This is a genomic window from Telluria sp. LT2P80 (assembly GCF_059685955.1).
The window spans coordinates 401,018-631,703 of record NZ_JCASIO010000001.1 but is presented as its reverse complement, the minus strand read 5'-3'; the positions used below and the strand labels follow the sequence as shown (position 1 = coordinate 631,703).

The 230,686-nt window shown below is 64.0% G+C and carries 203 protein-coding genes, 4 tRNA genes and 1 pseudogene (2 of these 208 cut by a window edge); 147 read left to right on the top strand and 61 right to left on the bottom strand.

Annotated elements, in window-relative coordinates; all coding sequences use genetic code 11:
- From asd to AC56LW_RS02780, 14 genes are all read left to right on the top strand, one after another.
- Window positions 1-686, top strand: partial view of an aspartate-semialdehyde dehydrogenase gene (asd, locus tag AC56LW_RS02845; RefSeq protein WP_183555530.1) — the 3' portion only. It extends 442 nt beyond the left edge of the window; 686 of the gene's 1,128 nt are visible here — the last part of the coding sequence; its start codon lies beyond the left edge, outside the window; its stop codon occupies window positions 684-686.
- Between the two features lie 288 nt (window positions 687-974).
- Window positions 975-4,037 (top strand): motility hub landmark protein FimV, encoded by a 3,063-nt coding sequence (locus AC56LW_RS02840; protein ID WP_499631416.1) that lies wholly within the window; start codon window positions 975-977, stop codon window positions 4,035-4,037.
- On the top strand, window positions 4,034-4,834 hold the full coding sequence (gene truA / locus AC56LW_RS02835; RefSeq protein WP_183555528.1) for a tRNA pseudouridine(38-40) synthase TruA: 801 nt from the start codon (window positions 4,034-4,036) through the stop codon (window positions 4,832-4,834). Before AC56LW_RS02840 ends, truA begins: the two co-directional genes overlap by 4 nt.
- Window positions 4,835-4,842: 8 nt before the next feature.
- The gene (locus AC56LW_RS02830) at window positions 4,843-5,550 is read left to right on the top strand and encodes a phosphoribosylanthranilate isomerase (protein ID WP_499557541.1); all 708 of its coding nucleotides are present in this window, start codon (window positions 4,843-4,845) and stop codon (window positions 5,548-5,550) included.
- Complete coding sequence (trpB, locus tag AC56LW_RS02825; RefSeq protein WP_482899646.1) at window positions 5,519-6,772, top strand: tryptophan synthase subunit beta; 1,254 nt, start codon at window positions 5,519-5,521, stop codon at window positions 6,770-6,772. The genes AC56LW_RS02830 and trpB overlap by 32 nt, the downstream gene beginning before the upstream one ends.
- A 75-nt stretch (window positions 6,773-6,847) precedes the next feature.
- On the top strand, window positions 6,848-7,648 hold the full coding sequence (gene trpA / locus AC56LW_RS02820; RefSeq protein ID WP_499557539.1) for a tryptophan synthase subunit alpha: 801 nt from the start codon (window positions 6,848-6,850) through the stop codon (window positions 7,646-7,648).
- Window positions 7,649-7,970: 322 nt separating this feature from the next.
- Window positions 7,971-8,255, top strand: coding sequence for a hypothetical protein (locus AC56LW_RS02815; protein WP_499631412.1), 285 nt, complete (start codon window positions 7,971-7,973; stop codon window positions 8,253-8,255).
- A 386-nt stretch (window positions 8,256-8,641) separates the two neighbouring features.
- Entirely contained in the window at window positions 8,642-9,514 is an 873-nt protein-coding gene (gene accD / locus AC56LW_RS02810) for an acetyl-CoA carboxylase, carboxyltransferase subunit beta (protein WP_183555523.1), read from the top strand.
- Window positions 9,515-9,653: 139 nt separating this feature from the next.
- Window positions 9,654-10,952, top strand: coding sequence for a bifunctional tetrahydrofolate synthase/dihydrofolate synthase (gene folC / locus AC56LW_RS02805; RefSeq protein ID WP_499631409.1), 1,299 nt, complete (start codon window positions 9,654-9,656; stop codon window positions 10,950-10,952).
- A gap of 12 nt (window positions 10,953-10,964) precedes the next feature.
- Entirely contained in the window at window positions 10,965-11,960 is a 996-nt protein-coding gene (locus AC56LW_RS02800) for an SPOR domain-containing protein (protein ID WP_499631406.1), read from the top strand.
- A gap of 13 nt (window positions 11,961-11,973) precedes the next feature.
- On the top strand, window positions 11,974-12,462 hold the full coding sequence (locus tag AC56LW_RS02795; protein ID WP_332531553.1) for a CvpA family protein: 489 nt from the start codon (window positions 11,974-11,976) through the stop codon (window positions 12,460-12,462).
- A 62-nt stretch (window positions 12,463-12,524) separates the two neighbouring features.
- The gene (gene purF, locus AC56LW_RS02790; RefSeq protein WP_332531554.1) at window positions 12,525-14,045 is read left to right on the top strand and encodes an amidophosphoribosyltransferase; all 1,521 of its coding nucleotides are present in this window, start codon (window positions 12,525-12,527) and stop codon (window positions 14,043-14,045) included.
- 2 nt (window positions 14,046-14,047) lie between these two features.
- On the top strand, window positions 14,048-15,289 hold the full coding sequence (locus AC56LW_RS02785; protein WP_499631402.1) for a cystathionine gamma-synthase family protein: 1,242 nt from the start codon (window positions 14,048-14,050) through the stop codon (window positions 15,287-15,289).
- A gap of 189 nt (window positions 15,290-15,478) precedes the next feature.
- Window positions 15,479-16,183 (top strand): tetratricopeptide repeat protein, encoded by a 705-nt coding sequence (locus AC56LW_RS02780; protein ID WP_332531556.1) that lies wholly within the window; start codon window positions 15,479-15,481, stop codon window positions 16,181-16,183.
- Window positions 16,184-16,247: 64 nt separating this feature from the next.
- On the opposite strand, the gene lexA is transcribed toward AC56LW_RS02780, so the two are convergent.
- Window positions 16,248-16,877: a transcriptional repressor LexA gene (lexA, locus tag AC56LW_RS02775; RefSeq protein WP_332531557.1), complete on the bottom strand. Its 630-nt coding sequence runs from the start codon at window positions 16,875-16,877 to the stop codon at window positions 16,248-16,250.
- 294 nt (window positions 16,878-17,171) lie between these two features.
- Here lexA and rpsF point away from each other — a divergent pair, with 294 nt between their 5' ends.
- From rpsF to AC56LW_RS02740, 7 genes are all read left to right on the top strand, one after another.
- Window positions 17,172-17,579, top strand: coding sequence for a 30S ribosomal protein S6 (rpsF, locus tag AC56LW_RS02770; protein ID WP_183555516.1), 408 nt, complete (start codon window positions 17,172-17,174; stop codon window positions 17,577-17,579).
- A gap of 37 nt (window positions 17,580-17,616) precedes the next feature.
- Window positions 17,617-17,916: a primosomal replication protein N gene (gene priB, locus AC56LW_RS02765; protein ID WP_343025176.1), complete on the top strand. Its 300-nt coding sequence runs from the start codon at window positions 17,617-17,619 to the stop codon at window positions 17,914-17,916.
- 28 nt (window positions 17,917-17,944) lie between these two features.
- Window positions 17,945-18,235, top strand: a complete 291-nt coding sequence (rpsR, locus tag AC56LW_RS02760; protein ID WP_183555514.1) for a 30S ribosomal protein S18 — start codon at window positions 17,945-17,947, stop codon at window positions 18,233-18,235.
- 36 nt (window positions 18,236-18,271) lie between these two features.
- The gene (rplI, locus tag AC56LW_RS02755; RefSeq protein WP_183555513.1) at window positions 18,272-18,724 is read left to right on the top strand and encodes a 50S ribosomal protein L9; all 453 of its coding nucleotides are present in this window, start codon (window positions 18,272-18,274) and stop codon (window positions 18,722-18,724) included.
- Between the two features lie 119 nt (window positions 18,725-18,843).
- On the top strand, window positions 18,844-20,232 hold the full coding sequence (locus AC56LW_RS02750) for a replicative DNA helicase (protein WP_183555512.1): 1,389 nt from the start codon (window positions 18,844-18,846) through the stop codon (window positions 20,230-20,232).
- A 113-nt stretch (window positions 20,233-20,345) separates the two neighbouring features.
- Entirely contained in the window at window positions 20,346-20,972 is a 627-nt protein-coding gene (locus AC56LW_RS02745; protein WP_332531558.1) for a DUF47 domain-containing protein, read from the top strand.
- A gap of 21 nt (window positions 20,973-20,993) precedes the next feature.
- On the top strand, window positions 20,994-22,004 hold the full coding sequence (locus tag AC56LW_RS02740) for an inorganic phosphate transporter (protein ID WP_332531559.1): 1,011 nt from the start codon (window positions 20,994-20,996) through the stop codon (window positions 22,002-22,004).
- Between the two features lie 49 nt (window positions 22,005-22,053).
- On the opposite strand, the gene AC56LW_RS02735 is transcribed toward AC56LW_RS02740, so the two are convergent.
- The 6 genes from AC56LW_RS02735 to AC56LW_RS02710 all read right to left on the bottom strand — a co-directional run bounded on the left by AC56LW_RS02735 (window position 22,054) and on the right by AC56LW_RS02710 (window position 27,342).
- Entirely contained in the window at window positions 22,054-22,314 is a 261-nt protein-coding gene (locus AC56LW_RS02735) for a hypothetical protein (protein WP_332531560.1), read from the bottom strand.
- A gap of 115 nt (window positions 22,315-22,429) precedes the next feature.
- Entirely contained in the window at window positions 22,430-23,320 is an 891-nt protein-coding gene (locus tag AC56LW_RS02730) for an MBL fold metallo-hydrolase (RefSeq protein ID WP_332531561.1), read from the bottom strand.
- A gap of 221 nt (window positions 23,321-23,541) precedes the next feature.
- Window positions 23,542-23,943, bottom strand: coding sequence for a YciI family protein (locus AC56LW_RS02725; protein ID WP_499632872.1), 402 nt, complete (start codon window positions 23,941-23,943; stop codon window positions 23,542-23,544).
- A 299-nt stretch (window positions 23,944-24,242) separates the two neighbouring features.
- Complete coding sequence (locus tag AC56LW_RS02720) at window positions 24,243-26,057, bottom strand: PhoH family protein (protein WP_499631396.1); 1,815 nt, start codon at window positions 26,055-26,057, stop codon at window positions 24,243-24,245.
- A 256-nt stretch (window positions 26,058-26,313) separates the two neighbouring features.
- Window positions 26,314-26,781 carry a redoxin domain-containing protein gene (locus AC56LW_RS02715; protein WP_258835144.1) on the bottom strand — a complete coding sequence of 156 codons (468 nt, stop codon included), beginning with the start codon at window positions 26,779-26,781 and terminating at the stop codon, window positions 26,314-26,316.
- 180 nt (window positions 26,782-26,961) lie between these two features.
- Entirely contained in the window at window positions 26,962-27,342 is a 381-nt protein-coding gene (locus tag AC56LW_RS02710) for an Mth938-like domain-containing protein (RefSeq protein ID WP_258835143.1), read from the bottom strand.
- Between the two features lie 146 nt (window positions 27,343-27,488).
- Here AC56LW_RS02710 and AC56LW_RS02705 point away from each other — a divergent pair, with 146 nt between their 5' ends.
- From AC56LW_RS02705 to AC56LW_RS02690, 4 genes are all read left to right on the top strand, one after another.
- Window positions 27,489-28,712: an aminotransferase class I/II-fold pyridoxal phosphate-dependent enzyme gene (locus AC56LW_RS02705; RefSeq protein ID WP_258835142.1), complete on the top strand. Its 1,224-nt coding sequence runs from the start codon at window positions 27,489-27,491 to the stop codon at window positions 28,710-28,712.
- A 40-nt stretch (window positions 28,713-28,752) separates the two neighbouring features.
- Window positions 28,753-30,072 carry a homoserine dehydrogenase gene (locus AC56LW_RS02700; RefSeq protein ID WP_499631393.1) on the top strand — a complete coding sequence of 440 codons (1,320 nt, stop codon included), beginning with the start codon at window positions 28,753-28,755 and terminating at the stop codon, window positions 30,070-30,072.
- Between the two features lie 228 nt (window positions 30,073-30,300).
- Window positions 30,301-32,187 (top strand): MFS transporter, encoded by a 1,887-nt coding sequence (locus AC56LW_RS02695; RefSeq protein ID WP_499503252.1) that lies wholly within the window; start codon window positions 30,301-30,303, stop codon window positions 32,185-32,187.
- Between the two features lie 99 nt (window positions 32,188-32,286).
- Window positions 32,287-32,363 (top strand) — tRNA-Pro (locus tag AC56LW_RS02690).
- Between the two features lie 256 nt (window positions 32,364-32,619).
- Here the strand turns inward: AC56LW_RS02690 and AC56LW_RS02685 are convergent.
- The 3 genes from AC56LW_RS02685 to AC56LW_RS02675 all read right to left on the bottom strand — a co-directional run bounded on the left by AC56LW_RS02685 (window position 32,620) and on the right by AC56LW_RS02675 (window position 36,527).
- The gene (locus AC56LW_RS02685; protein ID WP_499631390.1) at window positions 32,620-33,216 is read right to left on the bottom strand and encodes a DUF4114 domain-containing protein; all 597 of its coding nucleotides are present in this window, start codon (window positions 33,214-33,216) and stop codon (window positions 32,620-32,622) included.
- A gap of 369 nt (window positions 33,217-33,585) precedes the next feature.
- The gene (locus tag AC56LW_RS02680) at window positions 33,586-34,866 is read right to left on the bottom strand and encodes an HD-GYP domain-containing protein (RefSeq protein ID WP_499631388.1); all 1,281 of its coding nucleotides are present in this window, start codon (window positions 34,864-34,866) and stop codon (window positions 33,586-33,588) included.
- Entirely contained in the window at window positions 34,863-36,527 is a 1,665-nt protein-coding gene (locus AC56LW_RS02675) for a methyl-accepting chemotaxis protein (protein WP_499631385.1), read from the bottom strand. The genes AC56LW_RS02680 and AC56LW_RS02675 overlap by 4 nt, the downstream gene beginning before the upstream one ends.
- Before the next feature lie 295 nt (window positions 36,528-36,822).
- On the opposite strand from AC56LW_RS02675, the gene AC56LW_RS02670 reads away from it, so the two are divergent.
- A complete protein-coding gene (locus AC56LW_RS02670; RefSeq protein WP_499631382.1) occupies window positions 36,823-40,005 on the top strand; it encodes an ATP-binding protein in 3,183 nt (1,060 codons plus the stop codon).
- A 58-nt stretch (window positions 40,006-40,063) separates the two neighbouring features.
- Here AC56LW_RS02670 and AC56LW_RS02665 read toward each other — a convergent pair whose 3' ends face one another.
- From AC56LW_RS02665 to AC56LW_RS02635, 7 genes are all read right to left on the bottom strand, one after another.
- Window positions 40,064-42,172 (bottom strand): hybrid sensor histidine kinase/response regulator, encoded by a 2,109-nt coding sequence (locus tag AC56LW_RS02665; protein ID WP_499631379.1) that lies wholly within the window; start codon window positions 42,170-42,172, stop codon window positions 40,064-40,066.
- A gap of 209 nt (window positions 42,173-42,381) precedes the next feature.
- Window positions 42,382-42,996 carry a response regulator gene (locus AC56LW_RS02660; RefSeq protein WP_499631376.1) on the bottom strand — a complete coding sequence of 205 codons (615 nt, stop codon included), beginning with the start codon at window positions 42,994-42,996 and terminating at the stop codon, window positions 42,382-42,384.
- A gap of 91 nt (window positions 42,997-43,087) precedes the next feature.
- Window positions 43,088-43,633, bottom strand: a complete 546-nt coding sequence (locus AC56LW_RS02655; protein ID WP_499631373.1) for a GNAT family N-acetyltransferase — start codon at window positions 43,631-43,633, stop codon at window positions 43,088-43,090.
- A gap of 51 nt (window positions 43,634-43,684) precedes the next feature.
- Window positions 43,685-44,863 (bottom strand): sensor histidine kinase, encoded by a 1,179-nt coding sequence (locus AC56LW_RS02650; RefSeq protein ID WP_499631370.1) that lies wholly within the window; start codon window positions 44,861-44,863, stop codon window positions 43,685-43,687.
- Between the two features lie 85 nt (window positions 44,864-44,948).
- Window positions 44,949-47,780 carry a PAS domain S-box protein gene (locus tag AC56LW_RS02645; RefSeq protein ID WP_499631367.1) on the bottom strand — a complete coding sequence of 944 codons (2,832 nt, stop codon included), beginning with the start codon at window positions 47,778-47,780 and terminating at the stop codon, window positions 44,949-44,951.
- A gap of 89 nt (window positions 47,781-47,869) precedes the next feature.
- Window positions 47,870-48,844 (bottom strand): IS1595 family transposase, encoded by a 975-nt coding sequence (locus tag AC56LW_RS02640; RefSeq protein ID WP_499631364.1) that lies wholly within the window; start codon window positions 48,842-48,844, stop codon window positions 47,870-47,872.
- Window positions 48,845-48,934: 90 nt separating this feature from the next.
- On the bottom strand, window positions 48,935-49,993 hold the full coding sequence (locus tag AC56LW_RS02635) for a transporter (RefSeq protein WP_499631361.1): 1,059 nt from the start codon (window positions 49,991-49,993) through the stop codon (window positions 48,935-48,937).
- Window positions 49,994-50,224: 231 nt separating this feature from the next.
- Here AC56LW_RS02635 and AC56LW_RS02630 point away from each other — a divergent pair, with 231 nt between their 5' ends.
- Window positions 50,225-50,464, top strand: coding sequence for a hypothetical protein (locus tag AC56LW_RS02630; protein ID WP_499631358.1), 240 nt, complete (start codon window positions 50,225-50,227; stop codon window positions 50,462-50,464).
- 30 nt (window positions 50,465-50,494) lie between these two features.
- Here the strand turns inward: AC56LW_RS02630 and cadR are convergent, their stop codons facing one another.
- On the bottom strand, window positions 50,495-50,896 hold the full coding sequence (gene cadR, locus AC56LW_RS02625; protein ID WP_499631355.1) for a Cd(II)/Pb(II)-responsive transcriptional regulator: 402 nt from the start codon (window positions 50,894-50,896) through the stop codon (window positions 50,495-50,497).
- A 73-nt stretch (window positions 50,897-50,969) separates the two neighbouring features.
- Between cadR and AC56LW_RS02620 the strand changes: the two genes are divergently transcribed.
- The gene (locus tag AC56LW_RS02620; protein WP_332531580.1) at window positions 50,970-51,611 is read left to right on the top strand and encodes a cation efflux transmembrane domain-containing protein; all 642 of its coding nucleotides are present in this window, start codon (window positions 50,970-50,972) and stop codon (window positions 51,609-51,611) included.
- On the opposite strand, the gene AC56LW_RS02615 is transcribed toward AC56LW_RS02620, so the two are convergent.
- The 3 genes from AC56LW_RS02615 to AC56LW_RS02605 all read right to left on the bottom strand — a co-directional run bounded on the left by AC56LW_RS02615 (window position 51,608) and on the right by AC56LW_RS02605 (window position 53,897).
- Entirely contained in the window at window positions 51,608-52,171 is a 564-nt protein-coding gene (locus AC56LW_RS02615; RefSeq protein WP_332531581.1) for a D-glycero-alpha-D-manno-heptose-1,7-bisphosphate 7-phosphatase, read from the bottom strand. The two genes, AC56LW_RS02620 and AC56LW_RS02615, sit on opposite strands and share 4 nt — an antisense overlap.
- 27 nt (window positions 52,172-52,198) lie before the next feature.
- A complete protein-coding gene (locus tag AC56LW_RS02610) occupies window positions 52,199-52,960 on the bottom strand; it encodes a glycosyltransferase family protein (protein WP_499631350.1) in 762 nt (253 codons plus the stop codon).
- A gap of 64 nt (window positions 52,961-53,024) precedes the next feature.
- Window positions 53,025-53,897: a hypothetical protein gene (locus AC56LW_RS02605; protein ID WP_499631347.1), complete on the bottom strand. Its 873-nt coding sequence runs from the start codon at window positions 53,895-53,897 to the stop codon at window positions 53,025-53,027.
- Between the two features lie 286 nt (window positions 53,898-54,183).
- Here AC56LW_RS02605 and AC56LW_RS02600 point away from each other — a divergent pair, with 286 nt between their 5' ends.
- The 6 genes from AC56LW_RS02600 (at window position 54,184) to glf (ending at window position 59,369) form a co-directional block, all read left to right on the top strand.
- Window positions 54,184-54,498 (top strand): KGG domain-containing protein, encoded by a 315-nt coding sequence (locus AC56LW_RS02600; protein ID WP_332531584.1) that lies wholly within the window; start codon window positions 54,184-54,186, stop codon window positions 54,496-54,498.
- A gap of 152 nt (window positions 54,499-54,650) precedes the next feature.
- Window positions 54,651-55,055 carry a hypothetical protein gene (locus AC56LW_RS02595; protein WP_258835121.1) on the top strand — a complete coding sequence of 135 codons (405 nt, stop codon included), beginning with the start codon at window positions 54,651-54,653 and terminating at the stop codon, window positions 55,053-55,055.
- 90 nt (window positions 55,056-55,145) lie between these two features.
- Window positions 55,146-56,267: a M14 family metallopeptidase gene (locus AC56LW_RS02590; protein WP_499631343.1), complete on the top strand. Its 1,122-nt coding sequence runs from the start codon at window positions 55,146-55,148 to the stop codon at window positions 56,265-56,267.
- 4 nt (window positions 56,268-56,271) lie between these two features.
- Entirely contained in the window at window positions 56,272-56,751 is a 480-nt protein-coding gene (locus tag AC56LW_RS02585; RefSeq protein WP_499631341.1) for a CYTH domain-containing protein, read from the top strand.
- A complete protein-coding gene (locus tag AC56LW_RS02580; RefSeq protein WP_499631338.1) occupies window positions 56,748-57,905 on the top strand; it encodes a serine hydrolase domain-containing protein in 1,158 nt (385 codons plus the stop codon). The genes AC56LW_RS02585 and AC56LW_RS02580 overlap by 4 nt, the downstream gene beginning before the upstream one ends.
- Window positions 57,906-58,214: 309 nt before the next feature.
- Window positions 58,215-59,369, top strand: a complete 1,155-nt coding sequence (glf, locus tag AC56LW_RS02575) for a UDP-galactopyranose mutase (RefSeq protein ID WP_499631335.1) — start codon at window positions 58,215-58,217, stop codon at window positions 59,367-59,369.
- Window positions 59,370-59,710: 341 nt separating this feature from the next.
- On the opposite strand, the gene AC56LW_RS02570 is transcribed toward glf, so the two are convergent.
- Complete coding sequence (locus AC56LW_RS02570; RefSeq protein WP_499631333.1) at window positions 59,711-60,964, bottom strand: DUF2863 family protein; 1,254 nt, start codon at window positions 60,962-60,964, stop codon at window positions 59,711-59,713.
- Between the two features lie 376 nt (window positions 60,965-61,340).
- On the opposite strand from AC56LW_RS02570, the gene AC56LW_RS02565 reads away from it, so the two are divergent.
- On the top strand, window positions 61,341-62,024 hold the full coding sequence (locus tag AC56LW_RS02565) for a Fe2+-dependent dioxygenase (protein WP_332531589.1): 684 nt from the start codon (window positions 61,341-61,343) through the stop codon (window positions 62,022-62,024).
- 212 nt (window positions 62,025-62,236) lie between these two features.
- Here AC56LW_RS02565 and acnA read toward each other — a convergent pair whose 3' ends face one another.
- From acnA to AC56LW_RS02545, 4 genes are all read right to left on the bottom strand, one after another.
- The gene (acnA, locus tag AC56LW_RS02560) at window positions 62,237-64,942 is read right to left on the bottom strand and encodes an aconitate hydratase AcnA (RefSeq protein ID WP_183555478.1); all 2,706 of its coding nucleotides are present in this window, start codon (window positions 64,940-64,942) and stop codon (window positions 62,237-62,239) included.
- Between the two features lie 107 nt (window positions 64,943-65,049).
- Window positions 65,050-65,601: a hypothetical protein gene (locus tag AC56LW_RS02555; RefSeq protein ID WP_332531590.1), complete on the bottom strand. Its 552-nt coding sequence runs from the start codon at window positions 65,599-65,601 to the stop codon at window positions 65,050-65,052.
- A gap of 8 nt (window positions 65,602-65,609) precedes the next feature.
- Window positions 65,610-66,599: an HpcH/HpaI aldolase/citrate lyase family protein gene (locus tag AC56LW_RS02550; RefSeq protein WP_499631329.1), complete on the bottom strand. Its 990-nt coding sequence runs from the start codon at window positions 66,597-66,599 to the stop codon at window positions 65,610-65,612.
- A 93-nt stretch (window positions 66,600-66,692) separates the two neighbouring features.
- The gene (locus tag AC56LW_RS02545) at window positions 66,693-67,682 is read right to left on the bottom strand and encodes a malate dehydrogenase (RefSeq protein WP_183555475.1); all 990 of its coding nucleotides are present in this window, start codon (window positions 67,680-67,682) and stop codon (window positions 66,693-66,695) included.
- Window positions 67,683-67,996: 314 nt separating this feature from the next.
- Here AC56LW_RS02545 and AC56LW_RS02540 point away from each other — a divergent pair, with 314 nt between their 5' ends.
- The 10 genes from AC56LW_RS02540 (at window position 67,997) to gluQRS (ending at window position 76,357) form a co-directional block, all read left to right on the top strand.
- Complete coding sequence (locus AC56LW_RS02540) at window positions 67,997-68,761, top strand: GntR family transcriptional regulator (protein WP_183555474.1); 765 nt, start codon at window positions 67,997-67,999, stop codon at window positions 68,759-68,761.
- Between the two features lie 228 nt (window positions 68,762-68,989).
- Entirely contained in the window at window positions 68,990-69,415 is a 426-nt protein-coding gene (sdhC, locus tag AC56LW_RS02535) for a succinate dehydrogenase, cytochrome b556 subunit (RefSeq protein WP_499631325.1), read from the top strand.
- A gap of 3 nt (window positions 69,416-69,418) precedes the next feature.
- Complete coding sequence (gene sdhD, locus AC56LW_RS02530; protein ID WP_258835073.1) at window positions 69,419-69,787, top strand: succinate dehydrogenase, hydrophobic membrane anchor protein; 369 nt, start codon at window positions 69,419-69,421, stop codon at window positions 69,785-69,787.
- 2 nt (window positions 69,788-69,789) lie between these two features.
- A complete protein-coding gene (gene sdhA, locus AC56LW_RS02525) occupies window positions 69,790-71,568 on the top strand; it encodes a succinate dehydrogenase flavoprotein subunit (protein WP_183555471.1) in 1,779 nt (592 codons plus the stop codon).
- A gap of 58 nt (window positions 71,569-71,626) precedes the next feature.
- Window positions 71,627-72,337, top strand: coding sequence for a succinate dehydrogenase iron-sulfur subunit (locus AC56LW_RS02520; protein WP_183555470.1), 711 nt, complete (start codon window positions 71,627-71,629; stop codon window positions 72,335-72,337).
- Window positions 72,338-72,499: 162 nt separating this feature from the next.
- Window positions 72,500-72,766 carry an FAD assembly factor SdhE gene (locus AC56LW_RS02515; RefSeq protein ID WP_332533572.1) on the top strand — a complete coding sequence of 89 codons (267 nt, stop codon included), beginning with the start codon at window positions 72,500-72,502 and terminating at the stop codon, window positions 72,764-72,766.
- 96 nt (window positions 72,767-72,862) lie between these two features.
- The gene (gene gltA, locus AC56LW_RS02510; protein WP_258835072.1) at window positions 72,863-74,164 is read left to right on the top strand and encodes a citrate synthase; all 1,302 of its coding nucleotides are present in this window, start codon (window positions 72,863-72,865) and stop codon (window positions 74,162-74,164) included.
- A 316-nt stretch (window positions 74,165-74,480) separates the two neighbouring features.
- The gene (rnk, locus tag AC56LW_RS02505; protein ID WP_499631322.1) at window positions 74,481-74,876 is read left to right on the top strand and encodes a nucleoside diphosphate kinase regulator; all 396 of its coding nucleotides are present in this window, start codon (window positions 74,481-74,483) and stop codon (window positions 74,874-74,876) included.
- 64 nt (window positions 74,877-74,940) lie between these two features.
- Window positions 74,941-75,444, top strand: coding sequence for a nuclear transport factor 2 family protein (locus tag AC56LW_RS02500; protein WP_499631319.1), 504 nt, complete (start codon window positions 74,941-74,943; stop codon window positions 75,442-75,444).
- A gap of 10 nt (window positions 75,445-75,454) precedes the next feature.
- Window positions 75,455-76,357: a tRNA glutamyl-Q(34) synthetase GluQRS gene (gene gluQRS, locus AC56LW_RS02495; protein ID WP_499631316.1), complete on the top strand. Its 903-nt coding sequence runs from the start codon at window positions 75,455-75,457 to the stop codon at window positions 76,355-76,357.
- A 1-nt stretch (window position 76,358) separates the two neighbouring features.
- Here gluQRS and AC56LW_RS02490 read toward each other — a convergent pair whose 3' ends face one another.
- Together AC56LW_RS02490 and AC56LW_RS02485 are read right to left on the bottom strand one after the other, a co-directional pair.
- Window positions 76,359-76,823 (bottom strand): DUF421 domain-containing protein, encoded by a 465-nt coding sequence (locus AC56LW_RS02490; RefSeq protein ID WP_499631313.1) that lies wholly within the window; start codon window positions 76,821-76,823, stop codon window positions 76,359-76,361.
- 79 nt (window positions 76,824-76,902) lie between these two features.
- The gene (locus AC56LW_RS02485) at window positions 76,903-78,393 is read right to left on the bottom strand and encodes a SulP family inorganic anion transporter (protein ID WP_499631310.1); all 1,491 of its coding nucleotides are present in this window, start codon (window positions 78,391-78,393) and stop codon (window positions 76,903-76,905) included.
- Window positions 78,394-78,830: 437 nt separating this feature from the next.
- Here AC56LW_RS02485 and AC56LW_RS02480 point away from each other — a divergent pair, with 437 nt between their 5' ends.
- The 9 genes from AC56LW_RS02480 (at window position 78,831) to AC56LW_RS02440 (ending at window position 96,076) form a co-directional block, all read left to right on the top strand.
- A complete protein-coding gene (locus AC56LW_RS02480) occupies window positions 78,831-79,094 on the top strand; it encodes a hypothetical protein (protein WP_332533578.1) in 264 nt (87 codons plus the stop codon).
- 456 nt (window positions 79,095-79,550) lie between these two features.
- Window positions 79,551-82,757: a TonB-dependent receptor gene (locus tag AC56LW_RS02475; protein WP_499631307.1), complete on the top strand. Its 3,207-nt coding sequence runs from the start codon at window positions 79,551-79,553 to the stop codon at window positions 82,755-82,757.
- A gap of 146 nt (window positions 82,758-82,903) precedes the next feature.
- Window positions 82,904-85,603: a beta-mannosidase gene (locus AC56LW_RS02470; RefSeq protein WP_499631304.1), complete on the top strand. Its 2,700-nt coding sequence runs from the start codon at window positions 82,904-82,906 to the stop codon at window positions 85,601-85,603.
- Entirely contained in the window at window positions 85,600-88,917 is a 3,318-nt protein-coding gene (locus tag AC56LW_RS02465; RefSeq protein WP_499631301.1) for a GH92 family glycosyl hydrolase, read from the top strand. The genes AC56LW_RS02470 and AC56LW_RS02465 overlap by 4 nt, the downstream gene beginning before the upstream one ends.
- Before the next feature lie 234 nt (window positions 88,918-89,151).
- Window positions 89,152-90,183, top strand: a complete 1,032-nt coding sequence (locus tag AC56LW_RS02460) for a LacI family DNA-binding transcriptional regulator (protein WP_499632869.1) — start codon at window positions 89,152-89,154, stop codon at window positions 90,181-90,183.
- A 22-nt stretch (window positions 90,184-90,205) separates the two neighbouring features.
- Window positions 90,206-91,423, top strand: a complete 1,218-nt coding sequence (locus tag AC56LW_RS02455) for an AGE family epimerase/isomerase (protein ID WP_499631298.1) — start codon at window positions 90,206-90,208, stop codon at window positions 91,421-91,423.
- A complete protein-coding gene (locus tag AC56LW_RS02450; RefSeq protein ID WP_499631295.1) occupies window positions 91,416-92,339 on the top strand; it encodes a carbohydrate kinase family protein in 924 nt (307 codons plus the stop codon). Before AC56LW_RS02455 ends, AC56LW_RS02450 begins: the two co-directional genes overlap by 8 nt.
- Window positions 92,339-94,762 carry a GH92 family glycosyl hydrolase gene (locus AC56LW_RS02445; RefSeq protein ID WP_499632866.1) on the top strand — a complete coding sequence of 808 codons (2,424 nt, stop codon included), beginning with the start codon at window positions 92,339-92,341 and terminating at the stop codon, window positions 94,760-94,762. The genes AC56LW_RS02450 and AC56LW_RS02445 overlap by 1 nt, the downstream gene beginning before the upstream one ends.
- Window positions 94,763-94,798: 36 nt before the next feature.
- On the top strand, window positions 94,799-96,076 hold the full coding sequence (locus AC56LW_RS02440; RefSeq protein WP_499631293.1) for a sugar MFS transporter: 1,278 nt from the start codon (window positions 94,799-94,801) through the stop codon (window positions 96,074-96,076).
- A 3-nt stretch (window positions 96,077-96,079) separates the two neighbouring features.
- On the opposite strand, the gene AC56LW_RS02435 is transcribed toward AC56LW_RS02440, so the two are convergent.
- Window positions 96,080-96,745: a response regulator gene (locus AC56LW_RS02435; RefSeq protein ID WP_499631290.1), complete on the bottom strand. Its 666-nt coding sequence runs from the start codon at window positions 96,743-96,745 to the stop codon at window positions 96,080-96,082.
- Complete coding sequence (locus AC56LW_RS02430; protein ID WP_499631287.1) at window positions 96,742-98,265, bottom strand: ATP-binding protein; 1,524 nt, start codon at window positions 98,263-98,265, stop codon at window positions 96,742-96,744. Before AC56LW_RS02430 ends, AC56LW_RS02435 begins: the two co-directional genes overlap by 4 nt.
- A 200-nt stretch (window positions 98,266-98,465) precedes the next feature.
- Between AC56LW_RS02430 and AC56LW_RS02425 the strand changes: the two genes are divergently transcribed.
- The gene (locus AC56LW_RS02425) at window positions 98,466-98,747 is read left to right on the top strand and encodes a DUF427 domain-containing protein (protein ID WP_332533587.1); all 282 of its coding nucleotides are present in this window, start codon (window positions 98,466-98,468) and stop codon (window positions 98,745-98,747) included.
- Window positions 98,748-98,813: 66 nt separating this feature from the next.
- Here the strand turns inward: AC56LW_RS02425 and AC56LW_RS02420 are convergent, their stop codons facing one another.
- Window positions 98,814-99,710, bottom strand: coding sequence for a LysR family transcriptional regulator (locus AC56LW_RS02420; protein ID WP_499631284.1), 897 nt, complete (start codon window positions 99,708-99,710; stop codon window positions 98,814-98,816).
- A 183-nt stretch (window positions 99,711-99,893) separates the two neighbouring features.
- Here AC56LW_RS02420 and AC56LW_RS02415 point away from each other — a divergent pair, with 183 nt between their 5' ends.
- Window positions 99,894-100,847 carry an aromatic alcohol reductase gene (locus AC56LW_RS02415; RefSeq protein WP_499632863.1) on the top strand — a complete coding sequence of 318 codons (954 nt, stop codon included), beginning with the start codon at window positions 99,894-99,896 and terminating at the stop codon, window positions 100,845-100,847.
- 465 nt (window positions 100,848-101,312) lie between these two features.
- A complete protein-coding gene (locus AC56LW_RS02410) occupies window positions 101,313-101,981 on the top strand; it encodes a PEP-CTERM sorting domain-containing protein (protein WP_499631281.1) in 669 nt (222 codons plus the stop codon).
- A 258-nt stretch (window positions 101,982-102,239) separates the two neighbouring features.
- On the opposite strand, the gene AC56LW_RS02405 is transcribed toward AC56LW_RS02410, so the two are convergent.
- Genes AC56LW_RS02405 through AC56LW_RS02385 form a run of 5 tightly spaced genes read right to left on the bottom strand, consistent with a single transcriptional unit; the run spans window position 102,240 to window position 106,617 of the window.
- Entirely contained in the window at window positions 102,240-103,583 is a 1,344-nt protein-coding gene (locus AC56LW_RS02405; protein ID WP_499631278.1) for a sulfite reductase subunit alpha, read from the bottom strand.
- Window positions 103,580-104,587 carry an FAD:protein FMN transferase gene (locus tag AC56LW_RS02400; RefSeq protein ID WP_499631275.1) on the bottom strand — a complete coding sequence of 336 codons (1,008 nt, stop codon included), beginning with the start codon at window positions 104,585-104,587 and terminating at the stop codon, window positions 103,580-103,582. Before AC56LW_RS02400 ends, AC56LW_RS02405 begins: the two co-directional genes overlap by 4 nt.
- Before the next feature lie 15 nt (window positions 104,588-104,602).
- Window positions 104,603-105,421 carry a DUF4198 domain-containing protein gene (locus AC56LW_RS02395; protein ID WP_499631271.1) on the bottom strand — a complete coding sequence of 273 codons (819 nt, stop codon included), beginning with the start codon at window positions 105,419-105,421 and terminating at the stop codon, window positions 104,603-104,605.
- 21 nt (window positions 105,422-105,442) lie between these two features.
- A complete protein-coding gene (locus tag AC56LW_RS02390) occupies window positions 105,443-105,952 on the bottom strand; it encodes a DUF2271 domain-containing protein (RefSeq protein ID WP_332533593.1) in 510 nt (169 codons plus the stop codon).
- Window positions 105,953-105,984: 32 nt separating this feature from the next.
- Complete coding sequence (locus AC56LW_RS02385) at window positions 105,985-106,617, bottom strand: PepSY-associated TM helix domain-containing protein (protein ID WP_499631268.1); 633 nt, start codon at window positions 106,615-106,617, stop codon at window positions 105,985-105,987.
- 411 nt (window positions 106,618-107,028) lie between these two features.
- Here AC56LW_RS02385 and AC56LW_RS02380 point away from each other — a divergent pair, with 411 nt between their 5' ends.
- The 6 genes from AC56LW_RS02380 (at window position 107,029) to AC56LW_RS02355 (ending at window position 114,993) form a co-directional block, all read left to right on the top strand.
- Window positions 107,029-109,884, top strand: a complete 2,856-nt coding sequence (locus tag AC56LW_RS02380) for a 2-oxoglutarate dehydrogenase E1 component (protein ID WP_499631265.1) — start codon at window positions 107,029-107,031, stop codon at window positions 109,882-109,884.
- A 78-nt stretch (window positions 109,885-109,962) separates the two neighbouring features.
- Window positions 109,963-111,234 (top strand): 2-oxoglutarate dehydrogenase complex dihydrolipoyllysine-residue succinyltransferase, encoded by a 1,272-nt coding sequence (gene odhB / locus AC56LW_RS02375; RefSeq protein WP_499631263.1) that lies wholly within the window; start codon window positions 109,963-109,965, stop codon window positions 111,232-111,234.
- A 54-nt stretch (window positions 111,235-111,288) separates the two neighbouring features.
- A complete protein-coding gene (locus AC56LW_RS02370) occupies window positions 111,289-111,642 on the top strand; it encodes a PspC domain-containing protein (protein WP_332530925.1) in 354 nt (117 codons plus the stop codon).
- Window positions 111,643-111,657: 15 nt separating this feature from the next.
- Window positions 111,658-113,088 carry a dihydrolipoyl dehydrogenase gene (lpdA, locus tag AC56LW_RS02365; RefSeq protein ID WP_499631260.1) on the top strand — a complete coding sequence of 477 codons (1,431 nt, stop codon included), beginning with the start codon at window positions 111,658-111,660 and terminating at the stop codon, window positions 113,086-113,088.
- Window positions 113,089-113,179: 91 nt separating this feature from the next.
- Window positions 113,180-114,277: a cell division protein ZapE gene (gene zapE / locus AC56LW_RS02360; protein ID WP_332530926.1), complete on the top strand. Its 1,098-nt coding sequence runs from the start codon at window positions 113,180-113,182 to the stop codon at window positions 114,275-114,277.
- 29 nt (window positions 114,278-114,306) lie between these two features.
- Window positions 114,307-114,993, top strand: coding sequence for a hypothetical protein (locus tag AC56LW_RS02355; RefSeq protein WP_499631257.1), 687 nt, complete (start codon window positions 114,307-114,309; stop codon window positions 114,991-114,993).
- Here AC56LW_RS02355 and AC56LW_RS02350 read toward each other — a convergent pair.
- Window positions 114,990-115,754, bottom strand: a complete 765-nt coding sequence (locus AC56LW_RS02350) for a PP2C family protein-serine/threonine phosphatase (protein ID WP_499631254.1) — start codon at window positions 115,752-115,754, stop codon at window positions 114,990-114,992. The genes AC56LW_RS02355 and AC56LW_RS02350 overlap by 4 nt on opposite strands.
- A 193-nt stretch (window positions 115,755-115,947) precedes the next feature.
- Here AC56LW_RS02350 and AC56LW_RS02345 point away from each other — a divergent pair, with 193 nt between their 5' ends.
- The 8 genes from AC56LW_RS02345 to rlmD all read left to right on the top strand — a co-directional run bounded on the left by AC56LW_RS02345 (window position 115,948) and on the right by rlmD (window position 123,786).
- On the top strand, window positions 115,948-116,148 hold the full coding sequence (locus tag AC56LW_RS02345; RefSeq protein ID WP_332530929.1) for a YdcH family protein: 201 nt from the start codon (window positions 115,948-115,950) through the stop codon (window positions 116,146-116,148).
- Window positions 116,149-116,196: 48 nt separating this feature from the next.
- The gene (gene yoaA / locus AC56LW_RS02340) at window positions 116,197-118,296 is read left to right on the top strand and encodes a DNA repair helicase YoaA (protein WP_499631251.1); all 2,100 of its coding nucleotides are present in this window, start codon (window positions 116,197-116,199) and stop codon (window positions 118,294-118,296) included.
- A 126-nt stretch (window positions 118,297-118,422) separates the two neighbouring features.
- On the top strand, window positions 118,423-118,656 hold the full coding sequence (locus tag AC56LW_RS02335; protein WP_499631248.1) for a hypothetical protein: 234 nt from the start codon (window positions 118,423-118,425) through the stop codon (window positions 118,654-118,656).
- 117 nt (window positions 118,657-118,773) lie between these two features.
- A complete protein-coding gene (surE, locus tag AC56LW_RS02330) occupies window positions 118,774-119,523 on the top strand; it encodes a 5'/3'-nucleotidase SurE (RefSeq protein WP_332530932.1) in 750 nt (249 codons plus the stop codon).
- Window positions 119,520-120,368: a protein-L-isoaspartate(D-aspartate) O-methyltransferase gene (locus tag AC56LW_RS02325; RefSeq protein WP_332530933.1), complete on the top strand. Its 849-nt coding sequence runs from the start codon at window positions 119,520-119,522 to the stop codon at window positions 120,366-120,368. The genes surE and AC56LW_RS02325 overlap by 4 nt, the downstream gene beginning before the upstream one ends.
- A 53-nt stretch (window positions 120,369-120,421) precedes the next feature.
- Window positions 120,422-121,300, top strand: coding sequence for a peptidoglycan DD-metalloendopeptidase family protein (locus tag AC56LW_RS02320; protein WP_332530934.1), 879 nt, complete (start codon window positions 120,422-120,424; stop codon window positions 121,298-121,300).
- A gap of 6 nt (window positions 121,301-121,306) precedes the next feature.
- Window positions 121,307-122,302: an RNA polymerase sigma factor RpoS gene (gene rpoS, locus AC56LW_RS02315; protein WP_332530935.1), complete on the top strand. Its 996-nt coding sequence runs from the start codon at window positions 121,307-121,309 to the stop codon at window positions 122,300-122,302.
- A 113-nt stretch (window positions 122,303-122,415) separates the two neighbouring features.
- Window positions 122,416-123,786: a 23S rRNA (uracil(1939)-C(5))-methyltransferase RlmD gene (gene rlmD, locus AC56LW_RS02310; protein WP_499631243.1), complete on the top strand. Its 1,371-nt coding sequence runs from the start codon at window positions 122,416-122,418 to the stop codon at window positions 123,784-123,786.
- A 462-nt stretch (window positions 123,787-124,248) separates the two neighbouring features.
- On the opposite strand, the gene AC56LW_RS02305 is transcribed toward rlmD, so the two are convergent.
- The gene (locus AC56LW_RS02305; protein WP_499631240.1) at window positions 124,249-124,932 is read right to left on the bottom strand and encodes a Bax inhibitor-1/YccA family protein; all 684 of its coding nucleotides are present in this window, start codon (window positions 124,930-124,932) and stop codon (window positions 124,249-124,251) included.
- Window positions 124,933-125,184: 252 nt separating this feature from the next.
- On the opposite strand from AC56LW_RS02305, the gene ndk reads away from it, so the two are divergent.
- The 18 genes from ndk to AC56LW_RS02215 all read left to right on the top strand — a co-directional run bounded on the left by ndk (window position 125,185) and on the right by AC56LW_RS02215 (window position 144,787).
- Window positions 125,185-125,610, top strand: coding sequence for a nucleoside-diphosphate kinase (ndk, locus tag AC56LW_RS02300; protein WP_183555425.1), 426 nt, complete (start codon window positions 125,185-125,187; stop codon window positions 125,608-125,610).
- Window positions 125,611-125,736: 126 nt separating this feature from the next.
- Window positions 125,737-126,906, top strand: coding sequence for a dual-specificity RNA methyltransferase RlmN (rlmN, locus tag AC56LW_RS02295; RefSeq protein WP_258835036.1), 1,170 nt, complete (start codon window positions 125,737-125,739; stop codon window positions 126,904-126,906).
- Window positions 126,906-127,712, top strand: coding sequence for a type IV pilus biogenesis/stability protein PilW (gene pilW, locus AC56LW_RS02290; RefSeq protein WP_499631237.1), 807 nt, complete (start codon window positions 126,906-126,908; stop codon window positions 127,710-127,712). Before rlmN ends, pilW begins: the two co-directional genes overlap by 1 nt.
- A gap of 27 nt (window positions 127,713-127,739) precedes the next feature.
- Window positions 127,740-128,738, top strand: a complete 999-nt coding sequence (locus tag AC56LW_RS02285) for a RodZ domain-containing protein (RefSeq protein ID WP_499631234.1) — start codon at window positions 127,740-127,742, stop codon at window positions 128,736-128,738.
- A 23-nt stretch (window positions 128,739-128,761) separates the two neighbouring features.
- Window positions 128,762-130,063 carry a flavodoxin-dependent (E)-4-hydroxy-3-methylbut-2-enyl-diphosphate synthase gene (gene ispG / locus AC56LW_RS02280; protein ID WP_499631231.1) on the top strand — a complete coding sequence of 434 codons (1,302 nt, stop codon included), beginning with the start codon at window positions 128,762-128,764 and terminating at the stop codon, window positions 130,061-130,063.
- 46 nt (window positions 130,064-130,109) lie between these two features.
- Window positions 130,110-131,462: a histidine--tRNA ligase gene (gene hisS, locus AC56LW_RS02275; protein ID WP_332530940.1), complete on the top strand. Its 1,353-nt coding sequence runs from the start codon at window positions 130,110-130,112 to the stop codon at window positions 131,460-131,462.
- Window positions 131,463-131,509: 47 nt separating this feature from the next.
- Window positions 131,510-132,193 carry a YfgM family protein gene (locus AC56LW_RS02270; protein WP_332530941.1) on the top strand — a complete coding sequence of 228 codons (684 nt, stop codon included), beginning with the start codon at window positions 131,510-131,512 and terminating at the stop codon, window positions 132,191-132,193.
- Between the two features lie 85 nt (window positions 132,194-132,278).
- A complete protein-coding gene (gene bamB / locus AC56LW_RS02265; protein ID WP_499631227.1) occupies window positions 132,279-133,433 on the top strand; it encodes an outer membrane protein assembly factor BamB in 1,155 nt (384 codons plus the stop codon).
- A 6-nt stretch (window positions 133,434-133,439) separates the two neighbouring features.
- Window positions 133,440-134,777 (top strand): ribosome biogenesis GTPase Der, encoded by a 1,338-nt coding sequence (der, locus tag AC56LW_RS02260; RefSeq protein ID WP_183555417.1) that lies wholly within the window; start codon window positions 133,440-133,442, stop codon window positions 134,775-134,777.
- Between the two features lie 147 nt (window positions 134,778-134,924).
- Window positions 134,925-135,164 carry an RNA chaperone Hfq gene (hfq, locus tag AC56LW_RS02255; protein ID WP_183555416.1) on the top strand — a complete coding sequence of 80 codons (240 nt, stop codon included), beginning with the start codon at window positions 134,925-134,927 and terminating at the stop codon, window positions 135,162-135,164.
- 32 nt (window positions 135,165-135,196) lie between these two features.
- On the top strand, window positions 135,197-136,420 hold the full coding sequence (gene hflX / locus AC56LW_RS02250; protein ID WP_499632860.1) for a GTPase HflX: 1,224 nt from the start codon (window positions 135,197-135,199) through the stop codon (window positions 136,418-136,420).
- 4 nt (window positions 136,421-136,424) lie between these two features.
- Window positions 136,425-137,711 (top strand): FtsH protease activity modulator HflK, encoded by a 1,287-nt coding sequence (gene hflK / locus AC56LW_RS02245; protein ID WP_332530943.1) that lies wholly within the window; start codon window positions 136,425-136,427, stop codon window positions 137,709-137,711.
- Window positions 137,711-138,589 carry a protease modulator HflC gene (hflC, locus tag AC56LW_RS02240; protein ID WP_332530944.1) on the top strand — a complete coding sequence of 293 codons (879 nt, stop codon included), beginning with the start codon at window positions 137,711-137,713 and terminating at the stop codon, window positions 138,587-138,589. Before hflK ends, hflC begins: the two co-directional genes overlap by 1 nt.
- Before the next feature lie 271 nt (window positions 138,590-138,860).
- Complete coding sequence (locus AC56LW_RS02235) at window positions 138,861-140,015, top strand: ATP phosphoribosyltransferase regulatory subunit (protein ID WP_499503166.1); 1,155 nt, start codon at window positions 138,861-138,863, stop codon at window positions 140,013-140,015.
- Between the two features lie 3 nt (window positions 140,016-140,018).
- Window positions 140,019-141,335 carry an adenylosuccinate synthase gene (locus tag AC56LW_RS02230; protein ID WP_499631221.1) on the top strand — a complete coding sequence of 439 codons (1,317 nt, stop codon included), beginning with the start codon at window positions 140,019-140,021 and terminating at the stop codon, window positions 141,333-141,335.
- Window positions 141,336-141,359: 24 nt separating this feature from the next.
- Complete coding sequence (locus tag AC56LW_RS02225) at window positions 141,360-141,899, top strand: phosphoribosyltransferase (RefSeq protein ID WP_332530947.1); 540 nt, start codon at window positions 141,360-141,362, stop codon at window positions 141,897-141,899.
- Between the two features lie 171 nt (window positions 141,900-142,070).
- The gene (locus tag AC56LW_RS02220) at window positions 142,071-142,667 is read left to right on the top strand and encodes a MarC family protein (protein WP_332530948.1); all 597 of its coding nucleotides are present in this window, start codon (window positions 142,071-142,073) and stop codon (window positions 142,665-142,667) included.
- A gap of 98 nt (window positions 142,668-142,765) precedes the next feature.
- Window positions 142,766-144,787 carry a hybrid sensor histidine kinase/response regulator gene (locus AC56LW_RS02215; protein WP_499631217.1) on the top strand — a complete coding sequence of 674 codons (2,022 nt, stop codon included), beginning with the start codon at window positions 142,766-142,768 and terminating at the stop codon, window positions 144,785-144,787.
- Between the two features lie 21 nt (window positions 144,788-144,808).
- On the opposite strand, the gene uvrB is transcribed toward AC56LW_RS02215, so the two are convergent.
- On the bottom strand, window positions 144,809-146,896 hold the full coding sequence (uvrB, locus tag AC56LW_RS02210; protein ID WP_258835026.1) for an excinuclease ABC subunit UvrB: 2,088 nt from the start codon (window positions 146,894-146,896) through the stop codon (window positions 144,809-144,811).
- A gap of 119 nt (window positions 146,897-147,015) precedes the next feature.
- Here uvrB and AC56LW_RS02205 point away from each other — a divergent pair, with 119 nt between their 5' ends.
- The 4 genes from AC56LW_RS02205 to AC56LW_RS02190 all read left to right on the top strand — a co-directional run bounded on the left by AC56LW_RS02205 (window position 147,016) and on the right by AC56LW_RS02190 (window position 149,387).
- Window positions 147,016-148,227, top strand: a complete 1,212-nt coding sequence (locus AC56LW_RS02205) for an amino acid aminotransferase (protein WP_332530950.1) — start codon at window positions 147,016-147,018, stop codon at window positions 148,225-148,227.
- A 116-nt stretch (window positions 148,228-148,343) separates the two neighbouring features.
- Window positions 148,344-148,419 (top strand) — tRNA-Asn (locus AC56LW_RS02200).
- A gap of 76 nt (window positions 148,420-148,495) precedes the next feature.
- The gene (locus tag AC56LW_RS02195) at window positions 148,496-149,254 is read left to right on the top strand and encodes an alpha/beta fold hydrolase (RefSeq protein ID WP_499631211.1); all 759 of its coding nucleotides are present in this window, start codon (window positions 148,496-148,498) and stop codon (window positions 149,252-149,254) included.
- A 57-nt stretch (window positions 149,255-149,311) separates the two neighbouring features.
- Window positions 149,312-149,387: transfer RNA gene (locus tag AC56LW_RS02190), tRNA-Asn, on the top strand.
- Between the two features lie 55 nt (window positions 149,388-149,442).
- Here AC56LW_RS02190 and purT read toward each other — a convergent pair.
- Complete coding sequence (gene purT, locus AC56LW_RS02185; RefSeq protein ID WP_499631208.1) at window positions 149,443-150,654, bottom strand: formate-dependent phosphoribosylglycinamide formyltransferase; 1,212 nt, start codon at window positions 150,652-150,654, stop codon at window positions 149,443-149,445.
- Between the two features lie 131 nt (window positions 150,655-150,785).
- On the opposite strand from purT, the gene AC56LW_RS02180 reads away from it, so the two are divergent.
- Window positions 150,786-150,861: transfer RNA gene (locus AC56LW_RS02180), tRNA-Asn, on the top strand.
- Between the two features lie 62 nt (window positions 150,862-150,923).
- Here the strand turns inward: AC56LW_RS02180 and AC56LW_RS02175 are convergent.
- Window positions 150,924-151,238 (bottom strand): HNH endonuclease signature motif containing protein, encoded by a 315-nt coding sequence (locus AC56LW_RS02175; protein ID WP_332530953.1) that lies wholly within the window; start codon window positions 151,236-151,238, stop codon window positions 150,924-150,926.
- 165 nt (window positions 151,239-151,403) lie between these two features.
- Here AC56LW_RS02175 and AC56LW_RS02170 point away from each other — a divergent pair, with 165 nt between their 5' ends.
- The gene (locus AC56LW_RS02170; protein WP_499631205.1) at window positions 151,404-153,053 is read left to right on the top strand and encodes a response regulator; all 1,650 of its coding nucleotides are present in this window, start codon (window positions 151,404-151,406) and stop codon (window positions 153,051-153,053) included.
- On the opposite strand, the gene AC56LW_RS02165 is transcribed toward AC56LW_RS02170, so the two are convergent.
- Window positions 153,035-153,490, bottom strand: a complete 456-nt coding sequence (locus tag AC56LW_RS02165) for a response regulator (protein WP_258835020.1) — start codon at window positions 153,488-153,490, stop codon at window positions 153,035-153,037. The two genes, AC56LW_RS02170 and AC56LW_RS02165, sit on opposite strands and share 19 nt — an antisense overlap.
- Window positions 153,483-155,741 (bottom strand): ATP-binding protein, encoded by a 2,259-nt coding sequence (locus AC56LW_RS02160; protein ID WP_499631202.1) that lies wholly within the window; start codon window positions 155,739-155,741, stop codon window positions 153,483-153,485. The genes AC56LW_RS02165 and AC56LW_RS02160 overlap by 8 nt, the downstream gene beginning before the upstream one ends.
- A 158-nt stretch (window positions 155,742-155,899) precedes the next feature.
- Here AC56LW_RS02160 and AC56LW_RS02155 point away from each other — a divergent pair, with 158 nt between their 5' ends.
- Window positions 155,900-156,460, top strand: coding sequence for a DUF2325 domain-containing protein (locus AC56LW_RS02155; RefSeq protein WP_499631200.1), 561 nt, complete (start codon window positions 155,900-155,902; stop codon window positions 156,458-156,460).
- 1 nt (window position 156,461) lies between these two features.
- Here AC56LW_RS02155 and AC56LW_RS02150 read toward each other — a convergent pair whose 3' ends face one another.
- On the bottom strand, window positions 156,462-157,661 hold the full coding sequence (locus AC56LW_RS02150; RefSeq protein WP_499631197.1) for an esterase/lipase family protein: 1,200 nt from the start codon (window positions 157,659-157,661) through the stop codon (window positions 156,462-156,464).
- A gap of 137 nt (window positions 157,662-157,798) precedes the next feature.
- Complete coding sequence (locus AC56LW_RS02145; RefSeq protein WP_499631194.1) at window positions 157,799-159,070, bottom strand: dienelactone hydrolase family protein; 1,272 nt, start codon at window positions 159,068-159,070, stop codon at window positions 157,799-157,801.
- 198 nt (window positions 159,071-159,268) lie between these two features.
- Between AC56LW_RS02145 and AC56LW_RS02140 the strand changes: the two genes are divergently transcribed.
- The 10 genes from AC56LW_RS02140 (at window position 159,269) to AC56LW_RS02095 (ending at window position 169,771) form a co-directional block, all read left to right on the top strand.
- Entirely contained in the window at window positions 159,269-160,951 is a 1,683-nt protein-coding gene (locus AC56LW_RS02140; RefSeq protein WP_499631191.1) for an MFS transporter, read from the top strand.
- Window position 160,952: 1 nt separating this feature from the next.
- Window positions 160,953-162,044 (top strand): HlyD family secretion protein, encoded by a 1,092-nt coding sequence (locus AC56LW_RS02135; RefSeq protein WP_499631189.1) that lies wholly within the window; start codon window positions 160,953-160,955, stop codon window positions 162,042-162,044.
- Window positions 162,041-163,420 (top strand): efflux transporter outer membrane subunit, encoded by a 1,380-nt coding sequence (locus AC56LW_RS02130; protein WP_499631186.1) that lies wholly within the window; start codon window positions 162,041-162,043, stop codon window positions 163,418-163,420. Before AC56LW_RS02135 ends, AC56LW_RS02130 begins: the two co-directional genes overlap by 4 nt.
- Window positions 163,417-164,058 (top strand): tRNA-uridine aminocarboxypropyltransferase, encoded by a 642-nt coding sequence (locus AC56LW_RS02125; protein WP_499631183.1) that lies wholly within the window; start codon window positions 163,417-163,419, stop codon window positions 164,056-164,058. Before AC56LW_RS02130 ends, AC56LW_RS02125 begins: the two co-directional genes overlap by 4 nt.
- Before the next feature lie 57 nt (window positions 164,059-164,115).
- Window positions 164,116-164,532, top strand: a complete 417-nt coding sequence (locus AC56LW_RS02120; RefSeq protein ID WP_499632857.1) for a thiol-disulfide oxidoreductase DCC family protein — start codon at window positions 164,116-164,118, stop codon at window positions 164,530-164,532.
- Window positions 164,529-165,560: an NAD(P)/FAD-dependent oxidoreductase gene (locus AC56LW_RS02115; protein ID WP_499631180.1), complete on the top strand. Its 1,032-nt coding sequence runs from the start codon at window positions 164,529-164,531 to the stop codon at window positions 165,558-165,560. The genes AC56LW_RS02120 and AC56LW_RS02115 overlap by 4 nt, the downstream gene beginning before the upstream one ends.
- Window positions 165,557-166,279 carry a bifunctional 2-polyprenyl-6-hydroxyphenol methylase/3-demethylubiquinol 3-O-methyltransferase UbiG gene (gene ubiG, locus AC56LW_RS02110; RefSeq protein ID WP_499631177.1) on the top strand — a complete coding sequence of 241 codons (723 nt, stop codon included), beginning with the start codon at window positions 165,557-165,559 and terminating at the stop codon, window positions 166,277-166,279. Before AC56LW_RS02115 ends, ubiG begins: the two co-directional genes overlap by 4 nt.
- 65 nt (window positions 166,280-166,344) lie before the next feature.
- Window positions 166,345-167,538, top strand: coding sequence for a PA0069 family radical SAM protein (locus AC56LW_RS02105; RefSeq protein ID WP_499631174.1), 1,194 nt, complete (start codon window positions 166,345-166,347; stop codon window positions 167,536-167,538).
- 128 nt (window positions 167,539-167,666) lie between these two features.
- A complete protein-coding gene (locus AC56LW_RS02100) occupies window positions 167,667-169,079 on the top strand; it encodes a S41 family peptidase (RefSeq protein WP_499631171.1) in 1,413 nt (470 codons plus the stop codon).
- Window positions 169,080-169,168: 89 nt separating this feature from the next.
- The gene (locus AC56LW_RS02095; RefSeq protein WP_499631168.1) at window positions 169,169-169,771 is read left to right on the top strand and encodes a hypothetical protein; all 603 of its coding nucleotides are present in this window, start codon (window positions 169,169-169,171) and stop codon (window positions 169,769-169,771) included.
- A 110-nt stretch (window positions 169,772-169,881) separates the two neighbouring features.
- Here AC56LW_RS02095 and AC56LW_RS02090 read toward each other — a convergent pair whose 3' ends face one another.
- Together AC56LW_RS02090 and AC56LW_RS02085 are read right to left on the bottom strand one after the other, a co-directional pair.
- Window positions 169,882-172,782, bottom strand: a complete 2,901-nt coding sequence (locus tag AC56LW_RS02090; protein ID WP_499631166.1) for a c-type cytochrome — start codon at window positions 172,780-172,782, stop codon at window positions 169,882-169,884.
- Complete coding sequence (locus AC56LW_RS02085) at window positions 172,782-173,267, bottom strand: (2Fe-2S)-binding protein (RefSeq protein ID WP_499632854.1); 486 nt, start codon at window positions 173,265-173,267, stop codon at window positions 172,782-172,784. The genes AC56LW_RS02090 and AC56LW_RS02085 overlap by 1 nt, the downstream gene beginning before the upstream one ends.
- 376 nt (window positions 173,268-173,643) lie before the next feature.
- On the opposite strand from AC56LW_RS02085, the gene AC56LW_RS02080 reads away from it, so the two are divergent.
- From AC56LW_RS02080 to AC56LW_RS02060, 5 genes are read left to right on the top strand one after another with little or no spacing between them, the layout of a single operon-like run.
- A complete protein-coding gene (locus AC56LW_RS02080; protein ID WP_499631164.1) occupies window positions 173,644-174,399 on the top strand; it encodes a maleate cis-trans isomerase family protein in 756 nt (251 codons plus the stop codon).
- Between the two features lie 10 nt (window positions 174,400-174,409).
- The gene (locus tag AC56LW_RS02075; RefSeq protein ID WP_499631161.1) at window positions 174,410-175,234 is read left to right on the top strand and encodes an alpha/beta fold hydrolase; all 825 of its coding nucleotides are present in this window, start codon (window positions 174,410-174,412) and stop codon (window positions 175,232-175,234) included.
- Window positions 175,235-175,264: 30 nt separating this feature from the next.
- Window positions 175,265-176,332 (top strand): 2,5-dihydroxypyridine 5,6-dioxygenase NicX family protein, encoded by a 1,068-nt coding sequence (locus tag AC56LW_RS02070; protein WP_499631158.1) that lies wholly within the window; start codon window positions 175,265-175,267, stop codon window positions 176,330-176,332.
- Window positions 176,333-176,334: 2 nt separating this feature from the next.
- Window positions 176,335-176,952, top strand: a complete 618-nt coding sequence (locus AC56LW_RS02065; RefSeq protein WP_499631156.1) for an isochorismatase family protein — start codon at window positions 176,335-176,337, stop codon at window positions 176,950-176,952.
- 36 nt (window positions 176,953-176,988) lie between these two features.
- On the top strand, window positions 176,989-179,289 hold the full coding sequence (locus AC56LW_RS02060; RefSeq protein WP_499631153.1) for a xanthine dehydrogenase family protein molybdopterin-binding subunit: 2,301 nt from the start codon (window positions 176,989-176,991) through the stop codon (window positions 179,287-179,289).
- A 3-nt stretch (window positions 179,290-179,292) separates the two neighbouring features.
- On the opposite strand, the gene AC56LW_RS02055 is transcribed toward AC56LW_RS02060, so the two are convergent.
- Window positions 179,293-179,733: a MarR family winged helix-turn-helix transcriptional regulator gene (locus AC56LW_RS02055; protein WP_332530973.1), complete on the bottom strand. Its 441-nt coding sequence runs from the start codon at window positions 179,731-179,733 to the stop codon at window positions 179,293-179,295.
- Between the two features lie 347 nt (window positions 179,734-180,080).
- Here AC56LW_RS02055 and AC56LW_RS02050 point away from each other — a divergent pair, with 347 nt between their 5' ends.
- The 3 genes from AC56LW_RS02050 to AC56LW_RS02040 all read left to right on the top strand — a co-directional run bounded on the left by AC56LW_RS02050 (window position 180,081) and on the right by AC56LW_RS02040 (window position 184,055).
- On the top strand, window positions 180,081-181,121 hold the full coding sequence (locus AC56LW_RS02050; protein ID WP_499631149.1) for a porin: 1,041 nt from the start codon (window positions 180,081-180,083) through the stop codon (window positions 181,119-181,121).
- A gap of 260 nt (window positions 181,122-181,381) precedes the next feature.
- On the top strand, window positions 181,382-182,536 hold the full coding sequence (locus AC56LW_RS02045) for an FAD-dependent monooxygenase (protein WP_332530975.1): 1,155 nt from the start codon (window positions 181,382-181,384) through the stop codon (window positions 182,534-182,536).
- Window positions 182,537-182,753: 217 nt separating this feature from the next.
- The gene (locus AC56LW_RS02040; RefSeq protein WP_332531165.1) at window positions 182,754-184,055 is read left to right on the top strand and encodes an MFS transporter; all 1,302 of its coding nucleotides are present in this window, start codon (window positions 182,754-182,756) and stop codon (window positions 184,053-184,055) included.
- A 29-nt stretch (window positions 184,056-184,084) separates the two neighbouring features.
- Here AC56LW_RS02040 and AC56LW_RS02035 read toward each other — a convergent pair whose 3' ends face one another.
- Window positions 184,085-184,687, bottom strand: a complete 603-nt coding sequence (locus tag AC56LW_RS02035; protein ID WP_499631141.1) for a gamma-glutamylcyclotransferase — start codon at window positions 184,685-184,687, stop codon at window positions 184,085-184,087.
- Between the two features lie 54 nt (window positions 184,688-184,741).
- Window positions 184,742-185,647: a LysR family transcriptional regulator gene (locus AC56LW_RS02030; RefSeq protein ID WP_499631134.1), complete on the bottom strand. Its 906-nt coding sequence runs from the start codon at window positions 185,645-185,647 to the stop codon at window positions 184,742-184,744.
- Window positions 185,648-185,743: 96 nt separating this feature from the next.
- Here AC56LW_RS02030 and AC56LW_RS02025 point away from each other — a divergent pair, with 96 nt between their 5' ends.
- From AC56LW_RS02025 to AC56LW_RS01955, 15 genes are all read left to right on the top strand, one after another.
- Window positions 185,744-186,769, top strand: coding sequence for a fumarylacetoacetate hydrolase family protein (locus AC56LW_RS02025; RefSeq protein WP_499631130.1), 1,026 nt, complete (start codon window positions 185,744-185,746; stop codon window positions 186,767-186,769).
- Complete coding sequence (gene maiA / locus AC56LW_RS02020) at window positions 186,766-187,410, top strand: maleylacetoacetate isomerase (RefSeq protein ID WP_499631127.1); 645 nt, start codon at window positions 186,766-186,768, stop codon at window positions 187,408-187,410. Before AC56LW_RS02025 ends, maiA begins: the two co-directional genes overlap by 4 nt.
- Window positions 187,411-187,476: 66 nt before the next feature.
- Window positions 187,477-188,271 (top strand): uracil-DNA glycosylase family protein, encoded by a 795-nt coding sequence (locus AC56LW_RS02015; RefSeq protein WP_499631124.1) that lies wholly within the window; start codon window positions 187,477-187,479, stop codon window positions 188,269-188,271.
- A gap of 205 nt (window positions 188,272-188,476) precedes the next feature.
- A complete protein-coding gene (gene iscR / locus AC56LW_RS02010; RefSeq protein ID WP_332530980.1) occupies window positions 188,477-188,953 on the top strand; it encodes a Fe-S cluster assembly transcriptional regulator IscR in 477 nt (158 codons plus the stop codon).
- A gap of 19 nt (window positions 188,954-188,972) precedes the next feature.
- Window positions 188,973-190,229 carry an IscS subfamily cysteine desulfurase gene (locus tag AC56LW_RS02005; RefSeq protein ID WP_499631121.1) on the top strand — a complete coding sequence of 419 codons (1,257 nt, stop codon included), beginning with the start codon at window positions 188,973-188,975 and terminating at the stop codon, window positions 190,227-190,229.
- 47 nt (window positions 190,230-190,276) lie between these two features.
- A complete protein-coding gene (gene iscU, locus AC56LW_RS02000; protein WP_332530981.1) occupies window positions 190,277-190,672 on the top strand; it encodes a Fe-S cluster assembly scaffold IscU in 396 nt (131 codons plus the stop codon).
- 34 nt (window positions 190,673-190,706) lie between these two features.
- The gene (gene iscA / locus AC56LW_RS01995) at window positions 190,707-191,030 is read left to right on the top strand and encodes an iron-sulfur cluster assembly protein IscA (protein WP_183555379.1); all 324 of its coding nucleotides are present in this window, start codon (window positions 190,707-190,709) and stop codon (window positions 191,028-191,030) included.
- Between the two features lie 6 nt (window positions 191,031-191,036).
- The gene (gene hscB / locus AC56LW_RS01990; protein WP_499631118.1) at window positions 191,037-191,552 is read left to right on the top strand and encodes a Fe-S protein assembly co-chaperone HscB; all 516 of its coding nucleotides are present in this window, start codon (window positions 191,037-191,039) and stop codon (window positions 191,550-191,552) included.
- 131 nt (window positions 191,553-191,683) lie between these two features.
- A complete protein-coding gene (gene hscA, locus AC56LW_RS01985; protein WP_499631115.1) occupies window positions 191,684-193,573 on the top strand; it encodes a Fe-S protein assembly chaperone HscA in 1,890 nt (629 codons plus the stop codon).
- A 44-nt stretch (window positions 193,574-193,617) separates the two neighbouring features.
- Window positions 193,618-193,959 carry an ISC system 2Fe-2S type ferredoxin gene (gene fdx, locus AC56LW_RS01980; protein WP_183555376.1) on the top strand — a complete coding sequence of 114 codons (342 nt, stop codon included), beginning with the start codon at window positions 193,618-193,620 and terminating at the stop codon, window positions 193,957-193,959.
- Window positions 193,960-193,964: 5 nt separating this feature from the next.
- The gene (locus AC56LW_RS01975) at window positions 193,965-194,849 is read left to right on the top strand and encodes a class I SAM-dependent methyltransferase (RefSeq protein ID WP_499631112.1); all 885 of its coding nucleotides are present in this window, start codon (window positions 193,965-193,967) and stop codon (window positions 194,847-194,849) included.
- 8 nt (window positions 194,850-194,857) lie between these two features.
- Window positions 194,858-195,892 (top strand): low-specificity L-threonine aldolase, encoded by a 1,035-nt coding sequence (gene ltaE, locus AC56LW_RS01970; RefSeq protein WP_499631109.1) that lies wholly within the window; start codon window positions 194,858-194,860, stop codon window positions 195,890-195,892.
- Window positions 195,889-196,578 (top strand): RNA pseudouridine synthase, encoded by a 690-nt coding sequence (locus tag AC56LW_RS01965; RefSeq protein ID WP_499455025.1) that lies wholly within the window; start codon window positions 195,889-195,891, stop codon window positions 196,576-196,578. The genes ltaE and AC56LW_RS01965 overlap by 4 nt, the downstream gene beginning before the upstream one ends.
- Before the next feature lie 93 nt (window positions 196,579-196,671).
- Window positions 196,672-198,141 carry a choice-of-anchor I family protein gene (locus tag AC56LW_RS01960; RefSeq protein ID WP_499631106.1) on the top strand — a complete coding sequence of 490 codons (1,470 nt, stop codon included), beginning with the start codon at window positions 196,672-196,674 and terminating at the stop codon, window positions 198,139-198,141.
- Between the two features lie 18 nt (window positions 198,142-198,159).
- Complete coding sequence (locus AC56LW_RS01955) at window positions 198,160-198,321, top strand: hypothetical protein (RefSeq protein WP_499631103.1); 162 nt, start codon at window positions 198,160-198,162, stop codon at window positions 198,319-198,321.
- Here the strand turns inward: AC56LW_RS01955 and AC56LW_RS01950 are convergent.
- The 8 genes from AC56LW_RS01950 to AC56LW_RS01915 all read right to left on the bottom strand — a co-directional run bounded on the left by AC56LW_RS01950 (window position 198,318) and on the right by AC56LW_RS01915 (window position 206,799).
- Window positions 198,318-199,331, bottom strand: coding sequence for an SDR family oxidoreductase (locus AC56LW_RS01950; protein WP_499631100.1), 1,014 nt, complete (start codon window positions 199,329-199,331; stop codon window positions 198,318-198,320). The genes AC56LW_RS01955 and AC56LW_RS01950 overlap by 4 nt on opposite strands.
- Before the next feature lie 92 nt (window positions 199,332-199,423).
- Window positions 199,424-201,496 carry a PAS domain-containing sensor histidine kinase gene (locus AC56LW_RS01945; protein ID WP_499631097.1) on the bottom strand — a complete coding sequence of 691 codons (2,073 nt, stop codon included), beginning with the start codon at window positions 201,494-201,496 and terminating at the stop codon, window positions 199,424-199,426.
- 156 nt (window positions 201,497-201,652) lie between these two features.
- On the bottom strand, window positions 201,653-202,234 hold the full coding sequence (locus AC56LW_RS01940) for an RDD family protein (RefSeq protein ID WP_499631094.1): 582 nt from the start codon (window positions 202,232-202,234) through the stop codon (window positions 201,653-201,655).
- The gene (locus AC56LW_RS01935; protein ID WP_499631092.1) at window positions 202,221-203,000 is read right to left on the bottom strand and encodes a DUF3106 domain-containing protein; all 780 of its coding nucleotides are present in this window, start codon (window positions 202,998-203,000) and stop codon (window positions 202,221-202,223) included. The genes AC56LW_RS01940 and AC56LW_RS01935 overlap by 14 nt, the downstream gene beginning before the upstream one ends.
- Window positions 202,997-203,383, bottom strand: a complete 387-nt coding sequence (locus AC56LW_RS01930) for a DUF3619 family protein (protein ID WP_332530991.1) — start codon at window positions 203,381-203,383, stop codon at window positions 202,997-202,999. The genes AC56LW_RS01935 and AC56LW_RS01930 overlap by 4 nt, the downstream gene beginning before the upstream one ends.
- Window positions 203,380-203,952, bottom strand: coding sequence for an RNA polymerase sigma factor (locus tag AC56LW_RS01925; RefSeq protein ID WP_183555366.1), 573 nt, complete (start codon window positions 203,950-203,952; stop codon window positions 203,380-203,382). Before AC56LW_RS01925 ends, AC56LW_RS01930 begins: the two co-directional genes overlap by 4 nt.
- A gap of 36 nt (window positions 203,953-203,988) precedes the next feature.
- Entirely contained in the window at window positions 203,989-205,458 is a 1,470-nt protein-coding gene (locus AC56LW_RS01920) for a chemotaxis protein CheW (protein ID WP_499631089.1), read from the bottom strand.
- A 3-nt stretch (window positions 205,459-205,461) separates the two neighbouring features.
- Window positions 205,462-206,799, bottom strand: a complete 1,338-nt coding sequence (locus AC56LW_RS01915) for a methyl-accepting chemotaxis protein (protein ID WP_499631086.1) — start codon at window positions 206,797-206,799, stop codon at window positions 205,462-205,464.
- A gap of 627 nt (window positions 206,800-207,426) precedes the next feature.
- Between AC56LW_RS01915 and AC56LW_RS01910 the strand changes: the two genes are divergently transcribed.
- The 4 genes from AC56LW_RS01910 to AC56LW_RS01895 all read left to right on the top strand — a co-directional run bounded on the left by AC56LW_RS01910 (window position 207,427) and on the right by AC56LW_RS01895 (window position 211,662).
- Window positions 207,427-209,154 (top strand): acetolactate synthase 3 catalytic subunit, encoded by a 1,728-nt coding sequence (locus tag AC56LW_RS01910; protein WP_499631083.1) that lies wholly within the window; start codon window positions 207,427-207,429, stop codon window positions 209,152-209,154.
- Complete coding sequence (ilvN, locus tag AC56LW_RS01905) at window positions 209,155-209,646, top strand: acetolactate synthase small subunit (RefSeq protein ID WP_183555358.1); 492 nt, start codon at window positions 209,155-209,157, stop codon at window positions 209,644-209,646. It abuts the gene before it with no gap.
- A 47-nt stretch (window positions 209,647-209,693) separates the two neighbouring features.
- Window positions 209,694-210,710 (top strand): ketol-acid reductoisomerase, encoded by a 1,017-nt coding sequence (ilvC, locus tag AC56LW_RS01900; RefSeq protein ID WP_183555357.1) that lies wholly within the window; start codon window positions 209,694-209,696, stop codon window positions 210,708-210,710.
- Between the two features lie 181 nt (window positions 210,711-210,891).
- Complete coding sequence (locus tag AC56LW_RS01895) at window positions 210,892-211,662, top strand: SIMPL domain-containing protein (RefSeq protein ID WP_499631080.1); 771 nt, start codon at window positions 210,892-210,894, stop codon at window positions 211,660-211,662.
- A gap of 88 nt (window positions 211,663-211,750) precedes the next feature.
- On the opposite strand, the pseudogene AC56LW_RS01890 reads toward AC56LW_RS01895, so the two are convergent.
- Window positions 211,751-212,644: pseudogene (locus tag AC56LW_RS01890) on the bottom strand (IS1595 family transposase); the annotation flags it as partial.
- 102 nt (window positions 212,645-212,746) lie between these two features.
- Entirely contained in the window at window positions 212,747-213,721 is a 975-nt protein-coding gene (locus AC56LW_RS01885) for an IS1595 family transposase (protein ID WP_499631077.1), read from the bottom strand.
- 204 nt (window positions 213,722-213,925) lie between these two features.
- On the opposite strand from AC56LW_RS01885, the gene pssA reads away from it, so the two are divergent.
- On the top strand, window positions 213,926-214,792 hold the full coding sequence (gene pssA / locus AC56LW_RS01880) for a CDP-diacylglycerol--serine O-phosphatidyltransferase (protein ID WP_332531001.1): 867 nt from the start codon (window positions 213,926-213,928) through the stop codon (window positions 214,790-214,792).
- Window positions 214,793-214,810: 18 nt separating this feature from the next.
- A complete protein-coding gene (locus tag AC56LW_RS01875) occupies window positions 214,811-215,701 on the top strand; it encodes an alpha/beta hydrolase (RefSeq protein ID WP_499631073.1) in 891 nt (296 codons plus the stop codon).
- A gap of 21 nt (window positions 215,702-215,722) precedes the next feature.
- Here the strand turns inward: AC56LW_RS01875 and bamE are convergent, their stop codons facing one another.
- Window positions 215,723-216,214: an outer membrane protein assembly factor BamE domain-containing protein gene (gene bamE, locus AC56LW_RS01870; RefSeq protein WP_332531166.1), complete on the bottom strand. Its 492-nt coding sequence runs from the start codon at window positions 216,212-216,214 to the stop codon at window positions 215,723-215,725.
- 163 nt (window positions 216,215-216,377) lie between these two features.
- Here bamE and rpsO point away from each other — a divergent pair, with 163 nt between their 5' ends.
- The 12 genes from rpsO to AC56LW_RS01810 form a co-directional block, all read left to right on the top strand.
- On the top strand, window positions 216,378-216,647 hold the full coding sequence (gene rpsO, locus AC56LW_RS01865; protein WP_183555352.1) for a 30S ribosomal protein S15: 270 nt from the start codon (window positions 216,378-216,380) through the stop codon (window positions 216,645-216,647).
- Between the two features lie 178 nt (window positions 216,648-216,825).
- The gene (gene pnp / locus AC56LW_RS01860; RefSeq protein ID WP_499631069.1) at window positions 216,826-218,928 is read left to right on the top strand and encodes a polyribonucleotide nucleotidyltransferase; all 2,103 of its coding nucleotides are present in this window, start codon (window positions 216,826-216,828) and stop codon (window positions 218,926-218,928) included.
- A 181-nt stretch (window positions 218,929-219,109) separates the two neighbouring features.
- On the top strand, window positions 219,110-220,303 hold the full coding sequence (locus AC56LW_RS01855; protein ID WP_499631066.1) for a DUF1444 domain-containing protein: 1,194 nt from the start codon (window positions 219,110-219,112) through the stop codon (window positions 220,301-220,303).
- A 251-nt stretch (window positions 220,304-220,554) separates the two neighbouring features.
- A complete protein-coding gene (locus tag AC56LW_RS01850) occupies window positions 220,555-222,432 on the top strand; it encodes an ABC transporter ATP-binding protein/permease (RefSeq protein ID WP_499631063.1) in 1,878 nt (625 codons plus the stop codon).
- A 129-nt stretch (window positions 222,433-222,561) separates the two neighbouring features.
- Window positions 222,562-222,918, top strand: a complete 357-nt coding sequence (locus tag AC56LW_RS01845) for a hypothetical protein (RefSeq protein WP_332531006.1) — start codon at window positions 222,562-222,564, stop codon at window positions 222,916-222,918.
- 82 nt (window positions 222,919-223,000) lie between these two features.
- Window positions 223,001-224,281 carry a TolC family protein gene (locus AC56LW_RS01840; protein ID WP_499631060.1) on the top strand — a complete coding sequence of 427 codons (1,281 nt, stop codon included), beginning with the start codon at window positions 223,001-223,003 and terminating at the stop codon, window positions 224,279-224,281.
- Window positions 224,278-225,468: an efflux RND transporter periplasmic adaptor subunit gene (locus tag AC56LW_RS01835; RefSeq protein ID WP_499631058.1), complete on the top strand. Its 1,191-nt coding sequence runs from the start codon at window positions 224,278-224,280 to the stop codon at window positions 225,466-225,468. Before AC56LW_RS01840 ends, AC56LW_RS01835 begins: the two co-directional genes overlap by 4 nt.
- Window positions 225,458-228,634 (top strand): efflux RND transporter permease subunit, encoded by a 3,177-nt coding sequence (locus tag AC56LW_RS01830; protein WP_499631056.1) that lies wholly within the window; start codon window positions 225,458-225,460, stop codon window positions 228,632-228,634. Before AC56LW_RS01835 ends, AC56LW_RS01830 begins: the two co-directional genes overlap by 11 nt.
- 127 nt (window positions 228,635-228,761) lie before the next feature.
- Window positions 228,762-229,628: an STAS domain-containing protein gene (locus AC56LW_RS01825; RefSeq protein WP_499631054.1), complete on the top strand. Its 867-nt coding sequence runs from the start codon at window positions 228,762-228,764 to the stop codon at window positions 229,626-229,628.
- A 10-nt stretch (window positions 229,629-229,638) separates the two neighbouring features.
- Window positions 229,639-229,995: an STAS domain-containing protein gene (locus AC56LW_RS01820; protein ID WP_183555342.1), complete on the top strand. Its 357-nt coding sequence runs from the start codon at window positions 229,639-229,641 to the stop codon at window positions 229,993-229,995.
- The gene (locus AC56LW_RS01815; RefSeq protein WP_332531010.1) at window positions 229,995-230,462 is read left to right on the top strand and encodes an anti-sigma regulatory factor; all 468 of its coding nucleotides are present in this window, start codon (window positions 229,995-229,997) and stop codon (window positions 230,460-230,462) included. The genes AC56LW_RS01820 and AC56LW_RS01815 overlap by 1 nt, the downstream gene beginning before the upstream one ends.
- Window positions 230,450-230,686, top strand: the beginning of a protein-coding gene (locus tag AC56LW_RS01810; RefSeq protein ID WP_499631052.1) for an ATP-binding SpoIIE family protein phosphatase. The gene runs 792 nt beyond the window's last position; 237 of the gene's 1,029 nt are visible here — the first part of the coding sequence; the start codon lies at window positions 230,450-230,452; its stop codon lies off the right edge, out of view. Before AC56LW_RS01815 ends, AC56LW_RS01810 begins: the two co-directional genes overlap by 13 nt.

The window sequence follows — 230,686 nt, the reverse complement described above, 5'->3', positions numbered from 1 at the left end:
TCGAAGCCGGCCTGGTCGAGTGGATGACGTCCATGACCTACCAGGCGGCATCGGGCGGCGGCGCGCAGCACATGCGCGAACTGCTTACCCAGTTCGGCACGATCAACAGCGCGATCAAGCCACTGCTGGACAACCCGGCATCGGCGATCCTGGAAATCGACCGCACCGTGCTGGCCACCCAGCATGGTTTATCGGCTGACGAAACGAAGCAGTTTGGCGTGCCGCTGGCCGGCAACCTGATCCCGTGGATCGACAAGGATCTGGGCAACGGCCAGTCGAAAGAAGAGTGGAAGGCCGGCGCCGAGACCAACAAGATCCTGGGTCGCGGTGCAGGCTTCGACGCCAAGCCGATTCCCGTCGATGGCCTGTGCGTGCGCATCGGCGCGATGCGCTGCCACTCGCAGGCACTGACGATCAAGCTGACGAAAGACGTGCCGCTGGACGAGATCAGCGACATCATCGCCTCGCACAACGCGTGGACGAAGGTCGTGCCGAACAACCGCGAAGCATCGATGCGCGACCTGTCGCCAGCCGCCGTCACGGGCGGGCTGACCATTCCCGTGGGCCGTCTGCGCAAGATGTCCATGGGTGACGATTACCTGTCGGCGTTCACGGTTGGCGACCAGCTGCTGTGGGGCGCGGCCGAGCCGCTGCGCCGCATGCTGCGCATCGTGCTGGAACGTTAAACGCTTCGCACACCGGGCTGGCTGCCTCGCAGCCGGCCCGTTATTTCCAGTTCGTCATTGCCGGTTGCATTCCTTGCAACTACCATGTCTGGTGGTTATCGAACCCCGTAAAGGCATGTCTCGCAGGCCACAAAACACCCCGTTCCTCCTGCTGTAAACGTGCGCATCGCTTGCGTGCCCTAGAGCATGATGTTATGTTGAGACTCCGGGAAACCGTCTTTCCCTCGGCCAACTTACTCGCTGCTCACTATGCATTTTTCGGAACAATCTCAGCTCATGGCACCTGCGTTGAAAACCCTCACTGCGGCGATTGCCAGTGCAGTGTTCGTCACTTCCGCCGCCAGCGCGGCCGGGCTTGGAAAATTGACCGTGTTGTCGGCACTTGGCCAGCCACTGCGCGCCGAGATTGAACTGACGACCAGCGCCGGTGAAGACCCGGCCAGCATGGCCGTCAAGCTGGCTTCGCCCGAAGCCTTCCGCAGTGCGAACATCGACTTCAATCCGGCGCTGCTGTCATTGCGTTTCGCCGTCGAGCAGCGCGGTGGCCGCCAGATCATCCGGGTCAATTCCAGCCAGCCGCTGAACGAACCGTTCGTCGACATGCTGCTCGAACTGACCTGGAATAACGGTCGCCTGGTGCGCGAGTACACGTTCCTGCTCGATCCGGCCGAACTGCGCACGACGCAGCCTGCGCAAGTGGCCAGCACGCCGGCGCCACGCGCGGCGTCGCAGCCGGCCGTTGCGGCATCGGCCGCCGCTGCTGCGCCGGCCGCCGACGCGGCCGAGCGGGCCCGCATCGCCGCCGCACGCGAAGGCGCCCAGCGCCAGGCGGCGCAGCGCGACGCCGCAGCTGCCGAAAGCACCTACCGCGTGCGTCGCGGCGATACGCTCAGTGGCATCGCGACCCGTGTGAAGCCGGCCGAGATCTCGCTCGACATGATGCTCGTGGCGCTGTACCGCGCCAATCCCGACGCCTTCATCGGCAACAACATGAACCGCCTGAAGTCGGGCCAGATCCTGAGCGTGCCCGATAGCGACGCGCTGCGTGGCGGCGCGAGCCAGAGCGAAGCGCGCGGCGTGGTCGTGGCGCATGCGGCGGACTTCGACGCCTACCGCAACAAGCTCGCCGGCCAGGTCGCCGCCAGCACCCCGGCCAGCGCGCCGCAGGGCGGGCAGAGCGCAACTGGACGCGTGACGGCGCGCGTCGAAGAACAACCGACCGCCGCCAACGAAGCACAGGACAAGCTGCGCCTGTCGAAGGCCACGGCAGGCGCCGCCGGCACGCCGCAGACCGGCACCGCCAGCGTCGAAGACACGCTGGCCAAGCAGCGCGAACTCGAACAGGCCGAGGCCCGCGTCAAGGAACTTGAAAAGAACGTCGGCGAACTCGAAAACCTGATGACGGTGCCGAGCCGCGCGGGTGCGGAAGCCGAGCAGGCCGCCGCAGCAGCGCCCGTCGTGGCGACGCCGGCCAAGCCGATCACGCATCCCCGCCTGAAAAAGCCGGTGCCGGCGCCGGAGCCAGAAAAAGGCCTGGTCGACACGCTGCTGGACAATATGCTGTACATCGCCGCAGCGCTCCTGGTGCTGCTCCTGATCCTGTTCGGCATCGCGCAGCGCCGCAAGCGCAATGCCCCGCCAGTGAAACCGGTGCCGACCGAACCGTCGGTGCTGGGCGCGCCGGGCGCCAGCGCCCAGTCGCTGTTCGCCGAAAGCGGCGGCCAGAGCGTCGACACCAACAACAGCGTCTTCAATTCGAGCTTCGCGCCATCGGCCAGCCAGCTCGACACGAATGAAGTCGATCCGGTCGCCGAAGCCGACGTGTACATCGCCTACGGCCGCGATGCGCAGGCCGAGGAAATCCTGAAGGAAGCGCTGCGCACGCATCCGGACCGTCATCCGGTGCGGTTGAAACTGCTCGAGATCTACGCCACGCGCAAGGATGCCCGCGCGTTCGAACTGCAGGCGCGCGAGCTGCATGCACTGACGAACGGGCAGGGCGACGACTGGGCACACGCTGCAGCGCTGGGCCTGGGGATCGACCCGCAAAATCCGCTGTACGCGAACGCGGCGCCAGCGCCGGCGCACACGCCGTCTGCGCAAGAGCGCAGCCAGCAGGCCATCTTGTCGCAGCAATATCAGGATGCGCTGCGTGCTGACGAGCCAACAGCGGGCACTGACAGCAATGCGGGCGCCATCGCCGGCGCGGCCGCTGCCGGCGCCGTCGCTGCGGCGTCTGCGATTTCGCTGTCGAAGGACGATGCGGACCGCACCGCGGCGCCGCAAGCCGAGCCGGTGGCTGCGCCACGCCTTGATGACAACACGCTCGACTTCGACCTTGGCGGATTGACGTTCGAGCCGGTGACCGATGCCGAACGCGCGGCGCCTGCACCAACCTCGGCGCCTGCAAGCCGGCCCGACCCGGACGCCACGGCCGTACCCGACCTCGACTTCGACATGCTGCCGCCGGCAGCGGCGGCAGGCAAGCCCGAATCCACGCTGTCGACCGACGTCAACGATCTCGAATTCGACATGGACTTCGATGCGCCGCCTGCCGGGCAACCGGCTCAGGCAACTGCGGCCACTCCGGCCGATGCACGCGACGACTTCTCGCTCGACCTGACGCCACAGCCGCAAGTGCAGGCCACCCCGGTCGACATGGCCGGTCTGGCCAAGGACTTCGACGGTTTGCCGTCGCTGCCGGCCAGCCCGTCGCAACCAGCGGCCGCCACTGCGACGCCGAGCGATCCGCTGTTCGACCTCGACTCGATGGACTTTGGCGCACCGGTTACACCGGCCACGCCGGCGCCTGTGAACGATCCGCTGCCTGCCGTGCGCGCCTCCTCGAACACGAATGTGTCTGAAGATCCGCTGTTCGATCTGGACGCGATGGACTTCGGCGTGCCGGCCGAACCGCGCGCGTCTGGCGGCGCCGAACCGAAAGACTTCGCGGCGCGCCAGGACGATCCGTTCGACATGTTCGACCTGCCGGATACCCCGGCGCCAGTACCGGCGCCCGAAGAGTTGTCGTTGCCGCCGCTGCCCGATGCGCCGACGCCGCAGCGCACCTCGCTCGACGCGCTCGACTTCGATCTGGATCTGCCGGCATCGGCGACGGCCAATGCGCCGACGCCAGCGGCGTTCGATGCTGACCCGGTCGATGACATGGCTGCAGCGCCGGCGCCGCTCTCGCCCGAACACATGGAAATGGAAACTAAGCTCGATCTGGCCGTGGCCTACCAGGAAATCGGCGACAAGGAAGGCGCACGCGAACTGCTCGATGAAGTCATCAAGGGCGGTAGCACCGAGCAGGTTGGCCGTGCCAGCGCGATGCGAGAGCTGCTGGCGTGACGCGGATTGTTCTGGGTGTCCAGTACATCGGCACCGGTTGGAACGGCTACCAAAAACAGCCGGAGCGCAATACGGTCCAGGACCGTCTTGAAATGGCGCTCGAGAAGTTCGCCTGCACGCCGCTGGCCACCACCTGTGCCGGCCGCACCGATACCGGTGTGCACGCGATCGAGCAGGTGGTCCATTTCGACACGGATCTGGTGCGCCCGACGCAGGCCTGGGTGCGCGGCGTGAACACCTTCCTGCCCGATTCGATTGTCGTGCGCTGGGCCAAGGAGGTGCCGCTGGGCGAGGACGGGCTGGAATTCCATGCCCGCTTCTCGGCCCGCTCGCGCACCTACCACTACGTGCTGTACAACCATCCGACGCCATCGGCGCTGCTGTCGAACCGTGCCGGCTGGATGTTCCGACCGCTCGATGTCGAGCGCATGATCGACGCCGCGCGCCACCTGATCGGCACGCACGACTTCTCGGCGTTTCGCGCGTCGAGCTGCCAGGCCAAGACCCCGGTCAAGGACATGCACGAAGTGCGCATCGAGCGCCATGGCGACATCATCGTCTTCACGCTGCGCGCCAGCGCCTTCCTGCATCACATGGTGCGCAATATCGTCGGCTCGCTCGTGTATGTCGGGCTGGGACGGCAAGAGCCGGACTGGATGCACGAGGTGCTCGAGAGCCGCTCGCGCGACGTGGCCGCGCCGACCTTCATGCCCGACGGCCTGTATTTCGCGAAGATCGAGTACGATCCGATCTGGAAGCTGCCGCAGGAAGCGGTCGCGCCGCTCCCCTGGTTGTAAGGATTTCCATGCACCGTACCCGTATCAAAATCTGCGGCATCACCCGCGAAGAAGACCTGAGCGCCGCTGTCGCCGTGGGCGCTGATGCCCTGGGCTTCGTGTTCTATCCGAAGAGTCCACGCTACGTCACGCCAGAGCGCGCGGGCGCCTTGTGCGCCGGCTTGCCGCCGTTTGTCAGCGGCGTCGCGCTGTTCGTCAATCCGACGCTCGCCGAGGTGCAGGAAGTCGCGGCGGCGATGCCACTCGCCCTGATCCAGTTCCATGGCGATGAGACGGTCGAGCAGTGCGCCGCCATTGCGGCGGCCGTCCAGCGCCCGTTCATGCGCGCGTTTCGGGTCAAGCCTGACACGATCCCTGGCACGCTGCTAGAATGTGAGCTTGCATACCGCACCGCCAGTCCGTGGTTTTCAAGCCTTCTGCTTGACACTTACGTGGACGCTTATGGCGGCGCAGGAAAGGTCTTCGATTGGTCTCTCATCCCAAAAGAGCTCGCGCCTCGGGTCGTTTTGAGTGGTGGCTTGAACGTACACAACACCACTGACGGTGTCGTACGCGTTCGGCCTTTTGCCGTCGACATCAGCAGTGGTGTCGAAGCCGCAAAAGGTATCAAGGACGCCCGCAAGATGGCCGCGTTTGTCGCGGCAGTGCGGGCCGCCGATGCCACTATTCATAGCGAGACATACCATGCAGAACACCCCCTTCAAGGCAGCGCCTAACGCCGCGCCGCTGTTCAAGACCCCCGATTACGCCCTGCCAAACGCGCAGGGGCACTTCGGCCCCTATGGCGGTTCGTTCGTCGCCGAGACGCTGACCCACGCGCTGGCCGAGCTGAGCGAAGCCTACGCAAAGTACGCGCAAGATCCTGAATTTCTCGAAGAGTACCGCTACGAGCTGGCCCACTTCGTCGGCCGCCCGTCGCCCGTGTACCACGCGCGGCGCTGGTCCGAAATGGCCGGCGGCGCGCAGGTCTACCTCAAGCGTGAAGACCTGAACCACACCGGCGCGCACAAGATCAACAACGTGATCGGCCAGGCGCTGCTGGCGCGGCGCATGGGCAAGCCGCGCATCATCGCCGAAACCGGCGCCGGCCAGCACGGCGTGGCCACGGCCACCATCTGCGCGCGCTTCGGCCTGGAATGCGTGATCTACATGGGCAGCGAAGACGTCAAGCGCCAGGCCCAGAACGTGTACCGCATGAAGCTTCTGGGCGCGACCGTGGTGCCGGTGGAATCGGGCTCCAAAACGCTCAAGGATGCGCTCAACGAAGCGATGCGCGACTGGGTCACGAACATCGAAAACACGTTCTACATCATCGGCACCGTGGCCGGCCCGCACCCGTATCCGATGATGGTGCGCGACTTCCAGGCGGTGATCGGCGAAGAGTGCCGCGTGCAGATGCCGGCGATGACGGGGCGCCAGCCCGACTACGTCGTTGCCTGCATCGGTGGTGGCTCGAACGCGATGGGCATCTTCTATCCGTACATCGGCGAGCCGGGCGTCAAGCTGGTGGGCGTCGAAGCGGCGGGGGAGGGACTGGATTCAGGCAAGCACTCGGCCTCGCTGACCTCCGGCCTGCCAGGTGTGTTGCACGGTAACCGCACCTATCTGCTGCAGGACGAGAACGGGCAGATCATCGAGACGCATTCGGTGTCGGCGGGCCTGGATTATCCGGGCGTCGGGCCCGAGCACGCGTGGCTGAAGGACACGCTGCGCGCCGAGTACGTGTCGATCACGGACGACGAAGCGCTGCAGGCGTTCCACGATTGCTGCCGCATCGAAGGCATCATCCCGGCGCTCGAATCGTCGCACGCAATCGCGTATGCGGTGAAGCTGGCGGCGACGCTGCCGAAGGACCAGATCATCCTGGTCAATCTGTCGGGCCGCGGCGACAAGGACATGCATACGGTGGCGCAGCGGATGGGGCTTGATTTCGGCTGATGCCGGCGTCAACCATGCCATCCTGCCCCGGTCAGCCGGGGCATTCGCCTTTTCCGATTACCAGAGGAACCCAGCATGTCCCGCATCGAACAGACTTTTACCGCACTTAAAGCGGACAACAAGACCGCGCTCGTCACCTTTATCACCGCGGGCGACCCGGGCCCCGAACTGACCGTCCCGCTGATGCACGCACTGGTGGAGGGCGGCGCCAACGTCCTCGAACTGGGCGTGCCATTTTCGGACCCGATGGCCGAAGGCCCGGTCATCCAGCGCGCCTGCGAGCGCGCACTGAAATTCAACGTCGGCCTGAAAGACGTATTCGGCTTCGTGCGCGAATTTCGCAAGAACGACCCCGACACGCCGGTGGTCCTGATGGGGTACGCCAACCCGATCGAGCGCATCGGCCAGACCGAATTCATCCGCTGCGCCAAAGAAGCGGGCGCTGACGGCGCGATCGTCGTCGACTACCCGCCCGAAGAATGCGCCGCGTTCGCCACCGAGATGCGCGACAACGGCCTGGACCTGATTTTCCTGCTTGCGCCGACGTCGACCACGGAGCGCGTCAAGCAAGTGGCCCAGTACGGTGGCGGCTTCAGCTACTACGTCTCGCTGAAAGGCGTGACGGGCGCCGGCACCATCGACACCGCCGACGTCGCCCGCCGCGTGGCCGCGATCCGCGAGCACGTCAAACTGCCGATCGGCGTAGGCTTCGGCATCCGCGACGGCGCCACGGCGAGAGCCGTGGCCGAAGTGGCCGACGCTGTCGTGATCGGCAGCCGCATCATCCAGGAAATCGAAAACAGCCCGCCAGACCAGGCCGTCGACGCCGTTCGCGCCTTCACCACCACCATCCGCACCGCCCTCGACGCCCGCTAACCCGCCACCGTCATATCAATGAGGGCCAGAGTCGAATTATTGAGCAATTTCTTCGGAAAATGTTGTCACTTAATTCGACCCTGACCCTCATTGTGATTGCCTCTATGCTCTTGCAATCCAATTAGGGTCAGAGTCGAATTGTTTAACAACTTTTTGGCGATTGCCTGGCAAATCTTTTTAATATCCGGTTGCGATGGTTATGGCCGATGGGTTTATTACAGGCGTACTGCCACATCTTTCCTGCTGGTTGCGCCAGCTTAAAGCTTTTTCATTTTTCCTCAGTAAATTGATCTCTCCGTAGCGCAACCTGAGGGAGTGTCCAATGAAAAAGCGTGTCAAGCACATTGCAGTTGCCCAGTTTGGAAAGATGTTGGCGGCAGTTTATTTCATCGCTATGCTCCCAGTGCTGGCGATCGTTCTCATCGCCATGTTGACGGGCGCGGAGATGCCGCCCATCGGGGCAGGTGTGGTCATTCTGTTTGCAGTTGCGTATATCGTCAGCATCTATTTGGCAGGAATGCTGAGCGCATGGATCTATAACATCGTGGCTGCACGCTTGGGAGGCGTTGAATACACCGTCAACGACATCGCTTCGCCAGCGAAATAATCGCCAACATTGCCGCATAAATAAATTAGGGTCAGAGTCGAATTGTTTGACAACTTTGAGGAATTGCCCAATAAGTCGACTCTGACCCTAATTGTTGGGAAATTGATTATTTAGCTCATCAACGTGACTCTGTCCCTCATTTTGCTTTGGAGATCAAACTCGGCGTTCATTCAGCCGAGGATCGGTGCTATTTATTGGGAAATTATCGGAAGTTGTCAAACAATTCGACTCTGACCCTCATTATTTGGTGGTGGTGGCCGTGGGCGCGGGGCGGTGGCGACGTGTGATGTTTTGTTGGCAATATTGGTGGCTTGCTACGATTCGACAAGCTGCCTCCGAGCGGCTACACTACGCCCCACTGTAAGATTTGCCGCAAAGGAGAGAATATGAGTTGGTTGGAAAAACTGCTGCCCCCTCGGATCCAGCGCTCCGATGCCGCTAACCGCAAGACCATGCCCGAGGGCCTCTGGGTCAAGTGTCCGTCGTGCGAGTCGGTGCTGTACCGGGCGGATATCGAGTCCAACCTGCACGTGTGCCCGAAGTGCTCCCATCACATGCGCATCCGTGCCCGCGCGCGTCTGGATTCGCTGCTCGATGAAGGCGGCCGCTACGACATTGGCCAGGAGACCTTGCCAGTCGATACCCTGAAGTTCAAGGACAGCAAGAAGTATCCGGACCGCCTCAAGGCGGCGATGGAAGCCACCGGCGAGACCGATGCGCTTATCGTCCAGGGCGGCTCGATCATGAGCTTGCCGGTGGTCGTGGCCTGCTTCGAATTCGAATTCATGGGTGGCTCGATGGGTTCGGTGGTCGGTGAGCGGTTTGTCCGCGGCGCCCAGGTTGCGCTCGAGCAGAAGGTGCCGTTCATTTGCATTACCGCCACTGGTGGCGCGCGCATGCAAGAGGGTTTGCTGTCGCTGATGCAGATGGCCAAGACCACCGCGATGCTGACCAAGCTGTCCGAGAAGAAGCTGCCGTTCATCAGCGTGCTGACCGACCCAACCATGGGCGGTGTCTCGGCCTCGTTCGCCTTCATGGGCGACGTGGTCATCGCTGAGCCGAAGGCCCTGATCGGCTTCGCCGGCCCGCGTGTCATCGAGAACACGGTGCGTGAGAAATTGCCGGAAGGCTTCCAGCGCGCCGAGTTCCTGGTCCAGAAGGGCGCTGTCGACATGATCGTCGACCGTCGCAAGATGCGCGAAGAAATTGCGCGTCTGCTGGCCCTGCTGCAAAACCAGGCGACCGAAGTGCTGGCCTGATCGATCCAAAGGCCGCCGCGAGGGCAACCCGCGAACATGATCGCCAGGGGCGACCGGCGCGGGCATGCCAGACGGCGGCCCCCGCGGCCGCCTTTTTTATTTCCCGTATCGCCCGCCGAATCCCTCTTTTCTGAGCACCATGTCCCCACTTCCGACTACCTTGCCCGACTGGCTCGCGCTGCTCGAATCGCGTCATGCCGAAACCCATATCGACATGGGCCTGGACCGCGTCCGCGCCGTCAAGGAACGCCTGCAGCTGGCGTTCTCATGCCCCGTGATCATGGTGGCCGGCACCAACGGCAAGGGTTCGACCTGCGCGATGCTCGAGTCGGTGTTGCTGCAGTCTGGCTACCGCGTCGGCCTCTACATCAAGCCGCACTTCCTCGACTTCAATGAACGCGCCCGCATCAATGGCGAGATGGCCTCCGATGATGTGTTGATCGCCGCCTTCAACGCCGTCGAAGCCGCGCGCGGGGAGATTGACCTCACGTACTTCGAGTTCACCACGCTGGCCATTGCGCACCTGCTGTCGACCAGCGAGATCGATGTCGCCATCCTCGAAGTCGGCCTGGGCGGGCGACTCGATGCCGTCAACGTGATCGATGCCGACGTGTCGATCGTCACCAGCATCGACATCGACCACACGGCCTATCTGGGCGACACACGCGAAAAAATCGGCTTCGAGAAAGCCGGCATCTTCCGCGCGGGAAAAACCGCCATCTGCAGCGACCCGGTGCCGCCCCAGTCGCTGATCGACCATGCGACCAGCATCGGCGCCGACCTGTGGCTGCTGGGCCGCGACTTCAACTACCAGGGTGACCAGCAGCAGTGGAGCTTTGCCGGCCGCACCGGGCGCCGCAACTCGCTGGCCTATCCGGCCCTGCGTGGCGCCAATCAGTTGCTCAATGCGTCTGCGGCGCTGGCGGCCCTTGAGGCGCTGCGCATGACCTTGCCGTGCGGCGCCCAGGAAACCCGCGCCGGCCTGGCAATGGTCGAGCTGCCGGGCCGCTTCCAGGTGCTGGCCGGCCGTCCGACCCAGGTCCTGGACGTGGCCCACAATCCGCACGCCGCCGCGACGCTCGCGCAGAACCTCGGCAATATGGGCTTTCACCGCTTCACGTACGCGGTGTTCGGCATCATGGACGACAAGGACATCGACGCCGTCATCGCGCCGATGGCATCGGTGATCGATCACTGGTGCGTCACGCGCCTCGATTCGCCGCGCTCGGCCGACCCTGCGGCACTGGCCGACAAGATCGCTGAATTGAAGCCAGCGGGCGCGAAAGCGGGCGATTTTTCGGTCACCACCTTCGATTCGCCCGCCGACGCTTATGCGAATGCGCTGAGCCGGGTTGAGGAGAATGATAGAATTGTGGTCTTTGGTTCGTTCTACACGGTTGCCGGCGTGATGGCGGCCCGTAAATCCTCACTACACTGATACCTCAATCGCATGGGCTTGTTCTCGTTCGGCACTAAAAACAAGCAAGAAACTGTTCGTGACAGCGGTCACTTCGTCAAGGACGACGAGGCCGCCTACACCGAGCGCGCACGCTCCAAGCGTGCCAGCTCGGCCGGTGAGGGCGGTCGCCGCTCGAGCCGTGGCGATCCGATCCTGCCCGAGAAAAAACGCGCGCGCCGCCGCCTGGTCGGCGCCATTGCGCTGGTCCTGGCCGCCGTCGTGGCCCTGCCAATGCTGCTCGATTCCGAGCCCAAGCCGCTGGCCACCGACATCGCGATCCACATCCCCGACAAGGACAAGGCTGCGCCGCTGCCGGTGCCGTCCGAGCAGGTTGCGCCAACGGCCAGCGTCGACAGCGACGAAGAAATCATCGATCCAGTCCCGGCGCCACCGGCCGGCACGCGTACGCCGCCGGTCGCCGTGGCCGCAGCGCCAGTGGCCAGCGAGGTGCCGCCAATGCGCATGCTCGAGCCAGCCAAGCCGGTCGAAACCGTCAAGCCAGTCGAGACCGTCAAGCCAAAGCCTGAAGCCAAGCCAAAGGCCGAACCCGACGTTAAGCCGGTGACGAAGCCTGAACCCGTCAAGACCGAGAAAAAGCCCGAGCCCGAGAAAAAGCCGGTCAAGGTCGTCGAGAAAGCCGCCGAGTCGCATCCGAAAGCCGAGCACGTCACCAAGCCGGCCCGTCCGGACGACGCCGCCCGCGCCATCGCGATCCTCGAGGACAAGCCAGCCGCCAAGGCCGAGCCGAAGACGGTCAAGGCCGAAGGCCCGGCGCCGCGCTTCGTGGTGCAGGTTGCCGCGCTGGCCAGCCAGGAAAAAGTCACCGAGTTGCAAAGCCGCCTGCGCGCTGCCGGCGTTGCGTCATTCACCCAGAAGTCTGGCGAACTGATCCGCGTGCGGGTCGGCCCGTTCAGCAAGGAAGAAGCAGAGAAAGTGCGCGCCAAACTGAGCGGCATCGGTCTGTCCGGCTCGATGGTGCCGCTCTGATCCTCGCTGCCGCGTGACGATCTTCGATTATTTGGTGCTGTTCGTGCTGATCGCCTCCGTCGTGATCAGCACGCTGCGCGGCCTGGTAAAGGAAATTCTGTCGCTGGTGGGCTGGGTGGTCGCCTTCGTGGTGGCCAATGTCTACGGCGCCCAGCTCGCACCCTTGCTGCCCGAGGTGATTCCGGGCGGGTCCGCGCGCCTGATGGCGGCCTTTATCGTGCTGTTCCTGGGCGTACGAATCCTGATGGGCCTGCTGTCGATGGCGATCGGTGCGGTGGTTGCCGCCACCGGCCTGTCGCTGGCGGACCGGGGCCTTGGCGGCCTGTTCGGCCTGGCACGGGGCATTGTGATCGTGCTGGCCGGCGTCATATTGTGCGGGATGACGCAGATCCCGCAGCAGGCATTCTGGCGCGACGCGCTGTTGTCACCCATTGCCGAGACCGGCGCGCGCACCGTCAAACCATTCTTGCCCGCTGCCTTCGCGGAGCATATTAATTACTGAACCAGTAGCCGTAGTTTTCGCAGTTTTCTGTCATTTTGCACCCAAGCTTTTAGGAGCACCTCATGTGTGGCATCGTCGGCGTCGTTTCGCAGTCTCCCGTCAACCAGCTTCTGTACGATGCATTGCTGCTGCTGCAGCACCGCGGCCAGGACGCTGCGGGCATTGCGACCAATCACAGCAGCATGTTCTCGATGTTCAAGGCCAACGGCCTGGTACGTGACGTTTTCCGTACCCGGAACATGCGTTCGCTGCAGGGCAATACCGGAATCGGCCACTGCCGTTACCCGACCGCAGGTTCGTCGAGCGAAGAAGAGGCGCAACCGTTCTACGTCAACGCGCCATTCGGCATCACGCTCGCGCACAACGGCAACCTGACCAACCAGGCCCAGCTCAGGGATGAGCTGTTCCGCAACGACCGCCGCCACATCAACACGGATTCCGATTCCGAGGTGCTGCTCAACGTGCTGGCCCACGAAATCCAGGAAGCGGCCGATGGCTTCTCGCTCGACGCCGACGCGATCTTCAAGGCGGTCGCTGTCGTGCACCGCCGCGTGCGTGGCGCCTACGCTGTCGTTGCGCAGATCGCCGGCCATGGCATGCTGGCCTTCCGCGATCCGTTCGGCATCCGTCCGCTGTGCCTGGGCGTGAACGAAACCGAAAACGGCAACGAATACCTGGTGGCCAGCGAGTCGGTCGCCCTCGAAGGCCTGGGCTTCCGCTTCGTGCGCGACATCGCGCCGGGCGAAGCGGTCTTCATCACCAACGACGGCAAGCTGTCCGAGCGCCAATGCGCCGAGAACCCGTCGCTGAACCCGTGCGCGTTCGAATTTGTCTACCTGGCCCGTCCGGACTCGGTGATCGACGGCGCCTCGGTCTACGCCACCCGCCTGCGCATGGGCGAATACCTGGCCGACAAGGTGCTCAGTGAAATCCCGGTCGAAGACATCGACGTTGTCATGCCGATTCCCGATTCGTCGCGTCCGGCTGCCATCCAGCTGGCATTGAAACTCGGCGTGGAATACCGCGAAGGCTTCATCAAGAACCGCTACATCGGCCGCACCTTCATCATGCCGGGCCAGGGCATGCGCAAGAAGTCGGTACGCCAGAAGCTCAACGCCATCACTTCCGAGTTCAAGGACAAGAACGTGCTGCTGGTCGACGACTCGATCGTGCGCGGCACCACCAGCCGCGAGATCGTGCAGATGGCCCGTGAAGCCGGCGCGCGCAAGGTGTACTTCGCGTCGGCCGCGCCACCGGTGCTGTACCCGAACGTGTACGGCATCGACATGCCGACCCGCGACGAGCTGATCGCCTACGGCCGCACGACCGAGGAAGTCTGCCGCGAGATCACGGCCGACCGCGTGATCTACCAGGACATCGATGCCCTCAAGCGTTCGATTTCGGACGTCAATCCGGCACTGAAGAACTTCGAGGCGTCGTGCTTCGATGGCATCTACGTGACGGGCGACGTGACCCCGGAATACCTCGATCGCCAGGAAACCGCGCGTCACAATCCTGCTGCCAAGGACGAAGACCAGGTCCGTACCCAGCTGAACCTGAACCCCGCTGTCGCCGCCGAGTAAGCATGAGCGAGAAAAAATCCTACGGCTTTACCACGACCATCCTGCACAACGACCGGCACAAGCCGATCGAGCATGGTTCGCTGCACAAGCCGATTCACACGTCGGTCGCGTTCGGCTATACGGATGCGCGTCAACTGGCGTCCGTGTTCCAGGGCAAGGAGCCGGGCTTCCGTTACGGTCGCCAGGGCAATCCCACCATCAGCGCGCTCGAGGACAAGGTCAGCAAGATGGAAGATGGCGTCGCCACGCTGTGCTTCGGCACCGGCATGGCGGCCATCGGCGCGCTGTTCCAGGCGCTGCTCAAGGCAGGCGACGCCATCGTTTCGTCGAGCTTCCTGTTCGGTAACACCAACAGCCTGTGGCAGACGGTGGCGGGGCAGGGCGTCGATGTCGCCTTTGTCGATGCGACCGACGTGGCGCAGGTGGAAGCAGCCTTGACGCCGAACACGCGCATGGTGTTTGTCGAGACGATCGCCAATCCGCGCACGCAAGTGGCGGACCTGGCCCGCATCGGCGAGCTGTGCCGTGAGCGGGGCATCCTGTACGTGGTCGACAACACGATGACGTCGCCATGGCTGTTCCGCCCGAAGAGCGTGGGCGCCGGTCTCGTGGTCAACTCGCTGACCAAGTCGATTGGCGGCCACGGCATCGCGCTGGGCGGCGCGCTGACCGATACCGGTCTGTTCGACTGGAGCGCGTATCCGAACATCGCACCGAATTTCCGCAAGCAGCCGGCGCACGCCCAGGGCATGGCGCAGCTGCGTGCGAAAGCGCTGCGCGACTTCGGCGCGTCGCTCGGGCCGGAAGCGGCGCATCACATCGCCGTTGGCGCCGAGACACTGGCGCTGCGCATGACCCGCACCTGCGCCAATGCACTGGCGCTGGCCACGATGCTCGAGGCGGATGAGCGCGTGGCAAAGGTCCACTATCCGGGCCTGGCGTCGCATCCGCAACACGGTATCGTCACGTCGCTGTTTCGCGCCGGTGGTTCGCTGCTCAGCTTCGAACTGCACGAGTCCATCGATCCGTTCGATTACCTCAACCGCCTGCAGCTGGCGATTCCTGCGTCGAACCTGGGTGACAACCGCACGCTGGTCATTCCGGTGGCCCACACGATCTTCTTCGAGATGGGCGCCGAGCGCCGTGCCAGCATGGGCATTGCCGAGTCGCTGATCCGTGTGTCGGTGGGCATCGAGGACACCGACGACCTGGTCGAAGACTTCCGCCAGGCGCTGGACGCGTAAGTACGGCGTACCGCGCGGCGTTACCGCGTAGCGTTACCGCGCGGCGTTACCGCGTGGCGTTACCGCGCGGCGTAAAGCCATGCAAAGAAGGCCGGCGCAATGCCGGCCTTGTCATTTTTACGGTTGAGTCCCGCTGTAAAAGGGGGCTATGATGCCCCATCGTCAGCTTGTCATTTTCTTCGGATGCCCATGAAACGTTTCCTGCTCTGCCTTTCTCTGACTATTGCCAGCGCCGCCTATGCGGGCGAGCTGGAAGACGCCAACGCGCTGTTCGAAAAGAAGGATTACGCGGGCGCGCTCAAGCTCTATACCAAGCTGGCCAATGCCGGCAATCCGCAGGCACAGCAGCAACTGGGCCAGATGTACTGGTATGGCGAAGCGGGCACCGTTGACGAGGCGGCGGCCAAGGCGTTGTTCGAGAAGTCGGCCGCCAAGGGCAACAAGGTCGCGGCCCAATCGCTGGTCGTCATGGAGCAGCGTGTCACGAAGCGCGCCGAAATCGATTACTGGATCAAGGGCTACGACGGCGCCGAGCTGCAGTCGGGCGAATACCGCTGCCCGTCGCCGCGCATTCCGGCCGTGTCGAAGGTGAATGACGAGATCGATCGCGTCAACAAGCTGGTGACCGGCTGGCAGGATTGCTACAACAAGATGGTGACGAATTTGAACGCGCAGTCGCCGCTGACCAAGAAGATCCCGGCTGATATTGCCAAGCTGATGAACAAGCAGGAGGCGGACGCCTCGGCAGCCTACCTGGAACAGGTGCGGCAGAATATCGCGGAAGGCGCGAAGGTCAATTCAAAGATGATCCTGGCGGATTTTGCAGCGTGGCGCAATGCCACCGAGGCATTCATCAACCAGCACAATGCCGTGGTGAAGAAGGCGTCGAACTAAGCAATGCCGGGTAGGGCAAGGCCGGGTAAAGCAAGCGCCGGCCGGGGAGACCGGCGCCGTTCCATCAGTTCCAGCTACGCATCAGGCCGACAGCCAGGCCTTCAAGCGCAAACTCTTCGTCCGGCGAGACGGCAATGATGTTGAAGTCGGGGTTCTCTGGCAGCAGTTCGACCAGGTCGCCCGTCTTGCGATAGCGCTTGACCGTGACTTCGTCGCCCAGGCGCGCAACAACGATCTGCCCGTTTTTGGCGCTGTCGATTTTCTTGACCGCCAAAAAGTCGCCATCCATGATGCCGGCATCGCGCATCGACCAGCCCTTGACCTTCAGCAGAAAATCGGGCCGCGCCGCGAACATGGCCGCGTCGACGTTGTAGGTGGCTTCAACGTGCTCTTGCGCCAGGATGGGATTGCCCGCTGCGACGCGCCCGACCAGCGGCAGCGACATGAACGACGGCGGCGGCATCGGGATCGCCTCGACGCTCGCGCCGATCAGGCGGATGCCGCGCGACGTGCCGGGCGAAATTTCGATGGCGCCCTTGCGCGCCAGTGCTTGCAGATGTTCTTCAGCCGCATTGGCCGAGCGGAAACCCAATTCAGAAGCGATTTCAGCCCGGGTCGGAGGGAAACCGGTGTTCTCGATCGCTTCCTTGATCAGGTTCAGGATCTGTTCTTGCCGTGCAGTGAGCTTTAGCATAAATGTGTTACAGCAACCGGTTATGTATGTAACCTGTATTTTTGTACAGTATTCTCGCGCGCGCAAGGGGAAACGCAAAAAATATCGCGAAAATCGCGATTCAGAGTGCAAACAGCCGTCAAAACCGTGGAATTGTCGAGTCAGATATGCCCGTTGCGGCGCCAAACGAGGCGATAACGCATCATCGGGGGTTTCCAAGTCACCGATATTCGGGTTATAATTGCCGGCTTTCCCTTCCCACACTCGTCTTGACGCCGAGGTGGGCATTTGTTAAACGTCCTCAAGGAGTAATGCATGCGTCATTATGAAATCGTGTTTATCGTCCATCCGGACCAGAGCGAACAAGTCCCGGCGATGATCGAGCGTTACAAGACCACGGTGACCAGCCGCGGCGGTAACATCCATCGCGTTGAAGACTGGGGCCGCCGCCAGATGGCATACCAGATCCAGAAGCTGCCAAAAGCACACTACATCTGCCTGAACATCGAATGCGACAACGAGACCCTGGTCGAGCTGGAAACTGCATTCAAGTTCAATGATGCGGTTCTGCGTCACCTGACCGTCAAGCTGAAAAAAGCTGAAACCGCACCGTCGCCGATGATGAAATCGGTGCAGCGCGAAGACGCAGCCAAGAGCCACCGTGCCGAAGCCGCTGCGCCAGCAGCCGCTCCAGCCGCTGCGCCAGCGCCTGCTGCTGCTTAAGTTTTTCCCAGTTATTCGTAGTAACCAGTAATACCGGGTGCACAGCGCAAACCACCTCCAGCTCATGGCGACCATCGCCGAGCGCGACGTACTGCGTTACACCCCGGCCGGTGTGCCAATCGTTTCAGCCGTCCTGATGCACGAATCGCAGCAGGAAGAGGCCGGAGTCGAAAGGTCGGTCGCGTTCGAAGTCCCTGCGTTCGCCGCGGGCGAGATTTCGGGCAGGTTTGCCAGCGCCGAATTGGGCGCCAGCTACAGGTTCAACGGATTTCTTGCACGGAAAAATCGCAACAGCAAAGCCCTGGTGTTTCACATCATTGATTTCAGTGCCGCTTAACCCGGCAATTTAGATACAGGAGCCTCAAATGGCATTCGGTAAAAAGTTCGACAAAAACAAAGCGAAACTCAAAGAGAAGCGCAAACAGCAAAACCCGCTGTTCAAGCGCAAGAAATTCTGCCGCTTCACCGCCGCTGGCGTTGAGCAGGTGGACTACAAGGACGTCGACACCCTGAAGGACTTCGTCCAGGAAAACGGCAAGATCATGCCAGCACGTCTGACCGGCACCAAGGCGCACTACCAGCGTCAGGTCGACACCGCGATCAAGCGCGCACGCTACCTTGCGCTGCTGCCGTACACCGACCTGCACCACGGTTAATCGTCGGTCACGACAGTCAGACATCTGGAGATCACTATGCAAATCATTCTGTTGGAAAAAGTAGTCAACGTCGGCAACCTGGGCGACGTCGTCAAGGTCAAGGACGGTTACGCACGTAACTTCCTGATCCCACAAAAGATGGCCCGCCGCGCTACCGCCGGCGCCGTCGCCGAGTTCGAAGCCAAGCGCGCTGAACTGGAAAAAGCAGCAGCTGAAAAGCTGTCGGCTGCCCAGGCAGAAGGCGACAAGCTGAGCGGCATGACCGTCACCATCGGCCAGAAAGCCGGCGTTGATGGCCGTCTGTTCGGTTCGGTCACCAACTTCGACATCGCCGAAGCGCTGACCAAGCAAGGTTTCGCTGTCGAGAAGTCGCAAGTGCGCCTGCCGACCGGCCCTTTGAAAACCACCGGCGAATTCCCGGTTGCAGTCGCTCTGCACACCGACGTCGTGTCGGAAATCACCGTCGCCGTTGTGGGCGAAGCTGCCTAAGCACACGCCGTACATGTGCTGAGCACGCAGTTCTGAAAAAGCCGGGTTCGCCCGGCTTTTTTGCTTTTCGGCTTTCCAACCATGTCAGTCACAGGACTGGAAAAGGTATAATCCCGCCCATGAACGCAGCATCTCCAGATCCGCAACTCGACGCCCTGCGCATCCCCCCGCACTCCATCGAAGCCGAGCAGTCCGTCATTGGCGGCCTGCTGCGCGATAACGCCGCGTGGGACCGTATCGCCGACTTCATGAACGCGGAAGACTTCTACCGCTACGACCACCGCATCATCTTCGAACAGATGGTGCGCCTGATTAACGGCGGCAAGCCGGCCGACGTGATCACCGTGTACGAAGCCTGCAATCAGCTCGGCAAGGCCGATGACGTGGGCGGCCTGCAATACTTGAATGCGATGGCGCAGAACACGCCGTCCGCCGCGAATATCCGGCGCTACGCCGAGATCGTGCGCGACCGCGGCATCCTGCGCAAGCTGATCACCGTGGCCGATGAAATCTCGGGCAATGCGTTCAATCCGCAGGGCAAGGAAGTCAAGCAGATGCTCGACGAAGCCGAGTCCAAGATCTTTGCCATCGCCGAATCCGGCTCGCGCGGCCAGCAGGGCTGGAATCCGATCCAGCCGCTGCTGACGCAGGTCGTCGAGCGCATTGACGAACTCTACAGCCGCGAGAATCAGGGTGAGATCACCGGCGTGCCGACCGGCTTCATCGACCTCGACCGCATGACGTCGGGCCTGCAGCCGGGCGACCTCGTCATCGTTGCCGGCCGTCCGTCGATGGGCAAGACCGCGTTCTCGGTCAATATCGGCGAGAACGTCGCCATCGAAGCCGGGCTGCCAGTGGCGATCTTCTCGATGGAGATGGGCGGCACCCAGCTGGCGATGCGTATGCTGGGTTCGGTCGGCCAGCTCGACCAGCACCGCCTGCGTACGGGCCGCCTGAACGACGAGGATTGGCCGCGCCTGACGCACGCCATCCAGAAGATGAACGACGCCCAGCTGTACATCGACGAAACCCCGGCGCTGAACCCGATCGAGATGCGGGCACGTGCGCGGCGCCTGGCACGCCAGTGCGGCAAGCTGGGGCTGATCATCGTCGACTACCTGCAGCTGATGCAGGGTAGCCAGCCGGGCGACAACCGCACGGCTGAAATCTCGGAAATTTCGCGCTCGCTCAAGGGCCTGGCCAAAGAGCTGCAGTGCCCGGTGGTGGCGCTGTCGCAGCTGAACCGCTCGCTGGAGCAACGGCCGAACAAACGCCCCGTGATGTCCGACTTGCGCGAATCCGGCGCAATCGAGCAGGATGCCGACGTCATCATCTTCCTGTACCGCGACGAGGTCTACAACCCCGATTCGCCCGACAAGGGCACGGCCGAGATCATTATCGGCAAGCAGCGTAACGGTCCGATTGGCGCGATCCGCCTGACCTGGATCGGCCAGTACACCAAGTTCGGCAATTACAGCGGCAACCTGTCTGTGTATCAGGGTGACTAAATAACCATTTGTAGTAACACCAAGGCGGCCATTGATGTTTTAATGGCCGCCTTTACGCGTGGCCGCATTTTCGGCGCGACCCCGTAATCCCAGAGAGTCAATACGGAGAATCTATGTTTGGACGTTTCATGCCCACCGAGGGCAAGTTTTTCGATCTTTTCAATCAGCACGCCGCATTGTGCGTCAAAGGGGCGCAGGAAATGGTCAGCCTGATGACCAACTTCGACGACCTCGAAACGCGCACCCATGCGATCGAGACGATCGAAAAGCAGGCTGACAAGATCACCTATGCCACGGTCGACCTGCTGCACAAGAGCTTCATCACGCCGATCGACCGCGACGACATTCACAAGCTGATCACGCGCATGGATGACATCCTGGACATGATGGAAGACGCGGCCCAGACGATTTCGCTGTACGACCTGCAAGCCGTCACGCCGGAAGCCAAACGCCTGGCCGAGCTGTGCCTGGCCTGCTGTCTGAAGGTGGAGGAAGCCGTCTCCCTCCTGCACAATATGGACAATGCCGCCAAGATCGTCGCGCTGTGCGAAGAGATCGACCGCCTGGAATCGGACGCCGACCACGTGATGCGCGCGGCCATGTCCAAGCTGTTCCGCGACGAGCCGGACGTGCGCAACCTGATCAAGATGAAGGCCATCTACGAGATTCTCGAGACGGTCACCGATCGCTGCGAAGACGTGGCCAACATCATCGAAGGCATCATCGTCGAAAACGCGTGAGCGTCGCAGACCTGCATAACCATGGATAATCTCAACATCAGCATCTACGTGCTGGGAATGCTCGTGCTCCTGGCACTGGTATTCGACTTCATGAACGGTTTTCACGATTCGGCAAACTCGATTGCCACCGTGGTCTCGACCGGGGTCCTGAAACCCCAGCACGCCGTCGCAATGGCGGCATTCTTCAACTTCATCGCGATCTTCGTGGTCAACATGAAGGTCGCCCAAACCATCGGCAAGGGCACGATCGACCCGCACGTGGTCGACCACTACGTGATCTTTGGCGCGCTGGTCGGGGCGATCTCGTGGAACGTCATCACCTGGTACTACGGCATTCCCTCGTCGTCGTCGCACGCGCTGATCGGCGGTCTGGTGGGCGCGGCTGTGGCCAAGGCGGGCACCGGCTCGCTGATCTCGGGTGGCCTGATCAAGACCGTGGCGTTCATCGTCGTCGCACCGCTGCTGGGCTTCGCGCTCGGTTCGATCATCATGCTGATGGTGGCCTGGATCTTCGTGAAGTCCACGCCCCGAAAGGTCGACAATCTGTTCCGCAAGCTGCAGCTGGTCTCGGCGGCGGCCTATTCGCTGGGCCACGGTGGCAACGACGCGCAAAAAACGATGGGCATCATCTGGATGCTCCTGATCGCCGCCGGTTACACGAGCGCGACGGCCGAATATCCACCGGCCTGGGTGATCATCTCGTGCTACGCGGCGATTGCCTTCGGCACGCTGTTCGGCGGCTGGCGCATCGTCAAGACCATGGGCCAGAAGATCACCAAGCTCAAGCCGGTCGGCGGTTTCTGCGCCGAAACGGGCGGTGCGGTCACGCTGCTGCTATCGAGCGCATTCGGCATTCCGGTCTCGACGACGCACACGATCACCGGCGCCATCGTCGGCGTGGGCGCCGCGCGCAAGACTTCGGCCGTGCGCTGGGGCGTGGCGGGCAATATCGTGTGGGCGTGGATCTTCACGATTCCAGCGTCGGCCTTCATGGCGGCGGTGGCCTGGTGGATCGGCACCAAGATCATGTAATCGTGGCTTGATCATGATTGAAAACGGCGCCATTGGCGCCGTTTTCTTTTCAGTGCTGCGTCATCGCGCCCGTGCCGACGCTGGAATTCTTCATGTTCTCGCGCTCGACCTCGCTGACGGTGCCGACATTGTTGGCTGTCTGGCCTTTCTTGCGTGGCAGGTAGGTGCCGATCGGGGTGCTGCGTTCTTCGCGCACGCTCGCCGTCTTCGCGCCGTCGGGGGCAGGGCTAACAGGGGCAGGGGTGGTGCAGGCGACCAGCAACAGGGCGGCAGCGCAGGAAGTGATGAGTGATGTCAGCGGAAAGGTCATGGTCGCAGGCTCGGTAGAGTGGCTGTTCGGTATTGACAGCCGCACATCATTCTACGCCGGAAGCCGCGTGCGATATCCTGACAGAATTGACAGGTGAGCGTGGGCGTGACGTCGGCTAGCCGAGATCGACGGCGAGGCCTTCGTAGGCCAGCAGCACCTGCAACTCGCCCAGGCAGCCGGAATGGCGCGCCATCACGTCGGCAAACGCCGCCTCGAGTTCATCGTCGCCGCGGGTCGGTTCGTGGTGCGTGCAGTACAGCGTGCGTGCGCCAACGCGCAGTGCCATCGCGATGGCGCCGTCAAACGTACCGTGGCCCCAGCCCCGCTTGGACGGGTATTCGTCGCGCGTGTACGAGCAATCGACGATCAGCGCATCCACGCCCGCCATCACGGTGTCCATGCGACGTTCGGCCTCGCGCATCTGCGTCTCGGCCGCTGCGTGCAGCGGGTGCCCGGCCGGATGCGGGTTGTACCAGGGTTCGTGGTCCCCCGTGAAGAACACTGACTTGCCGTTGCAGTCGATGCGGTAGCCGAGGTTGGTCACCGGGTGGTTCGTCACCACGTTCGCCACCAGCGCATCGCCCACCGCGATCGGTTCGCCAATGTTCAGCGTGCAGTACTCGATGGTGGCGCTCATGTCCGTTTCGCCGACGGGGAAATAGCTGTTTTGCAACTGCACGCCCATCACGTGCTCGATGCCACGGCCCGTGATCGGATCGTGCGCGCCATGCAGGCGCACGCGGCTGCCCTTGACGAACAGCGGCGTGAAAAAGGGCAGGCCATGGATGTGATCCCAGTGGCTGTGCGTGATGAAGAGATTGGCGTGCACGGGCGGCCGGGCCAGCAGATGCTGGGCCAGCGGGAACAGGCCGGTGCCGCCATCGAGCACGATCAGCGTGTCGTCATCGGTGCGCACCTCGATGCAGGTCGTGTTGCCGCCATAGCGCGCCGTGCGTGGCCCCGGGGACGGGATCGATCCGCGTACTCCCCAAAAACGAAATTTCATGATGCATTCCCTGCCAGGTCAGAACCGCACAATTCCATACAGCGTAGATCATAGCGAGATTGTAGCTCGCGGGCATCGGTATGAGATAAATGTCTTGTGCATAGTTCAGCGCAGAAGGGTGTGGTGTCATGTGGCGCAACTGTGACGGGCCGACGATGCGCGCCGATTCGATGCGCCACAGCGCGGCCAGCAGATTGTCGATGTCGCCCGCCATCGCGCCCCTAGGACATCGCGCCCATGCGCTCGATCGACGGGGATGGCGGGAAATCCGCGAGCTCGTACATCGGGCGCACCTCGATCTCGGCCGGTGCCCCTGGCCCGTGCGGGTTGGGGAAGCGCCGGCTCCATACCATGGCTTCCTCGCGCGAGCCGACCTGGATCAGCGTATAGCCGGCGATCAGTTCCCTGGTTTCGGTGAACGGGCCGTCGATGACGCGCCGCTCGTCTCCCTCGTAGCGGATGCGCCAGCCCTGGCTGGTGGGCTTCAGGCCGCTACCGTCGAGCAGCACGCCGGCGGCGGCGAGCTCCTGGTTGTAGTCGAGCATGGCGGCGATCAGGGACTCCGGCGGCATGACGCCCGCTTCGGTGTCGGCATTGGCTTTGACGATGATCATGAAACGCATGGTGCTCTCCTGTGATGGGAGTCCGGTGATCGGCCTCCTGACGACGACGACGAACGGCGCCACCCGCATTCGACAACGGCGGTGCAAAAAAATCAGCGCGCGCACGTCGACCGTGGCCCAGGCGGCGGCCGGGCATTCTCCGATGATGGTGTGATTGAACGTATGGATATGGTAGCGCGATTGATGCACATCGCAGTCACCATCACTGACAGATAACGCTGGCTGCGCCAAAAAAAAACGCCCGCCGGTAAGGGCGGGCGTTGCGGTACTGCGCCTGCGCGGGGCAGGCGGCACAACGATTACAGCACGTCGCTGGCGTGATCGGCCAGGCGCGAGCGTTCGCCGCGTGCCAGCGTGACGTGGCCACCGTGGTTCCAGCCCTTGAAGCGGTCGACCACATAGGTCAGGCCGCTCGAGCCTTCGGTAAGGTATGGCGTGTCGATCTGCGCGATATTACCCAAGCACAGGATCTTGGTGCCAGGACCGGCGCGCGTGACCAGCGTCTTCATCTGCTTGGGCGTCAGGTTCTGCGCTTCGTCGATGATGAGGAACTTGTTGACGAAGGTGCGGCCGCGCATGAAGTTGAGCGACTTGATCTTGATGCGCGAGCGGATCAGGTCTTGCGTTGCCGCGCGACCCCAGTCGCCGGCATCGCCGTCGGACTTCATCAGTACTTCAAGGTTGTCGTCGAATGCGCCCATCCACGGAGACATTTTCTCTTCTTCGGTGCCTGGCAGGAAACCGATGTCTTCACCGACCGGCACCGTCACGCGGGTGACGATGATCTCGTTGTAGAGCTTGGTTTCGAGCACTTGCGCCAGGCCGGCGGCCAGGGCCAGCAGGGTCTTGCCGGTACCGGCCTGGCCCAGCAGCGTGACAAAGTCGCACTCCGGATTCATCAACAGGTTCAGTGCGAAGTTCTGCTCGCGGTTGCGCGCGGTGATGCCCCACACATTGTTCTTGTTGTGGCTATAGTCGCGCAGGGTTTGCAGCACGGCGGTCTTGCCGTCGATTTGCTTGACCTGGGCGTACAGCGGCGACTGGCCATCCTTCGGCTCCATGTAGACGAACTGGTTCGCCAGCAGCGTTGGAATCAGCGGACCGGTGACGCGGTAGTAGGTTGCCGAGTTGCCTTGCTTGTTTTCCTGCCACGATTCGACGTCCTTGCCGTGCGTGTCCCAGAAATTGTCCGGCAGCTGGACGATGCCCGAGTACAGCAGGTCGCTGTCTTCCAGCACGTGGTCGTTGAAGTAGTCTTCGGCCGGCAAACCGATCGCGCGCGCCTTGATGCGCATATTGATGTCTTTCGACACCAGCACGATCGCGCGGCCCGCCTGCTGCTGCTCGAGTGCCCGCACGACGCCCAGGATCTGGTTGTCGGCTTTGCCTTCCGGCAGGCCTTCGGGCAGCGGCGCGCTCGTCAGGCGGGTCTGGAACAACAGGCGGCCCTTGGCATCCTTGTTGCCCAGCTTGGACAGCGGAATGCCGGACTCGATCGCGTCGTCGTCGACGTTGGCAATCAGGGCGTCGAGCGTGCGCGAGACCTGGCGTGCATTGCGCGCCACTTCGGACATGCCCTTCTTGTGGTTGTCGAGTTCCTCGAGCGTCATCATCGGCAGATAGACGTCGTGTTCCTCGAAACGGAACAGCGAGCTTGGGTCATGCATCAGCACGTTGGTGTCGAGCACGAACACCTTGGTCAAACCCGAGCGGTCGGCCTTGCGGCTGGTGGACGACTTGACCGGCGCTTCCACTGGCTTCTGCTTGGTGGAATGGAGTTGCTCGGCATCCTGCTCGCGCAGTTTGGCCGTGACGGGCACAGCGTTCGGGGCTTCTGGAGCTGCTTTGGAAACAACTACGGGAGCAGCCTGAGGCTTCGTTTCGGCAACCGGAGCCGCACGCACGGGTGCTTGCGCGGCGGCGAGGGTGTCTTCGGCTTTGCGGCGTGCGCGCGACTTCGGCGTTGGCACGGCTTGACCGCTGATCAGGTCATCGACTTCGGGATCGGGCTTGGCCGAGATCGAACGCACCGGCGAACGACCGGGTTCGGCCTTGGGGTAATCTTTGACCAGCAGCATGGTTGCTGGCTCATTCGGTATTTTTGGCAGTGGCATCAGGTTCTCAATCTAAAAAAAGTCTGGAAGACCGTGCGCGCGCGGGCCACATGGCGCTGGCGCACGAAATGACGCAACTAAACAGGGATAAGGGGAATTGCGGTTGAACTGTTGCAACACGGCCGGGCCGGACAATGCGTCGGCCCGGCGGGCAACCGGGTGAGGATAGTGCAGATGCAGGACAGGTTGAATTACAGGTCGACTCAAAATAAGTGGCAGCGATCCAGCAGGTTGAACAAACTGGAGCCATCCATTGTCAGGGCTGGCTCTTCAGAAATTCCAGCACTTCAGTCACATGGTCACTGACCTTCACGCCACGCCATTCTTTCACCAATCGGCCTTGAGCGTCAATGACAAACGTACTGCGCTCGACCCCGCGTACTTTCTTGCCATACATGTTCTTCATCTTCATGACGTCGAACTGCGTGCACACGGCTTCATCGGCGTCCGAGATCAGTTCGAACGGCAGGCCAAGCTTGGACTTGAAGTTCTCGTGCGAGCGCAGCGAATCGCGGGACAAGCCGTAGATGTCGGCGCCCAGTGCCTGGAACTCGGGATAGGCTTCGCGAAAAGCAATGCTCTCGGTGGTGCAGCCAGGCGTATTGTCCTTCGGGTAAAAGTACAGCACCGTATACTTGGCGGGACGGCCGAGCAGTTCGAACGGTTTCTCGCCCGTCATCGGGGCGGTGAAGGGGGCAAAGGTTGCAAGTTGGCTCTCGGCCACGGGTTTCTCCTGACGGTCGCAGCGCAGCTGCAGGGTGACCCTCCCGGCGCGCCATGGCGGGGAGCGGCACCCCATGATAATCCGTCGGTGCTATCCGCCGCTAGTACTCTTGTGGGCAGAATCGCAATATTTACCCGGATTGAAACGTTTGCGGCCCTGTTGAACCGCTGTTGTATCGATTCAGGCGGTGCGTTCGAGGATCAGGGCCAGCGTGACCTTGCGGCCTTCGCCCATCAGCACGTTGTAGGTGCGGCAGGCGGCGCCGTTGTCCATGCTCTCCACGCCGATGTGCCGGCTCGACAGGCTGGTGACCAGGCGCGGGTGCACGAAGCGCTGACGTGCGCCGGTGCCGAGGATGACGACGTCCGGCGCATCCTGCGCCAGTTCATCGAAGTGGGCGGCGGTGAGCTGGTCGAAATCGGTCACGTTCCATGGGCGGGGCGGCACCTCGGGCAGCAGCGTCAGGCTGTAGTCGTAACGCTGGGCGTTGATCTCGACGCCGCTGGCATCGACGCCGGTCACGGTTTGGTATTGCTGGGTATTGTCGGAATGGAGCTTCATGGCGATAGGCGAAGTGGACGCTGTTTAGCGGTGACTGTGCGGATGCCCATTGTAACCGGATCGGCAAGGTTGCCTAAACCGTGCGCTTTGGGCAGAATGGTATTTTTGCGCACTGCAACAGTGCAGGCGATTTTCCAGGGGATACTGTGCGACCGATTGCCAAATCGAACAAGCTCGACGACGTCTGCTACGAGATCCGCGGACCAGCCCTGGAGCAGGCGCGCCAGATGGAAGAAGACGGCCAGAAGATCATCAAGCTCAATATCGGCAACCTCGCCGTGTTCGGCTTCGATGCGCCGGACGAGATCGTCAGCGACATGATCCGCAACATGCACGGCGCGGCCGGCTATACGGACAGCAAAGGCATGTTCGCGCCGCGCAAGGCGGTCATGCACTACACGCAAGAGAAGAACATCACCGGCGTGACGATCGACGACATCTACCTGGGCAACGGGGCGTCCGAACTGATCGTCATGTCGATGCAGGGTTTGCTCAACAATGGCGACGAGGTGCTGGTGCCGGCGCCCGACTATCCACTGTGGACCGCCGCCGTCAGCCTGGCAGGCGGCGCGCCGCGCCACTATATCTGCGACGAAGGTGCCGGCTGGATGCCCGACATCGCCGACATGCGCAGCAAGATCACCCCGAACACGCGCGCCATCGTCGTCATCAACCCGAACAACCCGACCGGCGCCCTGTATCCGCGCGAAGTGCTGCTCGAGATCATCGAACTGGCACGCCAGCACCAGCTGATCATCTACGCCGACGAAATCTACGACAAGACGCTGTACGACATGGCCGAGCACGTCTCGATGGCGTCGCTGGCCGACGACGTGCTGTTCGTCACGCTCAATGGCCTGTCGAAGAACTACCGCTCGTGCGGCTACCGCGCCGGCTGGATGGTGGTGTCGGGCGAGAAGCGCCATGCCAAGGGCTATATCGACGGCCTGAACATGCTGGCGTCGATGCGCCTGTGCGCCAACGCGCCGGGCCAGTTCGCGATCCAGACCGCGCTGGGCGGCCACCAGAGCATCAATGACCTGGTGGGCCCGGGCGGGCGCCTGCTCCGGCAGCGCGATCTCGCCTACAAACTGCTTACCGATATACCGGGTGTGTCCTGCGTGAAGCCAAAAGCTGCGCTCTACATGTTCCCGCGCCTCGATCCGAAGATGTACCCGATCACGGACGACCAGCAGTTCATCTGCGAATTGCTGACCGAGGAAAAAGTGCTGCTGGTGCAAGGCACCGGCTTCAACTGGATTGCCCCGGACCATTTCCGGCTGGTGTTCCTGCCTAATTCCGACGACCTGACCGACGCTTGCGGACGCATTGCGCGCTTCCTCGACGGTTACCGACGGCGCCACGCCTGATCCAGCGCGTCGCGCCCAGACCTCACGAGAAACAGATTTTATGAAACCGATTCAAGTTGGCCTGCTGGGCATTGGCACCGTTGGTGCCGGCACCTTTAATGTACTTAAGCGTAACCAGGAAGACATCCGCCGCCGCGCCGGCCGCGGCATCGAGGTAACGATGGTTGCCGCGCGCAATACCGAGCGCGCACGCACGGTCACCGGCGAGGGCGTGGAGATTGTCAGCGATCCGTTCGCCGTGGTGAACCATCCCGATATCGACATCGTCGTCGAGCTGATCGGCGGCTACGAGCTGTCGCGCGAACTGGTGCTGCAAGCCATTGCCAACGGCAAGCACGTGGTCACCGCCAACAAGGCGCTGGTGGCGCTGCACGGCAACGAGATTTTCGCCGCCGCACAAGAGAAGGGCGTGATCGTCGCGTTCGAAGCGGCCGTGGCCGGCGGCATCCCGATCATCAAGGCGCTGCGCGAAGGCCTGACGGCCAACCGCATCGAATCGGTGGCCGGCATCATCAACGGCACCACCAACTTCATCCTGTCCGAGATGCGCGACAAGGGCCTGGACTTCGCCACCGTGCTGGCCCAGGCGCAGGCGCTGGGCTATGCCGAGGCCGATCCGACCTTCGACATCGAAGGCGTGGACGCCGCGCACAAACTGACGATCATGTCAGCCATTGCCTTCGGCATCCCGGTGCAGTTCGACAAGGCCTACGTGGAAGGCATCAGCCAGTTGCAGGCAGTGGATATCCGCTACGCCGAACAGCTGGGCTACCGCATCAAGCTGCTGGGCATCACCCGCCGCACGACGACTGCCGCCGGCGAAGGCATCGAGCTGCGCGTGCACCCGACCCTGATCCCGGCTGCACGCCTGATCGCCAACGTCGAGGGCGCGATGAACGCCGTGCTGGTGCATGCCGATGCCCTGGGCGTCACGCTGTACTACGGCAAGGGCGCAGGTGCAGAACCGACCGCATCGGCCGTGATCGCCGACCTGGTCGATGTGACGCGCCTGGCGACCGTCGACCCGTCCGGCCGCGTGCCGCACCTGGCGTTCCAGCCGAACCAGATGAGCGACGTGACGATCATGCCGATGGCCGACATCACCACCAGCTACTACCTGCGCGTGCACGTGCAGGACCAGCTGGGCGTGATGGCCGACCTGACGCGCATCCTGGCCGACGGCGGCATCTCGATCGACGCCGTGCTGCAGAAAGAGCCGGGCAACCAGACCAATATTGACATCATCATGCTCACGCATCAGACGCAGGAGAAGAGCATCGATGCGGCAATCGCCAGGATCGAGACGATGCCGGCCGTGATTGGCAAGGTCACGCGGATTCGTCTGGAATCGCTGGGCTAAGCAGCGCAGAACCACAGGGTGGCCGCTTGGCTCAGGGCCACCCGCATCATGCGGGCCGGGTAGTGCCGCGTGAGTAGTGCCGCGTGATTCTTCCAGGCTGTTTCGTATCGCCGGTCACGACCTTCGGTATCAGATGCGAATACGCAAGCATGAATATGAGAAACATGCTTTGTTCGGCCGTGCTTGCCGTTGTACATTACGGCATCCTAGTCACCCGAGCCCTCCAGCATGCGCCAACCGAGCCAATTCTCCCTGCTGACCCAGCGCCGTTTCGCGCCCTTTTTCTGGACCCAGTTCCTGGGCGCGTTCAACGATAACCTGTTCAAGACGGCACTGCTGGTCGTGATGACCTACGACGCGCTGAACTGGACGACGCTCGACCCCTCGCTGATCAACAACCTGATCCCCGGCCTGTTCATCCTGCCGTACGTTGTGTTCTCCGCCACGGCCGGCCAGCTCGCCGACAAGTTCGACAAGGCCCGGCTCGCGCGCATCGTCAAGATCGCCGAGATCGCGATCATGCTCGTGGCCGGTATCGGCTGGATGACGCACAATCTGTGGCTGCTCATCGCGGCCGTGATTGGCATGGGCATGCACTCGACGCTGTTCGGGCCCGTCAAGTACGCCTACCTGCCGCAAAACCTGAAGCCCGATGAGCTGGTTGGGGGCAATGGCGTCGTCGAGATGGGGACGTTCGTCGGCATCCTGCTGGGCGAAGTGGCCGGCGCGGTGCTCGTTGGCAGGCCGAACGGCATCATGCTGGTGGCCGGCGCCACGCTGTTCTTCGCCGTACTGGGCCTGCTGGCGAGCTGGCGCATCCCGCCGTCGCCGGCGCCGGTGCCCGAGCTGCGCATCAGCCGCAACATCATTGCCGAGTCGTGGCGCAATCTGGCGTTCTCGCGCAAGAACCGCACCGTGTTTCTGTCGATGCTCGGCAACTCGTGGTTCTGGTTCTATGGCGCGCTGCTGCTGGCCCAGTTCCCCGTGTTTTCCAAGGATTACCTGCGCGGTGACCACAGCGTGTTCGTGCTGCTCCTGACCGTGTTCTCGCTCGGCATCGGCGCCGGCTCGCTGCTGTGCGAACGCCTGTCGGGCCACAAGGTCGAGATCGGTCTGGTGCCGTTCGGCTCGATCGGCTTGTCGGTGTTTGGTATCGACCTGTATTTCGCCAGCTCGGGCTTCACTGCCGGCACAGCGATCGTCGACTGGCTGGCGCTGCTGGGCCAGCCGGGGGCCTTGCGTATCCTGTTCGACCTCGTGATGATCGGCGTGTTCGGGGGCCTGTTCATCGTGCCACTGTTCGCGCTGATTCAGACGCGCTGCGACCAGAAACACGTCTCGCGCACCATCGCCGGCATGAACATCCTGAATGCCGTCTTCATGGTGGCCTCGGCCGGCGTGGCGATCCTGCTGCTGGGGCAGGGCTTTTCGATTCCGGAACTGTTCCTGACCACGGCGCTGCTCAATGTGGTGGTGGCAATCTACATCTTCTCGCTGGTGCCGGAATTCCTGATGCGCTTCCTGGCCTGGATTTTGATTCACACCGTGTACCGTGTGCGCATGATCGACACCTCGCACATCCCGGCTGACGGCCCGGCGGTGCTGGTCTGCAACCACGTGAGCTACGTCGATGCGATCGTCATCAACGCAGCCAGCCCGCGCCCGATCCGTTTCGTGATGGATCACCGCATCTTCAAGACGCCCTTCCTGCGCTGGATTTTCCGCGCCGTCAATGCGATCCCGATCGCACCAGCCAAGGAGGACCCGTGGACGATGGAAAAGGCCTTCGTCGACATCGCCCACGCGCTGCATGACGGCGAGCTGGTCTGCATCTTCCCGGAAGGGCGCCTGACCAAGACGGGCGAGATGAGCGAGTTCAGAAGCGGCATTACCAAGATCGTCGAACGCAACAAGGTGCCGGTGATCCCGATGGCGCTGCGCGGCCTGTGGGGCAGCTGGTTCACGCGCGACCAGGGCAACCTGTTCGGCCGGCGCATCGCGCGCGGCATGCGCTCGCAGCTGTCGCTGGCGGTGGGCACGCCGGTAGCACCGGAGCTGGCGACGCCGGAATATCTGCAGCAGCAGGTGATGACGTTGCGTGGGGAGTGGAAGTAAGCGGAAACAAGCGGAAGTCAGCGCCGGGGCATACCGCCGGGATGGGTATGGCAAAAGCGCAAGATTTTTTTTGTGGCTCTGATATAATTATTGACTAGTCGGGGCGTAGCGCAGCCTGGTAGCGTACGTGCATGGGGTGCACGGGGTCGGAGGTTCGAATCCTCTCGCCCCGACCAATAGAATCAACGAGTCAGGCCAGCCGAGAGGTTGGCCTTTTTCGTTTCTGAAGCTTTTCCCTTCCTGCGAAATACTCTTGCACAGCATTGGTCGCCGCCGGCGCGCTGTCAGCCGGCCAGCGCACGAACAGCCGGTGTGAGTATGATTTCCCAGGGCTGGCCAAAATGGAAAAGGCTGCTCGATAATGAGCAGCCTGAAGAAATAAATCATGCCAGCGCTATTTGCAGCCGCCAGCCGATAGGTAACAAGCGTTACTTACACGCTGTGCTGTTTCTTGCGACGGTTCATTCCGAGACCCAGTAAACCGATTCCGAGCAAGGCGACGGATGCAGGCTCAGGAACTTCCGAGACATTGGCGAAAACAAAACTTACATCATTGTAGTTAAAGTCACCGCCATTATTCAGATCTTCGAAAGCGACATAGGTCCCGGCGATCATATTTGCATCACCAGCGTAGTTATATGAATAGACATGGTTGACCGAGTCGCTATTCAGGCTGGTTTGGGAATACCACGGCCCAACATTGCCTGGTACAAGATTCTTCAGAACGAATACCAGGACGTCGCCTTGAACAACAGGCCCGAAGTTGAATGAATCGCCATATGCCGATGTCTGATTATTCAGTCCATAAAAACCGGTTGCTACACCATTAACAAGCATGGACACTTCATTGGTGTAAGTTGCTGTCGAGCCGGCAAAATAGCCCGTTACAAAACCGGTGGATGTCGCAACAAATGTATACGGCTGAGCGTTTTGCGTACCTGCAGGTGAATATGGGATTGGCGCTGCCTGAACGGCACCGCACGTTACCAACGCAGCTGCCACTGACAGTTTAGCAAACATGTTTTTCATTATATTTCCCCAGTTGTTGGATGAGCTTTTTTAGTAAGCAATAACCGGGCCATATCAATAAAATCCTTAGTTAACAACTGCTTGTAAATACACCATTTATAAAATCGGTAGTTGTGTAAATTTTACCGACAAACACAATGAAAATTTATTTCATTTAGTAAATTATGGTTAATTGAATGAATCTTCATGATTGTTTCAACCTGTCGCTATGAGTGTCCCCAGAAAATGAGTGTCTGCACCACGCTGCGGAAAAGAATGACGGCGGTTCGATTGACGCCGTGGCCAAAGCCCTGCATCGCGCGCAGCCCTGGCCGCTGATGAACCGTCAGCTAGTCCGGTCGAGTTGCCCCAAGCTTTCTCTGTGTCAATTCACGGCACCTTTGCGACGCCATCGCCAAGCCAGTACCGGTCAATGTCTCGCAAGCCCCAATCTGCAGCGTTCTCGCATCCAACGATGGCATCGCGCGCGCCCGGTGCCCCCAGGTCGATCAGCTCCGGCCGGATATAAGTCCGTGCACGGATCGAGAAGAACACCTTGATCTTGGGCAGCAGCAGCGATTTGCCGCAGGGCTGTTCCGCAACGACGCCGAGGCGGCCCGATTGCAGGCGCACCAGCGTGCCCACGGGATAGATGCCGAGGCACTTGACGAAGGCGGCAAACACCGCCTCGTCGAATTGCCCGGCGCGCGCCCATTCGGCCATGCGCCGCAGCGAATCGGCCGGGCACCAGCCGGCCTTGTAGGGTCGGTTCGACGTGATGGCGTCGTACACATCGCAGACTGCGCCCATGCGCGCATACAGGCCCAGATCGTCACCCGACAACCGATGCGGATAGCCCCGGCCGTCCGGGCGCTCATGGTGGTGCAGGCACACTTCCAGTGCAACCGGACCGACACCGGGCGAAGCCAGCAGCATGGCGTGGCCCTTGGCCGGATGGCCGCGCACGACGCAAAACTCGTCTTCGGTCAGGCTGCCCGGTTTATTGAGCACCTCGGCCGGGACGGCCATCTTGCCGACATCATGCAGCAGGCCGGCCAGGCCCAGTTCGCGCGCGAGATGGTCGTCGAGACCCAGCTGGCGCGCGAGCGCGATCATCAGCGCGCAGACTGCCACCGAATGCATGTACGTGTAGTTGTCGGCGGTCTTCAGGCGCGCCAGGCCGATCAGTGCGCCGGGGTTGCGCAGCACCGAGGCGGCGATGGATTCGACCATCGGCATGGCGTCGCGCACCTCGACCGCGCAGCCCATGCGCGCCTCGTTGAACATGTCGAACAGAGCGCGCTTCGACTGGTCGAGCAGCACGGCGGCGCGGCCGAGTTCGTCGTCCATCGTGGCGCGTGGAGCAGGGCGGAAGCGAAACACCGTGGCGTCTGCAGTGCCCGGTGCTGCCGGCGCCGTGGCGCTCGCCGCCGGCGCGGGTTCGACATCGAGTCCGCGCTCGGTATCGATCCAGGCTTCGGTGGCGCGACTGGTCGCGATGCGCCCGAGTTGCGCCGCCGATTCGATCAGGAAGGACGATTGCCAGAATGGCGTGTCGATCCACGAGCAGCATAGTTGTTCCACATACATTCCTGGCCGTAACTGCTTGATGGCGACTTTCTTCAGACCGGCACGCGGGACCGGCGGGGCTTGCCGACCACTCCCGATCATGGCACGGCCAGTTGCAGCGCGGCGGCGCGGGTGACGCCCGCAGAACGGCGGGGCGGCGTTGCTGGCATGGACGCTGACGCTGCACTACGGGCCAGCTTGAACACGGCCAGCGCCTGCACCACCTTGAGCGTTTGTTCCTGCAGGGCGGCGGCGGCGGCGGCCGATTGCTCCACCAGGGCGGCGTTCTGCTGGGTCACGCCGTCCATTTGCGTGACGGCGTCATTGACCTGGCCAATGCCCGCGACCTGTTCGCGCGAAGCGGAGGCGATTTCGTTCATCAGGCCGCTGACCTTGCGCACGGCGGCCTGCACCTGCTGGGTCGTTTCCCCGGCGCGCACGGCGAGGGCGGCGCCGGCCTCGACTTTGCTGATCGAGGCGGCGATCAGTCGCTTGATTTCCTGCGCCGAGTTGTTGCTGCGCTGGGCCAGATTGCGCACTTCGCTGGCGACGACGGCAAACCCGCGCCCCTGCTCGCCGGCACGGGCCGCTTCGACGGCGGCGTTCAGGGCGAGGATATTGGTCTGGAAGGCGATGCCTTCGATGATGCCGATGATGTCGCCGATCTTGCGCGACGCCTCCGAGATCTCGTCCATCGTGGCAATCACTTCGCCGACGATGAGACCACCGCTCACGGCCGTGCCGTCAGCGGCCTCGGCCATGGTACTGGCCTGGCCTACGCTGGCGCTGTTCTGCTGGACGGTCGATGCCAGTTCTTCCATGCTCGACGCGGTCTCTTCGAGCGCCGAGGCCTGGGACTCGGTACGCCCCGACAGATCCATGTTGCCGGTCGCGATCTCCGCAGTCGCCACGCTGATTTGCTGGAAGTTGGTGCGCACGTCGCCCACGATGGATTGCAGGTTGACGCGTAGCTGGTGCATGGCCCGCATCAACTGACCCATTTCGTCTTGCCGGTTGCTGCTGAAATTCACGCTCAGGTCGCCGCCCGCCATGGTCTGGCAAGCCTGTCGCGCTACTTCCATCGGCCGCAGCAGGGTCGCGTGTAATGCGTACCAGAAGTAGAGCAACGACACGCCAGCGGCCCCGGTCAATATGCCGAGCGGGGTTTCGAGGTGGGGAAACCGGACTGCGCCGTCGAGCAGGTGAAAGCCCATCAGCAGCAGCAGCATCGCGCACTGGCCCGTCAGATTCAGCGCGATGCGGCGGCGCAGCGTCATATGGGTTGCGGCCGCCAGCCAGCCGCGTAGTCCGGTCGCGCGCACCATGCCTTGCTGAAGACGGATATTACCGGCGGTACCCGCCTTGAGGTTGCGATAGAGTTCGGCAGCCGCCGTGATCTGGGCCCGCGTCGGCTTCGTGCGCACCGACATGTAGCCCACAGCCTTGCCGTTTTCCATGACCGGAGTGGCGTTGGCCATCACCCAATAGGCGTCGCCGTTCTTGCAACGGTTCTTGACCATGCCCGTCCAGGACCGGCCAGAGCGAATGGTGGCCCACATATCGGCAAACGCCTCGACCGGCATGTCGGGATGGCGCAGGATGTTCTGGGGCGCGCCGATCAGCTCTTCCTCGGTGTAGCCGCTGATGGCGATGAAGTACGTGTTTGCGTAGGTGATGTTGCCTTGCAAATCCGTGGTCGAGACGATCGTTTCGGTGTCGCTCAGTTCGATCTCGACATCGGTGACCGGAAAATTATTGCGCATGACAGACTCCTGCTTGAAGGCGTGGCGGACCTGGCCCACCACCTGTTTAATTCACACCAGCAACAATTTTATGCCATCGGAAAGCGAATAACGCAAATAAAACGAATAAATCGATTTATTTTCAGTGCAGTGTTGTGATTTGTCACGACGCATATCGCCAGATGGCTTCCGTGATGCAACATGGGGGATGATCGGTGTAGCGGCATTGTTGCTGCAATTCGCGCACGTCGTCGTTGTACTTTTGCCAGCCAGGTGTAGCATGAGACAGATGATCCGCCTACCCACCGGAACCACCATGCGACGTCGATATGTCGAGTTCGCCATGCTGGCAGCAGCGCTGGTCTTTCTCGGCGCCAGCCTCGCTTATCTGCAGCTGACCGAGGTGGAGCGCCTCGAGAGCAGCGAGCGGGCCCGGTTGCTGTCGCTGACCACGCTGTTGGCCAGCAATATCCAGACCGATCTCGTGGCCACCAATGTGGCGCTCGAGGGTGTAGTGCGCGATTACCTGAGCGCCCCGGATGGCGCCGTTGCCGAGGCAGAATTGGCCGGCCGTCTGTCGGCACTGGTCGGCGCGATGCCGGGCCTGCGCACGATGATGGTGTTCGACCGCGACGGGCGGGTGCGCGCTGCCAGCCAACACGATTTGTACGGGCACGATTTTTCCCGGCGCGACTATGTGACTGCAGTGCGCCGCGCGCCTAGCAGCCGCACCCTGTACGTGGCCGAGCCGTTCCGCTCGATTCGCGGCGACCAGGTGGTGACGGTTGCGCGCATGGTGCCGGACGCTGCCGGCCGTTTCGCGGGAATGGTGCTCGCCACCCTCGATCCCGAATATTTCACCGGCCAGTTCCGCACAGCGATGTATGCGCCCGACGTCTGGGCCGTGGTGGTCCACGGTGGCGGACGGCAATTGCTGAACTATCCGCCGAAAGGAAAGATCGACGGCACCAACCTGGCGCGCCCGGGTACGTTCTACCAGCGCCACCGCAGCAGCGGCCGGGTGGCCAGCGTACTCGAAGGCCGGGTCTACACCACCGGCGAAGAGCGCGTGATGGCCATGGCCACGATTGCGCCAGCAGCGCTGGCGATGGACTATCCGCTCGTGATTGGCCTGAGCCGCGACGCCGCCGCCGTCGCCGCGCCGCTGCGGCGCCAGGCGATGACGCTGGCCGTGCTGTTCGCCGTGCTGGCAACCGGCGCCTGCGGGGCGCTGGCGGTGGTGCAGCGCAGGCGTGCGCAGTGGGCGCGCCAGGATGCCGAGCAGGCGCGTGCACGCGCTGCCATGCAGGGCGTGTATGACAGCGAAGCGCGGTTCCGCACGCTGATCGAGGATGCGCCGCTGGCCGTCGCCATCCTGCGGCACGGGCGCTTCATCTATTCCAACCCGCGCTACCGGGCCTTGCATGGCTATGGCGCGACGGACGACCTGACCGGGCTGCGCTGGCGTGCCATGATCACTGCGCCGTCGCTGGCCGGGCTGGCGCAGCACGAGGCATTGATCGAGGCCGATACCCCGGCCGAGCAGCATTTCGAGGCGATCGGCCTGGGCAAATGGGGCTCCTCCGTGCCGGTCTACAAGACCACCGCGCAGGTACGGCTGGCGGATGGCCCGGCGACCCTCGTCTTTGCGCAGGATATCTCGGCGCAAAAGAGCGCCGAGGCCGAGATGCTGCTAGCCCGCGATGCGGCCGAGGCGGCCAGCCGCAGCAAGGCCGAGTTTCTGGCCAATATGAGCCACGAGATCCGCTCGCCGCTCAATGCCGTGCTGGGTTTCGCCTATCTGCTCGAGCAGCGCGCGATCGACGCCGAAGCCCGCAGCATGGTGCGCAACATCCGCGTGTCCGGCCAGTCGCTGCTGGCCATCGTCAATGACATCCTCGACGTGTCGAAGATCGAGGCCGGGCACATGCTCATCGAGACCGCGCCGTTCTGCCTGGGCGAGTTGCTGGAGAAGGTGGCCACCAGCATGCGCATCGGCGCTGCCGGCAAGGACCTGCAGCTGATCGTCGACACGCCGCCGGCCGGCGTCGGCATCCTGCTCGGGGATGCGTTGCGGCTCGAGCAGGTGCTGCTCAATCTCACCGGCAATGCGGTCAAGTTCACACCCAACGGCCAGGTGGCGCTGCACTGCACCTTGCTGCGGCGCGACGGCGACGCCCTGGTGCTCCAGTTCAGCGTGCATGACACCGGCATCGGCATCGACCCGGCCGCCCAGGAGGCAATTTTCTCGCCATTCACCCAGGCCGACAGTTCCACTACGCGGCGCTTCGGTGGCACCGGCCTGGGGCTGACCATCTGCCGTCAGCTGGTTGCACTGATGGGCGGCGCGCTGGTCGTCGACAGCACGCCCGGACGCGGCAGCGTGTTCAGCTTCAGCCTGCCGCTGCAGGTGTCTACCGAAGCCAGTGCTACCGCCGTCTGCGCGGCTGCCACGCCCTCGGGCCAGACTCTGCGCGACGTCTGCGTGCTGGTTGTCGACGACAGCGACATCAATCGCGAGGTGGTCCAGCGCATCCTGCGCGACCAGGGCGCCGAGACCGTCTGCGTCGGCGACGGCCGGCAGGCGCTGGACTGGTTGCTGGCGCATCCTGAGCAGGCTGACGTCGTGTTGATGGACGTGCAGATGCCGGTCATGGACGGCATCGAGGCGACCCGGCAGCTGCGCCGCATGCCGCAGTTCGACGGCCTGCCGGTCATCGCACTGACTGCCGGGGCGTTCAAGGAACAGCAGGAGGCGGCGCTCGAGGCCGGCATGTGCCATGTGCTGAGCAAGCCATTCGATGTGCCGGCGATGCTCGCGCTGATTGCACGCTTGTGCGGGAGCGAGGGTGGGGGCGAGGGCGGCGGCGCGGGCGCCCTGGCCGGCCCGGCGCCGGCACAGGTCGACGACGACGCGCTCGACGTGGCTGCCGGACTCGCCCTGTGGCTGGACGGCGCGGCCTACCGCCAGTATCTGGCCCAGTTCCTCGAACTGCATGGCGACAGCGCGGCGCTGATCGGCGCCAGCCTGGCTGCCGGCCGGCCCGGCGAAGCGGCCGCGCTGGCCCACAAACTGGCCGGCGTGGCTGCCAGCCTGGCCCTGCCTGCCACGCGCGTGGCCGCGCACGAGGCCGAGCGGATGCTGTACGCCGCCATGCGCGATCCGGGCGCCGACGGTGTTGCGGTCGACCTGGCGCCATTGACGCAGGTGCTGGCGCAGGCGCGGCGCGCCATCGAGCAGTACCTTGGACCGGCGCCGGCGCCGGTAGCCTCGCCCGTGGCAGCGTCACCGGCGGTGCTGCACGCGCACCTGACCAGTCTGCTCGAAGCGCTTGACGCCGAGGCGCTGGAACAGGCCGAAGCCTGCCTGGCCACACTGGCGCCGCTGCTGCCAGCGGTGACACTCGACCGTGTGTGGAACCCGCTGCGGCGCTTCGATTTCCGCGCCGCCGAGGCCGCCGTGCGCCTGTTGACGGCGTCCGTGCCGGCAACCTTGTAAGCGCCGGGCTGCTGGCCGTCGACAAGGCGGGCAGGGCGGGCAGGGCCTGGCCGCCCCGTCAGCGCAGCGGCTGCGTCCAGCGCCGCACGAGGTCGCCCAGCTGCTCCGCCGTGAATGGCTTGCTCAGGTAATCGTCCATCCCGGCCGCCAGGCAACGTTCACGGTCGCCGTCGATGGCGCTGGCGGTCAGTGCCACCACGGCCATGCGCGGGGCGCCGGTGGCGTGTTCGCGCTGGCGCAGCTGGCGGCAGGCTTCGTAGCCGTCGAGCACCGGCATCATGCAGTCCATCAGCACCAGGTCGTAGGCGCTGGTTTCCAGCGCTGCCAGCGCGACCGCGCCATTCACTGCTTCGTCGACCCGGCAACCGAGCTTTTCAAGCAGGATGCGCAGCAGTTCGCGGTTGATCTCGGTGTCCTCGACGACGAGCACGCGCGGTGTCCCCACGGTGGTCCGCAGGCCGGATGCGCTGACGGTGTCGGGCGCCGGCGCCGATGCCAGGCTGCACGGTACGACCAGGCGGAAGCAGGCGCCGGGCCCGGTGCGCGGGACCAGGTCGATACTGCCGCCCATCAGGTCGGCCAGGCGGCGGCAGATGGCCAGTCCAAGCCCGGTGCCGCCGTACACGCGGCTGATGGTGTTGTCGGCCTGGCTGAAGGGCTGGAACAGGCGCGCTTGCGCAGCCGGCTCGATGCCGATGCCGTGATCGCTCACCTGGTACAGCAGCAGCCACCCGCCGCTCGTGTCGGGATCGCGCCGCGCCACCACGGTCAGTTCGATTGGACCGCCGCCAGCGGGGGTGAACTTGATCGCGTTGCTGAGCAAATTGCCCAGCACCTGGCCGATGCGGTCGGGGTCGGCCATGACGGCCGATGGCAGCACGCCCGGACGCAGCACGATCGCCAGGCGCTTGCGTTCTGCGCTCATGCGGTACGAGTCGACCCGCTGCGCGGCATGGCGCATTGGATCGAATGCCTGCGGCAGCAGTTCCAGGTTGCCGGACTCGACCTTTGAAAAGTCGAGGATGTCGTTGATGGTGCGCAGCAGCTCGAGCACGCTCTGGTGGACCGTGCGCGCATACGTGTCCAGCGGCGCCGGTAGCCCGGCGCCGAACAGCAGTTCGGACATGCCGACGATGCCGTTCATCGGAGTACGGATCTCGTGGCTCATCATCGCCAGGAAACGCGACTTGGCCTGGTTGGCCGCATCGGCCTGGGCCTTGAGCGCGAGCGCCTCGACCGCATCGCGCTCGCGCTGGCGCACGATGCGCAGCACCGTGCCAAAGGCCAGCGCCACGCCCAGCATGCCGGTCATCGCAATGGCGCCCAGCGGACGCAGATTGCGCCACCAGTCGCTGGTCAACAACGCTTCGGGCACGGATGCCTCGATCACCAGCGGGTAATTGCGTACGGGACGCTGCGCCACCATGCGCGCCTCGGCATCCGTGGCAGCGGCTGCTGGCTGCCGGCCGATGGCGGCGTCACGCTGCGGCCAGGAGGCCAGCAGAACCTGGTCGCTCGACAACAGCGAGATCGCCGCCTGCTGCCCGGGGCTGACAGAACGAAAGAAGTCGGTGAACGAGGCGCACGAGATGCCTACCACCGCCACGCCCGCGAAGCGGCCATCGGGCGTTTCGCGACGGCGGCTCAGGTAAAACGTCCAGGCCCCGTTGATCTTGTTGCGTACCGGACGGCTGACGTAGGGGGCGGGGTCGCGGTGCGCGCGGTGATAGACGAAATAATCGCGCTCAGCCAGGTTGATGACCGGCGTTGGCCAGGCGCGTGTGGAACTGAGCAGCGCGCCGTCGGCGCCGATGACGCTGGCCACGGCCACCTGGGGCAGGCCGCTGATCTTGTCGCTCATGGTGCGATAGAGCGCCTCGCTCCCCAGCGCCGGATCGCCGTCGTCGGCAGGCAGCGCGGCCAGGATGCTGTCGAGCGCCAGGCTGGACGAGGCCATCGATTGCGCCGTGCTCTCGGCCAGCGCCAGCGTCAGGTTGTCGAGATCGCTGGCCCAATCGTCGATTTCGCGAAAGTGCAATACCCAGGCTGAACCGGCCAGCGCGAGTGTGAGCAGCAGCACCAGGCCCGCGCAGATCATGGCGCTGACGGTACGTGTGTCCAGGCGCTGCAGTCGCTGCAGGCGCCCCCACCGTGGCACGTCGTTCATTGATGTGTCCGCACTCACCCATGCCCTCCGTCGGAATTGGTCGGCAGCCTGCGCGGGGTTCAGCGTGTGGCGTGGAAACGGCGGATCACGCGCTCGTGCCGGCTCGCCTGACAGACAACGAGTCTACATCAAAACCTTAAAATTAGTTAATTTAATTTATTTGAATTTAAAGTAATGAATATGGGGATTGCGAAGCGGGCGGGTGTCCTTTACACCGGCGCCGGCTTGCGGACGCGCTGCGCGACGTTCGCGCGCAGATAGCCGCGCAGCTCGTCGTAGTTGATTGGTTTGGGGAAGAACACGACGCCTGCCGGGACGCCGCCGCGGGCTGCCAGCTCGTCGGCAGGCAGCCCGGACAGGATGGCAATGCTGACGTCGGCCAGTTCCGGGTCGGTCATGACGGTGCGCACCACTTCGAAGCCGTCGATGCCCTCCATGACGATGTCGGCCAGCAGGATGTCGGGCGGGCGGCGGGCGATCTGCAGGAGCGCCTGGTAGCCGTTTTCGCAAAAGATGAAATCCGCTGGCAAGTCCCAGGCCGTAAACTGACGCTGGTACAGGGCGCGTTGGATGGCGTTATCCTCGATCACGAGAATGGTCGCGCGCCCGCTGGCTTCGCGCCCCATGCTTCCGGCCAGCTTGTTCTTGTAGTCCAGTACTGCCTTGAGTGGAATCCGGCGGTGCCCGCCCTGGGTCTTCCAGGCATCCAGCACGCCTGTTTCCACCAGCTGCTGCACCAGCGACACCGAGATACCGAGCATCTGCGCCGCCACCTGCGTGGTGCATACCTCGTCGGACGTTACCGCACTTTGCTTAGTTGCCACCTGAACCGCTCCCGCACTATCCGTTGCTTCAATGAGAATTCATTGAATTCGTTTTAATTGCTTGTATTGTATCGTACCGGCGCATGACCCATCAGCGCCCAAGCGCACTGGCAGGCGCGCAGTGCTTGTAGAAGAAGGTCGTTGCACACAGCGGGCCGTCGGGCAGACAGGCGAAGTCAGGGACGCTGCCGACGCGCTGCCAGCCCGACCGTGCATACAGGCGTTCGGCGGTGCTGTCAGCCGTGTCGAGTACCAGCACGCTGCGCCCTTGTGTACGCGCGGCTTCTTCGACGGCCTCCATCAACCGCCCGCCGATGCCTGCGCCACATGCCCGGCGCCGCACCAGCAGCTTGGCCACATCCGCCCGATGTTGCTGGTTGTCCGGCATGGCGGTAATCAGCTGGACGGTACCGAGAATGCCAGCCCTGTCCTGCGCCACGATCAGCGTGCGCTCGCCGCGCTCCACGCCGCCTGCGATGTCGTGCCAGTAGTCCAGCGCCGTCGTACGCGACAGCGGCAGCATGAAGCTGACCGATGCGCCGCCTTCGACGCAGTCGATCAGGACATCGGCCAGTTGCTCGCTGCAGGCGCGGGCATCGGTATGTGAAAGGGTGCGCAGCGTGATGTCATGGAGCATGAGGGTTCTCCTGGAGATCGTTGTGATGTGCCGGCCAGGTCCGGCAGTGATTCAGTCGATCATTGTCGCTCCCGGCGCCTGCCCGGCAACCAGTGTACGTGACCCGGCATGGGGACGCCCATCAATCGGGATATTGATGAAGAACGTCGTCCCGCGGTCGCCGTTGCTGTCGAGGCCAATACTGCCGCCGTGGCTTTCGGCCACGGCGCGCACATAGGGCAGGCCGATGCCCCAGCCTTGCGGATCGCCGCGCTGGGCCAGTTCGGCGCGGCGGTACATCTGGAAAATGCATTCCTGCTCGTGCGGCGGGATCGGCGGGCCGTCGTTGTGCACCGACACGAGCAGGCGTTCGTGGAGCCGGTCCACCTTGACGCTGATCGGCGTGGCAGGCGCGCCGTATTTCACGGCGTTGGAGACCAGATTCTCGAGCGCCCGTCTGAATACCTGGCGATCCCACCAGCCATCGACGGGATGTGCGTGCAGCTCGAAGCGGGACCCGTGCGCGGTGCGTGCGTCGGCCAGCACCTCGGCCACGAGTTCGTCCATCGGAAAGGTCGTGATGGTCAGCGGAATGCTCTCGCCACTATGAAACGCCATCGTATCGAGCAATTCGTCGACCATGCTGCTCATGCGCCGGGTATTGGCCAGCGCTCTGGCGGCCACCTTCTTGATCTGGTCCGGGTCATCGCTGCGCAGAATGAGTTCGAGTGCACTGACCGTGGCGCCCAGCGGGCCGCGCATATCGTGCGTGAGTGCTGCGGCGAAGCGTTCCCGGAAACCGCTGTGCACCAGCGAGAACGCTTCGACGGCTTCCTGGATGCCGGAATCGATCGATGAGTGGATCGTGTGGACTTCACGGTGATCGAGCACGACTTGTTCGCGGTGCAGCACATCGAAGATGGCCCAGCGGAAGATCTGGTACTCCTCGATCAGCGCAGTGTGATCGTACGACGTGATGCGCGCGCGCTCGCCGCCATGCTCGGCGGCGACCGTGGTGCCGTCGACGGCGGAGGTACGCGGGTAATCGGGGCTGATGCTCTGGACGATGTTCTCGTAAAACACCGGCAGCGTATCGATCAGGATCGGATGCTGGACATTGCGCGCCTGCGCAACGCGTTCGCGCACGCGTGCTTCCCATGTCGCGAAAACGGCCCCGCGCAGGCCCAGCATCCGCTGTGCATTGGCCGATAGGTGGTCGGAACTGGCTTGCTGGTCGCTGGCGAAACTCACTGGAGGCTGTCCCTTCGATGGTGGCGTGCGTCTTGACGTCCGGCCATCTTACGCCTGGGCACGGACACATGCCGTACGATTGTGGTCAAGCCGGCATGGCTCCCGGGTCCGGCGCGAGTGTGTCGAGCAGCGCCAGCAAATAGGGAATGTCGACCGGCTTGACCAGGTGGCGCGAAAACCCGGCGGCCTGCGAGGCGGCCACGTCCTGCGGCTGTCCATAGCCGCTGAGCGCCACCATGACCGCGCCCGCCAGACGCGGCGCGGCGCGCAGCCGGCGCGCAAGCTGGTAGCCGTCCATGTCGGGCAGGCCGATATCGAGCAGGCAGACATCGAACGCCTCGGATTCGGTCCGCAGCAGCGCGCCATGGGGCGATTCCTCGACCTGCACTGTGTGGCCCACGGCCGCGAGCACCATGCCCAGCGACTCGGCGGCGTCGCGGTTGTCGTCGACGATCAGGATGCGCAGCGCCGTGTGCGAAGCCAGTGCGCTGTCATCGTGCGTGGCGGCCACGGGACCGGCCCCGCCCGGGCCCACCGGCAAGGTAACGGCAAAGCAGCTGCCGCGGCCAGGACCGTCGCTATGCGCCTCGACCCTGCCGCCGTGCAGCGTGACCATGCTGCGCACCAGGGCCAGCCCCAGGCCCAGCCCGCCCTGCGCCCGGTCGGGCGTGCGCCGGGCTTGCGTGAACAGCTCGAAGATGTCGGGCAGCAGGCTGGCGTCGATGCCGATCCCGTTGTCCCTGACCGACAGGGTCACGCAGTCGGTAGCGGCGTCGGCCTGGGCAAACACGGTGATCTCGCCGCCATCCGGCGTGTACTTGGCCGCGTTGCCCAGCAGGTTGGTCATCACCTGCACCAGCCGCTTGCGGTCGCCCGTGACGGTGACATTGGCCGCACCCAGGCGCGTGGCGAGCGTGTGGCCCTTTTTTTCGATGAGCGGGCGCGCCTGCTCGATGGCGCTGTGGATGACAGTCTTGAGATCGACCGGCAGGCGCTCGAGTTCGACCAGGCCGCGCGTGACGCGTGAGACGTCGAGCAGATCGTCCACCAGCTCGACCATGTGCCGCACCTGGCGGCCGATCACGTCGGCCGCATGCGCCGTGCGCTTCGGATCGAGGCTTGAGAGCTTGAGCATCTGGGCAGCGGTGCTGATCGGGGCCAGAGGATTGCGCAGCTCATGCGCGAGCATCGCCAGGAATTCATCCTTGCGCGCATTGGCGGCCTTGAGCTCTTCGGCGGCCAGCCGGTGGTCGTGCATGTCGGTGACCGTGCCCATCCAGCGGATGATGGCGCCGGCCTCGTCGCGCACCGGCAACGCGCGGTTGAGCACCCAGCGGTAGTCGCCGCTGTGATGGCGCAGCCGGTGCTCGATCTCGAACAGCGCGCCGCTGGCCAGGCTGGCCATCCACTGCGTCCGCAGCGCCGACAAGTCGTCGGGATGGATGGCGCGGGTCCAGCCGCTGCCGGCCAGCGCCTGGCCCGACATTCCCGTGAATTCGCACCAGCGCCGGTTTGCGTAATCGTTGGTGCCATCGGGCAGGCCCGACCACACCATCTGCGGCATCGCTTCGGTCATCGTGCGGAACTTGTTTTCGCTCTCGCGCAGCGCCCGCTGCACCTGCACCTGCGCCGTCATGTCCATCGACGCGGCCACGGCGCCGGTGATATTGCCGGCGTGGTCACGGATCGGTGCGGCCCGGGTGAGCAGGGTATGCCGCTCATGCGGCCGCCCGAATGGTTCGATCTCGACGAGGTCGGCGTCGACCTGCTCGCCGCGCAGCGCGCGCACCAGCGACCAGTCGCGGGCCTGGACCTGCTGGCCATGGCGCGGCGAACCGTCGGCCCACCAGCCGCGCCAGTCGCCATAGCCTTCCGGACTGGTGGTCATGGGATGCTCGCCCCACAGCACGTGCATCATCGGATTGGCCGACGAGAGCGCACCGTGGGCGTCGGCGTAGACGATGCCCACGGGTGCCGAACTGAGCAGGGCATCGAGACGCCGCCGGTCGGCCTCGGCCTGGGCGAGGGCGGCGCGCGCGGCCGCTTCGCTCGCCTGCAGGGCGCGCTCGGCATTCTTCTGGTTGCTGATGTCGGTAAATAGCAGCGCCACACGGCGCCGGGTCGGGTGCGCGATGCGGCTGGCGTAGACGGTGAACCAGCGCTCCATTGCTTCGGAGCCTTGCTCGAAGCGGCGTGGCACGCCGCTGCGGGCAATATCGTCATAGATGTCGATCCAGCTCTGTTCGATGCCGGGTACCAGCGCGCGCGCCGTCTGGCCGACACTGTCGACCAGACCGGTGTGGCGCGCAAAGGCGGGGTTGGCTTCGACGAACAGATAATCAACTGCCTTGCCGTTGGCATCGTCGATCATCTCGATCATGCCGAAGCCTTCGTCCATCGTGTCGAACAGCGCGTGGTGGGTTTGCTCGAGGCGCTGGCGCAGCAGGTGGTTGTGCGTGACGCCGTTGACGATGGCGAGCACGCCGCGCACGCCGCCTTCGTCCTCGATCGGGCTGTAGCCGTAGGTCCACCAGATATCTTCACGCCGGCCATGGCGCGTGAGCGGGATCAGCCGGTCGTCATGCCAGGCTGCGGGGCCACCAGCCATGATGCGCTCGATCTCGGGGCCGATCAGGTCCCAGGCTTCTGCCCAGCAGATCCGGCCAGGCTGAGCCAGCGCGGATGGATGGCGTTCGGGGCCGAGGGTCTGGCGGTAGCTGTCGTTGTAGAACTGGATCAGCTCGTCGCCCCACCAGATGAACATCGGGTGATTGCTCGACAACATGACGCGGACCATGGTCTTGAGCGCCATGGGCCAGGTGTCGGGCGGCCCCAGCGGGGTCGTCTGCCAGTCGTGAGCGCGCATCAGGGTGCCCATCTCGCCGCCGCCGGCCAGGAAGCTGAAAGGTGAATTCAAGGGGATCGATGGTGGCATGTACGAACAGACAAGATACGGGCTGGCTGCGCAATCCGCAATGCCAATGGCGCGCGGCAATCATGGCGCAGTCAACGTAATCTGTTGATGACGCCGATAGCAATGCTTAGCAATTGTTCTGCGGAACTAATTCGCCCGCCGTCCAATGCCCAGCGCCAACCCAGATAATTGGGCAAATAGCGTGACGCAACACCATGAAAGCCCGATAGCCAGTCCTTGAAGCGCTGGTGATAGGCATTCACGTTCTGGACGTGGATGGCGCGGCTGCCCGAATGCCTGACCCTGACGCCGGCGCGCAGGTTGACCGCCTCGTGTGCAATCCTGTGCTTGCGTGCAAAGACCCGATAGGCAGCATGGCTGTCGCTGACCATCAGCGCCTGCGGATCGAGCCTGGGGAGCAAATCGCGCTCGAGTTGGGCGGCGGTCAGTGCACCGCGGCCGGTGACGGCATCGATTGTGCGGCCATTACGATCGCGCGCCACCAGGATGCAATCGAGCTGCGTTGAAATGCCACGCTTGGTGGCATGCCCGCCGCGCCGGCGTGGCGGGCGATCGAGCGTGCGCGATCCTTTTTGTGATTCGAGCAGGAACGTCTCGTCAGCCTCAACGATGCCATTCAGGGATGCGGGCCGGTCGAACTTGACCCAGTCGAGGAAGCGGTGGCGCCACCGGAAGGCGGTATTGCGGTGCACGCCAACCCGGTCTGCACCCTTGCGCACCGACAGTGAGTCGAGCAGCACCTGGGAATACGCGAGCCACTTGGCCTTGAGCCTGAGCCGTGCCAGCGGTGTGCCGCTCAGGTCGTTGAATGTGCGCCCGCAAGCGCAGCAGCGAAAGCGCTGCAGATCGTTGGCGAAGCCATGTCGGTGGCAGCGCCCGTTGCCACAGCTGGGACAGCAGCGGCCAGGCGCTCTGGCCTGGGCGATCAGCGCCACCACCTGGGCGAGGCCGGCCGCAGGATGCAAGGCGTCGAGCACTTGCCGGCGCTGTGGCTGATTCAGCGATGGCAGCCTGGCGAACCAGCGTTTGAAACGTGGCGCTTTCATGATCGACTCCTGGCGTTGGGAACAGGAGTTCGACCACCGGGCTGCTCATCAGTTCAAAGCTCCCCTCTATTTAACGTTGACTGCGCCCAATCATGTGTTGCGTTGAAGGCGCAGCAGCAACCACGCCGCCACCGTTGTGAAGGTCGCAATCAGTCCGCACACGATCCAGAAGCCGTGGCCGTTTTCAGCCAGCGGCACGCCGCCCACGTTCATGCCGAGCAGACCCGCGATCAGGTTGATTGGCAGCGCCATCACCGTCACGATCGTCAGCAGGTACAGGCTGCGCGCATTGTCTTCGTTGACGCGCGCGGCGATTTCTTCCTGCAGCAGCTTGATGCGTTCCTGCAGTGCGGCCAGGTCGCTCAGCACCACGGTGAATTCTTCGGTGGCCTGGCGCAGGTCTTGCAGGTCGTCGCCATCGACCCAGACCGGCGGGCGCTGCAGCAGCCGGAACAGCGCGGCCGGTTCCGGCGCCAGCAGGCGCTGCAGCCGTACCAGCACGCGCCGCAAGGTGCCCAGGTCTTCGCGCTGGCGTGTCAGGCGTCCGGCCAGCAGGCGGTCTTCGATGGTGTCGACGCGCGTCACTGCATCGCGCACGATGTTCACCAGCACGTCGGCCTGGTCGCGCAGCAGGTGCACCAGCAACTCGCTCGACGAGCGCAGCGGCGCGCCCTGCAAGACATCCTGGCGCAGGCGCTCGATCGAGGCCAGCGGCTTGCGGCGCGCGCTGATGACGGCATGCGGCGTGACGTGGGCCCACAAGGTCGAGATCTCGGCGCTGTCGAGCGAAAAGCCGTGCAGCACATCATTGACGACGGCGATCAGCGCGTTATCGGCGATCTCGATGCGCGTCGAGCGCGAGCCCTGGTGCAGCGTGGCGAAGAACTCGTCGGCCAGGCCGGCATGCTGGCGCAGCCACCGTTCGCTGGCCGTGTTCGACAGGTTGAAGTGCAGCCAGATGAACTGGCCAGGCTGCGGCGCGGCCATCCAGCGCAGGGCGTCGGCTGCGCCGATGGGGATGGCGGTGGGCGCGGCGGCAGGCACGGCGGCAGGCACGGCGGTTGCGCCCGGGTCGATCAGGAATCCCCACACCAGGCCCGAATTGTCGGAGCCGTAATTGAAGCCAGATACCGCGTCAGATACCGCCATCTGCTGTCCAGGTTGAATCAACAAGGGGCAATTGTAGAGCCATCGGCGTGCGCCATGTGCAACATCCGACGCCATGCGGGCCCGGTACTGCGATGTCATCAAGCTGAAATACAGGGTCGCTAAGATCGGCGCTGTGTCTCTCTCTCGCGTGATCCCGAAGGATTTTGCGTTGTTCCGTCGGCGTCGGTGTCGACGGAGTTTTTTGTGCTGGTGCCCAACGAAAGAAATCAGATGCAAGCCTCAAAGATTGATCGCCGCTATGCGGGCCTGCCGTACATGCAGTCGAACCCCTACGCGGACGCCACCCACATCGTGCGCCAGGGCATGCAGATCCAGGCCAGCCTGGGCACACTCAGTGCCGTCGAATTTCTCAAGCAGCATGGCGTGCATGGCGCCGTGATCCACCGCGTGCTGATGGGCGAGCACGTACGCATGGACGACCAGCTCGTGATCGAGGATCCACGCATGTAATTGATGGACGGTGGCGACCGCCGCGCCCTCTCACGCGGGGTCGGTCAGCTCGCGCAGGATTGCGCACTGGCCAGCGGTCTGCACCGAGTCGCAACGTGCGCGCACGGTCGACAGGGCGGTGCGCAGCTGCTGCAGCTCGGTGATCTGGCGATCGATTTCGGATAGCTGATGGTCGACCAGCGCGTTGACGCCGCTGCATGAGCGCTCCGGCTGGTCCTGGTAGCCCAGCAGCGTGGCGATTTCTGCCAGAGACATGCCCAGCGCCCGGCAGCGCCGGATGAAATGCAGCCGCTCGGCGTGGCTCGCATCGTAGACCCGGTAGTTCGCCTGCGAACGCACCGGTGGCGGCAACAGCCCCTTCAGTTCATAGAACCGCACCGTTTCAGACTGACACCCCGTCAGTTTCGCCAGTTCACCAATTCGCATCTTCATCCACCTTGACGTTTGCATTGACCTTGTAGTCACTACAGGGATTCTAATGCATCCATTGTCTTTGGAGGTGCGTATGTCGTCATGCTGTTCAGGATCGTGCAGTTCTGCTGCCCCGCCGCCCGACGGGCGCTACCGCAAGGTGCTGTGGGCGGCCCTTGTCATCAACTTCATCATGTTTGGCGTCGAGATCGTCAGCAGCCTGGCGGCCGGTTCGGTGTCGCTGCTGGCGGACTCCGTCGACTTTCTGGGCGATGCCGCCAACTACGGTGTTTCGCTGTTCGTGCTGGGGCTGGCGGTCGTGTGGCGCTCGCGCGCGGCCTATGCCAAGGGCCTCGTGATGGGGGCGTTTGGCCTCCTGGTGCTGGGCCGGGCATTGTGGCTCGGCACGGGTGGACAGGTGCCGCATGCCCAGACCATGGGCGTGGTCAGCGTGCTGGCGTTCGCGGCCAATGGCGCGGTGGCGGCATTGCTGTACGCGTTCCGCAACGGCGACGCGAACATGCGCTCGGTCTGGCTGTGCACGCGCAACGACATGATCGGCAACGTGGCTGTCATGCTCGCGGCCCTCGGTGTGTTCGGCACCGGGGCCGGCTGGCCCGACATCGCGGTGGCGTCGATCATGGCGCTGCTGGGGCTGCATGCAGCGCGCGACATCATCCTGCAGGCGCGGGGCGAGTTGCGCCAGGGCGCAGGCGCTGGTGTGCCCGCCCGCTAGCACGGGTCGCCATGCCCGGCGATCAGCATGGCCGCGTGGTACAGGTCGGGTGCGATGCGCGTGGGCAGCCGGCGCGGACCCAGGCGCCATTCGGTTTCGTTGCCGTTGTCGATCAGCAGCGTGCGGCAGCCAGCGCGGTTGCCGGCTTCGACATCGTGCAGGATGTCGCCGATCATCCACGATGCGCGCAGGTCGATGTCATGCTCGTGCGCGGCGCGCAGCAGCATGCCCGGCGACGGTTTGCGACAGGTGCAGGCATGGGCATAGTTGCTGACGGTGCCCAGCGGATGGTGCGGGCAATAATAAAAACCGTCGAGCGTGAGCTGCTCGCGAAACAGCAGGTCGCGCAAGCGGTCGGACATCGGCGTCATCGCGTCTTCGCCAAAGCAGCCGTGCGCAATGCCGGACTGGTTGGCAACGACGAACAGCCGGTAGTCCAGGCCGGACAGCAGCCGCAGCGCGGGCCCGGCGCCGTTGACCAGGCGGATGCAGCGCGGCTCTGCAGCAAAGGGCATGTCGTCGACCAGCGTGCCGTCGTTGTCGAGGAAGATGGCTTTCATGCGGCGCCTTTCACGGTGCGGTGATGGTCATTGGAACGCCGGCTTGTGTAGCGTGGCCAAGTCGGCAAGGTGTGTGCAAGCGGCGTCAACCGTCATCAGCGCCAGGCGAGGAGAGCGTTGCAGCCGGGCCAGGCATGCCGCCAGCGCTTCGGCGTCATGTAGCGGGAGGACGGCGCCGGTAAGACCGTTACATACCGCGCCGCGTCCGCTGCTGACGGCGCCGCCGGCGCTCCCGGCATCTGCCGCGCGCCAAGGCGTGCTGACCAGCACATTGGCCGCCGCATGGCAGTCGCGCAGGACGTTCATTGGCGCGGCAGTCAGAAAGCGCACATGCGGTTTCATGGCCAGTGCGCGCACCAATTCGCGTAGTCGGGCAAGTTCGGCATCTGCTGTTGCATCGCCATCGGCCACAGCGCTCGCGGCGACGAGCAGCATTACATCGACGCCATGTCGCTGACGCAGCCTGGCAACGCCCAGGATCACGGTATCGATGCCGACGCAAGGTGTGAGGCGACGCGCATCCAGCGTGAGGGCGAGCACAACAAAGCATGTCGGACCGATGGCCAACTGGCGCCGCGCGAGGTCGCGGCCCGTGTCGTTGTCAAAGGGATGCAGCGTCATGCGCGCGCCAACGAGTGGCGCGGCGGCAGGCAGGAAGCGTCGTGCATCGCTGACATGGAGGTCTCCGCTGGTGATGCGCCACCGCGCAAGGGCGGCGATGGCGAGCGGTTCGACTGCTGTTTGAATGGTCCGGTTCCAGCGGGGCCGGGCGCATTGGAGCTGCGTCAAGCGCAATGCAAAACGGGGCACCGAAGGCGCCCCGTTGGGTTTTTACTGACCTGCACTTACGCGATTACTGTCGCGAAAAGCCCGTGTCGTCATCCATCTTGCGATCGCCTGCAAGCTTGTTCGCGCCGCCCGGGCTGCGCGGATAGCCGCCTGCTGCGTCGTTCGATTCATGTACCGGATTCGGTTCAGCGTTCATGCTGCCGCCGGTCTGGTAACCCTCGCCCTCGGTGCGCGGGCCGCTGTTGCCGCCACTGCGCGGCAGGCCACCGGCCAGATCGTTGGACTGGTGGAACTCATCAGCTGGCACCTCGCGGCGGGTCTCGCCCGTCTGCGAGCCTTGGCGGTCGGTGCTTTCCTGGATCTTGCTCGAGCTGGCGTCCTGGGTATCGGCGCGGTTTTCACCGTTGGCATTGTCCACGCTCTGGCGGTTGCCGTAGATGTCGCCATGCTGCACACCGGGCACGCCGGCTTCGGTACCGCGGGCATGACGATCTTCGGTGCCAGTGCCGGGGACGATGCCGGTGTCCACGCCCGTGCCAATGGTGGTACCGCCGGCATGCGCTGGCTGGACGGACGCCGGTGCGTTCGGGTTATCGGTATTGCGCGTCTCTCCCTGGCGATTGCCCACTGGCTCGTTCAACTGACCCCACTCAGCGGAATGCGCTTCCATCGCGCGCTGGTGGCTGTCGATCGTGCCCTGTTGCGCGCCGGTGGTGGCCAGCTGGCCTTGCGATGCGCTCGGCAGGTCAGGTTGCGCCATGCCGGTGCCCGATGGGGTGCGCTGTTCGCTGGCACCGTCGCGCGTGTTGCCCTTGGCATCCTGATTCCACTTTTCGTTGGCGCCATTGTTGGTCTGGTTATTCACTTCGCTACGCTGGTTCGCATCCATGGTCGTCTCCTGTGCATTGGTGAACTGGCAGGTCGGTGCCTGCCACATGGGTCCATCATGCGCGCATCAACGGCCGCACAGAATAGGAAGACGTAGGGGGTGCGTGTAGGACTGCTGCTGACCGTGAAATTTACTACCGAAACTTTAATTTCGTAACTGCACTAATTCTCACGTGTTGTCCTACAAAGTCATCTGGACTACTCCTATAGCGGTCGTCGGATTGCATGCCTATCATGGGATTTGGGCTCATCGTCGCCATTCTGGTGTCGGCAGGCCTCAGCCTGCCGCAGGACGCGGCGGTTTCCAACAGTGTACGTATGGGAGCAACCTCATCATGGCCTCAAACAATCAAGGGAACAAGCAATCGGGCGCGGCCGGCAATAGTCAGAGCGCCGGTGGCACGCGCAACCGTGGCTTCGCATCGATGGATCCGGCACGCCAGCGCGAAATCGCCAGCCAGGGTGGCAAGGCCGCCCATGCCAAGGGGACGGCGCATGAATTCACATCCGAAGAAGCCCGCCGCGCAGGCAGCCTGAGCCATGGCAACCGCCAGTCGGCCAGCGCCAGCGACATGGTGCGCACGTCATCCACGGCCGGCAACCGCCAGAGCGCCGGGAGCGGCAGCCGCAGCGGCGGCGCCAAGGAATAATCTGCAGGTTGCCGCCGGCGCGCCGGCGCAGTCATCGACGGGGAGCCACATGCTCCCCGTTTTGCTGTCCGGTGGCGCAAACTGCCCAAAAGGCCGGGGGGATGCGGTAGAATCGCAGCGCCTTTTTCAACCTTCCCCCAAGGATCAACGTCGTGAAACCAGCGGTCATTCGTCAAGTCAAGAGCCTGTCCATGTCCTGCGACCGGGTTGGTAACCTGTTGCTGACCAAGTTCTCCACCATCGGTGCGAGCGATGTCGCCGTCCACATTCCGGCCAACGTCGTGTTCTGGTTGCTCAAGCACCTGCCGGTCAACAAGGATCCGCAACTCAAGGCGCCGCCGGCCGGCCCGGTAATCGGTGAGGCCGACTGGCAAAACCCGAACACGCCGCGCGTCCAGTACGTCAACTGCAAAGAGCTGCCAGGCATGATCCGCATGACCTTTGCCCTCGAGACCAAGCCGGACCTGACCGTCGTGCTCGATCGCGGCAATGTCGAGCTGATGCGTCAGATCATGGCGATGTACACGAAGGACCTGATCGACCTCGACGCGCAGTAAACAACCATCTGTCCGGGGGTCTTGCCGGGCTGGTGCCCGGCGCTCCGTCACCCAGCGCCGCCTTCCACGGCGGGCCATGAAAGGATCACCATGTCCATCAAGATCAGCACGATGTTCGACGCCGGATCGATCGATGTCGTCAACGCCGAGCATCCGTCCCGGATCGACCTGAACCTGCGCGCCGACTCGCACGCCGACATCCACCAGTGGTTTCATTTTCGCCTGCAGGGCGCGCGCGACCAGGCGGTGACGATGCGCTTTTTGAATGCCGGCCAGGCCACGTACCCAAAGGGGTTCGAGGATTACCAGGCGGTGGCCAGCTATGACCTCGACAACTGGTTCCGCGTGCCGACCACGTTCGATGGCCAGGTGATGACGATCGAGCACACGCCGGAAACGGACAGCATCTACTACGCCTACTTCGAGCCATACAGCTGGGAACGCCACCTGCGCCTGCTGGGCGAAGTGGCCGAGAACCCGATCGCGCGCGTGGTCGACCTCGGCAGCACGGTCGAAGGGCGCGACATGAACCTGGTCGTGATCGGCAATCCGCAGGCCGAGAAAAAGATCTGGGTCATCGCGCGCCAGCACCCGGGCGAATCGATGGCCGAATGGTTCGTCGAAGGCATGATGGATGCGCTGCTCGACAGCGCCAACCCCGTCTCGCGCACGCTGCTGCAGCGCGCCGTGTTCTACATCGTGCCGAACATGAATCCGGACGGTTCGGTGCGCGGCAACCTGCGCACGAATGCCGCCGGCGCCAACCTGAATCGCGAGTGGATGAACCCGTCGCTCGAGCGCAGTCCCGAAGTATTGTGCGTAAAGCAGAAGATCGAAGAAGTCGGCATCGACATGTTCTTCGACATCCATGGCGACGAAGCGCTGCCGTACAACTTCGTGGCTGGCTGCGAAATGCTGGCCGACTTCACGGCCGAACGGGCAATGGAGCAAACCGCCTTCATCGACCGCTACATCGCCTGCAGCCCGGACTTCCAGAAAGAATTCGGTTACGCCGCCAGCAAGTACAACGACGAACTGCTCACGCTGGCGTCGAAGTATGTTGGCCACCACTACAAATGCCTGTCCCTGACGCTGGAAATGCCGTTCAAAGACAATGCCAATCTGCCCGACGCGCACACCGGCTGGAACGGCGCGCGCAGCGCGGGCCTGGGCGCCGCCATGCTGCAGCCAATCCTGCAAGCGCTGGGCTGACGCGATGGGCATCGAGATCGAACGCAAGTTCCTGCTGGCAGGTGATGGCTGGCGCACGCTGGGCACGGCCACGCTGCTGCGCCAGGGCTATCTGTGCGCCGACCCGACGCGCACGGTGCGCGTGCGCATCGAGGGCGAGCAGGGCGTCCTGACCATCAAGAGCAAGAGCGAAGGCGCCTCGCGCGGCGAGTGGGAATATCCGATCCTGCTGATTGAAGCCGCCGAACTGCTCGAGCGCCTGTGCGAGCGGCCCCTGGTCGAAAAGACCCGGCACCGCATCGAGCATGCTGGTTTTACCTGGGAAGTCGATGAATTCCTGGGCGAGAACGCGGGCCTGGTTGTGGCCGAAATCGAACTGCCGTCAGAGGACGCCGTGTTCGACAAGCCCGACTGGATCGGGCAGGAAGTCACTGGCGAAAAACGCTATTACAACTCGAGCCTGATCAAGGCGCCATATTCCACCTGGACCGATACCCCGACATGACCCATCGCGCGCGCCGCAGCGTTCTCGCACTCTCCATTGTCACCGCATTGAGCCTGGCGCTGCCGGCCACGCCGACGCTTGCAGCCGACGCCGCTTACTTCCCGCCCGCCGGGGAGTGGGCCCGCAAGGACCCCGCCGCGCTGGGCATGGATCCGGTGGCGCTGGCAGCTGCCATCGCGTTCGCACAATCGCGCGAGACCGAGCGGCCGCTCGACCTGTCCGACCAGGAAGCGATTTTCGGAACGCGCCTTGGCTCGATGCCGACCAAACGCGCTGCGACCAATGGCGTGGTGATCTACAAGGGTTACGTCGTGGCCGAGTTCGGCGACACGCGCTTTGTCGATCCGACCTACTCGGTGGCCAAGAGCATGCTGGCCACGGTGGCGGGCGTGGCAGTGCGGGAAGGGCGCCTGCAGGTCGACGAGCCGGTGGCGCAGCGCGTCGCCGACGGCGGCTACGCGACGCCGCACAACGCGGCCGTGACGTGGAAACAGCATCTGCAGCAAGAGTCCGAATGGGACGGCGAGCTGTGGGGCAAGCACAGCAACTTCATCGGCAAGGCCGCCTTCGGCAAGGGCGAAAAGAAACCGCGCGCCATCAAGACCCCGGGCACGTTCTACGAATACAACGACACGCGCGTGAACCGCCTGGCGCTGTCGCTGCTGCGCGTATTTGGCCAGTCGGTGCCGGACGTGTTCCAGCAGCAGGTCATGGACCCGATCGGCGCCTCGTCGACCTGGAAATGGGTCCCGTACCACAACAGCTACGTCGAACTGAACGGCAAGCAGGTGGCCTCGGTCAGCGGTGGCACGCGCTGGGGTGGCGGCATGTGGATCGACAGCTGGGACATGGCGCGCTTCGGCTACCTGTGGCTGCGCCAGGGCAACTGGGCGGGCAAGCAGATCCTGCCGCCGGCCTACGTCACGGCGGCGCTCACGCCGAGCGCAAACGGTCCGGACTATGGTTACCTGTGGTGGCTCAATACAAAAGGCAAGAATCTGCCGGGCATGCCGGCCACGACGTTTGCTGCGCTGGGTGCGGGCAGCAACGATATCGTCGTCTCGCCCGAGCACGACCTGGTCATCGTCTGGCGCTGGCATGCAGGCAATGCCGCCGAATTCGCCACGCGCGTGGTGGGGGCGATCCGAAAATAGAGGTTTGCCCGGCTGCCGATCAGCATCAAAGCAGCATGAATTTAGTCGTGAATCCGTAGTAACCCAGTAGTAACCCGGCAGCCATGCAAAGGTCTTTTAACCGCGTGGCTGCATCCCTATTTTCGTACAAACACCGTTGTCCAATTGTGCGGGGCAAAAGGGGGTTTGAGTGATATTCTTTTGCCACTAAATACAATCGCGATGCGGCGACGCGTGTCCCGACTGTGATGTGAAGGTGATGATGTCATCTTCCCGTCCAGTCAAGCTCAAGCCTCCCCCCGGCATTGCCAATATCACCAGGACACAGGAATGAAAAAGAACATCGCCATCGTTGGCGCAGGCTTCTCCGGGGCAGTGATCGCCAACCAGCTGGCACAGGCCGGCTACACCGTCGACGTTTTCGAGTCGCGCCCGCACGTGGCCGGCAATTGCTATTCCGAGCGTGATGCCGAGACCGGCGTCATGGTCCACGTTTATGGCCCGCACATTTTCCACACCGACAATGAGCGCGCGTGGGAATTCGTCAACCGCTTCGCTGAATTCAAGCCATACGTCAATCGCGTCAAGGCCATCACCGACGGCAAAGTCCTCACCTTGCCGATCAACCTCTTGACCATCAACCAGTTCTTCAACAAGACGATGGGCCCGGCCGAAGCACAGGAATTCCTCGCGAACCTGGGCGACAAGACCATCGAGAACCCGACCACCTTCGAAGAGCAGGCACTGCGCTTCGTCGGCCGCGACCTGTACGAAGCGTTCTTCAAGACGTACACGATCAAGCAGTGGGGCCTGGAGCCGAGCGAACTGCCGGCGAGCATCCTCAAGCGCCTGCCAGTGCGTTTCAACTACGACGACAACTACTTCAACCACAAATACCAGGGCATGCCAGCCGAAGGCTACACGCAACTGGTGCAGAACATCATCGATACGCCAGGCGTGACGGTGCACCTGAACACCACGTTCGATCCGGCCACCAAGGGCGAGTACGAGCACGTGTTCTACAGCGGCCCGATCGATGCGTGGTTCAAGCACACCGAAGGCCGCCTGCCTTACCGCACGCTGGACTTCGAAGTCTTCCGCGCCGACGGCGACTTCCAGGGCAACGCTGTCATCAATTACTGCGACAACGAAAAGAAATACACCCGTATCACCGAGCACAAGCACTTCTCGCCGTGGGAAAAGCACGAAAAGACGATCTGCTACGCCGAGTACAGCCGTCAATGCGAAGAAAAGGATATCCCGTACTATCCGATCCGCCAGAACCGCGAAAAGGCCATGCTCGAGCTCTACGTGAACAAGGCGCAAAACGAGCCAAACGTCACGTTCGTCGGCCGCCTCGGCACCTACCGCTACCTGGACATGGACGTCACGATCGCCGAAGCACTGGCCACGTCCGACAAGTTCCTGGAAAGCGCCCGCACCAACGCACGCATGCCAGCATTCACCATCGACCCGATGGCGTAATGCACTAACGCAGTCGTAAAAAAAGGCCGGCCACGATCAACGTGGCCGGCCTTTTTACATTAATGCGTAGCGCCCGTGAATATCCCACCGCCGTAAAAAAAGCGGGGGTCAGGTCTGACATTCGGACACGATCTCAACCAAAAAGCGAGGGTCAGGTCTGACATTCGGACACGATCTCGACAGTCGGGTAGTTGGAAGCAGGCATGCTAATGCTGAGCATGGCACCATTGGCGGTGGATAAGCCTGAGGTCGTGTCCGAATGTCAGACCTGACCCCAGCTGTGGAAGTGGCTAGGGCTGAGGTCGTGTCCGAATGTCAGACCTGACCCCCGCTGTGGAAGTTCAGTGGAAGTGCTCGCTGCCTGTCGGCGTGTCGTCCGGCATTTCGGCATGCACCAGTTCGCCGGTGGGGTCGGCGAAGAGTGGGAAGCCGCAATCGTCGCAGTACTCGGCGGCGTAGCGTTCGTTGATGCGCTTGATGTGGGCGATGCCGGCTTCGTTCAGGTGCGCGACGATTTCGTTCAGCGGGCTGAGCGCATCGTGCGTGATGGCCAGCGGGCCTTCCACTGGCGTGCCGGACTCGTCTTCCTGGCCGTACAGCGGCCAGACGATGCCATACACGACATCGGCGCTCTGGCGCATCGTGAATGCCACGCGGTATTCGTCGATCTGGATGTCCGGTGCTTCTTCGCCAAAGCCGGCGACGACGGCGCGCAGGTCGGACGGTTCCACGCCCAACGTGTTCGTCAGGTAGTGCACGGCGGCGCGGATCGAAATCGGGCGGATCAGCTTGTCGGCTTCGCGGCAGGCCACGTAATACGCTTCCGGCAGCAGCAGCTCGATCCCGCAGCCGGGCATCAGGCGCGCGACATTGGCGGTGGCTTGCGTGCGCCACTGTTCCAGGCTGCGTTCGCGCTCTTGCACGACGTGCAGCTGGTGCTGTGGCTCTTGCCAGCGGAACAGCGGGTCGCCTGCCGGCGCGACGATCGTGATCAGCATGTAGCGCGTGTCGGCCAGGAATGGTGCAGTTTCCTCTAACTGCGGCGCAGGCTTGATCGTGCCGCCCTTGTGCGCGGCGGCGGCCAGCTTGTGCGTCAGCGCGTAGGTTTCGGCGTGGGTGCGCGGCAGCTGGTCGATCGAGTACAGGGTCGGGGCGATGGCCATCTTCGTGCCACCTGCGAGCAGGTGCGCCGAGAAGTGCGCGCCAAGCGTCGCCAGCAGGTCGGCCGGAATCGTGCCGGTGGCGATCGAGAACCGGGTCCAGGCCAGGATCGGCGCAGCGATCAGGAGCGCCTGCCAGGTGACGTCGACGCCGTCTTTCTGCTCGACCATCATGGCCGATTCGCTGACCGCTTCGACGGTGTCCATCAGCACGTCATACGAGGCCAGATCGTCCCTGAACAGGGCGTTCAGGGCGCTGTCGATGCTGTCCTGGTGATTGGTCTTGAGCAGTTTTTGCAGTTGCGTGTCGAGCTGGCGTTCCCACGCCCGTTCTTCGGCACGGCTGGCAGCTTGCATGAGGGCTTGCGAGAGGCTGACGAGGCGCTGGCTTTCTGCGGAAAGTTTGGGTGTTGAATCTTTGGAAGGACGACGCATGGGGCGAGTGAGTCTCTTGTCAGTTAGTGAATCGAATGTCAGTGGAGCGGGCCGGAGCCGGATAATGATGATAATCCCTTATCCCCGGTATTGTAGTTGATTCGGCCATATGCCATGAACAATGGGGCCTGGCGCGCCCGGTATGCACCGATTGCACCAAGACGCTTGCCAAGTCCGCCCACACCGACCATAATGAGAACAATTCTCATTCAAACATCGGTGAGAAGACGGAAGGAATGTTGGACCCTGCCGGCGACCGGGAAAGCGCTGGCAGATGCTCTTCACGGAGTACCACCCCCGCCGGGAGACCGGATTCGCCCCTCCTGGCTCTGCCAGGGGGGATTTTTTTGTTCGTTGCACCAACCACGATCTCATCATGATGCTGCATATCCCCGGCGTGCTGACGCCAGAACAGGTTTCGTCGATCGGCGCCCGGCTCGACCAGGCGCCGGAGTGGATCGACGGGCGCGAGAGCGTCGGCGCGCAGGGCGCGCAGGTCAAGCGCAACCGCCAGTTGGGCGAGGGCACGCCGCTAGCGCTCGAGCTGGGTCAGATCGTCAGCGGCGCGCTGATGGCCAATCCGTTGTTCTTCGCTGCCGTGCTGCCGCTGCGGGTGCTGGCGCCGTACTTCAATGCGTACGCAGGTGGCGAGCATTACGGGCTGCATGTGGACGGCGCGATCCGGGCCCAACGCGGTGGTTTGCCGGCGGTGCGGGCCGATGTGTCGACGACCGTGTTCCTGAGCGAGCCCGACGAATACGACGGCGGCGAGCTGGAAGTGGTGGACCTGTATGGCACGCACGAGGTCAAGCTGGCGGCGGGTGATGCGATCGTTTACCCGTCCGGCAGCGTGCATCAGGTACGGCCGGTGACGCGTGGCGAGCGGGTGGCATCGTTCCTGTGGACGCAGAGCATGATCAGGGATGACGGCAAGCGGGCGATGCTGTTTGACCTGGACACGCATATTCAGGCGCTGCGGGGCGAGCATGGGGATTCAGCCACGACGGTTGGTCTGACGGCGCATTATCACAATCTGCTCAGGATGTGGGCCGAGGTGTGATCCTTGAACGCGTGGACGGCGAAGCCGTCCACCCTACGTCGACGGCCCGGTAGGGTGGACGGCTCCCGCCGTCCACGCGGTGATCGTTGGCGTTACCGTTTACCCGACGTCGATGCAATCTCGGATGACGATGCAAAAAGGGCCGGAACCCGCGAGGATTCCAGCCCTTTGTCGTTGGACGCAGCCCGCTTGCGCGGGCCTGACCAAACTGCTTACGCCAGCAGCTGACGCAGCACGAACGGCAGAATACCGCCATGCTTGTAGTAGTCGACTTCGATCGGCGTGTCGATACGCAGCAGCACGCGCACTTCCTGCGACTCGCCGTTTTCACGGTGGATCACGAGCGTGGCCAGCTGTTGCGGCTTGATCTCGCCTTCCAGGCCCTTCAGGTCGTACGTCTCTTTACCCGTAATGCCCAGGCTGTCGACGCTGTCGTTGCCGATGAATTGCAGCGGCAGCACGCCCATGCCCACCAGGTTCGAGCGGTGGATACGTTCGAACGAACGCACGATCACGGCCTTCACGCCCAGCAGCTGGGTGCCCTTGGCTGCCCAGTCACGCGACGAGCCCGTGCCGTATTCTTCGCCGCCGAAGATCATGGTCGGGGTGCCGTCGGCCACGTACTTCATGGCGGCATCATAGATCGACATCTGTTCGCCGGTTGGCTGGAACTGCGTGATGCCGCCTTCGATTGCCGAGCCATCCGGACCGACCGGGATCATGCGGTTCTTGATCCGCACGTTCGCGAAGGTGCCGCGCATCATGATTTCGTGGTTACCGCGACGCGAGCCGTACGAGTTGAAGTCGGCTTTCAGGACATTGTGTTCCTTGAGCCACTTGCCCGCTGGGCCGTCTTCCTTGATCGAACCGGCCGGGGAGATGTGGTCGGTGGTGATCGAGTCGCCGAACACGCCCAGTGCACGTGCGCCGGTGATGCCGGTAGCGACCGCTTTCGGGGTCATCTCGAAGTCAGCGAAGAACGGTGGCTCTGCGATGTAGGTCGACTCAGGCCAGTTGTAGACCTGGCCTTCGGTGGTGGTGACGCGTTCCCACAGCTCGCCCGGGTTGCCCTTGACGTCGGCGTAGTTCGACTTGAACACTTCCGAATTCATGGCAAAGCGCATCAGCTCACCGATCTCCTGCGAGGTCGGCCAGATGTCGCCCAGGTACACGTCCACGCCATTGCTGTCCTGGCCAACTGGCTCGGTCATCAGGTCGCGCGTCATGTTGCCGGCGATCGCGTAAGCGACGACCAGCGGTGGCGAGGCCAGGAAGTTCGAACGGATGTTCGGGTGGATCCGCGCTTCGAAGTTACGGTTGCCCGACAGGATGGCCGAGGCGACGATGTCGTTCTGGGTGATCGCGGCGTTCAGTTCCGGGGTCAGGTCACCGGCATTGCCGATGCAGGTCGTGCAGCCATAGGCAGTCACGCCGAAGCCCAGCTTTTCCAGGTACGGCAGCAGGCCGGCAGCGGTCAGGTAATTGGTGACCACGCGCGAGCCAGGGGCCAGCGACGACTTGATGTGCGGCGCCACGGTCAGGCCGCGCTCGACGGCTTTCTTGGCCAGCAGGCCGGCGGCCAGCAGCACGCTCGGGTTCGACGTGTTGGTGCACGACGTGATGGCGGCGATCAGGATGTCGCCGTTCTTCACGTTCACGCCGTTGGTCGTGGTGTACTGCTTGTTCAGGTCGTCCGGGTTCTTGTTGAAGCCGTTCTGCGTCGTTGGCTTGCTGAACAGTTCGGTGAAGTTGTTCTTCACGTTGCCCAGTTCGATACGGTCTTGCGGACGCTTCGGGCCTGCCAGCGATGGCGTGACGGTCGACAGGTCCAGCTCGACGACGCGCGTGAAGTCGATTTCGCCTTCTTGCGGGATGCCGAACATGCCCTGGGCGCGGTAGTAGCCTTCGAACGCAGCCAGTTCTTCTTCGGTACGGCCGGTGCCGCGGAAGTAGTCGACCGTGGCTTCGTCCACTGGGAAGAAGCCCATCGTCGCGCCGTATTCAGGCGCCATGTTGCCGATGGTTGCGCGGTCGGTGGTCGACAGCGAGCGGGTGCCGGCGCCGAAGAATTCGACGAACTTGCCGACGACTTTTTCTTTGCGCAGCAGTTCGGTGACGGTCAGCACCAGGTCGGTCGCGGTGCAGCCTTCGCGCAGCTTGCCTTTCAGGTTGACACCGATGACGTCCGGGGTCAGGAAGTACACCGGCTGGCCCAGCATGCCGGCTTCAGCTTCGATGCCGCCCACGCCCCAGCCGACGACGCCAACGCCGTTGATCATGGTGGTGTGCGAGTCGGTGCCGACCAGCGTGTCAGGGTAGTACACGTCGCCTTGCTTCATGACGCCGCGCGCCAGGTATTCCAGGTTGACCTGGTGGACGATGCCGAAGCCCGGTGGCACGACGCCGAAGGTGTCGAAGGCTTGCATGCCCCATTTCATGAACTGGTAGCGCTCGTTGTTGCGCGAGAATTCCAGCTTCATGTTCAGGTCGAGTGCATTTGGCTCGCGGAAGTGGTCGATCGTGACCGAGTGGTCGACGACCAGGTCGACCGGCACCAGTGGCTCGATCTTCTTCGGATCGGCGCCCATCTTGGCGGCGACGTTGCGCATCGCGGCCAGGTCGGCCAGCAGCGGCACGCCGGTGAAGTCTTGCAGCACGACGCGGGCCACGACGAACGGGATCTCGTCGGTGCGCTCGGCAGTGGCTTTCCAGCCAGCGACCTGCTTGACGTGCTCTTCGGTGACCTTCTTGCCGTCGCAGTTACGCAGCACGGATTCCAGGACGATACGAATCGACACCGGCAGGCGCGACAGGTTCACACCGAGGGATTCCGCCAGCGCTGGCAGCGAGTGAAACTGGCCGCTCTGGCCTGCGCCGATCGGGAATTCCTTCAGTGTATTCAGGGTGTTGCGAGACATAATCTCTCCTTCAGTGGAATATTGTTATCAACAACGTTGTTATTTCAACAGTATCAAATAACATCAGGCGACAGGACGGTCTGGATCCGGGAAACCCAGGCCGCGGCTCAAGTCTTGCTCGCCTCCGGCGCCGCGGTCGCCACGATCGCGGACTGGGTGGCGTTCTTGCATTCATTGGCCAGCTGGCGGTTGAGCTTCGAGTCGAGCAGGATGCCCTTGGACGGAATGCCGATCCAGATCAGGCCATAGTGCGGATTTTCGAAGCGCAAAGCGCCGGTGGTGGTGCCGATGCGGGCCAGGCGGTGCAGCCGGTTCTTCCAGCGCAGCGCGATGTGGGCGGCATCGTTGTCGTTCGTGTAGATCGTGATCTTGTTGCCCAGCTCGCAGGCGTAATCGGTGGTCTTGTTGTCGGTGATGTCCGGCTCATCGACTTCGAGCGGGTTGGCAGCGACCACGGCAGCCGCAACAGCGGCAGTGGCGGCAGCGGCTTTCGCTTTCTTGCCAGGCTTCTTCGCCGGCTTTTTCGCCGCATCAGCGGCGAGCACGGCGGAGGCTTTCGGGTGCGCTACCGGTGTGGCGGCGTTGGCCGGCGCACAGGCGACGGCAGCGGCAAGCGCAATTGCGCAGGCAGCGATGACTGGGGAGAGGAGAGTGGCCATGGTCGGAATTATCGGGAGTCGGAGAGGTTGACGATGGCTGCAGCTGCCTCGGGCAGTGCGAGGCCGGCCAGCTTGGCCCGCTGCAACACCGACCAATAGTATCGGTAGCTCGCACGGTCATGCAAGCGCCCGTGTTGCGCAATCGGTCCCCAACCCGCGGCCATGGCTTCGGTCAGGATATTCGTTGCTTCATTGACTTCGGACAAACGCGGCGTGAACGCCTTCAGGATTGGCTTGATCTGATCCGGGTGGATGCTCCACATGCGGGTAAAGCCGAACTCGGCGCCGGCACGCTGGGCATCGTTCGCCACCGTCGCGCTGTCCTTGATGTCGGTCGTAACATTGTGCGACGCCACCTTGCCATGGGCATGGCAGGCTGCCACCATCTCGAGCTTCGCGCGCACCACCAGCGGATGCGTGAACTGGCCCGGCGTGCGCATCGCGCTGGCCGGAATCGCACCGTAGTGGGCCGAGACAAAATCCATGATGCCGAACGACAGGCATTCGACCTGCGGCAGCGCTGCAATCGCGTAGGCGTCGCGCAGCGCGCCATGGGTTTCGATCAGCACGTGGACGGGCAGGGCAGCGCGGCCGGCAGCGAGCGCATATTTATTGATCAGCTCGATCGCGCCGCGCACTTCGTCGACGCCGTCGACTTTCGGCAGCACCACGTACGCCAGGCGCGCCGCAGCGCCGCCGACGATGAGGGCGACGTCGTTGGCAAAGTGCATGCTGGCCGGCTCGTGCAGGCGCGCGCCGACACGGTTGAAGCGGTTTTCTTCGCTGTTGACCAAGCTCGCCACCAGGACGGCGTGCTCGTGCTCGACGCCTGCCTGGGCGCCGTCTTCGCAGTCGAAGGTGATGTCAAACAAGGGACCAAGCTCTTGTTGCAGGGTCAGCGATTTGCGCATCAGTTTCTCTGAGCCGGCGTAGTGATCGCAGGCAGGGAGAAGCAGCGGCTGGCGTTTGCCCTGGAATAAAACCTCGGAAGGATGCATAGCTTTCAACGCTTGGTTGCATAAAACACCGCCGTGCCGGTTGAGCGGCACGGCGTGGTTGGCGCATGGCAATCGCCATGCGCCTTGTACTGATCAGCCCAGCAGGTGTGCGACGCCGGCTTTTTCTTCTTCCAGCTCTTTCAGGGTCAGGTTGATGCGCTCTTGCGAGAACGAATCGATGTCCAGACCTTGCACGATCGTGTATTCGCCGTTCTCGGTCGTGACCGGGAAGCCGAACATGGTGCCTTCAGGGATGCCGTACGAACCGTCCGACGGGATACCCATCGTGGTCCACTTGCCGTTGGTGCCCAGGACCCAGTCACGGACGTGGTCGATGGCTGCATTGGCGGCCGATGCTGCCGACGACAGGCCGCGCGCTTCGATGATCGCAGCGCCGCGCTTGCCGACGGTTGGCAGGAAGGTGTTGGCGTTCCATTCCTGGTCGTTGATCAGGTCCTTGACCTGCTCGCTGCCAGCGGTGGCGAAGCGGTAGTCGGCGTACATCGTTGGCGAGTGGTTGCCCCAAACGACCATTTTTTCGATGTCCTTGACGGCCTTGCCGGTCTTGGCTGCCACTTGCGACAGCGCGCGGTTGTGGTCCAGACGCAGCATCGCGGTGAAGTTTTTCGCTGGCAGGTTCGGTGCCGATTTCATGGCGATGTAGGCGTTGGTGTTGGCTGGATTGCCGACCACCAGGACCTTGACGTTGCGCGACGCGACGGCGTCGAGTGCCTTGCCCTGCACGGTGAAGATCTGGGCATTGGCTTCGAGCAGGTCCTTGCGTTCCATGCCCGGGCCACGTGGACGTGCGCCGACCAGCAGGGCGACGTCGACGTCCTTGAACGCGGTCATCGGGTCCGAGTGCGCGGTCATGCCTTCGAGCAGCGGGAACGCGCAGTCGTCGATTTCCATCATGACGCCCTTGAGCGCCTTCTGTGCTTTTTCGTTGTCGATTTCGAGCAGCTGAAGGATGACCGGCTGGTCCTTGCCGAGCATGTCGCCGTTGGCGATGCGGAACAGCAGGGAATAGCCGATCTGGCCGGCAGCGCCGGTCACAGCGACGCGCATTGGGGTTTTAGCCATGATGAATCTCCAAAAGTGGGAATGAAAACGGTTTGCACCGAGGTCGACGCCGAGCATACGCTTGTAGGGCTCAGCTGCAATCAGACTTTAATCAGACTGCAATGATAACAAAAAGCGTCGGCCGGGCCATTCAAAAGTCAATCGCGGGTGTCGCGCGCGTACTCTGGCAAGAGTGCCACCGACTCCCGGTCGGGCATGAGTGTATGCCTGCGTCATCGGGGCTGTCAATTCATATCTTATGTCTTATATAAGACAGATATCTGAATGCCTCAAAAGCTGGACGGTATGTCACTTTTGTGGTGAAATCCCGGTCTATGAATTCCACCTCGTCCAATCCGGCTGCCGACCCTGCCGCCAGCGGCTCGCCGTCCTTCCGGCCGCTGTACCAGCAGATCAAGGCCCTGATCACCAAAAGCCTGCAGGCCGGCGAGTGGAAACCGGGCGAGATGATGCCAAGCGAGGTCGAGCTGGCCGGCCGTTTCAAGGTCAGCCAGGGCACCGTGCGCAAGGCCATCGATGAGCTGGCGGCCGAGAACCTGGTCGTGCGCCGCCAGGGCAAGGGCACGTTTGTGGCCAGCCACGCCGAAGAGCGCGCGCATTTTCGCTTCCTGCGCCTGCGCCCCGACGAGGGCCTGCCGCACCATCCCGAAAACCGCTTCCTCGAAGTCAAGCGCATCCGGGCCCCGGCCGAGGTGGCGCGCCTGCTCGACCTGAAAGCGGGTGACGCCGTCGTCTACATCAAGCGCGTGCAGTCTTTCGAGGGCAAGCCGACCATTCTCGAAGAGCTGTGGCTGCCGGGCCAGTTGTTCAAGGGCCTGAGCGCCGAGCGCCTGGTGGAATACAAGGGCCCGATGTACGGGCTGTTCGAAACGGAATTCGGTACCCGCATGATCCGCGCGACGGAAAAGATCCGCGCGGTCGCGGCCGATGCCGCCACGGCGGATTATCTGAAGGTGCCCGAAGGCACGCCGCTGCTGTGCGGCGAGCGCGTGTCGTTCACGTATGGCGACAAGGCAGTCGAGCTGCGCCGCGGGATGTACTTGACGGAACAACATCACTATCAGAACGAGCTGTCCTGATAACTAACTCAGCAGTAAGGAAATACTTTGCAGCGGTAAATTTTGGCTGCAGCGAAACTCGGCAAGAGCGACTAAAATAACTTGGTTTTGGGTGCGCGGCGGACATGACCCGGTCCTTCGCTCGCTGTCCCGCCCACCTGGCTTCGCGAGAACGGACCAGGACAGGGAAATCAGCGAAAATCCAAAGGGTTCATATAAAAATTGTTGTCATAAGGGAGGTGTACCATCATGTCCGAAGCCGTGAGAGAAGCAAAGCAGAAGGGGCGGCCGGAGTTCCGCAATATCGGCATCACCGATATCACTGGCAAATATCGCATGCCGCCATCGGCCATTGTGTCGATTTTGCATCGTATCAGCGGCGCCGGCATGTTCCTGGCACTGCCGTTCCTGTTGTATCTGTTCCAGCAAAGTCTGCTGTCGGAATCGTCGTTCGGCTACTTTGCCGGCATCGTGTCCCACCCGCTGTCCAAGCTGATCCTGCTGGGCCTGTCGTGGGCTTACCTGCACCACTTCACCGCCGGCATCCGTCACCTGTTCATGGACAATCACATTGCCCTGGACAAGGATGCAGCCCAGTCGACCGCGCGCTGGGTCCTGGTCATCAGCCTGGCGCTGACCGCGTTGGTCGGCCTGAAACTGTTCGGAGTGTTCTAAATCATGGCAACCAAGAATAATATCGGCCCGCGCCGCCTTGTCGTTGGCGCACACTACGGCGTCAAGGACTGGCTGGCGCAGCGCGTCACCGCCATCGTCATGGCGGTCTACACGGTCATCCTGCTGGTCGCTTTCCTGACTGGGCAGAATTTCACGTACGAAGGCTGGGCAGGCTTGTTCTCCCGCCAGTGGTTCAAGCTGTTCTCGCTGGTGACCTTCCTCGCGTTGTACTACCACGCCTGGGTCGGCATCCGTGACATCTGGATGGACTATGTTAAATCGGCAGGCCTGCGTCTGTTCCTGATGCTGGCAACGATCTTCTGGCTGCTCGCTTGCGCCGCCTGGACCGTGCAAATTCTCTGGAGTGTGTAATCGTGGCAGCTATCAAAACTGCAATTCCTACCCGTCGTTTTGACGCGGTCATCGTGGGCGCCGGCGGTTCCGGCATGCGCGCATCCCTGCAACTGGCCGAAGCCGGCCTGAACGTTGCTGTTCTGTCGAAAGTCTTCCCGACCCGCTCCCACACCGTGGCGGCGCAGGGCGGGATTGGCGCTTCGCTCGGCAATATGAGCGAAGACGACTGGTACTGGCACATGTTCGACACTGTCAAGGGTGGCGACTACCTGGGCGACCAGGATGCGATCGAATTCATGTGCCGCGAAGCACCGAAGGTCGTCTACGAGCTGGAACACTTCGGCATGCCGTTCGACCGTAACCCGGACGGCACGATTTACCAGCGTCCGTTTGGCGGCCACACGGCCAATTTCGGCGAAAAGCCGGTCCAGCGCGCCTGCGCCGCGGCCGACCGTACCGGTCACGCGCTGCTGCACACGCTGTATCAGCGTAACGTCCGTGCCCGCACCCACTTCTTCGTCGAATGGATGGCGCTGGACGTCATCCGCGACGCCGAAGGCGACGTGGTCGGCGTGATGGCCCTGGAAATGGAAACCGGCGACGTGATGATTCTGGAAGCGAAGACCACCATCTTCGCTACCGGCGGCGCAGGCCGTATCTTCGCTGCATCGACCAATGCCTTCATCAACACCGGTGACGGCATGGGCATGGCGGCGCGTGCCGGCCTGCCGCTGCAGGACATGGAGTTCTGGCAGTTCCACCCGACCGGTGTCGCGGGCGCGGGCGTCCTGATCACCGAAGGCGTACGCGGCGAGGGCGGTATCCTGATCAACAGCAACGGCGAACGCTTCATGGAGCGCTACGCGCCGACGCTGAAGGATCTGGCGCCACGCGACTTCGTGTCGCGCTCGATGGACCAGGAGATCAAAGAAGGCCGCGGCTGTGGACCGAACAAGGACCACGTGCTGCTGGACCTGCGTCACATCGGCGCCGACACCATCAAGAAGCGTCTGCCTTCGATCCTCGAAATCGGCCACAAGTTCGCCAACGTCGATGCGACCAAGGAACCGATTCCTGTCGTGCCGACGATTCACTACCAGATGGGCGGCATCCCGACCAATATCCATGGTCAGGTCGTGGCACCGGATGGTACGGGCGGGCAGAAGATCGTCAATGGTCTGTACGCCATCGGCGAATGCGCCTGCGTCTCGGTCCACGGCGCGAACCGCCTGGGCACGAACTCGCTGCTCGACCTGATCGTGTTCGGCCGCGCGGCCGGCAATCACGTCGTCGCGTCCGACCTGAAGAAGAAGGTCGCCAAGCCGATGCCGGCTGACGCTGCCGATTTCGCGCTGGATCGCCTGAACCGCCTCGAAACGTCGACCGGCACCGAAAAAGTGCAGCACGTCGCCAACGATATCCGCGCCACGATGCAGAAGTACTGCGGCGTGTTCCGCACCGACCAGCTGCTAACGCAGGGCGTCAAAGAGATCATGGTGCTCGACGAGCGTCGCAAGAACGTGTCGTTCAAGGACAAGTCGAAGGTGTTCAACACGGCCCGCGTCGAAGCGCTCGAGCTGGATAACCTGATCGAGACCGCGAAAGCGACCATCGTGTCGGCCCAGGCGCGCAAGGAATCGCGCGGCGCCCACGCCCACAGCGATTACGAAACACGTGACGACGCGAACTGGATGAAGCACACGCTGTTCTTCTCCGAAGGCAACCGCCTCGAGTACAAGGGCGTTGTGCAAAAGCCGCTGACGGTCGAGACCTTCAAGCCGAAAGCACGCACTTTCTAAATATTTTGTGGCTACCGGGCGATTGTCGCCCGGCGGCCGTGATGAGATAGGTAAAAACATGGCACGCACTGTCCAACTGAAGATTTACCGCTACGATCCGGACAAGGATTCGAAGCCTTACATGCAAGACGTTTCCGTCGAGCTGCAAGACACCGACAAGATGCTGCTGGACGTCCTGCAGCGCATCAAGGCGGATGTCGATGACTCGCTGGCGCTGCGCCGCTCGTGCCGTGAAGGCGTGTGCGGTTCGGACGCAATGAACATCAACGGCAAGAACGGCCTGGCCTGCACGACCAACCTGAACGAACTGACCCAGCCGATCGTGCTGCGTCCTCTGCCAGGTCTGCCGGTGGTGCGCGACCTGATCGTCGACATGACCAACTTCTTCAAGCAGTATCACTCGGTCAAGCCGTACCTGATCAACGAGTCGATCCGCCCTGAAAAAGAGCGTCTGCAGTCACCTGAAGAGCGCGAAGAGCTCGACGGTCTGTACGAGTGCATCCTGTGCGCCTGCTGCTCGACCTCGTGCCCGTCGTTCTGGTGGAACCCGGACAAGTTCGTCGGTCCAGCCGGCCTGCTGCAAGCGTACCGTTTCATCGCCGACTCGCGCGACGAAGCGACCAACGATCGCCTGGACAACCTGGAAGATCCGTACCGCCTGTTCCGCTGCCACTCGATCATGAACTGTACGGACGTGTGCCCGAAGGGCCTTAATCCGAACAAGGCGATTGGCAAGATCAAGGAACTGCTGGTGCGTCGCGCGATTTAAGCGATGCAATGCGTGTGGCGCCGCAAACGGCGTCGCACGCGTTCCGGTGTCCAGACGTGCGTCGAGCATTGCGCTCGACGAATGTGTGCATTACCGTAAAAGTACCGTACTGCCGAATCATGGCAGCCGGAGTATGATGTCGAACCAACAACGGATTTTAATGTGATTACACATCAAGCCGATCCTGCCAACCGTTCGCGCCTGCGCTGGCGCGCACGTCGTGGCCTGCTCGAGAACGATCTGATCCTGACGCGCTTTCTCGATGCGCACGAACAGGACCTGACCGACGACGAGGTCGATGCGCTGACGCGCCTGCTTGATCTGGCTGACAACCCGTTGCTGGACCTGCTGCTGGGGCGCAATGAGCCCTCCGGCGAGCTCGACCTGCCGCACGTGCACGCCTTGCTGGCGAAGCTGCGGCTAGCGTAAGCGAACTATGGGCATCCGATTCGCCAACGCGGCACGTTGCGGCGCCCCCCGGTTTCGTTTTATTTTGTAGACCCACTCCCACAAGAAGGAAGTGCCATGAACATCTCTGATACCAAAGCCACCCTGTCGTTCTCGGACGGCAGCCCGTCGATCGACATGCCGATCTACAAAGGCACCATCGGCCCGGACGTCGTCGACATCCGCAAGCTGTACGGCGCGACCGGCAAGTTCACGTACGATCCTGGCTTCATGTCGACCGCCGCCTGTAACTCGAGCATCACCTACATCGACGGTGACAAGGGCGAGCTGCTGTACCGCGGTTACCCGATCGAGCAACTGGCCGTCAACTGCGACTTCCTGGAAACCTGCTATCTGCTGCTGAACGGCGAACTGCCGAACGCAGAGCAAAAAGAAGTGTTCACCGACACCGTGACCAAGCACACGATGATCCATGAGCAGATGAACTTCTTCTTCCGTGGCTTCCGCCGCGACGCGCACCCGATGTCGGTGCTGGTCGGCACGGTCGGCGCGCTGGCGTCGTTCTACCATGACTCGCTGGACATCAACGATGCCAAGCAGCGCGAAATCTCGGCAATCCGTCTGATCGCCAAGCTGCCGACCCTGGTCGCGATGGCCTACAAGTACAACGTCGGCCAGCCGTTCGTGTACCCACGCAATGATCTGTCGTACAGCGCCAACTTCATGTACATGATGTTTGCGAACCCGTGCGAAGAGTACAAGGTCAACGACGTGCTGGTGCGCGCCCTGGACCGCATCCTGATCCTGCACGCAGACCACGAGCAGAACGCATCGACCTCGACCGTCCGCCTGGCCGGTTCGTCGGGCGCCAACCCGTTCGCCTGTATCGCAGCCGGCATCGCCTGCCTGTGGGGCCCTGCCCACGGCGGCGCGAACGAAGCCGCCCTGAACATGCTGAAGGAAATCGGCAGCGTCGAGAACATCCCGGCCTTCATCGAGAAGGTCAAGGACAAGAACTCCGGCGTCAAGCTGATGGGCTTCGGTCACCGCGTGTACAAGAACTTCGACCCGCGTGCCAAGCTGATGCGCGAAACCTGCCACGAAGTGCTGGAAGAACTGGGCCTGCAGGACGACCCACTGTTCAAGCTGGCAATGGAACTGGAACGCATCGCCCTCGAAGACGAATACTTCGTGTCGCGCAAGCTGTACCCGAACGTCGACTTCTACTCGGGCATCGTGCAATCGGCACTGGGTATCCCGGTCACCATGTTCACCGGCATCTTCGCGATGGCCCGTACCATCGGCTGGATCGCGCAGTGGAACGAAATGATCGCCGATCCAGAGCAGAAGATCGGCCGTCCACGTCAGCTGTTCGTCGGCTCGCCGGCGCGTGACGTGCCGGAAATCGACAAGCGCTAATCCCGTTCGATCGCTAAAAAAGCGGGCTGCGGCCCGCTTTTTTCATGGGCGCATGCAGCAAAATTATTCATTTGCCGACCCCTGGCGTTGTGGCAAAAGCGGTCTATACTGAGCTCATCAGTATCAATTGCCACTATGAAACATTTTATGTCTTCCCGATCAGGCGAACCCCTTGGTGCACGCACGCTGGCGCGGCTGGGATTACTCCGCGCAGCCCATGGCCGAGCGGCTTACGGCATCAGTTCTTAGTGCCGCAGCCAGGCACCGCCATCGTAGCGGCAAGCCGGCTCTTTCAACGCTGATCGTGGAGACTGAAATGAGTGATTCAATGGTTGTTTCCTGGCTGGACCTCGAGCGCCTCGAGCGCGTACTCGACCGGCTTTCGCCAGCGCAGGCCAGAGCGCGTGACGCGCTGCTGGGTGAACTCGAACATGCGCAACTGGTCGAACCGTGGGAGTTGCCGCCCGACGTCGTGACCATGAATTCGCGCGTGCGCTTTCGCGTGGCCGGTGCCAGCGAAGAAGAAACGATGACGCTGAGTTACCCGAACGATATGCAGGACACTGCCGAACGGTTATCAGTGCTCACACCGGCCGGTATGGCGCTCCTGGGCGCGCGCGTGGGCGGGCGGATGTCGTGGCAGCAGCCGGATGGCCCGCATGAGGCCACGGTGCTCGGCATCGAGCATCAACCCGAACCGGCGAAGCGGTAGTGCCACGGCCTGTCGCGTGCATGTGTAGAATGTTTCCCTCATAACCGCCATCGAGGGAACCACCATGCCACGCTTTTTCGCCGCCTGCTTCCTGTGCCTTTCCTTGTCGCTGGGCTTGGGCGGCGCCGCACACGCCGCCACCGATGCGACCCTCACGCGCGAAGTCAACGCCTTCGTCGACGGCTGGCACGATGACGCCGCCAACGCACGCACGGCGTACTTCGACAAGATCGCCAGGGATGGCGTGTACATCGGCACCGACCGCACCGAGCTATGGACGCGTGACGCCTTCAAGGCGTGGTCGAAGAAGTACTTCGATGCCAAGTCGGCCTGGACCTTCAAGGCCACGCGCCGCAATGTCTATGCGTCGGCCGACAAATCGCTGATCTGGTTCGACGAGCTGCTCGATACCAAAAACATGGGGCCGGCGATGGCCAGTGGCGTGCTGCGCAAGACCAAGGCAGGCTTCGAGATCGTCCACTACCAGCTCTCGATGGCAGTGCCCAATGCCGTCAACGGCCAGGTCGCCGGCATCATCGCCGCCCACGAAAAGCAACCGAAGAAATAAGCCGCCTGCAGTGAACAAGCCTTACATCGGCCGCTTTGCGCCGTCGCCTTCCGGGCCGTTGCACGCAGGCTCTCTGGTCGCGGCGATGGCCAGCTACCTCGACGCCCGCTGGCATGGCGGCACCTGGCTGATCCGCATCGAAGACATCGATGAAGGCCGCAGCGTACCCGGCGCGGCCGAAGGCATCCTGCAGTTGCTGGCCGCGCTGGGCATGCAGCATGACGGCGAGATCGTCTGGCAAAGCCGGCGCAAGCATCTATATGCGGCTGCTGCCGCGCGCATCGAGCGTGCCACCTATCCGTGCGGCTGCAACCGGCGCGAGATCGCCGATTCTCGTATTGGCGTGGCGCCCGACGGCAGCGCCATCTATCCCGGCACCTGCCGCCATGGCCTCGGTCCGGGCCGCACGATGCGCAGCCTGCGCGTACGCGTGCCGGCGGCGGGCGAGGATGCCATCACCTTTGTTGACCGTTTCGCCGGACCCGTCACGCAGCATCTGGCCCGTGATGCCGGCGACTTCGTGCTGAAACGCGCGGACGGGTTCTGGGCCTATCAACTGGCCGTCGTGGTGGACGATATCGAGCAGGGCGTGACCGACATCGTGCGCGGCGCAGATCTGCTCGACTCGACGCCGCGCCAGATCCACCTGCAGCGGCTGCTCGGTGCACCGACGCCGCGCTACCTGCACGTGCCGGTGGTACGCAACAGCAATGGGGAGAAGTTGTCGAAGCAGACGGGCGCGCTTGCCGTCACGGCAGGCGATGCGCCTGCCGCAATCGGCGTGCTGATGGAGACTGCGGCGTTTCTGGGGCTTGCGCTCGACGGGCCAGCGCCAGATGCCATCGAGGCATTCTGGCGCGCCGCGATACCCGCCTGGGGGCAGCTGCTGGCGGAGCGCGCCGCAGCGATCTGATTTATTGCGGATTCTGCATGATGCTGATGGAGCCGTTCACTTCGAGGAACGCGCACTTCATCTTCGGGCGCGGGCAGTCGGCGCCGCGCAGCGCCTCTTCGACATCGTCCTGCGACAGACGGCAGCGCTTCATCACATCCTTGAAGAACACGCCATCGCGCCCGATCAGCACGGGGCTGCCCTCGATGATCGACTCGAACTTGCGGCTGCGCGATGTCAGGAAGGCGACCAGCACCGTCAGTGCCACCAGTGTCGCAGCGATGACCAGCCCGCCAAGCAGCGATTCGTCACCACCGGTCATGGAATTGGACACGGATTCGGACAACAGCATCACCACCAGCAGGTCGAACGGCTTGAATTGCCCGACTGTGCGGCGCCCCGACACGCGCATCATCGCGAGCAGGGCGCAGTAGACGATCGCGCCGCGCGCGATCAGCTCCCACAAGGGTAGATCGAAGTCGAACATGGCGCCTCCAGGGCATGAAATAGTGGGCGATTGTAATCAATCTGCCAACCTCATGACGCCCGGCTGCGCCGATGCCGGATCAGTGCCCGGCCAGCATGTCTTCGGCGCCGTCCTTGTCGTGGATGGCAAACCGGGTCATCAAGGTGGCGCTGGCCTCGTTCAGGCCATGCACGACCACCTGCGCACCGGCGCGGCGCAATTTCAGCACGACCTTGTCGAGCGCGCCAATCGCAGTGATGTCCCAGAAATGCGCGTCGCTCAGGTCGATGTGCACGGTGGCGCGCGTCGGGCTGTAGTCGAATGCATGGACGAGCTGGTCGGACGACACGAAGAACACGTGACCGCTGACCAGGTAGTGACGGAGTTCGCCGCCATCCGTGCCAGTCTCCACGCGCGACGTCACGCCCAGCATCCGGCTGACTTTCTGCGCAAAGAACACGCCCGACAGCAGCACGCCTGCCAGCACGCCCTTGGCCAGATCGTGCGTGGCCACGGTGACGACGACGGTGGCGAGCATGACAATGCTGGAGCTGGTCGGATGCGCGCGCAGGTTGCTGATCGAGCTCCAGCTGAACGTGCCGATGGCCACCATGATCATCACGGCGACCAGCGCCGCCATCGGAATCTGGCGCACCCAGTCGCCCAGGAACACGACCATGAGCAGCAGCACGACACCGGCCATCAGTGTCGACAGGCGGGTGCGTCCGCCAGACTTGATGTTGATTACTGATTGGCCGATCATCGCGCAGCCGGCCATGCCGCCAATGAAGCCGGTGGCGATGTTGGCGATGCCCTGGCCGACGCATTCACGGTTCTTGTCGCTGCGGGTATCGGTCAGGTCGTCGACGATCGTGGCGGTCATCAGGGATTCCAGCAAGCCGACCAGCATCAGTGTGGCCGAGTACGGCAAGATGATCTGCAGGGTCTCGAGAGTGAACGGCACGTTCGGGATCAAGAACGACGGCAGGCTGTCCGGCAGCTCGCCCATGTCGCCGACGGTGCGGATGTCCAGGCCCAGTGCGATGGACGCGCCGGTCATGACGACAATCGCGACCAGTGGCGAGGGCACGGCGCGCGTCAGGTACGGCAAGCCGTAGATGATGGCCAGCGCGGCCGCGGTGACGGCGTACACGTGCCACGTGACGTTCGTCAGTTCGGGTAACTGGGCGAGGAAAATCAGGATCGCCAGGGCGTTGACGAATCCCGTGATCACCGAGCGCGAGACGAAGCGCATCAGGCGGCCCAGCTTGATCCAGCCGGCGATGATCTGCAGCACGCCGGTCAGGATGGTGGCGGCCAGCAGGTAATCGAGACCGTGCTCCTTGACGAGTGACACCATGATCAGCGCCATGGCGCCGGTGGCAGCGGAAATCATGCCTGGCCGCCCGCCGAAAAAGGCGATCAGCGTCGCGATCGAAAACGACGCGTACAGGCCGACCTTCGGGTCGACGCCGGCAATGATGGAGAACGCAATGGCCTCAGGGATGAGGGCGAGAGCGACGACGATACCTGCAAGCAGGTCGCCACGGATGTTGGAAAACCAGTCCTGGCGGATGTGTTGAAATACCATGAGGATACCTTCCCGGGCTGTAACAGCCGAGTGCAAGAAATGGGAGCGCCGTGCACGAAGCAGGGCGCAGCAAGACGAACGACAACGCACCGGTGTCGTAATGACGGCGGTGCATGGTCGTGCAATGGGGAAGGGGTATTACGGAGGTGTTACTGAGCAAAAATAACCGCGTGGCAGTCCGCATCCCGGGAAGGATGCCGCAGCCAGCCGCATCACGGCGCGACGCGTGCTGTGAGCACGTTGGACGCGGCGGAGCTGGGTATCGGGGAGGGACAATACGGTCATAGCCAGCTATTTTGCACCGCAACATAACATCAGTCAAGTCGCATGCTGCGGTGCGTCCGGCTACCTTGCGACCGGTTTGACGGCAGGTCCATCAGCCGGTGCGGGGGGCGGAACGTCGGGCATCCCGGCTGCTGGCGGTGGTGGCGGCGGCGGTGCGATCCGCTTGGCGTGTGCCGGTGGTGCCGGTGGCGCTGGTGGTACTGGCATGTCCTTCAGGGCGCGAGCACCCCGTGCTGGTGGTGGCGGTGGTGGTGGCGCACCAACCGGCGGTGCCGGCGGCGCCACTGGTGCCATTGCACCCACTGGCGGTGCCGGTGGCGCAGGCGGCGGTGGTGGCGGTGCACATTTGCTGCTGGTGCCACGGCAGTCGGGTTGCCCGGCGGCGTGCGCCAGGCTGGCTGACAGTGGCAGGGTGATGGCAAGGCCGAGGGCCAGGCTGGATCGGATGATGCGGTTCATGGTGTTCTCCTTGGTGGGCATGAAACACATCGTGCGCCCACAATGTGGAGAAATCATGGAGACGCCCGACAGCGAGTAGGCGCCATGAAAAATTCCTGGAAGCAAATTGTGCAGTTGTCGTTTACTAAACGGCACTAAACTTCACGCAAACCGCCAAAGTTTGTTGAGGCTTCACACACTACTTGTATAAATTTGCGGTACCGGTTTGCACGACCCCTGCGACATGCAGAAGAGATGCCCGCCGTTTAGTAAATCTGCGACAGGCCGGCAGGCGACACGCTGAGAACGTGTCGCGCTGGCGATGACATCGGGACGCTTCACGTTGCGGTGCGCAAAGGCTGCCGGTTGACGGCCGCCCGGACCAGCTGCCGCCATAAAAGATAGCCCATACAGGGCACGACCAGGAGACACACATGCATTCACACACCCACCGCGCTTCACGGCAGCGCTGCAGCGTCACGCCCATCGCCATGGCCGTCAGCCTCGCGCTGCTGTCGCTGTCGACCGTGCACGCCCAGACCATGCCGGCCGACCAGCCGGCCCAGCCGCCGGCCGCCCAGCCAGGCCCAGTGCAGGCGGCCCCGGCCGCAACTGCAGTTGCAACTGCTGCCACCGAGGCGCCGTCCGCCGACCAGCCTGCCGCTGCAGGCCCGTCGACGGTGGTGGTGACGGGCTTCCGCTACTCCATCGAGAAAAGTCTCGACCAGAAGCGCGAGGCCAATTCCATCGTCGAGGTGGTGACCGCCGAAGACGTGGGCAAATTCCCGGACAAGAACGTGGCCGATGCCTTGCAGCGCGTGCCGGGCGTGGTCGTCACCCGCAGTGGCGGCGAAGGCAAGAATGTCAGCGTGCGTGGCCTGTCGTCCGACCTGACCCTGACGCAACTGAACGGCAACTACGTCGCCACCGCCGAATCGAATGGCGATCCGTCGCGCTCGTTCAACTACATGCTGATGCCGTCGAACATGCTGGCCAGCGCCGAGCTGTACAAGACGTCCGAAGCGCGCTTCGACGAAGGCGGCATCGGCGGCACGGTGATCCTGCGCACGCGCCGGCCGCTCGACGTCAAGTCGGGTTCGGGCTTCGTCAATGCCGAAGGCACCTGGGCCGATACCACCAAGAAGACCGACCCGCAATTCTCCGGCCAGTACGCGTGGCACGACGAGAGCAACCGCTTCGGCGTCCTGGTCGGCTACACACAGCAAAAGCGCACCACGCGCACGATGGGCGCGAGCACCGAAAACTGGCAATGGTATGCCGACGACTACAAGGCGCAGCCGCCGGTGGGCGCCGATGGCCAGCCATCCAAACTCAATTCGTTCTGGTGGGGCCAGTCGGGCTTTTATGACCAGTCGGGCAAGTACTACACCAAGTTCGCGATGCCGACCGCCGTCGCGCTGGACGTGCGCACCACCGAGCGCGAGCGCAAGGGCGGGCAGGTCACGCTGCAGTTCAAGCCGCTGCGTAACCTGAACATGACGGCCAATTATTTCCGCTTCGACTTGCAGCAGAATTCGCAGCTGAACCAGCTGAAGGTTCCGGAGTGGAATATCGCGCGCTTCGACGGCGACGGCAACTGGCCGGGCGGACGCCTGCTCGACGGCCTCACGTTCGACCCGAGCGGCACCGTTGTCACGGGCGCGCAGTACAGCGTGCGTCCGGGCAAGGCGTACTACTGCAACAGCGCGCAGGCTGGCGCCGCCGGCCTGACCAACACCGGCGGATTCGGTCCAGACGATTGCACGATCCCGACCCCGCAGATCACCGGCGGCTACAGCCGCGAGAAAGCGCTGTCGCAGACGGCTGACTTCGAAGTCGAATGGAAGGGCGAGTCCGTCGACGCCACCTTCAAGGCCGGCCGCACCTGGGCCAAGGGCGGCCCGGAACTGCAATTCGGCATGCCGATCAAGCCGCGCCGGCAGAATGCCGACGGCAGCTGGTCGCTCGGCAACACGGCCACGTCGTGGGACGTCAGCGGCAAGCCGACGATGACGTTTGCACCGGAACTGATGCAGAACCTGCGCAACGGCATCGGTGAGATCGACCTGGGCTCGACCTCGTCGTCCTGGACCCGCAACAGCACCGAACAGAACTACGCGCAGGCCGACCTGACCTGGCATGCCGACAGCAACTGGCTCGACTCGGTCCAGTTCGGCGCCAAGTACCGCGACGGCGGCACCAGCCGCAGCACCGGCAATAACTACTGGGTCTGCAAGGGCGCCAATCCAGGCGACTACGACAGCCGCTACCAGAACGGCTGCGATTCGTCGGCCAACCAGTTCCGTCCTGAGTTCCTGTACGACGAATCGCTGGGCAACCTGACGGGCGGCCTGAAAGCCAGCGCTTTCCCCGGCATCAACTATCCGGCGTATATCTCGTACCTGAACCAGACGTATGGCGAGATGCAGACCCGCAACGAAGAAAACTTCATCTACAACGTGGATGAAAAGATCACGTCGATGTACTTGCAGGGTAATTTCAAGACCGACCGCCTGCGCGGCAATCTGGGTGTGCGCGTCGTGCGTACCCGCCAGCATGCCGATTCGACCGATAAGGTCGACTACTACAACGACTACTTCTTCGACGGTCCCGACGGCACGCCGGCGCCATGCCTGGCCGGTGGTTTGCCAGCCGCCGGTGCACCTGCCGGCTCGGGTTGCACGAGTGGCTTCACGGTCGTACCGGACAGCGAAACCAATCCGGCCACGGGCCACGTGTCGACCTATGTCGTCAGCGCGCTCGACCGCACCTACACCGATGTGCTGCCAAGCCTGAACGTCGCGTACGACCTGACGGACACGCTGCTGCTGCGCGGCGCTGCCTCGAAGGTCGTGGCACGCCCGAGCTACAACGATATCGGTGCACCGGGCGCCCTGAGCAACTACAGCCAGGAATACGTCAACGATCGCCGCCTGATCGGCGGGGGCGACCGCCAGGGCTGGTTCGGCTCGGGCAGCAACAAGGATCTCGAGCCATACCAGGCCACGCAGTATGACCTGGGCCTGGAGTGGTACTTCCACCGTGGCTCGGTGCTCGGCGCCGGCATCTTCCGCAAGAACGTCAAGAACTTCGCGGTACCGGTCGTGCGTGACGTCAACCTGAACATCGGTGGCGAGTCGATCGCGGTGCAGAACTACTCGACCAGTGCCGGCGGGCGCGACGCGGTGTCGAAAGGCATCGAGTTGTACGGCCAGCACACGTTCGACAACGGCATCGGCTTCCAGGTCAACTACACGTACAACAAGACCAACCAGGCCGCGATCACGCTGGCCGACGGCACCGAGATCGGCACCTCGCCACTGGTGGGCAGTGCCAAGAACCAGGCCAACGTAACGGTGTTCTACTCGACCGACCGGCTCATGCTGCGCGCGTCTTACAACCGCCGCGGCCTGGTGGTCAACGGCCTGATGAACGGCTTGAACGTGTATGAAGCGCCGTACAGCCAGGTCGACCTGAACGCGTCGTACAACTTCACGCCGGAGCTGAGCCTGACCGCGTCGGTCCTGAACGCCACCGAGGAAGAGTCGCGCTCGTACCTGGGCAACGACACCAAGTCGCGCTTCTACAGCAACAACTACGCTGGTCGTGTGGCGTATATGGGCCTGAACTACAAGTTCTGAGTCTGCAGCAACCATCGCCCGTAGGGTGGACGGCTACGCCGTCCACGCGTTCAACTATGACTGATTTTGTGGCGAACCCGGGGTTCGTTGAACGCGTGGACGGAAACCCGTCCACCCTACCAGTGTCTCTTTTCCAGGATCACGCCATGAACGACCGGATCACCACGATCTCGACGGCCGGCGGCGGCTGGCGCGCGCTGTGCGCCGGCCTGCTTCTTTTCTTTTGCGCATGCCTTGCCCTGGCCAACCCATCCGACAAGCTCGTCATCGACGGCGGCTGGCGCTTCCACCTGTTGCCGGGCGACGCGCGCGAAGCGGCGCATCCCGACCTCATGCCATGGCGCGCGGCCACGGTGCCGGGCACCGTGCACACCGACCTGCTGGCCCACGGCCTGATCCCCGATCCGTATGTCGGCGCGCCCGAAGCGGGCCTTCAGTGGATCGGCCTGGCCGACTGGGAATACCGCACCGCCTTCGACGTGCCGCGCGCCGTGCTGCAACGCGCGCGCAGCGAGCTGGTGTTCGCCGGGCTCGACACGTTCGCCGAAGTCTGGCTCAACGGCGTCAAGCTGCTCGACGCGAACAATGCGTTTCGCACCTGGCGCGTGCCGGTGGCGGGCCGGCTGCGCGAGCACGGCAACATCCTGCGCATCGTGTTCCGTTCGCCGATCAACACGATGCTGCCGCAGGTCGCCGCGATGCCGCACAAGATCGCCGGCAACTACGCGTCGCCTTACGGCGATGAACCCAAGGATGTGCTGAGCGCGAACTTCGTGCGCAAACCCGGCTATCACTATGGCTGGGACTGGGGCCCGCGCTACGTCACCGCGGGCATCGGCAAACCCGTCGTGCTGCACAGCTGGGATGTCGTGCGCATCGACGACCTGCAACTGCGCCAGGACCGCGTCGACGCCGCGCGCGCCGATGTCGCCGCCATCGCTTCGCTCGACGTGGTGCACGCCGGGCGCTTCACGCTGCGGCTGTGGCAGACGGCGCCGGGCGGCCAGCGCACGCTTGCCGCAACGCGGCGCGTCGATCTGCGCGCCGGCGCCAACCGCATTGACATGCCGGTGCGGATCGACGACCCGCAGCGCTGGTTCCCGAATGGCTATGGAAAACAGCCGCTGTACCGCTACCAGCTTGAGGTCAGCGATGGCAACAACACGCTTGCGACGCACGCTGCCCGCACGGGCCTGCGCAGCGTCGAACTGCGGCGCGACCATGACGCCGCCGGCCAGGGCTTCTATTTCGTCATCAATGGCATTCCCGTGTTCGCCAAGGGCGCCAACACGATCCCGTTCGACATGTTCCAGCCGCGCGTGCGCCGCGAGGGGTTGCGGCGCGTGCTGCAGTCGGCCGCCGACGCCAACATGAACATGCTGCGCAGCTGGGGCGGCGGCTATTACGAGGACGAAGATTTCTATGATCTGGCCGATGAACTGGGCCTGATGGTCTGGCAGGATTTCATGTTCGGCGGCGGGATGCAGCCGGCGTACGATCCGGCGTTTCGCGCGAACGTCGTCCACGAGGCGCGCGACCAGGTGCGGCGCCTGCGCAACCGTCCGAGCGTCGTGCTCTGGTGCGGTAACAACGAGCAGGAGATCGCCTGGAAAAACTGGGGTCACCGCAAGACGCTCGAGCGCGCCGATCCGGTGTTTGCCAGCCAGGTCTGGGACGGGTATGTCGCGCTGTTCGGTGTCGACCTGCGCCGCGTGGTGGCAGAAGAAGCCGGCGGCATCGGCTACTGGTCGAGCTCGCCCGGCAACGATTTGCAGGAAACCGCCAACACCCCAGGCAGTGGCGACATGCACTACTGGGAAGTGTGGGGCAATCCGGCGCATCCGGTCTCGAACTACCTCGACATCACGCCGCGCTTCATGTCCGAGTACGGGCTGCAGGCCTGGCCCGTGCAGCGCACGATCGACGCGTTCGCCACGCGCGCCGAACAGGGCGTGGCCACGCCCGTCATCGAAGCGCATCAGAAATTCATGGCCGGCAAGGGCAATGAGCGCCTGATGAAGTACGTGCAGGAGCAGTTCGGCGAGCCGGTCGATTTCCCGGCGTTTGCCTATCTGAGCCAGGTGATGCAGGCCGACGGCATCGAGCTGGCCGCGCTGCACCATCGCCGCAGCCGCCCGCATACGATGGGTTCCCTGTACTGGCAGCTCAACGATGTGTGGCCGGGCGCGTCGTGGTCGAGCATCGACTGGTTCGGCCGGCCAAAGGCGCTGCAGTTTCATGCGCGCCGCTTCTTTGCGCCGGTCGCCGTCGCGGCATTGCGCGATGCCCGCGGCGCTACGCGCGTCAGCCTGCTCAACGACCGCACGCATGCCGTGCAGGGGACGCTCCGCACGCGCGTGATGTCGCTCGATGGAACCGTGCTGCGTGAAACAAGCCAGACCATTGATATCGCGCCGCTGTCGGCGCGCGACGTGGGCGCGTATGCTGACGCCGACCTGCTGGCCGGCGCCGATCCCGCATCGACCGTTGCCGTGTTCACGCTGCAGGTGGAGGGCGAGCCGGCATCGACCGGCGTCGTCTACTTCGTGCCGGCGAAGGACGTCGCCTGGCGCGATCCCGGCCTGCATACGACCGTGCGCCGGGACGGTGACGGCTACCGCATCGTGATCACGGCAGCGACACTGGCACGCGGCGTCTGGCTCGATGCCGGCGACGTCGATGCGCAGTTCCACGACAATGCCCTGACCGTGCTGCCGGGTGAACCCGTCACCGTGCACGTAACGTCCACCGCCAGCGACAGCGTGCTGCGCGCCGCCCTCCATGCCCGTTCGCTGCGTGATGCCATGCGCGCGACCAACCCAACTTCCTGGAAGATCACCCCATGAACAAGACCCATACCATCGGCGCCGCCGTGGCCATGCTGCTGGCCAGCATGGCCAATGCCGCCGAACTCCGCACTGCAAACGGTTTTGCCACGTCGTTCGAAGCGAACGAACCCGTTCCTGCCACCGGCATAGGCGAAGGCATCCGGGTCACGCCGGGTAGTGGCCCCGACAAGCCGTATGCGGCCAAGGCGAAGACCGGCTACACCGGTTTGCGCGCGCTGCAATATCGCGCGGACGGCAAGGGCGGGCGCCTGTCGCTGTTCGCGGTCGATCTGGCAATCAAGGCCGACACGGTCCTGTCATGGAACGTGCTGCCCGAGATCGTCGACGGCGACATCGCCACCTCGACCGGTGTGGCGCTGGATCTGGTGCTGGACGACGGCCGCCGCATCTCGAGCCTGGACCTGCGCGACAACCACGGCGTGCGCATCGACGCGGCGGCGCAGGCCAGGTCGAACACGCTGTATCCGCAGCAGTGGGCGCACAAGTCGGTGCGCCTGGGCAGCCTGGCGGGGCGACGCATCAAGTCAATTGAGCTGGCGCTGCAGCCTACTACCGCCGCCGGCGCCAGCGGCTGGCTCGATGATATCGTCATCGGCGAGCAGGTCCAGGGCGGCATCAAGCGATTGACCGACCACGTGCTGACGACGCGCGGCACGCAAGCCAACGGCACCTTCTCGCGCGGGAACAATATCCCGGCCACGGCGATGCCGCACGGTTTCAACTTCTGGACGCCGGCCACCGACGCCAGCACCCTGAGCTGGCTGTATCGCTGGAACGAGCAGAACGACGAGAACAACCGGCCGCGCCTGCAGGCGCTGTCGCTGAGCCACCAGCCAAGCCCCTGGATGGGCGACCGCCAGACCTTCCAGATCATGCCGTCGAACGCGACCGGCCAGCCCGATCCCGACCGCAAGCGCCGCGCACTGTCGTTCTCGCACGAGAACGAAGTCGCGCGTGCGCACACGTACCGCGTGGACTTCGACAACGGCATCCGCGCCGAGATCGCACCGAGCGAGCGGGCGGCGATCTTCCGCTTCCGCTTCCCGCAAGGGGGCGACGCCAACCTGCTGTTCGATAACGTCGATGCACGCGGCGGCCTGCGCCTGGACGCGGCCACGCAGACGCTGCGCGGCTACACCGACACGCGCAGCGGCCTGTCGAACGGCGCGACACGCATGTTCGTGTTCGCCCGCTTCGACCAGCGCTGGCAGGCCAGCGGCCCACTGGAGACGGGCCGCCCGACCGGCTACATCAAGTTCAACGCCGACGGCGGCGAAGTGCGCATGCGCATCGCGACCTCGCTGATCTCGGTCGAGCAGGCGCAGAAAAACCTCGCGCTGGAAATCGGCGACGCCGGTTTCGACACCGTTCGCGAGCGCGCGCAGGCGGCGTGGGACAAGGAACTGGGCCGGGTGAAGGTCGACGGCGCCAGCGACGACCAGCTGACGACGGTCTACTCGAACCTGTACCGCCTGTTCCTGTACCCGAACGTCGGCCACGAAAACGTCGGCAGCGCGCAGCAGCCCGACTGGCGCCACGCCGACCAGAGCGGCTGGTCGCAGGCCAAGACCGGGGGCGACGATGACAAGACCTCGGCGCCGGTCGTCGCTGGCAAGGTGTATGTCAACAACGGCTTCTGGGACACCTTCCGCACCACCTGGCCGGCGTACGCGCTGCTGGCGCCGACCCGCGCCGGCGAGATGGTCGACGGCTTCCTGCAGCAGTACCGCGATGGCGGCTGGGTGGCGCGCTGGTCGTCGCCCGGCTACGCTGACCTGATGGTCGGCACCAGTTCCGATGTCGCTTTCGCCGATGCCTGGCTCAAGGGCGTACGCGGCTTCGATGCGCACCAGGCCTACGAGGCGGCGCTGAAGAACGCGACCGTCGTGCCGCCCGTGTCGAACGTCGGGCGCAAGGGCTTGGGCAAGTCGATGTATCGCGGCTATGCCGATGCGTCGGTCCATGAAGGCATGTCGTGGACGCTCGAAGGTGCACTGAACGACTTCGGCCTGGCGCAGATGGCCACCGCGCTGGCCAGTGGGGAGGGCGACACGTCGCGCGGTCGCCGCTACCGCGAGGAAGCCGCCTACTTCGGCGCGCGCGCCACCGACTACGTCCACCTGTATGACCCGGCCACGGGGTTCTTCCGCGGCCGCGACGGCAAGGGCGCATGGCGTGAACCGGCCAAGGCGTTCGACCCGCGCCGCTGGGGTGGCGACTACACGGAAGCCAATGCCTGGAACTTCGCGTTCACCGTGCCACACGACGCCGAAGGCCTGGCCAGCCTGATGGGCGGGCGCGCGGCGCTGGGCAAGCGTCTCGACACCTTCTTCGCCACGCCCGAAACGGCGCAGGCAGCGTTCTCGGGAAGCTACCGCCAGGTGATCCACGAAATGACCGAAGCGCGCGACGTGCGCATGGGGATGTACGCCCACAGCAACCAGCCGTCGCACCACATCCCATGGATGTACGCGGCGGCCGGCCAGCCTGCGAAGACGCAGAAGATCACGCGCGACATCCTGGCGCGCCTGTACCTGGGCAGCGAGATCGGGCAGGGCTATGCGGGCGACGAAGACAATGGCGAGATGTCGGCCTGGTACACGTTTGCGATGATGGGCCTGTATCCGCTGCGGATGGGATCTCCCGAATACGTGATCGGCTCGCCGGCGTTCGCGCGCACCGACGTGCGTCTGGAAAACGGCCGCACGCTGTCCGTGATCGCGCATAACAACAGCCCGGAGAACGTCTACGTGCAGTCGCTCACCGTCAATGGCAAGCCATGGACCAAGCCATGGATCCGCCACGACGACATCGCCGGCGGCGCGACGCTGGAATTCACGATGGGCAGCACGCCATCGACCTGGGGCACTGGCGCCGGTGCCTTGCCGGCGTCGCTGACGCCAGCCGGCAAACGGCCTGCAGGCCTGGTCGACCGCAGCAAGGGCGCCACGTTGACCCTAGACAGCAAGCGTGCCCCGGCACCGCTGACCGACGACGACGCGGCAACGGCCGTTGAGGTGCCGGCAGCGGCGAACCTCGGTATCACGCTGGCAAAGAGCGCGCGCATCAGCCACTACACGCTCACCGGCGGCAAGGCGCCGCTGGGCAAGGTGTCGTGGACGCTGGAAGGGCGCGACGCCAAGGGTGGCTGGGTCGCACTCGACACGCGCGAGAACGAAGTCTTTGCCTGGGAACGTCAGCTGCGCCCATTCGGTATTGCCAAGCCAGGCGTGTACAAGGCGTACCGCTTGCGGTTTGCACAAGAAGGGGCGTTCGAGCTGGCCGAAGTGGAGCTGCTCGAGGCACGGTAAACACACTGCACTCTGGGGCGCTGCTTGTTTACTAAAACGCGCTAAAACACGGGCAGTTCAGTCTGCCTGCGTTGACGCCTCGGAGGAGCGGCTGTTATAAAACACACTGGAACGACGCTCACCGGATGCTTTTTCGGACGACGCAAAAAACGCCCATAGAGGCGTTTATTAAACCAACGATTGGAGACCGATCATGTCCATGATCACGATGCCCGGCATGCCGGCGATGCGGCCGTGAGCCAGGTCACGCTGCGCCACATCGCCAGCGCCACCGGGCTGTCCATTGGCACCGTCTCGCGCGCGCTGAAGAACCAGGGCGGCATGACGGAGGCCACGCGCACGGCCGTGCGCGATGCGGCGCTGCGGCTGGGTTACGACTTTTCGCTGCTCAAGAAAGGCCGGATCCGCCGCATCGCGTTCCTGCTGCACAGCCAGCACAACACCCTCACGTCCAGCCCCTTCTTCACGCCCGTGCTGCACGGGGCCGAAGAAGCGTGCCGGCGCGAGGGGATCGCGCTGTCGCTGATCGTCGTCGGACCGGCCGAGCCGGTGCTCGAACAGATCCGCCTGCACCAGCCCGACGCGATCCTGTGCGCCGGCTTTTTTGAGCCGGAAATCCTCACCGCCCTGCAGCAGACCGGCAAGCCGATGGTGCTGGTCGACATGCACCGGCGCGGTTTCACGTCGATCAATCCGGACAATATCAGCGGCGGCTACCTCGCCACGCAGCACCTGCTGCGCGTCGGGCGCAAGCGCATCGCGATGCTGTCGGGGTCCCTGGCTCACTACAGTATCGGGCAGCGCAACCGCGGCTTTCGCCAGGCGCTGTTCGACGCGAAGATGCATGCCGATCCGAACCTCGAAGTGAGCGTGCCGACGATGGGCGAGGGCGACGACGGCGTCATCGAGGCGATGCGCAGCCTGCTGGCGCTGCCGAAGCGGCCCGACGCACTGTTCTGCTACAACGACAGCACGGCGCTGGTCGCGATGAAGTACTGCCTGGGCGAGGGACTCAAGATTCCCTACGACCTCGCCATCGTCGGCTTCGACGACATCGCCGCGGCGGCTGCCGCCATCCCGCCACTGAGCACTGTGCGCGTGGACAAGGAAGCGCTGGGTCGCACCGGCGTCGATGCGCTGCTCGCCAAACCAGAGATTCAACACACTAACCCGCAACAGCCCGGCCTCCAGCAGAGCGACGTGGACGCCACCCAGATAACCCTGCCAGTCGAGATGATCGTGCGCGAGAGCAGCTACGACGACTAGCGAACAACCACCATCCCCCACCATGACCACGTTCCCGAACTTTCGCAGCCCGGACCAGCTGCTCGACCACGCACGCCACACGATGCGCTTCTACCACCCGCGCGCGATCGATCCCGCCGGCGGCATGTTCCATTACTTCAAGGATGACGGCGCCGTCTACGACCCGCGCCACCGCCACCTGGTGAGCAGCACGCGCTTCGTGTTCACCTACGCGATGGCGTACCGCCAGTTCGGCGATCCGGCTTACCTGGACGGCCTGCAGCACGCAGTGCGCTTCCTGCGCGACGCGCACCGCGCACCCGACGGCAGCGGCTACGCCTGGATGCTTGACGGACGCGACGTTGAAGATGGCACCCAGCATGCCTACGGCCAGGCCTTCGTGCTGCTCGCGTATTCGCACGCGACGATGGCGGGGCTGGAAGAGACCCGCGCCTGGATCGGCGAGACGTTCGACCTGATGGAAGCGCGCTTCTGGAACGCGGCCGATGGCCTCTACGCCGACGAGGCGAGCCATGACTGGAGCACGCTGTCGACGTACCGCGGCCAGAACGCGAACATGCACGCGGTCGAAGCACTGCTGGCGGCCCATCAAGCCACGGGCGAAGCACGCTACCTCGAGCGCGCCTATCTGGTGGCCAGCAACATCACGCAGCGCCAGGCTGCGCGCTGCGGTGGCCTAGTCTGGGAACACTACGACGAACAGTGGCAGCCGGACTGGAAGTTCAACATCGACGACCCGGAAAACCTGTTCCGCCCGTGGGGCTACCAGCCGGGCCACTTCACCGAATGGGCCAAGCTGCTGGTGCAGCTCGAAGCACGCGCCCCGGGCGTTCTGACGGATGACCTGAGCTGGCTGCTGCCGACCGCCGAGCGCCTGTTCAAGGTGGCGGTGGAGAAGGGCTGGGACAACGAGTTCGGCGGCGTGGCCTATTCGCTCGCGCCTGACCTGACCGTCTGCGACAGCCACAAGTACTTCTGGGTGCAGGCCGAAAGCGCCGCCGCAGCGGCGCTCCTGGCCACGCGCACCGGCAACGACGCCTACTGGACCTGGTACGAACGGCTCTGGCAGTACAGCTGGAGCCACTTCGTCGACCACGAGCACGGCGCCTGGTACCGCATCCTGGACCGCGAGAACCGCAAGCTCAGTGACGAGAAAAGCCCGGCGGGCAAGGTCGATTACCACACGATGGGCGCCGTCTACGACATCGTCGCCGCGATGAAAGGACGCCACCATGGTTGATGCGCCGTTCATGCTGTGCGCTGGCGAAGCGCTGACCGACATGATCCACCAGGGCGACGAGCGCTGGGTCAGCCGCGTGGGCGGGTCCACCTGGAACGTGGCGCGCGCGCTGGCGGTGCTGGGCGAGCCGACGGCGTTTGCCGGCGCGATCAGCCGCGACCGTTTTGGCGACGCGCTGTGGGCCGCCAGCGAAACGGCCGGCCTTGATATGCGCCTGCTGCAGCGCGTGGACCGCGCGCCGCTGCTGGCCGTGGTTGAAGGCGGCGAGCCGCCGCGCTACTTCTTCATCGGCGACGACAGCGCCGACCTGCATTTCGATCCGGCGGCGCTGCCGGCCGGCGCCTTCGACGGCCTGCGCTGGGCCCACTTCGGCGGCATCAGCCTGGCGCGTGAACCGCTGGCCGCCACGCTGGTGGCGCTGGCGCGCACGCTGAAGGAGCGCGGCGTGTCGATCAGTTTTGATCCGAACTACCGCAACCTGATGGATGCACGCTACACGCCGACGCTCGAAGCGATGGCATCCCTGGCCGACTTGATCAAGGTATCGGACGACGACCTGCGCGGCCTGTTCCCCGGCCTGGGGCTGGACGATGCACTGGCGCGCCTGCGGGCATTCAACCCCGCAGCCTATTGCCTCCTCACGCGCGGCGGTCAGGGCGCGAGCCTGTTCCATGGCGACGAGCGCTGCCACGCGCTGGCGCCGAAAGTGGCGGTCGTGGATACCGTGGGCGCGGGCGACGCCAGCGCCGCTGGCCTGTTGCACAGCCTTGCACGCCATCCGCAGCGCCGCTTGCAGGCGCACCTGCACGCCGCCCTGGCGGCCGGCTCCGCTGCCTGCCTGCAGGCTGGCGCCACCCCACCGCCACCGGCGGCCATGCACCAACTGTTCGAACTGCTCGAAGGAGAAGCATCGTGATGCCGCATTTCCGTACCCGTTTCAGTGTTCCCACGCTGGTGCTGGCCTGCCTGCTGCCACTGGGCGCACAGGTCGCGCTGGCGGCCGACAGCATGCCGGTCAACACGTTCATCGGCACCCAGGATGAAGGCAATACCTTCCCTGGCGCCTCCGCGCCGTTCGGCATGATCCAGGTCAGCCCGATCGCCGACCACTACGCCGGCTACCGCTACAGCGACAAGCGGATCCGTGGTTTCGGCCACTCGTTCCTGTCCGGCGCCGGCTGCTGGGAGCAGGGCGGGCAGCTGTCAGTGCTGCCGGTCACCGGCACCATCGGCCCGGGCGGGGATTTCGACACCGCCAAGAAAGGCACGTTCGACCACAAGCGCTACGCCGCCGACTACACGCATGACGGCGAAGTGGGCCAGGCCGGCTACTACAAGGTCAAGCTGACCAGCTACGGCGGCATCACGGCCGAAGCGACCGCGCTGACCCGCGCCGCCGCCGAACGCTACACCTATGCGCCGGGCACCAAGACCGGCCACGTGCTGCTCAACGTCGCCCAGGCCAACGAGCGCCATGGCGTCATCGGCAGCGAAGTGCAGGTCGTCGGCGAGCGCGCCGTCGAAGGCAAGATCGTCACCCGCAGTTTCTGCGGCGGCGCCAAGTACACGACCTGGTTCCGCATGGAGTTCGACCAGCCGATCGCCGCCAAGGGCGTCTGGGACGATCGTGGCGGCTGGCCTGGCGCCGCCGGCCCGAGCCAGCAGGGCGAGGCCAAGCCGCATGGCGTGTGGCTGACCTTTGACCTGAAAAACGGCCAGGCCGTTACCGCCGTCAGCGCGATCTCGCACGTCGACGCCGAAGGCGCGCGCATCAACCTCGCGGCCGACGGCAAGGCCGGCGACAAAGCCTTGACCTTCGATGCGATGAAAACCAAGGCGCAGGCCACCTGGCAGCGGGAACTCAAGAGCGTGCGCATCAAGGGCGGCAGCAAGGACGACCGCACCGTGTTCTACACGGCGCTGTACCACGCACTGCTGCAGCCGCTGACGGGCAACGACGCCGACGGCCGCTATCGCGGCTACGACGATGCGATCCATACCGCGAAGGACTGGACCTACTACGAATTCTTCTCGCTGTGGGACACCTACCGCGCGCAGAACCAGTTGCTGGCACTGATCCGGCCCGAGCGCGCGCGCGATATCGCGACTTCGGTGCTGGCGATCCGCGACCAGGGCGGCTGGCTGCCACGCTGGGGTTACGCGAACTTCGAGACCAATATCATGACGGGCGATCCGGTCACGCCGTTCCTCGTCGATCTGTGGCGCTTCGGCGCGCTCAAGGGCCGCGAAACGCAGGCCTACACGGCGCTGCGCGAGAATGCATTTGGCGTGCCGGCCCACGGCATCCGTCCGCAAGGCCGCTCGGGCAATCCGAACTACATGAAGCAGGGTTTTGTGCAGTACGACCGCAGTTTTGTGTCGAAAGGGATGGACACCGACCCGCACCACGGCGCTTCGGCGACGCTCGAATACGCGCTGGCCGATGGCGCGCTGGCCGAGATGGCCAAGGCACTCGGCCACGAGGACGATGCCAGTGTGTTGGCGCAGCGTGCGCTGAACTGGAAAACCGTCTGGGACGCGAATGCGGTCGACGAACCGACCGGCCAGCGCGGCTTCCCGCGCCCACGCCTGATCGACGGCAGCTGGTTTGCCGATGTCGGCAGCGGGTTCGATCCGCGCGGCGACCATGGCTTCCATGAAGGCACGGCGTGGCAGTACCAGTGGCTGGCGCCGCAGGACGTACCGGGCCTGGCGGCAGCGATGGGCGGCCAGGCACCTGCGCTGGGGCGCCTCGACCAGTTCTTCGACTACGACGCCGTGCTGGCCGACCCGAACGCCGTGCGCAAGTCGTGGGTGGTGGGGCCGTACAGCTACTACGCCCAGTTCCGCTACAACCCAAACAACGAGCCGGACCTGCACGCACCGTGGATGTACACGCTGATGGGCCAGCCGTGGAAGACGACGACCGTGCTGCGCGCTGCCGAAACGCTGTTCACGAATGGGCCGGGCGGCGTGACGGGCAACGATGACCTGGGCACGATGTCGGCCTGGTACCTGTTCAGCGCACTGGGCATCTATCCGGACATGCCGGGCAGCGGCCGCTTCCTGCTGCACGCGCCGCGCTTTGCCGGCGCCGAGATCGACCTGGGCCAGGGCCGCACGCTGCGCATCGACGCGGCGGGCGCCAAGCCGGGCCAGCGCGGCTTCGTCAAGTCGGTCAATTACGGTGGCCGCGCGGTCGAACGCGTCTGGCTCGACTGGGAGCAACTGCAGTCGGGCGGCGCGCTGAAGTACCAGCTGGCGCCGCAGCCGGATGCGCAGGGCTGGGGCACGCGTGCCCGCGACCTGCCACGTCCACCCGCCGGCATGGCCCGCTAAGCACCCCGACCACAATAACAATCATCAGGAGACAGCATGGCCAATATGGCAACAGGCGCGGCACCAGTCGCGCGGCAGGACGGCCCCCCCGGGACGCAACAAGGCAGTAACACGGGGGCGCTCGTCATCGTCACCATCCTGTTCTTCATGTGGGGCCTGATCACGTCGCTCAACGACGTGCTGATCCCTCACCTGAAGGCGGTGTACACGCTGACGTATGTGCAGGCGATGCTGGTGCAGTTCTGCTTCTTCGGCGCGTATGCGATCGTCTCGCTGCCGGCCGGCGCGCTGATTCGCCGCATCGGTTACCAGAAGGGCGCCGTGACGGGCCTGCTGGTGGCCGCCGGCGGCTGCACGCTGTTCTATCCGGCCGCTTCCGGTGGCTACGGCATGTTCCTGCTGGCGCTGTTCGTGCTGGCCTCGGGCATCACGGTGCTGCAGGTCGCGGCCAATCCCTACGTGGCGGTACTGGGGCCGGCGCGTACGGCGTCGAGCCGCCTGACGCTGACGCAGGCGTTCAATTCGCTGGGTACCACGATCGGGCCAGCCGTGGGCGGGGTGTTGATCCTGTCGGCGGCGGGTGCTGCCGCCGTGGCGGGGACCGATGCGGCTGCGGAAGCGGCCAGCGTGCGCGGGCCGTACCTGATGCTGGCTGGCCTGCTGGTCGTATTGGCCGTGATGTTCCTGGCCGCGAAGCTGCCAACGATCATCGCCGCCGATGACGATGGCGCGCCGGTGGCAGCAGGTGGCTCGGTGCTGGCGCACCGCCACCTGGTGCTGGGGGCGATCGGCATCTTCCTGTACGTGGGCGCCGAAGTGAGCATCGGCAGCTTCCTGATCAACTTCATCGGCGAGCCGCAGATCGCTGGCCTCGCGCATGCCGACGCCGCCCATTACGTCAGCATCTACTGGGGCGGCGCGATGGTGGGGCGCTTCATCGGCTTTGCCGTGATGCGCGTGGTCAGCCCCGGCAAGACGCTGGCGTTCAACTCGGTGGCGGCAATCGTGCTGGTGCTGATCGGCACGTTCGCGCAGGGCGATATCGCGATGTGGGCGATCCTGGCGGTTGGTCTGTGCAACTCGATCATGTTCCCGACGATCTTCAGCATGGCGCTGCACGGCCTGGGCAAGCACACGGGCCAGGGTTCCGGCATCCTGTGCATGGCCATCGTCGGCGGCGCCCTGGTGCCCTTCGCGCAGGGCGCGCTGGCCGATAGCCTGGGCGTGCAGATCTCGTTCCTGCTGCCGGCCGCGTGCTATGGGTTCATCCTGTACTTCGGGGCCCGTTACGCGTCGATGTACGCGCCGAAGTAAGCTTCACGCGTCGTAGCGGTAGCCGAGACCGTAGATCGAGCGGATCGGCTCCAGCCCCGGCGCCGCCCCGTCGATCTTGCGCCGCAGGTTCTTGACGTGGCTGTCGATCGCGCGGTCGGTGGCGTCGAGATTGTCGGCGCGGGCCGCGTCGAGCAGCTGGGCGCGTGACAGCACCTGGCCCGGCCGACGCGCCAGCGCGGCGAGGATCGCGTATTCGCTTGGCGTCAGGTCGAGCGCGCGGCCGTGGACCTTGACGCTGCGCGCGGCCTCGTCCAGCAGCAGGGCCGCCGGCGCGACGTCGGCGCTTCCGGCGCGGCGCAGGATCGCCTTGATGCGCGCCATCAGCTCGCGCGGGCTGAATGGTTTGCACAGGTAATCGTCAGCGCCCAGTTCCAGTCCCAGCAAGCGGTCGATTTCTTCGACCCGCGCCGTCACCATCACGATCGGCACCTCCGAAAACGCGCGCACCGCGCGGCACAGCGCCAGACCATCCAGGCCAGGCAGCATCAGGTCGAGCACGATCAGATCCGGTGGCGCCGTGCGGATCGCGGCCAGGGCCTGCGCGCCGTCGCCATGCACGGTCGGGACATAACCGGCTGCGCGTGCGTAGTCGGCGATCACGGCGGCCAGTTCGGGCTCGTCCTCGACGATCATAATGTTGCTGTTCATGGCGTGTCCTTTTCAAGCAGCGGCAGCGACACGGTCACGCGCAGGCCACCCAGTGGCGAGTGGGCGAACGCCAGCGCGCCGCCTTGCGCGGCAAGCAGGCGCCGGCTCAAGGCCAGACCCAGGCCGGCGCCACCATGCGCGCGGCTGCGCGATGCATCGACGCGGTAGAAGCGCTCGGCCAGCCGCGCCAGCGCGGCATCCGGCACGCCGGGCGCGCTGTCGTCGAGCATCAGGTGCAGCTGGCCGTCGTGCACCTGCGCGCTTAGCCGTACCGCGCCGCCGGGCGCCGTGTAGCGCAGGCTGTTTTCGAACAGGTTGGCCAGCACCTGGCGCAGGCGGTCCGGGTCGCCCAGCACCTGTGATTGTGCTGGCGTCGCGCCGGTCTCGAACGTCAGGCCGGCGGCCTGGAAGCGCGCGCCGAATGCTTGCGCTTCAGCGGTCGCCAGTTGCCACAGGTCGAGCGGCACGCGCTGGCACGCCAGTTCGCCGACGTCGGCGCGTGCCAGCGCATACAGTTCGTCGATCAGCTTCGTCAGCGCATGCACCTGCAGCACCATCGCATCGACGGTGGCGGGTGTGGCCTGGCGCACGCCATCCTGGATCGCTTCGAGCTGCGCGCGCAGCACGGCCAGCGGCGTACGCAGTTCGTGCGACGTGTCGGCCACCCACTGGCGGCGCGCCGCCTCCGCTTGATCCAGTCGCTCGGCCAGCGCATTGAAGTGGCGCGCCAGGTCGCCCAGTTCGTCGCTGCGCTGAACCGGCAGGCGCACGGCGTAGTCGCCTGCGGCCAGTGCGCCGGCGCCGCGTGCGAGGCGGTCGATCGGGCGCCGGAAGTGGCGCGCCAGGCCGATCGCGGCCAGCGCGCTGAGCACCAGGGCCAGCCCGCCGATCAGCCACAGGCTGCGCTGCAACTGGTCGAGAAATGCAAACGCCATCGCGTCGCTGGGCCGCGCGCTGCGCGCGACGCCGAGATAGCCGATCGTGCGGTCATCGACGGTGATGGCGCGCCGGGCCAGTGGCAGGTTGCCCGGCGGGCGGCCGGCGAGATACGCGCCATTCGCATCGAGCAGCGTGATGCGCGTGTGCAGGTCGGCGATCACGCCGGGTGGGGCGGGTGGGGGCGGTGGCAGTGGTGGCATGGGCGGACCCGCTCGCGTGTGCATCGCGGCGGCGGGCGACGCCGGCGCAGCCGGGGCGACGGGGTCCACCGGCGCTACGGGACCGACCGGCCCGACCGGTGGCGCCGGCTTGCCGCGCACGGACTGCAGGCGCGTCAATTCGCCGCCGATCCAGTCGCGCCGGTTGTCACCAGACGGCAGGAACGTCCAGTCGCCATGCTGGCTGTACTGGCGCGCGACGGCGCCGGAGAGTTCATCGAGGCGATCCAGTTCGATCGCCACCGCGTAGTCGCCGAAACTGCCCAGCACATTCTGGCGCAGCAGCAGCACGGCGGCAGCTGCCACCGTCAGCATGGCAAGGAGCACGGAGGCAAAGAGGCGGTGGCCGATGGCGATTTTCACGGGCGGGCAAGAAAGTGGTGACAGTGCATGGTAAGCCATCAGCATCGCGACGCGGAAGGTTGGGTGCGCACGAGGTTTGGCGACTACCTGGCCCAACGCCGTTCCGCGAGCACTCGTCGCACAAACATCCGCATCAACTTTCCCACGCAACCGGTGTAGACTGGTCCGCGCTTCAGATCCGAAACGCTACCGGAGTGCATATGAAAGCAATATGGAATGGTGAAGTGCTGGCGCAGTCGAACGATACGGTCGTCGTCGAAGGGAACCATTATTTTCCCCCCGCCTCGTTAAACCGCCAGTTCTTCAGCGACTCGAGTACAACAACCAACTGTCCCTGGAAGGGCACAGCGAGCTACTACAATATCGAGGTGAACGGCAAGGTCAACAAGGATGCGGCGTGGGTGTATGCCACACCAAAATCCGCCGCGTCAAATATTACTGGCCACATCGCGTTCTGGAAGGGTGTGGATGTGACGCCCTGACGCGATTCATCCGTTGCATCGTGCTGCAAGGTGTCGCAGACTGTTTCGATAGGCAACTGTCGACCCTTAACAGGTGTCGGTAAACAGTTCGGCTGTCCAATCGGCAAACGCACGCATCGCCGGAGAGAGAAAGCGGCGGTGGGGATAAAGTAGTGATACAGGAACAGGTGCTGGCCGCCAGTCGGCCAGCACCTCGACTAACTCTCCGCTCCGCAATTGTTCCGCTACCAGGATCTCCGCCAACTGAATCAGGCCGCGTCCGTCGATTCCAAGCTTGATGTAAAGCCCAGTCTCGTTGACTGCAACCTTGCCAGCGACCGGAACGGCGACGCAATTCCCGTCTTCGACAAAATGCAGCTCACTTCCCCGCCGCGTCGTGCTGGAAAAGTAGTGGACAGCCTGGTGTGCCTGCAGATCCAGCAGCCTCTTGGGAGTCCCCTTTTCTTCCACATAGGACGGCGCCGCGCATGTAACCCAGCGCAACGCCCCCAAACGACGTGAGACCAGCGTCGAATCATTGAGGTTGCCAGTACGGATCACGCAATCGACGCCATCCTGGATCAGGTCCACCTGACGATCATTTATGCCGATCATGAGATAGATATCGGGGTAGCGCTGCTCAAATTGCGCCAAACGCGGCAGGATCAAGGCATGCGCAATGCCCCCCGGCATATCCACCCGCAGCTTCCCTTGTGGGCGCTCGGCAGAGCCGTTCAGGCTCGCTTCCGTGTCGTCAATCAGGTCGAGTATCTCGCGGCAGCGGTGGAAGTATTGCTCACCTTCCGGTGTCAAGCTGAGGGTTCTGGTTGAACGGTTCAACAACCGAATTTGCAAATGTTTTTCGAGCCTTTTAACGATACCGGTGACGGATGATGGCGGTAAGCCGAGCGTCTGCGCCGCACGTACAAAGCTCTTGCCTTCGACGACTCGGACAAATACCTGCATTGCTTGTACGCGGTCCATATATTGGCCTGATAGCTATAAGGAAAACGGCACTATAACCCACCATTGTTCGCATTTTCTGCACAATGAAAACCTCCACGACCACTTTTTCCGCCCCGTTGCTTTCCCTATAGTGCAGGTATCAACGCTAAAGGAGAAATCAACATGTCCAACCAAATCCGCCATTCATCGGTACCGCTAACGATGAATCAAGCAGATCCTGACGCGATGTCTAAAAAGATTCTTGTACTCGGTGCCGGGGAACTCGGGATGCCGGTACTGCGCAGTCTCGCGCAACGCGCGAAGGACGTCGACGGTGTGACCATCAGCGTGTTGCTGCGCGCAAGCGCTGCCGCGTCCAATGTGCCAGACAAGCAGCGTGATGTGGCCGAAATCCGAAACCTTGGGATCGACATCATCATCGGCGATCTTGTGAAAAGTTCGATCGACGAACTGGCTGCGGTGTTTGGCCAATACGACACAGTCATAGGGTGTGCTGGCTATGCCGCGGGTATCGACACGCCAATGAAATTGGCGCGTGCTGCCCTGCAAGCGCAAATTCCCAGGTACTTCCCATGGCAGTTCGGCGTCGATTTTGACGTCATCGGTCGCGGCAGTCCGCAGGACATCTTCGACGCACAGTTGGACGTGCGCGAATTGCTGCGGGGTCAGCACCAGACTGAGTGGGTGATCATCTCGACCGGTATGTTCATGAGCTACCTGTTTGAGCCAGAATTCGGCGTCGTCGATCTTGAAGAACATGCGGTGCACGCTCTTGGCAGCCTCGACACTGCTGTCACGCTGACTACGCCAGATGATATTGGCGTTCTGACTGCCGAGGTCGTTTTCACGCAACCCCGTATCCGCAACGACATCGTTTATTTGGCAGGCGACACCGTGACGTATGGGGAAGTGGCCTACAAGCTGCAAGCGGCGCTAGGCCAACCGTTCAGCCGTTCGGCGTGGAGCGAGGAATACTTGCTAGGCGAGTTGGCCCGCGACCCACATAACATGATGCGCAAGTATCGCGCCGCCTTTGCGCAGGGAAGGGGTGTTGCTTGGGATAAAAGTGGCAGTTTCAATGCCCAGCGCGCTATTCCGGTTACCGACGTGGCATCGTGGATCAATGCAAACTTGATTTCTGGCCGAAGCAATTAGTATTCATTCACAGGGCTTAGGCACCGACCGTCATTGGCGGTGTCAGGTCTGACATCTGGACACATGCTCTACTTACTTGAGAGCATTTCAAATAGACCTCTGGCTCCTCAAGATGCGCTTGAAAATCGATATGCCGGATCATCGCAGAGCTCGTGTCTGAATGTCAGACCTGACCCCGTTATTCGTTGACCCCGTTACTCGTTACTTGCGTTGACTCCATTACTTGCGGTATGACCCAGTTAATTGCGGCAAGCACGGTGCAATGACATACAAGCGCCACTTTTCCTTAGCGCATTGAATCATGCGATGAAACTCCATGAATTTAATTGTCGAATTTTTTTACACTAGGACCACGCAAACCTTGAGGTTTATCAGCATGTGCTTGATTAACAACATAAATTTTCTTCTGGCATTGTAATTGCTAGTTACAAAGCACAACAACTAATCCTCAAAGGGGAATCCTGAATGAAAAAATTGATCCTTGCACTCGCCCTGAGCGCATCCTTCCAGGCACACGCCGGGGTGACGACCTTTACGTTGAACGACATCGGTACGTTCGCTGGATACACCAGCAACGACACGTCGCAAACGTTTGCCGGCAGCGGTTTCGTTGGCATGTACAACACGCAATGGGCGCACCTGTTTGGCCTCGAAATTTCTTCGTACTCGCGTACCTTGGCTCAGGTAAACATCGGCTCGCTGGCAGGCAAGCAGATTAACAGTGCAATGTTGAGCTTCTCCCTACTCGACGGCGACACCAATTCGCAATTGGCAACGGTTACCGGCTTCAATGGCGGCAGCGGAAATCTTGCATTCAACTTCAATGCACCGGGCACCAATTACGGGTCGGTTAACGCAACGGTCAGCGGCGGCGCCAATGCACTCGACATCACCGATTTGCTCACGGCCAGTGTTGCCGCGAACGATGGCTGGCTGGGACTGCATTTCCAGGGCTCTGATCTCTATCAGTGGACCTACACCACTGAGGGATTCGGTAGCAATCGTGCTAATCTTCAGTTGACGGTCGACTTTGCCGACACTACCGATGTACCGGAGCCAGCCAGCCTCGGCATGTTGGCCATCGGCGCCCTGGCCTTGGCAGCTGCACGCCGCAAAACCCGCCACGCCGCCTGATCACAGATAGTTGCCGGTAAATCGCAGCCCCGCTTGTCGGGGCTGTTCTGTTTCAGACTGGCGAAGCAGCGTGCCCCTAGGCTGGCATGGTCGGCGTGCACGCCAATCACTGGTTCATCGCCAGTACATCGCCGATCAAGCCCTAGCGCCAATCGCCCAGCGCTTTCACTATGCTCTCCGACGAACAACACGGTGCGAGTCAAGCTGGCTAATGCTGCTCGTCGCCAGCGACAGCCTCTCGCCAACAGCGACAGGACATCAGTACACGTCGCGCCGGTAGCGCCCATCGCCCATCATGGCCTCAACCGTGGCCGCGCCCAGCACCTCGACCAACGCATCATGCACGCCACCGGCCATCCCCTGCAGGCTGCCGCAGACATAGATCGCCGCGCCGTCCCGGACCCACTGGCGCAAGAGGTCAGCCTGCGCGGCAACCAGATGCTGCACATAACGTGCCGTGCTTCCGTCACGCGAAAACGCCAGGTCGAGCCGCGCAAGGGCGCCGCTGTCGCGCCATTCTTCCAGTTCGCCCCTGCACAGAAAGTCATGAGCCGCATTGCGCTCGCCGAACAGCAGCCAGTTGTCGTGGGTGCCGGCGTCGATGCGCGCCTTGAGCAGTGCGCGCAGGCCGGCTAGTCCGCTGCCGTTGCCGATCGCAATGAGTGGCCGCAGCGCATTCTCACCCAGCCGGAAGCGTGCATGCGCGCGCACCCGCAGCCGGATCGTGTCCGTTGCAAGCGCATCCGTGCAGAGCCAGCCCGACGCCGCGCCCGGCGTTCCGTCGGCACGCTGCTGCAATCGCACCAGCAACGTGAGCAGGCCTTCTGCTGGTACCGAGGCAATCGAATACTCACGGGGATGTTCCGGGTCGGCCGGCGCGCTGACTTGCGCCAGGTCGCCTGCTTCCCACGCCGGCAGCGCGCCATCCTGCGAGATCAAAGCGAGGCGATACAGCGGCGCGCCGGCGCTGCCGGGATTGAGCAGCGTGCGTTCGGCGATGCGCCACGCGCCGTAGGCGGGTGCTTCCCAGTCCGGTGCGTCGCTCGTGCCGGCCAGGTGGCTCAGGTGGTGCTGCCATGCGGCCAGCGCGTCGGGCGCGCCGCGGTCGACGTCGATGCGCTCGAACAAGCTCGTTGCGCCGCGCTCGCGCAGCCAGGCATCGAGCGCGCGGCCGAAGCCGCAGTAGTTGGTATACGTGATGTCGCCCAGGGCCAGCATGCCGAAGTGCAGCTGCGACAGGTCCGGCGTCGCGTCCATCGTCTGCGTGGCAAAACGCGCGGCGGGATCGGGCGCGTCGCCTTCGCCGTAGGTGCTGCAGACGAACAGGATGCGGCTGGCGCTGGTCAACGTAGCCAGGTCGAGCGTCGAGATGCAGGCCGCGCGCGCGTCCAGGCCTCCGAGCGCCAGCGTGGCGGCCGTCCGTTCGGCCAGAAATTCTGCGCTGCCGGTCTGGCTCGCATAGACCACAAGCCAGTCGGCTGCCACGCTACTGGGACGCGCCTTGGCCAAATGCATGCGCCACAGGCCCAGGCACATCGCAAGATAGGCGCCGGACAGCGCCAATGCGCTGCCCCAGCGCAGCGGTTCGATTGTCAGCATCATTGAAGCATCGAGCGCCAGGCGCCCGTTGTGGTTTCTTTCAAGCCGGATCCGGCGCGCACGAGAAAGCGCGCTGCAATCCCGCGTTGTTCCGCAAACGCCAGCCCGTCGTCAGGCCCCAGCACCGTCAGGGCAGTGGACAGCGCGTCGGCCGCCATGCAGGTTGGCGCCAGCACCGTGACCGAGGCCAGGTCGTGATCCACCGGATAGCCGCTGCGCGGATCGAGCGTGTGCGCCATGCGCCGCATGCCATATTGAAAACTGCGCCGGTAGTCGCCCGAGGTAGCGATCGCCAGCCCGTGCAGGGCAACGACCGTCTGCCCGACAGTCTCGCAATCGGGCACGCCCTCGACCTCGACCCACCAAGGCTGGCCATCCGGCTTGACCCCGGCGCCGCGCAATTCGCCGCCCGCTTCGACGACGAAGTGGCGCACGCTGCGATCCTCGAGGCAGGCGGCCATGCGATCGACCGCATATCCTTTAGCGACCGACGAAAAATCCAGAATCGCGCCGCCCGGCTGCAGCAGGCGCCGCCCGGCATGGTCAAGCACCGGCTGGCGCTCGCCCCGGCGCACGATAACATCAGCAACCAGCGCAACCTGCGGCGCCTGGAACCCCGGCTGGTCGTAACGCCCGCGGGCGCCGAAGCCCCACAAATCGACGAGGGCGCCGGCAGCCGGATCGTAGGCGCCGCCGCTGTCGGCCGCCACCTGCAGCGCATGCTCGGCGACGGCAAAAAACTGCGGCGGCAGCGCGTGCCAGCTGCCAGCCGGCGCGCGGTTGTAGCGCGACAGCAGGGAGTCTTCGTCCCAATGGCTCATTTGCGCAACGATCTCGTCCAGCTCGCCTTGCAGCGCGCGGGTGACTACGGCGCCATCGGCGCCCGGCGGCAGCATCAGCCGCGCCGACCAGGTCGTGCCCATCGACGTGCCGGATGTGGTGAACAGCGTGCTGCCGCCGGGCGGCATGGCCGCGTCGACGTTCAGGGGAACAAGAATGGTGCGCATCGAGCCTTTTCGCCCTTATTGCGGCAGGACGTCGAGCGTGGCCGTGTAGCTGTAGCGCTTGGCGCCCGGCGTTGGCGGCCCTTTTGGCGTCTCGAGCGGGAACTTAGCCGAGAGCCAGTACATATTCGCGTCCGGCACCGTGAACTTGACCTCGCCCTTGGCGTCGGTGGTAAAGCGCAGTTCGCCCAGCGTGCCGCGGTACTTGACGGCGCCCGGCACCATGCTGAACGGGAAGTTCGGCAGTGGCTTGCCATCGAGCTGGAAGCGGAAGGTGATCGGCTCGCCCGCGCGCAGGTCGGACGGATTGGTGACCGGCACCATTTCGAGACCGACGCCGCTTGGCTTGAGCGCCGTGTCGTTCATGTCATTGGCCGAGACGAAGGTTTCCAGGCGCGTGTGCGTGGTGCTGGTGGTCACGTCGGTGGCGCCGGCCGGCACTTGCGCGCCCGGTGTGCCTTCGACGCCGCGGAAGCGCTTGACCTCGCCACCCAGCTTGTAGCTGCCCATCACGTTGTTGCTGACGATGGCCAGGCGGTAGGTACCGTCCTTCGGCAGGCGGATGTCGATCGTGCTGCGGAATTTACCGAGCACGGCGCCTTCGGCCTTGGTCGTCACGCCATCGGGCCCCGTGATCGTCAGGTTGTCCAGGCGCAGCGGCACATGGTGGAATTCGAACAGGCCTTCCGAGATCGCGCCGTCGAGCGTGACCCACGGTTCCTTCGCTTCGACCATGGCCGTGCTGGGCAGCAGCCAGCCGCGGTGCGCCTGCGCGCTCATCGACATGCCGGCCAGGGCCAGGCCGAGCAGGGCGCCCTTGAGGATACGGTTGTGCATGGGATTCTCTCTTGATTGTTGTTATTGGAGTTCGAGGGCGACGGCGCCCAGTTCTTCCTTGCCTGCTGCATTCGCTGCGACCTTGCCCTTGCCGGTCCACGTGAACGGCACCTTGACCAGTTCACGCCCGCCCGCTTCGCGCGATGCTTCCACGACCAGCTTGTAGTCGCCGGCCGGGAGTTTGTCGAGGCCGTGCTTGGCGCCGTCGAATTTCATCGTCTGGCTGCCCGCCGGACGGGTCGCGCCGCTGACGCCATCGAGCGGGAATTTGGCGTCGCGCCCGGCCTTGCGCCACCACGTACGCAGGTCCTTGACCCATTTGTCGCCAGCAGCATCCTTTTTCAGGTCGTACAGCACGGCGAGATTGGCCGCGACGCTCTGGTCGGCGCGTTCGAGCCAGATCGCCACATACGGCTTGTGGTATTCGGCCACGTTCAGTTGCGGCAGGTCGAACTTGACGGACAGGTCGGCGGCCACGGCCCAGCCGGAAACGAGCGGCAGGGTCAGGACGAGCGAGTGGGACAGTTTCATTCTTGGTCTTCTCTCAGGTTGGAAATAAACGATCAGTGGACAAACAACAACGCCAGCACGGCTGGCAGCACGATGCCGAAGCCGATCACCGGCCAGGTCGACGGCCGGTTGGCCGCGTGGTATTTCATGATCAAAAAGCCCGTGATGCAGAACACGATGCAGGCGACCGAAAAAATGTCGATGAACCAGCTCCAGACGGCGCCCGTGTTACGGCCCTTGTGCATGTCGTTGAGCCACGAAATCCAGCCGCGGTCGGTGCGCTCGAATTCGGCGTTGCCGTCGACGGCGATGCGCAGCCAGGCGTCGCCGCCGGGGCGGGGCAGGGCAATGTAGGCGTCTTCCTCGGTCCATTCGGCGCGCTGACCACGCACATCGACAGGGAATGCGCTGTTGGTCCAGTCGGCAATGCTGCTTGGCAGCGGCACCTTGGCATCAGCGTGTTCTTCGGCCCACTGCTTGAATTGCGGAAGCAGCGGCGCCGGCAGCGTGGCTTTCAGGCGCGTGACCTCGGGCGTGGCCTTGATCAGCGCCGCGTTGTTCAGCGTCAGCCCCGTAAAGCTGAACAGCAGCATCGCCATCAGGCAGATTGCCGAGCTGATCCAGTGCCATTGGTGCAACTGCTTGAGAAACATGGCGCGGCCCGCGCCCGGGAGGCGCTGGGGCATGCCACCGGCAACGGGGGCGGGCGTACTGGTTGCTTTGGCCGATGCCGGTAACACCGGCTGGACGACATCAGGGGACGGGGCGGAGGTGGACATGCGTTAAATGATAACGATTATCATTTACAAGGTCAATGTGGTATTGACGACAACCGCACATTTGCCGGTTGGCAGCGAGTGTTCAAAAACACATTTGGAAATAAATTATTCTAGGAATGTAATCTGCCCCGCATGGGATCATGCGTTACAATCATGAGCGCAAACAGGCAGGATTTTGCACATGTATCGGTACTGAAACAGTCCTTCCCCCACAACTTGATGTCTTGAAGTGCAATCCGCTAAACGGTCAGGCCGTGTCGCGGAAGGTTAAATAACCCGCCCAACCCTCGCGAAGCGCGAAAAGAAAGGTGAGCAAGAATGATGCAACAACAAAACGCCAACTCATACCTGTTCGGCGGCAATGCCCCGTACGTGGAAGAGTTGTACGAGGCCTATCTGGACAATCCGACGTCGGTGCCAGAAAACTGGCGCGCCTACTTCGACCAGATGCAGCACGTGCCGGCCGTCGATGGCTCGAACCGTCCTGACGTCGTCCATTCATCGGTCATTGCGTCGTTCGCCGAACGCGCCAAGCAAGGCCCGATCCGCACCGTGGTCGCTTCGGCTGACTCCGAACTGGGCCGCAAGCGCGTCGCCGTGACCCAGATCACTGCCGCCTACCGTTACCTCGGTTCGCGCTGGGCCAACCTGGATCCGCTGCAGCGCCAGGAACGTCCACTGCTGCCAGAACTCGATCCTGCGTTCTACGGCTTCACCGAGTCCGACATGGACACGGTCTTCAACATCACCAATACGTATTTCGGTCAAGACACCGCGCCACTGCGCGATATCCTGAACATGCTGCGTGACACGTACACCCGCTCGATCGGTGCCGAGTTCATGTACATCAGCGATCCGACCGAAAAGCGCTGGCTGCAAGAGCGTCTCGAGTCGATCCGTTCGACCCCGACCTTCTCGGCCGAAAAGAAAAAACACATCCTCGAGCGCCTGACCGCGGCCGAAGGCCTCGAGCGTTACCTGCACACCAAGTACGTCGGCGCCAAGCGCTTCTCGCTCGAAGGTGGCGAATCGTTCATCGCGTCGATGGACGAAGTCATCCAGCGCGCCGGTGAAAAGGGCGTCCAGGAAATCGTTATCGGCATGGCCCACCGCGGCCGCCTGAACGTCCTGGTCAACACCTTGGGCAAGAGCCCGGCCGACCTGTTCGAAGAATTCGAAGGCAAGCACGCCGACGACCTGCCAGCCGGTGACGTCAAGTACCACCAGGGCTTCTCGAGCGACATCACCACGCCGGGCGGCCCGGTCCACCTGTCGCTGGCCTTCAATCCGTCCCACCTCGAGATCGTCAACCCGGTCGTCGAAGGTTCGGTCAAGGCGCGCATGGAACGCCGTGGCGACCGCAAGGGCAAGGAAGTGCTGCCGATTCTGGTGCACGGCGACGCTGCATTCGCCGGCCAGGGCGTGGTCATGGAAACCCTGAACCTGGCGCAGACCCGCGGCTACGGTACGGGCGGTACGGTCCACATCGTCATCAACAACCAGATTGGCTTCACCACATCGGACCCGCGCGATGCGCGCTCGACGCTGTACTGCTCGGACGTCGTCAAGATGATCGAAGCGCCGGTGCTGCACGTGAACGCCGACGATCCTGAATCCGTCGTGCTGGCCAGCCAGATCGCACTCGACTACCGCGCCGAATTCGGCAAGGACGTCGTCGTCGACATCATCTGCTACCGCAAGCTGGGCCACAACGAGCAGGATACGCCAGCGCTGACCCAGCCGCTGATGTACAAGAAGATCGCCAAGCACCCGGGCACCCGCAAGCTGTACGCCGAAAAGCTGGCAGCGCAGGGCACCATCGAAGCCGATGGCGGCGACAAGCTCGTCGCTGCGTTCCGCGATGCGATGGACGCCGGCAAGCACACGGTCGATCCGGTGCTGACCAACTTCAAGAACAAGTACGCCGTCGACTGGGCGCCGTTCCTGAACAAGAAGTGGACCGACGCGGCCGATACCGCCGTGCCGCTGACCGAACTGAAGCGCCTGGCGCAACGCATCACCACCACGCCAGAAAACTTCAAGCCGCACTCGCTGGTCGACAAGGTGCTGGCTGACCGCGCCAATATGGGCCGCGGCGAAGTCAACCTCGACTGGGGCATGGGTGAACACCTGGCCTACGCGTCGCTGTTGTCGTCGGGTTACGCCATCCGCCTGTCGGGCCAGGATGCGGGCCGCGGCACGTTCGTGCACCGCCACGCCGTGCTGCACGACCAGAACCGTGAACGTTGGGACCAGGGTATCTACCTGCCACTGGCCAATGTGTCCGAGAACCAGGCCAACTTCACCGTGATCGACTCGGTGCTGTCCGAAGAAGCCGTGCTCGCCTTCGAGTATGGTTTCTCGACTGCCGAACCGAACACGCTGACGATCTGGGAAGCCCAGTTCGGCGACTTCGTCAACGGCGCGCAAGTCGTCATCGACCAGTTCATCGCCTCGGGCGAAGTGAAGTGGGGCCGCGCGTCGGGCCTGGTCATGATGCTGCCACACGGCTACGAAGGCCAGGGTCCGGAGCACTCGTCGGCACGTATCGAGCGTTTCCTGCAACTGTGCGCAGACAACAATATGCAAGTGGTCCAGCCAACGACCGCCGCCCAGATCTTCCACCTGCTGCGTCGCCAGATGGTGCGCCAGTTCCGCAAGCCACTGGTCATCTTCACGCCGAAGTCGCTGCTGCGTAACAAGGATGCCGGTTCGCCGCTGACCGACCTGGCCAAGGGCGGTTTCCAGACCGTGATCGGCGAATGCGACGACAAGATCGACGCATCGAAGGTCAAGCGCGTGCTGGTCTGCTCGGGCAAGGTCTACTTCGACCTGGTCAATGCACGCAAGGCGCGCAACTTGACCGACACCGCGATCATCCGCATGGAACAGATGTACCCGTTCCCGCACAAGTCGTTCGGCGCCGAACTCAAAAAGTTCCCGAACGCCGGCGAAGTGGTGTGGGTGCAGGACGAGCCACAAAACCAGGGTCCTTGGTTCCAGATCCAGCACAACATCTTCGAAGGCATGGAAGATGGCCAGCGCCTGGCATACGCCGGCCGCGCCGCCTCGGCGTCGCCTGCGGTCGGTTATGCCGACAAGCACATCGCGCAGCAGAAAGAACTGCTGGAGACCGCGTTCTCGAAGCTCAAGGGCTTCATCCTGACGAAGTGATGCACAAGCATAAGTAAGACCACGACCCCGGCGCGACGCGTCGGGGTTTCTTGCAAAGAATAATTACTGGAGTTTTAAATGGCACAAATCGAAGTCAAGGTCCCTGTATTGTCGGAATCGGTTGCTGAAGCGACCCTGCTGTCCTGGCACAAGAAAGTCGGCGAGTCCGTCGATCGCGACGAGAACATGATCGACATCGAGACCGACAAGGTGGTCCTGGAACTGCCAGCGCCAAGCGCCGGCGTGATCGTGCAACTGCTCAAGGCCGACGGCGCAACCGTCGTCGCCGGTGAAGTCATTGCCGTCATCGACACCGAAGCATCGGCGCAGACCAGCCCGCTGCCAGTGAAAGCCATTCCATCGGCCGCGCCAAACGCACCGATCGCTGCTGCTCCATCGCAAGCGGCTCCGGAAGCTGCCTCGAACCAGTCGAAAGCCGGCGTGGCGATGCCTGCCGCTGCCAAGATCCTGGCTGACAACAACATGAACGCCGCTGGCGTCGATGGTTCGGGCCGTGATGGTCGCGTGACCAAGGGCGACGCCCTGGCCGCCGTTGCCAACAAGCCAGCCGCTGCACCAGCACCAGCTGCCGCACCTGCCAAAGCGCCACTGCAGCAAGTCGCTGCCGCCGCGCCTGCCAGCCAGGGCGACCGTCCGGAAGAGCGCGTGCCGATGAGCCGCCTGCGCGCCCGTATCGCCGAGCGCCTGCTGCAATCGCAGTCGACCAACGCCATCCTGACCACGTTCAACGAAGTGAACATGGCGCCAGTCATGGACCTGCGTAACAAGTACAAGGACAAGTTCGAGAAAGAGCACGGCGTCAAGCTGGGCTTCATGTCGTTCTTCGTCAAGGCTGCCGTTGCCGCACTGAAGAAGTACCCAGTGCTGAACGCGTCGGTCGACGGTAACGACATCGTCTACCACGGCTACTTCGACATCGGTATCGCTGTCGGTTCGCCACGTGGCCTGGTGGTTCCGATCCTGCGCAACGCCGACCAGATGTCGATCGCCGACATCGAAAAGAAAATCGGTGAATTCGGCCAGAAAGCCAAAGAAGGCAAGCTGACCCTGGACGATCTGAACGGCGGTACGTTCTCGATCTCGAACGGCGGCGTGTTCGGTTCGATGATGTCGACCCCGATCATCAACCCACCACAGTCGGCCATCCTGGGCGTGCACGCGACCAAGGACCGCGCGGTTGTCGAAAACGGTCAGATCGTGATCCGTCCGATGAACTACCTGGCCATGTCGTACGACCACCGCATCATCGACGGCCGCGAAGCCGTCCTGGGCCTGGTCGCAATGAAGGATGCGCTGGAAGATCCGGCCCGCCTGCTGCTGGACCTGTAAGTCTCAACCTGGCCGGCGCCCCGTGGCGCCGGTCATAGTTTGCCGGAGAACGACATGCTGTCAGACGAAATCAAGCGGCTGCACGAGCTGCACCAGGCGGGCGCGCTGTCCGACGCCGAATTCGAACAGGCCAAGGCGCGCATTTTGTCCGGCGCGTCTACCGTCAGCCTGACGAAAGAGAGCGCATTCACGAGCGGCTCGTCGTTCGACACGCACCGCGATGATCTGCTGAGTGGCCTGCGCCGCACGCGGCTCGATCGCTGGCTCGGCGGCGTGTGTGGCGGCCTGGCGCGCACCTATGGCCTCGAGTCGTGGGTCTGGCGCCTGATCTTCGTGCTGTTCGTCCTGACGTTCGGCTTCGGCATCCTGATCTACCTGCTGCTGTGGGTATTTGTTCCGGAAGAATAAAAAAGGAATCATGTAATGAGCGATAAACAATTTGACGTAGTCGTCATCGGCGGCGGTCCTGGCGGTTACATTGCTGCCATCCGCGCAGCCCAGCTGGGCTTCAAGGTTGCCTGTATCGACGAATGGAGCAACGCTGCCGGCAAGCCTGCGCCGGGCGGCACCTGCACCAACGTCGGCTGCATCCCGTCGAAAGCACTGCTGCAGTCGTCCGAGCACTTCGAGCACGCCGGTCACGCGTTTGCCGACCACGGCATTAACGTCTCGGGCCTCGAGCTCGACCTGGGCAAGATGCTGGGTCGCAAGGACACGATCGTCAAGCAGAACAACGACGGCATCCTGTTCCTGTTCAAGAAAAACAAGGTCAGCTTCTTCCACGGCCGCGGCGCGTTCGCCGGCACTGCCGAAGGCGGTTACACCATCAACGTCAGCGGCCCGACCACCGACACGCTGACCGCCAAGAACGTGGTCATCGCGACCGGTTCGAACGCACGCCAGCTGCCAGGCGCCGAATTCGACGAGAAACTGATCCTGTCGAACGCCGGTGCACTGGCGATCGATGCAGTCCCGGGCAAGCTGGGCGTGATCGGCGCCGGCGTCATTGGCCTCGAAATGGGCAGCGTCTGGCGCCGTGTCGGCGCTGACGTCACCGTGCTCGAGGGTCTGCCGACCTTCCTGGGCGCCGTCGACGAGCAGATCGCCAAAGAAGCGCACAAGCTGTTCGTCAAGCAGGGCCTCAAAATCAACCTCGGTTGCAAGATCGGCGCGATCACCAAGGGCGAGAACAACGTCACCGTGGCGTATGCCGACAGCACCGGCGCCGAGCAGAGCGTTACGTTCGACCGCCTGATCATCTCGATCGGCCGCGTGCCGAACACGATCGGCCTGAACGCCGAAGCCGTGGGCGTGCAGCTCGACGAGCGTGGCTTTGTCGTCGTCGACGACGAGTGCCGTACCAACCTGCCAGGCGTGTGGGCAGTGGGCGACGTCGTGCGCGGCCCGATGCTGGCGCACAAGGCCGAAGAAGAAGGCGTTGCCGTGGCCGAGCGTATCGCCGGTCAGCATGGTCACGTCAACTTCAACACGATTCCTTGGGTGATCTACACGTCGCCAGAGATCTCGTGGGTCGGCAAGACCGAGCAGCAGCTCAAGGCCGAAGGCATCGCCTACAAGGCCGGCACCTTCCCGTTCATGGCCAATGGCCGTGCGCGCGCACTGGGTGACACGTCGGGTATGGTCAAGTTCCTGGCCGATGCCACGACCGACGAAATCCTGGGCGTGCACATCGTGGGCCCAATGGCGTCCGAGCTGATTTCGGAAGCCGTCGTCGCGATGGAGTTCAAGGCCTCGGCCGAAGACATCGCGCGCATCTGCCACGCGCACCCGTCGCTGTCCGAAGCCACCAAAGAAGCCGCTCTGGCGGTGGACAAGCGTTCGCTGAACTTCTAAGCAGCAGAAACTTCGCCGGCATGCTTGCCGGCGCGTGAACTCCATGGGGTGGTCGGCGTCGCCGTCCACCCCATGTTTTTATCGGTATCCCATGAACGTTCAAGAATATTATGTGCACGAGCTTAACGCGCGTGGTTTCACGTCCGACCCCGCGCAGCAAATGGCAGTGGACCGCCTGCAGCAGGCGTACGACGACTGGGTCGCCTACAAGGCCCAGCGGTCGTCCGCTTTCAAGCGTCTGATCAACCGTCCCACGGTGCCCAAGGGCGTCTACATGTGGGGCGGGGTGGGGCGCGGCAAATCGTTCCTGATGGACTCGTTCTACTCGGTCGTGCCGGTGGTGCGCAAGACGCGCCTGCACTTCCATGAATTCATGCGCGCTGTCCACGGGCAACTGGATGAACTGAAGGGCGTGGCCGATCCGCTCGACGAAGTGGCCAAGCGCATCGCCAAGAAATACCGGCTGATCTGCTTCGATGAATTCCACGTCTCGGACATCGCCGATGCGATGATCCTGTACAACCTGCTCAAGGCGCTGTTCGATAATGGCGTGAGCTTCGTGATGACGTCGAACTACGAGCCGTCGACGCTGTACCCGGACGGCCTGCACCGCGACCGCATGCTGCCCACCATCGCGCTGCTGCAGGCCAAGCTGGACGTGCTGAACGTCGATGCCGGCAACGATTACCGCAAGCGCGCGCTCGAGCAGGTCGAAGCGTATTACACGCCGCTCAATGCCGCATCCGACCGCGCCTTGCGCGATGCCTATGCCAAGGTAGCCGACATCGCCGACGAAGCGCCGATCGTGCACATCGAGAACCGCGAAATCCGCGCGCTGCGCCGTGCCGGCGGCGTGATCTGGTTCGATTTCGCCACGCTGTGCGGCGGCCCGCGCTCGCAGAACGATTACCTGGAACTGGCCAGCCAGTTCCACACGGTGGTGTTGTCCGGTATTCCGGCGATGTCGGCGTCGCAGTCGTCCGAAGCGCGCCGCTTCACCTGGCTGATCGACGTGTTCTATGACCACAAGGTCAAGCTGATCATGTCCGCGGCGGTCGAGCCCGAAGAACTCTACACGCAAGGCCAGCTGGCCAATGAATTCCACCGGACCGTATCGCGTATCATCGAGATGCAGTCGCGCGAATACATGCTCTCCGAGCGGCGCGGCGCGGCCGACAAGATCGCCTGATACGGCCAGGCACGACAACAAGGATCCACATGACACGCATTACCACGCTGCGCGCAGGCGCGCTGCTGGCCCTGGCAAGCCTGCTGGCGGCCTGCTCGACGACACAGCCGGCCGCGCCGGAGGTGCCGCCGCCCGCATCGACCTCGACCGCGCAGGCCCAGCAGCGCCTGGAAGCCGTGGCCGCAGAGCGCCGCGCCATCGAAACCCGCTACGCCGAACGCGAAGTGGTCTGCTACGACAAATTCTTCGTGACCCGTTGCCTGGACGAGGCAAGCGAGCAGCAGCGCGTGGCGCTGCTGGAGCAGCGCGCCATCGAGATCGAAGCGTCGCGCTACCTGCGCCAGGCCAAGGTCGATGAGCGCGACCGCGCGCTGGCCGTGTCCGAAGCGGCCTTCCAGAAAGAAGAAGCCGAGCTGGCGGCCAATCCACCGGACGTCAAGGCGCCACCAAGTACTGCCTTGCCAGCGCCGCGCACGACGCCGGCGGAGTCGCGCGCAGCCCGCACCAAACGCCTGCAGGAGAACGCGGCCCGCACCCAGAGCGCCCAGGCGAGGGCAGCCCAGAATGTGGCGGCGGCCGAAGCACGGCGTGTGGAATCGATCGAGCGTCAGAAGCAGGTCGCGCGTCGTGTCGCCGAGCGCGAGGCAAAGGCCGCCAAGCGCGCCGCTGACGACGCGGCAAAGAAGGCGGGCCAGCCGCCTGCAGCGAGCAACTAGGCGCTGGGCGGTTTGACCAGTTTGACGATGGCCATGGTGCAATTACCGCCCTTGCCCTGAGAACGCTCACCGGCTTTGCTGATGAGCTTTTCGGCGGCCTGGCGCGGCGTGGACTTGGCGGTTACGGCGGCCAGTTCGGCGTCGGTGAAGAAGTGCCACAGGCCATCGGAGCCGAGCAGGAAGCTGTCGCCGGCGACCAGCCCCGTGTGGCTGCCAGTCGTAACGAACGGCTCCTTGCGGCTGTTTCCCAGTACATTGAGCAGCAGCTTGGAGCGGCGGTGATTGCGCGCCGCATCAGCAGGCAGGCGGTCGCTCGAGATCAGGTGCTCGACATAGGCGACGTCGCTCGTGCGCATCGCGCACTTGTCGTGCTCGAAGCGGTACAGGCGCGAGTCGCCCACGTGGGCCCAGACCGCCTCACCATGCGGACTGATGACCAGGCCGACGAAGCTGGCATGGAGTTCGGTTTTGCCGGCGACGGCGTTCATCTTGATTACCGTGTGGGTTTCGCTGATGATCTCGTGCAGAAGCTGGGCGAGGCGCTCGATGTCCGGATGGTCGCCCGGCTTGAATTCGTCGAATACCTGGCGCGCCGTGTGCAACACCTGTTCGGCCCCGGCCGGGCTGGCGATGCCGTCAGAGAGCACCGCGAGCACATAGCCGGGCGCGCGCGCGCCCGTAAGCAGGGCGGCGCGATCGTTTTGTTGGGGACGGTTACCGATGTGTTGCGCGGTACCCGCTTCGATCCTGTAGGAAGTCATAAATGCTTGTTTTCTTAGGCCTGACGCCAATCTTTGTTGGCGGCAATGACCGCGTGGATTAAACTATGCACCGAGAACCAACCAACAAGCAAGAAGATTTGCTTACGGCAATACTGGAAGGCCCGCTGCGCCAGCGCCGACCGGCTCCCATTCCCACAATCCCATCTGTAAACACTGTTTGGAACAGACCATCATGATCGATGTCCAGGACATCCAGCGCCGTATTATTGAACTCGATGTGGAACACCGCGACCTCGATGCCGTCATCGCCATGTTGACGGCGGACGGTCACGCCGACGGGTTACAACTGCGCCGCCTCAAAAAGCGTAAACTGCAGCTCAAAGATCATATTACGCTGCTGAAGATGCAGCTGGTCCCCGATATCCCGGCCTGAGCCATTGCTGCAAGCCACGTTTCTTCAAGATAAGTTACGACACATACATTGACCGACCATCTCCCTGTTCCCGGCCCTGCCGCAGAGCCGGCCGGGACGGCTGGGTCGGCCACTGGCGCCCTGGAAGCACATTCCGCCGCGTCGACCGACTCCGCTATCCCTGCCGGCAAGTACGACGCTGACCTCGACCGCCTGTTCGGTGCGGGCGGCCCGCTCGCGCCCGCCGTCGGCACCTTCAAGCCACGCCAGGCCCAGACCGAGATGGCCAAGGCCGTCGCCCACGCCATCGACAACCAGCAAGTGCTCATGGCCGAGGCCGGTACGGGCACCGGCAAGACCTTCGCCTACCTGGTCCCGGCGCTGCTGTGGGGCGGCAAGACGATCGTCTCGACCGGCACCAAGAACCTGCAGGACCAGTTGTTCATGCGCGATATCCCGACCATCCGCGCCGCGCTGCGCGCACCGGTGTCGGTGGCGCTGCTCAAGGGCCGCTCGAACTACGTCTGCCATTTCCATCTCGAGCGCACGCTGCAGAATGGCCGTCTGACTTCACGCGATGACGTCGGCCACCTGCGCGAAATTTCGCGCTTCATCAAAATGACCAACTCGGGCGACAAGGCCGAGCTGGCCAAGGTGCCCGAAACCGCCACGGTCTGGAACCTCGTCACGTCCACGCGCGACACCTGCATGGGCGCCGAATGCCAGTACTACCAGGACTGTTTCGTCATGAAGGCCCGGCGCGAAGCGCAGCAGGCCGACATCGTCGTCGTCAACCACCACCTGTTCTTTGCCGATGTGGCGCTGAAGGACACCGGCGTGGCCGAGCTGCTGCCGTCGGCCAACACCATCATCTTCGATGAGGCGCACCAGCTGCCCGACACGGCGACGCTGTTCTTCGGCCAGTCGGTGTCGACGTCGCAGGTGCTCGAACTGTGCCGTGACGTGCTGGCCGAAGGCCTGGCGCATGCGCGTGGTGGCCCGGACTGGGCCAAGGTGGTGACCGTGGTCGAGAAAGCGGCGCGCGACCTGCGCCTGGCGTTTGGTGAAGGCAATCTGCGCCTGTCGCTGCCGCAGATCATGCCGACGTCGCAGTTCTTCCCGGCGCTCGACAAGCTCAAGGCCGAGCTTGCGGGGATGATCACCGTGCTTGAAGAAAACGCCGCGCGCGCCGAAACAATCGAAGCCTGCCGCGTGCGGGCGCACGACCTGGCCGCCGCCATCGACGGCTGGAAGCCCGATGCCAAGGCGCCTGCCGCCGAGCAGGCGGTGCTGTGGGCCGAAGCGTTCGCGTCGTCGCTGCAGTTGCACAAGACGCCGCTGTCGATCGCACCGATCTTCTCCAACCAGCGCGAAGGCACGCCGCGCAGCTGGATCTTCACGTCGGCAACGCTGGCAGTCAAAAACGACTTCAAGCATTTCTCCGACCAGCTTGGGCTGACGGGCGAGCCGGCCAAGACCTGGCCGAGCCCGTTCGATTACGTGAACCAGGGCTTGCTGTACGTGCCGACCGGCTTGCCGGAACCGCAGGCCGCCGTCTACACCGATGCCGTCGTCGACGCCGCGCTGCCGGTGATCAAGGCGGCTGGCGGGCGCACGTTCTTCCTGTGCACGACGATCCGCGCCGTGAACAAGGTGGCGGAGCGCCTGCGGGTCGAGTTTGCCGAGCGCGGCTGGGATTTCCCGCTGTTCGTGCAGGGCGAGCGGGGCCGCACTGAATTGCTCGATTCGTTCCGCACCGCCGGCAATGCCGTGCTGGTGGGCAGCCAGAGCTTCTGGGAAGGCGTCGATGTCCGCGGCGATGCGCTGTCGCTCGTGATCATCGACAAGCTGCCATTCGCGCCGCCGGACGATCCGGTGCTGGCCGCGCGTATCGAGGTCATGGAAAAGCAGGGGCTCAACGGCTTCATGCACCACCAGTTGCCCGAGGCGATCATCACGCTCAAGCAGGGGGCAGGGCGCCTGATCCGCGACGTCGACGACCGGGGCGTGTTGATGATCTGCGACCCGCGCCTCATCACCAAGCCGTACGGACGCCGCATCTGGCAGAGCCTGCCGTCGTTCAAGCGCACGCGGGTGCAGGAAGACGTGCTGCGCTTCTTCGATCCGGCGGCAGCAGAGGACGATGACAGCGCCGTCGGCGCGGCGTGAACATGCTTACGGCCGGTCTTCTCCTGTCCGGCCGCAAGCGGTGGCCCTGACAGGCACGCTAGGATTGGCCGGATTGCGCCGTTTTTTACCGCCTGGCACGCTGTCCTTTCATTCATGAGGCGCCGCATGGACCAATCCGGCACATTGTTCGCGGCCCTCGATGCCCAGGAGGCATTGGCGCAAACGCTCGCGCGGCAGCATGAGCCCGGGCGTGCGCGCACGGTGCTCGAAGGCGTGCTCGATGCGCGGCGGCGCCAGCAGGGCAGCGAGCATGGCGGCACTCGGGCGCCTGAACGACGGCGGGTGAGCGTGGTTTTTTGGCCGTTGCTGCTCTTGCTACGCCGCTTGTCAATTCGCTAAGACATCGCTCACGGTGGCGTGCCAAAGCGGCATCCAGCGTCCCGGATCATGAAATCCGGCTGCATTTTTCCGCCACCAGGTGTCGATACAAGCGTTGCTTCAGGTAAAATCGCCTCCATGCGGATACTGATTAGCAACGACGATGGCTATCTCGCGCCTGGCATCCAGGCGCTGGCGGACGCGCTCGCGCCAATCGCCGAGATCGTTGTCGTCGCGCCCGACAGCAACCGCTCGGGCGCATCCAACTCGCTGACACTCGACCGTCCCCTGTCGGTCCACAAGGCGGCCAACGGCTTTTACTTCACCAATGGCACGCCGACCGACTGCGTGCACATCGCGCTGACCGGGATGTCCGACGCGTTGCCCGACCTCGTGGTTTCCGGCATCAACAATGGCCAGAACATGGGCGACGACACGCTGTATTCCGGCACCGTGGCTGCGGCCACCGAAGCCTATCTGTTCGGCGTGCCGGCCATCGCGTTCTCTCAGGTCAACAGCGGCTGGGCCCACGTGGACGATGCGGCCCGCGTGGCACGCGACATCGTGGAGCGCTTCGCTGCGGGCGGGTTTGCCGCCTTGCCGTCGCCGTTCCTGCTCAACGTGAACATCCCGAACCTGCCGTACGAGCAGATCGGCCCGCTGACGCCGGCCCGCCTCGGCCGCCGCCACCAGGCCGAACCCGTCATCCGCGCCCAGGATCCGCGCGGGCGCGAGATCTTCTGGATCGGCGCGCCCGGCGCCTGCCTCGATGCGGGCGAGGGCACCGATTTTCACGCCACGTCGCAGGGGCGGGTGTCGATCACGCCGCTGCAGATTGACCTCACCCACAAGACCCAGCTCGATCTGCTGGCTGGAGCCTTGCCATGAAGGACGCGCGTCCGAACTTCCCGTTGCCCCTCTCATCGACGACCAGCGGCATGCGCAAGCCCGGCGCGCCAGCGCCGGTGTTCACGCCACAGACCGCGACCCGCAACGCCGCCAGCGGCAGCAAGGCGCCGCCGGAGGCCGGGCCGGCCGCACGCGCGCCTGGCTATGTGCAGGCCGCGACCGGCGCGCCGACCGCCCAGCGTTCGGACCTGGCTGCCACCGAAGCGGTGCGCCGCGCGATGGTCACGCGCATCGCGCGCCAGGGCGTCAACGATCCGCAGGTGCTGCGCGCCATGGAAATCGTGCCGCGCCATCTGTTCCTCGAGCCCGCGATGTCGGGCCAGGCATATGTCGATGCGTCGCTGCCGATCGGCCATCAGCAGACAATGTCGCAGCCGTACATCGTGGCGCGCATGATCGACATGATGTGCGCTGGCCGCAAGCTCGAACGCGTGCTGGAGATCGGCACGGGCTGCGGCTATCAGGCCGCGGTGCTGTCGTTCGTCGCAAAGGACGTGTATTCGATCGAGCGCATCAAGGCGCTGCACGAGCTTGCCAAAACCAATCTGCGCCCGATGCGCATATCGAACCTGCGTTTGCAGTATGGCGATGGTATGTTAGGCTTGCCGCAGGTGGCGCCGTTCGACGGTATCATTCTCGCGGCCGCCGGCCTCGATGTGCCGCGCGCGCTGCTTGAGCAGCTGGCCATCGGTGCGCATCTGGTCGCGCCCGTTGGCGCCGAGGTGCAGCACCTGCACCGCATAACCCGCACCGGCAAGGCCGAGTGGACCAGCGAAACGCTGGAAGCGTGCCACTTCGTGCCCCTGCGCCCGGGCACCATCTAATTTCAATCTGGGCCGCCAGGCCCGCAGTACGCCGACAAGACTAAAGAATGCCAATGACACAAGCTCCGCGTTTCGCCCTCCTGACGATCATCATCGGCCTCGTTGCCGGCTGTTCCACCACGACCCGCCAGGCGCCCGTCGTCGAGCGCGGTACCGCACCCGTCCAGACCCGCCCGGCCCCGGTGCGTGTCGACGATACCCCCAAGCACGACGAGCGCGGCATGTACACCGTGCGCAAGGGCGACACGCTGCTGCGCATCGCCTTCGACTTCGGCCAGAACTACCGCGACCTGGTGGACTGGAACAAGCTGGCCAATCCGGACGACATCAAGGTCGGCCAGGTGCTGCGCGTGAGCCCGCCGGGCGGTGAGCGCACGGCCAACGTCCAGACCCAGCCGATTCCGATGCCGCCGGCCGCCAGCGCGCCGCGCAAGACCGAGCCGCGCGTCGACAAGAAGCCAGCCACCGAGACCACGGTGGCCGATACGCGCCCGAGCGTCCCGGCTGTCACGCCGGTCGTGCCGGCAGCGCCAGCAGCCCCGGTTGCCGGTGCCAGCGACGAAGCGCGCCTGAGCTGGATGTGGCCATCGGAAGGGCGTGTCATCGCCACCTTCGACGACGGCCGCAACAAGGGCCTGGACATCGCCGGCAGGGCTGGCCAGCCCGTGGTGGCCGCCGGTTCCGGCAAGGTCATGTACGCTGGCAGCGGGATTCGCGGTTATGGTAACCTCGTCATCGTCAAGCATAGCAACAGCCTGTTGTCGGCCTACGCGCACAATCGCAAGATTGTCGTGAAGGAAGGCGACAACGTGGCCAAGGGCCAACTGATCGCCGAAATGGGCGATTCCGACGCCGACCTGGTCAAGCTGCACTTCGAGATTCGCCAGCAGGGCAAGCCGGTCGACCCGACGAGGTTCCTGCCCGTTCGATAGGATGGTATGACACAGCCACCGCACTCGCTCGATTCGCAGGACACCGACGAGTTTCCGGATGACCCGGAAAGCGAGCCGGTGGCTGCTGCGGGCGACGGCGAGCCACTGGCGGTTGCCGTCGTCGTCGATACGGTCGACGAGCTGCGCAAGGTCTTGCAGGCCGAGCTAGCGACCGATACCACCCAGCATTACCTGAACCAGATCGGCACCCGCGCGTTGCTCACGCACGCGGAGGAAGTCCATTTCTCCACGCTGGCCAAGGCGGGGGACTTCGGCGCGCGTCAGACGATGATCGAGCACAATCTGCGCCTGGTCGTCTCGATCGCCAAGCATTACATCAATCGCGGCGTGGTGCTGCTCGACCTGATCGAGGAAGGCAATATCGGCCTGATGCGCGCGATCGACAAGTTCGAGCCCGAGCGCGGCTTTCGTTTCTCGACCTACGCTACCTGGTGGATTCGCCAGAGCATCGAGCGCGCGATCATGAACCAGGCGCGCACGGTGCGCTTGCCCGTGCACATGGTGCGTGAACTCAACGGCGTGCTGCGCGCCAAATACCACCTCGAAGCGCAAACCCACGACGGCAAGGAAGCCTCGAGCGAGGATATCGCCAGCCTGGTCGGCCGTCCGGTCGAGGAGGTGCAAGATATCCTGATGCTGTCCGAACATCCTACTTCGCTCGACGCGCCGCTCGACAACGATCCGCAATCGAGCCTGATGGACGTGCTGCCCGATGACGGCGAGAGCAGCCCCGACGCCCATGCCGAGCAGCAGGAAGCCGCGCTCTTGGTGCGCGACTGGCTGGCGCGCCTGCCGGACAAGCAGCGCCTGGTCGTCACGCGCCGCTTCGGCCTTGACAACGACGAGCCGGCCACGCTCGAGACGCTGGCCGACGAGCTGGGCGTCACGCGCGAGCGGGTGCGCCAGATCCAGCAGGAAGCGCTCGTGAAACTCAAGCGGGCGATGGCCGCCCGTGGCGTGGTCCGCGACGCGCTGTTATGAACCATCGGGGCAGGTTGTAGCGCCTCATCGGTTTCCTTGCTATCATGCGCGCGCCTGTGCGGCCGCGCCGCCAGCGCATCCTCCCCTCGACGCTCACTCCTTTCTGATCGCCCATGCACGACATTTTCATCGACATCAAATCCCTCGACATGGACGGGCGCGGCGTTGGCCACCTCGAGAACGCCGACGGCTCGCCCGGTAAAGTCGTCTTCGTCGAAGGCGCGCTGCCGGGCGAGCGCGTCAGCTACGAACTGCTGAAGAAAAAGAAGAACTGGGAAGCGGGCCGCATGGTCACGCTGCAGCGCGCGTCGTCCATGCGGGTCGAGCCGAAATGCATCCACTTCGGTTACTGCGGTGGCTGCTCGATGCAGCACCTGGAACCGGGCGCGCAGGTCGCGATGAAGCAGCGCGTGCTCGAAGATAACCTTAAGCACATCGCCAAGGTGAAGGCCGAGACCATCCTGCGGCCGATGTACGGCCCGACCTGGGATTACCGTTACCGCGCGCGCCTGTCGGTGCGTAATGTGCCGAAGAAAAACACGGTGATGGTGGGCTTTCACGAGAAAGCCTCGGCGCTGGTGGCCGACATCGTCACCTGCGAGATCCTGCCCGACCACGTCGCGCGCCTGATCGTGCCGCTGCGCGAACTGATCGCAGCGCTGTCGGTCATCGACCATGTGCCGCAGATCGAGCTGGCGATCGGCGAAGAATCGACCGTGCTGGTGCTGCGCATCATGGCGCCGCTCAGCCGCAAGGACGAAACGCTGCTCAAGGCATTCGCCGACACATGGAAGATCCACTGGTGGCTGCAGCCGAAGGGGCCCGATTCGGCGCATCCGTACTATCCGCTGGGCACCGATTTGTATTACACCCTGCCCGAATTCGGCATCCGCATGCCGTTCAAGCCGACCGACTTTACGCAGGTCAACCACCAGATCAACCGCGTGCTGGTCTCGAAGGCGCTGCGCCTGCTCGACGTGCAGCCGACCGACCGCGTGGCCGACCTGTTCTGCGGCCTGGGCAACTTCACGCTGCCGCTGGCAACCCAGGCGCGCGAGGTCGTCGGCATCGAAGGCAGCACCGCGCTGACCGAGCGCGCACTGGACAATGCCCGCGCCAATGGCCTGGCGGCCAAAACGTCATTCTCGACCCGCAACCTGTTCGACGTGACCAAAGAAGACCTCGTGGCGCTGGGCCGGTTCGACCGCATGCTGATCGACCCGCCCCGCGATGGCGCGATGGCGCTGGCGCAGTCGCTGGCCGAGCTGCGCACCACCCACGAGCACCTGATGCCGCAGCGGATCGTGTACGTCTCGTGCAGCCCGTCGACACTGGCGCGCGACGCCGGCATCCTCGTGCACGAAGCCGGCTACGTCATGACGAAGACAGGCGTCGTCAACATGTTCCCGCACACCTCGCACGTAGAATCCATCGGCGTGTTTGAACTGGGCGAAAAGCCAGCCCCAGCAGAAGAATGGATCTGAAAAGCCGGGGTCAGGTCTGACATTCGGACACGAGCTCGACTGCCAAGCCGGGGTCAGGTCTGACATTCAGACACGAGCTCGACTGAAAAGCCGGGGTCAGGTCTGACATTCGGACACGAGCTCGACAGTCGTCTGCCAAACCGGGGTCAGGTTTGACATTCGGACACGAGCTCGACAGTCGGGCAGTGGAAGCTAGCAGGCATCGTGCCATGCTAATTTTGAGCGAGACACCGTTGGAGATGGCTAGGGCTGAGGTCGTGTCTGAATGTCAGACCTGACCCCGGCTGTGGTTGGAGATGGCTAAGGCTGAGGTCGTGTCTGAATGTCAGACCTGACCCCGGCTGTGGAGGTGATCAAGGCTGAGCCCGTGTCCGAATGTCAGACCTAACCCCCGCTTTTGGTAGGGAAGTGGGCGAAAAAAAACCGGCCAGTGGCCGGTTTTTTTATTGGGACAGAGGACGATCAGTCGTCGCCGCCCACGATACCCAGCAGGCGCAGCAGGCTGGAGAAGATGTTGAAGACGTTCAGGTAGATCGACAGCGTGGCGGTGACATAGTTGGTTTCGCCTCCGTTGACGATGCGCTGGACGTCATACAGGATGAAGGCCGAGAAGATACCGATCGCCAGGACCGAGATCACGATCGACAGCACCGACATCTGCAGGAAGATGTTGGCAACGACCGCCAGCAGCAGCACGACGACACCGGCCATCAGCCAGCTGCCCATGCCCGAGAAATCGCGCTTGGTCGTGGTGGCGATGCTGGCCATCACGGCGAACACGATCGCGGTGCCGCCGAAGGCGGTCATGATCAGGCTACCGCCGTTCGAATAGTTCAGGGTGTGCGTCAGCAGCGGTGCCAGCATCAGGCCCATGAAGAACGTGAAGCCCAGCAGCAGGGCAACGCCCAGACCGGAGTCCTTGTTCTTTTCAATCGCCCACATAAAGCCGAATGCGACGGCCATGAAGATCACGAAGCCGAGGATGCCGCTGAACAGCGCCACACCCATGGACACGCCAAGGAAGGCGCCTGCCACGGTCGGGATCATTGACAGCGCCAGCAACCAGTAAGTATTGCGTAGCACTTTGTTACGCGAGGCCTGGCCACCTTTGGTCAGGTCGATGGTACTTTGGGTACTAGGATACATAGTGCCTCCGAAGAAATGAATAACTGCAGGTACTGTACAGCAACTATCTATCATCCTATAACACGTGACTTAAACGAGCATGAAGTTTGATCAAGAAGCTGGACGTAGATTTGCCGCCACTGTACCACCTTGCCGACCGCCACCGCAATATGAGCTTTTCGGGTCGGATATGGTAAAATTGAAGGTTAATTGAGTCCCAAAGTTTGTTTACATCGCTCAGTTCTAAACCTTTCATTTTATTGGAGTTTTCTCATGGCAATCGAACGCACCCTGTCCATCATCAAGCCTGACGCAGTCGCAAAAAACGTGATCGGCAAAATCTACAGCCGTTTCGAAGAAGCTGGCCTGAAGATCGTCGCTGCACGCATGGTGCAACTGTCGCGCGCTGAAGCCGAAGGCTTCTACGCTGTGCACGCTGCACGTCCATTCTTCAAGGACCTGGTCGAGTTCATGATCTCGGGTCCAGTCATGGTCACCGCCCTCGAAGGCGAAGGCGCGATCCTGAAAAACCGCGACCTGATGGGTGCAACCGATCCAAAGAAAGCTGACGCCGGCACCATCCGCGCTGACTTCGCTGATTCGATCGATGCCAACGCTGTTCACGGTTCGGACGCTGCCGAAACCGCTGCTGTGGAAATCGCTTACTACTTCCCGGCACTGAACGTCTACTCGCGTTAATTAGTAAGGGGGAGCGCAGTCCGGGCGCGCCCCGGAGCATTCTCCCCGGACTAATGCAATGAGTAACCCGCTCGCCTGCGGCCAAGGGCTGACGCGAGCGGGTGCTGAAACTGAGGAATTTTTGCCATGACGACGCTCACCAACCTGCTGGACCTCGATCCCGCGCAACTCGTCGCTTATTGCGCCGACTTGGGTGAGAAGCCGTTCCGCGCCAAGCAACTCCAACGCTGGATTCACCAGTTTGGCGCCGCGGACTTCGACAGCATGACCGACCTGGCCAAATCGCTGCGTGAAAAGCTGAGCACGCGCGCCGAAGTGCGCGCACCAGCCATCGTCAGCGACAACACGTCCACCGACGGCACGCGCAAGTGGCTGGTTGACGTCGGCAATGGCAATGCGGTCGAAACCGTGTTCATCCCGGAAGAAAACCGCGGCACGCTGTGCATCTCCACGCAAGCCGGCTGCGCCGTCAACTGCCGCTTCTGCTCGACGGGCAAGCAGGGCTTCAACCGCAACCTGACAGTCGCCGAAATCATCGGCCAGCTGTGGATGGCCGAGTTCGAGCTGCGCCGCACCAAAGGCATCGAGCCGGGCCCGAAAGGCGAACGCCAGATCACCAACGTGGTGATGATGGGCATGGGCGAGCCGCTGCTGAACTACGAACCCACCGTTACCGCGCTCAAGCTGATGCTCGACGATAACGCCTACGGCCTGTCGCGCCGCCGCGTGACCTTGTCGACCTCGGGCGTGGTGCCGAACATCGACAAGCTGTCGCAGGACGTGCCCGTGGCCATGGCCGTGTCGCTGCACGCGTCGAACGATGCGCTGCGCGATATCCTGGTGCCGCTGAACAAGAAATACCCGCTGCGCGAACTGATGGCCGCCTGCAAGCGCTATCTTGAATTCGCACCGCGCGACTTCATTACCTTCGAATACTGCATGCTCGACGGCTTCAACGACAGCGACGAGCACGCACGCGAACTGATCGCGCTGGTCAACGACCCCGTGGTCGGCGTGAACTGCAAGTTCAACCTGATTCCGTTCAATCCGTTCCCCGAGTCCGGCCTGTTCCGCTCCAAGAATCCCCGCATCAAGGCGTTTGCCCAGGTGCTGATGGATGCCGGCATCGTCACCACCGTGCGCAAGACGCGCGGCGACGATATCGACGCCGCCTGCGGCCAGCTGGCCGGTGAGGTCAAGGACCGCACCCGGGTAGTCGAGCGCATGGAAAAAATGGCCGAGTACCAGAAAAAGTTTGGCGCCGACTTCGGGCGCATCGTGGAGATCCCGACCTGATGAAGCTTGCCGCCGCGCTTGCACTCGCCTCGACCCTGACCCTGCTGGCCGGATGCGCCAGCAACGCGGGCAGCGGGTCGGGTACCACCGGCGAGCTCAAGACGGCGTCGGACCAGACGGCGGGCGAGAAGCGTGCGTCGATCCGCATTCAGCTGGCGGTCGGTTATTACCAGCAGGGCAAGTACGAGATCGCGCTCGATGAAATCAAGAAGGCGCTGGCGGCCGATGCGGCCTATGCCGACGCGTACGGCTTGCGCGCGCTGGTCTACACGTCGATGGGCCAGTATCCGCTGGCTGAAGAGAATTACCAGCAGGCGCTGCGCCTGCGCCCGAACGACCCCGAGTTTTCGAACAACTTTGGTTCGTTTTTATGCCAGTCGGTCAACCGTCCGGCCGAGGCAATGCGTTATTTCGATGCCGCACTGAAGAACCCCACTTACCAGACGCCGCTCAGTGCGCTGGTGAATGCGGGCGTGTGCAGCATCAAGAACCAGAACAACGATGCGGCCGAGCGTTATCTGCTCGAGGCCTTGCGTCTGAACCCCGGTCTGCCAACGGTCAATACCGGATTGGCGCGGGTGTACTACGAGCGGCGCGACCTTGAGCGCGCCGGTTTTTTCATCAACCGTCTGCTCGAGACAGCCAAGCTCGAGACGCTGTCGGCCGATGCGCTGTGGCTTGCCATGCGCATCGGCCGCAAGGCGGGTGACCGGACCCATGAAGCGTCGCTGGCAGCCCAGCTGCGGCGCCGCTTCCCCGGTTCGCCCGAGTACGCAGCGTACGAGCGCGGGGCGTTTGGTGAGTAAAGAAGAACAAGGACAAGGACAAGGACAATGAACGAGCAAGCAGACCAGCCAGCCGCACCGGGCAACGCGTCCGGCATCCCTGGCAAGACCCTGCAATCCCAGCGCGAGACCATGGGCTGGAGCGTCGAGCAGGTTGCCGACCAGCTCAAGCTGGCGCCGCGCCAGGTGCTGGCGCTGGAAGCAGGCGATTACGCGTCGCTGCCCAGCCCGGCCGTTACGCGCGGCTTCGTGCGCGCCTACGCCAAGCTGCTGCGCATCGACGCGGCGCCACTGGTGTCGATGATCGAACTGAACATGCCGCCGGAAGCCCGCGCTGGCGCCCAGTCGGCGATGGCTGCTGCGCGCCGTGAACAAAAACCGGCGGCGTTCTCGGAAACCCGGTTCCCGATCAATGGCAAGCGCCGCAGTCTGCCACTGGGCTGGATCGCCGCCGTGGTCATCGTGGCCGGCGCCGCCGTTGCGGCCTGGCAGTTCGACCTGATACCAAGTCTGAACCGCGATGTCGAATCGGGCGATACGATGGTGCTCGAGAATCCGGCTGCCGGTGTCGTGGCACCGGGTACTGCCGCGCCGGTCCAGCAGGGCCTGATCAATCCGTCGGTGCCGCTCATTTCGGTGCCGTCGCCATCGAGCCAGGGCACGGCCCCGGCGGGCGCGCCAGCGACGGCGCCAACGACGGCGCCGACGACGCCGGCCGCACCCGCAGCGGCGCCTGCCGCTGCGCCGGTCACTGCACCGGCTACCGCCACGCCGGCACCAGTTGCCGCAGCACCGGCTGCCGCAGGCGTCAACACGCTGGTGCTCAACGTGCGCGCCGATTCGTGGATCGAAGTGCGTCCGAGCAGCGGCGGTCGTCCGCTGATCTCGCGCCTGGTCAAGGCCGGCAGCACCGAGTCGGTCGAGGTCGCCGGCCCCGTGAACCTGACCGTCGGCGTGCCGGGCGCCGTGACCGCGACACTGCGCGGCGCCAACGTCCCGCTGCCACAGCAGCCGGGCAAGACCATCGCACGCGTGGCCCTGAAATAAGCTGATCACTCGCTGGAACCAACATGAATTCCTTGAACGAAGCCCCAATCCCCGAGTACGCATCGGCCGCCGCCATTCCGTCGGGTCCGATGGCCCGCCGCGCCAGCCGCAAGGTTCTGGTCGCGCATGGCGCGCGCCAGGTGTGGGTCGGCGGTGATGCACCCGTCGTCATCCAGTCGATGACCAATACCGATACCGCCGATGCGATCGGCACCGCGATCCAGATCAAGGAGCTGGCACGTGCCGGCTCCGAGATCGTGCGCATCACGGTGAACACGCCTGAAGCAGCAGCGGCCGTACCGGCGATCCGCGCCCAGCTCGACCGCATGGAAGTCGATGTGCCGCTGGTCGGCGACTTCCACTACAACGGCCACCTGCTGCTGCGCGACTATCCCGAGTGCGCGCAGGCGCTGTCGAAATACCGCATCAATCCGGGCAATGTGGGGCAGGGCGCCAAGCGCGACACCCAGTTCGCCCAGATGATCGAGATCGCCGCCAAGTACGACAAGCCGGTGCGCATCGGCGTGAACTGGGGCAGCCTGGACCAGTCGCTGCTGGCGCGCATCATGGACGAGAACGCATTGCGCGCCAATCCATGGTCGGCCCAGGCCGTCATGTACGAAGCGCTGATCACGTCGGCCATCGAAAACGCCATCCGCGCCGAAGAAGTGGGCCTGGCGCGCAACAAGATCATCCTGTCGTGCAAGGTCTCGGGCGTGCAGGACCTGATCGCCGTGTACCGCGAACTGGCCCGCCGCTGCGATTACCCACTGCATCTGGGCCTGACCGAAGCGGGCATGGGCAGCAAAGGCATCGTCGCCTCGACCGCTGCGCTGTCGGTGCTGCTGCAAGAAGGCATCGGCGACACGATCCGTATTTCGCTGACGCCTGAGCCGGGCGGTGATCGCACACGCGAAGTCATCGTCGGCCAGGAAATCCTGCAGACGATGGGCCTGCGCAAGTTCACGCCGATGGTCATCGCGTGCCCGGGTTGCGGCCGCACGACGTCGACCGTGTTCCAGGAGCTGGCGGACAATATCCAGACCTTCCTGCGTGACCAGATGCCAGAATGGAAAAAGACCTATCCGGGCGTGGAAGGCATGAACGTGGCCGTGATGGGTTGCATCGTCAACGGGCCGGGCGAATCGAAGCACGCGAACATCGGCATCAGCTTGCCGGGCACGGGCGAATCGACGGCGGCGCCGGTGTTTGTCGATGGCCAGAAGTTTGCCACGCTGCGCGGCGAGCGAATCGTCGAAGAGTTCCAGACGATCGTGCTCGATTACGTGAAGAAGAATTACAGCCGCGAGTCGGTCGCACAATAAAATCCGCCGCGGCGCCAGCACGCGGTGATCGAAGAGTTTACTTACCATGTCCAAACCAGAAAAAATCGTCGCCATCAAAGGCATGAACGACATCCTGCCCAGCGATGCACCGCTGTGGGAATTGTTCGAGAACACCACTGAAACGATCCTGAAAAGCTACGGCTACCAGAAGATCGTCACGCCGATCGTCGAGCAGACGAGCCTGTTCTCGCGCGCCATCGGCGCCGTGACCGACATCGTCGAAAAAGAAATGTATTCGTTCGAGGATTCGATGAACGGCGACCAGCTCACGCTGCGTCCGGAAGGCACTGCCAGCGTCGTGCGCGCCGTGCTCGAACACAATCTGGTCTACGACGGCCCGCGCCGCCTGTGGTACAAGGGCCCGATGTTCCGCCACGAGCGTCCGCAGCGCGGCCGCTATCGCCAGTTCTTCCAGTTCGGCGCGGAAGCCATCGGTTTTTCGGGCCCGGACATCGATGCCGAGCTGATCATGATGTGCCGCCGCCTGTGGGATGACCTGGGCATCGAGAATGTGCGCCTCGAACTGAATTCGATCGGCAATGCCGAAGAGCGCCAGCGTCACCGCGCCGACCTGATCGCCTACCTCGAACAGCATGAAAGCATCTTGGATGCCGAGGCCAAGCGCCGCCTGCACAGCAATCCGCTGCGCATCCTCGACACCAAGAATCCTGCCATGCAGGAAATGGTCAACGCGGCCCCGCGCCTGCTTGATTACCTGGGCGAAGAATCGCTGGCGCACTTTAACGGCGTCAAGTTCTTGCTGGACCAGAACGCGGTGCAGTACACGGTCAACCCGCGCCTCGTGCGCGGCCTGGACTATTACAACCGCACCGTGTTCGAGTGGGTCACCGATGCACTCGGCTCGCAAGGCACGATCTGCGCTGGCGGCCGCTACGATCCGCTGGTCGAAACGTTTGGCGGCAAGGCCACGCCGGCCGTCGGTTTCGCGATGGGCATGGAGCGTATCATCGAGCTGATGAAGGCGATGGGCGAGCCGGCCGAGCCGAACCAATGCGACGTCTACATGGTCCATCAGGGCGAGAAGGCGCAGCTGCAAGCCTTCATCCTGGCCGAGCGCATTCGGGATGCCGGGCTGGATGTTGTGTTACATTGCGCAACGCCGTCGGGTGCTGGCAGCTTCAAGAGCCAGATGAAGAAGGCCGACGGGTCGGGCGCAGCGTTTGCCGTGATCATTGGCGAGGACGAAGTCGCCAACGAAACCGCGGCCGTGAAGACGATGCGCGGCGAGATCGGCGAGCAGCAGCAGAGCACCGTGCCGTTCCTGGAAGTGGTCGATTACCTGGTCGACCAGATCACCGGCGCGCACGTGCATGACGAACACTGCGGTCACGATCACGATCACATCCATAAGCACTAAACCCCGTCGTACAACGCATTCCATCCACTCACTACAAGAACACGCACATGGCATACGATCACCAAGAGCAGGAACAACTTGATTCCTTCAAGGCGTTCTGGTCGAAATACGGCAACATCATCGTCTGGGTCCTGATCCTGGCGCTCGGTTCATTCGCCGGCTGGAACTTCTGGAAAACCCACCAGGCCAACAAGTCGATCGAAGCCTCGGCGCTGTACGACGAACTGCAGACGTCGCTGCTGGCCAATGACAATGCCAAGGTGCAGCGTATCGCCGGCGACATCCGCAGCAAGTACGAGAATTCGCCATACACGCAGATGGCAGCCCTGGCCGCGGCCAAGACGGCATTCGAAGCGAACGACCTGAAAACCGCCAAGGCCCAGCTGCAATGGGCGGCCGACAACGGCAACGACGAATACAAGTCGATCGCCAAGCTGCGTCTGGCTGGCGTGCTGCTCGATGAAAAAGCCTTCGACGAGGCCCTGAAAGTCTTGAACGGCACGTTCCTGCCGCAGTTCACTGCTGAAGTGAACGACCGCAAGGGCGATGTGCTGGTCGGCCAGAACAAGCTGAACGAAGCACGTGCTGCGTATGTCGCCGCATTGGCTGCGATGGATGCCGCCAGCCCGGCCCGTCAACTGGTGCAGGTCAAGCTCGAAGCCATCGGCGGCACGGTGCCGGCAGACAAGAACGGCCAAGCGCCAGCCGCAGACCAGAAAGCGGCTGCGTAAATTTTTCGCATGAGATGGCCCGCGTCCGCCTTCGAGCGGCCGCGGGCTTTGCGTCCTTTATAGTCCAGGAACAAGGTAGAACATAATGCGTATTAGCAGCAAGCTTGTTGGCGTCGGCGTACTGGCCCTGATGACGGGTTGCTCCACCCTCAATTCGCTCAATCCATTTGCATCCGACAAGAAGGGCGATCAACCCGCCAAGCTCGTCGAACTCAAGGGCAGCATGGCCGTGCGCACCGCATGGAAACTCGACATCGGCAAGGCGAAGGGCTACCAGTTCTCGCCGGCGCTGAGCGGCAACACGCTCGTCGTGGCCGCGGCCGATGGCGCCATTGCGCGTGTCGATGCCGCCACCGGCAAGCAGCTGTGGCGCGTCAAGGCCGACAGCGACCTGTCGGCGGGCGTGGGCACGGATGGCAACCTGATCGTCGTCGGTGCCGAGAAGGGCATCCTGATGGGCTACGACATGGATGGCAAGCTGCTCTGGAAAACGCAGCTGTCGAGCGAAATCCTGTCGGCGCCGGTCGTGTCGCAAGGCATCGTCGTCGCCCGTTCGATCGACAACCGCATCGTCGGTGTCGACGCGACCGATGGCAGCAAGAAATGGACCGTGCAGAAGGTCGCGCCACCACTGACCCTGCGCAATGCGCCGGGCATGATCGTGGCCGGCACCGACGTCATCGTCGCGCAGCCGGGCGGCAAGCTGTCCGCACTGATCATCGCCACCGGCGCACCGCGCTGGGACGTCGAGGTCGGCATCTCGCGCGGTGCGACCGAACTGGAGCGCGTCACCGATATCGGCGGCGCCCCGGTGCTGTTCGAGAACGAGGTGTGCGCCGCTTCCTACCAAGGGCGCGTAGGCTGCTTTGACCTGGTGACCGGTTCGGCGCGCTGGACGCGCGACTTGTCGTCCAGCGTCGGCGTGGCCGTCGACCAATTGTTCGTGTTCGCACCGGACGACAAGGGAGCACTCAATGCATTCACCCGCGACACGGGCGCCAGCAGCTGGAAGAACGACAAACTGTCGTTCCGCCGCCTGTCGACCCCGCTGTCGTATGGCCGCGCCGTCGCGGTTGGCGACTACGAAGGCTACGTGCACTTCCTGTCGCGCGAAGATGGCTCTTTCCTGGCGCGCGCCGCAACCGACGGGAGCCCGATTGTGGGCACGCCGCTGGTGGCCGGCTCAAACCTGATTTTTCAAACACAAAACGGAACTGTGACCGCCATCGCGGTCGAATAAGAAAACATGAAGCCGGTAATCGCACTCGTAGGTCGTCCCAACGTCGGGAAATCGACCTTATTTAACCGCATGACCCGTTCGCGCGACGCGTTGGTGGCCGACATGCCAGGCCTGACGCGCGACCGCCACTACGGCGAAGGCCGCATTGGCGAACGACCATTCCTGGTCATTGACACGGGCGGTTTCGAGCCGGTCGCCAAAGAAGGCATCATGCACGAAATGGCGCTGCAAACGCGCCAGGCCGTCGCCGAAGCCGACGTGGTCGTGTTCATCGTCGACGGCCGCCAGGGCCTGACCCCGCACGACAAGACCATCACCGATTTCCTGCGCAAGAGCGGCCGCAAGGTCATGCTCGTCGTGAACAAATCCGAAGGCATGAAGTACACGGCCGTTACCGCCGACTTCTACGAACTCGGCATGGGTGACCCGTACGTCATTTCGGCCGCCCACGGCGACGGCGTGACCGACCTCGTGGTCGAGGCGCTCGACGCGGCATTCGCCGCGCGGCCGGACGAGCCGGCTGAACTCGAGCACGTCGACCATGGCATCAAGATCGCCATCGTCGGCCGCCCGAACGTGGGCAAGTCGACCCTGATCAACACGCTGGTCGGCGAGCAGCGCGTGATTGCGTTCGACATGCCGGGCACCACGCGCGACTCGATCGAAGTACCGTTCGAACGCGACGGCAAGAAATTTACGCTGATCGACACCGCGGGTATCCGCCGTCGCGGCAAGATCTTCGAAGCCATCGAGAAATTCTCGGTGGTCAAAACGATGCAGTCGATTGCCGACGCCAACGTCGTCGTGCTGCTGCTCGACGCCCAGCAAGACATCTCGGAGCAAGACGCGCACATCGCCGGCTTCATCCTGGAGTCGGGCAGGGCGCTGGTCGTGGCCGTCAACAAATGGGATGGCCTGAAAACCGACGAGCGCGACGAAGTCAAAATCGATCTCGACCGCAAACTCGATTTCCTGAGCTTTGCCAACACGCACTTTGTGTCGGCACTGCGCGGCACCGGCATCACGCAACTGATGAAATCGGTCGAGGCTGCCTATGCTGCCGCCACTGCCAACCTGTCGACGCCGCGCCTGACGCGCGCGCTGCAAGAGGCCGTGGAGAAGCAAGAGCCGAAGCGCAAGGGCTCGGGCCGTCCAAAGATGCGCTACGCCCACCAGGGTGGCCAGAACCCGCCAATCATCGTCATCCACGGCAACGCGCTGGACGGGATCAGCGAGCCCTACAAGCGCTATCTCGAGAAGCATTTCCGCGAGACGTTCAGCCTGGTCGGCACCCCGCTGCGGATCGAACTGCGCAGTGGCAAGAACCCGTTCGCGAAGCCGTAGCAGTACGACAAAAAGTGGCGAAACAGGTTACAGTAGTTCAGGGCCGCATTCGCTTTGGCAGAATATGGCCTCACCCATGTGGCATGACTACTTGAAAATCGGCAAATCGCCTCAAACTTTTAACTACAACAACATCACGGAGCTGTTATGAGCAACAAAGGGCAACTGTTACAAGACCCATTCCTCAACGCCTTGCGCAAGGAACACGTCCCTGTCTCGATCTACCTGGTCAACGGTATCAAGCTGCAGGGTCATATCGAATCCTTCGACCAATACGTCGTCCTGCTTCGCAACACCGTGACCCAGATGGTCTATAAACACGCCATCTCTACCGTCGTGCCGGCCCGCGCCGTCAACCTCAATCTTGACTCCAGCGAAGCCGAGTAAGGCCGATGGCTGACGCCCCCGGCACGCCGCTCATGCGCGCAGCCCTGGTCGGCATCGACTTCGGGACTGGCGACTTCAACGCCAGTCTCGAAGAGTTGTCCCTGCTTGCGAAGTCCGCTGGCGCCGAACCGATCACCACGATCACGGCCAAGCGCTCGAGCCCCGATCCCGCACTCTTCATCGGCAGCGGCAAGGCCGATGAAATCGCCCTCGACGCCAAGGCACTCGGCGTCGACATCGTCATCTTCAATCACGCACTCTCGCCTGCCCAGCAGCGTAACCTCGAGCGTCGTCTCGAGTTGCGCGTCGTCGACCGTACCAGCCTGATCCTCGATATCTTCGCGCAGCGCGCCAAGAGCCACGAGGGCAAGCTGCAGGTCGAGCTGGCCCAGTTGCAGCACCTGGCCACGCGCCTGATCCGCGGCTGGACTCACCTTGAACGGCAAAAGGGCGGTATCGGCCTGCGCGGTCCGGGTGAAACCCAGCTCGAGACCGACCGCCGGCTGATCGGCGAACGCGTCAAGGCGCTGCGCGCGCGGCTGGCCAAGCTGCGCAAGCAGCACGAAACCCAGCGCCGTCAGCGCGGCCGCAACAACACGTTCTCCGTCTCGCTGGTTGGCTATACCAACGCCGGCAAGTCGACGCTGTTCAACTCGCTGACCAAGGCCGGCGTCTACGTGGCGAACCAGCTGTTCGCCACGCTCGACACGACCAGCCGCCGCATGTATCTGGGCGACGAGGTGGGCAGTGTCGTCATTTCTGACACCGTCGGCTTCGTGCGCGACTTGCCGCACCAGCTGGTGGCGGCATTCCGCGCCACGCTCGAAGAAACCATCCACGCCGACCTGCTGCTGCACGTGGTCGACAGCGCGTCACCTACGCGCATGGAGCAGGTGGAGCAGGTCAACGAGGTATTGCGCGAGATCGGCGCCGATCATGTTCCCCAAATTCTGGTCTGGAACAAGATCGATGCTGCGGGCCTGGAGCCCGGGATCGAGCGTGATGAGTATGATAAGATCAACCGGGTGTTTATCAGTGCCCATAGCGGCGCCGGCCTGGATCTGCTGCGTTCGGCGATCGCCGAAACGGCCAAGTCCGGACCTGGTCAAAGCTATCGAGCCACCCCGGAAAACGAAGAACAGGACGACGCTTTCGAGCTCGCTGAGGTCGATGCGTCGGTGGACGCGCTGCCTGGCGCGCTACCCGAAGGTCCTGCCGACCATCTGCCAACTTCCACCCTTGTCGGGCCACGCTAAGCCTATGTTTGTTTCCATACTAAAAAGATTCGGCGTCAAACTGTCGCTGAACGACCCACGCTGGGGCCGCAACCCAGAAGATGACCGCAAGGCCCAGGACGGTCGCCGTCCGGGCGACGGTCCGCCCGACCTCGACCAGATGTGGCGCGATTTCAATGCGCGCCTCAACAAGATGTTTGGCAACCGTGGCAACAACAATGGTGGCGGCGACAGCGGTGGTCCGAACCGCGAAATGCGCGGCGCCGGCATTGGTGCGGGCGTGATTGCCATCATCGTCGGCTTCATCTGGCTGGCTTCCGGCGCGTTCATCGTGCAAGAGGGTAGAACCGCTGTCGTCACGACCTTCGGCCAGCTGAGCCACACGACGACGCCTGGTTTCAACTGGCGTTGGCCGTATCCGATCCAGGCCCACGAGATCGTCGATGTCTCGACCATCCGTACGGCCGAGATCGGCTACCGTGGCACGGCAAGCAACAAGCAACCGCTGGAATCGCTGATGCTGACCGACGACGAAAACATCGTCGATATCCAGTTTGCCGTGCAATACACGCTGAAAGACCCGGTCGCATGGGTGTTCAACAACCGCGATCAGGACGACACCGTGCGTCAGGCAGCCGAAACGGCGATCCGCGAAGTGGTCGGTCGCAGCAAGATGGACTTCGTTCTGTATGAAGGCCGCGAGAAAGTCGCGGCTGATGTGCAGACGCTGATCCAGACGATCACCGATCGCTACAAGTTGGGCGCCCTGATCAGCAACGTGACGATGCAGGGTGTGCAACCGCCGGAGCAGGTCCAGAGCGCGTTCGATGACGCCGTGCGCGCCAGCCAGGATCGTGCCCGCGCCCGCAACGAAGGTGAAGCGTATGCCAACCAGGTGATTCCGGCTGCACGCGGCCAGGCGTTCCGCCTGCAACAGGACGCCGAAGCGTATCGCTCGATGGTGGTTGAAAATGCGACCGGTAACGCGTCGCGCTTCGATCAGGTCGTCGCTGCCTACGCCAAGGCCCCGGGCGTGACCCGTGACCGCATGTATGTCGACACGATGCAGCAGATCTTCTCCAGCACCACCAAGGTGATGATCGACTCGCGTGCCAACAACAATATGCTGTACCTGCCTCTCGACAAGCTGATGCAGCAGGTTGCAGCCAACGATGCCCAGGTCGGCAGCAAGTCGGGTCCGGTGCAAGTGCCAGGCACTGCCCAGCCGGCCGAAGTGACCCAGGCCCTGGAAGCGGTGCGCCAGCGTGATGAGCGCAGCCGTGATTCCTCACGTGATCGGGAGACCCGTTAATGAACCGCCTCGTTACCATCTTCGTGGCCGGCTTCATCGCACTGATGCTGCTGTCGTCCACCATTTTCGTTGTCGACCAGCGCCGCTTCGCGATCGTGTTCGCGCTTGGCCAGGTCAAGGAAGTGATCGACAAGCCGGGCCTGCACTTCAAACTGCCGCCACCGTTTCAGAACGTGGTCTACATGGACAAGCGCATCCTGACGCTCGACACGCCCGACGTGAACCGCTTCATCACGTCCGAGAAGAGCAATGTGCTGGTCGATTCGTTCATCAAGTGGCGCATCAGCGATCCGCGCCTGTACTACGTCAGTTTCGCGGGCGATGAAACGCGCGCGCAGAACCGGTTGTCGCAGGTCATCAAGGCGGCACTGAGCGATGAGATCACCAAGCGCACCGTGCGTGAAGTGATTTCGGGCCAGCGCGCAGCCGTGATGGCAGCAGTGCAGGCAAAGCTCGTTGCTGAAGCCGCGGAAGTCGGCATCGGCATCGTCGACGTGCGCCTCAAGCGTGTCGAGTACACCGAGCAAAACATCAATTCGGTGTACGAACGCATGCGCGCCGAGCGTGTTCGCGTCGCCAACGAATCGCGTTCGACCGGTGCTGCCGAATCCGAGCAGATCCGCGCCGACGCCGATCGCCAGCGCACCGTGATCATCGCCGAAGCGTTCCGCGACGCCGAAAAAGTCAAGGGTGACGGCGACGCCAAAGCATCTGCCATCTACGCCGACGCCTTCGGCAAGAACCCGGAATTCGCACGCTACTACCGTTCGCTCGAAGCGTACCGTGCGAGCTTCAAGGATCGCAGCGACGTCCTTGTCGTCGATCCGAACTCGGAGTTCTTCAAGTACTTCAAGGCGCCTGCAGGCGGCGGCAAATAAGGCCGTTCCCGCTTGGTTGCGCGGGTAGTTGAACAAACTGGGGGAGCAGGGCCATTGGCCTTGCTCCCCCAGTTTCATCTACGGCAGGCATTGCCCGTACTGTCCGGCATCGTGGCAGATTATCAACCTTGACCCCCGCCGGTGCCGCTTTCGCTGCCTCAATCTGGTGGTTTTCGGTTAAAATCACCGATTCGGCGTTCGCGTCGTGCGCTGGCACGCCTGTCGTACGAAGCTTGCCATTGACTATCCCAAACCCATAACGTCGTTGCCCATGCCGAATTGGCTATTGCCTGAAAATATCGCCGATGTCTTGCCGTCCGAAGCGCGCAAGATCGAAGAGTTGCGCCGACTGATGCTCGACAACTTCCGGCTCTACGGTTACGAACTGGTCATGCCGCCGCTGCTCGAGTATCTCGATTCGCTGCTGGCCGGCGCCGGTGCCGACACCGACCTGAAAACCTTCAAGGTCATCGATCCGCTGTCGGGTCGCCTGCTTGGCCTGCGCGCCGACATGACCACGCAGGTCGCGCGCATCGACGCGCACCTGCTCAACCGCGACTCGATCACCCGCCTGTGCTATGCCGGCAGCGTGCTGCATACCCGCCCGTCGGGCCTGCATGCTACGCGCGAGCCGATGCAGATCGGCGCCGAGATCTACGGCCATGCCGGCCTCGAAGCCGATGCTGAGATCCAGGAACTGGCCCTCGGCTCGCTGGCCCTGGCCGGTTTCACGAACGTGCGCCTCGACCTGGCCCACGTCGGCGTGCTGCGCGCACTGCTCGACGACGACCCGGCCGCCAAGCGCGACGAGAACCAGCTCTATTGCCTGCTGCGCGCCAAGGATGCGCCGGGCCTGGACGCCATCTCGCAGAATTACTACCCGCAGACCCGCAAGGCGCTGCTGGCCTTGCCGCGCCTGTACGGCAATATCGACGTGCTGGCCGAAGCCCGCGAAGCCCTGCCGGCGCTGCCGGGCGTGCAGCGCGCGCTGGCCGAACTGGCGGCGCTGGCTGCCGGCGCGCTGGGCCGCGCCGAGATCGCGATCGATCTGGCCGACCTGCGCGGCTACCAGTATGAAAGCGGCGCCATGTTCGCGCTGTACGTGACGGGCTTGCCGAACGCGGTTGCGCGCGGCGGCCGTTACGACCATGTGGGCGAAGCGTTCGGCCGTGCGCGGCCCGCAACGGGCTTCTCGCTCGACCTGCGCGAGCTGGCCCGGCTGTTGCCGATGGCAGAGCGCAAGCATTCCATTCGCGCGCCGTGGGGCAATGCCCCCGAGCTGAAGGAAAAAATCGCTGACCTGCGCAAGGCAGGCGAAGTCGTGATCCAGAGCATGCCGGGTCACGACAATGTTCAGGACGAGTTCGAGTGCGACCGCGTACTCGTCCTCGAAAGTGGAAATTGGATTCTCAAAAACTTAGGTTAAGTGATGTCAAATACTAACGTGGCAAAGAACGTCGTTGTCATCGGCACCCAGTGGGGCGATGAAGGCAAGGGCAAGATCGTCGACTGGCTCACCGACCACGCCGCTGGCGTGGTGCGTTTCCAGGGCGGCCATAACGCTGGTCACACCCTGGTGATCAAGGGCCAGAAAACCGCGCTGCAGCTGATCCCTTCGGGCATCATGCGCGAAGGCGTCGCCTGCTACATCGGCAACGGTGTCGTGGTCTCGGTGCCGGACGTCATGCGCGAAATCGACAAGCTGGCCGCGGCCGGCGTTGAAGTCGTCTCGCGCCTGATGATCTCGGAAGCCTGCCCGATCATCCTGCCGTACCACGTCGCCATCGACAAGGCACGCGAACTCAAGCGTGGCGAGAACAAGATCGGCACCACGGGCAAGGGCATCGGCCCGGCCTACGAAGACAAGGTCGCCCGCCGCGCCATCCGCATCGCCGACCTGCTCAACGCAGAGCGCTTTGCCGAGAAGCTCAAAGAGAACCTCGACTACCACAACCACGTGCTCGTGAACTACCTGGGCGCCGAAGCGATCGACTTCCAGACCACGTTCGACGACGCGATGGCCCTCGTGCCACGCCTGCGTCCGATGGTCGGCGACGTGTCGTCCGCCCTGTACGCGGCGCACAAAGCCGGTGGCAAGCTGCTGTTCGAAGGCGCGCAGGGTTCGCTCCTGGACGTCGATCACGGCACCTATCCGTTCGTCACCTCGTCGAACTGCGTGGCCGGCAATGCCGCTGCCGGCGCCGGCGTCGGTCCGAACATGCTGCACTACATCCTGGGCATCACCAAGGCCTACACCACCCGCGTCGGTTCGGGCCCGTTCCCGGCCGAACTGCCAACCGACGCTGGCGTCGGCGAGCACCTGTCGCGCGTGGGCCACGAGTTCGGCACCGTCACGGGCCGCGCCCGTCGCTGCGGCTGGTTCGACGCCGCGCTGCTGCGCCGCTCGGTCCAGATCAACGGCGTGTCGGGCATGTGCCTGACCAAGCTGGACGTGCTGGACGGCATCGAGTCGCTCAAGCTGTGCACCGGCTACAAGATCGACGGCCGCGCGGTCGACATCTTCCCGGTCGGCGCTGAAGACGCAGCCCGCTGCGAGCCAGTGTACGAAGAGATGCCAGGCTGGACCGAAAGCACCGTCGGCGCCAAGTCGATTGAAGAGCTGCCGGCCAATGCCCGCGCCTACATCCAGCGCATCGAAGAACTGGTCGGCGTGCCGATCGACATGGTCTCGACCGGTCCTGACCGCGAAGAAACGATCGTGCTGCGCCACCCGTTCGCGGCCTAACGACAAAATCTGGAGTTAAAAAAGATGAATTCCCCTGTATCGACGGAAAAAGACCTGTGGGTCTCGTGGGACGAATATCACCGCCTGATCGAGCGCCTGGCGCTGCAAGTGTATGAATCGGGCTGGAAGTTCGACCAGGTCCTGTGCCTGGCGCGCGGCGGTGTGCGCCCGGGCGACGTGTTCTCGCGCATCTTCGACGTGCCACTGGCGATCCTGTCGACCAGCTCGTACCGCGAAGAAGCCGGCACCAAGCAAGGCGACCTGGACATCTCGAAGTACATGACGATGACCAAGGGTCCACTGGCCGGCCGCGTGCTGCTGGTCGACGATCTGGCCGACTCGGGCGTGACGCTGCGCAAAGTCAGCCAGCACCTGACCGAGAACTACCCGCAGGTCACCGAAGTCAAATCGGCGGTCATCTGGGTCAAGGGTACGTCGTCGATTCGTCCGGACTATTTCCTGGACGATCTGCCGCACAACCCATGGATTCACCAGCCGTTCGAAGAGTACGACGGCCTGCGTCCGCATCAGCTGGCGGCCTGGCTGAAAAAGTTCGAGAAATAATCGTTCGAGAAGTAGCCCGTTCGTTCATCGAGCGGTCGAAGCGGGGACAGGCAGCAGCCTGTTCCCGCTTTTTTTATGCCACAGTCGGGCGCCAAGAAGCTGTCTATGCAACCATGCCCTCTGGTAAGATTGCGTCTGTCCCAAAGTCGGTCAACCCAACAATAACAAGCCATGACCCAAAGCTTTTTCTCCACCTTCATTCTGCTCATCCTCGTGACCGACCCGTTCGGTAACGTCCCGCTGTTCGCGGCCGCCCTGAAAGACACCCCGCTCGAGCGTCGCAACCGCATCGTGATTCGCGAGTGCGCGATTGCTTTCGTGCTGTTGCTGGTGTTCATGTTCTTTGGCAAGCACTTCCTGGAAGCACTGCACCTGAGCCCAATCGCGCTGCGCATCGGCGGCGCCGTGATCCTGTTGATGATCGCAATCCGCATGATCTTCCCGCATCCCGATGGCGTGCTGGGCAAGAGCGAAGGGGGCGAGCCGTTCATCGTGCCACTGGCGATTCCTGCACTGGCCGGGCCATCGGCGCTGGCCACCGTGCTGCTGCTGTCGGCCACCAGCTTTACTGAAACGATGGTCCACGTGGCCGCACTGGCGGCGGTCGGTATCGTCTGGCTGGCCGTGTTCCTCAGCGCGGAGAAGCTGCAGCAAAAGCTCGGTCCGCAGGTCATGACGGCGTTCGAGCGCCTGATGGGCCTGATCCTGACGGCAATGGCGGTCGAGATGCTGCTGGGCGGTATTCGCGAGTTTGTGCGCACGCTGTAACGCTCGCGTCACGCTTGTTTCACGCTGGCGTGCGTGAGCCGCGCTGCAAATCTGGCACACTTCGCTTGCGCGATGTGCGCGGATCAACACGAAGCATCATGGGTATGAATCAGGTAGTGGGAGCGCCGACGGACGTGCGGCAAGAACCGTCATTATTCCTCGGCGACGGCACGGTGCGTGCGCTGATGCGCGAACACGACTGGACTACTTCGCCACTCGGGCATCCGCGCGACTGGCCGCAGGCATTGCGCACGACCGTTGCACTGATGCTCGACTCCAAGTTTCCGATGTTCGTCGCCTGGGGCGACGAACTCGGCTTCCTGTACAACGATGCCTACAGCGTGATCCTGGGCGCCAAGCATCCGGCGTCGCTCGGCCTGCGTTTTTGTGATGTGTGGCCCGATATCTGGGACGACATCGCACCGCTGGTCGAACGTACGATGGACGGCGAGTCCATTTACCTGGATCGCTTTCCATTGACCGTGCGCCGCCATGGGTACGATGAAGCAACCTGGTTCCGCTTTTCGTATTCGCCCGTGCGGCATGAAGATGGTCTGGTCGCCGGCATGTTCTGCACCTGTGTCGAGACCACCAACGAAGTGCTGGCGCAGCGTTACCGCGACGAAGAACACAGCCGCCTCATCAACCTGTTCGAAGAAGCGCCGGGCATCATTGCCGTGTTGCGCGGGCCCGACCATGTATTTGAACTGACCAACCGTTCCTACCTGACGCTGGTCGGCCATCGCGATCTGATCGGCAAGCCGGTGCGCGAGGCGTTGCCCGAGGTCCAGGGGCAGGGCTACTTCGAGCTGCTCGACCAGGTCTATACCAGTGGCCAGCCGTTTGTCGGCCATGCCGTGCCGCTGCGCGTGCAGCGCGAGCCGGGCGGTCCGCTCGAAGAATGCTTCCTGGATTTTGTCTACCAGCCGATCCGCGACCAGCAGGGTAGGGTGACGGGTATTTTCCTGGAAGGCAGCGACGTCACGGTGCGCAAGCGCATCGAAGACGAGCTGCGTGAAGCCAACCGCCAGAAGGATGACTTCCTGGCAATGCTTGCGCATGAACTGCGCAATCCGCTCGCGCCCATCACCACCGCTGCGCAACTGCTGCAGCGCGGCCAGATGGACGCGCCCGGTATCGTGCGCGCCAGTGCGATCATCGCGCGCCAGGCCGAGCACATGACGGCGCTCGTCAACGATTTGCTGGACGTCTCACGCGTCACGCGCGGGCAGGTCACGATGGCGAAGGAAGCGGTAGCGATCGAGCCGCTCGTGCACGAAGCGGTGGAGCAGGTGCGGCCGATACTCGACAGCTGCCACCATGAACTGTTCCTCGACATCGAGCCGGGCCTGTACGTGCTGGGCGACCGCACGCGCCTGATCCAGGTGCTGTCCAACATCCTGAACAATGCCGCCAAGTACACGTCGGCCAGGGGCCGCATCGTGCTGAGTGTGCGCATGGATGGTGGTGACGTGCGCATCGCCGTGCGCGACAACGGCCAGGGCATCGAGCCCCCGATGCTGCCATATATTTTCGACCTGTTCACCCAGGCCGAGCGCACGCCGGACCGCTCGCAGGGCGGGCTGGGCCTGGGGCTGGCGCTCGTCAAGAGCCTGGTCTTGCTGCATGGCGGCCGGGTCGATGCGCTCAGCGACGGGTTGGGCGAAGGCAGTGAATTCGTCGTGTTTCTGCCGCTGCTGGAAGCAGTCGCGCCGGTGGTAGCTGCGGAGCCGGATGCGCCTGCAATGGAAGCATCGGGCTTGCGCGTACTGGTGGTCGATGACAACATCGACGCTGCCGAGATGCTGGCCACGCTGCTGGAGATGAATGGCTACGAAGTCCGGGTCGAATTCGATGGTGCGAGCGCGCTGGCGACAGCATTGCGCGAGCCGCCGGACGTGGCGCTGCTCGATATCGGCTTGCCCGATATGGACGGCCACGAACTGGCCCGTCGCCTGCGTGCACAGCCCGCGACGGCGAAGGCCGTGCTGGTGGCGCTGACCGGCTACGGCCAGGCCGAAGATCAGCAGCGTGCGCAGCAAGCCGGCTTTGACCATCATATGGTCAAGCCGGCCGACCTGGACCGGTTGCTGACGTTGCTGGCCAGCGTAGAGCGCTAAGCCGGCAACGCCCCGCTGGCGTTACTTGCCCAGCATCGAGACGACGTTGTCGGCCCCTGGCGCGCCGAACGCCTGCTGCTTGAGCACATGCAACTGGTCGCGCACCTGCGCGGCTTTCTCGAACTCCAGGTTCTTGGCGTGATCGACCATGAGCTTTTCGAGGCGCTTGATCTCCTTGCTGATCTGCTTCTCGCTCATCGACTCGATCTTCGCCGTTTCCTTGGCGTCTTGCAGCACCTCGCGCTCCGTATTCGGGTTGTACACGCCGTCGATCATTTCCTTGATCTTCTTGTGCACGCCTTTCGGGATGATGTTGTTCTCGAGGTTGAACGCGATCTGCTTGGCACGCCGACGTTCGGTCTCGTCGATGGCGCGGCGCATCGAATCGGTGACGCGGTCGGCGTACAGGATCGCCACGCCGTTCAGGTTACGCGCCGCGCGGCCGATCGTCTGGATCAGCGAACGTTCGGAGCGCAGGAAACCTTCCTTGTCGGCGTCGAGCACGGCTACCAGCGACACTTCGGGCAAATCGAGGCCCTCGCGCAGCAGGTTAATGCCGACCAGGACGTCAAAGGTTCCCAGGCGCAGGTCGCGCAGGATTTCCACGCGCTCGACCGTGTCGATATCGCTGTGCAGGTAGCGCACCTTGATGCCGTGGTCGCCCAGGTATTCGGTGAGCTGCTCGGACATGCGCTTGGTCAGCGTCGTCACCAGCACGCGTTCGTCCTTGGCAATGCGGTCGTTGATCTCGCCCATCAGGTCGTCGACCTGCGACAGGGCAGGGCGCACGATGATCATCGGGTCGACCAGGCCGGTCGGGCGCACCACCTGTTCGACCACGTTGTCGGCGCGGCCCTGTTCGTACTCGGCCGGCGTGGCCGAGACGAAAATCGTCTGGCGCATCTTGCCTTCGAACTCAACGAATTTCAGTGGCCGGTTATCCAGCGCCGATGGCAGGCGGAAGCCGTACTCGACCAGGTTTTCCTTGCGCGAACGGTCGCCGTTGTACATCGCGTTGAGCTGGCCGATCATGACGTGCGACTCGTCCATGAACATCAGCGCGTCTTTTGGCAGGTAGTCGATCAGCGTCGGCGGCGGCTCGCCCGGCATCGCGCCGGACAGGTGGCGGGAATAGTTCTCGATGCCCTTGGTGAAACCGATCTCGGCCATCATCTCGAGGTCGAAGCGGGTACGCTGCTCGAGGCGCTGCTCTTCGATCAGCTTGTTCTGCTGGCGGAATTCTTCGAGACGATCGCGCAGCTCGGCCTTGATCGACTCGACCGCACGCAGCACGGTCGAGCGCGGCGTGACGTAGTGCGAACCCGGATACACGGTAAAGCGCGGGATTTTCTGGCGCACACGGCCCGTCAGGGGATCAAACAGTTGCAGCGATTCGATCTCGTCGTCGAACATCTCGACGCGGATTGCCAGCTCGGCGTGCTCGGCCGGGAAGATGTCGATCGTGTCACCACGCACGCGGAACGAGCCGCGCGAGAAATCCATCTCGTTGCGCGTGTACTGCATCTGGATCAGGCGCGCGATGATGTCGCGCTGGGCCACTTTGTCCTTGTGGCGCAGCGTCAGAATCATCTTGTGGTATTCGTTGGGATTACCGATACCGTAGATCGCCGAGACGGTGGCGACGATGACGACGTCGCGCCGCTCCATCAGCGACTTGGTGCACGACAGGCGCATCTGCTCGATGTGCTCGTTGATCGACGAGTCCTTTTCGATGAACAGGTCGCGCTGCGGCACGTAGGCTTCGGGCTGGTAATAATCGTAGTACGAGACGAAATACTCGACCGCGTTTTGCGGGAAGAATTCGCGGAACTCCGAATACAACTGGGCCGCCAGCGTTTTATTCGGCGCAAAAATGATCGCCGGCCGGCCGGCCTGCGCGATCACGTTGGCCATCGTGTAGGTCTTGCCGGAGCCGGTGACGCCCAGCAGCGTCTGGTACATCAGGCCGTCGTCGATACCTTCCATCAGGCCCTTGATCGCGGTGGGCTGGTCGCCCGCCGGCTCGAACGGCTGGTGCAGTTTGAACGGCGAATCCGGGAACGTGATGACGGTCGGTTCGGGAGAAGTTGCGATGGATAATTCAGCCATGCTTACAGACCTTTGTTAGAATGAGAATCCGCTCGCGGCCCCGCAGGTTCAAGGGCCGCTGTCTATACAATTGCAAACCCCGCCGCTGTCAATCCAGCCAACAAAACCGAGTTTATCAGATGACTTCCACTGCCTCCGCCAGCCTGTTCAGTGCCATTGAAATGGCCCCACGCGACCCGATCCTGGGCATCACCGAAGCCTTCAACGCCGACACGAACACCGCGAAAATCAACCTCGGCGTGGGTGTCTATTATGACGACAAGGGCAAAGTGCCGCTGCTCGAGTGCGTGCAGAAAGCGGAAGCGAAACTGATGGAGCAGCCAACGCCGCGAACCTACCTGCCGATCGAAGGTCTGGCAGCGTACGACAAAGCGGTGCAAGAGCTGGTATTTGGTGCCGACAGCCCCGTAATTCAAGAGAAGCGCGCGCTGACCGTGCAAGCCATTGGCGGCACCGGCGCGCTCAAGATCGGCGCCGACTTCCTCAAGCGCTTCCTGCCAGCGTCCGACGTGTATATCAGCGATCCGAGCTGGGAAAACCACCGCGCGCTGTTCGAAAGCGCCGGTTTCACCGTCCACAATTACGCGTATTACGATGCAGCCACCCGCGGCGTGAACTTCGAAGGCATGCTGGCCGCACTGAAAGCCATGCCGGCCGGCGCCATCGTCGTCTTGCACGCGTGCTGCCACAACCCGACCGGCGCCGACCTGACGCAAGACCAGTGGGATCAGGTGATTGCCGCCGTCCAGGCCGGCAACCTCGTGCCATTCCTCGACATGGCGTACCAGGGCTTCGCCAACGGCATCGATGAAGACGGCGCCGTCGTGCGTCGCTTCGCTGCAACCGGCATGGCAATGCTGGTGTCGAACTCGTTCTCCAAATCGTTCTCGCTGTACGGCGAGCGCGTCGGCGCGCTGTCGATCGTGGCCACCACGAGCGAAGAAGCCACGCGCGTGCTGTCGCAACTCAAGCGCGTCGTGCGCACCAACTACTCGAACCCGCCAACGCATGGCGGCAAGGTCGTCGCCACCGTGCTGGCAACGCCTGAGCTGCGCAAGCTGTGGGAAGAAGAACTGGCCGGCATGCGCGTGCGCATCCGCGAGATGCGCGGCGCGATGGTCGAGAAGCTCAAGGCCAAGGCCCCTGGCCATGACTTCGAATTCGTGCGCCAGCAGGTCGGCATGTTCTCGTACTCGGGCCTGACCAAGGAGCAAGTGGGCAAGCTGCGCGACGAATCGATCTACGCCGTGGACACGGGCCGCATCTGCGTGGCGGCGCTCAATTCGACGAACATCGATCGCGTCGTTGACGCCATCGCCAAAGTTCTCTAAAATCCTGGCTCTCTTGATCGCTGCAAGCGCGCAAGAGAGCAGCAGCAGATGGAAAGCGAAACGCCTGTTCTGATTTGACAGAAACGTTTCATGAACCATATAATGCCAGCTTCAATTCCCTGATAGCTCAGTTGGTAGAGCGACGGACTGTTAATCCGCAGGTCCCTGGTTCGAGTCCAGGTCGGGGAGCCAGAATACAAGAAGGCCGCATCGAAGGATGCGGCCTTTTTCGTTATGCGGCGTTATGTCGTCTTTTTGGAGAGTTCGCGTGAAGCAACCACTCAAGAGCCACGCCACCCTGATCGAAGGGCAGATGTTCCGCTTCGCGCGAGCCGGGCAGGGCAGTCCGTCGATCGTGCTGATTGGCGGCGCCGGCGGCCCGCTCGATGGCTGGTTCAAGCTGTATCCCGAGATCGAGGCGCTGGGCACCGTGTTCAGCTACGACCGGCCGGGTACGGGCGGCAGTCCGAAGCCGACCGAAGCGCAGTATGGCGAGACCGTCGTCGCGCAGCTGCGCCTGTTGCTGCAGTTCGCCAAGGTGCCGCCGCCGTTCGTGCTGGTGGCACATTCGTTTGGCGGCCTGCACGCCAACCTGTTCGCGCGGGAGTTCGCCGATGAGGTGGCAGGCGTGCTGTTCATCGAGGCGACGGCGCCGCAGGATGTCGACAATCTGAAGCAGCACCAGTCGGCGCTGCAGCGGGGCTTCGTCAAGCTGCTGGATCGCGTGTCGCCGCGCGATGCGTTCGACGAGCTCCGCAACGAGCGCGAGACCGTCAGGGATATCCTCGAGGCGCCGGCGTTCCCGCCAGTGCCGGTGACGGTGCTGTCGGGTACGAAGCGCCTGCCGAGATGGCTGGTGCCGGCAGCACTGGTGCGTGAGCGCGAACGTTCGCAGCTGGCGCTGGCAGCCTTGTCGCCGTTGGGCGAGCGGGTCGTGGCCGAGCGCAGTGCGCATTTTCCGCAGTTGTCCGAGCCGGAACTGGTGATCGATACGCTCAAACGCTTGCTGGCGCGGATCGCTCGCTAGATTTTCTTGTCGAAAAATTTGCGAAATCGACACCAGCAGGTATAATGCGGCCTCAATTCCCTGATAGCTCAGTTGGTAGAGCGACGGACTGTTAATCCGCAGGTCCCTGGTTCGAGTCCAGGTCGGGGAGCCAGAATACGAAGGGCCGCATGCAAATGCGGCCCTTTTTGTATTGGGGCTAGATCGGCTTATTTGCACGACACCGGCTTGACCTTCGCCGCTGCCGCCAGCGCACGTTCACGCGCCGTGGCGATGTCGTCCGCCGTGGCTAACGCCACGCCCATGCGCCGGCGTGCAAACGACTCCGGCTTGCCAAACAGGCGCACATCGGCGCCCGGTACCTGCAGCGCCTCGGCCACGCCCTCGAACGCAATACCCGTTTCATCGAGCTGACCGTAGATCACGGCCGATGCGCCCGGTGCGCGCAGGGCCACGTTCACTGGCAGGCCGAGAATCGCCTTCGCATGCAGTTCGAACTCGCTCTGCACCTGGCTGGCCATCGTCACCATGCCCGTGTCATGTGGGCGCGGGCTCACTTCCGAGAACCACACCATGTCGCCCTTGACGAACAGTTCGACGCCGAACACGCCCAGCCCGCCCAGATTGCCTGTGACCTTGGCGGCGATCTCGCGCGAACGTTCCAGTGCCAGCGGCTGCATCGGATGCGGCTGCCACGATTCGACGTAGTCGCCCTGGACCTGCTTGTGCCCGATCGGATCGCAGAAGCTCGTTACGACCTCGCCATCCGCGCCCAGCGAGCGCACCGTCAGCAGCGTGATTTCATAATCGAAGTCGATGAAGCCTTCGGCAATCACGCGCCCCGCGTCAACCCGTCCGCCACTGGCAGCGTAGGCCCAGGCCGCGGCCACATCATCCGCGCTATCGAGCTTCGACTGGCCCTTGCCCGACGACGACATCACCGGCTTGACCACGCACGGAAAGCCCACGGCAGCGCAGGCATCCTGCAGTTCGTCCAGGCTGCTGGCAAACTGGTAGGGCGACGTGGCCAGGCCCAGTTCTTCGGCGGCCAGGCGGCGGATGCCTTCGCGGTTCATTGTCAGTTGCGCTGCGCGTGCAGTCGGGATGCAGGTGATGACGCCGGCCGCTTCCAGTTCGGCCAGCTTGTCGGTGGCGATCGCTTCGATTTCCGGCACCACGAGGTGAGGGCGCTCCTGCGCGATCAGCGCTTCGAGCGCCGCGCCATCGGTCATGTCGATCACATGCGCGCGGTGCGCGACCTGGTGGCCCGGCGCGTTTGGATAGCGGTCGACGGCGATCACCTCGACGCCCAGGCGTTGCAGCGAGATGATCACTTCCTTGCCCAGTTCGCCCGAGCCGAGCAGCATGACGCGGGTTGCGGAAGGAGAGAGTGGGGTGCCGAGGGTGCGGGAAATGGTCATGGTCGTTCGGGGATCAAGGAGTGTGGTGGGAAGTTGACTATATCAAAAGCGCCCTTTGTCAGCGGCCGGCCAGCCGATTCACACACTGCTCTGGTCAAACCGCAAATGCCCGGCTATAATATTGCCTCAATTCCCTGATAGCTCAGTTGGTAGAGCGACGGACTGTTAATCCGCAGGTCCCTGGTTCGAGTCCAGGTCGGGGAGCCAGAACAAGAGAAGGGCCGCATGCGAATGCGGCCCTTTTTGCATTTCCGGCGCCGGTTACTCCGTCAGCGCCCCTTCTTCTTGTTCGCGGTGTACGTGCGCGTATAAAACCCAGCCGGCTTCTTCGCCACCCACGCGATGAACGCCGCGATATCCGCATGCCCGCGCAACGATTCCCACGTGTGATAGGTCTGCAGCAGTTCGCGCTCGGTGAACGCCGAGTGGATTTTACGATGGCAGATCTTGTGGATCGGGTACTGGTCGCGCCCCTTGAACGTCTTCGGGATCAGGTGATGGCGGTCGACGTGCTCCGTTCCCAGCGGCCGTCCGCATAGTGGGCAGGGGTCATCGGGCGTGGTCGTGGCTTGGTGATGTGGCATGCGCGCCATATGCAGGGCAATTTTTTACCGCACAAGTCTTGACCCGTGTTTGCCAGAATGATACCAAGCGGGACGAACCCTTGTTAAATGGTATTAGTGTAGAATTAACCCTGAATTCTCGCGCAGCACGTTACCCCTCCAGCCCTGAAAGTGACGCAGTTTGCAATGATCGAAGACAACTCCACCGTTTGTTCCGTGCTGTTGATCGACGATGAGTCGTTTGCCCAGGACATCATCGCCCATGGCCTCAAAAGCTGTGTCGGTCATCAGCTCCGTTACGAGTCCAGCCCCGCCCGAGCCGTCGAGGTCGCGCGCGATGTCGCTGCGACGGTGGTGATCGTCGATTTGCGCATGCCTGGCGGTCTCGATGGATTTGACGTGATTGCCATGCTGCGCGCGCATCCCGACACGCATGACGTGCCGGTCATCCTGCTTTCTTCCGAAGACGACCCCGACACCAAGGCCAAGGCCTTTGCCATCGGCGCCAACGACTACATGGTCAAGTGGCCCGATCCCCGTGAGCTCGTGGCGCGTGTGCGGTATCACAGCGGCGCCTGCGTTGCGCGGCGCGAGCGCGATGAAGCCTTCGCATCGCTGCGCCTGAGCCAGGAGCAACTGGCAGCGAGCCAGCTGGCGCTGCACCAGGCGCAAAAAATGGAAGCGATCGGCCAGCTCACGGGCGGCGTGGCCCACGATTTCAATAATGTCCTGCAAATCATCGGCGGCAATCTGCAATTGCTGAAGATGGTAGGCAACCTGAACGATGCTGCGCGTACACGAGTAGAGATGGCGCTGTCGGGCGTCGAGCGCGGCGCCAAGCTGGCCGCGCACCTGCTGGCCTTTGCACGGCGTCAGCCGCTGCAGTCGGTCGTCATCGATCCGACCCACCTGGTGCGCGAGCTCGACGATATGGCGCGCCGTGTTCTTGGCGCCGGTACCCGGGTCGAGACCGAGGTCGCGCCCGAACTGGGCAGCACCATGGTCGATCCCAACCAGCTCAACAACGTGCTGCTGAACCTGGTCATCAATGCGCGCGACGCGATGCCCGATGGCGGCACGCTGACCATCCGCGCCATCAACGCTGCGGCCGACGACGATTTGCCGCCCGACGTGCCACACAACGATTACGTGATGCTCGAGATCGCCGATACGGGCAAGGGCATGCCGCCCGACGTGCTGCGCCGGGCGTTCGAGCCGTTCTTCACCACCAAGCCGACGGGCCAGGGCACGGGCCTGGGGCTGTCGATGGCGTATGGTTTCGTCAAGCAGTCGGGTGGCGAAATCGTGCTGCGCAGCGAGCCGGGCAAGGGCAGCAGCGTGCGCATCTATCTGCCACGCAGCACCGCGATCCCGGCCGAGCAAGCAGAGGCAGCCGTGCACCCGTCGCTGACGGGCGGCCTGGAAACCATTCTGGTGGTCGAAGACGAAGACGACGTGCGCTCATCGACCTGCGGCATCCTGTCGGCGCTGGGCTACGAGGTGCTGGAAGCGCGCGATGCGGCCAGCGCGGCGGCGCTGGTGGAGGAGGGCCGGCATATCGACCTGGTGTTTACCGATGTGATCATGCCGGGACCGCTGTCGAGCCTGCAACTGGGCGAGATCGTGCGGCGCCACTTGCCGGAGTGCGAAGTGCTGTATACGTCGGGGTATGCCGAAGGCGTGCTGACCCACGAAGGCAAGCTGGACGCCTCGGTCCACCTGCTGCAGAAACCCTACCATCCGGATGCGCTCAGTGCGCGCATCCGTCATCTACTGCGTCGTTCGCGGCGCGCCTCAGGCAAGCCGCAAACGGCCAGTCACTTCGGCTTGATGTAACGGTGCGAGCCTGGCGGCGGCTCGTTGAGCACCGCCCAGAAGATTCCCAGGTCGGCAATCGCGCGCACGAATTCATTAAAATCAACCGGCTTGACCACATACGCATTCACACCCAGCTCGTAGCTGCGGATCACGTCCTGTTCTTCCTTGGACGACGTCAGCATCACCACCGGCACTGACCGCAGTTCGGCGGTGGTGCGGATTTCCTTGAGCACTTCGAGTCCATCGACCTTCGGCAATTTCAGGTCGAGCAGGATCACGGCCGGATTGCCGAGCTGGCGGCCGTCGAATTCGCCGCGCCGGTGCAGATAGTCGAGCGCTTCGGCGCCGTCGCGTGCGACCACGACTTCGTTGGCCAGCTGGCTCTTCGACAGGGCGATGAGGGTGAGCTCCAGGTCGTGGGGATTGTCTTCTACCAGGAGGATGGGCTTAAGCATGGGTGCCTTGTTCTGTGATGGCTTGTTTGGGGAGGGTGAAGGAGAACGTTGCACCTTCGCCCAGGATCGAGTCGGCCCAGACGCGGCCATTGTGGCGTTCGATGATGCGGCGCACGTTGGCCAGGCCGATGCCGGTGCCCTGGAAATCTTCCATGCGGTGCAGGCGCTGGAACACGCCGAACAGCTTGTGCACGTAGTCGCGGTTGAAGCCGGCGCCGTTGTCGGCCACATGGAACGCGATGTCGTCGCCGGCATCCTCGGCCCAGATCCGGATCACGGCCGGGTCGCGTCCGTTGGTGAACTTGACGGCGTTGGACAGCAGGTTGAACATCGCCAGATGCAGGAAACTCGGGTCGCCCTGCACGACCGGCAGGCGGTCGATGTGCCAGTCGACGCGGCGCTGGCCGATTTCGATGCCCAGCTTGTCGATGCAGCCGGACACCAGGTCGGTCATGTCGATGCTGGTGGGGCGCAGCGCGGCGCGGCCCATCTGCGAGAACGACAGCAGATCGTCGACCAGCTTGCCGGCCAGGCGCGCCGATTCCTTGATGTTCTTCAAAAAGCGCTGGCGCAGGGCCACGTCTTCGCTGCCGGCCGATTCGAGCAGCAGATCGGAAAAGCCGGCGATGTGGCGCAGCGGCGCGCGCAGGTCATGCGAGACCGAGTACGAAAACGCTTCGAGTTCCTTGTTGGCGCGGCCCAGCTCTTCGGCCAGTTCGGCCATTTGCTCGGCGCGCTCGAGCGCAATGCCCAGCAGCGCCGTGCGGAACTCGGTGGTCATCTCGATTTCGGCGGCGTGCCACGGCAGGCTGTGGCCATGGATGGTTTCGCGCCAGGTGGCGAAGCTCTGACGCGGCGATAACCGGCTCGGCGCACCAGGCGCGGCTTCCTTCTCGTATGGATTGCCAGCCCATTCCACGGTCTGGATCATTTCAGGGCGGAACCACAGCAGATAGTGCTGGTGGATGCGCGAGATCGGCAGCGCCAGCAGGCCGCTGGCATTGTGGAGAAAGGCGCTGGCCGGCGGGTACACGGCGGCGAGCTCGTCGGTGTGGAATACCTCGGTGTGGCCATGCACGGCAAGCCAGGTCGACAGGTCGCGAATGGTGGCGTCGTCCGGCGTATCGCCGTAAGTGATGATACGTTCGTCTGCCACGATGGCCACGCCGCCGGCGCGGGCAAAGCGCAGCAGCTCGCCGGACACGCCGCGCAGATTGTCGATGAAGTCGGCGCTTTTGGTCAGGCGGCCAAGGATTTCGACCATGATGCGGCGCACGTCCAGGCGGAACTGCAGCTCAGCGCTGTCTTCGCGGCTCTCGACGCACAACGCGAGGATCTGACCGAGCTGTTCACAGGCCGTGCGTTTTTCGACCGATACCGCGCACGGGACGGCGTTGTGGCACCCGATCAGGCCCCATAGCTTGCCCTTGACGATTAGTGAGACCGACATCGAGGCCTGCGTGCCCATATTGCGCATGTATTGCAGGTGCACGGGTGAGACGCTGCGCAGCGCCGCGTAGGTCAGGTCGTTACGGGCGCCCGTGGCGGGATTGACCTCAGGTACCAGCGGTGAGGCATCGTAGTCGGCATTCTGGATGACGCGGATCGGCGAGCTCAGGTACAGCTCGCGCGCCTGGGATGGAATGTCGCTGGCCGGAAACGATTGATTCAGATACGAGTCGTAGTCGGGCGCTTTGGCTTCGGCCACCACGCGGCCGTGGCCATCGGGGTCGAACCGGTACACCATCACGCGGCCGTAGCCGGTAACGGAACGTATATGGTGGGCCGCCAGCTCGGTCAGCGCAGGGATCGATGCGTGTTCGCCGACCTTGGCGAGAAAGTCGGTAATGAGCGGATACAGATGCCGAAAATCGGCGGGCTCGGCGCGATCGACAGCTTCGAACTCGGCGATCACCAGGCCGTCCCAGACATGGCCCATCACATCGAAATGGCGGTCGTTGCCAAGCGTGACGGTGCCCAGATACATCGGGCGCTGGCCAAGCTTGTCGGTGGCCAGTTCGCGCGCCATGCGCTCGCCACAGGCCTTGCCGATGACGGCTGCCAATGGCAGGCCGATCGCCGCTTCGGCCGCCAGACCGGCCAGCGGGAGCAGGTTGGCGCTGGCCTGCAACACGTCGAGTGCAGGCGATAGCGTCAGCATGAAGCCGTGGGGCTGGATACCGCCAGGCGTGCGGATGGGCTCGCTGGCGCAGCTGGAAATGTCGAGTTGGTCGGGAGATGCCTGGGTCATGGGCCGTCGGGGTAACGCACAGGTGAGCAGGGCCATATTGTATCGTGAAAGTTTGTTCTCACGTCACGATGTGTCGATTTGTCCCCCCTTCGACGCGCTCTTGAAATGAGAATCGTTCTCATCTAAGATGGGTTCTGGTTCAGGAACAGGAGGCGCAGATGGCCATATATCGGGAAGCCGACGGCTTGGCTGGTGAACACGTGACGTTGCTACGTGCACATGCCGACGCGCAGGCGCGCTGCAGTGTGCTGCTGCAGGAACAGGCCGCGCGCATCGCCGCCATGGAGGCGCAGTTGATCCGTGCGCGGGGCGCGACGATTCGTGCTGCAACGGCGCTGGCGTGGGAACGCGAAGACCGCGCGGCCCTCGATGCGGCGCTGCCGGGCCTCGGCCGGCGCGTTGCGTTGGGCCGGCAAGTGGCCGCGTTGCAGACGCGCGTGCATGCGCTGATGCGCACGCTGCAGCGCCGTGAGCTGGCCGGGCAGGCGGGCAGCGCGGATCATTTGGCGCACACGCCGGCCGGATTGGCGGCTGAACTGGAAGCGAGCTTGCAAGCCGCCGACCTGGTGATCTGCCAGACCGGTTGCATGAGCCATGGCGACTACTGGCGTGTGCAGGACCATTGCAAGCGCACTGGCAAGCTGTGCATGCTGGTGGACCAGCCCGACGGCTTGCAGATCGTGCGCATCCACCGGCCCCACGAGGTGTTGTCATCGTGAGCTACAGCGCAAAGAGGATGTCGCTGATCCGGTCGTACAGCGGATCGGCCGATGGCCCTTGATTGGGCCAGTTCAGGATATCGAAGTGGTCGTATCCCGGGTAGTTGCCGAGAAAGTTCCATGTTCCGCGCAGCGCCGTGCCGTTGTAGTCGCGCACCGGATGCCCGCCAGGTGCGCGCATGCTGACGGTGTTGACGACGCCATCGCTCGGGAACCAGTCGCTGTCGATACGCACCCGGTTTGGCACATTGACGGTGTAGCTGCCCATGCCGCGTTGGGCGGCCGAGGGCACGATCCACTCGCCGGCGAACGATTTGAAGTAGGGCATCATGTCGGCGCGCGCGTACTGGAACGCCGTCGTCTGGATCGGTGCGATCGCGCGGTCGGTGCCGTTGCAGCACCAGCTGCCGCTGGCGGTGGCCACCGTGCCCACTGAAAAATAGTAGACATTGGATGAGGTCAGCGCCCACCGGTTGAATTCGCGGGCGCCGTCCGGCGCGAGTTCCCAGCTGGCCGCTCGGTTACGCAGGATGTCGCGCAGCACGATGGGCACATTGGGCAGGATATTCAGGACCGCGTCACTGAGCGTGGTGCCATTGTGGGGCGCCGAGATCGTCGTCGCGCTGCGGATCCAGCCCGTCTTGCCGCCCTTGAACAGCGCGCCGTCGCCTTCATCCGTCATTGCGCCATGCTCCAGCAGCTGGATCAGGGCGCGGATGGTCGTGCCACCCTGGCTGTGGCCGATCATGTGGATCGGATGGTCACGGCCCCATCGCGGGTACAGCGCCGGCGGGTAGGCGTGCGGATTGTCGCGTGGATCGGCGGCCCAGCATTTGCCGGGCGGCTTTTGCATCTGACCGGGCACGCCCTGTGCTGCGACGTGCGCCTTGCCGTAGTCGACGCAGCCGCCCTTGATTTGCGCATACAGCTCGGCGGCGCGGTCCCAGTTCGACGCGATCGGGCTGACGGCGGCGGCAACCACCGCGTGCGGGCCGCGGTAGACCTGCATGTGCGCGGCGATATCGCCATAGCCGCCCCAGTAATTGAAGCCGCTCTTCTGGAACTCGTCGGGGCCGAAGCCCAGAAAGCCGTGTACCAGCACGACGGGATCGTTGTTCGCGCCATGGGCGACGGGCGCGGCCAGCACGCCGATGGCGAAAACGAGGAGCGCGGCAGCGCAGGCGTGGACGAGGCGAACCATTGGTATGCTCCGGACAATGCGACAGCCGCATTGTCTGATGCATCACTGGTCGGCGGTTTGCGCTGGATCGACCCGACGCACAGTAAAGCGAACTCGTGCAGGAAGAACTGCGCAGGCCGCTTGACAAGCCTGCGCGATCAGCGCGCGGTCGTACTACCCACCGACGTCGTCGGATCGGATTCGGCCATCGGGTTCGGCGCCGGCATCAGCGCCGCCGTGGCTCCCGCTTTCTCGGCCCGGTCGATACGCTCGTCATGCCAGACCACATAGTCGTCGACCGAATACAGCCGGCACGGCTCCTTGCTTTTTGCCGAACAGGTTGCCAGTGCGCGCCCGTCCGGATCTTCGCCTTCTTCGGCCCAGGTCCAGCCGCCGCTGGCCGACACGGCAAACGCGCGCGGCGTCATCTTGGTCAGGTAGTCGCGGTAGGCGCGGCGGCCGGTCTCGGACAGGAACGGTACGGCGGCGATATCGTCGACCTGCGCGTAATCGGTGCGCGCCGGCGTGGGCGGGGCAGGGACGTTGACCACGACGGCGGTCGGCATGCCGATCTCGCGCAGGAACTGTTCGGTATCCTGCAGCCAGACTTTTTCGCCGTCGCGGCTGGCCAGCATGCCGTGGGCGTCGCGCTTGAAGGCGGGGAATTCGACCAGGCGGCCACGGCCGCCGGCCGCGGCATAGGCGGCGTACATGCGGCTGGCCAGCTCCGGGCCGAACAGCGAATCGTTCTGGCCGTACATCCACAGGCTCGGGACCTTCGCTTTGGCGCCGTAGTCGGCAAAGGCCGCCACCAGCTGCGAGCGCCAGGCGCAGCGGTTGCTGTCGTCGCGCAAGCCGCCCGCAAAATTGATCAGGCCGCGCACACCCGGGAGCGCTTCGGTGCCCAGCGCGATGGCGGCCAGCCCGCCGTATGATTGGCCGGCCACGATCATGCGCGCGCCGTCGATCCACGGTTGCTGGCGTGCGTAGGCGAGGGTGGCCCGGATGTCTTCGGCCTGGGTATAGCCATTGGCCGTCATGTCGCAGCCGCGATCGCGGTAGCGCCCGCCCGACTTGGAAAAGCCCTGGCGCATCGGCACCATCACCGCGTAGCCACGCTTCACGAACACGGACGCCATATGATAGAAGCGGTCGCGCGACTGCAGGCTCGGGCGGCCCGCATCTTTGCCGTGGTTGATGACGATCAGGGGGAAGGGGCCGGCGCCATCGGGCTGGAACACCGTGGTTTCGAGCAGCACGTCATCTGGCCCGGCCGGTACCTGGATAACGCGCTCGTTCATCCGGTAGTCAAGCGTGCTGGTGACGGGCCTGGATGCCGGCAGTTCCTGTGAGAAGCCGACTGCGGGCAGCATGGCCAGCGAGAGAATCGAGGCGGAAATCAGGGTGCGGATGGCGTGGATGTTCGACATGGCTGACTCTGGAGACGCTGCCTTACGAAACTATTTCCGCGCGGCACAACTTGAGTCTAGAGCCAATAAATCCGTAGGGCAATATCTGATTGGCCAATTTTTGCATCAAATGGTTTGGGTGTGGCGAAAGCGCTATTCGACGTGAAGTCGAGCAAAGGCGTAAGATAGCGAGCCTGACAATTACGGTGAAACAGCAGGATGAGCAAGTACGCGCCACGCGAATGGGCACCCGACGAAAAGCCGATGCTGCCCGGCTCTCCGTCCACGCCAGCGCACACGACAAAGCTGCGACTGGCTTATCTGGCGGTCGGCATCCTGGTCACGATCACGGGCGGCCTGGGCAACGCGCTGGTTGCCGTCAACCTGATCAATCTGCAGGGGGTGCTGGGCGCCTACCAGACCGAAACGGCCTGGCTGCCGGCCGCGTACGTGATGGCCAACGCATCGATGAACCTGCTGCTGGTGAAATTCCGGCAACAATTCGGCCTGCGCCTGTTCACCGAGTGCTTCCTGGTGCTGTACGCGCTGGTTACGCTGGCCCACCTGTTCGTCAACGATCTCGGCTCGGCCATCGCCGTGCGCGCCGCCCACGGCATGCTGGCCGCTGCAGTCAGTCCGCTTGGCCTGTATTACACGTTGCAGGGCTTCAAGAAAGAGTGGCGCCTGAAAGGCATCGCGATCTCGCTTGGTACGGCGCAGTTGGCGTTGCCGTTGGCCTATATTTTCTCGGGCGACCTGCTGCGCATTGCCGAGTGGCGCGGGCTGTACATGTTCGAGCTGGGCCTGGCGCTGGTGTCGCTGGGCGCCGTGCTGCTGCTCAAGTTGCCGCCGGGTGACCGCATCAAGGCGTTCCGCCCTACCGACTTCGTCACGTTCGCGCTGTTTGCGCCGGGCATGGCGCTGCTGTGCATGGTGCTCACGTTCGGGCGCATCTTTTGGTGGACCGAGCAGGCGTGGATCGGCGTGGCGCTGGCGGTGTCGATCTTCCTGCTTGCGGCCGCGATGTGTGTCGAGCACAACCGTGCCAATCCGCTGCTCAACTTGCGCTGGCTGACCAACCGCAGCATCCTGCGCGTGGCGCTGTCGTTGCTGCTGGTGCGCATCGTGCTGTCCGAGCAGAGCGTCGGCGCAGTGGGTTTCCTGCGCGCCGTGGGGCTGGACAATAACCAGATGCAGTCGCTGTTCCTGTGCGTGCTGGCGGCCACCGTCGCCGGCATCGTGGTGTCGGCCCTGACGGTCAATGTCAAGCACCTGATGGCGCCGCAGGTCATTGCGCTGCTGCTGATGGCGCTGGGCGCCTGGATGGACGCGCATGCCACCAACCAGACCCGCGCCGAGCAGATGTACCTGAGCCAGAGCCTGCTCGCATTTGGCGGCACGCTGTTCATCGGGCCATCGCTGATTTCGATGATCGTCACCGTGATCGGCAATCCCGGCGCCCTGATCAGTTTCTCGGTGCTGTTCGGCCTGACCCAGAATCTGGGCGGCCTGATCGGCTCGGCACTGGTCGGCACGTTCCAGATCATGCGCGAGAAATTCCATTCGTCGACGATTGTCGAGGGCCTGAGCTTGCTCGATCCGCTGGTGGCCGGGCGCATCCAGTCCGGTGCGGCGGCGGCCGGGCAATTGCTGGCCGACCCGGCCGCGCGCACGCGCCAGAGCCTGGCGTCGCTGGCGGCCAGCGCCACGCGCGAAGCCAATATCCTGGCCTACAACGACGTGTTTTTGATGATCGCCCTGATTGCTGCCGTGAGCGCGACCTGGATCTTCCTGCACGCCGTCTGGATGCATTACAACCCGCCGGCTACCGCACCGGCTGCTGCACCCACACCCGCCGCACCTGTCAACAATACTCCCGCACCCATTACCGTCACCGATTGATATGTCAGAACCTGTTCCTACCCCCGCGCGCCCGAAGCGCAAGATCATCCTCAGTGCGCTGGCCTTTGCCGCCATCGCGCTCGTCGGCATCCTGATCGTGCTGTACGCCTGGAACCTGCCGCCGTTTCGCAGCACGCTGCAGGCGACCGAGAACGCGCTGGTGCGCGGCCAGGTGACGATCATCAGTCCGCAACTGAGCGGCTACGTGACCGAGGTCCGCGTGCAGGATTTCCAGACCGTCAAGAAAGGCGAGCTGCTGCTGCGCATCGATGACCGGATCCCGATCCAGCGCCTGGCGCAGGCACGGGCCGAACTGGCCAACCGCAAGGCGGCACTGGCCAACTTCGCGCAGACGAACGCCAGCGCCCGCGCCACCATCGCCCAGAACCAGGCGCTGCTGGCCTCGAACGAAGCCCAGGCCCGGCGCAGCAGTGCTGATTTGCGCCGCGTAGAAGAGCTGGCGGCCGACGGTTCGCTGTCGGCGCGCGAACTCGACGCCGCGCGCGCTACCCGCGCCCAGTCAGCGGCCAGCCGCGACCAGGCCCGCGCCTCCGTCGAGATCGCCCGCCAGAACCTGGCGTCGGTCGGCGTCAACCGCGCCGCCCTCGAAGCGGCGGTTGCCAGCGCCGAAGCGGCTGTCAAGCTGGCAGAGATCGACCTGGCCAACACCAACATCACCGCGCCGCGCGACGGCCAGCTCGGGCAAGTAACCGTGCGCCAGGGCGCCTTCGTCAATGCCGGCGCGCAGCTGACCGCGCTGGTGCCGAACCAGATGTGGATCATCGCCAACCTGAAGGAAACGCAGATGGCGGGGGTGGCAGTCGGCCAGCCGGTCAGTTTTAGTGTCGACGCGCTGGGCGGCGCCAAGCTGCGCGGCCACGTCGAGCGCATCGCGCCGGCCACCGGCTCGGAGTTTTCGGTGATCGCGCCAGACAACGCCACCGGCAACTACGTCAAGATCGCCCAGCGGATTCCCGTGCGCATCAGCATCGACCCGAACCAGCCGCTGGCCAACCGCCTGCGGCCCGGGATGTCGGTGGTGACGACAATCGATACGGCCGCTGCCACCACGGCGAACGCGGGGCAGCGATGAAGCGGCGCTTAGTGGTTCTGGCGGCGCCGTTGCTGCTGGCCGCCTGCGCGATGGCGCCGCAGCCGGCGCCGCCGTCCTCGGTGACGGTGCCGGTGGCGTGGCGCACGACCTTGCCTGGCGCGAATGCCAGCGTCGAGCGCGACTGGTGGCGTGCGTTCGGCGATCCTGCGCTGGACACCCTCGTGCAACAGGCGCAGGCGAACAATGGCGATCTCAAGGTTGCCCGCGCGCGACTGCAGGAATACCAGGCGCGCATTCGCGTGGCCGACAGCGCGCGCCTGCCAGCACTGAACCTGTCGCTGGCGCCGACCCGGGCGCGCGCCATTGGCCCGCAAGGCACGCCGATCGAATCGACGTCGCTCGTGGGCGCAGTGCAGGCCAGCTATGAGCTGGACCTGTTTGGCCGCGTGGCCAACACCGTCGAGGCAGCGCGGTTCGAGGCGCTATCGCAAGAGGCAGCGCTGGAAGCAGCGGCGCTGGCGGTGGCGGCCAATACGGCGTCGGGCTACCTGAACCTGCTGGGCCTGGATGCCCAACTGGCGCTGGCCAAGGCCACGCTGGCCTCGCGCGAGCGCTCGTACAACCTGGCGCGGCACCAGTTCGAGGTGGGCTACAGCTCGCGCCTGGAAATGTCGCAGGCCGAGGCCGAATTGCACGCGACGGCCGGCACCGTGCCGCAGCTGGAGCGGCAGGTGGCGCAGCAGGAACAGGCGCTCAATCTGCTGCTGGGTGCGAGCCCGGGCGCGATCGCGCGCGGTACCGATCTGCTGTCGCTGCGAGAGCCGACCCCGGGCGCCGGCTTGCCGTCGGAACTGCTGCGGCGCCGGCCCGACATCGCCCAGGCCGAGCAGGCCATCGCGGCGGCCGACGCCAGTCTGGCCGTGGCGCGCGATGCGCTGCTGCCGTCGATCCGGTTGACGGCGTCGCTCGGGGCAGGGGCGGGCGGCATCACGCAATTGCTGCGTTCGCCAACGGAATTGTGGAGTATCGGCGGCAGTGTGCTTGCGCCCTTGTTTGACGCGGGCCGCCTGCGTGCGCAGGCCGAGATCGCCGGCACGGTGCGCGATCGCGCCATCTATGGCTACGAAACCGTGGTGCGCACGGCGTTTGCCGAGACCGAAAATGCCCTGGCGTCGATCGACGGCTTGCAGCGGCAACTGGTGGAAGCCGAGGCACGGCGCGCGGCGGCCGGTGAAGTGCTGCGCGTGGCGCACAACCGCTACACGAATGGTTATGCGTCGTACCTGGAAGAGCTCGACGCGCAGCGTACGGCGTTCAGTGCCGATCTCGCAGCGCTGCAACTACGCACGAGTTTGCTGGCGGCGCATGTCGACCTGTACCGGGCGCTGGGCGGTGGCTGGACGCCGGCGCCGTGAACGGTGTGGCTGGCTTCAAACGCGCTGTCTGCACGACGTGCCTGCGGGCGCAGTCGGCCTGCATCTGTCGCTGGATCACGCCGATACAGGCGCAGGCGCACTTGCTGATCCTGCAGCATCCGCTGGAAGTGGGCAATGCCAAGAACAGCGCGCGCTTGCTGCATCTGTGCGTGAGCGGCAGCGTGATGGCGACCGGCGAAGCCTTCGACGCCAGGGTGCTCGACAGCCTGCTGCATGCGGATGGGCGCACGCCCGTGCTGCTGTATCCGGCCACGCCGGGCGATGCCGGCCTGCCTGTGCCGCCGCCAATGCCGATGCTCCCTGTCGACGCCCTGCGGCTGGTGCTGCTCGACGCTACCTGGCGCAAGAGCCGCAAGATGCTGTACCTGAACCCGGCGCTGCAACGGCTGCCGCGGCTGGAGTTGACCGACGTAGCGCCGTCGAACTACCGCATTCGTAAAGCGCACGCGCCGCATCAGCTGTCGAGCCTGGAAGCAGCGGCGCAAGCACTGGGACAACTTGAAAACGCGCCCGGGTGCTTCAATCCGCTGCTCGACGCCTTCGATGGGTTTGTGGCCCAACAAGCGGCCTATGTACGCGCTTGCGCTGCCAGATCACCCGCATGCAACGCAAGTTAATCTGATGAACAGGGCGTGAACCGTTTAGTGGGGCGTTAAACGGAAACACCCGTGACGATGAACCGCATTTTGACCTGTTTCCTGTATGATCAAATCATGCAAGAACAATCCTCAACCTCCCCCACGGTGTACTACGACGGCGGCTGCCCGATATGCACCCGCGAGATCGCCCTCTATCAGCGTCAGGACGGCGCAGACCAGGTTTCCTGGGTCGATGTCGCCCACTGCGCGCCCGAAGCGCTTGGCCCGGGACTGAACCGCGAGGCGGCCATGGCACGCCTGCACATGCGCCGTCCCGATGGCACCCTGGCCAGTGGTGCGGAGGCATTCACCTTGCTGTGGCGGTCCTTGCCGCGCTGGGCCTGGCTTGGACGCCTGCTCGGCTCCAGGCTCGCATTGGCGGTGCTGGAGCCGGCCTACCGCCTGTTCCTGGTTCTAAGGCTGCTGTGGCGCGGCCGCGGCAGCAAGCGATGAGTGGCACGAGCCTGCGGGTGGCGGTGGTGGGGGCGGGCATTGCCGGGGCCACCTGCGCACGCGCGCTGGCCGATGCCGGGCATGCGGTGCAGGTGTTCGACAAGTCGCGCGGTGTAGGCGGGCGGATGTCCACCAGGCGTGTGACGCTCGATGGCGCCGATGCCGAGCTGGGCCTGGATCACGGGACGCCGTGCTTTGCTGCCGTGGGCGCCGACTTCCTGGGTTTCGTGGAAGAGGGACAGCGCGCCGGGCTGCTGGCGCGCTGGACGCCGCGCCTGGCCCCACACAGCGCAGCCCTGCCTGGCGGCGCGATGTGGGTGGCCACGCCCGACATGCCGGCCCTGTGCCGCGCGTTGTTGAAGGACCTGCCGTTGCATACCCTGTGCACGGTCGATGGCGTACGCCACAGCGGCGTAACGTGGTCTATCGAGAGCGGCGGTGTGACCGTGGCCGATGGCTTCGATGCCGTGGCGTTGGCGATCCCGCCGCAACAGGCGGCCGCGCTGCTGGGCGTGCATCGCCCGGATTGGGCGGCGCGCGCGCAGGCCGTGCCGATGTTGCCCGTCTGGGTTTTGATGGGCATGACCGACGCGCCCGCAACAGGCTGTGACTGGGACCTGGCGCTGCCCGCATCTGGTCCGCTGGCGCTGGTGGTGCGCAACGATGCCAAGCCGGCGCGCACAGTGCTGGCGGGGCAGGCCCAGTGGGTGGTGCACGCAACGCCCGACTGGACCGGCGCGCATCTGGACACGCCGCCCGACCGGGTGCAGGCGATGCTGCAGACGGCGCTTGCCGATTGTGTCGGTGGCGCTCTGGCCTGGCATTTCGCGGCCGTGCATCGCTGGCTGTATGCAACGCTGGCAGCGGTGCCCGGTGACGAGCCGGCCGCTGGTGCCTGGTGGGACGCGGGCAAGGGGCTTGGCGTGTGCGGCGATGCCCTTGCCGGCGGCGGTGTGGAAGGCGCCTGGCGCTCCGGCCGCGCGCTGGCAGCGCTGGTGACCGCTGCTGCGAGCGGAGACCAGACATGAGCGCGCTTGCAGACGAAATCGCCCGCTTCGACCGCCTCGGCGCTACCTGGTGGGACCCGAACGGCCCGATGCGGCCGTTGCATGTCACGAACGCGCTGCGCCAGGCCTATCTGCTGACATGCATGGCGTCGCATTTCGGCCGCGCCGATATGTCGCTGGCGGGCCTGCGCATCCTCGACGTCGGCTGCGGCGGCGGGCTGCTGTCCGAACCGCTGGCACTGCGTGGCGCGCAGGTGGTCGGCATCGATGCCTCGCCCGGCAACTTGGCGGCGGCGCAACGCCACGCCGACGCCAGCGGCGCGGTCGTCGATTATCGCCTGGGCGAACTGGAGTCTGTGCTGCAGCCCGACGAATGCTTCGACGTCGTATTGGCGCTCGAAGTGGCCGAGCATGTGGCCGACCCCAACGCCTTCATCGAAGAGGTGGCTCGGCGCGTGGCGCCCGGTGGTCTGCTGCTGGCGTCGACGATCGACCGCAGCTGGAAGAGCTATCCGTTGGCCATCGTGGCAGCGGAGTACGTGATGCGCGTGCTGCCGCGCGGCACACACCAGTGGCGTCGCTTCGTCACACCCGCCGAGATGCTGGCTGCTGCCACCGGGGCCGGGATGCAGCGGATCGATCTGCGCGGCATGCGTTACCTGCCGGTGTTGCATCGCGCCTCATGGTGCAGTGATACGAGCGTGAACTACCTGGCGACCTTTTCCCGTCCGCACAACTAGCGGCTTGAATTTGGTGGGGTAGCGGCGTAATATACTGTACAAACATACAGTATGGAGCAGCGGCCATGATCGACACCGATGAGCCCATCCGCCGCGAGCGGGTAGAAGAACACATCATGCTGGCGCCGCCGCGCGTTGCACGCAAGGGGCGTGGCGCGGTGTCGAACCTGCAAGGGCGCTATGAGGTGAACGGCCGCGAGCGCTTTGACGACGGCTGGTCTGATGCCGATTCTGAATCGGCTACCGGGTCGACCGGTGAATCGGCTGCGTTCAAGACAGTGGTCACCGACGAGTTCGCCAAGACTATCCTGTCGCGCAATACGTCGCCCGATATCCCGTTCAGCGTGTCGCTCAATCCATACCGGGGTTGCGAGCACGGCTGCATTTATTGCTTCGCGCGGCCCACGCACAGCTATCTCGGCCTGTCGCCGGGCCTTGATTTTGAATCCCGGCTCTTCGCCAAGGTGAATGCTCCCGAACTGCTGCGACGCGAACTCGCCAAGCCCGGCTACGTCCCCGAACACATTGCCATCGGCGTCAACACTGACGCCTACCAGCCCTGCGAGCGCGAGCGCCAGATCACGCGCCAGGTATTGGAGGTCTTGTCCGAATGCCGCCACCCGCTTGGCCTGATCACCAAGTCGTCGCTGATCGAGCGCGACATCGACCTGCTTGCGCCAATGGCGGCCAACAATCTGGCGTGCGCGGCGGTGACGCTCACGACGCTCGACGCGCAGATTTCGCGCACGCTTGAGCCACGCGCGGCCGCGCCAATGCGCCGCCTGCGCACGATCCGCACGCTGACCGATGCCGGCATTCCCGTCAGTGTGAGCGTCGCGCCGATCATCCCGTTCGTGACCGAGCCCGAGATCGAACGCATCCTCGAAGCAGCGCGCGACGCCGGTGCGGTCGGCGCCCACTACACGGTGCTGCGCCTGCCGCACGAAGTCAATCCGCTGTTTCAAGAGTGGTTGCAAGCCCATTTCCCGGACCGCGCGCAGCGGGTGATGAACCGCATCCGCGAGATGCGCGGCGGCAAGGATTACGATGCCAACTTTGCACAGCGCATGCATGGTGACGGCGTGTGGGCCGACCTGATCCGTCAGCGCTTTGAAAAAGCGGTCGAGCGCCTTGGCTTCAAATCCTTGCGCGGGCGTTTCGGGCGGCTCGATCGCTCGCAATTCCGGCGACCGGTGGTGGTACCCGCGACGACACGCCGTGGCAGTGTGCAGGGGGCAGGACAGCTGGACCTGTTCTGAGAATGCAGCTGATGCGCCAGCGCTGAACGCAGATCTGCACAGCCCCTGCTTACACCTGCTTACAAGCGCTTAACCGCACACAACACGCGGTCAGCAGAGAATCGGTCGATCATCAAGGACACCGACTCATGAAACGACTTCGCGCCACCATTCTTTGCCTTCTCTTTCCCCTTGTCGCCGCAAGCACCTGCCAGGCAGGCGAGCCGGTCGTGGTTCCCGCTGCCGAATTCCAGGCCTTGCTCTCGGCCTATGCCCTGGTAAAAACCCGGTACGTCGAAGCGCCGGACGACAAGAAGCTGCTCGAAGGGGCGATCGCCGGCATGCTCGCCTCGCTCGACCCGCACTCGGGCTTTCTGGACAAGGACGAACTCGATGCCGTCCGCAAGGACGAGGCTGGCGAGTACACCGGCATCGGCATCAGTGTCGACTTCGCTGCCGCCGACATGGTGGTGACGGCGGTCACCGCAGACTCGCCGGCGTACCTGGCCGGCATCGAGCCGGGCGATACGATCGCCTCGATCGACGGCGCAACGATCTCGGGCATGCGCTTGCCCGACATTGCGCGGCGCATGCGCGGCGTGCCCGGCAGCGCGCTGGACATCGCGTACCGGCGGGGCGGAAGCGGCTCCGTTCGTACCGCCAGGCTGCACCGGGCGGCGTTGCTGGCGCAGACCGTCACGACACGTGCAATGCCAAACGGCGTCGCGTGGATCCAGGTGTCGGCATTCGAAGGGCGCACCGCGCAGGACCTGGTTGCGGCCTTGAAAACGCTCGCTGCAAGCGGGGCGCCGCGCGGCATCGTGCTCGACGTGCGCAATGATCCGGGCGGCCTGGTGTCGGCCGCGGTCGGCGTGGCCGGGGCATTCCTGCCGCCAGGGACGCCGTTATTTTCGGCGGGCGGGCGTGCCACCGCTGCTGATTCCGCTGCCGCTGCCGCCGCCGAAGCCACCGTCACGGTCGATCCGCGGTTCTACCGGCGGCCAGACGAGCCGGACGTACTGGCCGACTTGCCCGCTTGGGCGCGAACGGTGCCTTTGGCGGTGCTGGTTAACGGTGCGTCGGCCTCGGCCGCCGAATTGCTGGCCGGCGCATTGCAGGATCACCGCCGCGCCACCGTGCTTGGTTCGCGCACGTTCGGCAAGGGCTCGATCCAGAGCATCTTTCCGCTGACCGGTGACAGTGCCGTCAAGATCACGGTGGCGCGCTACTTCACGCCAAACGGCCACGAAATCCAGGCGCGCGGGATCACGCCGGACGTGATCGTGGCGCCGGATCCCGCTCGTAACGATGCGCTGGGACTGGCATTGCGCGAGGAAGATCTGGCGCAGCATCTCGCCGCGATCCTGCCTGCACAGGATGACGCATTGCCCACGACACGCGCCGGGGTGGAAAGCACGCGCATGTTCGGCACGCGTGACGACAAGGCGCTGGCGGCCGCCGTCAGCTTGCTGGGGTCGGGGCAGGCATCCCGTGCCGACAGCGTGCTGGGCGCACTGACCCCAAGCCTGAAGCGACTTGGCGCAGCACTGAAACGATGGTGACGCGCCGGGTAAGTTTCGGTAAAGCAGCACGACAGCCAACTGGCGTGCGCCTATATTCGTGATCGTCCTTTTCTGACCATGGGTGTCGTATGCCAATTCAAACCACGTTCTCGCGCTTGCCTTGCTGGCTGCGCACCTGCCTGCTGTCACTGGCTCTGGCCACGGCCGGCGCCGGCACGGCGCATGGCGTACCACTGACCGATCTGCGCGCCGAAGATCTGCTGCCGATGGCGGGCGACCTGAAACAGTCGCTCGGCCTGAGTCCCAACCAGCAAACCCTGTGGAACAAGGCCGAAGGGGCGTCACGCACGATCCTGCGCGATCGCTCCCGGCGCCGCGCCGCGCTGCAGGAATGGGCCAGGACCCTGCTGGCCAGCCCGGACGCCGACCTGCGCAAGCTCGACGCAGCCACCGACGCCGAAAGCGCGACAGCGAACGCGGAGGACCGGCAACTGCGCGCGCAGTGGCTCGACGTGAACGATGGCTTGGACGATCACCAGCGCCGCCAGGTTGCCAGCCGACTCGGTGAGCAGTTGCTGCGCGTGGTGCCTGACGGCAGCCAGCGCAGTGGCGCGCCGGCTGGACCGCGTGAGGAGCAGAACCGACGCGGCGGGCCTGGCAACGGGCGTAGCCCCGGTGCCGGTCAGGGACCGGGTGGGCCGGGCGGCGCTTCTCTGAACTTCGGCGGCTGACCGACAGCGTGCACGCTGTCATCTGCGATGATCGCGGCGTTATCCGGCCTGCGACGACGGCGGTGCCGGCACCAGCAGAGAGCAGCCTTTGTGCGCGCGGACCTCTTCTCTCAGTGCGCTGTGCGCAGCCGCGCTGACGCCACGTCTTCTTCCAGGTTGCTCCAGGCGGGCTTGTCCCCGGCGAACGTGCTGCGCACATAGACCAGCAAATCGGCCACCTGCTTGTCGCTCATGCTGTCGGCAAAGCCCGGCATATAGCCCAGATCGGCGTTGGCGGGTTGCTGGATGCCGTTCAGGATCACGTGGATCAAATTGTCGGGCTTGTCGCTATGGACGCTGGTGTTGACTTTCAGTGACGGGCGCACGCCGAACAGGGTCGGGCCACTGTTCTCCATATGGCACGCAGCGCAGGCGCCATGGAACAGGCGCTTGCCATTGGCCATGCCAACCGTCTGCAGAGGGTTGACCGCCGCAGCCGGCGGCATGGCCAACGGCGCAGCCGGTTCTGGCGCAATGGCGGCACCGGCCTTGTCATTCAACGACGCCAGATAATGCGCCATCGCCCGCACATCGTCACTCGGCAACTGTGCCAGTTCCGCCACCACCGGCGCCATCGGGCCGGCGGCAATCCCGTGCCGTGCGGAGAAACCCGTGCGCAGATAGGTGAACAACTCATCTTCGGTCCACGCTGTCGGTGCTTTCGAATTGCCCGTCAATGACGGTGCTTCCCAGCCGTCGACCACACCGCCGGTCAGGTGATGCAGGCCTTTTTTCTCCGCGCCCATGACGTTGCGGGGCGAGTGGCAGGCGCTGCAATGTCCGGCCCCTTCGACGAGATACGCGCCGCGATTCCACAGCGTCGAGCGATCCGGGTCCGGCTGGAATACCTCGGGCTTGTGAAACAGCGCATTCCATCCCGCCAGCAATGGCCGCATATTGAACGGAAAACGCAGGCTCGACGCCGGTACATGTTGCTCAACCGGCTTTTGCACCATCAGGTACGCATACAGCGACTGCATGTCCGCATCGGTCATCTTCGCGTACGCGGTGTACGGAAACGCCGGATACAGGTTGCGCCCGTCGCGGTGGATGCCTTCGCGCATGGCGCGCTCGAAGGCCGCAAACGACCAGTTGCCGATGCCGGTTTTTTCGTCTGGCGTGATGTTGGTGGTGTAGATCGTCCCGAAGGGGGTGGCGAGCGCATGACCGCCCGCATTGGGCACGCCGCCGCCCGGGGCCGTGTGGCATACGACGCAGTCGCCGGCCAGCGCCACCAGGCGGCCGCGCTCGATCGTCGCGGTCGAATACAGGTCCGGTGACGGCGGGGCGACCGGCGCGATCGCCGCACGCCATGGCATCGCCAGCGTCAGCGTGGTGCCGATCGCGGCGAGCGCGCCACCGATCCAGCCTGCTGTTTTGAGGCGGCGCCAGGCGGTCGGTGTCTGCTGCGCGGTCAGCGCCTGCTTGACTTGCGCACCCGAGAATGGCGCACTGCGCAGGCGCACGCCGGTTGCATCATGGATCGCATTGGCCACCGCGGCTGCCGCCGGCAGCGCGAATGCGCCACCGGCCTTGAGCTGCACGTCCTTCGACTGCAGCCCGGCCGGTGGGCCGATCACGTCAACGGCCGAGGTGATCGGCCGGACCACGATCTGCGTCGCCGGGCCCGGGCTGTCCGACGCCCAGTCATCAAACCCCATGCCCGGCGCAATCAGGTGCGACATGGCCAGCCTGGCTTGCGTGTCCGGCGCGCCGGTGCCGAGCGCCGCCTGCGCACCGTCAAGCGCGGGCATACCTTGCAGATCGTGGCCGGCGATGGCGCGTGTCACGCTCAATTCGCCCGATGCCGGGTCATATTCGACGTCCGCCACCCAGGCCGACCAGCTCTGCACCGGTTGCCCCGCTTCGTGCTCGATCGTCGTGGCGTAGCCGAAGCCGCGCCCGCGCAGCACGCCGCTCGTGCCAGCCCGGCTGGCAACTTCACCCGTGGTACGTGCCTGCCAGTGCGCCGCCTGTGCGACCGACCGGATCAAGCGCGCGCCGCGTGGATCGTCCACGTGCGCGAGCCGGTAGGCCACCGGGTCCTGGGCCGCCTGATTGGCCAGCTCGTCGACGAACGACTCCTGCGCGAACGTCACTGCGGCTGGCGCGATGTCGTCGCCCGTGCCGATGCGCCTGACCTCGACCGCCGGCCAGTCATACGGCGGCGCCAGCGTCTCTGCCGGCGTGTGACTGACGTCGCCAAGATCATGGGCGCGTCCGGTCAGCAGCCAGGCCAGCGGCGGCGTGGCCGCCGGCTGGTCGACGTCGAGGCGGTAGTGGTGCAGCCCGTTGCTGTCGACCCGTGCGCCCGCATGCAGCAGTGTGGTGCGCGGCGTTGTCGCACCGGCTTCCAGCGTCAAAGAGACTGCGCAACCCAGCTCGAGGCAGAGCAGGGCGGCGACGCCTGCTGCATCGATGGCCGCTCGCGCTTCGCCATCCGATTGCGCCGCGCGCACCGCCTGTACGGCGATCCGTCCGGGCGCGACGCGCAGCAGGTCGGCCAGTTCACGGGCCACCGCGCCCGCGGCAAAAGGCAAGTCGATCTGCATGCCCTCAGGGACCGGCGTGGCCTGCACCGTCACGGCGCCGGGCGCGCCATCAGGCATGCCGGGCTGCCAGCGATACGACGATGCCAGCGTGTCGGCTGCATCCGCATCCGCATCCGGACCAGTCGCGTCGCGTCCGAACAGTCGCCTGGGCAGCGCCACGTGCGGCAGCCTGGCGTCGTTCGCGCGACTGTCCGATCCTGCGCTCCAGGTACAGCGCACCAGCGGCCGCGCCGCGCGCGCTGCCCCGTCCGACGTGGCAATGACAGCCACCAACTGCTTGAGGACGACCACCTGCTGCACGCCGGACTGGCCCAGCGCGCGCGTCGTATCGATCCGTTGCAGGCGCGCGCCGCAATACCGCTCGCCATTCCAGGCCAGTGCTGGCGGAAGCACCAGCCGTGCGTACAGGGGAGGTGTCATCAGGCGGCGTCTCCACGCGTCAGCTCCACCGCGCGCAGTGCGCAGCGCATGATCTCGACATGGGTGCCGCAGCGGCACAGATTGAAGTCGAGCTCGCTGCGGATCTGCTGTTCGGTCGGCGCCGGGCAGCGCAGCAACAGCGCCTTGAGCGTCATGATCATGCCGTTCATGCAGTAGCCGCACTGCGCGCCCTGCTCATCGATGAAGGCCTGCTGCACGGGGTCGAGCGTGCCGTCGCATTCCAGGCCGTCGAGCGTGATGACCGCGCGCCGGGCCACACCGGCCAGCGGGATCACGCACGAGCGCGCGGCCACGCCGTCGATGAGCACCGTGCAGGCGCCGCATTCGCCCAGGCCGCAGCCGAACTTGGGACCGTTCAGGCACAGATCGTTGCGCAGAACATTCAGCAGGGGCGCGTCGCCCGCGATGTCGAGGCTGACGGGTTGACCGTTGACGTAAAAAGCAATGGGGGCCGTGGTGTGCATGTTCATGGATATGCTGCGACAACAGTTTCAGAGATTAACCCAGCCTGGGTAGTTCAGCCTGAAAAGCGTGCGGCCAACCGCTCTCATGGCGATCGGGCAAGCCTTGAATCAGGAAACTCAAAATCGAGTGTACACGATGGAAAATTTCACGACAATGTGAAATTTTATGGCCCCTGCGGATTGCCGCCTGGTGGTGCGTTATGACAGCTCCTACGCGCGTTTTCGGTGCTGCGCTGCACCCGTAACGGGATTTTTACATGACAGGAAGACGCTGAAAAAAAGCTTGTTGCAAAACGGCTGAAACTGGTTAACTATAGTGTATGCGCTATAAATTATGCGGCTTCGCAAGCGCCATCGACCATCAAGGAGAGCAGCAATGCAGCAACGTCTTTATCGTATCGGGCAAATCGTCCCAAGTTCCAACACCACCATGGAAACAGAAATCCCGGCGATGCTGACGGCGCGCCAGGCAATCCGGCCCGAGCGGTTCACGTTCCACTCCAGCCGTATGCGGATGAAGAAAGTGGTGAAGGAGGAACTGGCCGCCATGGACGCCGAATCCGACCGCTGCGCCGTCGAGCTGAGCGACGCCCGCGTCGATGTGTTGGGCTACGCCTGCCTGGTCGCGATCATGGCCATGGGCCACGGCTACCACCGCGTATCGCAAGAGCGCCTGGCGGGTCTGACGGTTGCCAACGGCGCCAGTGCGCCCGTGGTGACCAGCGCCGGTGCCCTGATCGATGCCCTGGCCGTCATCGGCGCCAAAAAGATCGTCGTCGTCGCGCCGTACATGAAGCCGCTGACCGAACTGGTGGTCGATTACATCCGCAACGAGGGCTATGACGTGCTCGATTACCGGGCCCTCGAGATCCCCGACAACCTCGACGTCGCGCGCCACGACCCGGCCAACCTGCCGGCGATCGTCGCGCAGATGGACACCAGCGGCGTCGATGCGATCGTGCTGTCGGCCTGTGTGCAGATGCCGTCGCTGCTGGTCATCGCGCAGGTCGAGGCCATGACCGGCAAGCCGGTGATCACGGCGGCGGTGGCCACCACCTACGCCATGCTCAAGCGCCTGGATCTGGACCGCATCGTGCCGGGCGCCGGCGCCTTGCTCTCCGGCGCCTATTAAGGAGATGGCCATGACCAGCACCTTCCGGTACGGCGCCAACATCCACGCCAACGGCATCCGCCAGCACTATCTGCGTTACGGCGGCCAGGAGGGCGAGCGCGCCAGCCGCGACGCCGTCATCATCGTGCCGGGCATTACCAGCCCGGCGATCACCTGGGGCTTCATCGGCGAGCGCTTCGGCCAGCAGTTCGACACCTATGTGCTGGACGTGCGCGGGCGTGGCCTGTCGTCGGCTTCCGATACGCTCGACTACAGCCTTGATGCGCAAGCGCAGGACGTCATCGCGTTTGCCGAAGCGCTGGGCCTGGACCGGTATGCGGTGGTCGGTCATTCGATGGGTGGCCGCATCGGCATCCGCGCCGCGCGCGCGCAGCCGCCTGGCCTGCGCCGCCTGGTGATCGTCGACCCACCGGTATCCGGCCCGGGCCGGCGCGCTTATCCATCCAAGCTGCCGTGGTACGTCGATTCGATGCGCCTGGCGCGCGAAGGCTGCTCGGCCGGGCAGATGCGCGACTTCTGCCCGACCTGGACCGACGACCAGCTGCGCCTGCGCGCCGAGTGGCTGCACACCTGCAACGAGCGCGCCGTGATCGAGAGCTTCGAGGGCTTTCACAGCGACGACATCCACCAGGACCTGCCGTCGCTGGCACTGCCCACGATGCTGATGGTGGCCTCGCGCGGCGACGTGCTGCTGCCGGCCGATATCGCCGAATTCAATACGCTGGTACCGCACCTGGCCGTCTCCCGTGTCGAGAATGCGGGGCACATGATCCCGTGGGATAACGAAGAAGGTTTCTACGCGGCGTTTGGCGACTTCCTTGGCGCCCGCCTGTGACGCCGCGCCCGATCATTACTGGAGAACGTTATGGCCGTCAGTGACCACGACTTGATTCAAGCCTGGAATCAGGTCCTCACGCTGTCGAAGCTCGAGCCGGGACAGATCGTCACCGTCCTCACCAGCACCAGCACGCACCCGCAGACGCTGTCGACGGCGCTCGTCGCCGTTGGCCTGATGGGCGCGACCGCCAACCGGCTCGATCTGCCGCCGGTGAATGGCGAAAAGGCGCTCAGCCGCGATTCGCTGGCCTTTCTTGGCACCACGCCGCTGACCGGCAACCGGGCTGCGATTGCCGCGCTCAAGGAGAGCGATCTGGTGCTGGATCTGATGACGCTGCTGTTCTCGCCCGAGCAGCACGAGATTCTGGCGGCCGGCACCAAAATTCTGCTGGCGGTCGAGCCGCCCGAGGTGCTGGTGCGCATGGTGCCAACCCTTGATGACAAGGCCCGCGTGGCGCAGGCCGCGCAGCGCCTCGACGGCGCGCGCGAGATGCACATCACGGCCGCCGCCGGCACCGATCTGCGCTGCCCGCTGGGCGAATTTCCGGTCATCCAGGAATACGGCTTCGTCGATGCGCCCGGCCGCTGGGACCACTGGCCGAGCGGCTTCGTGCTCACGTGGCCCAACGAGCGCCAGACCGAGGGCACCCTGGTGATCGACCGCGGCGACATCCTGCTGCCGATGAAGCGTTACGTCCAGGAGCCGATCCGTGTCCGCGTGACGCAGGGTTTCGTGACCTCGATCGACGGTGGCCTGGACGCGGAGCTGCTCAGCGAGTACATGGCTTCGTTCAACGATCCGGAGGCGTATGCGATGTCGCACATCGGCTGGGGCCTGCAGCCACGGGCGCAGTGGACCACGCTGGCGATGTACGACCGCGAAGCGACCATCGGCATGGATGCGCGCGCGTTCGAGGGCAACTTCCTGTTTTCGTTCGGGCCGAACAACGAGGCGGGCGGTTCGCGCACGACGGCCTGCCATATCGATATTCCACTGCGTCGCTGCACGGTGGCCATCGACGGCGAACCGGTGGTCCGCGACGGCAAGGTACTCGATGGCTTTGTGTACGGCAGCGCCGACCGCACAGGAGAATGAACATGCACCACGAAGCCGCAACCTACGAGCGCCAGGGCTTTGGCCAGACGCTCGACATGACGCCGCCCTACGGTCTGCTGATCGTCGATTTCGTCAACAGCTTCGCCGATCCGCAGCAGTTCGGCGGCGGCAATATCGGCCCAGCGATCGCGCGCACCACAACGCTGCTGGCGCACGCCCGCAGCCAGGGCTGGCCGGTGGCGCACAGCCGCATCGTGTTTGCCGACGATGACGCCGACTGCAATATTTTCGGCCTGAAGGTGCCGGGCATGGTCACGCTCAAGGAGGATTCGCCTGGCAGCGCGATCGTGCCGCAACTGGCGCCGCTCAAGGGCGAACTGGTGGTGCGCAAGACGGTGCCGTCGGCGTTCTTCGGCACGTCGCTTGCGCCGTGGCTGACCCAGCACGGCGTGCAGACGCTGCTGGTGGCCGGCGCCGTCACCAGCGGCTGCGTGCGCGCCAGCGTCGTCGACGCAATGTCGTGGGGCTTCCGGCCGCTGGTGGTGGCCGATTGCGTGGGTGACCGCGCCATCGCGCCGCATGATGCGAGCCTGTTCGACATGGCGCAGAAATACGCGACCGTGGCGCCGCTCGATGAAGCGCTGGCCCTGCTGCGGTAACTGACAAGCAGGCCGGCGCACCCCATGATGACAGCGATGAACGAATTGACCGCGACCATGAAGGCAACCATGACTGCGCCCATGTCTGCGCCGGCGACGCCGAAAGATGCCCGTCGCGCGCTGCTGGCGCGGGCTGACATCCTGCTGGTGATGCGGCCTGCGCAACCGGGGGCGACGCCGTCACCAGGCCAGCCGGGTGCTGCGTCGTCCTACCTGCAGCCGTTGCCCGACGTGTTCATTGCGATGCTCGCCGAAGGGCAGGTGCTGGCCTTCAATGGCCATGTCGATCTGGGCACCGGCATCGGCACGGCGCTGGCCCAGATCGTGGCCGAAGAACTCAGCATCGACATGACGCGCGTACGCACGGTGCTGGGTCACACCGAATCGGCGCCGAATCAGGGGCCGACGATTGCCAGCGCGACGATCCAGATTTCCGCCATCCCGCTGCGCAAGGCGGCGGCGCAGGCGCGCGAACACTTGCTGGCGCTGGCAGCCCAGGTGCTGCAGGCCGATGCAGGCGCGCTGGTGCTGGACGATGGGCAGATCCGCGTGCGCGCCGAGCCGGCGCGCGCTGTCAGTTACTGGTCGTTGCTGGTCGGGCACCGGATCGAACTGCTGCTCGATGCCGGAGACGTGCCGCTCAAGCCTGCCAGCCAGTACACGATCGTGGGCAAGAGCGCGCCGCGCGTCGATATCGCGCGCAAGGTCAGGGCCGAGGCGCTGTATGTGCACGATGTGCGCGTGCCCGGCATGCTGCATGGGCGCGTCGTGCGCCCGCCGTATCCGGGGCGCGACGGTGGCGATTTCGTCGGCACGAGCCTGATCGCCGTCGACCGGGCGTCGGTGGCGCACATTCCGGGGATCGTCGCCGTGGTCGTCGAGGGCGACTTTGTCGGCGTGGTAGCGGAGCGCGAAGAGCAGGCGCAGCGTGCCATGCGGGCACTGTCGGTCCAGTGGAAACCGGTTGCGCCACTGGCGCCGATGGACGACCTCGAAGCGCGTCTGCGCGCGCTGCCGGCAACGCGCCGCGAACTGATGCGTCAGGGCGACACGACCCATGCGCTGGGCGCCGGCCAGTCGCTCGAGGCCACCTATGTCTGGCCGTATCAGCTGCATGCGTCGATCGGCCCGTCGTGCGCGGTGGCCGACCTGCGTGACCATGGCCTGACCGTCTGGTCGGGCACGCAGAATCCCCATGTCATGCGCATCGATCTGGCGCGCCTGTGCGATCTGGACGAGGGCCGCATCGAAGTCGTGCGCATGGAGGCGGCCGGTTGCTACGGCCGTAACTGCGCCGACGACGTGGTGCTCGACGCCGCGCTGCTCTCGCGCGCCGTCGGCCGACCGGTGCGGGTGCAGCTCACGCGCGAACAGGAGCATGCGTGGGAGCCCAAGGGGGCGGCCCAGTTGATGGATGTGCGCGGCGCCATCGATGCGCAGGGTGCGCTGGCGGCGTACGAATTTGCCACGCGCTATCCGTCCAATGACGCTCCGGCGCTGGCCTTGCTGTTGACCGGGAAGATCCCGGCCACGCCGCGCGTGCTGGAAATGGGCGACCGCACGGCAGTGCCGCCGTACGCGTACCCGAATACGCTGGTGGTGTGCGATGACGTGGCGCCGATCGTGCGCGCCGGCTGGCTGCGCGGCGTCTCGGCCTTGCCCAATTCGTTTGCACATGATTGCTTCATCGACGAGCTGGCGCAGTTGGCCGGGCGCGACCCGCTGGCGTACCGCCTGGCGCACTTGCCGGACGAGCGCGCCTGTGACTTGCTGCGCGCGGTGGCGGCCAGGGCGAACTGGCAGCGCGGTGCACGCGGTTCGCGCGGGCAGGTTGCGGCCGATGGCTTGCTGCACGGACGCGGCATCGCCTACGCCCGTTACATCCACAGCAAATTCCCCGGTTTTGGCGCGGCCTGGTCGGCATGGGTGATCGATATCACCGTCGATCCGCGCGATGGGACGCTGGCCGTGACGTCGATCGTGGTCGGGCAGGACACCGGCCTGATGGTCAACCCGGCCGGCGTGCGCCATCAGATCCACGGCAACGTCCTGCAGTCGCTCAGTCGCGTGCTCAAGGAGACAGTGCGCTTCGGCGCACAGGGCGCTACCAGCCTGGAGTGGGGCGCCTATCCGATCCTGCGCTTTACCGAGGTGCCGCCGATCGAGATCGTCCTGATCGACCGGCCGGATCAGCCGCCGCTCGGCGCGGGCGAATCGGCATCGGTTCCGAGTGCGGCGGCACTGGCTAATGCGTTGTTCGATGCGACCGGACTGCGCCTGCGGCAGCCGCCGTTCACCCCCGAGACCATCTTCGCGGCGCTGCAGGGCAATGCCTGACGGTCAGCTGTCGATCATTTTTCGCAGCAGGAATACCAGCGCCACGCGCTCGCCCGGATTGAGGTTGCCGTAGGTCGCTTCGGTGATCGTCGCCGCAAACGGTACCGTTTCGGTCACGAGCGCACTGCCGGTGTCGCTCAGTGATACGAGCACCTTGCGCTTGTCGTTGGCGTCGTGCGACAGCAGGATCAGGTGGCGCGATTTGAGGCGTTCGATGATGCCGCGGATCGTGCCCTGGTCGATGGCCGTCACCTTGACGATCTCGCTCAGCGAGCAGGTCTGCATGTCGCGGATCGCGCACAGCGTCACGAACTGCGCTGCGGTGAGCTGTGAATCGAGAATGTGCTGCTGGAAGATGGCCGTGTGGTGCTGATAAGCCCGGCGCAGCAGATGGCCGATCTGGTCGGAGAAATGGTAGTCGCGGATCGCGGATTTGTCGGTCATGGATGCAATGTTAGCGCGGCTTGTGGCCGGTGTGTATTTGATGTTGATGACGTAGCGCGGCAGGCGCCGCTGCACCCAATGCGGTGCAATTGCCGGGTGCGTCGTGCACTCGCAATGTGCATGCGTGCACTGTCCATAAATAGCGCGTGCACATTATAAGTTAGTCGCAACTGTCAATGCCGGTAAAACGCAGGATTCGCCACATTTACTCTAAAAATAAGGCGATTCCACGGTCGCGCGGCGCTGGTACGGATCGTGCTCAAGATAAGTTAAAGAGTGTCTACACCATAAATTTCTGAGTAATGTTCTTCACGCAGTTCACCACACCACTAACAGGGATCGCAATCATGAAAAAAATGTTGGCCGCAGGCGCCGTGGGCATTGTCTGCGCAGGTAGTGTCCAGGCCCAGTCGAATGTCGTCATCTACGGGGTGCTCGACACGTACGCCGGGTATACCAATGCCGAAGGCACCGGCAATGTGGCGACTGTGGACAGTGGCGGTTACCAGGCCAGTCGCATCGGCCTGCGTGGCGCCGAGGATCTCGGTGGTGGCGTCAAGGCCACCTTCACGCTCGAAGGCGGCATCGCTTCGGACACGGGTGCGATGCACGACAGCAGCCGCCTGTTCAACCGCCAGGCCTGGGTGGGCCTGAGCAGCGGGTATGGCGAACTGCGTTTCGGTCGTCAGAATTCGTCGAGCTTTCTGATGATCGCGCGGCTCGATACGTTCGCCGGTGCCACCTACGGCTCGTTCCTGAACAATACGTCAGCCTACACGCCGCGCTATGACAACGTGATCGGCTACATCTCGCCGGTGATGAAGGGCTTCAAGCTGCAGGCCTACTACAGCCTGGGCGAGCGCAGTGACGACAGCGACGGCCTGCGCACGATGATCCTGGCGGGCGAATACGAGCGTGGGCCGCTGTATCTGGGGGTGAGTTCATCGCGCCAGAACACCGCGAACGGCGAGGCATCGATCACGTCCACGTTTGCCGGCGGTTCGTACGACTACGGTCAGGGCAGGCTGTATGCCGGTGTCTACCGTGGCAACAACCTGGGCGCCGTGGCTGCCACCAATATCGCCGGCGCGTACTACACGTCGTACTCGATTTCTGGCAACTACCGCCTGAGCGATCGCGCAACCATCGGCGCCGGCTATGGCTGGGGTGAAAGCGGCACCAGTGTGGCCCGCGACGCGCGGCAGATCAGTCTGATCGGCATGCTTGACCTGTCCAGGCGCACGCTGCTTTACACGACCTATGCCCACATGATGAACAAGGATGCGGCCAATTACACGTTCAGTGCTGCGGCGCCGATCACGAGAAATATGCCGACCGCCGGCGGCACGGTCGACGGCCTGCAATTCGGAATTCGTCACTTGTTCTGAGTGCGCTGAAAATACAATGTGTACGCTTTAAAGGTTGGGTGGGCCGGCATGGTGAGGCCACGGCAAAATTTGCACCAGCAGAGTGATTAAGCGCTGTATTAATCAATGTTTTTGCACTGCGGTGCAGCATCAAAAATTTAGCCGTCATGACGTCTTTCATTTAAATAAATGAGCGTGTACACTTTAAATTACTCGCACACGACGCCACCCATCCGGCCTTGCGCCGCGCGCGTTTCAACCATTTTTGCAAGGAGAACACCGTGTCCCAATCCCCCCGTATCGCCGTCGTCGGCGCCGGCTTAGGCGGAGCGGCAACCGCTGCGTTGCTGCTCAAGGAAGGCTTCAATGTGCGCGTCTACGAGCAGGCGCCGAGCTTCTCGCGCCTGGGCGCCGGCATCCATGTCGGGCCGAACGTGATGAAGATCCTGCGCCGCATCGGCATCGAGGATGCGCTCAACGCCCAGGGTTCGCATCCCGACTTCTGGTACAGCCGTCACTGGCAAACTGGCGACGTGCTCGCGCAGATTCCGCTGGGCGAGCATGCCGTCAAAACCTATGGCGCTTCGTACCTGACCGTGCACCGCGGCGACTTCCACGACCTGCTGGTCAAGGCGCTGCCCGGCGACGTGGTCGCCTTCGGCAAGAACCTCACGCATGTGGAAGACCGTGGCGATGACGTGCTGATGCACTTTGCCGATGGCACCACCGAGGTGGCCGACATCGTGATCGGCGCCGATGGCGTCAATTCGCGCATCCGTGAAGAGTTGCTGGGACCGGAAGAGCCGAAGTATGCCGGCTACCTCGCGCACCGCGCCGTGTTCCCGACCCCACAGGTCAAGGCCGGCATGCTGCCTTTTGATGCGTGCGTCAAGTGGTGGAGCGACGATCGCCACATGATGGTGTATTACGTCACCGGCAAGGCCGACGAGCTGTACTACGTTACCGGGGTCCCGGCCGACAAGTGGGACCTCAAGGACCGCTGGCTGCCGTCGAACAAGGACGAACTGCGCGCGACCTTCGATGGGTGGCACCCGACCGTACAGGCCCTGATCGATGCCACCGTGGACGTGACCAAGTGGTCGCTGCTCGAACGCGATCCGCTGCCGTTATGGAGTCGTGGCCGACTCGTGCTGCTGGGGGATGCCTGCCATCCGATGAAGCCGCACATGGCGCAGGGCGCGGCAATGGCGATCGAAGACGGCGCCATGCTGGCGCGCTGCCTCAAGGAAGTCGGCGTGAGCAACCACAGCGACGCGTTCGCGCTGTACGAGGCCAACCGCGCCGCGCGTGCCAGCAAGGTGCAGCGCATTTCGCACGACAATACCTGGCTCCGTACAAATGAAGATCCGTCCTGGTGCTTTGGCTACGATGTGTTCAACGTTCCCCTTGTCTCGCCGGTAAAAGCCGCAGCTTGACGATGGACCTGCGGCGCGCCCGTTCGTTACTGGACCGGTGCTGGACCATTCCTTGCTCGCGTATGCTGGCAAGGTGAACGTTGCGGCGCGCAGGCGGGTCCGGGCAATACTCAATTTTGACTATGTGAAGGCGATACAGATGGCAACTTCAGTCACAGCAATGGGCGGCGCTGTACCAGGCCCGTCGGCAGGGAACGCAGCGTCGGGGGCAGCAGGCATGTCGGTGGAAAAAGCATTGCAGACAGCCGGCGTCGGGAAGTTTCAGTATCGCCTGTTCCTGATCTTTGGCCTGGTCTGGCTGGCCGATGCGATGCAGGTGCTGTCGATCGGCTTTTCCGCGCCGTCGATTTCCAGGACGTTCGGTATCACGATGCCGCAGGCGCTGCAGACAGGTACGTTCTTCTTCATCGGGATGCTGATCGGGGCGTTCGTGTTCGGGCGACTGGCCGACCGCATCGGACGGCGGCCCGTGCTGCTGATGGCGGTGGTCATCGACGCCTGTTTCGGTGTGGCCTCGGCCTTCGCGCCGGACTTCACCTGGCTGCTGGTACTGCGCTTCATGACGGGCATTGGCGTGGGTGCGACGCTGCCGGTCGACTACACGATGATGGCTGAATTCCTGCCGAGTGACCGTCGCGGCCGCTGGCTGGTGCTGCTTGAATCGTTCTGGGCCATCGGCACCATCCTGCTGGCGGTGCTGGCGCTGTATGCCGTGAACTGGGGTGACGATGCCTGGCGCGTGATCTTCTTCGTGACCGGCCTGCCGGCGCTGATCGGCCTGGTGCTGCGCTTTTATGTCCCCGAGTCGCCCATGTTCCTTAACCGCAATGGCAAGTCGGCGCAAGCGCAGGCGGTATTGCAGCGCGTCGCCAAGACCAATGGCAGCGATGTCGTGATTCCTGCGCTGCAGCCCGAAGTGCCGGTCAAGACCTCGATCCTGTCGCTGTTCAAGGGTCAGTTGCGCCGTCGCAGCATTGCACTGTTCATCGCCTGGGGCCTGATCTCGGTGGCGTATTACGGTGTGTTCGTCTACCTGCCGGTCAAGCTGAGCGCAGAAGGCTTCGGCTTCATGCGCGGTCAGGAATTCCTGATCCTCCTGGCACTGGTGCAGTTGCCGGGCTTCGCCTTGTCGGCCTATGGCGTCGAAAAGTGGGGGCGCAAGCCAACGCTGGTGGGTTTCCTGCTGCTCAGTGCGGTAGGCTGCCTGTGCTACAGCCTCGGCAGCGCGCCAGCCGTGGTGATCGGTTCGACGCTGTTGATGAGCTTTGCGTTGCTCGGTACCTGGGGCGCACTGTACGCGTTCACACCGGAAGTCTATCCGACCAGTCTGCGTGCCAGTGGCATGGGCATGGCCGGCGCCGTGGCGCGTTTCGGTGGTCTGTTCGCGCCGCTGATCATCGCGCCCGTCATGGCAACCCAGTTCACACTGTCACTGCTGATGCTGTCGGGCTTCCTGCTGGTGGGCGCGGTGGCCATCCTGTGTGTCGATCTGGAGTCGCGTAACCGCGCGCTCGACTGATCGTAGGTGCATCAATGCAGCCCCGGTGTTCAGTCGAGTGCCGGGGCTGTTTGCGTATCGCGCTGCATCACCCCGAGCGCCGCCAGATGCCGCTCGATCTCGAACACGTGCGGATCGGGTTTGCCCAGCGCGCGCAGTGACTGGGCCAGGCCCAGCAGGTAGTCGCTGTTCGGGCCGCTCGGGCCGCGCGCCGTCGCGATCTGGCGCGCGATGGCGTGCTCGTCGGCCGGGCCCAGGTAGGCCGCGTTGTCGTGCGTGGCGATATACACGATGCCTTCGTCGCTGCTGCCGTCATCGAATTGCATTTGCGTGGCCAGACGCAGGTAGCCGTTCTTTTCGCGGTGGTCGAGATGCGCGAATTCTTCGGGCGTGACGAGAAACGCCATGCCGTGGCAGACAGCATCGGGATCCGGTACCAGCGTTACCACACGCCCCGGCGCCGTCTCGGTGCCGCGGTGGTCGTGCGAGCCTTGCCAGAAGCGGCGCGTCCAGCCCTGGATGGACGCCGCGCGCTGTTCAAGAAACGGGAAATCGGGTTTGAAGATCAGGGAGCCGTAGCCAAACAGCCAGACGCTGGCATGGCCATCGAACTTGTTCATCTGGCGGTTGATCGCGATGGTATCGTGGGACATCGTGGGTCCGATAAAAAAAGACACGGTTCATTGTAGCGTGCCTTTTTGTGAGAATCAGCCTTCCGCTTGCGCCCGTTTTACATATGCAAAGAGGAAATCCACATAACTCTCGGCGGCCGGCGACAGCGACCGGCCCGGCCGCGTGTAGACGAAAAAGCGCCGCTGCAGTGTCGGCGCATCGAGCGGGCGCATCGTCAATCCGTACAGCATGGCCAGCGGCGCCGCGTAGGGCAGGCACACCGTCACGCCCAGGCCCGCGCTGACCATCGCCAGCGCCGTCGTCATGAACGTCACCTCGTGCGCCGGCGTGAGCGCAATGCCCGTGCGCGAGGGCGGCACCGCGTCGAGCAGCAATTCGGTGAACTGCCCCTGCAGCGAGATGAACGGATAGGCCGCCGCATCCTGCCACGTCACGCGCTCGAGCGCGGCCAGCGGATGCTGGTGCGGAAACACCAGCGCGAACGGCATGGTGAACAGTTCACGCGCCAGCAGCGGCGGCGCGGGCGTGCGCTCCGGACCGATCCCCACATCGGCCTCGCCCGACAGCACGCGCGTAATGACGCCCTCGACTTCGGTATCGGCCAGGCGCACGACGATCTCGGGGTGCTGCGCGCGGTAGGCGGCAATGCTTGGCGGCAGCAGCGTGCACGCCATCAGCTGTGGCGCCGCGATGCGCACGACGCCTTTCTTCAGACGCGTATGGTCGGCCACGTTAGCCAGCGCACCGTCCAGGTCGTCGATGATCTGGCTAAATAAGGGCAGCAATTCGCGGCCGATGTCGGTCAGGCCGATCCGGCGCGTGCTGCGGTCGACGACCCGGGCGTCCAGCGTCTGTTCGAGCTCCTTGATCAGGCCCGACAGTGCCGATTGCGTCACGTGCAGTGTCTGCGCGGCCAGCGTGAAATTGCCGGTGCGGGCCAGCGCAACGAAGGCGCGCATTTGTCGTAACGTTGGATTCATCAGATAAGGTGATATATCACACTGAAAATATCGTTTGTATGATAGTGCGTTTTACCTTGTAATGGCGGCTACTCAGCAATAACAAAAGGACAGTCCATGAAACTCGCCACCCTCAAAGCCGGCGGCCGCGACGGTACCCTGGTCGTCGTCAGCCGCGATCTGGTCACCTGCCAGCAAGTCCCGACCATCGCGCGCACGCTGCAGGCCGCGCTCGACAACTGGGATGCGTGCAAGCCGCAGCTCGAAGACGTCTATGCCCAGCTCAATGACGGCAACGCCGAGGCGGCCGAATCGTTCATCGAAGCAGATTGCCACTCGCCGCTGCCGCGCGCCTACCAGTGGGCCGACGGCTCGGCCTACATCAACCATGTCGAGCTGGTGCGCAAGGCGCGCGGCGCCGAGGTGCCGGCATCGTTCTACACCGATCCGCTGATGTACCAGGGCGGTGGCGACTCCTTCGTCGGTCCCACGGATCCGATCGCGGCCCTGTCCGAAGACTGGGGCATCGATCTCGAAGCCGAAGTGGCGGTCGTCACGGGCGACGTGCCGATGGGCGCCGACGCAGCCGAGGCCGCCAGCGCCATCCGCCTCGTCATGCTCGTCAACGACGTCTCGCTGCGCAACCTGATCCCGAACGAGCTGGCCAAGGGCTTCGGTTTTTACCAGTCCAAGCCGGCCAGTGCATTCTCGCCGGTGGCGGTCACGCCGGATGAGCTGGGCGAGGCCTGGCAGGGCAACAAGCTGCATCTGCCGATCCTGGTCACGCTCAACGGAGCCGCGTTCGGCAAACCGAACGCCGGCGAAGACATGACCTTCAGCTTCGCCCAGCTGATCGCGCACGCGGCGACCACGCGCGAGCTGTGCGCCGGCAGCATCATCGGCTCGGGCACCGTGTCGAACAAGCAGGGCGGGCTGTATGGCTCGAGCGTCGAGCATGGCGGCGTGGGCTATTGCTGCCTGGCCGAAGTGCGCATGTACGAAACCATCGAAGGCGGCGCCCCGAAAACGCCGTACCTGTCATTCGGCGACACGGTGCGCATCGAGATGCAAGATGCGAGCGGGGCCAGCATTTTTGGCGCCATCGATCAGGAAGTCGTCCGTTACCACGAGAGACAACCATGAAACTGTATACTTACTTTCGCAGCTCGGCGGCGTATCGGGTGCGCATTGCGCTGCACCTGAAAGGGCTGGCCTACGACGCGGTGCCGGTGCATCTGCTCAAGGATGGCGGGCAGCACCTGCAGGACGACTATCGCCAGATCAATCCGAGCGGCCTGGTGCCGGCGTTCCAGGATGACCGCATCACGCTGTCGCAGTCGCTGGCGATCATCGAGTATCTCGAGGAAGTGTATCCGGACGTGCCGCTGCTGCCCAAGGATGCGCCGGGCCGGGCGCGCGTGCGCGAGCTGGCCCAGATCATCGGCTGCGACATCCACCCGATCACCAATCTGCGCGTGCTCAATTACCTGGCGCGCGAGATCGGCGTGCCCGACCAGGCAAAGAGCGAGTGGTACCGCCACTGGGTGATCGAGGGGCTGCAATCGCTTGAAGCCCATCTGGCGCGCGATCCGGGCGCGGGGCCGTTCTGCCACGGCGACCATCCGACCATCGCCGACTGCTATCTGGCGCCGCAGGTATTCAATGCGCAGCGCTTCAATATCGATGTTTCGGCCTATCCGAACATCGAGCGCATCAATGCGCTGTGCATCGCGTTGCCCGCGTTCCAGGCAGCGCACCCGTCGCGCCAGCCCGACTCCGAATAGCGCGCGGGTGGATGCGAAGGGCGGCGGCGCGCTACAATCGCCGCCTCTTTCCATTGCCATTTCGCCATGACCGCCACCGCCGCGCCCGCCTCCAGTCCCATCGCCATCCCTGCACCGATCCTGCAGGCCCTCGACCTGGCCGACGCCTCGTGGCGTCCGATCCTCGAAGCGGGCCTGCAGGCGGTAGCCCGTGCCAATCCTGATTATTTGCCGGCGCTGGCGCAGGACGATTACGTCCCTACGGAACACCGCATGTTCGCCGCCTTCGCCCAGCCGCTGGACAAGGTGCGCTACGTGCTGGTGGGGGAGGGGCCGTACCCGCGCGCTGCAAGCGCCACCGGCGTGAGCTTCATGGACGGCGCCGTGGGCGACCTGTGGAGCGATGGCGGACTGTCCAAACCGGTGAACCGGGCCACGTCACTGCGCAACTTCATGAAAATGCTGCTGGTGGCAGGAGGCCAGTTGCAGCCCGAGGCGACGAGCGGGGAGGCGCTGGCGCCGATCGCCCGGGCCGCGCGGGTTGATGGCTCGATCCAGACCTTGGCGCAGTTGCAGGACAATCTGATGCATGAGGGCTTCTTGCTGCTCAATGCCGCGCTGGTGTTTCGCAAGCATGTCAAGCCGGTCATCGATGCGCGTGCCTGGTTGCCGTTCCTGCAGACGGTGCTGAGGGCGCTGGCCGCCCAGCCGCAGGCGCCGACGCTGGTCCTGTGGGGCAAGATCGCCGAACAATTGCAGAAATTGCCAGAAACGACCGCCTTCCCGCAGGCAGTGGCCGAGCATCCTTACAACCTCAGCTTCATCGGGCATCCGGGCATGCAGGCGCTCTTCGGGCCGATGGCGTTGCTGCGGGCCCGTTGAGGGGCGTGGAAACCGCACATTCGTCATGAACATGACCCGCCGTTTTTGGGGTGGTCCAAGACAAGATCATTGCGATTTGCTATACTTGACTAAATCGTTCAACTAATCAGGTCTTTCCCCGATCTCAGAGGGAAACGTGCTGCAGGATGCAGCGCCGACTTGGTACTTGGACAAGAGAAATATTTTATCACTTACCGGGGTTGAAATGCGTCTGACCACCAAAGGCCGTTTTGCTGTCACTGCGATGATCGACCTTGCCATGCGTCAAGGCAATGGTCCGGTCACGCTGTCGGGCATCAGCCAGCGCCAGGCCATTTCGCTGTCGTACCTCGAGCAGCTGTTTGGCAAGCTGCGCCGCCACGAGATCGTCGAATCGATCCGTGGGCCGGGCGGCGGCTACAGCCTGGCCCGCGCGGCAGGCAAGGTGACGGTGGCGGACATCATCATCGCCGTCGACGAGCCGCTCGATGCAACCCAGTGCGGCGGTAAAGAGAACTGCCATGGCGCCCACACCGACGGCGCCCGCTGCATGACCCACGAACTGTGGACCACGCTGAACGAAAAAATGGTCGACTACCTCGACTCGGTATCGTTGCAAGACCTGGTCGACCAGCAGCGCCAGAAAGAACAGAACGTCGTGCACGTGCACCGCGGCGCCCCCGCCGCAGTCGGACATAACTAAAGCTACCGGAGTAAATCAGATGAACGCGCCTATGGACAAGACCACCGAGCAAAGCTTCGCGCCAGCTCCCCATTTTCCGATCTACATGGATTACTCGGCCACGACGCCGGTCGATCCACGCGTCGCCGACAAGATGATCCCGTTCCTGCGCGAGCAGTTCGGTAATCCTGCGTCGCGCAGCCACGCCTACGGCTGGAACGCCGAAGCGGCCGTCGAAGAAGCACGCGGCCACGTTGCCGCGATCATCGGCGCCGATCCGCGCGAAATCGTCTGGACCTCCGGCGCGACCGAAAGCAACAACCTGGCGATCAAGGGCGCGGCCCAGTTCTACAAGACCAAGGGCAAGCACATCATCACGGTCAAGACCGAGCACAAGGCCGTGCTGGACACCGTGCGCGAACTCGAACGCGTCGGCTTCGAAGCGACCTACCTCGAGCCGCAAGCCAATGGCCTGATCACCGTCGAGCAGCTTGCAGCGGCAATCCGCCCTGACACGATCCTGGTGTCGGTCATGTTCGTGAACAACGAAATCGGCGTCGTGCAACCAATCGCCGAAATCGGCGAACTGCTGCGCTCGAAGGGCATCATCTTCCACTGCGACGCAGCCCAGGCTGTCGGCAAGGTCGAGATCAACCTCGAAGTGCTGAAGGTCGACCTGATGACCTTTACCGCGCACAAGGCCTATGGCCCGAAAGGCATCGGCGCGCTGTACGTGCGTCGCAAGCCGCGCGTGCGCCTCGAAGCGCAGATGCACGGTGGCGGTCATGAGCGCGGCATGCGTTCGGGCACGCTGCCGACGCACCAGATCGTCGGCATGGGCGAAGCATTCCGCCTGGCCAAGGTCGAGATGGGCAGCGAGCTGGCCCGCGTGCGCGCACTGCGCGATCGCCTGGCCCGTGGCCTCATGGAGATCGAAGAAGTCTATATCAACGGCGACATGGATCACCGCGTGCCGCATAACCTGAACGTCTCGTTCAACTATGTCGAAGGCGAGTCCCTGATCATGGCGATCAAGGATCTGGCCGTGTCGTCCGGTTCGGCCTGCACCTCGGCCAGCCTGGAACCATCGTACGTGCTGCGCGCCCTGGGCCGCAGCGACGAGCTGGCGCACAGCTCGATCCGCTTCTCGATTGGCCGCTTCACGACCGAAGAAGAAATTGATTTTGCCGTCAACCTGCTCAAGAGCAAAGTTGGCAAGCTGCGTGAACTGTCGCCGCTGTGGGACATGTTCAAGGACGGGATCGACATCAGCTCGATCCAGTGGGCTGCACACTGATCTGCTCATACCGAGCGCGCATTTTCTAAACATACTGGAGCATCACCATGGCATATTCGGACAAAGTACTGGACCACTACGAAAACCCACGCAACGTCGGCGCGTTCGACAAGGGCGACGATGACATCGGCACCGGCATGGTCGGCGCGCCGGCCTGCGGCGACGTCATGAAGCTGCAGATCAAGGTCAACGACCAGGGTCTGATCGAAGACGCAAAGTTCAAGACGTATGGCTGCGGTTCGGCCATCGCATCGAGCTCGCTGATCACCGAGTGGGTCAAGGGCAAGAGCCTGGACGAAGCACTGGCCATCAAGAACACGCAGATCGCCGAAGAGCTGGCACTGCCGCCGGTCAAGATCCACTGCTCGATCCTGGCAGAAGACGCGATCAAGGCCGCTGTGGCCGACTACAAGGCGAAGCACGCCGACAAAGCAGCAGCGTAATTCCTGGAATAGAACAGAGCTGGAGAAGCACAACATGGCAATCACCCTGACCGAAAAAGCTGCAAAGCACGTCAACCGTTACCTCGAACGCCGGGGCAAGGGCATTGGCTTGCGTTTCGGTGTGCGCACCACCGGCTGCTCCGGCCTGGCCTACAAGCTCGAGTACGTCGATGAAAGCGCCAACGAAGACAGCGTCTTCGAATCGCATGGCGTGCAGGTATTCGTTGACCCGAAAAGCCTGCCGTACATCGACGGCACCGAGCTCGATTTCGCCCGCGAAGGCCTCAACGAGGGCTTCCGCTTCAATAATCCGAACGTCAAGGACAATTGCGGCTGCGGCGAGAGCTTCCGCATCTGATCGCGCATGCAGAATCACTTCGAACTGTTTCAACTGCCGGCCCGCTTCGAGGTCGACCAACACGCCCTGGACGCCGCCTATCGCGAGATCCAGGGCCGCGTCCATCCTGACCGGTTCGTCGGCAGCAGCGACGGCGAAAAACGCGTGGCCATGCAATGGGCGACGCGCGCCAACGACGCGTACCAGACCCTGCGCAATCCCCAAAAGCGCGCGCAGTATCTGTGCGAGCTGAACGGCGTCGACCTGCAGACCGAATCGAATACCGCGATGCCCACGGCGTTCCTGATGCAGCAGATGGAATGGCGCGAAGAACTCGGCGATGCACGTGCGGGCAAAGATGCCGCCGCGCTCGACGCGCTCGATGCGCAGGTGCGCGCCGAACGCAAGCAGATGCTGGTCATCGTTGGCCAGCAGCTCGATGCGGGCGACTACGCCGCTGCCGCACAGGGCGTGCGCTCGCTGATGTTCCTCGACAAGTTCGGCGACGAAGTGCAGTACGCCTTCGAAGCGATCGAGGCATAACCTTCCTGCACTTCACCGTGGGCGGCAGCGTCGTCCACGCCACGTCACGCAACGCCACGCTATTCCGGCCGGACGCGTAAAATAGCGTCCGCACCATCCCGGCACGCAAAAATAACACTGGTATCACGACTATGGCACTCCTCCAAATCGCCGAACCCGGCATGTCCACCGCCCCGCACCAGCACCGCCTGGCCGTGGGCATCGACCTGGGTACCACCAATTCGCTCGTCGCCACCGTTCGCAGCGGCAGCCCTGAAGTGCTCAGCGACGAGGAGGGCCGTTCGCTGCTGCCGTCGATCGTGCGCTACCTGGACAACGGCCACGCGCATATCGGCTACAAGGCGCGCGCGCACCAGACCACCGACCCGAAGAACACGATCGTCTCGGTCAAGCGCTTCATGGGCCGCGGGCTGAAAGACATCACGCATGCGGAGAACATGCCGTACGACTTCGTCGATGGCGAGGGCATGGTTCAGCTGAACACCGTCGCCGGCGTGAAAAGCCCCGTCGAAATCTCGGCCCAGATTCTGGCCACGCTGCGCCAGCGCGCCGAAGATTCGCTGGGCGACGACCTGGTCGGTGCCGTGATCACGGTGCCGGCGTACTTCGACGATGCCCAGCGCCAGGCAACCAAGGATGCGGCCCAGCTGGCCGGCCTGAACGTCCTGCGCCTGCTGTCCGAGCCGACCGCCGCCGCCATCGCATATGGCCTCGACCAGGGCAAGGAAGGCGTGTACGCCGTGTATGACCTGGGCGGCGGCACGTTTGACATCTCGATCCTCAAGCTGTCAAAAGGCGTGTTCGAAGTGCTGTCCACCGGCGGCGACTCGGCGCTGGGCGGCGACGATTTCGACCATCGCCTGTTCTGCTGGATCATGGAAAAGGCGCGCCTGGCGCCGCTGTCGGACCAGGACACCGCGACGCTGATGGTCAAGGCCCGCCAGGCCAAGGAACTGCTGTCGACGAACGAAGAAACGACGATCGAGGCGATCCTGAAATCGGGCGAGCTGGTGCAGGTAACGATCACGGCCAGCGAGTTCGTCGAGATCACCAAGCACCTGGTCGGCAAGACGATGAACGCGATCCGCAAGGCGATGCGCGATGCCGATACGAGCGTCGAAGACGTCGACGGCGTGGTCATGGTCGGCGGCGCGACGCGCATGCCGCATGTGCGGCGGGCCGTATCGGAATTCTTCCAGACCATCCCGCACGCCAATATCGACCCGGACCGCGTGGTGGCATTGGGCGCGGCGATCCAGGCCAATCTGCTGGCCGGCAACCGCGCCGATGGCGAAGACTGGCTGCTGCTGGACGTGACCCCGCTGTCGCTGGGCATCGAGACGATGGGCGGCCTGGTCGAAAAAATCATTCCGCGCAACTCGACGATTCCGGTCGCGCGCGCGCAGGAATTCACGACCTTCAAGGATGGCCAGACGGCGCTGGCAGTGCACGTGGTGCAGGGCGAGCGCGAGCTGGTGTCGGATTGCCGCTCGCTGGCGCGCTTCGAGCTGCGCGGCATCCCGCCGATGGCGGCCGGTGCGGCGCGCATCCGCGTGACCTACCAGGTCGACGCCGATGGCTTGCTGGCCGTGGCCGCGCGCGAAATGCGCTCGGGCGTCGAGGCATCGATCACGGTCAAGCCGTCGTATGGCCTGGCGGACGATCAGGTGGCGCGCATGCTGCAGGAGTCGTACACGTCGGCCTCGAGCGACATGCAGATGCGCGCACTGCGCGAAGAGCAGGTCGAGGCCGAGCGCATCCTGCTGGCGACGCAGTCGGCGCTGGACAGCGATACCGATCTGCTGTCGCCCGACGAGCAGGCCACGATTGCTGCGCAGCTGCAACTGGTGCGCGACGCGGTGGCGATGTCGAACGATACTGCGCTCGAACCGGGCCTGCGCCAGAACGCGGTGCACGATGCAGTCCAGGCGCTGGCGCATGGCACCGAAGAATTCGCGGCGCGCCGCATGGACAAGAGCGTGCGCAAGGCATTGTCGGGCAAGTCGCTGGACGAAATCTGATCTGCACACCCGCACAAATACAACAATCAACCGAGGTAATCCAAGTGCCACAAATCGTCATCCTTCCCCATCCCGTGCTGTGCCCAGAAGGCGCCGTGCTTGACGCGCCAAGCGGCAAATCGGTCTGCGACGTCCTGCTCGAGAACGACATCGACATCGAACACGCGTGCGACCGCGTCTGCGCCTGCACCACCTGCCACGTGATCGTGCGCGAAGGCTTCAATTCGCTGAACGAACAGCAAGAGCAGGAAGAAGACATGCTCGACAAGGCCTGGGGCCTGGAGCCCAATTCGCGCCTGTCGTGCCAGGCGATCGTCGCTGACGAAGACCTCGTCGTCGAGATTCCGAAGTACACGATCAACCACGCCGCCGAAAAGAACCACTGATCTTCATGAAGCGTGTCGAGAACGTCAAGAAAGCCCAGGCTGCGCCGGAGCTGCCACCCGAGGTTCGCCCGGGCCAGTCGATCGAGCTGCTCAAAGAGCTGCACATCCTGACCCGCGACGGCAAGTTGAATCAGGACAGCCGCCGCAAGCTCAAGCAGGTCTACCACCTGTATAACTTCATCGAGCCGCTGCTGCGCGATGTGCAAGGGGCGAAGGGCAGCGTGTCGCTGGTAGACCATGGCGCCGGCAAATCCTACCTCGGCTTCATCCTGTACGACCTGTTCGTGAAAGCCCAAACCGAGGGTTCGCACATCTACGGCATCGAGACGCGCGAAGAGCTGGTCACCAAATCGACCGAGCTGGCCGCGCGCCTGGGTTTCAAGGGCATGTCATTCCTGCCGCTGTCGGTGGCCGAATCGACCACGTCGAGTGCGTTGCCGGAAACAATCGACATCGTCACGGCGCTGCACGCCTGCAATACCGCCACCGATGACGCCATCGACTTCGCGCTCAAGAAGAACGCGAAGCACATGGTGCTGGTGCCGTGCTGCCAGGCCGAAGTCGCCACCGTCCTGCGCAAGAACAAAGGCAAGGACGTGAAACGCAGCGCGCTGACCGAAATCTGGCGCCACCCGATCCACACGCGCGAATTCGGCAGCCAGATCACCAATGTGCTGCGCTGCCTGCAGCTCGAGGCGCATGGCTACCAGGTCACCGTGACCGAGCTGGTGGGCTGGGAGCACTCGATGAAGAACGAGCTGATCATCGCCACCTACAAGAACCTGCCGCGCCGTCGCCCGACCGAACGCCTGCACGAGGTGCTGGGTGAACTGGGCCTGGCAGAAATGACCGAACGTTTCTACGCCCCACAAGCCGCCACCACGGAGTGACAACAAGCATGAGCGACAACACGCAAGGCTGGATCGACCTGCGCAGCGACACGGTGACGCAGCCAAGCGCCGCGATGCGCGCCACGATGGTGGCTGCGGGCGTCGGCGACGATGTGTATGGCGATGACCCTACCGTCAACCGCCTGCAGGATTACGCGGCGGAGCTGTTCGGTTACGAGGCCGGCATGTTCGCCCCGAGCGGCACGCAGACCAATCTGATCGCCCTGATGACGCACTGCGGCCGCGGCGACGAATACCTGGTCGGCCAGGAAGCGCACACCTACAAATACGAAGGCGGCGGCGCCGCAGTGCTGGGCAGCATCCAGCCGCAGCCAATCGCCAACCAGCCGGACGGCTCGATCCTGCTTGCCGATATCGAGGCCTATATCAAGCCCGACGACATGCACTTCGCGCGTACGCGCCTGCTGGCGCTGGAAAACACGATCGGCGGCCGTGTGCTGAGCCAGGAGTACGTGGCTGCGGCCACGACGCTGGCCCATGAGAAGGGCCTGGCCACGCACCTGGACGGCGCGCGCATCTGCAATGCGGCCGTCAAGCAGGGCATCAGCCTGGCGGACGCCGTCAAGGGTTTTGATACCGTCTCGGTCTGCCTGTCCAAGGGCCTGGGCGCGCCGGTCGGCTCGGTGTTGCTGGGTCCGAAGGCCTTCATCGAACAGGGCAAGCGCTGGCGCAAGATGCTGGGCGGCGGCATGCGCCAGGCCGGCGTGATCGCCGCTGCCGCGCATTACGCGCTCGAACACAATGTCGCGCTGCTGGCGCAGGACCATGACAATGCCGCTGAACTGGCGCGCGGCCTGGCCCTGATCCCGGCGCTCACCGTCAGTACCCCGCAAACGAATATCTTCTGGATCGACGTGCCGGCTGGCGCCTGCGCACCGCTGCGCGCGGCGCTCGAACGGGCGCAGATCCGCGCCACGGTCGGTCCCAGAATGCGTCTCGTGACGCACCTCGATGTCTCCGCGCGCGATGTTCAGCGCACGGTCGACGTCTTCACCGCATTTTTTACTGATTGGCGTGCATGACAACTGAAGAAGCAATCCGCCTGGCCAAGCGCGTGGCCGACGTGGCAGGGTGCTCGCGCGCCGATGCCGAGCGTTACATTGCCGGCGGCTGGGTCAGCGTCGACGGCGCCGTGGCCGAAGATCCCGCCACCCGCGTCACGCCGGAGCAAAAGGTCGAGCTGCTGCCCGGCGCGACGCCGGTCGAACCGGACCCGGTAACGATCCTGATGCACAAGCCGGCCGGCATGGAAATCGAGGCGGCGCTCGCGAGCATCACCGCCGAGAACCAGGTGCTGGAACACGGGCGCGGCAAGCCGTTCCTGCGCCGGCACCTGTTCAAGACCACGGCCGCCACGCCGCTGGAAACCATGGCCTCGGGCCTGATCGTGTTCAGCCAGGATTTCCGCGTGATCCGCAAGCTGGTCGACGATGCATCGCGCAACGAGTCCGAATACGTCGTCGAGGTCGACGGTCAGATAGCCGACAATGGCATGGCCAAGCTTGGCCGCATGTTCAAGGCCAGCTGGCAGAGCGAGCAGCGCCTGCGCATCGCCGGCAAGAACATCCAGCGCGGCCAGATCGAGCGCCTGTGCGGCGACGTGGGCCTGCGCGTGACCGCACTGCGCCGCCTGCGCATCGGCCGCATCTCGATGGGCCCGATGCCGGCCGGCGGCTGGCGCTTCCTGCGCGACACCGACCAGTTCTGATCCGGTGACGGGGAACGTGTTGATGACATGTCATGCTGCTGTCATCGGCGCGTCCTATGCTGGCGGTTTTTCATCCCTGGAAAACCGACCATCATGCTGCGCCGTGCCCCTGCTGTTCCTGCTACCACCCGCTACCTTCCGATGATTGCCACAATTGCGCTGGCCTGCACGCTTGCTGCCTGCGGCGGCGACCATGACGACGAACCGACGCCCACCACACTGACGCTGGAAAAAATCGGCAGCTACAACGGCGGCGCCGTCGGCGCGGCCGAGATCACCGCCTACGATGCGGCCAGCAAGCGCCTGTTCGTCGTCAACGGCGCGAATGGCACCGTCGACGTGCTGGACCTGAGCGCGCCGAATGCGCCCAAGCTGCTGGGCACGATCAGCGTCGCCGGCATCGGCAAGGCCGTCAACAGCGTCGCCGTGCATGACGGCCTGGTCGCACTTGCCATCGAAGCGGCGGTCAAGACCGACCCGGGCACCGTGGCGTTCTACAATGCGGCCGACCTCAAGTTGATCAACAGTGTCAAAGTCGGCGCGCTGCCCGACATGCTGGTGTTCACGCCTCACGGCAGCAAGGTGCTGGTCGCGAATGAAGGCGAGCCAAGCGGCTATGGCGTGGCCGCTACCAGCGATCCGGAAGGCGCGGTCAGCATCATCACCGTGAATCGCGGCGGTGCACCAAGTGTCGCCACCGCAGACTTTCGCAGCTTCAATGGCCAGGAAACGGCGCTGCGCGCGCAGGGCATCCGCATCTTTGGTCCCAACGCCACGGCGGCGCAGGACTTCGAGCCGGAATACATCACCGTCAGCGAAGACGGCAAGACGGCCTGGGTCACGCTGCAGGAAAACAATGCCATTGCCATCGTCGATGTGGCGAGCGCGAAGGTCACGTCGATCAAGCCGCTCGGCTTCAAGGACCACAATGTCGCCGGTTTCGGTATGGACGCATCGGACGAAGATGGCGGCACCAATACCAACAGCGGCACGCCGGCCACGAAGATCGGCCCGCAGCCCGTCAAGGGCATGTACCTGCCGGACGCGATTGCCGGCTACACGGTCGATGGCAAGCATTACCTGCTGACCGCGAATGAGGGCGACGCCCGCGCCGACTGGCCGGGCTTCAATGAAGAGACGCGCATCCGCGCCCATTGCACGGCAGGGCTGGACCCGAGCGTGTTCCCTAACGCCGGCAACGCGACGTTCGACTCGAATCTGGGCCGGCTGCGCGTGACGACAACGCCCAACGGCGGTGGCATGACCGGCAAGAACGCGGCCGGCCAGTGCACCGAGCTGTACACGTTTGGCGGGCGGTCGTTCTCGATCTGGGACACCGACATCAAGCGCGTCTACGACTCGGGCGACGAATTCGAGCGCCGCACCAGCACGCTGCCGAACGCACGTTTCAACGCCAGCAACGACAACAACAATCTGGAAGACCGCAGTGGCTCGAAAGGCCCGGAGCCGGAAGGCGTCGTGGTCGGCAAGTTCGGCGACAAGCAGTATGCGTTTGTCGGCCTGGAGCGCATCGGCGGCGTGATGGTCTACGACATCACGTAGCCGGCGTCGGCGTCGTTCGTGACCTACCTGAACACGCGTGATGGCGACAAGGGCTACCTGGGACCGGAAGGCTTGACGTTTATCCCGGCGCACAAGTCGCCCAACGGCAAGCCGTTGCTGATCGTCGGTAACGAGGTCAGCGGAACGACTGCCGTCATGCAGGTCAACCTAACGTATTAATTGTCAGAGCGTTTGCCCAGCAAGGAGAGGCCGACGGCGGCCGCGATCAGCACGGCGCCCACGGCGAGCGTGTTGTCATTCGATGGCACGCGAGGCTGCACGTCGCGCCGCGCTCTAGCAGGGGCAGGGGCAGGGCGCTTCACCATGCCGCTGTGCACGCCGCTGGCGCCCTGCTGCGGCTCGTACAATGCGCCCACCGTGTCTTCGGTGGGGTCAGCACGTTTGGCCCAGGTTTCCATGAAGCGGTTCATGCCGGATGCCAGCAGGTCGGGCGCCAGTTGCGTGAGCTTTTTGGTCACATCGGGCGCGCCCAGCAGCGTGACGGCGCGCGGCTTGCGCACCAGGGCGACGACGGCATTGGCCACTTTTTCAGGGGCCAGCACGCCCGGCGGATACGACAGCTTGGCGCCCGTATAGTTGGCAGCGTGCTTGAAGCCCGGCGTGTCGACGAAGGACGGGTAGATGTCGCACACATGGATGTCGCGCTTCTTGCCCAGTTCGGCGCGCAGCGCTTCGCTGAAGCCGCGCAGCCCGAATTTGCTGGCGCCGTAGGCCGCTGCGTACGGGGTGGCGACGAAGCCGCCCGACGAAATCATGTTGACCCAGATGCCGTAATTCTGCTCCAGGAAAATCGGGATCACGGCGTGCGCGTCGTTCATGTGCGTGATCAGGTTGGTCTCGATCACCTGGCGATGGTGCGCGATCGGGACATCGGCGAACTTGCCGACGACGCCACTGCCCACATTGCTGAACCAGAGGTCGATCTGGCCGAGAAGGTCGCGTGCATCCTGTGCGAACGCGGCCACCGCGTCGGCATCGGTAGCGTCGACGACCAGCACGTCGGCATGGCCGCCAGCCTGGCGGCAGCGCTGGGCGATGTCGTCAAGGCCGTCCTTGCCGCGCGCGCCGAGCACGAGGTGGGCGCCCTGGCGGGCGAAGGCGATGGCGGTAGCGGCGCCGATGCCGCTGGAGCCGCCCATGATGACGACACGAAGATGTGATTGGTGCATGGCGTACCCTTATTCAATAATTGACGAGTTCGTAGACCGTTCAATTATTGGGGTATTCCTGCGACGACGTATTTCGAATTCCGCGTGACAAGTTAACGCTGTTGCAAGCGCAGCGCATCCGTTGCATCGACGGCGCCGGTGACCGTGTCGGCAATGGCAAGACGGACCGTGAAGGTGCTGCCGCGGCCGATACCATCGCTGGCGGCGATGACGTCGCCGCCATGCAGGTCGATGATGCTCCTGACCAGGGCCAGCCCGATACCGAGGCCGCCCTGGGCCCGGTCCGGCGAGCGTTCGGCCTGGGTGAACAGGTCGAACATGCGCGGCAACAGCGACGCATCGATGCCAACCCCGTTGTCGTGCACGGTGATAGTCACGGTCTGCGCTTCGCGCGCCACCGTCAACGCAATGCGTCCGCCGTGGGACGTGTACTTCGCTGCGTTGTTGAGCAGGTTGGCCAGCACCTGGACCAGGCGGTGCGCGTCGCCAGCGATGTGGGCGCCGGCGGCGTCGCCCGTCACGCTCAGCGTATGGCCGCGCGCCGTGATCAATGGCTGCGACTGCTCGACGGCATTGGCCACGAGCTGCATCGGGTCGAGCAGCGCCCGGTCCAGCTTGATCAGGCCGCGGGTGACGCGCGACACGTCGAGCAGGTCGTCGACCAGCGACGTCATGTGGCGCACCTGGCGGCTGATCACTTCGCTCGAGCGCCGTACCCGTTCTTCGTTGGCGGTGCCGAACTTGAGCATCTCTGCGGCCGCAGCGATCGGCGCCAGCGGGTTGCGCAATTCGTGCGCCAGCATGGCCAGAAACTCGTCCTTGCGACGGTCCTGATCCTGCAGCGAACCGTACAGCCGCGCATTCTCGAAACCGGTGGCGGCGATCGACGCCAGTTGCACGAGAATGGCTTCGTCCTCGTCCGTGAAGTCGCCCTCGAACCGGTCGGATGCCTGGATCAGGCCGATGTTCTTGCCCATGCGGTCGATCAGCGGCACGGCCAGCCAGCCGCGCAGCACCGGATGCGCACCGGCATGCTCGCCAAAGCCGCGCCAGGCCGGATGCGCTTCGAGCTGCGCTTGCGTGAGGCGCATCACGCGGTTGTCGCGGCACACCTGTGCGTAGATCCCGGAGCCGTCCGTCTTTGCATCGTAACCACGGTAAGCAGCGTACTTGTCCGACAGCGAGACGGCGTTGATGGCCTGCGTCCAGCCGCCCGCTTCGGTCAGCGAAACAACTGCCTGGTGGGTCTGCAGGATGTCGCGCACGGCCGTCACCAGCGCCTGCGCGATGTCTTCGGCCGCCAGCACCGTGTGCAGCGTGCGGGCTGCCTGCGCGACCTTGGCCAGCAGGGCGCTGTTGCGTTTTTCGCGGTCGAGCCGCTGGGCCAGTTCGAGCTCGGCCGAGATCATGTCGTGAATGTCGCTGTTGGCGCCGATCCACTCGCGGATCGTGCCGTCGTCGGCCAGGATCGGGATGCCCTTGACCGCGGTCCAGCGGTAGCTGCCGTCGGCGCTGCGCAGCCGGTATTTTGTCTCGAACACCGAGCGCGCGGCAACGCAGGCCAGCCACAGAGACTGGGCCGGTGCGCGATCGTCGGGGTGCAGGGCATCGACCCAGCCGAAATCCTTCCATTCGTCGTAGGTCTGGCCGGTATAGGCGCGCCAGGACGGCGAGTCTTCCAGCACGCGGCCATCCGGGGTATTCGACCAGACGATCTGCGACGTGGCCATCACGAGCGAGCGGAAGCGCTGCTCGCGCAGGCGCAGCGCACTGTCGGCCGCCATGCGCTCGGTGATGTCCTCGTGCATGAGCATCACTTCAAGCGTGTTGCCGGCCTTGTCCTTGATGGGCCGCGCCTTCGCCGTCACCCAGCGCTTCGGACCGTGACCATCGAGCGCGCTGACGTCGTACAGCGCAGCCGGCAATTCAACCGGTTCCCCCTGCAGCGCCCGCGCCAGCAGCGCGCCGATGCCGTTGTCGGCCAGTTGCGGATCGTGCAGCACGTTGTAGTCGCCCAGCACGTACGCCATCAGCGGCGTGCCTTCGTGGATCTGCCACAGGCTTTCCCATGCCTTGTTGACACGCGTGGTGTGCCCGGATGGCGCGAGGATCTGGATGCTGATTGGCGCCTGTTCGAACAGGGCCTGGAAACGGGTGTCGGGCATGCTGGCTGATTCTGCTTCTAATTCTGATTCGGGGAACGTACCGTGCGCAGTGGAAGACAAAGCGCACGTGGACTGATGTTTGTTGTTGGAACCGCATGATGTCACAGCGTGGCCGTCTTGATGCGACGATTATCGGGTCGCGCCGGCTCGGGCGTGTCAGGGCAGCTTGCCCTTGCCGTTTCCCTTGCCGTTACCCTCACCGGACATGGGCTTCGGCAGGCCGATCTGGCGCGTGCCCGCCAGGCGGTCATGCAGGAACTGCCGGTCGCGGTCGAGCCAGGCCGTTGCTGCCCAGGCAGCAACGCCGAGTGCGAGTGCGATCGCGATGTCGGCCTTCGCATGCAGCCCGAAGGCCGCGCAGACGATCAGCGCGGGCGCGAACCAGCCCCAGGCGGCCAGGTAGCGCACGATGGCGACGCGCCAGGGCAGGCGGGCATGGCCCGGCTTCACGAGCTTGATGCGCCAGGTCTTCATCGCCAGCGTGTGCCCGCTGTCGCGCCAGCACCAGGTGAAGTACAGGCCCGTGATCACGAACAGGTACACCTTCAGACCATGCTGGAAGAGGGGATCCTGGCGGTTGCCGGTAACGAGCAGATACAGCAGGACGGCCAGCATCTCGACCGCGAACAGCAGGAAGAATTCATAGATCATGACGGCCAGGCGCCGCCTGATCGTGGGCGTGCCGGCGGCCGCCAGCGCAGCCTCGGGCAGCATGACCGGCGGCTCAGTTGCCGGCATTGGCGGCCTGCGCGGTACCGGGCTGGACGCCTGATGTGGCGACAGCGCCGCCATTTGCGGGCGCTGCCGCGGCAGGCGCGAGCGGCGGCACGGTGCTCGGTGTTGGCGCAACAGGCGCCGGTACGACGGCAATCGCCGACGGCGGCGGCGTATCGGGCGTGCCGATCAGCACGCACTCGGCGCCGCGGCGCGTCGTGTTTGCCGCGCACGGCATCGGCACGACCAGTTGCGGCGCGTCCGGCAACGCGATCGGCGCGCTCTTTTGCAGCGTGGAGGGCTTGCTGGCCAGCTTGCGCTTTTCTTCGGCCGACAGCTGCTTGTAGTTTTCCCAGTTGGCGGCCTTGTCGCCCTGGGCCAGCTTGTTGGTCTTGCTGAAGTTCTCGCGCGCCAGGTCACGCTGCTGGGGCGTGAGTTTCATCCACTGGCGCATGCGTTCCTGCACGCGTTGCTGCTCGGCCGGGGCCATCGAGGCAAAGCGGGCCGAGACCTCGATCCAGCGGCGCTTGCGCGCGCCTTCCATGCGGTCCCATTCGGGCGCGAGCGGTGCAAGCGCCACTTGTTGCGCACTGCTCAGGTCGCGCCACAGCGGCTTGTCAGGGGCCTTGCGCAGCGGGCGCACGCTCGCGATCGTCTCGGTGGCTGCCGGCAGGATGGACGGCGTCTCGAGGCGATCGACGATCACCCAGGCCAGCGCAGCAGCGGCCACCACGCCGATGACGGTCTTCAGCACGGGGAAACGCGATCTCGAGACGTTCTTCTTGGTCATTGCTGGCGCTGCTGCGACTCCAGATAGGCGTTGAAACCCGGGTCGAGATAGGCCGTCAGCGGCAATTCGTCGGCCAGCACAGCGGCGTCGATGTCAGCCAGTGCGGCCAGTTGCTGCTGTTGTTCATGCTCGTAGAAGCCGCCCATGCCAATGACCAGTGCCAGGAGCGGCACGGCGATGGCCAGGCGCGACACGGCCGGCCCGGCAAGAAATGCACCCAGCCCGCGCCAGCCGAAGCCGGCCCTGGCGTCAGGCTTCTTGCGCGCCATAGCCGCCGCGCGTGCGGCGGCCAGCCTGTCAACCGTCGAGGCCGGCAGGTGGTCGAGCTGTTCGTCCAGCGCGTGGCGTATCTTGTACGCCAGATTGATGTCGTCGATGTTCATAGTGTGATTCCCTTGGCCTGGAGCGCTGCCGCGAGGGCGTGGGTAGCGCGCGAGCAATGCGTTTTGACGCTGCCCTCCGAGCATCCCATTGCTGCCGCCGTTTCGGCGACGTCCATATCTTGCCAGTAACGCATGAGGAAGGCTTCCCGTTGACGCGTCGGGAGTTTTTGTACTTCGTCATCGATCAAGCGCAAGGTCTGGGTACGCTCGACCTGGTCCGCGCTCGACTCTGCGGCCGCCGAACCCTGCTCGGCCTCGAGTGAGGCGAGTATATCAAAGTCATCATCGTCGTTTCCGTCGCCCCGCCCGAAGCCCGAGAACAGGCTGACCCAGGTATTGCGCACTTTCTCGCGGCGGAAGTAATCGAGGATCGTCGTCTGCAGGATGCGCTGGAACAGCATCGGCAGCTCGGCTGCCGGCTTGTCGCCGTATTTTTCGGCGAGCTTGATCATCGCGTCCTGCACGATGTCCAGCGCCGATTCGTCCTTGCGAACCGCATAGACCGCCTGCTTGAACGCGCGCCGTTCGACATTCTGCAGAAAGTCGTTAAGTTCTTTGTCTGTGGCCATGCAGGTTCAGGGGGAGGCGCGCAAGTGGGTCGTGCTTTAGGGAAAACTGTCGCATCCTAGCAAAAAACCATCCGGCCTGCATCGGAATCGCTCAGCCGCCGGTTCTGCCATGCCCGCTGCATCGGGACCACCGTGCCTGATAGGCAGATGGGCGGGGTCAGTTCCCCCTTGCGGCATGCCCGTTGCAGAGCCCAGTGACGCAATCCGGTAAGTGGCTTTCTGTCCGCCGTCGTCGGTCATGATGAACTCGGTGCCGTCAGCGCCCATGTTGAACATGCGGCCGGCCCCCGCAGGAATCAGGGACTGCACGCTGCGCACGACGTGACCGGCAAGCCCCTGCGTGCCGTGCGCCACCAGTACCGTGCCATCCGCGCCGTCCGTGCCTGGCGCATCCCCGCGCAGGTCGATCAGCGGGATGGCCGCGCCATGCCAGGCCATCGTCGTGCCGGACGGTGCGTCCAGCGGCACGATCTGTTCGATCGCCGCGAGCGGCAGCGCCTGCAGGCCGGCGGCATCGAACACGACATAGGCTTCGGCATTGCCGGTGCCGGTGCCGGCGCTGGTACTGGCGGTGGACGTGACGCTGTCGCCGCGCGCCAGCGCCGCCTCGGGATGCCGCGCCAGCAGGCGCGCGACATCGACCAGCAGCACCGTGGCGCCGCTGGCATCGATCACGTTCTCGCCAACCCCGTCCGTGCTGGGCACGCCTGGACCGAATTCCTCGAGCCGCAGAACGGCCTGCACTGGCACGCCAAGCGTCAGGTCTGCCTGCTGCAGCACGGCGAGCAGGGGCGCAGCAGCGACGCGCGTGTCGACGCCAGGCGCCTGGAACAGCGCTGTGCTGGCAATCAGCGCGAGCTGGCTGTCGTTCCAGCGGCACCAGGCGCTGCTGCCGATGTGCGTCAGCGGCGGCAAGGCCAGCACTTCGGCCAGCGCGGCCGGCGGCACGCCGATCAGGCCGTGGCCAGTGTCGAGCAGCGCGTAGCAGGTGCGTTGCAGCGTGTCGGCCACGGGCGGGGAAGCGGACGCAGCGGCCGTGGTGGCCGCCGGGTCCGTGCTCCAGCACAGCGCCAGATCGGTCAGCCGGGTCACTTCCAGCAGGCTCAGAAGCACGCCGTTCCCGACCGGCACGGCGCTATGAAACACATCGTCCGGATCGTCGCCGTGATGCAGGCGCTGCAGCGCCGCTGCCTCGACCTCGACCAGTTCCTCGAGCGCATCGACGCGCAGGCCGACCGTGCGGTCCCCGTCGCGCAGCAACAGCAGTTGCGGGACGGCGCCCGCCGGCGCCGCGCCGACGTCGAGCCAGCGCGCCAGGTCGACCACCGGCACGGCCATGCCGTCGTGGTCGACCATGCCGAGCAGGGCGTGGGTGCGCAGGGGCAGGCGACCGAGGGTCGCCGGCAATGGCAGGGCCTGGAGCACGGCCTCGATCCGTACGCCGATCCCGACCTCGCCGATCCGGATGCGCGCCAGCGTCAGCGGCGCGCTGCAAGTGGCCGGCATGGCCTAGCGCTCGCGCGCCACTGCCTCGAGCTCGGCCAGCAGGCGTGAAGCATCGCGGGTGGAGTCGGCCTGATGGTGGGTGGCACTGCCAATGCCTGCAATCGAACTGCTGGTAGCGGCGACCGACTCAAGGATGCGCTCGAATGCATCTTCCACATCGCCGGCCAGGCGGGTGCCTTCGTCAACGCGGCTGACTGTCTCGTTGATCAGCTTGGATATTTCGCGCGCCGCCAGTGCCGATTTCTCGGCCAGCTTGCGCACTTCGTTGGCCACCACCGAAAAGCCGCGCCCATGTTCGCCTGCGCGCGCCGCTTCGATCGCGGCATTAAAGGCCAGCAAGTGGGTCTGGCCGGCGATGCTCGTGATGGTGTCGATGATTTCGCGCACGTCGCCAGACGACGTCTGGATGGCTTGCATGGCGCCCTTGGAGCGTTCCAGCAGGCGGCTGCCGCTGGCCGCACCGTCCTGGGTACGCGCGGCCATCGCGGCGGAGTCACGCGCGCCGTCGGCGATTGTGGTGATCGAGCGGCCCAGGCCGTCAAGTGCCGTACCGATGGCGTCGATCTTGGTGCTCACCAGTTCTTCGCGCCGTACCTGGGCCGTCACGTCCATCGCGAACTTGACGACCTTGTATGGTTTGCCGGTGGCATCGAGGATCGGATTGTAGGTGGCCTGGATCCAGATATCAGCGGCGTGCTTGCCACGGCGCTGGAAGCGTCCGGCCTGGAACCGGCCCTGGCCCAGATCGGCCCAGAAGTGGCGGTATTCGGCGCTTTTGGCCAGTTCCGGGTCGCAGAACAGCGTGTGGTGGCAGCCGACGATCTCGTCTTCGGTATAACCCATGGTGCGCAAGAAGTTTTCGTTAGCGGACAAGACATTGCCGCGCATATCGAATTCAATGACTGCCTGCGAGCGTCCGATCGCGTCGAGCTTGCCGCGCGATTCGGCGGCCAGCAGCTTCTGCTCGGTGATGTCGGTGGCGAACTTGACCACCTTGACCGGCTTGCCGTCGGCGTCAAAGATCGGGCTGTAAGTGGCCTGGATCCAGACCGGTGCGCCGTCGCTGCGGATACGCTTGAATTCGCCCGTGTGGAACTCGCCCTTGGCCAGGCTGTGCCAGAACATCTTGTATTCGGGCGAGCGCTGATAGGCGGGATCGCAGAACATTGCATGCTGGCGCCCGATGACCTGATCCTGCTCGTAACCGAGGGTGAGCAGGAAATTGCGGTTGGCGTGCAGGATGCGGCCTTCGAGATCGAACTCGATCACCGCCTGTGCGCGGTCGATGGCCGTCATCGCGGCCATGGCCATTTCCTGAAGATTGTCGTGGGGCGCTTGCATAGCTGAATCCGGGGCAGAAGGTGAGCAAAAAAAACGGCATTTCCGAGGCAATAATCATAAGCGTTTTTTTCTTTGGGACATGATTTCCATGTAGCAATAGATCAAATTTTACTGCGTTGCGCCCGATTTACAACACGTGCACGTGACTTGCACCAAAAACGAGCGGGTCAGCACCCTGCGCGCTACGACGCAGTGCGGTGCTTTGGCTGCAGCAGCCACCCTGTGAGAGCGTCCTGCAGCTATTCCGCCAACCATGGTCGCACCTTGTCGAAAGACAAAGCTTGACCAGAATGGTGCGGCGCGGTATGGTGTTCCTCACGCTTTGCACCCTCAAAGCATCAACGTCATGCGGGAGTCGCCCACAACGCCCCGTCCGCCATGGCACGCTTTCATTTGTAGGCAGTTTGCTCCGACCCGTGCCACAAGCGCGAGAGATGCGTCCAACCGCTACAAACACTCAAGCCTAACGAGTTGCGCCCAGCGTCAATGCGCACGGTCCCTACGGCGACCCGAACCATCGACGTGCACGCAGAAAGAAGTGGAGCCTGAGGGTTGTAAGCGCAGCACGCATATCGCCAGGAACGAGCATCCGATCAATCAACCCTATGGGTTTTGAAAGGAATGGTTATGAGTTTCGATCCAACAGTCCCCATCACGGGCGCTGAAATCGTTGTCCGTTGTCTGGCAGAAGAGGGCGTCAAGCACGTCTTCGGTTATCCGGGCGGCGCGGTTCTGTATATCTACGACGCGATCTTCCAGCAAGATAAATTCCAGCACGTTCTCGTTCGCCACGAACAAGCCGCGGTGCATGCCGCCGACGCCTATTCGCGCAGCTCGAACACCGTGGGCGTTGCCCTCGTCACGTCCGGTCCGGGCGTCACCAATGCCGTCACCGGCTTGTCGACCGCTTATATGGACTCGGTACCGATGGTCGTGATCTCCGGCCAGGTGCCGAGCCACGCGATCGGCCAGGATGCGTTCCAGGAATGCGATACGGTCGGCATCACCCGTCCGGTGGTCAAGCACAACTTCCTGGTCAAGGACGTGCGTGATCTGGCGTCAACGATCAAGAAAGCCTTCTTCATCGCCCGCACTGGCCGGCCCGGTCCCGTGCTGGTCGATATTCCGAAGGACATCACGGTCAACAAATGCCTGTTCGAGTACCCGCGCGAGATCGAGATGCGCTCGTACCGTCCAGTTGACAAGGGCCATGCCGGCCAGATCCGCAAAGCGGTTGCGCTGCTGCAGAACGCCGAGCGGCCGATGATCTATGCGGGCGGCGGCGTCATCCTGGCCAATGCCTCGAATGAGCTCAACCGCATGGTCGAGACGACCGGCTTCCCGATCACGAATACGCTGATGGGCCTGGGCGGGTCGCGTTCGTCCGATCCGCACTTCGTCGGCATGCCGGGCATGCATGGCACGTATGAAGCGAACATGGCGATGCAGCACTGCGACGTGTTGATCGCCATTGGTGCCCGCTTCGACGACCGCGTGATCGGCAACCCGAAGCACTTCGCTTCGCATCCACGCAAGATCATCCATATTGACATCGACCCGTCGTCGATTTCCAAGCGCGTGAAAGTGGATATCCCGATCGTCGGCAACGTCAAGGACGTGCTGATCGAACTGCTCTCGCAGCTCGAGGCCGGTACTGGTCACGCGAATGCGCCTGCGCTGCAAAGCTGGTGGAAGCAGATCGCCGAGTGGCGTGGCCGCGACTGTCTGGCGTATGCAAGCTCGGATACGCTGATCAAGCCGCAGTCCGTGATCCAGCAGCTGCACAAGGTCACCGATGGCGACGCGTTCATCACGTCCGACGTCGGCCAGCACCAGATGTGGGCTGCCCAGTACTACCCGTTCGACAAGCCGCGCCGCTGGATCAATTCCGGTGGCCTGGGCACGATGGGTGTGGGCCTGCCGTTCGCGATGGGCGTGCAAATGGCCAATCCGGATGCCACCGTGGCGTGTGTCACCGGCGAAGGTTCGATCCAGATGTGCATCCAGGAGCTTGCCACCTGCAAGCAATACCACCTGACGCCGAAGATCATCCTGCTCAACAACCGCTTCCTGGGCATGGTCCGCCAGTGGCAGCAGATCGATTACGGCTCGCGTTATTCCGAGTCGTACATGGATTCGCTGCCCGACTTTGAAAAGCTGGCCGAGGCCTATGGCCACGTCGGCATGAAGATCGAGAAACCGGGCGATGTCGATGGCGCGCTGCGCGATGCATTCGCCATGAAAGACCGCCTGGTATTCATGAACTTCATTACCGACCAGAGTGAAAACGTGTGGCCAATGGTCAAGGCGGGCCGCGGCCTGAACGAAATGCTGCTCGGCTCGGAGGACCTGTAAATGCGCCATATTATTTCTGTCCTGCTGGAGAATGAAGCCGGTGCGCTGTCACGCGTGGTTGGCCTGTTCTCGGCGCGCGGCTACAACATCGAAACGCTGACCGTGGCGCCGACCGAAGACGCAACGCTGTCGCGCATGACGATCGTGACGTCCGGCTCGGACGACATCATCGAGCAGATCACGAAGCACCTGAACCGCCTGATCGAGGTTGTCAAGGTGGTCGACCTGACCGAAGGCCAGCACATCGAGCGCGAGCTCATGCTGATCAAGGTACGGGCGGTCGGCAAGGAGCGCGAAGAAATGAAGCGCACCGCCGATATCTTCCGTGGCCGCGTCATCGACGTCACCGAAAAGACCTACACGATCGAGCTGACCGGCGCCAAATCGAAACTGGATGCCTTCATCGACGCCATCGACCGCGCCTCGATCCTCGAGACGGTGCGCACCGGCGGTTCGGGCATCGGCCGCGGCGAACGCATTCTGAAAGTTTGAGCAACGCTCAACATTACACAATTCAAATTAAATAACAGGACAAAAAAATGAACGTTTTCTACGACAAGGACTGCGACCTCTCCCTCATCAAGGGCAAGAACGTTGCCATCATCGGTTACGGCTCGCAAGGCCACGCGCATGCACAGAATCTGAGCGAATCGGGCGTCAATGTCACCGTCGGCCTGCGCCGCGGCGGCGCTTCGTGGGGCAAGGTCGAGCAAGCCGGCCTGAAAGTGGCGGAAGTCGATGAAGCAGTGAAGAACGCCGACGTCATCATGATCCTGCTGCCAGACGAAAACATCGCCGAAGTCTACAAGCAGAACATCGAGCCAAACGCCAAGCAGGGCGCCGTGCTGGCCTTCGCCCACGGCTTCAACGTGCACTATGGCCAGGTCGTCCCACGCGCCGACCTCGACGTGATCATGGTCGCGCCGAAAGCGCCGGGCCACACGGTGCGCGGCACCTACACGCAAGGTGGCGGCGTGCCGCACCTGATCGCCGTGTACCAGGACAAATCGGGCGCCGCCCGTGATATCGCCATGTCGTACGCGATGGCCAACGGCGGCGGCCGCGCCGGCATCATCGAGACCAACTTCCGCGAAGAAACCGAGACCGACCTGTTCGGCGAGCAGGCCGTGCTGTGCGGTGGCGCGGTCGAACTGATCAAGGCGGGCTTCGAGACGCTGACCGAAGCCGGCTACGCGCCGGAGATGGCGTACTTCGAGTGCCTGCACGAACTCAAGCTGATCGTTGACCTGATCTATGAAGGCGGCATCGCCAACATGAACTACTCGATCTCGAACAACGCGGAATACGGCGAATACGTCACCGGCCCGCGCGTCGTGACCGAAGACACCAAGAACGCGATGCGCCAGTGCCTGAAGGACATCCAGACCGGCGAATACGCCAAGAGCTTCATCCTGGAAAACAAGGCCGGCGCACCGACGCTGATCTCGCGCCGTCGCCTGACGGCCGAGCATCCGATCGAAGAAGTCGGCGCGAAGCTGCGCGCGATGATGCCGTGGATTGCGAAGAACAAGCTGGTGGATCAGTCGAAGAACTAAGTTCGCGCTAGTGGACAGGAACGGCGCCTTCGGGCGCCGTTTTTCATGGGGCGCCGGTTGTTACAAACCACGTCAAAAGCTACTCATTTGCAACTGTCCATTACAAATTACCGATGTTTTCCCTGTGCACGGTATCGTATAACTACGCCGGACATACGTCGCAACCCACAGGAGAACAAGAATGGCATTCACCAAATCCCTCGTCGCCGCCGCCCTCGTGCTGGCCTTCAGCGCTGCCCAGGCGCAGACCGCGCCGTCGACTGCGACCACCGGCACCATGGTCATCGTTCCCGCCTTCGGCGAAGTCAAGCACGCCAATGACGAAGCGACGATCACGTTCGCCGTCGAAGAACACGACAAGGACAAGAACGCCGCCGCCGACCGCGTCAACCGCAAGATGAAAGAGGGCACCGAGATCGTGCGCCGCGCCGATCCGAAAGCCGAACTGAAAACCCAGGGTTACTACACGTACCCGGTGTACCCGGAAGTGCAGCCACAGCCGGTCGGGCGCGTGGTTGCGCCAGTCAAGCCGGTGCCGATCGCCTGGCGCGTCGGCCAGTACCTGGAAGTCAAGACCACGAACCTGGCCGCACTGCCGAAAACGGCCGCTGCCGCGCAGAAGGTCTTGCAGATCAATAACATCAACTTCGGCCTGACCCCGGCGACCGAAAAGCGCCTCGATGACCAGCGCATCGCCGCCACGTATCAGAACCTGAACGAGCGCATCGTCTCGATCGCCAAGGCAATGGGTCGCCAGCCGGGCGACGCCGTCCTCGATACGGTCGACTTCGAAGGCTCGGGCAATTATGCGGGCGACGCGCAAGGTGCGCCGGCCATGATGATGCGCTCGAGCGCCAAGCGCGAGATGGATGACGGCGCGGCCGAACCGAGCTTCGAGCCAGGCGAAACCACGCTGCAGATGCGCCTGGTAGGCAAGGTCAAGTTCAAGTAAGGCGCAGTCAGCGTTGTCTGTTGATGACGCCGATTGCGATGCAAAACAATTGTTCTGCTGAACTGACCCTCCCGCCATCCAGTGCTCAGCGCCACCCAAGGTAGTTGGGCAAATAGCGCGATGCCACCCCGCGAAAGCCCAGTAGCCAGGCCTTGAAGCGCCCGTGGTACGCGTTCACGTTCTGTACGTGGATGGCGCGGCTACCCGAATGCCTGACGCGAACGCCGGCGCGCAGGTTAACCGTCTCGTGCGCAATCCTGTGCTTGCGTGCAAAGGCGCGGTACGCGGCGTGGCTGTCGCTGACCAAGAGTGCCTGCGGATCAAGTCTGGGCAGCAAATCGCGTTCGAGTTGCGCGGCCGTCAGTGCGCCACGGCCAGTGACGGCATCGATGGTGCGGCCATTCCGGTCGCGCGCCACCAGGATGCAATCGAGGTGGCGGGAAATGCCACGTTTGGGGGCGTGGCCGCCCCGTCGGCGTGGCGGCCGGTCGAGCGTGCGTGATCCTTTTTGCGATTCGAGCAGGAATGTCTCATCGGCCTCCACGATGCCATTGAGCGATAGAGGCCGGTCGAGCTTGACCCAATCGAGAAAGCGGTGGCGCCACCGGAATGCCGTGTTGCGGTGCACCCCGATCCGGTCTGCGCCCTTGCGTACGGACAGAGAATCGAGCAACACCTGCGAATACGCGAGCCATTTGGCCTTGTGCCTGAGTCGCGCCAGCGGCGTGCCGCTCAGGTCGTTGAAAGTGCGGCCACAGGCGCAACAGCGAAAGCGCTGCAGGTCGTTGGCGTATCCGTGGCGATTGCAGCGTTCGTTGCCACAGCTGGGGCAGCAGCGCGCTGGCGCTCTTGCCTGCGCGATCAGCGCGACCACCTGGTCGAGGCCGGCTGCGGGACGCAGGGCGTCGAGCACCTGACGGCGCTGTGGCTGATTTAGCGCTGACAGCTTGGCAAACCAGTTCTTGAAACGGGGCGCTTTCATGAGCGATTCCTGACGCTGGGGACCGGCGTTGGACCACGAAACCGCTCATCAGTTCACCGCTTTGCTCTATTTAACGTTGACTGCGCCTCAAGTAAGGCGCAGTCAGCGTTGTCTGTTGATGACGCTGATTGCGATGCAAAACAATTGTTCTGCTGAACTGACCCGCCCGCCATCCAGTGCCCAGCGCCACCCAAGGTAGTTGGGCAAATAGCGCGATGCCACCCCGCGAAAGCCCAGTAGCCAGGCCTTGAAGCGCCCGTGGTACGCGTTCACGTTCTGTACGTGGATGGCGCGGCTACCCGAATGCCTGACGCGCACGCCAGCGTGCAGATTGACTGTCTCGTGCGCAATCCTGTGCATGCGTGCAAAGGCCCGGTATGCAGCGTGGCTGTCGCTGACCAGGAGCGCCTGCGGATCAAGTCTGGGCAGCAAATAGCGTTCGAGTTGCGCGGCCGTCAGTGCGCCACGGCCGGTGACGGCATCGATGGTGCGGCCATTCCGGTCGCGCGCCACCAGGATGCAATCGAGGTGGCGGGAAATGCCACGTTTGGGGGCGTGGCCGCCCCGTCGGCGTGGCGGCCGGTCGAGCGTGCGTGATCCTTTTTGCGATTCGAGCAGGAATGTCTCATCGGCCTCCACGATGCCATTGAGCGATAGGGGCCGGTCGAGCTTGACCCAATCGAGAAAGCGGTGGCGCCACCGGAATGCCGTGTTGCGGTGCACCCCGATCCGGTCTGCGCCCTTGCGTACGTACAGAGAATCGAGCAACACCTGCGAATACGCGAGCCATTTGGCCTTGTGCCTGAGTCGCGCCAGCGGCGTGCCGCTCAGGTCGTTGAAAGTGCGGCCACAGGCGCAACAGCGAAAGCGCTGCAGGTCGTTGGCGTATCCGTGGCGATTGCAGCATTCGTTGCCACAGCTGGGGCAGCAGCGCGCTGGCGCTCTGGTCTGCGCGATCAGCGCGACCACCTGGTCGAGGCCGGCTGCGGGATGCAGGGCGTCGAGCACTTGGCGGCGCTGTGGCTGATTTAGCGCTGACAGCTTGGCAAACCAGTTCTTGAAACGGGGCGCTTTCATGAGCGATTCCTGACGCTGGGGACCGGCGTTGGACCACGAAACCGCTCATCAGTTCATGGCTTGGCTCTATTTAACGTTGACTGCGCCTTCAAGTAGGCGCCATGCAATTGCCAGCTGGGTTAGCGTAGTGTTTCGCTAACACGGGTCCCGCCTCTATAATGGCTGGGAACAGTCGCTCGGCGGCTCACTTGAATACGATTGCTTATGCCAACTTTTCCACGAAGAAGAAAGCCAGGGACCCCGCCCAAGGGTCCACGATTCTCCCGCCTGAAAAAGCGTTTCGCGCCCCGTACGCAAGCACGCGCGGCCGGTGAGCGCAGCCGCGGCATCTACCTGCTGCCCAATGCCTTTACCACCGCGGCGCTGTTCTGTGGCTTCTACGCCATCGTCATGGCGATGAACCAGCGTTTCGACCAGGCTTGCTGGGCCGTGTTCATCGCAATGATCCTCGACGGCCTGGACGGGCGCATCGCGCGCCTGACCAATACCCAATCCGAATTCGGCGCCCAGTACGACAGCCTGGCCGACATGGTCTCGTTCGGCGCTGCGCCGGCGCTGGTAATGTACGAATGGTCGCTCAACGGCCTTGGCAAGGTCGGCTGGGTCGCCGCCTTCATCTATTGCGCCTGCGCCGCCTTGCGCCTGGCACGCTTCAATACCAATATCGAAGTGGTCGACAAGCGCTTCTTCCAGGGCTTGCCCAGCCCGGCGGCGGCGGCGCTCGTGATCGGCTTCATCATGATGATGATCGATCCCGATATCAGCGTCATCCCGCGCAAGGTCGAGTGGGTGTCGTGGGGCATCACGGTCTTCGCCGGCCTGACGATGGTGTCCAACGTGCCGTTCTACAGCTTCAAGGACATCAACTTCCGCAAGTCGGTGCCGTTCATCGCCGTGTTCCTGATTGCACTGGTGCTGGCGCTGCTGGCGATCGATCCGCCCAAGGTACTGTGGCCGATCTTCGTGATCTACGGCCTGTCGGGTTACGCCGTGTATGTGTGGCAGCGTGCAAAGGGCAAGCGGGTCAGCATCATCCCGCTCGACGACGCCGACGACGACCTCCACCGCTGATCACAGGCTGCCTGAACCATGAGAGCTCCTTACTTTGCCGCCTGCGCCGCCACCGTCCTGCTGCTGTCAGGACTCCTTGCGGCCTGCTCGCCGCTGTCGCTGGTCAATGCGGTCTCGCCAAGCGGCGCCACGCGCACGGTGGCCTCGGCCGCCTACGGCACCAATCCGCGCCACGTACTCGACATCTACCGCCCTGAAAACTGGACCGGCCCGGCGCCCGTCATCGTGTTCTACTACGGTGGCAACTGGGTCAATGGCGAGCGGGGCGACTATGCCTTCGTCGGCCGCGCGCTGGCGGCGCGTGGTTTCGTCGTAGTCATTCCCGACTACCGCCTGTACCCGCAGGTACGCTATCCGGACTTCCTGACCGACAGCGCCGAAGCGCTGGCCTGGACATCGCGCCGCATCAAGGCCTATGGCGGCGATCCGAAGCGCATCTATGCGATGGGCCACAGTGCCGGCGCCTACAACGCGGCAATGCTGGCGCTCGACCCGCGCTGGTTGCGGGCGCAGGGCACGGCCCCGAGCATCCTGCGTGGCTGGATCGGCATGGCCGGCCCGTACAACTTCCTGCCCGTCGAAAATGAAACGACGCGCCCGGTCTTTCTGTACCCGGATACGCCGCGCGATTCGCAGCCGATCAACCACGTGACGGTCAATGCGCCGCCTGCGCTGTTGATCGCGGCGCGCAACGATTCGACAGTCGACCCGGAGCGCAACACGGGCGCGCTGGCGGACCGGCTGCGTGCGACGGGTGTGCCGGTGCGCGAAGTGAGCTTTACTGGCGTGAACCACGTCACGCTGCTCGCAACGCTATCGAGCTCGCTGCGCCGCCTGGCGCCGTCGCTCGACGCGATCGAAGACTTCGTGCACAGCGACGGCGGGCGCAAGCTGCCACCCGCGCGCTAGGCGTTTTTCATGCAGCAGCCCCTACCAGGGGCTGCGTTCCCTTGGCTCGTACATCGGGTCCGGGCCGTTCATCATCTGGCGCACGACGCCCTGTTCGTCGAAGTGAACGTGCATCATCGAGTTCCAGACACCAGCCTCCTTGTAGCGATACGACCACACCTCGTAGTTCTGCATCGCCACGCGCGAGCGTTCGGCAGGGCGCCCGATCGTGCGCAATACCTGCTCCTTGGTGGCCTGGTCGACCTTGAGCGTGGCAAATTTTTCGCCAGTCAGCACCTGCTCGTAGGCCGTCAGGCGCCCATCGGAACCAAGGCGTGCCATCCACGTGTACTGGCCCATCGGCCCCGTCGCGTATTCGAGCGAGCGCGCCGCGCCATCGGGATCGACATAGATGGACGTCGGCTTGCCAAGCTTGGCCTGGACCACATCGGCTGTTTCGCCCGGCAGCGGGGCAGGGCGGGTGGCGCACGCCGCCAGCAGCAGCGTGGCGGCCAGCGTTGTTATTTTCATCATTGGGTGCATTATTTTGTCCTTTACGTGGCGGCAGGGCAGGCAAACGCTGGTGGGTACCCGCGATTTGCACTATACTTGCCGGTCTGTCCGAATCCGGGCAGGCATTCAATCAATCACGGTGCGCTGGGTTCCGACTCTTGCACCGCATGTGAAAGGTAACATCATGACCGTAGAAACTCTGAACAAAGCCGCGATTATCGCGGACAACGCACGCGGCGAAAAAGACACCGGTTCGCCAGAAGTGCAAGTTGCACTGCTGACCGCACGCATCAACGACCTGAACGGCCACTTCAAGGCCCACCAGAAAGATCACCACTCGCGTCGTGGTCTGATCATGATGGTCAACCGTCGTAAGAGCCTGCTGTCGTACCTGAAGAACAAGGATCTGAACCGTTACCGCGACCTGATCGCCAAACTGGGCCTGCGTAAGTAATTCGTTTGCGCCAGACGGTTTAAGTCTGAAGATGCCTGCGCCAGTTCTCTGTCGCGGGCATTTTTCGTTTTTGAGCAGTTTGTTTGTTGTTGCAAGGCTGTTCTGCTCGTGAACGGCCCGTGGTGAGAGGTGAACGACAGCACCTGAAAATCTGTCGGCAAAATGAAAGGGATACCCCATGTTTAACAAAGTTACGAAAACCTTCCAGTACGGTCAACACACTGTCACCCTGGAGACGGGCGAAATCGCGCGCCAGGCAAGCGGCGCCGTCGTGGTGTCGGTCGAAGATACCGTCGTGCTGGCAACCGTGGTCGCACGCAAGGATGCCAAGCCGGGCCAGGACTTCTTCCCGCTGACCGTCGACTACCTCGAGAAAACGTATGCTGCGGGTAAAATCCCGGGCGGTTTCTTCAAGCGCGAAGGCCGTCCTTCCGAAAAAGAAACGCTCACCTCGCGCCTGATCGACCGGCCAATCCGTCCGCTGTTCCCGGAAGGCTACCTGAACGAACTCCAGGTCATCATCCACGTGCTGTCGGTCAACCCTGAAATCGATCCGGACATCCCTGCGATGATCGGCGCGTCGGCCGCCCTGTGCATCGCCGGCATCCCGTTCAGCGGCCCGATCGGCGCCGCGCGCGTCGGCTACGCGAATGGCCAGTACATCCTGAACCCGACCACCACCGAGCTGAAGACCTCGCAGATGGACCTGGTCGTGGCCGGTACCGAAACCGCCGTCCTGATGGTCGAGTCGGAAGCCAAGCAACTGTCCGAAGAAATCATGCTGGGCGCCGTCGTGTTCGGCCATGACCAGATGAAAGTCGTGATCGATGCGATCCACGACCTGGTCGCCGAAGGCGGCAAGCCGGAAGTCGAATGGGCGCCAGCGCCAAAGAACGAAGAACTGATCGCCCGTATCGGCGAACTGGCCGGCGCGAAAGTGCGCGATGCGTACCAGACCCGCGAAAAATCGGCGCGTCAGCAAAAACTGAAGTCGCTGTCGTCCGAAGTGATGGCTGACCTGAACGCCGCTGGCGTGACGGCAGATGCTGGCGACGTCGGCAACATCCTGTTCGACATGGAAGCCAAGGTCGTGCGTTCGCAGATCCTGGAAGGCGAGCCACGCATCGACGGTCGCGATACCCGCACCGTGCGTCCGATCTCGATCCGTTCGAGCGTCCTGCCACGCACCCACGGTTCGGCCCTGTTCACCCGCGGTGAAACGCAGGCGCTGGTCGTTGCCACGCTGGGCACCGCCCGCGACAGCCAGAAGATCGACGCGCTGATGGGCGAGTACACCGACTCGTTCATGATGCACTACAACATGCCTCCGTTCGCCACCGGCGAAACCGGCCGCGTCGGTACGCCGAAGCGCCGCGAAGTCGGCCACGGCCGTCTGGCCAAGCGCGCGCTGATCGCTGCGCTGCCGGATCCGGAAGACTTCAGCTACTCGGTGCGCCTGGTCTCGGAAATCACCGAGTCGAACGGTTCGTCGTCGATGGCTTCGGTCTGCGGCGGCTGCCTGGCACTGATGGACGCCGGCGTGCCGATGAAATCGCACGTGGCCGGTATCGCCATGGGCCTGATCAAGGAAGGCGGCAAGTTCGCCGTGCTCTCGGACATCCTGGGCGATGAAGATCACCTGGGCGACATGGACTTCAAGGTGGCCGGTACCGCAGCAGGCATCACCGCGCTGCAGATGGACATCAAGATCCAGGGCATCACCAAGGAAATCATGCAGGTGGCACTGGCGCAAGCCAAAGAAGGCCGTCACCACATCCTGGGCGAAATGCAGAAGGCCATGCCAACCGTGAAAACCGAACTGTCGGACTTCGCGCCACGCCTGATCACCATCCGCATCAATCCAGAGAAGATCCGTGACGTTATCGGCAAGGGCGGCGCTGTCATCCGCGCGCTGACCGAAGAGACCGGCACCCAGATCGACATCAGCGACGAAGGCGTGGTCACGATCGCGTCGGTTGACGCTGCTGCCGGCCAGGAAGCCAAGCGCCGCATCGAAGAGCTGACCGCATCGGTCGAAGTGGGCAAGACCTACGACGGCACCGTGCTGAAACTGCTGGACTTCGGCGCGATCGTGCAAGTCATGCCAGGCAAGGATGGCCTGCTGCACATCTCGCAGATCGCCAACGAGCGTGTCAACGCTGTTGCCGACTATCTGAAAGAAGGCCAGCAAGTGCGCGTCAAGGTCCTCGAGACCGACGAGCGCGGTCGTCTGAAGCTGTCGATGAAGGCGGCTGATCCGGTCGAAGGCGCAGCGGTGTAATCACGCTGCAATATGAAAAAACCGCCAGTGCGTGAGCCTGGCGGTTTTTTTACGCCGGTATGCGCGAGAAAACCGGGCGGCGCCGCCTTCTTGACGAAAGGGATCGATGTGCTATGCAAGGCGATTCGACGCCGGCAATCGGGTACGCTACATTCGTGGATCACCACGATCAAGGCGCGCCATGCTGACACTCTTCCAGTTCAAGCCATCCCTGAAAAAGTTCGCACAGGCGCTGATGGCGCATGCGCAGCACAGCAGCTTTGCCCATCCGATGCACTTTGACGCGGACCGGGCCCGCATCCTCACCGGTGCAAACGGCGACCAGATCGTCAATCTCGCCAACCTGCACAAACAATATTGTGATGCTGCGCGCGCCGATCGCCCGCGCTTTCTCGAGATGTGCATGGCCATCTTGCGCGACACCTCGCTTCCGCAGCGCTTCGAGGATGTCAGGGCCAACCTTCTGCCGGCCGTTCGGGCGCGCTCGTACGCCGAGTCGCTACGTCTGTCGGCACGTCTTGCGGGAACGGCATTGGCTGGTACGTCCGCGGCGCCACTTGGCGAGGATGTCGTGACCGTTATTGTCGTCGATGACGCCGATTCGATGAGTATCGTGACTGCAACGCAGCTCGATGCATGGGGGGTGTCGTTTGCGGTGGCATTGGATATGGCGCTCGATCATCTGCGTGGCATGCCGGGTGGCGGATTCGTACGCAACCCTGATGGCGTGATGGTCGGCGACTGGAACGATGCCTACGACTCATCCCGCCTTCTGCTGCCAGACGTGATCCACCGCGCCGGCATCAGCGACCCGGTCGCGATGATTCCCACGCGCGACAGCATCTTGCTGGCCCCGGCTGGAGATCGCCGTGCGTTACTGGCCATGCTTGCCCTGGCCCACACTGCCAGTGAAGAGCAGGGCCGCACGGTATCGGCGGCGATGTACCATTTTCGGAACGGCAGCGCACAAACCCATAACCCTGAAGATGAGGAAGTTGCACGCGGCCTGGCCCAATTGCGCCAACGCTATCTGGCCGAAGACTATGCGGACCAGAAAACACTTCTCGACGATCTGCATGAAAAGCACGACCTCGACTTGTTTGTCGCGAGCTTCATGCTGGCACAAGACAACCATGCGCGCCAGGAATTCAGCCTCTGTACCTGGTCAGAGGGTGTCGATGCGCTGCTTCCCAAGGCAGACAGGATCGCCCTGGTACGCTTCAATGAGCAGGGGGAGGCGCAGCGTGCCGGCACGTACGACTGGGATACGGTGAGTGCGGTCGCGGGGCACCTGATGACACCGGAGCCCGACACCTACCCGATCCGCTACCGCGTAACGCAGTTTCCCGACCTGGCCCTGCTAAAAGTGCATTGACGGCACGCCCGTCGATGGGCTCGCCGCCTTTGATGTTGCGTCCAGCGAGGATTCCATCAAGATAGTGTAGTTATGTCTGTTTCCGCACGGATTACTTGCTGACACAACCGTATGCTGCGTACGTGAACTGGGTAAATACAATTCACAGGTTTGCAGACATTGGCGCCATCGCTGCCGATGCCAGCACGAATCAACGTACCACCGGACGCGTTTTCGTGGTCGGACGCGCCGGGAACAGGCATTGCAGAATCATGACGGACCATACACAGACGCTTGACGAGGGAACGCCACGCGGCATTCCTGGCAATACGAAGAAAAAGCGCAGAGGCCCGCCCTTGTCGGTGGCGGCATGGAAACAGTTCGTCAGCGTCGCCAAGCCGTACTGGCTGGGCGACGAGCGCAAGCTGGCCTGGCTGCTGCTGGCCCTGCTGATCGTGCTGATGCTGGTGGAAACCAAGCTCGCCGTGATGCTCAATGACCAGGCCGGCGAGCTGACGTCGGCGCTGGCCGGCAAGGACCGAAACCGCTTCTGGGGCGCGGTCCAGGCTTGCCTGATCGTGCTGGCGTTTGCCGTGCCGATCTACGCGTTCTACTACTATATGCGCGACCTGTTCGCGAACAAGTGGCGGCGCTGGCTGACGCGACGCTTTCTCGATGGCTACGTGGGCGGCCGCAAATACTATGAGCTGGGCTCGAACCAGGAGATCGACAACCCGGACCAGCGTATCTGCGAGGATGTGAACACGTTCACCGGCCGCTCGGTCCACTTCATGCTGATCTTCCTGGGTTCGCTGATGCAGCTGGTGGCGTTCAGCGCCGTGCTGTGGTCGATCTCGCACGTGCTGGTGGCCGTCCTGGTGGGTTACGCGCTGCTGGGCACAATCATCGCACTGGTGGTGTTCGGCAATCCGCTCATTCACCTGAACTTCTGGCAGTTGCGGCGCGAAGCCGATTTTCGTTTCAGCCTGATCCGGCTGCGCGAGAATGCTGAGTCGATCGCCTTCTATGGAGGCGAAGCGCAGGAACGCGCGCACATCGACAGCAAATTCAACAAGGTCATCCATAATTTTTCGCGCCTGATCAAGAAGCAGCGCGCGCTCAATCTGTTCCAGCGCACCTTCAGTCAGCTCACACTCGTGCTGCCATTCGTGATCCTGGCCGATGCCGTCCTGTCGGGCGAGCTCGAAGTGGGCCGTGCGGTGCAGGCGGCCGGCGCGTTCACGGCGGTGCTGGCAGCGGTGGGCGTCATCGTCGACAACTTCGAGAGCCTGAGCCGCTTTGTCGCGGGCATCGGCCGGCTGCAGACCCTGTCGATGCATGTGATGCCCGAGCCGCCGGCCGGCAATCCGTGCGACACGCAGGCCCGCATCACGCGCACCCCTGGCGACCATCTGGCACTTGAATCACTGACCTTGTGCCCGCCGCAGTCCGACCGCGTGCTGATCAAGGACCTGACGCTGTCCCTGAAGCCGGGCGACGCGCTGCTGATCAACGGCGACAGCGGCTGCGGCAAGAGCTCGCTGCTGCGCGCCATTGCCGGGCTCTGGCACAAGGGCAGCGGGGTAATTCATCATCCGCCGCGCGAGGATTTCTTCTTCCTGCCGCAGCAGCCGTATCTGCAGCCGGGCACGCTGCGTAGCCAGCTCATCTATCCAAGCACCCGCACGTCGCTGAGCGACGCGCAGCTGACCGACATCCTCGAGCAGGTGCACCTGCCGTACCTGGCCGGACGCGTCGGGGGCCTGGACGCCGTCCTCGACTGGGAAAAGCTGCTGTCGATCGGCGAGCAGCAGCGCCTGGCATTTGGCCGCGTGCTGGTGCACGAGCCAGCCATCGTGATCCTGGACGAAGCCACCAGCGCGCTCGACAGTGCCAACGAATCGTCGCTGTACAAGCGCCTGCGCGACAAGGGCACGACGCTGGTGAGCGTCGCGCACCGCGCCGGCGTGCTGCGTCACCATACGCACGTGTTGTGGCTGACGGGCGACGGCGGCTGGGAAGTGCATGCCGCGGCCGATTATCAGTTCGATGTGCCGGTGCCTGCGCGCAGCGGTGCACAGGAAGCGCAGCCTGTTCCGCAGTCAGCGCAACCTGTACCGCAGTCGCGTGCGAGCGTGCTGGTCGGTTAAGCGGACCCTGCCTGTAACGCGTATGGCGCGGCGCGACGATAATCCTTGACCCTCCAGCCGCTACAGGGTATTTAATGGCATCTGGCGCGCGATCATCCGGTCGCGCGCCATTCGACAACGACCGATCCGATGCGCCGTCTTTTCCTCATCCTGCTGCTGTTCGCCATGCCCTTCCAGGCCGCCTGGGCGGCGGGTGCTGCCTATTGCACGCACAATGAAAAGACGATGCACCCGGGCCACCACACCCACAAGCATTCGTCCTCGACCGCGAGCGCGTCATCGACTGCCACCCAGGATGACGCCAGCCCGGCCGACCCGTGCAACGACTGCGACGCCTGCCATCATCTGTCGGCCAGCGCAGTCCTGTCGTCGCAACCCAATCTGCCCCTGCCCAAGGGGGCGCCGCACCTGCGCGGCGAAACACGGCGCTACGTCTCGCACGTGCCCGACCTGATCCCGCCACCCGACCGCCTGCTGCGCATCTAGCGCGGCGAACCTCCATCGCCGGCCCGCCACGCGCGGCCGCCCGATTGCCTTCGCCGGACATTCACCCGTTCGGAGCACCATCATGAAACACCGTTTGACACCGCCGCTGGCGGCGTTCGCCATGGCGTGCGCGCTGGCCTCCATTGGCCTGCCACTTGCCGCCCAGGCCGCGCCCATGGCTGCCGCCGTGGCCGTACCCCTGCAGCCCTTGACGCTCGACGCCGCCATCGCGCTGGCCCTGCGTTTGAATCCGACGCTGCGCGCGGCCGGCCAGGAAGTCGCCGCGCAACAGGGCGCACTGACCCAGGCCGGGGCGCGGCCCAATCCCGAGCTCGAGTTGCTGCGCGAGGGCACGCGGGGAGACAGCCGCACGACCACGGCGCTGTTGACCATTCCAGTGGAACTGGGCGGCAAGCGCGCCGCGCGCATCGATGCGGCGCGCCACGAAGGCCAGCTGGCGGCGCTGGCGCTGAACGCCGAGCAGGCGCGCGTGCGCGCCGATGTGATTGCCGCGTTCCACGACGTCGTGTCTGCGCTGGCGCGCGAACGCATGTCGCAGGAACTGGTGAATCTCGCTGGCCGCGCGCTGGATGCCGCCGGCAAGCGGGTCGATGCCGGCACCCTGTCGCCCGTCGAGCAGACCCGCGCCCGTGTGGCGCAGGGCAGCGCGCGCATCGAGGCGCTGCAGGCGGCGCGCGCGCTGGAGGCAGCGCGTATCCAGCTCGCAGCGCTGTGGGCGGGTGACGCGCGCGGACTCGTGGTCGTCGAACCCGACGCTGTCACGCTGCCCGTGCTGCCGCCGCTCGACCGGTTACTGGCACAACTGGACGCCGCACCCGGCATGCGCCAGGCTGGCGCGTACCTGAAGCACCGCCAGGCGCTGGCCCGGCTCGAACAGGCGCGCCGCACGCCGGACGTCAGCGTGATCGTCGGCGCTCAGCGCGAAGGGCCCGATGCCCGCAACCGCACCGTGCTGGGCCTGTCGGTGCCGCTGCCGCTGTTCAATCGCAACGATGGCGCCGTCCTGGATGCGCTGCGCCGCGTCGACAAGGCGCAGGACGAACAGGATGCGCAAGCTGCCCGCCTGCGCGCTGAACTGGGCCAGGCCCATGCGAGACTTGGCACAGCGCTGGCCGAATGCGCGCTGATCGCGACCGACATCCTGCCGGGTGCGCAGGACGCGCAGCGCGCCGCCAGCCGCGGCTTCGAGCTTGGCAAGTTCGGCCTGATCGACGTGCTCGACGCCCAGCGCGTACTCGCGCAATCCACCTACCAATACCTCAATGCCGTCGCCGAGAGCCATCGCGCGCAGGCCGATATCGCACGCCTGCTGGGACAGGCAGCCGTGCAGGAGAACCCATGAACAAGCAGCAAACCCGCATCATCGTCATCATGCTGGCCATCGCGCTGGCGCTTGCCGCCTTTGTCATGCTGCGCGACCGCGCGCAGCCGGCAGGCGCCGAGCATGACGAACACGCCGAACAGGGCGAACACGCCGAAGAAAAAGAAGGAACACACGCCGACGACGGCGTCATTCACTTCACGCCGAACCAGATCACCGTGGCCGGCATCACGGTTGCCACGGCCGGCCCGAAGCACCTGGACACCTTCATCCGCATGCCGGGCCAGATCGCGCTGAACGAAGACCGTACCGCCCACGTCACGCCGCGCGCTGCCGGTTCGGTGCGCGACGTCAGCGCCGACCTGGGCCAGCAGGTACGCAAGGACCAGGTCCTGGCCAGCATCGCCAGCGCCGACATCGCCGGCCAGCGCGGCGCGCTGACGGCGGCGCAAAAGCGCGTGGACTATGCGCGCCGGACCGTGGCGACCGAGCGCACGCTGTGGGAAGAAAAGATCACGGCGCGCCAGGATCTGCTGAAAGCCGAGCAGGAACTGGTCGAGGCCGAAGTCGCGCGCGATACCGTGCGCCAGCAACTGCAGGCGCTGGGCGCCGCGGGTGGCGGCGGCTCGAATCTGCTCGCCATCCGCGCGCCGTTCGACGGCATCATCGTTGAAAAGCACATTACGCTGGGCGAAGTGGTGGGCGCCGATACGCGCGTGTTCACGCTGACCGACCTGTCGACCGTGTGGGCCGACGTGGTGGTGCCGGCACGTGACCTAGACATCGTGCGCGTCGGTACGACCGCCGTGATCCGTTCGATTGCCTCGGATACGACGGCGCCCGGCAAGGTGAGCTTTGTCAGTTCGCTGGTGGGCGAGGCGTCGCGCTCGGCCAAGGCGCGCGTGGTGCTGGCCAATCCGGGCGCCGCGTGGCGGCCAGGCCTGGCCGTGAACGTCGACATCGTGACCGGCTCGAGCGACGTGCCAGTGGCGGTTGCGCGCGAGGCAATCCAGACCGTCGATGCACGGCAGGTGGTCTACAAGCGCGTCAAGGAAGGCTTCATCGCGCAGCCTGTCAGCACCGGCCGCGCGGATGCACGCTTCATCGAGATCACGGCCGGCCTGAATCCGGGCGACACCTACGCCGCCAGCGGCAGCTTCACGGTCAAGGCCGAACAGGGCAAGGGCGAGGCCAGCCATGAACACTGACCTGCAAGCTTCCACCTGGTTCGACCGCCTCATTGCGCTCAGTATCGAGCGCCGCTGGCTGGTGCTGCTGGCCGTGCTGGCAATGGCGGCCATCGGCATCTACAACTACGGCCGCCTGCCGATCGACGCCGTGCCCGACGTGACCAACGTCCAGGTGCAGATCAACACGGCCGCGCCGGGCTACTCGCCCCTCGAGGTCGAGCAGCGCATCACCTATCCGGTCGAGGCGGTGCTGGCCGGCCTGCCGCACCTGGAAACCTACCGCTCGCTGTCGCGCTATGGCCTGTCGCAGGTGACGGTGGTGTTCGACGAGGGGACCGACATCCACTTCGCGCGCCAGCTCGTGAGCCAGCGCCTGCAGGATGCGCGCGAGAACCTGCCGGCCGGCGTGGTGCCGGCGCTGGGGCCGATCGCCACGGGCCTGAGTGAAATCTACCAGTGGACCGTCGAGAGCGAACCCGGTGCGAAGAAGCCCGATGGCACGCCTTACACGCCGACCGACCTGCGCGAGATCCAGGACTGGATCATCAAGCCGCAACTGCGCACGGTGCCGGGCGTCACCGATATCAATTCCATCGGCGGCTTCGACAAGGAATACCTGGTGGCCCCGAACACGGCCACGCTGTCGTCGTACGGGCTGGAACTGATCGACATCGTGCACGCGCTCGAGCGCAACAACAGCAATGTCGGCGCCGGCTACATCGAGCGCGAGGGCGAGCAGTACCTGGTGCGCGCGCCGGGCCAGGCCGCGTCGATGGACGACATCGGCAATATCGTCGTCACCAGCGTCAACGGGATTCCGGTGCGCGTGCGCGACGTCGCCGAAGTGGGCATCGGGCGCGAGCTGCGTACCGGCGCCGCCACGGAGAACGGCGTCGAGGTGGTGCTGGGCACTGTCGTCATGCTGATCGGCGAGAACAGCCGCAAGGTGGCGCAGGCGGTCGACGCGCGCATGCTCGAGATCAACCGTAGCCTGCCGAAGGGCGTCAAGGCGGTCACCGTCTATGACCGCACGGTGCTGGTCGAAAAGGCGATTGCCACTGTGCGCAAGAATCTCGTCGAGGGCGCGATCCTCGTCATCGCCGTGCTGTTTTTCTTTCTGGGGAACCTGCGCGCGGCGCTGCTCACGGCGCTGGTGATCCCGCTGGCGATGCTGTTTACGTTCTCCGGCATGGTCGCCGGCGGCGTCAGCGCCAACCTGCTCAGCCTGGGCGCGCTGGACTTTGGCATCATCGTCGACGGCGCAGTCGTCATCGTCGAAAACTGCGTGCGCCGGCTGGCCGGCGCCCAGCACCGGCTCGGGCGCCTGCTCACCCGCGAAGAGCGCTTTGCCGAAGTCTTCGCCGCCGCGCGCGAGGCCAGGCGGCCCCTGATCTACGGGCAGTTGATCATCATGATCGTGTATCTGCCGATCTTTGCGCTCACCGGCATCGAGGGCAAGATGTTCCACCCGATGGCGTTCACGGTGGTGTTCGCGCTGCTGGGCGCGATGATCCTGTCGGTGACGTTCGTGCCGGCCGCCGTGGCGCTGTTCATCGGCCGCAAGGTCGCCGAAAAGGACAGCCGCGTCATGCTGGCCGCGCGCCGCTGGTACGCGCCGGCGCTCGACTATGCGCTGGCCAACCGCGCCGTGGTGCTGGTGTTTGCCGGCCTGGTGATCGCTCTGGCGGTGCTGATGGCCACGCGCCTGGGCACCGAATTTGCGCCCAATCTCGACGAGGGCGACATGGCCGTGCTGACGGTGCGTGTGCCGGGCACGAGCCTGACCCAGTCGGTCAGGATGCAGCAGCAGATCGAGACGACGCTGATGCGCGAAGTGCCCGAGATCGCGCGCGTGTTCGCCCGCATCGGCACGGCCGAAATCGCGTCCGACCCGATGCCGCCCAGCGTGGCCGACAGCTATATCATTTTCAAGCCTGAGTCCGCGTGGCCCAAGCCAAGACGTTCGCGCGCTGCCGTGCAAGAGGCGATCCGCACGGCGCTCGAACGCCTGCCCGGCAACAGCTACGAATTCAGCCAGCCGATCCAGCTGCGCGTGAACGAACTGATTTCGGGCGTGCGCAGCGACGTCGCCGTCAAGCTGTTCGGCGACGACCTGGGGGTGCTGGAAGCGACCGCTGGCCAGATCGCGGCCAGTCTGCGCACGGTGCCTGGCGCGGCCGAGGTGCAGGTCGAGGCGACGTCCGGCCTGCCGATCCTGCAGATCCGGGTCGACCGCGAGCGCGCCGCGCGCATGGGCCTGAACATCGGCGACGTGCAGGAAATGATCGCGACCGCCACCGCCGGGCGCGTGGCCGGTACCCTGTTCGAAGGTGACCGCCGCTTCGACATCGTGGTGCGTCTGCCGGAAGACAGGCGCTCCGACATCGACGCGCTGCGCCGGCTGCCGGTGGCATTGCCCGGCACGAAGGAGGGAGGACACAGCTTCATCACGCTGGGCGAAATCGCCACTTTCGACGTCGCACCTGGCCCGAACCAGCTCAGTCGCGAAGAAGGCAAGCGCCGCGTGGTCATCACTGCCAACGTGCGCGGGCGCGACATCGGCTCGTTCGTCGCGGCAGCGCAGGCACGCATTGCGCAGGATGTTCGCATTGCGCCCGGCTACTGGACGGCCTGGGGCGGCCAGTTCGAGCACCTGACCGCCGCCGCCGAGCGCCTGCGCCTGATCGTGCCGGCCTCACTGCTGCTGGTATTCGTGCTGCTGTACCTGGTTTTCAACAACCTGCGCGATGGCCTGCTGGTGTTCACCGGGATTCCGTTCGCGCTGGCCGGCGGCGTGGCCGCGCTGTGGGCGCGCGGCATCCCGCTGTCGATGTCGGCGGCGGTGGGCTTCATCGCGCTCTCGGGTGTGGCGGTGCTCAATGGCCTGGTGCTGATCGCGTTCATCCGCAGCCTGCGCGAAGAGGGAGTGGCGCTACCCGATGCAGTGCGCGATGGCGCCCTGGCACGCCTGCGGCCGGTGCTGATGACGGCGCTGGTGGCCTCGCTGGGCTTCGTACCGATGGCGCTGGCGACCGGCACCGGCGCCGAGGTCCAGCGCCCCCTCGCCACCGTGGTCATCGGCGGGGTGTTGTCGTCGACCGTGCTGACGTTATTATTGCTACCCGTGTTGTATGAATGGGCCCACCGTGCAGGCCTGCGCACAGCGCGTAAAAATATCCTCTAGTCAATAGAACAAGGCCGATTGTCTACATCGGAAATGGTATAGTTGGATTTTTACCAGCACTCTGCCACAGCAGCCCGGAATGCGCGGGATATTGTGCGGCGCCACCTATTATTTGAGGACACGACAGATGAGCATGAACGATTATGCGGACCGGATCAGCCAGGCGATTCTTGCAGAAGAATCAGGGATTGGCGCAGAATGGCTCGCCCAGCTGGAGTCGATCACGGTGCGCAGCAGCGGCGCGGCGCGCGAGCAGTTGCGCGCCCATTGCCAGCAGCTGCTGAAGGCGTTCGCAGTCGCGACCCGCAGCGGTGAACTCGAGAACATCGAGCACCGTTCGTGGGACGAAGTGCGCGACCTGCTCAGCGAAATCTCGGCCACCCGCGCCAAGGCCGGCTCCACCCCGGCCGAAACGGCAACGCTCGTGTTCTCGCTCAAGCAGCCGCTGTTCGCGCGCCTGCGCGATGTGTTCGAGACCGATGCCGATGGCCTGGCCATCGCCTCCTGGACCGTCAACACGCTGATCGACAAGCTGGGCCTGTTTACGATCGAAGTGTTCCAGAAAACGAAGGACCAGATCATCGTGCGCCAGCAGCAGGAGCTGCTCGAGCTGTCCACGCCCGTGGTCAAGCTGTGGAACGGCATCCTGGCGCTGCCGCTGATCGGCACCCTCGATTCGGCCCGCACCCAGGTGGTGATGGAAAACATCCTGCAAAAGATCGTCGACACGGGCGCCATGATCGCCATCATCGACATCACCGGCGTGCCGACCGTCGACACGCTCGTGGCCCAGCACCTGATGAAGACCATCGCGGCCGCGCGCCTGATGGGCGCCGACTGCATCATCAGCGGCATCCGCCCGCAGATCGCGCAAACCATCGTGCACCTGGGCGTGAACCTGGAAGACGTGATCACCAAGGCCACGCTGGCCGACGCCTTCCTGGTCGCGCTCGAACGCACCGGCGCGTCGATCATGATCAAGAACGCAGCCTGAGGCGAGTGCTATGGAACGTATCCCGATCCTGCGCATGGGCGACCTGTTGCTGGTGACGATCCAGGTCGACATGCATGACCGCCTGGCGATGCAATTGCAGGACGACCTGACCCAGCGCATCGTCAGCGACAGTGCCAAGGGCGTCCTGATCGACATCTCGGCGCTCGACCTGGTCGACTCCTTCATCGGCCGCATGATCAGCAATACTGCCGCCATGGCGCGCGTGCTCGACGCACGCACCGTGGTGGTGGGCATGCAGCCGGCAGTGGCGATCACGCTGGTCGAACTCGGATTGACCCTGCATGGCGTTCAGACGGCGCTCAATGTCGAGAAGGGCATGGCCCTGCTCGGAAAGAGCTATCGATAATGGTCGACGCGCAAACCCAGACGGTGCTGTTCGAGACACCGCTGCTGGAGCATCGCCGCGCGCAGCGCACCGGCCGCGTGACCTTGCGCCTGCGCTCGGATGAAGACGTGGTGGGCGTGCGCAAGCAGGTGCGCGAACGCGCAGTGGCGATCGGTCTCTCGCTGGTCGACCAGACCAAGCTGGTGACGGCGGCCAGTGAACTGGCACGCAATACCATCAAATACGGCGGCGGCGGCGAGGTGCATCTCGATGCCTTCGACGACGGCGCGCGCCTTGGCATCGGGCTGTTGTTCGTCGACGCCGGCCAGGGCATCCCGAATATCGAGAGCGCACTGCGTGACGGTTTCACCACTGGCGGCGGCCTGGGCCTCGGCCTGGGAGGCTCCAAGCGGCTGGTCGACGAATTCGACATCGACAGCCGTCCGAAGGAGGGCACTGCGGTGCTGATTATCAAATGGAAACGCTGATCAGTTCTCAGTCGTCGCACTTCGTCTTTACCCTCACCCATGCCAGCGATGTCGCGGCCGTGCGCCGCGCCGGCCAGAAGGTCGCCGACTCGCTGGGCTTCAATGAAGTCAAGGCCGGCCAGCTGGCCCTGATCATCACCGAAGCTGCCACCAACATCCTCAAGCACGCCGGCGAAGGCGCCATGCACGTCGGTCCCGCGCAGTCGCCGGCCGGCATCGGCGTG

Bases quoted from the DNA above. Each gene is read 5' to 3' on its own strand.
- AC56LW_RS02830 (WP_499557541.1), top strand. From the start codon at position 4,843: ATGCACCGTACCCGTATCAAAATCTGCGGCATCACCCGCGAAGAAGAC.
- trpB (WP_482899646.1), top strand. From the start codon at position 5,519: ATGCAGAACACCCCCTTCAAGGCAGCGCCTAACGCCGCGCCGCTGTTC.
- trpA (WP_499557539.1), top strand. From the start codon at position 6,848: ATGTCCCGCATCGAACAGACTTTTACCGCACTTAAAGCGGACAACAAG.
- AC56LW_RS02815 (WP_499631412.1), top strand. From the start codon at position 7,971: ATGAAAAAGCGTGTCAAGCACATTGCAGTTGCCCAGTTTGGAAAGATG.
- accD (WP_183555523.1), top strand. From the start codon at position 8,642: ATGAGTTGGTTGGAAAAACTGCTGCCCCCTCGGATCCAGCGCTCCGAT.
- folC (WP_499631409.1), top strand. From the start codon at position 9,654: ATGTCCCCACTTCCGACTACCTTGCCCGACTGGCTCGCGCTGCTCGAA.
- AC56LW_RS02800 (WP_499631406.1), top strand. From the start codon at position 10,965: ATGGGCTTGTTCTCGTTCGGCACTAAAAACAAGCAAGAAACTGTTCGT.
- purF (WP_332531554.1), top strand. From the start codon at position 12,525: ATGTGTGGCATCGTCGGCGTCGTTTCGCAGTCTCCCGTCAACCAGCTT.
- AC56LW_RS02785 (WP_499631402.1), top strand. From the start codon at position 14,048: ATGAGCGAGAAAAAATCCTACGGCTTTACCACGACCATCCTGCACAAC.
- AC56LW_RS02780 (WP_332531556.1), top strand. From the start codon at position 15,479: ATGAAACGTTTCCTGCTCTGCCTTTCTCTGACTATTGCCAGCGCCGCC.
- lexA (WP_332531557.1), bottom strand. From the start codon at position 16,877: ATGCTAAAGCTCACTGCACGGCAAGAACAGATCCTGAACCTGATCAAG.
- rpsF (WP_183555516.1), top strand. From the start codon at position 17,172: ATGCGTCATTATGAAATCGTGTTTATCGTCCATCCGGACCAGAGCGAA.
- rpsR (WP_183555514.1), top strand. From the start codon at position 17,945: ATGGCATTCGGTAAAAAGTTCGACAAAAACAAAGCGAAACTCAAAGAG.
- rplI (WP_183555513.1), top strand. From the start codon at position 18,272: ATGCAAATCATTCTGTTGGAAAAAGTAGTCAACGTCGGCAACCTGGGC.
- AC56LW_RS02750 (WP_183555512.1), top strand. From the start codon at position 18,844: ATGAACGCAGCATCTCCAGATCCGCAACTCGACGCCCTGCGCATCCCC.
- AC56LW_RS02745 (WP_332531558.1), top strand. From the start codon at position 20,346: ATGTTTGGACGTTTCATGCCCACCGAGGGCAAGTTTTTCGATCTTTTC.
- AC56LW_RS02740 (WP_332531559.1), top strand. From the start codon at position 20,994: ATGGATAATCTCAACATCAGCATCTACGTGCTGGGAATGCTCGTGCTC.
- AC56LW_RS02735 (WP_332531560.1), bottom strand. From the start codon at position 22,314: ATGACCTTTCCGCTGACATCACTCATCACTTCCTGCGCTGCCGCCCTG.
- AC56LW_RS02730 (WP_332531561.1), bottom strand. From the start codon at position 23,320: ATGAAATTTCGTTTTTGGGGAGTACGCGGATCGATCCCGTCCCCGGGG.
- AC56LW_RS02725 (WP_499632872.1), bottom strand. From the start codon at position 23,943: ATGCGTTTCATGATCATCGTCAAAGCCAATGCCGACACCGAAGCGGGC.
- AC56LW_RS02720 (WP_499631396.1), bottom strand. From the start codon at position 26,057: ATGCCACTGCCAAAAATACCGAATGAGCCAGCAACCATGCTGCTGGTC.
- AC56LW_RS02710 (WP_258835143.1), bottom strand. From the start codon at position 27,342: ATGAAGCTCCATTCCGACAATACCCAGCAATACCAAACCGTGACCGGC.
- AC56LW_RS02700 (WP_499631393.1), top strand. From the start codon at position 28,753: ATGAAACCGATTCAAGTTGGCCTGCTGGGCATTGGCACCGTTGGTGCC.
- AC56LW_RS02695 (WP_499503252.1), top strand. From the start codon at position 30,301: ATGCGCCAACCGAGCCAATTCTCCCTGCTGACCCAGCGCCGTTTCGCG.
- AC56LW_RS02685 (WP_499631390.1), bottom strand. From the start codon at position 33,216: ATGAAAAACATGTTTGCTAAACTGTCAGTGGCAGCTGCGTTGGTAACG.
- AC56LW_RS02680 (WP_499631388.1), bottom strand. From the start codon at position 34,866: ATGATCGGGAGTGGTCGGCAAGCCCCGCCGGTCCCGCGTGCCGGTCTG.
- AC56LW_RS02675 (WP_499631385.1), bottom strand. From the start codon at position 36,527: ATGCGCAATAATTTTCCGGTCACCGATGTCGAGATCGAACTGAGCGAC.
- AC56LW_RS02670 (WP_499631382.1), top strand. From the start codon at position 36,823: ATGCGACGTCGATATGTCGAGTTCGCCATGCTGGCAGCAGCGCTGGTC.
- AC56LW_RS02665 (WP_499631379.1), bottom strand. From the start codon at position 42,172: ATGAACGACGTGCCACGGTGGGGGCGCCTGCAGCGACTGCAGCGCCTG.
- AC56LW_RS02655 (WP_499631373.1), bottom strand. From the start codon at position 43,633: ATGCTCCATGACATCACGCTGCGCACCCTTTCACATACCGATGCCCGC.
- AC56LW_RS02640 (WP_499631364.1), bottom strand. From the start codon at position 48,844: ATGAAAGCGCCACGTTTCAAACGCTGGTTCGCCAGGCTGCCATCGCTG.
- AC56LW_RS02635 (WP_499631361.1), bottom strand. From the start codon at position 49,993: ATGGCGGTATCTGACGCGGTATCTGGCTTCAATTACGGCTCCGACAAT.
- AC56LW_RS02630 (WP_499631358.1), top strand. From the start codon at position 50,225: ATGCAAGCCTCAAAGATTGATCGCCGCTATGCGGGCCTGCCGTACATG.
- cadR (WP_499631355.1), bottom strand. From the start codon at position 50,896: ATGAAGATGCGAATTGGTGAACTGGCGAAACTGACGGGGTGTCAGTCT.
- AC56LW_RS02620 (WP_332531580.1), top strand. From the start codon at position 50,970: ATGTCGTCATGCTGTTCAGGATCGTGCAGTTCTGCTGCCCCGCCGCCC.
- AC56LW_RS02615 (WP_332531581.1), bottom strand. From the start codon at position 52,171: ATGAAAGCCATCTTCCTCGACAACGACGGCACGCTGGTCGACGACATG.
- AC56LW_RS02605 (WP_499631347.1), bottom strand. From the start codon at position 53,897: ATGTGGCAGGCACCGACCTGCCAGTTCACCAATGCACAGGAGACGACC.
- AC56LW_RS02600 (WP_332531584.1), top strand. From the start codon at position 54,184: ATGGCCTCAAACAATCAAGGGAACAAGCAATCGGGCGCGGCCGGCAAT.
- AC56LW_RS02590 (WP_499631343.1), top strand. From the start codon at position 55,146: ATGTCCATCAAGATCAGCACGATGTTCGACGCCGGATCGATCGATGTC.
- AC56LW_RS02585 (WP_499631341.1), top strand. From the start codon at position 56,272: ATGGGCATCGAGATCGAACGCAAGTTCCTGCTGGCAGGTGATGGCTGG.
- AC56LW_RS02580 (WP_499631338.1), top strand. From the start codon at position 56,748: ATGACCCATCGCGCGCGCCGCAGCGTTCTCGCACTCTCCATTGTCACC.
- glf (WP_499631335.1), top strand. From the start codon at position 58,215: ATGAAAAAGAACATCGCCATCGTTGGCGCAGGCTTCTCCGGGGCAGTG.
- AC56LW_RS02570 (WP_499631333.1), bottom strand. From the start codon at position 60,964: ATGCGTCGTCCTTCCAAAGATTCAACACCCAAACTTTCCGCAGAAAGC.
- AC56LW_RS02565 (WP_332531589.1), top strand. From the start codon at position 61,341: ATGATGCTGCATATCCCCGGCGTGCTGACGCCAGAACAGGTTTCGTCG.
- acnA (WP_183555478.1), bottom strand. From the start codon at position 64,942: ATGTCTCGCAACACCCTGAATACACTGAAGGAATTCCCGATCGGCGCA.
- AC56LW_RS02555 (WP_332531590.1), bottom strand. From the start codon at position 65,601: ATGGCCACTCTCCTCTCCCCAGTCATCGCTGCCTGCGCAATTGCGCTT.
- AC56LW_RS02550 (WP_499631329.1), bottom strand. From the start codon at position 66,599: ATGCATCCTTCCGAGGTTTTATTCCAGGGCAAACGCCAGCCGCTGCTT.
- AC56LW_RS02545 (WP_183555475.1), bottom strand. From the start codon at position 67,682: ATGGCTAAAACCCCAATGCGCGTCGCTGTGACCGGCGCTGCCGGCCAG.
- AC56LW_RS02540 (WP_183555474.1), top strand. From the start codon at position 67,997: ATGAATTCCACCTCGTCCAATCCGGCTGCCGACCCTGCCGCCAGCGGC.
- sdhC (WP_499631325.1), top strand. From the start codon at position 68,990: ATGTCCGAAGCCGTGAGAGAAGCAAAGCAGAAGGGGCGGCCGGAGTTC.
- sdhD (WP_258835073.1), top strand. From the start codon at position 69,419: ATGGCAACCAAGAATAATATCGGCCCGCGCCGCCTTGTCGTTGGCGCA.
- AC56LW_RS02520 (WP_183555470.1), top strand. From the start codon at position 71,627: ATGGCACGCACTGTCCAACTGAAGATTTACCGCTACGATCCGGACAAG.
- gltA (WP_258835072.1), top strand. From the start codon at position 72,863: ATGAACATCTCTGATACCAAAGCCACCCTGTCGTTCTCGGACGGCAGC.
- rnk (WP_499631322.1), top strand. From the start codon at position 74,481: ATGAGTGATTCAATGGTTGTTTCCTGGCTGGACCTCGAGCGCCTCGAG.
- AC56LW_RS02500 (WP_499631319.1), top strand. From the start codon at position 74,941: ATGCCACGCTTTTTCGCCGCCTGCTTCCTGTGCCTTTCCTTGTCGCTG.
- AC56LW_RS02490 (WP_499631313.1), bottom strand. From the start codon at position 76,823: ATGTTCGACTTCGATCTACCCTTGTGGGAGCTGATCGCGCGCGGCGCG.
- AC56LW_RS02485 (WP_499631310.1), bottom strand. From the start codon at position 78,393: ATGGTATTTCAACACATCCGCCAGGACTGGTTTTCCAACATCCGTGGC.
- AC56LW_RS02475 (WP_499631307.1), top strand. From the start codon at position 79,551: ATGCATTCACACACCCACCGCGCTTCACGGCAGCGCTGCAGCGTCACG.
- AC56LW_RS02470 (WP_499631304.1), top strand. From the start codon at position 82,904: ATGAACGACCGGATCACCACGATCTCGACGGCCGGCGGCGGCTGGCGC.
- AC56LW_RS02465 (WP_499631301.1), top strand. From the start codon at position 85,600: ATGAACAAGACCCATACCATCGGCGCCGCCGTGGCCATGCTGCTGGCC.
- AC56LW_RS02455 (WP_499631298.1), top strand. From the start codon at position 90,206: ATGACCACGTTCCCGAACTTTCGCAGCCCGGACCAGCTGCTCGACCAC.
- AC56LW_RS02450 (WP_499631295.1), top strand. From the start codon at position 91,416: ATGGTTGATGCGCCGTTCATGCTGTGCGCTGGCGAAGCGCTGACCGAC.
- AC56LW_RS02445 (WP_499632866.1), top strand. From the start codon at position 92,339: ATGCCGCATTTCCGTACCCGTTTCAGTGTTCCCACGCTGGTGCTGGCC.
- AC56LW_RS02440 (WP_499631293.1), top strand. From the start codon at position 94,799: ATGGCCAATATGGCAACAGGCGCGGCACCAGTCGCGCGGCAGGACGGC.
- AC56LW_RS02435 (WP_499631290.1), bottom strand. From the start codon at position 96,745: ATGAACAGCAACATTATGATCGTCGAGGACGAGCCCGAACTGGCCGCC.
- AC56LW_RS02425 (WP_332533587.1), top strand. From the start codon at position 98,466: ATGAAAGCAATATGGAATGGTGAAGTGCTGGCGCAGTCGAACGATACG.
- AC56LW_RS02420 (WP_499631284.1), bottom strand. From the start codon at position 99,710: ATGGACCGCGTACAAGCAATGCAGGTATTTGTCCGAGTCGTCGAAGGC.
- AC56LW_RS02415 (WP_499632863.1), top strand. From the start codon at position 99,894: ATGAATCAAGCAGATCCTGACGCGATGTCTAAAAAGATTCTTGTACTC.
- AC56LW_RS02410 (WP_499631281.1), top strand. From the start codon at position 101,313: ATGAAAAAATTGATCCTTGCACTCGCCCTGAGCGCATCCTTCCAGGCA.
- AC56LW_RS02405 (WP_499631278.1), bottom strand. From the start codon at position 103,583: ATGATGCTGACAATCGAACCGCTGCGCTGGGGCAGCGCATTGGCGCTG.
- AC56LW_RS02400 (WP_499631275.1), bottom strand. From the start codon at position 104,587: ATGCGCACCATTCTTGTTCCCCTGAACGTCGACGCGGCCATGCCGCCC.
- AC56LW_RS02395 (WP_499631271.1), bottom strand. From the start codon at position 105,421: ATGCACAACCGTATCCTCAAGGGCGCCCTGCTCGGCCTGGCCCTGGCC.
- AC56LW_RS02390 (WP_332533593.1), bottom strand. From the start codon at position 105,952: ATGAAACTGTCCCACTCGCTCGTCCTGACCCTGCCGCTCGTTTCCGGC.
- AC56LW_RS02385 (WP_499631268.1), bottom strand. From the start codon at position 106,617: ATGCCCCAGCGCCTCCCGGGCGCGGGCCGCGCCATGTTTCTCAAGCAG.
- AC56LW_RS02380 (WP_499631265.1), top strand. From the start codon at position 107,029: ATGATGCAACAACAAAACGCCAACTCATACCTGTTCGGCGGCAATGCC.
- odhB (WP_499631263.1), top strand. From the start codon at position 109,963: ATGGCACAAATCGAAGTCAAGGTCCCTGTATTGTCGGAATCGGTTGCT.
- AC56LW_RS02370 (WP_332530925.1), top strand. From the start codon at position 111,289: ATGCTGTCAGACGAAATCAAGCGGCTGCACGAGCTGCACCAGGCGGGC.
- lpdA (WP_499631260.1), top strand. From the start codon at position 111,658: ATGAGCGATAAACAATTTGACGTAGTCGTCATCGGCGGCGGTCCTGGC.
- zapE (WP_332530926.1), top strand. From the start codon at position 113,180: ATGAACGTTCAAGAATATTATGTGCACGAGCTTAACGCGCGTGGTTTC.
- AC56LW_RS02355 (WP_499631257.1), top strand. From the start codon at position 114,307: ATGACACGCATTACCACGCTGCGCGCAGGCGCGCTGCTGGCCCTGGCA.
- AC56LW_RS02350 (WP_499631254.1), bottom strand. From the start codon at position 115,754: ATGACTTCCTACAGGATCGAAGCGGGTACCGCGCAACACATCGGTAAC.
- AC56LW_RS02345 (WP_332530929.1), top strand. From the start codon at position 115,948: ATGATCGATGTCCAGGACATCCAGCGCCGTATTATTGAACTCGATGTG.
- AC56LW_RS02335 (WP_499631248.1), top strand. From the start codon at position 118,423: ATGGACCAATCCGGCACATTGTTCGCGGCCCTCGATGCCCAGGAGGCA.
- surE (WP_332530932.1), top strand. From the start codon at position 118,774: ATGCGGATACTGATTAGCAACGACGATGGCTATCTCGCGCCTGGCATC.
- AC56LW_RS02325 (WP_332530933.1), top strand. From the start codon at position 119,520: ATGAAGGACGCGCGTCCGAACTTCCCGTTGCCCCTCTCATCGACGACC.
- AC56LW_RS02320 (WP_332530934.1), top strand. From the start codon at position 120,422: ATGACACAAGCTCCGCGTTTCGCCCTCCTGACGATCATCATCGGCCTC.
- rpoS (WP_332530935.1), top strand. From the start codon at position 121,307: ATGACACAGCCACCGCACTCGCTCGATTCGCAGGACACCGACGAGTTT.
- rlmD (WP_499631243.1), top strand. From the start codon at position 122,416: ATGCACGACATTTTCATCGACATCAAATCCCTCGACATGGACGGGCGC.
- AC56LW_RS02305 (WP_499631240.1), bottom strand. From the start codon at position 124,932: ATGTATCCTAGTACCCAAAGTACCATCGACCTGACCAAAGGTGGCCAG.
- ndk (WP_183555425.1), top strand. From the start codon at position 125,185: ATGGCAATCGAACGCACCCTGTCCATCATCAAGCCTGACGCAGTCGCA.
- rlmN (WP_258835036.1), top strand. From the start codon at position 125,737: ATGACGACGCTCACCAACCTGCTGGACCTCGATCCCGCGCAACTCGTC.
- pilW (WP_499631237.1), top strand. From the start codon at position 126,906: ATGAAGCTTGCCGCCGCGCTTGCACTCGCCTCGACCCTGACCCTGCTG.
- AC56LW_RS02285 (WP_499631234.1), top strand. From the start codon at position 127,740: ATGAACGAGCAAGCAGACCAGCCAGCCGCACCGGGCAACGCGTCCGGC.
- ispG (WP_499631231.1), top strand. From the start codon at position 128,762: ATGAATTCCTTGAACGAAGCCCCAATCCCCGAGTACGCATCGGCCGCC.
- hisS (WP_332530940.1), top strand. From the start codon at position 130,110: ATGTCCAAACCAGAAAAAATCGTCGCCATCAAAGGCATGAACGACATC.
- AC56LW_RS02270 (WP_332530941.1), top strand. From the start codon at position 131,510: ATGGCATACGATCACCAAGAGCAGGAACAACTTGATTCCTTCAAGGCG.
- bamB (WP_499631227.1), top strand. From the start codon at position 132,279: ATGCGTATTAGCAGCAAGCTTGTTGGCGTCGGCGTACTGGCCCTGATG.
- der (WP_183555417.1), top strand. From the start codon at position 133,440: ATGAAGCCGGTAATCGCACTCGTAGGTCGTCCCAACGTCGGGAAATCG.
- hfq (WP_183555416.1), top strand. From the start codon at position 134,925: ATGAGCAACAAAGGGCAACTGTTACAAGACCCATTCCTCAACGCCTTG.
- hflX (WP_499632860.1), top strand. From the start codon at position 135,197: ATGCGCGCAGCCCTGGTCGGCATCGACTTCGGGACTGGCGACTTCAAC.
- hflK (WP_332530943.1), top strand. From the start codon at position 136,425: ATGTTTGTTTCCATACTAAAAAGATTCGGCGTCAAACTGTCGCTGAAC.
- hflC (WP_332530944.1), top strand. From the start codon at position 137,711: ATGAACCGCCTCGTTACCATCTTCGTGGCCGGCTTCATCGCACTGATG.
- AC56LW_RS02235 (WP_499503166.1), top strand. From the start codon at position 138,861: ATGCCGAATTGGCTATTGCCTGAAAATATCGCCGATGTCTTGCCGTCC.
- AC56LW_RS02230 (WP_499631221.1), top strand. From the start codon at position 140,019: ATGTCAAATACTAACGTGGCAAAGAACGTCGTTGTCATCGGCACCCAG.
- AC56LW_RS02225 (WP_332530947.1), top strand. From the start codon at position 141,360: ATGAATTCCCCTGTATCGACGGAAAAAGACCTGTGGGTCTCGTGGGAC.
- AC56LW_RS02220 (WP_332530948.1), top strand. From the start codon at position 142,071: ATGACCCAAAGCTTTTTCTCCACCTTCATTCTGCTCATCCTCGTGACC.
- AC56LW_RS02215 (WP_499631217.1), top strand. From the start codon at position 142,766: ATGGGTATGAATCAGGTAGTGGGAGCGCCGACGGACGTGCGGCAAGAA.
- uvrB (WP_258835026.1), bottom strand. From the start codon at position 146,896: ATGGCTGAATTATCCATCGCAACTTCTCCCGAACCGACCGTCATCACG.
- AC56LW_RS02205 (WP_332530950.1), top strand. From the start codon at position 147,016: ATGACTTCCACTGCCTCCGCCAGCCTGTTCAGTGCCATTGAAATGGCC.
- purT (WP_499631208.1), bottom strand. From the start codon at position 150,654: ATGACCATTTCCCGCACCCTCGGCACCCCACTCTCTCCTTCCGCAACC.
- AC56LW_RS02175 (WP_332530953.1), bottom strand. From the start codon at position 151,238: ATGCCACATCACCAAGCCACGACCACGCCCGATGACCCCTGCCCACTA.
- AC56LW_RS02170 (WP_499631205.1), top strand. From the start codon at position 151,404: ATGATCGAAGACAACTCCACCGTTTGTTCCGTGCTGTTGATCGACGAT.
- AC56LW_RS02165 (WP_258835020.1), bottom strand. From the start codon at position 153,490: ATGCTTAAGCCCATCCTCCTGGTAGAAGACAATCCCCACGACCTGGAG.
- AC56LW_RS02160 (WP_499631202.1), bottom strand. From the start codon at position 155,741: ATGACCCAGGCATCTCCCGACCAACTCGACATTTCCAGCTGCGCCAGC.
- AC56LW_RS02155 (WP_499631200.1), top strand. From the start codon at position 155,900: ATGGCCATATATCGGGAAGCCGACGGCTTGGCTGGTGAACACGTGACG.
- AC56LW_RS02150 (WP_499631197.1), bottom strand. From the start codon at position 157,661: ATGGTTCGCCTCGTCCACGCCTGCGCTGCCGCGCTCCTCGTTTTCGCC.
- AC56LW_RS02145 (WP_499631194.1), bottom strand. From the start codon at position 159,070: ATGTCGAACATCCACGCCATCCGCACCCTGATTTCCGCCTCGATTCTC.
- AC56LW_RS02140 (WP_499631191.1), top strand. From the start codon at position 159,269: ATGAGCAAGTACGCGCCACGCGAATGGGCACCCGACGAAAAGCCGATG.
- AC56LW_RS02135 (WP_499631189.1), top strand. From the start codon at position 160,953: ATGTCAGAACCTGTTCCTACCCCCGCGCGCCCGAAGCGCAAGATCATC.
- AC56LW_RS02130 (WP_499631186.1), top strand. From the start codon at position 162,041: ATGAAGCGGCGCTTAGTGGTTCTGGCGGCGCCGTTGCTGCTGGCCGCC.
- AC56LW_RS02120 (WP_499632857.1), top strand. From the start codon at position 164,116: ATGAACCGCATTTTGACCTGTTTCCTGTATGATCAAATCATGCAAGAA.
- AC56LW_RS02115 (WP_499631180.1), top strand. From the start codon at position 164,529: ATGAGTGGCACGAGCCTGCGGGTGGCGGTGGTGGGGGCGGGCATTGCC.
- ubiG (WP_499631177.1), top strand. From the start codon at position 165,557: ATGAGCGCGCTTGCAGACGAAATCGCCCGCTTCGACCGCCTCGGCGCT.
- AC56LW_RS02105 (WP_499631174.1), top strand. From the start codon at position 166,345: ATGATCGACACCGATGAGCCCATCCGCCGCGAGCGGGTAGAAGAACAC.
- AC56LW_RS02100 (WP_499631171.1), top strand. From the start codon at position 167,667: ATGAAACGACTTCGCGCCACCATTCTTTGCCTTCTCTTTCCCCTTGTC.
- AC56LW_RS02095 (WP_499631168.1), top strand. From the start codon at position 169,169: ATGCCAATTCAAACCACGTTCTCGCGCTTGCCTTGCTGGCTGCGCACC.
- AC56LW_RS02090 (WP_499631166.1), bottom strand. From the start codon at position 172,782: ATGACACCTCCCCTGTACGCACGGCTGGTGCTTCCGCCAGCACTGGCC.
- AC56LW_RS02085 (WP_499632854.1), bottom strand. From the start codon at position 173,267: ATGCACACCACGGCCCCCATTGCTTTTTACGTCAACGGTCAACCCGTC.
- AC56LW_RS02080 (WP_499631164.1), top strand. From the start codon at position 173,644: ATGCAGCAACGTCTTTATCGTATCGGGCAAATCGTCCCAAGTTCCAAC.
- AC56LW_RS02075 (WP_499631161.1), top strand. From the start codon at position 174,410: ATGACCAGCACCTTCCGGTACGGCGCCAACATCCACGCCAACGGCATC.
- AC56LW_RS02070 (WP_499631158.1), top strand. From the start codon at position 175,265: ATGGCCGTCAGTGACCACGACTTGATTCAAGCCTGGAATCAGGTCCTC.
- AC56LW_RS02065 (WP_499631156.1), top strand. From the start codon at position 176,335: ATGCACCACGAAGCCGCAACCTACGAGCGCCAGGGCTTTGGCCAGACG.
- AC56LW_RS02060 (WP_499631153.1), top strand. From the start codon at position 176,989: ATGAACGAATTGACCGCGACCATGAAGGCAACCATGACTGCGCCCATG.
- AC56LW_RS02055 (WP_332530973.1), bottom strand. From the start codon at position 179,733: ATGACCGACAAATCCGCGATCCGCGACTACCATTTCTCCGACCAGATC.
- AC56LW_RS02050 (WP_499631149.1), top strand. From the start codon at position 180,081: ATGAAAAAAATGTTGGCCGCAGGCGCCGTGGGCATTGTCTGCGCAGGT.
- AC56LW_RS02040 (WP_332531165.1), top strand. From the start codon at position 182,754: ATGTCGGTGGAAAAAGCATTGCAGACAGCCGGCGTCGGGAAGTTTCAG.
- AC56LW_RS02035 (WP_499631141.1), bottom strand. From the start codon at position 184,687: ATGTCCCACGATACCATCGCGATCAACCGCCAGATGAACAAGTTCGAT.
- AC56LW_RS02030 (WP_499631134.1), bottom strand. From the start codon at position 185,647: ATGAATCCAACGTTACGACAAATGCGCGCCTTCGTTGCGCTGGCCCGC.
- AC56LW_RS02025 (WP_499631130.1), top strand. From the start codon at position 185,744: ATGAAACTCGCCACCCTCAAAGCCGGCGGCCGCGACGGTACCCTGGTC.
- maiA (WP_499631127.1), top strand. From the start codon at position 186,766: ATGAAACTGTATACTTACTTTCGCAGCTCGGCGGCGTATCGGGTGCGC.
- AC56LW_RS02015 (WP_499631124.1), top strand. From the start codon at position 187,477: ATGACCGCCACCGCCGCGCCCGCCTCCAGTCCCATCGCCATCCCTGCA.
- iscR (WP_332530980.1), top strand. From the start codon at position 188,477: ATGCGTCTGACCACCAAAGGCCGTTTTGCTGTCACTGCGATGATCGAC.
- AC56LW_RS02005 (WP_499631121.1), top strand. From the start codon at position 188,973: ATGAACGCGCCTATGGACAAGACCACCGAGCAAAGCTTCGCGCCAGCT.
- iscU (WP_332530981.1), top strand. From the start codon at position 190,277: ATGGCATATTCGGACAAAGTACTGGACCACTACGAAAACCCACGCAAC.
- iscA (WP_183555379.1), top strand. From the start codon at position 190,707: ATGGCAATCACCCTGACCGAAAAAGCTGCAAAGCACGTCAACCGTTAC.
- hscB (WP_499631118.1), top strand. From the start codon at position 191,037: ATGCAGAATCACTTCGAACTGTTTCAACTGCCGGCCCGCTTCGAGGTC.
- hscA (WP_499631115.1), top strand. From the start codon at position 191,684: ATGGCACTCCTCCAAATCGCCGAACCCGGCATGTCCACCGCCCCGCAC.
- AC56LW_RS01975 (WP_499631112.1), top strand. From the start codon at position 193,965: ATGAAGCGTGTCGAGAACGTCAAGAAAGCCCAGGCTGCGCCGGAGCTG.
- ltaE (WP_499631109.1), top strand. From the start codon at position 194,858: ATGAGCGACAACACGCAAGGCTGGATCGACCTGCGCAGCGACACGGTG.
- AC56LW_RS01965 (WP_499455025.1), top strand. From the start codon at position 195,889: ATGACAACTGAAGAAGCAATCCGCCTGGCCAAGCGCGTGGCCGACGTG.
- AC56LW_RS01960 (WP_499631106.1), top strand. From the start codon at position 196,672: ATGCTGCGCCGTGCCCCTGCTGTTCCTGCTACCACCCGCTACCTTCCG.
- AC56LW_RS01950 (WP_499631100.1), bottom strand. From the start codon at position 199,331: ATGCACCAATCACATCTTCGTGTCGTCATCATGGGCGGCTCCAGCGGC.
- AC56LW_RS01945 (WP_499631097.1), bottom strand. From the start codon at position 201,496: ATGCCCGACACCCGTTTCCAGGCCCTGTTCGAACAGGCGCCAATCAGC.
- AC56LW_RS01940 (WP_499631094.1), bottom strand. From the start codon at position 202,234: ATGCCGGCAACTGAGCCGCCGGTCATGCTGCCCGAGGCTGCGCTGGCG.
- AC56LW_RS01935 (WP_499631092.1), bottom strand. From the start codon at position 203,000: ATGACCAAGAAGAACGTCTCGAGATCGCGTTTCCCCGTGCTGAAGACC.
- AC56LW_RS01930 (WP_332530991.1), bottom strand. From the start codon at position 203,383: ATGAACATCGACGACATCAATCTGGCGTACAAGATACGCCACGCGCTG.
- AC56LW_RS01925 (WP_183555366.1), bottom strand. From the start codon at position 203,952: ATGGCCACAGACAAAGAACTTAACGACTTTCTGCAGAATGTCGAACGG.
- AC56LW_RS01920 (WP_499631089.1), bottom strand. From the start codon at position 205,458: ATGCCGGCCACTTGCAGCGCGCCGCTGACGCTGGCGCGCATCCGGATC.
- AC56LW_RS01915 (WP_499631086.1), bottom strand. From the start codon at position 206,799: ATGCAAGCGCCCCACGACAATCTTCAGGAAATGGCCATGGCCGCGATG.
- AC56LW_RS01910 (WP_499631083.1), top strand. From the start codon at position 207,427: ATGAGTTTCGATCCAACAGTCCCCATCACGGGCGCTGAAATCGTTGTC.
- ilvN (WP_183555358.1), top strand. From the start codon at position 209,155: ATGCGCCATATTATTTCTGTCCTGCTGGAGAATGAAGCCGGTGCGCTG.
- ilvC (WP_183555357.1), top strand. From the start codon at position 209,694: ATGAACGTTTTCTACGACAAGGACTGCGACCTCTCCCTCATCAAGGGC.
- AC56LW_RS01895 (WP_499631080.1), top strand. From the start codon at position 210,892: ATGGCATTCACCAAATCCCTCGTCGCCGCCGCCCTCGTGCTGGCCTTC.
- AC56LW_RS01885 (WP_499631077.1), bottom strand. From the start codon at position 213,721: ATGAAAGCGCCCCGTTTCAAGAACTGGTTTGCCAAGCTGTCAGCGCTA.
- pssA (WP_332531001.1), top strand. From the start codon at position 213,926: ATGCCAACTTTTCCACGAAGAAGAAAGCCAGGGACCCCGCCCAAGGGT.
- AC56LW_RS01875 (WP_499631073.1), top strand. From the start codon at position 214,811: ATGAGAGCTCCTTACTTTGCCGCCTGCGCCGCCACCGTCCTGCTGCTG.
- bamE (WP_332531166.1), bottom strand. From the start codon at position 216,214: ATGATGAAAATAACAACGCTGGCCGCCACGCTGCTGCTGGCGGCGTGC.
- rpsO (WP_183555352.1), top strand. From the start codon at position 216,378: ATGACCGTAGAAACTCTGAACAAAGCCGCGATTATCGCGGACAACGCA.
- pnp (WP_499631069.1), top strand. From the start codon at position 216,826: ATGTTTAACAAAGTTACGAAAACCTTCCAGTACGGTCAACACACTGTC.
- AC56LW_RS01855 (WP_499631066.1), top strand. From the start codon at position 219,110: ATGCTGACACTCTTCCAGTTCAAGCCATCCCTGAAAAAGTTCGCACAG.
- AC56LW_RS01850 (WP_499631063.1), top strand. From the start codon at position 220,555: ATGACGGACCATACACAGACGCTTGACGAGGGAACGCCACGCGGCATT.
- AC56LW_RS01845 (WP_332531006.1), top strand. From the start codon at position 222,562: ATGCGCCGTCTTTTCCTCATCCTGCTGCTGTTCGCCATGCCCTTCCAG.
- AC56LW_RS01840 (WP_499631060.1), top strand. From the start codon at position 223,001: ATGAAACACCGTTTGACACCGCCGCTGGCGGCGTTCGCCATGGCGTGC.
- AC56LW_RS01835 (WP_499631058.1), top strand. From the start codon at position 224,278: ATGAACAAGCAGCAAACCCGCATCATCGTCATCATGCTGGCCATCGCG.
- AC56LW_RS01830 (WP_499631056.1), top strand. From the start codon at position 225,458: ATGAACACTGACCTGCAAGCTTCCACCTGGTTCGACCGCCTCATTGCG.
- AC56LW_RS01825 (WP_499631054.1), top strand. From the start codon at position 228,762: ATGAGCATGAACGATTATGCGGACCGGATCAGCCAGGCGATTCTTGCA.
- AC56LW_RS01820 (WP_183555342.1), top strand. From the start codon at position 229,639: ATGGAACGTATCCCGATCCTGCGCATGGGCGACCTGTTGCTGGTGACG.
- AC56LW_RS01815 (WP_332531010.1), top strand. From the start codon at position 229,995: ATGGTCGACGCGCAAACCCAGACGGTGCTGTTCGAGACACCGCTGCTG.